The sequence below is a fragment of the Sulfophobococcus zilligii genome, assembly GCF_055398255.1.
Genome location: NZ_AP042406.1, coordinates 1,038,089 through 1,268,774, shown reverse-complemented (window position 1 = coordinate 1,268,774; position 230,686 = coordinate 1,038,089). Strand labels below are relative to the sequence as shown.

Annotated in this window: 246 protein-coding genes, 12 tRNA genes, 2 rRNA genes and 3 pseudogenes (2 of these 263 cut by a window edge); 111 read left to right on the top strand and 152 right to left on the bottom strand. The window is 38.6% G+C overall.

Going from position 1 to position 230,686, the window contains the following annotated elements; all coding sequences use genetic code 11:
* On the top strand, nt 1-487 hold the end of the coding sequence (locus ACZ5YP_RS07225; RefSeq protein ID WP_464835068.1) for an amidohydrolase. Its footprint begins 1,085 nt before the window's first position; 487 of the gene's 1,572 nt are visible here — the last part of the coding sequence; its start codon lies off the left edge, out of view; the stop codon is at nt 485-487.
* A gap of 11 nt (nt 488-498) precedes the next feature.
* Here the strand turns inward: ACZ5YP_RS07225 and ACZ5YP_RS07220 are convergent, their stop codons facing one another.
* A complete protein-coding gene (locus ACZ5YP_RS07220; RefSeq protein WP_464835067.1) occupies nt 499-1,575 on the bottom strand; it encodes an ABC transporter substrate-binding protein in 1,077 nt (358 codons plus the stop codon).
* A 92-nt stretch (nt 1,576-1,667) separates the two neighbouring features.
* Here ACZ5YP_RS07220 and ACZ5YP_RS07215 point away from each other — a divergent pair, with 92 nt between their 5' ends.
* From ACZ5YP_RS07215 to ACZ5YP_RS07180, 8 genes are all read left to right on the top strand, one after another.
* Nucleotides 1,668-2,105, top strand: a complete 438-nt coding sequence (locus ACZ5YP_RS07215; RefSeq protein ID WP_464835066.1) for a YkgJ family cysteine cluster protein — start codon at nt 1,668-1,670, stop codon at nt 2,103-2,105.
* 152 nt (nt 2,106-2,257) lie between these two features.
* A complete protein-coding gene (locus ACZ5YP_RS07210; RefSeq protein ID WP_464835065.1) occupies nt 2,258-3,271 on the top strand; it encodes a hypothetical protein in 1,014 nt (337 codons plus the stop codon).
* Nucleotides 3,272-3,338: 67 nt separating this feature from the next.
* A complete protein-coding gene (locus tag ACZ5YP_RS07205) occupies nt 3,339-4,121 on the top strand; it encodes an HD domain-containing protein (RefSeq protein ID WP_464835064.1) in 783 nt (260 codons plus the stop codon).
* A gap of 136 nt (nt 4,122-4,257) precedes the next feature.
* Complete coding sequence (locus tag ACZ5YP_RS07200; RefSeq protein WP_464835063.1) at nt 4,258-4,869, top strand: pyroglutamyl-peptidase I; 612 nt, start codon at nt 4,258-4,260, stop codon at nt 4,867-4,869.
* Nucleotides 4,866-5,744 carry a hypothetical protein gene (locus ACZ5YP_RS07195; protein ID WP_464835062.1) on the top strand — a complete coding sequence of 293 codons (879 nt, stop codon included), beginning with the start codon at nt 4,866-4,868 and terminating at the stop codon, nt 5,742-5,744. The genes ACZ5YP_RS07200 and ACZ5YP_RS07195 overlap by 4 nt, the downstream gene beginning before the upstream one ends.
* A gap of 83 nt (nt 5,745-5,827) precedes the next feature.
* Nucleotides 5,828-6,607 carry a radical SAM protein gene (locus tag ACZ5YP_RS07190; protein WP_464835061.1) on the top strand — a complete coding sequence of 260 codons (780 nt, stop codon included), beginning with the start codon at nt 5,828-5,830 and terminating at the stop codon, nt 6,605-6,607.
* A 96-nt stretch (nt 6,608-6,703) separates the two neighbouring features.
* Nucleotides 6,704-7,672, top strand: a complete 969-nt coding sequence (gene arcC, locus ACZ5YP_RS07185; protein ID WP_464835060.1) for a carbamate kinase — start codon at nt 6,704-6,706, stop codon at nt 7,670-7,672.
* Between the two features lie 5 nt (nt 7,673-7,677).
* Nucleotides 7,678-8,535 carry a DMT family transporter gene (locus ACZ5YP_RS07180; RefSeq protein WP_464835059.1) on the top strand — a complete coding sequence of 286 codons (858 nt, stop codon included), beginning with the start codon at nt 7,678-7,680 and terminating at the stop codon, nt 8,533-8,535.
* Nucleotides 8,536-8,546: 11 nt separating this feature from the next.
* Here the strand turns inward: ACZ5YP_RS07180 and ACZ5YP_RS07175 are convergent.
* From ACZ5YP_RS07175 to ACZ5YP_RS07165, 3 genes are all read right to left on the bottom strand, one after another.
* Nucleotides 8,547-8,621: transfer RNA gene (locus tag ACZ5YP_RS07175), tRNA-Val, on the bottom strand.
* A 45-nt stretch (nt 8,622-8,666) separates the two neighbouring features.
* Nucleotides 8,667-9,692 carry a hypothetical protein gene (locus ACZ5YP_RS07170; protein WP_464835058.1) on the bottom strand — a complete coding sequence of 342 codons (1,026 nt, stop codon included), beginning with the start codon at nt 9,690-9,692 and terminating at the stop codon, nt 8,667-8,669.
* 52 nt (nt 9,693-9,744) lie between these two features.
* Nucleotides 9,745-10,725, bottom strand: coding sequence for a hypothetical protein (locus ACZ5YP_RS07165; RefSeq protein ID WP_464835057.1), 981 nt, complete (start codon nt 10,723-10,725; stop codon nt 9,745-9,747).
* A 172-nt stretch (nt 10,726-10,897) separates the two neighbouring features.
* On the opposite strand from ACZ5YP_RS07165, the gene ACZ5YP_RS07160 reads away from it, so the two are divergent.
* Together ACZ5YP_RS07160 and ACZ5YP_RS07155 are read left to right on the top strand one after the other, a co-directional pair.
* On the top strand, nt 10,898-11,053 hold the full coding sequence (locus ACZ5YP_RS07160) for a hypothetical protein (RefSeq protein WP_464835056.1): 156 nt from the start codon (nt 10,898-10,900) through the stop codon (nt 11,051-11,053).
* A 62-nt stretch (nt 11,054-11,115) separates the two neighbouring features.
* Nucleotides 11,116-12,369 carry an RsmB/NOP family class I SAM-dependent RNA methyltransferase gene (locus ACZ5YP_RS07155; protein WP_464835055.1) on the top strand — a complete coding sequence of 418 codons (1,254 nt, stop codon included), beginning with the start codon at nt 11,116-11,118 and terminating at the stop codon, nt 12,367-12,369.
* Nucleotides 12,370-12,389: 20 nt separating this feature from the next.
* On the opposite strand, the gene ACZ5YP_RS07150 is transcribed toward ACZ5YP_RS07155, so the two are convergent.
* Together ACZ5YP_RS07150 and ACZ5YP_RS07145 are read right to left on the bottom strand one after the other, a co-directional pair.
* Complete coding sequence (locus ACZ5YP_RS07150; protein ID WP_464835979.1) at nt 12,390-15,005, bottom strand: ATP-dependent helicase; 2,616 nt, start codon at nt 15,003-15,005, stop codon at nt 12,390-12,392.
* 101 nt (nt 15,006-15,106) lie between these two features.
* Nucleotides 15,107-16,510: a glycosyltransferase family 2 protein gene (locus ACZ5YP_RS07145; protein WP_464835053.1), complete on the bottom strand. Its 1,404-nt coding sequence runs from the start codon at nt 16,508-16,510 to the stop codon at nt 15,107-15,109.
* Nucleotides 16,511-16,582: 72 nt separating this feature from the next.
* Here ACZ5YP_RS07145 and ACZ5YP_RS07140 point away from each other — a divergent pair, with 72 nt between their 5' ends.
* From ACZ5YP_RS07140 to ACZ5YP_RS07125, 4 genes are all read left to right on the top strand, one after another.
* Nucleotides 16,583-17,221 carry an MBL fold metallo-hydrolase gene (locus tag ACZ5YP_RS07140; RefSeq protein WP_464835052.1) on the top strand — a complete coding sequence of 213 codons (639 nt, stop codon included), beginning with the start codon at nt 16,583-16,585 and terminating at the stop codon, nt 17,219-17,221.
* A 24-nt stretch (nt 17,222-17,245) separates the two neighbouring features.
* The gene (locus ACZ5YP_RS07135) at nt 17,246-17,776 is read left to right on the top strand and encodes a macro domain-containing protein (protein ID WP_464835051.1); all 531 of its coding nucleotides are present in this window, start codon (nt 17,246-17,248) and stop codon (nt 17,774-17,776) included.
* Between the two features lie 96 nt (nt 17,777-17,872).
* Nucleotides 17,873-18,160 (top strand): hypothetical protein, encoded by a 288-nt coding sequence (locus tag ACZ5YP_RS07130; protein ID WP_464835050.1) that lies wholly within the window; start codon nt 17,873-17,875, stop codon nt 18,158-18,160.
* Nucleotides 18,157-19,020 carry a carbohydrate kinase family protein gene (locus ACZ5YP_RS07125; RefSeq protein WP_464835049.1) on the top strand — a complete coding sequence of 288 codons (864 nt, stop codon included), beginning with the start codon at nt 18,157-18,159 and terminating at the stop codon, nt 19,018-19,020. Before ACZ5YP_RS07130 ends, ACZ5YP_RS07125 begins: the two co-directional genes overlap by 4 nt.
* Nucleotides 19,021-19,243: 223 nt before the next feature.
* Here ACZ5YP_RS07125 and ACZ5YP_RS07120 read toward each other — a convergent pair whose 3' ends face one another.
* From ACZ5YP_RS07120 to ACZ5YP_RS07095, 6 genes are all read right to left on the bottom strand, one after another.
* Nucleotides 19,244-19,603 carry a thioredoxin family protein gene (locus tag ACZ5YP_RS07120; RefSeq protein ID WP_464835048.1) on the bottom strand — a complete coding sequence of 120 codons (360 nt, stop codon included), beginning with the start codon at nt 19,601-19,603 and terminating at the stop codon, nt 19,244-19,246.
* A gap of 96 nt (nt 19,604-19,699) precedes the next feature.
* Nucleotides 19,700-21,085 (bottom strand): serine--tRNA ligase, encoded by a 1,386-nt coding sequence (gene serS, locus ACZ5YP_RS07115; RefSeq protein ID WP_464835047.1) that lies wholly within the window; start codon nt 21,083-21,085, stop codon nt 19,700-19,702.
* 11 nt (nt 21,086-21,096) lie between these two features.
* Complete coding sequence (locus tag ACZ5YP_RS07110) at nt 21,097-21,459, bottom strand: metal-sulfur cluster assembly factor (protein WP_464835046.1); 363 nt, start codon at nt 21,457-21,459, stop codon at nt 21,097-21,099.
* Nucleotides 21,460-21,519: 60 nt separating this feature from the next.
* Nucleotides 21,520-21,777: a hypothetical protein gene (locus tag ACZ5YP_RS07105; RefSeq protein ID WP_464835045.1), complete on the bottom strand. Its 258-nt coding sequence runs from the start codon at nt 21,775-21,777 to the stop codon at nt 21,520-21,522.
* A 49-nt stretch (nt 21,778-21,826) separates the two neighbouring features.
* Complete coding sequence (locus ACZ5YP_RS07100) at nt 21,827-22,813, bottom strand: ribose 1,5-bisphosphate isomerase (RefSeq protein WP_464835044.1); 987 nt, start codon at nt 22,811-22,813, stop codon at nt 21,827-21,829.
* Nucleotides 22,810-23,745, bottom strand: a complete 936-nt coding sequence (locus ACZ5YP_RS07095; RefSeq protein ID WP_464835043.1) for an eIF2B alpha/beta/delta subunit family protein — start codon at nt 23,743-23,745, stop codon at nt 22,810-22,812. The genes ACZ5YP_RS07100 and ACZ5YP_RS07095 overlap by 4 nt, the downstream gene beginning before the upstream one ends.
* 89 nt (nt 23,746-23,834) lie before the next feature.
* On the opposite strand from ACZ5YP_RS07095, the gene ACZ5YP_RS07090 reads away from it, so the two are divergent.
* Nucleotides 23,835-25,310 (top strand): hypothetical protein, encoded by a 1,476-nt coding sequence (locus tag ACZ5YP_RS07090; protein WP_464835042.1) that lies wholly within the window; start codon nt 23,835-23,837, stop codon nt 25,308-25,310.
* On the opposite strand, the gene ACZ5YP_RS07085 is transcribed toward ACZ5YP_RS07090, so the two are convergent.
* Complete coding sequence (locus tag ACZ5YP_RS07085; RefSeq protein ID WP_464835041.1) at nt 25,279-25,737, bottom strand: metal-dependent hydrolase; 459 nt, start codon at nt 25,735-25,737, stop codon at nt 25,279-25,281. The genes ACZ5YP_RS07090 and ACZ5YP_RS07085 overlap by 32 nt on opposite strands.
* 6 nt (nt 25,738-25,743) lie before the next feature.
* Nucleotides 25,744-26,451 carry a ribose 5-phosphate isomerase A gene (gene rpiA, locus ACZ5YP_RS07080; protein ID WP_464835040.1) on the bottom strand — a complete coding sequence of 236 codons (708 nt, stop codon included), beginning with the start codon at nt 26,449-26,451 and terminating at the stop codon, nt 25,744-25,746.
* 83 nt (nt 26,452-26,534) lie between these two features.
* On the opposite strand from rpiA, the gene ACZ5YP_RS07075 reads away from it, so the two are divergent.
* Nucleotides 26,535-27,389 (top strand): M55 family metallopeptidase, encoded by an 855-nt coding sequence (locus ACZ5YP_RS07075; RefSeq protein ID WP_464835978.1) that lies wholly within the window; start codon nt 26,535-26,537, stop codon nt 27,387-27,389.
* Nucleotides 27,390-27,463: 74 nt separating this feature from the next.
* Here the strand turns inward: ACZ5YP_RS07075 and ACZ5YP_RS07070 are convergent, their stop codons facing one another.
* Nucleotides 27,464-28,849 (bottom strand): pyruvate carboxylase subunit B, encoded by a 1,386-nt coding sequence (locus ACZ5YP_RS07070; protein ID WP_464835039.1) that lies wholly within the window; start codon nt 28,847-28,849, stop codon nt 27,464-27,466.
* 91 nt (nt 28,850-28,940) lie between these two features.
* Here ACZ5YP_RS07070 and ACZ5YP_RS07065 point away from each other — a divergent pair, with 91 nt between their 5' ends.
* Nucleotides 28,941-29,858, top strand: a complete 918-nt coding sequence (locus ACZ5YP_RS07065; protein WP_464835038.1) for an ABC transporter ATP-binding protein — start codon at nt 28,941-28,943, stop codon at nt 29,856-29,858.
* Entirely contained in the window at nt 29,858-31,591 is a 1,734-nt protein-coding gene (locus ACZ5YP_RS07060) for an ABC transporter permease (RefSeq protein ID WP_464835037.1), read from the top strand. Before ACZ5YP_RS07065 ends, ACZ5YP_RS07060 begins: the two co-directional genes overlap by 1 nt.
* Nucleotides 31,592-31,667: 76 nt before the next feature.
* Here the strand turns inward: ACZ5YP_RS07060 and ACZ5YP_RS07055 are convergent, their stop codons facing one another.
* From ACZ5YP_RS07055 to ACZ5YP_RS07045, 3 genes are read right to left on the bottom strand one after another with little or no spacing between them, the layout of a single operon-like run.
* Entirely contained in the window at nt 31,668-32,876 is a 1,209-nt protein-coding gene (locus ACZ5YP_RS07055; RefSeq protein WP_464835036.1) for a pyridoxal phosphate-dependent aminotransferase, read from the bottom strand.
* Between the two features lie 47 nt (nt 32,877-32,923).
* Nucleotides 32,924-34,267, bottom strand: coding sequence for a TiaS agmantine-binding domain-containing protein (locus ACZ5YP_RS07050; RefSeq protein ID WP_464835035.1), 1,344 nt, complete (start codon nt 34,265-34,267; stop codon nt 32,924-32,926).
* Entirely contained in the window at nt 34,268-35,164 is an 897-nt protein-coding gene (locus tag ACZ5YP_RS07045; RefSeq protein ID WP_464835977.1) for a deoxyhypusine synthase, read from the bottom strand.
* A gap of 171 nt (nt 35,165-35,335) precedes the next feature.
* Between ACZ5YP_RS07045 and ACZ5YP_RS07040 the strand changes: the two genes are divergently transcribed.
* From ACZ5YP_RS07040 to ACZ5YP_RS07020, 5 genes are all read left to right on the top strand, one after another.
* Nucleotides 35,336-36,004 (top strand): restriction endonuclease, encoded by a 669-nt coding sequence (locus ACZ5YP_RS07040; RefSeq protein WP_464835034.1) that lies wholly within the window; start codon nt 35,336-35,338, stop codon nt 36,002-36,004.
* A gap of 254 nt (nt 36,005-36,258) precedes the next feature.
* Nucleotides 36,259-36,831 carry a hypothetical protein gene (locus ACZ5YP_RS07035; protein WP_464835033.1) on the top strand — a complete coding sequence of 191 codons (573 nt, stop codon included), beginning with the start codon at nt 36,259-36,261 and terminating at the stop codon, nt 36,829-36,831.
* Nucleotides 36,832-36,843: 12 nt separating this feature from the next.
* Entirely contained in the window at nt 36,844-37,191 is a 348-nt protein-coding gene (locus ACZ5YP_RS07030; protein WP_464835032.1) for a hypothetical protein, read from the top strand.
* A 70-nt stretch (nt 37,192-37,261) separates the two neighbouring features.
* Nucleotides 37,262-38,002 (top strand): DNA polymerase sliding clamp, encoded by a 741-nt coding sequence (locus tag ACZ5YP_RS07025; RefSeq protein WP_464835031.1) that lies wholly within the window; start codon nt 37,262-37,264, stop codon nt 38,000-38,002.
* Nucleotides 38,003-38,122: 120 nt separating this feature from the next.
* A complete protein-coding gene (locus ACZ5YP_RS07020) occupies nt 38,123-39,283 on the top strand; it encodes a PhoH family protein (protein ID WP_464835030.1) in 1,161 nt (386 codons plus the stop codon).
* A 32-nt stretch (nt 39,284-39,315) separates the two neighbouring features.
* Here ACZ5YP_RS07020 and ACZ5YP_RS07015 read toward each other — a convergent pair whose 3' ends face one another.
* The 6 genes from ACZ5YP_RS07015 to ACZ5YP_RS06990 all read right to left on the bottom strand — a co-directional run bounded on the left by ACZ5YP_RS07015 (nt 39,316) and on the right by ACZ5YP_RS06990 (nt 45,240).
* The gene (locus tag ACZ5YP_RS07015; RefSeq protein ID WP_464835029.1) at nt 39,316-40,275 is read right to left on the bottom strand and encodes a hypothetical protein; all 960 of its coding nucleotides are present in this window, start codon (nt 40,273-40,275) and stop codon (nt 39,316-39,318) included.
* A gap of 211 nt (nt 40,276-40,486) precedes the next feature.
* Nucleotides 40,487-40,918, bottom strand: coding sequence for an archaellin/type IV pilin N-terminal domain-containing protein (locus ACZ5YP_RS07010; protein ID WP_464835028.1), 432 nt, complete (start codon nt 40,916-40,918; stop codon nt 40,487-40,489).
* 64 nt (nt 40,919-40,982) lie between these two features.
* Nucleotides 40,983-41,435 carry an RpiB/LacA/LacB family sugar-phosphate isomerase gene (locus ACZ5YP_RS07005; protein ID WP_464835027.1) on the bottom strand — a complete coding sequence of 151 codons (453 nt, stop codon included), beginning with the start codon at nt 41,433-41,435 and terminating at the stop codon, nt 40,983-40,985.
* Nucleotides 41,436-41,533: 98 nt separating this feature from the next.
* The gene (locus ACZ5YP_RS07000) at nt 41,534-43,075 is read right to left on the bottom strand and encodes an MATE family efflux transporter (RefSeq protein WP_464835026.1); all 1,542 of its coding nucleotides are present in this window, start codon (nt 43,073-43,075) and stop codon (nt 41,534-41,536) included.
* Nucleotides 43,075-43,569, bottom strand: a complete 495-nt coding sequence (locus tag ACZ5YP_RS06995) for a COG2426 family protein (protein WP_464835025.1) — start codon at nt 43,567-43,569, stop codon at nt 43,075-43,077. Before ACZ5YP_RS06995 ends, ACZ5YP_RS07000 begins: the two co-directional genes overlap by 1 nt.
* 54 nt (nt 43,570-43,623) lie before the next feature.
* Nucleotides 43,624-45,240, bottom strand: coding sequence for an HD domain-containing protein (locus tag ACZ5YP_RS06990; protein ID WP_464835024.1), 1,617 nt, complete (start codon nt 45,238-45,240; stop codon nt 43,624-43,626).
* Between the two features lie 226 nt (nt 45,241-45,466).
* Here ACZ5YP_RS06990 and ACZ5YP_RS06985 point away from each other — a divergent pair, with 226 nt between their 5' ends.
* The 3 genes from ACZ5YP_RS06985 (at nt 45,467) to ACZ5YP_RS06975 (ending at nt 46,993) form a co-directional block, all read left to right on the top strand.
* Nucleotides 45,467-46,186 (top strand): peroxiredoxin, encoded by a 720-nt coding sequence (locus ACZ5YP_RS06985; protein WP_464835023.1) that lies wholly within the window; start codon nt 45,467-45,469, stop codon nt 46,184-46,186.
* Nucleotides 46,187-46,336: 150 nt separating this feature from the next.
* On the top strand, nt 46,337-46,609 hold the full coding sequence (locus ACZ5YP_RS06980; RefSeq protein ID WP_464835022.1) for a hypothetical protein: 273 nt from the start codon (nt 46,337-46,339) through the stop codon (nt 46,607-46,609).
* Nucleotides 46,610-46,840: 231 nt separating this feature from the next.
* Entirely contained in the window at nt 46,841-46,993 is a 153-nt protein-coding gene (locus tag ACZ5YP_RS06975; protein ID WP_464835021.1) for a hypothetical protein, read from the top strand.
* Nucleotides 46,994-47,046: 53 nt separating this feature from the next.
* Here ACZ5YP_RS06975 and ACZ5YP_RS06970 read toward each other — a convergent pair whose 3' ends face one another.
* The 6 genes from ACZ5YP_RS06970 to ACZ5YP_RS06945 all read right to left on the bottom strand — a co-directional run bounded on the left by ACZ5YP_RS06970 (nt 47,047) and on the right by ACZ5YP_RS06945 (nt 51,153).
* Entirely contained in the window at nt 47,047-47,199 is a 153-nt protein-coding gene (locus ACZ5YP_RS06970) for a hypothetical protein (protein ID WP_464835019.1), read from the bottom strand.
* A 166-nt stretch (nt 47,200-47,365) separates the two neighbouring features.
* Nucleotides 47,366-47,611, bottom strand: a complete 246-nt coding sequence (locus ACZ5YP_RS06965) for a hypothetical protein (protein WP_464835018.1) — start codon at nt 47,609-47,611, stop codon at nt 47,366-47,368.
* 198 nt (nt 47,612-47,809) lie between these two features.
* Entirely contained in the window at nt 47,810-49,330 is a 1,521-nt protein-coding gene (locus ACZ5YP_RS06960; protein WP_464835017.1) for a dihydropteroate synthase-like protein, read from the bottom strand.
* Nucleotides 49,327-50,052, bottom strand: a complete 726-nt coding sequence (locus tag ACZ5YP_RS06955) for a flavoprotein (RefSeq protein ID WP_464835016.1) — start codon at nt 50,050-50,052, stop codon at nt 49,327-49,329. The genes ACZ5YP_RS06960 and ACZ5YP_RS06955 overlap by 4 nt, the downstream gene beginning before the upstream one ends.
* A 2-nt stretch (nt 50,053-50,054) precedes the next feature.
* On the bottom strand, nt 50,055-50,435 hold the full coding sequence (locus ACZ5YP_RS06950; RefSeq protein WP_464835015.1) for a dihydroneopterin aldolase family protein: 381 nt from the start codon (nt 50,433-50,435) through the stop codon (nt 50,055-50,057).
* Nucleotides 50,428-51,153, bottom strand: coding sequence for a 6-hydroxymethylpterin diphosphokinase MptE-like protein (locus ACZ5YP_RS06945; protein WP_464835014.1), 726 nt, complete (start codon nt 51,151-51,153; stop codon nt 50,428-50,430). The genes ACZ5YP_RS06950 and ACZ5YP_RS06945 overlap by 8 nt, the downstream gene beginning before the upstream one ends.
* Before the next feature lie 163 nt (nt 51,154-51,316).
* Here ACZ5YP_RS06945 and ACZ5YP_RS06940 point away from each other — a divergent pair, with 163 nt between their 5' ends.
* Nucleotides 51,317-52,483 carry an anion permease gene (locus ACZ5YP_RS06940; protein ID WP_464835976.1) on the top strand — a complete coding sequence of 389 codons (1,167 nt, stop codon included), beginning with the start codon at nt 51,317-51,319 and terminating at the stop codon, nt 52,481-52,483.
* Here ACZ5YP_RS06940 and ACZ5YP_RS06935 read toward each other — a convergent pair.
* From ACZ5YP_RS06935 to mvk, 6 genes are all read right to left on the bottom strand, one after another.
* Nucleotides 52,467-53,267: an A24 family peptidase C-terminal domain-containing protein gene (locus tag ACZ5YP_RS06935; RefSeq protein ID WP_464835013.1), complete on the bottom strand. Its 801-nt coding sequence runs from the start codon at nt 53,265-53,267 to the stop codon at nt 52,467-52,469. The genes ACZ5YP_RS06940 and ACZ5YP_RS06935 overlap by 17 nt on opposite strands.
* 189 nt (nt 53,268-53,456) lie before the next feature.
* Nucleotides 53,457-54,617 (bottom strand): iron-containing alcohol dehydrogenase, encoded by a 1,161-nt coding sequence (locus tag ACZ5YP_RS06930; protein ID WP_464835012.1) that lies wholly within the window; start codon nt 54,615-54,617, stop codon nt 53,457-53,459.
* 11 nt (nt 54,618-54,628) lie between these two features.
* On the bottom strand, nt 54,629-55,195 hold the full coding sequence (locus ACZ5YP_RS06925) for a glycosyltransferase family 2 protein (RefSeq protein WP_464835011.1): 567 nt from the start codon (nt 55,193-55,195) through the stop codon (nt 54,629-54,631).
* 4 nt (nt 55,196-55,199) lie between these two features.
* Complete coding sequence (locus ACZ5YP_RS06920; RefSeq protein ID WP_464835010.1) at nt 55,200-55,742, bottom strand: hypothetical protein; 543 nt, start codon at nt 55,740-55,742, stop codon at nt 55,200-55,202.
* Nucleotides 55,743-55,805: 63 nt separating this feature from the next.
* Nucleotides 55,806-56,282, bottom strand: a complete 477-nt coding sequence (gene ubp, locus ACZ5YP_RS06915; protein WP_464835009.1) for a UBP family nucleoid-associated protein — start codon at nt 56,280-56,282, stop codon at nt 55,806-55,808.
* 31 nt (nt 56,283-56,313) lie between these two features.
* Nucleotides 56,314-57,237: a mevalonate kinase gene (gene mvk / locus ACZ5YP_RS06910; protein ID WP_464835008.1), complete on the bottom strand. Its 924-nt coding sequence runs from the start codon at nt 57,235-57,237 to the stop codon at nt 56,314-56,316.
* A gap of 78 nt (nt 57,238-57,315) precedes the next feature.
* Here mvk and ACZ5YP_RS06905 point away from each other — a divergent pair, with 78 nt between their 5' ends.
* The gene (locus ACZ5YP_RS06905; protein ID WP_464835007.1) at nt 57,316-58,188 is read left to right on the top strand and encodes an Mrp/NBP35 family ATP-binding protein; all 873 of its coding nucleotides are present in this window, start codon (nt 57,316-57,318) and stop codon (nt 58,186-58,188) included.
* A 19-nt stretch (nt 58,189-58,207) separates the two neighbouring features.
* Nucleotides 58,208-58,882: a DUF7669 domain-containing protein gene (locus ACZ5YP_RS06900; RefSeq protein WP_464835006.1), complete on the top strand. Its 675-nt coding sequence runs from the start codon at nt 58,208-58,210 to the stop codon at nt 58,880-58,882.
* Here the strand turns inward: ACZ5YP_RS06900 and ACZ5YP_RS06895 are convergent.
* Nucleotides 58,879-59,406, bottom strand: a complete 528-nt coding sequence (locus ACZ5YP_RS06895) for a hypothetical protein (RefSeq protein ID WP_464835005.1) — start codon at nt 59,404-59,406, stop codon at nt 58,879-58,881. The two genes, ACZ5YP_RS06900 and ACZ5YP_RS06895, sit on opposite strands and share 4 nt — an antisense overlap.
* Before the next feature lie 56 nt (nt 59,407-59,462).
* On the opposite strand from ACZ5YP_RS06895, the gene ACZ5YP_RS06890 reads away from it, so the two are divergent.
* Nucleotides 59,463-60,665, top strand: coding sequence for a DUF1464 family protein (locus ACZ5YP_RS06890; protein ID WP_464835004.1), 1,203 nt, complete (start codon nt 59,463-59,465; stop codon nt 60,663-60,665).
* Here the strand turns inward: ACZ5YP_RS06890 and ACZ5YP_RS06885 are convergent.
* The gene (locus tag ACZ5YP_RS06885; protein WP_464835003.1) at nt 60,662-63,142 is read right to left on the bottom strand and encodes an STT3 domain-containing protein; all 2,481 of its coding nucleotides are present in this window, start codon (nt 63,140-63,142) and stop codon (nt 60,662-60,664) included. The two genes, ACZ5YP_RS06890 and ACZ5YP_RS06885, sit on opposite strands and share 4 nt — an antisense overlap.
* A gap of 74 nt (nt 63,143-63,216) precedes the next feature.
* Nucleotides 63,217-64,152 carry an ornithine carbamoyltransferase gene (gene argF, locus ACZ5YP_RS06880; RefSeq protein WP_464835002.1) on the bottom strand — a complete coding sequence of 312 codons (936 nt, stop codon included), beginning with the start codon at nt 64,150-64,152 and terminating at the stop codon, nt 63,217-63,219.
* Nucleotides 64,153-64,273: 121 nt separating this feature from the next.
* On the opposite strand from argF, the gene ACZ5YP_RS06875 reads away from it, so the two are divergent.
* A complete protein-coding gene (locus ACZ5YP_RS06875) occupies nt 64,274-64,861 on the top strand; it encodes a hypothetical protein (protein ID WP_464835001.1) in 588 nt (195 codons plus the stop codon).
* 1 nt (nt 64,862) lies between these two features.
* Here ACZ5YP_RS06875 and ACZ5YP_RS06870 read toward each other — a convergent pair whose 3' ends face one another.
* Both ACZ5YP_RS06870 and ACZ5YP_RS06865 read right to left on the bottom strand, forming a co-directional pair.
* The gene (locus ACZ5YP_RS06870; RefSeq protein WP_464835000.1) at nt 64,863-65,633 is read right to left on the bottom strand and encodes an ABC transporter ATP-binding protein; all 771 of its coding nucleotides are present in this window, start codon (nt 65,631-65,633) and stop codon (nt 64,863-64,865) included.
* Entirely contained in the window at nt 65,630-66,634 is a 1,005-nt protein-coding gene (locus tag ACZ5YP_RS06865; RefSeq protein ID WP_464834999.1) for a FecCD family ABC transporter permease, read from the bottom strand. Before ACZ5YP_RS06865 ends, ACZ5YP_RS06870 begins: the two co-directional genes overlap by 4 nt.
* Before the next feature lie 212 nt (nt 66,635-66,846).
* Between ACZ5YP_RS06865 and ACZ5YP_RS06860 the strand changes: the two genes are divergently transcribed.
* Nucleotides 66,847-67,263 (top strand): hypothetical protein, encoded by a 417-nt coding sequence (locus ACZ5YP_RS06860; protein WP_464834998.1) that lies wholly within the window; start codon nt 66,847-66,849, stop codon nt 67,261-67,263.
* A gap of 28 nt (nt 67,264-67,291) precedes the next feature.
* Here ACZ5YP_RS06860 and ACZ5YP_RS06855 read toward each other — a convergent pair whose 3' ends face one another.
* On the bottom strand, nt 67,292-69,589 hold the full coding sequence (locus ACZ5YP_RS06855; protein ID WP_464834997.1) for a hypothetical protein: 2,298 nt from the start codon (nt 69,587-69,589) through the stop codon (nt 67,292-67,294).
* Between the two features lie 122 nt (nt 69,590-69,711).
* On the opposite strand from ACZ5YP_RS06855, the gene ACZ5YP_RS06850 reads away from it, so the two are divergent.
* The 3 genes from ACZ5YP_RS06850 to ACZ5YP_RS06840 are packed head-to-tail and all read left to right on the top strand — an operon-like array spanning nt 69,712 to nt 73,587.
* Nucleotides 69,712-71,349: a type II/IV secretion system ATPase subunit gene (locus ACZ5YP_RS06850; protein ID WP_464834996.1), complete on the top strand. Its 1,638-nt coding sequence runs from the start codon at nt 69,712-69,714 to the stop codon at nt 71,347-71,349.
* Nucleotides 71,339-73,183, top strand: a complete 1,845-nt coding sequence (locus ACZ5YP_RS06845) for a type II secretion system F family protein (protein WP_464834995.1) — start codon at nt 71,339-71,341, stop codon at nt 73,181-73,183. Before ACZ5YP_RS06850 ends, ACZ5YP_RS06845 begins: the two co-directional genes overlap by 11 nt.
* Nucleotides 73,184-73,185: 2 nt before the next feature.
* Nucleotides 73,186-73,587, top strand: a complete 402-nt coding sequence (locus ACZ5YP_RS06840) for a hypothetical protein (protein ID WP_464834994.1) — start codon at nt 73,186-73,188, stop codon at nt 73,585-73,587.
* A gap of 49 nt (nt 73,588-73,636) precedes the next feature.
* Here ACZ5YP_RS06840 and ACZ5YP_RS06835 read toward each other — a convergent pair whose 3' ends face one another.
* Entirely contained in the window at nt 73,637-74,839 is a 1,203-nt protein-coding gene (locus ACZ5YP_RS06835; protein WP_464834993.1) for a hypothetical protein, read from the bottom strand.
* Nucleotides 74,817-75,410: a hypothetical protein gene (locus ACZ5YP_RS06830; RefSeq protein WP_464834992.1), complete on the bottom strand. Its 594-nt coding sequence runs from the start codon at nt 75,408-75,410 to the stop codon at nt 74,817-74,819. The genes ACZ5YP_RS06835 and ACZ5YP_RS06830 overlap by 23 nt, the downstream gene beginning before the upstream one ends.
* A 546-nt stretch (nt 75,411-75,956) precedes the next feature.
* Between ACZ5YP_RS06830 and ACZ5YP_RS06825 the strand changes: the two genes are divergently transcribed.
* The 3 genes from ACZ5YP_RS06825 (at nt 75,957) to ACZ5YP_RS06815 (ending at nt 78,711) form a co-directional block, all read left to right on the top strand.
* A complete protein-coding gene (locus ACZ5YP_RS06825; protein WP_464834991.1) occupies nt 75,957-77,555 on the top strand; it encodes a glycoside hydrolase family 57 protein in 1,599 nt (532 codons plus the stop codon).
* A gap of 48 nt (nt 77,556-77,603) precedes the next feature.
* Nucleotides 77,604-77,798 carry a hypothetical protein gene (locus tag ACZ5YP_RS06820; RefSeq protein WP_464834990.1) on the top strand — a complete coding sequence of 65 codons (195 nt, stop codon included), beginning with the start codon at nt 77,604-77,606 and terminating at the stop codon, nt 77,796-77,798.
* Nucleotides 77,799-77,895: 97 nt separating this feature from the next.
* Nucleotides 77,896-78,711 (top strand): FkbM family methyltransferase, encoded by an 816-nt coding sequence (locus ACZ5YP_RS06815; RefSeq protein ID WP_464834989.1) that lies wholly within the window; start codon nt 77,896-77,898, stop codon nt 78,709-78,711.
* 11 nt (nt 78,712-78,722) lie between these two features.
* On the opposite strand, the gene ACZ5YP_RS06810 is transcribed toward ACZ5YP_RS06815, so the two are convergent.
* The 7 genes from ACZ5YP_RS06810 to ACZ5YP_RS06780 all read right to left on the bottom strand — a co-directional run bounded on the left by ACZ5YP_RS06810 (nt 78,723) and on the right by ACZ5YP_RS06780 (nt 82,246).
* Nucleotides 78,723-79,499 (bottom strand): hypothetical protein, encoded by a 777-nt coding sequence (locus ACZ5YP_RS06810; protein ID WP_464834988.1) that lies wholly within the window; start codon nt 79,497-79,499, stop codon nt 78,723-78,725.
* Nucleotides 79,441-79,872, bottom strand: coding sequence for a hypothetical protein (locus ACZ5YP_RS06805; RefSeq protein WP_464834987.1), 432 nt, complete (start codon nt 79,870-79,872; stop codon nt 79,441-79,443). The genes ACZ5YP_RS06810 and ACZ5YP_RS06805 overlap by 59 nt, the downstream gene beginning before the upstream one ends.
* A gap of 123 nt (nt 79,873-79,995) precedes the next feature.
* Nucleotides 79,996-80,415 carry a thioesterase family protein gene (locus tag ACZ5YP_RS06800; RefSeq protein WP_464834986.1) on the bottom strand — a complete coding sequence of 140 codons (420 nt, stop codon included), beginning with the start codon at nt 80,413-80,415 and terminating at the stop codon, nt 79,996-79,998.
* 53 nt (nt 80,416-80,468) lie between these two features.
* Nucleotides 80,469-81,257, bottom strand: a complete 789-nt coding sequence (locus ACZ5YP_RS06795; RefSeq protein ID WP_464834985.1) for a DUF2192 domain-containing protein — start codon at nt 81,255-81,257, stop codon at nt 80,469-80,471.
* Entirely contained in the window at nt 81,235-81,531 is a 297-nt protein-coding gene (locus ACZ5YP_RS06790) for a hypothetical protein (RefSeq protein ID WP_464834984.1), read from the bottom strand. Before ACZ5YP_RS06790 ends, ACZ5YP_RS06795 begins: the two co-directional genes overlap by 23 nt.
* Nucleotides 81,528-81,902, bottom strand: coding sequence for a hypothetical protein (locus tag ACZ5YP_RS06785; RefSeq protein ID WP_464834983.1), 375 nt, complete (start codon nt 81,900-81,902; stop codon nt 81,528-81,530). Before ACZ5YP_RS06785 ends, ACZ5YP_RS06790 begins: the two co-directional genes overlap by 4 nt.
* A complete protein-coding gene (locus ACZ5YP_RS06780; RefSeq protein WP_464834982.1) occupies nt 81,896-82,246 on the bottom strand; it encodes a helix-turn-helix domain-containing protein in 351 nt (116 codons plus the stop codon). The genes ACZ5YP_RS06785 and ACZ5YP_RS06780 overlap by 7 nt, the downstream gene beginning before the upstream one ends.
* An 89-nt stretch (nt 82,247-82,335) precedes the next feature.
* Here ACZ5YP_RS06780 and ACZ5YP_RS06775 point away from each other — a divergent pair, with 89 nt between their 5' ends.
* Nucleotides 82,336-83,208, top strand: coding sequence for a hypothetical protein (locus ACZ5YP_RS06775; protein ID WP_464834980.1), 873 nt, complete (start codon nt 82,336-82,338; stop codon nt 83,206-83,208).
* Nucleotides 83,209-83,210: 2 nt separating this feature from the next.
* Here ACZ5YP_RS06775 and ACZ5YP_RS06770 read toward each other — a convergent pair whose 3' ends face one another.
* Both ACZ5YP_RS06770 and ACZ5YP_RS06765 read right to left on the bottom strand, forming a co-directional pair.
* Entirely contained in the window at nt 83,211-83,969 is a 759-nt protein-coding gene (locus ACZ5YP_RS06770; RefSeq protein WP_464834979.1) for an aminotransferase-like domain-containing protein, read from the bottom strand.
* Nucleotides 83,970-84,015: 46 nt separating this feature from the next.
* Complete coding sequence (locus ACZ5YP_RS06765) at nt 84,016-84,429, bottom strand: aminotransferase class I/II-fold pyridoxal phosphate-dependent enzyme (RefSeq protein WP_464834977.1); 414 nt, start codon at nt 84,427-84,429, stop codon at nt 84,016-84,018.
* Between the two features lie 68 nt (nt 84,430-84,497).
* Between ACZ5YP_RS06765 and ACZ5YP_RS06760 the strand changes: the two genes are divergently transcribed.
* On the top strand, nt 84,498-86,069 hold the full coding sequence (locus ACZ5YP_RS06760; RefSeq protein ID WP_464834976.1) for a radical SAM protein: 1,572 nt from the start codon (nt 84,498-84,500) through the stop codon (nt 86,067-86,069).
* On the opposite strand, the gene ACZ5YP_RS06755 is transcribed toward ACZ5YP_RS06760, so the two are convergent.
* Together ACZ5YP_RS06755 and ACZ5YP_RS06750 are read right to left on the bottom strand one after the other, a co-directional pair.
* Entirely contained in the window at nt 86,052-86,465 is a 414-nt protein-coding gene (locus ACZ5YP_RS06755) for a Zn-ribbon domain-containing OB-fold protein (RefSeq protein WP_464834975.1), read from the bottom strand. The two genes, ACZ5YP_RS06760 and ACZ5YP_RS06755, sit on opposite strands and share 18 nt — an antisense overlap.
* An 11-nt stretch (nt 86,466-86,476) precedes the next feature.
* A pseudogene (locus tag ACZ5YP_RS06750) lies at nt 86,477-87,536 on the bottom strand (hydroxymethylglutaryl-CoA synthase).
* Nucleotides 87,537-87,599: 63 nt separating this feature from the next.
* Between ACZ5YP_RS06750 and ACZ5YP_RS06745 the strand changes: the two are divergent.
* On the top strand, nt 87,600-88,643 hold the full coding sequence (locus tag ACZ5YP_RS06745; RefSeq protein ID WP_464834974.1) for a radical SAM protein: 1,044 nt from the start codon (nt 87,600-87,602) through the stop codon (nt 88,641-88,643).
* On the opposite strand, the gene ACZ5YP_RS06740 is transcribed toward ACZ5YP_RS06745, so the two are convergent.
* The 5 genes from ACZ5YP_RS06740 to ACZ5YP_RS06720 form a co-directional block, all read right to left on the bottom strand.
* Nucleotides 88,633-89,745, bottom strand: a complete 1,113-nt coding sequence (locus ACZ5YP_RS06740) for an ABC transporter ATP-binding protein (RefSeq protein WP_464834973.1) — start codon at nt 89,743-89,745, stop codon at nt 88,633-88,635. The two genes, ACZ5YP_RS06745 and ACZ5YP_RS06740, sit on opposite strands and share 11 nt — an antisense overlap.
* A 14-nt stretch (nt 89,746-89,759) precedes the next feature.
* Entirely contained in the window at nt 89,760-90,722 is a 963-nt protein-coding gene (locus ACZ5YP_RS06735) for an ABC transporter ATP-binding protein (RefSeq protein ID WP_464834972.1), read from the bottom strand.
* 78 nt (nt 90,723-90,800) lie between these two features.
* Nucleotides 90,801-92,720 carry an ABC transporter permease gene (locus tag ACZ5YP_RS06730; protein ID WP_464834971.1) on the bottom strand — a complete coding sequence of 640 codons (1,920 nt, stop codon included), beginning with the start codon at nt 92,718-92,720 and terminating at the stop codon, nt 90,801-90,803.
* Between the two features lie 16 nt (nt 92,721-92,736).
* Complete coding sequence (locus tag ACZ5YP_RS06725) at nt 92,737-93,837, bottom strand: ABC transporter permease (RefSeq protein ID WP_464834970.1); 1,101 nt, start codon at nt 93,835-93,837, stop codon at nt 92,737-92,739.
* A gap of 185 nt (nt 93,838-94,022) precedes the next feature.
* Complete coding sequence (locus tag ACZ5YP_RS06720; RefSeq protein ID WP_464834969.1) at nt 94,023-96,794, bottom strand: ABC transporter substrate-binding protein; 2,772 nt, start codon at nt 96,792-96,794, stop codon at nt 94,023-94,025.
* Nucleotides 96,795-96,871: 77 nt separating this feature from the next.
* On the opposite strand from ACZ5YP_RS06720, the gene ACZ5YP_RS06715 reads away from it, so the two are divergent.
* Complete coding sequence (locus ACZ5YP_RS06715) at nt 96,872-97,363, top strand: hypothetical protein (protein WP_464834968.1); 492 nt, start codon at nt 96,872-96,874, stop codon at nt 97,361-97,363.
* 8 nt (nt 97,364-97,371) lie between these two features.
* On the opposite strand, the gene ACZ5YP_RS06710 is transcribed toward ACZ5YP_RS06715, so the two are convergent.
* Nucleotides 97,372-98,262, bottom strand: a complete 891-nt coding sequence (locus tag ACZ5YP_RS06710) for a hypothetical protein (RefSeq protein WP_464834967.1) — start codon at nt 98,260-98,262, stop codon at nt 97,372-97,374.
* Between the two features lie 119 nt (nt 98,263-98,381).
* Nucleotides 98,382-98,466, bottom strand: a tRNA-Leu gene (locus ACZ5YP_RS06705).
* A gap of 162 nt (nt 98,467-98,628) precedes the next feature.
* Here ACZ5YP_RS06705 and ACZ5YP_RS06700 point away from each other — a divergent pair.
* Nucleotides 98,629-99,777: a radical SAM protein gene (locus tag ACZ5YP_RS06700; RefSeq protein WP_464834966.1), complete on the top strand. Its 1,149-nt coding sequence runs from the start codon at nt 98,629-98,631 to the stop codon at nt 99,775-99,777.
* A 3-nt stretch (nt 99,778-99,780) separates the two neighbouring features.
* Nucleotides 99,781-100,443, top strand: coding sequence for an HAD family hydrolase (locus ACZ5YP_RS06695; RefSeq protein ID WP_464834965.1), 663 nt, complete (start codon nt 99,781-99,783; stop codon nt 100,441-100,443).
* Between the two features lie 17 nt (nt 100,444-100,460).
* On the opposite strand, the gene ACZ5YP_RS06690 is transcribed toward ACZ5YP_RS06695, so the two are convergent.
* Both ACZ5YP_RS06690 and ACZ5YP_RS06685 read right to left on the bottom strand, forming a co-directional pair.
* On the bottom strand, nt 100,461-101,276 hold the full coding sequence (locus tag ACZ5YP_RS06690) for a nitrilase-related carbon-nitrogen hydrolase (protein WP_464834964.1): 816 nt from the start codon (nt 101,274-101,276) through the stop codon (nt 100,461-100,463).
* A 48-nt stretch (nt 101,277-101,324) separates the two neighbouring features.
* Nucleotides 101,325-103,292 carry a molybdopterin biosynthesis protein gene (locus tag ACZ5YP_RS06685; protein WP_464834963.1) on the bottom strand — a complete coding sequence of 656 codons (1,968 nt, stop codon included), beginning with the start codon at nt 103,290-103,292 and terminating at the stop codon, nt 101,325-101,327.
* A gap of 55 nt (nt 103,293-103,347) precedes the next feature.
* Between ACZ5YP_RS06685 and ACZ5YP_RS06680 the strand changes: the two genes are divergently transcribed.
* Nucleotides 103,348-105,480: a DEAD/DEAH box helicase gene (locus ACZ5YP_RS06680; protein WP_464834962.1), complete on the top strand. Its 2,133-nt coding sequence runs from the start codon at nt 103,348-103,350 to the stop codon at nt 105,478-105,480.
* 61 nt (nt 105,481-105,541) lie between these two features.
* Nucleotides 105,542-105,615: transfer RNA gene (locus ACZ5YP_RS06675), tRNA-Thr, on the top strand.
* Between the two features lie 51 nt (nt 105,616-105,666).
* On the opposite strand, the gene ACZ5YP_RS06670 is transcribed toward ACZ5YP_RS06675, so the two are convergent.
* The 3 genes from ACZ5YP_RS06670 to rgy are packed head-to-tail and all read right to left on the bottom strand — an operon-like array spanning nt 105,667 to nt 110,979.
* A complete protein-coding gene (locus ACZ5YP_RS06670; protein WP_464834961.1) occupies nt 105,667-106,026 on the bottom strand; it encodes a hypothetical protein in 360 nt (119 codons plus the stop codon).
* A 25-nt stretch (nt 106,027-106,051) separates the two neighbouring features.
* Nucleotides 106,052-106,924 carry a carbon-nitrogen hydrolase family protein gene (locus ACZ5YP_RS06665; protein WP_464834960.1) on the bottom strand — a complete coding sequence of 291 codons (873 nt, stop codon included), beginning with the start codon at nt 106,922-106,924 and terminating at the stop codon, nt 106,052-106,054.
* The gene (gene rgy / locus ACZ5YP_RS06660; RefSeq protein WP_464834959.1) at nt 106,921-110,979 is read right to left on the bottom strand and encodes a reverse gyrase; all 4,059 of its coding nucleotides are present in this window, start codon (nt 110,977-110,979) and stop codon (nt 106,921-106,923) included. The genes ACZ5YP_RS06665 and rgy overlap by 4 nt, the downstream gene beginning before the upstream one ends.
* 140 nt (nt 110,980-111,119) lie before the next feature.
* Here rgy and upp point away from each other — a divergent pair, with 140 nt between their 5' ends.
* Nucleotides 111,120-111,785, top strand: coding sequence for a uracil phosphoribosyltransferase (gene upp / locus ACZ5YP_RS06655; RefSeq protein WP_464834958.1), 666 nt, complete (start codon nt 111,120-111,122; stop codon nt 111,783-111,785).
* A gap of 3 nt (nt 111,786-111,788) precedes the next feature.
* Here upp and ACZ5YP_RS06650 read toward each other — a convergent pair whose 3' ends face one another.
* The 10 genes from ACZ5YP_RS06650 to ACZ5YP_RS06605 all read right to left on the bottom strand — a co-directional run bounded on the left by ACZ5YP_RS06650 (nt 111,789) and on the right by ACZ5YP_RS06605 (nt 118,672).
* On the bottom strand, nt 111,789-112,535 hold the full coding sequence (locus tag ACZ5YP_RS06650; protein WP_464834957.1) for a nucleotidyltransferase family protein: 747 nt from the start codon (nt 112,533-112,535) through the stop codon (nt 111,789-111,791).
* Between the two features lie 59 nt (nt 112,536-112,594).
* Entirely contained in the window at nt 112,595-113,557 is a 963-nt protein-coding gene (locus ACZ5YP_RS06645; protein ID WP_464834956.1) for an SDR family NAD(P)-dependent oxidoreductase, read from the bottom strand.
* A gap of 49 nt (nt 113,558-113,606) precedes the next feature.
* Complete coding sequence (locus tag ACZ5YP_RS06640) at nt 113,607-114,536, bottom strand: biotin--[acetyl-CoA-carboxylase] ligase (RefSeq protein WP_464834955.1); 930 nt, start codon at nt 114,534-114,536, stop codon at nt 113,607-113,609.
* Nucleotides 114,512-115,216, bottom strand: a complete 705-nt coding sequence (locus ACZ5YP_RS06635) for a YkgJ family cysteine cluster protein (protein ID WP_464834954.1) — start codon at nt 115,214-115,216, stop codon at nt 114,512-114,514. The genes ACZ5YP_RS06640 and ACZ5YP_RS06635 overlap by 25 nt, the downstream gene beginning before the upstream one ends.
* An 11-nt stretch (nt 115,217-115,227) precedes the next feature.
* On the bottom strand, nt 115,228-115,773 hold the full coding sequence (locus tag ACZ5YP_RS06630; protein ID WP_464834953.1) for a nicotinamide-nucleotide adenylyltransferase: 546 nt from the start codon (nt 115,771-115,773) through the stop codon (nt 115,228-115,230).
* Between the two features lie 22 nt (nt 115,774-115,795).
* A complete protein-coding gene (locus tag ACZ5YP_RS06625) occupies nt 115,796-115,999 on the bottom strand; it encodes a hypothetical protein (RefSeq protein ID WP_464834952.1) in 204 nt (67 codons plus the stop codon).
* Nucleotides 116,000-116,172: 173 nt separating this feature from the next.
* Nucleotides 116,173-116,604, bottom strand: a complete 432-nt coding sequence (locus ACZ5YP_RS06620) for a hypothetical protein (protein ID WP_464834951.1) — start codon at nt 116,602-116,604, stop codon at nt 116,173-116,175.
* A gap of 12 nt (nt 116,605-116,616) precedes the next feature.
* Nucleotides 116,617-116,862, bottom strand: coding sequence for a hypothetical protein (locus ACZ5YP_RS06615; RefSeq protein WP_464834950.1), 246 nt, complete (start codon nt 116,860-116,862; stop codon nt 116,617-116,619).
* 77 nt (nt 116,863-116,939) lie between these two features.
* A complete protein-coding gene (locus ACZ5YP_RS06610; protein WP_464834949.1) occupies nt 116,940-118,409 on the bottom strand; it encodes an HD domain-containing protein in 1,470 nt (489 codons plus the stop codon).
* Nucleotides 118,410-118,483: 74 nt separating this feature from the next.
* Nucleotides 118,484-118,672 (bottom strand): helix-turn-helix domain-containing protein, encoded by a 189-nt coding sequence (locus tag ACZ5YP_RS06605; protein WP_464834948.1) that lies wholly within the window; start codon nt 118,670-118,672, stop codon nt 118,484-118,486.
* A 366-nt stretch (nt 118,673-119,038) separates the two neighbouring features.
* On the opposite strand from ACZ5YP_RS06605, the gene ACZ5YP_RS06600 reads away from it, so the two are divergent.
* Entirely contained in the window at nt 119,039-120,013 is a 975-nt protein-coding gene (locus ACZ5YP_RS06600) for a DHH family phosphoesterase (RefSeq protein ID WP_464834947.1), read from the top strand.
* Here the strand turns inward: ACZ5YP_RS06600 and ACZ5YP_RS06595 are convergent.
* The 5 genes from ACZ5YP_RS06595 to ACZ5YP_RS06575 all read right to left on the bottom strand — a co-directional run bounded on the left by ACZ5YP_RS06595 (nt 120,010) and on the right by ACZ5YP_RS06575 (nt 125,281).
* The gene (locus ACZ5YP_RS06595) at nt 120,010-120,567 is read right to left on the bottom strand and encodes a DUF429 domain-containing protein (protein WP_464834946.1); all 558 of its coding nucleotides are present in this window, start codon (nt 120,565-120,567) and stop codon (nt 120,010-120,012) included. The genes ACZ5YP_RS06600 and ACZ5YP_RS06595 overlap by 4 nt on opposite strands.
* A complete protein-coding gene (locus ACZ5YP_RS06590; RefSeq protein ID WP_464834945.1) occupies nt 120,561-121,931 on the bottom strand; it encodes a geranylgeranyl reductase family protein in 1,371 nt (456 codons plus the stop codon). Before ACZ5YP_RS06590 ends, ACZ5YP_RS06595 begins: the two co-directional genes overlap by 7 nt.
* A 95-nt stretch (nt 121,932-122,026) precedes the next feature.
* Complete coding sequence (locus tag ACZ5YP_RS06585) at nt 122,027-123,547, bottom strand: AMP phosphorylase (protein ID WP_464835975.1); 1,521 nt, start codon at nt 123,545-123,547, stop codon at nt 122,027-122,029.
* A gap of 84 nt (nt 123,548-123,631) precedes the next feature.
* Entirely contained in the window at nt 123,632-123,835 is a 204-nt protein-coding gene (locus ACZ5YP_RS06580) for a hypothetical protein (protein WP_464834944.1), read from the bottom strand.
* 48 nt (nt 123,836-123,883) lie between these two features.
* The gene (locus ACZ5YP_RS06575) at nt 123,884-125,281 is read right to left on the bottom strand and encodes a phosphopentomutase/phosphoglucosamine mutase (protein WP_464834943.1); all 1,398 of its coding nucleotides are present in this window, start codon (nt 125,279-125,281) and stop codon (nt 123,884-123,886) included.
* Between the two features lie 69 nt (nt 125,282-125,350).
* Here ACZ5YP_RS06575 and ACZ5YP_RS06570 point away from each other — a divergent pair, with 69 nt between their 5' ends.
* Genes ACZ5YP_RS06570 through ACZ5YP_RS06555 form a run of 4 tightly spaced genes read left to right on the top strand, consistent with a single transcriptional unit; the run spans nt 125,351 to nt 127,561 of the window.
* Nucleotides 125,351-126,046: a DUF72 domain-containing protein gene (locus tag ACZ5YP_RS06570; RefSeq protein ID WP_464834942.1), complete on the top strand. Its 696-nt coding sequence runs from the start codon at nt 125,351-125,353 to the stop codon at nt 126,044-126,046.
* Nucleotides 126,047-126,727, top strand: a complete 681-nt coding sequence (locus ACZ5YP_RS06565) for an RsmB/NOP family class I SAM-dependent RNA methyltransferase (protein ID WP_464834941.1) — start codon at nt 126,047-126,049, stop codon at nt 126,725-126,727. It begins immediately after the preceding gene.
* Nucleotides 126,693-127,067 (top strand): hypothetical protein, encoded by a 375-nt coding sequence (locus tag ACZ5YP_RS06560; RefSeq protein ID WP_464834940.1) that lies wholly within the window; start codon nt 126,693-126,695, stop codon nt 127,065-127,067. The genes ACZ5YP_RS06565 and ACZ5YP_RS06560 overlap by 35 nt, the downstream gene beginning before the upstream one ends.
* Nucleotides 127,043-127,561: a hypothetical protein gene (locus ACZ5YP_RS06555; RefSeq protein WP_464834939.1), complete on the top strand. Its 519-nt coding sequence runs from the start codon at nt 127,043-127,045 to the stop codon at nt 127,559-127,561. The genes ACZ5YP_RS06560 and ACZ5YP_RS06555 overlap by 25 nt, the downstream gene beginning before the upstream one ends.
* Here the strand turns inward: ACZ5YP_RS06555 and ACZ5YP_RS06550 are convergent.
* From ACZ5YP_RS06550 to hsp20, 5 genes and pseudogenes are all read right to left on the bottom strand, one after another.
* Nucleotides 127,558-128,226, bottom strand: coding sequence for a hypothetical protein (locus ACZ5YP_RS06550; RefSeq protein WP_464834938.1), 669 nt, complete (start codon nt 128,224-128,226; stop codon nt 127,558-127,560). The two genes, ACZ5YP_RS06555 and ACZ5YP_RS06550, sit on opposite strands and share 4 nt — an antisense overlap.
* Nucleotides 128,227-128,241: 15 nt before the next feature.
* Nucleotides 128,242-129,168 (bottom strand): carbohydrate kinase family protein, encoded by a 927-nt coding sequence (locus tag ACZ5YP_RS06545; protein ID WP_464834937.1) that lies wholly within the window; start codon nt 129,166-129,168, stop codon nt 128,242-128,244.
* 2 nt (nt 129,169-129,170) lie between these two features.
* Nucleotides 129,171-130,020 (bottom strand): annotated as a pseudogene (udp, locus tag ACZ5YP_RS06540) (uridine phosphorylase).
* A 1-nt stretch (nt 130,021) separates the two neighbouring features.
* Complete coding sequence (locus tag ACZ5YP_RS06535; RefSeq protein ID WP_464834936.1) at nt 130,022-130,543, bottom strand: metallophosphoesterase; 522 nt, start codon at nt 130,541-130,543, stop codon at nt 130,022-130,024.
* Nucleotides 130,544-130,598: 55 nt separating this feature from the next.
* Nucleotides 130,599-131,171 carry an archaeal heat shock protein Hsp20 gene (hsp20, locus tag ACZ5YP_RS06530; RefSeq protein WP_464834935.1) on the bottom strand — a complete coding sequence of 191 codons (573 nt, stop codon included), beginning with the start codon at nt 131,169-131,171 and terminating at the stop codon, nt 130,599-130,601.
* 79 nt (nt 131,172-131,250) lie between these two features.
* Between hsp20 and ACZ5YP_RS06525 the strand changes: the two genes are divergently transcribed.
* The 5 genes from ACZ5YP_RS06525 (at nt 131,251) to acs (ending at nt 135,894) form a co-directional block, all read left to right on the top strand.
* On the top strand, nt 131,251-131,676 hold the full coding sequence (locus ACZ5YP_RS06525; protein ID WP_464834934.1) for a secondary thiamine-phosphate synthase enzyme YjbQ: 426 nt from the start codon (nt 131,251-131,253) through the stop codon (nt 131,674-131,676).
* A gap of 1 nt (nt 131,677) precedes the next feature.
* The gene (locus ACZ5YP_RS06520; protein WP_464834933.1) at nt 131,678-132,853 is read left to right on the top strand and encodes a nicotinate phosphoribosyltransferase; all 1,176 of its coding nucleotides are present in this window, start codon (nt 131,678-131,680) and stop codon (nt 132,851-132,853) included.
* Between the two features lie 14 nt (nt 132,854-132,867).
* Nucleotides 132,868-133,857, top strand: coding sequence for a hypothetical protein (locus tag ACZ5YP_RS06515; protein WP_464834932.1), 990 nt, complete (start codon nt 132,868-132,870; stop codon nt 133,855-133,857).
* A gap of 4 nt (nt 133,858-133,861) precedes the next feature.
* Complete coding sequence (locus ACZ5YP_RS06510; RefSeq protein ID WP_464834931.1) at nt 133,862-134,431, top strand: hypothetical protein; 570 nt, start codon at nt 133,862-133,864, stop codon at nt 134,429-134,431.
* An 83-nt stretch (nt 134,432-134,514) separates the two neighbouring features.
* Complete coding sequence (gene acs, locus ACZ5YP_RS06505; protein ID WP_464834930.1) at nt 134,515-135,894, top strand: acetate--CoA ligase alpha subunit; 1,380 nt, start codon at nt 134,515-134,517, stop codon at nt 135,892-135,894.
* 9 nt (nt 135,895-135,903) lie between these two features.
* Here acs and metG read toward each other — a convergent pair whose 3' ends face one another.
* Nucleotides 135,904-136,236: a methionine--tRNA ligase subunit beta gene (gene metG, locus ACZ5YP_RS06500; RefSeq protein ID WP_464834929.1), complete on the bottom strand. Its 333-nt coding sequence runs from the start codon at nt 136,234-136,236 to the stop codon at nt 135,904-135,906.
* Between the two features lie 108 nt (nt 136,237-136,344).
* Nucleotides 136,345-137,046, bottom strand: a complete 702-nt coding sequence (locus ACZ5YP_RS06495) for a tRNA(Phe) 7-((3-amino-3-carboxypropyl)-4-demethylwyosine(37)-N(4))-methyltransferase (RefSeq protein WP_464834928.1) — start codon at nt 137,044-137,046, stop codon at nt 136,345-136,347.
* A gap of 76 nt (nt 137,047-137,122) precedes the next feature.
* Here ACZ5YP_RS06495 and ACZ5YP_RS06490 point away from each other — a divergent pair, with 76 nt between their 5' ends.
* Nucleotides 137,123-137,959 carry a D-aminoacyl-tRNA deacylase gene (locus ACZ5YP_RS06490; RefSeq protein ID WP_464835974.1) on the top strand — a complete coding sequence of 279 codons (837 nt, stop codon included), beginning with the start codon at nt 137,123-137,125 and terminating at the stop codon, nt 137,957-137,959.
* A 2-nt stretch (nt 137,960-137,961) separates the two neighbouring features.
* Here the strand turns inward: ACZ5YP_RS06490 and ACZ5YP_RS06485 are convergent, their stop codons facing one another.
* Together ACZ5YP_RS06485 and ACZ5YP_RS06480 are read right to left on the bottom strand one after the other, a co-directional pair.
* Nucleotides 137,962-139,008 carry a hypothetical protein gene (locus ACZ5YP_RS06485; RefSeq protein ID WP_464834927.1) on the bottom strand — a complete coding sequence of 349 codons (1,047 nt, stop codon included), beginning with the start codon at nt 139,006-139,008 and terminating at the stop codon, nt 137,962-137,964.
* Between the two features lie 43 nt (nt 139,009-139,051).
* Nucleotides 139,052-140,221 (bottom strand): hypothetical protein, encoded by a 1,170-nt coding sequence (locus tag ACZ5YP_RS06480; RefSeq protein ID WP_464834926.1) that lies wholly within the window; start codon nt 140,219-140,221, stop codon nt 139,052-139,054.
* 83 nt (nt 140,222-140,304) lie between these two features.
* On the opposite strand from ACZ5YP_RS06480, the gene ACZ5YP_RS06475 reads away from it, so the two are divergent.
* The 3 genes from ACZ5YP_RS06475 to ACZ5YP_RS06465 all read left to right on the top strand — a co-directional run bounded on the left by ACZ5YP_RS06475 (nt 140,305) and on the right by ACZ5YP_RS06465 (nt 141,129).
* On the top strand, nt 140,305-140,664 hold the full coding sequence (locus ACZ5YP_RS06475) for a GNAT family N-acetyltransferase (protein WP_464834925.1): 360 nt from the start codon (nt 140,305-140,307) through the stop codon (nt 140,662-140,664).
* Entirely contained in the window at nt 140,664-140,942 is a 279-nt protein-coding gene (locus ACZ5YP_RS06470; RefSeq protein WP_464834924.1) for a MoaD/ThiS family protein, read from the top strand. Before ACZ5YP_RS06475 ends, ACZ5YP_RS06470 begins: the two co-directional genes overlap by 1 nt.
* A gap of 84 nt (nt 140,943-141,026) precedes the next feature.
* A tRNA-Thr gene (locus ACZ5YP_RS06465) sits at nt 141,027-141,129 on the top strand.
* On the opposite strand, the gene ACZ5YP_RS06460 is transcribed toward ACZ5YP_RS06465, so the two are convergent.
* Nucleotides 141,111-141,509 (bottom strand): hypothetical protein, encoded by a 399-nt coding sequence (locus ACZ5YP_RS06460; protein ID WP_464835973.1) that lies wholly within the window; start codon nt 141,507-141,509, stop codon nt 141,111-141,113. The genes ACZ5YP_RS06465 and ACZ5YP_RS06460 overlap by 19 nt on opposite strands.
* On the opposite strand from ACZ5YP_RS06460, the gene ACZ5YP_RS06455 reads away from it, so the two are divergent.
* Nucleotides 141,391-141,735, top strand: coding sequence for a hypothetical protein (locus tag ACZ5YP_RS06455; RefSeq protein ID WP_464834923.1), 345 nt, complete (start codon nt 141,391-141,393; stop codon nt 141,733-141,735). The genes ACZ5YP_RS06460 and ACZ5YP_RS06455 overlap by 119 nt on opposite strands.
* 794 nt (nt 141,736-142,529) lie before the next feature.
* Here ACZ5YP_RS06455 and ACZ5YP_RS06450 read toward each other — a convergent pair.
* Nucleotides 142,530-143,012: a hypothetical protein gene (locus ACZ5YP_RS06450; protein WP_464834922.1), complete on the bottom strand. Its 483-nt coding sequence runs from the start codon at nt 143,010-143,012 to the stop codon at nt 142,530-142,532.
* 29 nt (nt 143,013-143,041) lie between these two features.
* Nucleotides 143,042-144,028 carry a helix-turn-helix transcriptional regulator gene (locus ACZ5YP_RS06445; RefSeq protein ID WP_464834921.1) on the bottom strand — a complete coding sequence of 329 codons (987 nt, stop codon included), beginning with the start codon at nt 144,026-144,028 and terminating at the stop codon, nt 143,042-143,044.
* A 58-nt stretch (nt 144,029-144,086) separates the two neighbouring features.
* Here ACZ5YP_RS06445 and ACZ5YP_RS06440 point away from each other — a divergent pair, with 58 nt between their 5' ends.
* Nucleotides 144,087-144,722 (top strand): hypothetical protein, encoded by a 636-nt coding sequence (locus ACZ5YP_RS06440; RefSeq protein ID WP_464834920.1) that lies wholly within the window; start codon nt 144,087-144,089, stop codon nt 144,720-144,722.
* Here ACZ5YP_RS06440 and ACZ5YP_RS06435 read toward each other — a convergent pair.
* Complete coding sequence (locus ACZ5YP_RS06435) at nt 144,719-145,246, bottom strand: YkgJ family cysteine cluster protein (protein ID WP_464834919.1); 528 nt, start codon at nt 145,244-145,246, stop codon at nt 144,719-144,721. The genes ACZ5YP_RS06440 and ACZ5YP_RS06435 overlap by 4 nt on opposite strands.
* A gap of 233 nt (nt 145,247-145,479) precedes the next feature.
* Here ACZ5YP_RS06435 and ACZ5YP_RS06430 point away from each other — a divergent pair, with 233 nt between their 5' ends.
* On the top strand, nt 145,480-146,295 hold the full coding sequence (locus ACZ5YP_RS06430) for an aldo/keto reductase (RefSeq protein ID WP_464834918.1): 816 nt from the start codon (nt 145,480-145,482) through the stop codon (nt 146,293-146,295).
* A 3-nt stretch (nt 146,296-146,298) separates the two neighbouring features.
* Here ACZ5YP_RS06430 and ACZ5YP_RS06425 read toward each other — a convergent pair whose 3' ends face one another.
* Nucleotides 146,299-147,414 (bottom strand): radical SAM protein, encoded by a 1,116-nt coding sequence (locus ACZ5YP_RS06425; RefSeq protein ID WP_464834917.1) that lies wholly within the window; start codon nt 147,412-147,414, stop codon nt 146,299-146,301.
* Nucleotides 147,415-147,486: 72 nt separating this feature from the next.
* On the opposite strand from ACZ5YP_RS06425, the gene ACZ5YP_RS06420 reads away from it, so the two are divergent.
* The gene (locus ACZ5YP_RS06420; protein ID WP_464834916.1) at nt 147,487-148,002 is read left to right on the top strand and encodes a winged helix-turn-helix transcriptional regulator; all 516 of its coding nucleotides are present in this window, start codon (nt 147,487-147,489) and stop codon (nt 148,000-148,002) included.
* A gap of 3 nt (nt 148,003-148,005) precedes the next feature.
* On the opposite strand, the gene ACZ5YP_RS06415 is transcribed toward ACZ5YP_RS06420, so the two are convergent.
* On the bottom strand, nt 148,006-148,683 hold the full coding sequence (locus tag ACZ5YP_RS06415; protein WP_464834915.1) for an adenylate kinase: 678 nt from the start codon (nt 148,681-148,683) through the stop codon (nt 148,006-148,008).
* A gap of 120 nt (nt 148,684-148,803) precedes the next feature.
* On the opposite strand from ACZ5YP_RS06415, the gene ACZ5YP_RS06410 reads away from it, so the two are divergent.
* Nucleotides 148,804-149,130, top strand: coding sequence for a PadR family transcriptional regulator (locus tag ACZ5YP_RS06410; RefSeq protein ID WP_464834914.1), 327 nt, complete (start codon nt 148,804-148,806; stop codon nt 149,128-149,130).
* Nucleotides 149,131-149,142: 12 nt separating this feature from the next.
* Complete coding sequence (locus ACZ5YP_RS06405) at nt 149,143-150,291, top strand: inositol-3-phosphate synthase (protein WP_464834913.1); 1,149 nt, start codon at nt 149,143-149,145, stop codon at nt 150,289-150,291.
* Between the two features lie 3 nt (nt 150,292-150,294).
* Here ACZ5YP_RS06405 and aspS read toward each other — a convergent pair whose 3' ends face one another.
* From aspS to ACZ5YP_RS06385, 4 genes are all read right to left on the bottom strand, one after another.
* Nucleotides 150,295-151,551, bottom strand: coding sequence for an aspartate--tRNA(Asn) ligase (gene aspS, locus ACZ5YP_RS06400; RefSeq protein WP_464834912.1), 1,257 nt, complete (start codon nt 151,549-151,551; stop codon nt 150,295-150,297).
* A gap of 149 nt (nt 151,552-151,700) precedes the next feature.
* Nucleotides 151,701-151,774, bottom strand: a tRNA-Met gene (locus ACZ5YP_RS06395).
* Nucleotides 151,775-151,853: 79 nt separating this feature from the next.
* Nucleotides 151,854-152,789, bottom strand: a complete 936-nt coding sequence (locus ACZ5YP_RS06390) for a hydroxyacid dehydrogenase (RefSeq protein ID WP_464834911.1) — start codon at nt 152,787-152,789, stop codon at nt 151,854-151,856.
* Nucleotides 152,790-152,801: 12 nt separating this feature from the next.
* Nucleotides 152,802-153,899, bottom strand: a complete 1,098-nt coding sequence (locus ACZ5YP_RS06385) for a pyridoxal-phosphate-dependent aminotransferase family protein (RefSeq protein WP_464835972.1) — start codon at nt 153,897-153,899, stop codon at nt 152,802-152,804.
* A gap of 269 nt (nt 153,900-154,168) precedes the next feature.
* Here ACZ5YP_RS06385 and ACZ5YP_RS06380 point away from each other — a divergent pair, with 269 nt between their 5' ends.
* Complete coding sequence (locus ACZ5YP_RS06380) at nt 154,169-154,519, top strand: hypothetical protein (RefSeq protein ID WP_464834910.1); 351 nt, start codon at nt 154,169-154,171, stop codon at nt 154,517-154,519.
* On the opposite strand, the gene ACZ5YP_RS06375 is transcribed toward ACZ5YP_RS06380, so the two are convergent.
* Nucleotides 154,500-154,694 (bottom strand): hypothetical protein, encoded by a 195-nt coding sequence (locus tag ACZ5YP_RS06375; protein WP_464834909.1) that lies wholly within the window; start codon nt 154,692-154,694, stop codon nt 154,500-154,502. The genes ACZ5YP_RS06380 and ACZ5YP_RS06375 overlap by 20 nt on opposite strands.
* Nucleotides 154,695-154,759: 65 nt before the next feature.
* Here ACZ5YP_RS06375 and ACZ5YP_RS06370 point away from each other — a divergent pair, with 65 nt between their 5' ends.
* Nucleotides 154,760-155,857: a M24 family metallopeptidase gene (locus ACZ5YP_RS06370; RefSeq protein WP_464834908.1), complete on the top strand. Its 1,098-nt coding sequence runs from the start codon at nt 154,760-154,762 to the stop codon at nt 155,855-155,857.
* 5 nt (nt 155,858-155,862) lie between these two features.
* On the opposite strand, the gene ACZ5YP_RS06365 is transcribed toward ACZ5YP_RS06370, so the two are convergent.
* Nucleotides 155,863-156,663, bottom strand: a complete 801-nt coding sequence (locus ACZ5YP_RS06365; protein ID WP_464834907.1) for an inositol monophosphatase family protein — start codon at nt 156,661-156,663, stop codon at nt 155,863-155,865.
* A gap of 72 nt (nt 156,664-156,735) precedes the next feature.
* Here ACZ5YP_RS06365 and ACZ5YP_RS06360 point away from each other — a divergent pair, with 72 nt between their 5' ends.
* Complete coding sequence (locus ACZ5YP_RS06360) at nt 156,736-157,227, top strand: RNA-binding protein (protein WP_464834906.1); 492 nt, start codon at nt 156,736-156,738, stop codon at nt 157,225-157,227.
* Between the two features lie 5 nt (nt 157,228-157,232).
* Nucleotides 157,233-158,495 carry an ORC1-type DNA replication protein gene (locus ACZ5YP_RS06355; protein WP_464834905.1) on the top strand — a complete coding sequence of 421 codons (1,263 nt, stop codon included), beginning with the start codon at nt 157,233-157,235 and terminating at the stop codon, nt 158,493-158,495.
* A gap of 170 nt (nt 158,496-158,665) precedes the next feature.
* Here the strand turns inward: ACZ5YP_RS06355 and ACZ5YP_RS06350 are convergent, their stop codons facing one another.
* Nucleotides 158,666-158,905, bottom strand: a complete 240-nt coding sequence (locus ACZ5YP_RS06350) for a hypothetical protein (RefSeq protein WP_464834904.1) — start codon at nt 158,903-158,905, stop codon at nt 158,666-158,668.
* Between the two features lie 119 nt (nt 158,906-159,024).
* Here ACZ5YP_RS06350 and ACZ5YP_RS06345 point away from each other — a divergent pair.
* Nucleotides 159,025-159,123, top strand: a tRNA-His gene (locus ACZ5YP_RS06345).
* Between the two features lie 55 nt (nt 159,124-159,178).
* Here the strand turns inward: ACZ5YP_RS06345 and ACZ5YP_RS06340 are convergent.
* Nucleotides 159,179-159,646: a PadR family transcriptional regulator gene (locus ACZ5YP_RS06340; RefSeq protein WP_464834903.1), complete on the bottom strand. Its 468-nt coding sequence runs from the start codon at nt 159,644-159,646 to the stop codon at nt 159,179-159,181.
* A 123-nt stretch (nt 159,647-159,769) separates the two neighbouring features.
* On the opposite strand from ACZ5YP_RS06340, the gene ACZ5YP_RS06335 reads away from it, so the two are divergent.
* The 4 genes from ACZ5YP_RS06335 to ACZ5YP_RS06320 all read left to right on the top strand — a co-directional run bounded on the left by ACZ5YP_RS06335 (nt 159,770) and on the right by ACZ5YP_RS06320 (nt 166,525).
* Nucleotides 159,770-160,486, top strand: a complete 717-nt coding sequence (locus ACZ5YP_RS06335) for an ABC transporter ATP-binding protein (RefSeq protein WP_464834902.1) — start codon at nt 159,770-159,772, stop codon at nt 160,484-160,486.
* A gap of 45 nt (nt 160,487-160,531) precedes the next feature.
* Nucleotides 160,532-163,756 (top strand): COG1361 family protein, encoded by a 3,225-nt coding sequence (locus ACZ5YP_RS06330; protein WP_464834901.1) that lies wholly within the window; start codon nt 160,532-160,534, stop codon nt 163,754-163,756.
* Nucleotides 163,757-163,768: 12 nt separating this feature from the next.
* Nucleotides 163,769-164,992 carry an ABC transporter permease gene (locus ACZ5YP_RS06325; protein WP_464834900.1) on the top strand — a complete coding sequence of 408 codons (1,224 nt, stop codon included), beginning with the start codon at nt 163,769-163,771 and terminating at the stop codon, nt 164,990-164,992.
* 153 nt (nt 164,993-165,145) lie between these two features.
* On the top strand, nt 165,146-166,525 hold the full coding sequence (locus ACZ5YP_RS06320; RefSeq protein WP_464834899.1) for an MATE family efflux transporter: 1,380 nt from the start codon (nt 165,146-165,148) through the stop codon (nt 166,523-166,525).
* A gap of 18 nt (nt 166,526-166,543) precedes the next feature.
* Here the strand turns inward: ACZ5YP_RS06320 and ACZ5YP_RS06315 are convergent, their stop codons facing one another.
* On the bottom strand, nt 166,544-167,191 hold the full coding sequence (locus tag ACZ5YP_RS06315; RefSeq protein WP_464834898.1) for a class II aldolase/adducin family protein: 648 nt from the start codon (nt 167,189-167,191) through the stop codon (nt 166,544-166,546).
* 117 nt (nt 167,192-167,308) lie between these two features.
* Between ACZ5YP_RS06315 and ACZ5YP_RS06310 the strand changes: the two genes are divergently transcribed.
* The 4 genes from ACZ5YP_RS06310 (at nt 167,309) to ACZ5YP_RS06295 (ending at nt 170,209) form a co-directional block, all read left to right on the top strand.
* Complete coding sequence (locus ACZ5YP_RS06310) at nt 167,309-167,956, top strand: hypothetical protein (RefSeq protein WP_464834897.1); 648 nt, start codon at nt 167,309-167,311, stop codon at nt 167,954-167,956.
* Between the two features lie 408 nt (nt 167,957-168,364).
* Nucleotides 168,365-169,246, top strand: coding sequence for a ParB N-terminal domain-containing protein (locus ACZ5YP_RS06305; RefSeq protein ID WP_464835971.1), 882 nt, complete (start codon nt 168,365-168,367; stop codon nt 169,244-169,246).
* Between the two features lie 59 nt (nt 169,247-169,305).
* Nucleotides 169,306-169,692 (top strand): hypothetical protein, encoded by a 387-nt coding sequence (locus ACZ5YP_RS06300; protein WP_464834896.1) that lies wholly within the window; start codon nt 169,306-169,308, stop codon nt 169,690-169,692.
* A 49-nt stretch (nt 169,693-169,741) separates the two neighbouring features.
* Nucleotides 169,742-170,209 carry a hypothetical protein gene (locus ACZ5YP_RS06295; RefSeq protein ID WP_464834895.1) on the top strand — a complete coding sequence of 156 codons (468 nt, stop codon included), beginning with the start codon at nt 169,742-169,744 and terminating at the stop codon, nt 170,207-170,209.
* Here the strand turns inward: ACZ5YP_RS06295 and ACZ5YP_RS06290 are convergent.
* Nucleotides 170,206-170,862: a hypothetical protein gene (locus ACZ5YP_RS06290; RefSeq protein ID WP_464834894.1), complete on the bottom strand. Its 657-nt coding sequence runs from the start codon at nt 170,860-170,862 to the stop codon at nt 170,206-170,208. The genes ACZ5YP_RS06295 and ACZ5YP_RS06290 overlap by 4 nt on opposite strands.
* 93 nt (nt 170,863-170,955) lie before the next feature.
* Between ACZ5YP_RS06290 and ACZ5YP_RS06285 the strand changes: the two genes are divergently transcribed.
* Both ACZ5YP_RS06285 and ACZ5YP_RS06280 read left to right on the top strand, forming a co-directional pair.
* A complete protein-coding gene (locus ACZ5YP_RS06285; protein ID WP_464835970.1) occupies nt 170,956-171,939 on the top strand; it encodes a bifunctional phosphoglucose/phosphomannose isomerase in 984 nt (327 codons plus the stop codon).
* 49 nt (nt 171,940-171,988) lie between these two features.
* A tRNA-Pro gene (locus ACZ5YP_RS06280) sits at nt 171,989-172,063 on the top strand.
* Here the strand turns inward: ACZ5YP_RS06280 and ACZ5YP_RS06275 are convergent.
* The gene (locus ACZ5YP_RS06275; RefSeq protein ID WP_464834893.1) at nt 172,045-172,650 is read right to left on the bottom strand and encodes a hypothetical protein; all 606 of its coding nucleotides are present in this window, start codon (nt 172,648-172,650) and stop codon (nt 172,045-172,047) included. The two genes, ACZ5YP_RS06280 and ACZ5YP_RS06275, sit on opposite strands and share 19 nt — an antisense overlap.
* Entirely contained in the window at nt 172,625-172,870 is a 246-nt protein-coding gene (locus ACZ5YP_RS06270) for a hypothetical protein (RefSeq protein ID WP_464834892.1), read from the bottom strand. Before ACZ5YP_RS06270 ends, ACZ5YP_RS06275 begins: the two co-directional genes overlap by 26 nt.
* A gap of 186 nt (nt 172,871-173,056) precedes the next feature.
* Here ACZ5YP_RS06270 and ACZ5YP_RS06265 point away from each other — a divergent pair, with 186 nt between their 5' ends.
* The 4 genes from ACZ5YP_RS06265 (at nt 173,057) to ACZ5YP_RS06250 (ending at nt 177,381) form a co-directional block, all read left to right on the top strand.
* A complete protein-coding gene (locus ACZ5YP_RS06265; protein WP_464834891.1) occupies nt 173,057-174,460 on the top strand; it encodes an ABC transporter substrate-binding protein in 1,404 nt (467 codons plus the stop codon).
* Nucleotides 174,461-174,569: 109 nt separating this feature from the next.
* Complete coding sequence (locus ACZ5YP_RS06260; protein ID WP_464834890.1) at nt 174,570-175,439, top strand: carbohydrate ABC transporter permease; 870 nt, start codon at nt 174,570-174,572, stop codon at nt 175,437-175,439.
* A complete protein-coding gene (locus tag ACZ5YP_RS06255; RefSeq protein WP_464834889.1) occupies nt 175,439-176,278 on the top strand; it encodes a carbohydrate ABC transporter permease in 840 nt (279 codons plus the stop codon). The genes ACZ5YP_RS06260 and ACZ5YP_RS06255 overlap by 1 nt, the downstream gene beginning before the upstream one ends.
* A gap of 11 nt (nt 176,279-176,289) precedes the next feature.
* On the top strand, nt 176,290-177,381 hold the full coding sequence (locus tag ACZ5YP_RS06250; protein ID WP_464834888.1) for an ABC transporter ATP-binding protein: 1,092 nt from the start codon (nt 176,290-176,292) through the stop codon (nt 177,379-177,381).
* Between the two features lie 56 nt (nt 177,382-177,437).
* Here ACZ5YP_RS06250 and ACZ5YP_RS06245 read toward each other — a convergent pair whose 3' ends face one another.
* The 3 genes from ACZ5YP_RS06245 to ACZ5YP_RS06235 are packed head-to-tail and all read right to left on the bottom strand — an operon-like array spanning nt 177,438 to nt 179,342.
* Nucleotides 177,438-177,905, bottom strand: coding sequence for a ferritin-like domain-containing protein (locus tag ACZ5YP_RS06245; RefSeq protein ID WP_464834887.1), 468 nt, complete (start codon nt 177,903-177,905; stop codon nt 177,438-177,440).
* 7 nt (nt 177,906-177,912) lie between these two features.
* Nucleotides 177,913-178,953 (bottom strand): encapsulin, encoded by a 1,041-nt coding sequence (locus ACZ5YP_RS06240; protein ID WP_464834886.1) that lies wholly within the window; start codon nt 178,951-178,953, stop codon nt 177,913-177,915.
* Between the two features lie 53 nt (nt 178,954-179,006).
* A complete protein-coding gene (locus ACZ5YP_RS06235; RefSeq protein ID WP_464834885.1) occupies nt 179,007-179,342 on the bottom strand; it encodes a rubredoxin-like domain-containing protein in 336 nt (111 codons plus the stop codon).
* Nucleotides 179,343-179,546: 204 nt separating this feature from the next.
* On the opposite strand from ACZ5YP_RS06235, the gene ACZ5YP_RS06230 reads away from it, so the two are divergent.
* Nucleotides 179,547-180,407, top strand: coding sequence for a phosphatase PAP2 family protein (locus ACZ5YP_RS06230; protein ID WP_464834884.1), 861 nt, complete (start codon nt 179,547-179,549; stop codon nt 180,405-180,407).
* Here ACZ5YP_RS06230 and ACZ5YP_RS06225 read toward each other — a convergent pair.
* The 5 genes from ACZ5YP_RS06225 to ACZ5YP_RS06205 form a co-directional block, all read right to left on the bottom strand.
* Entirely contained in the window at nt 180,404-181,252 is an 849-nt protein-coding gene (locus ACZ5YP_RS06225) for a geranylgeranylglycerol-phosphate geranylgeranyltransferase (protein ID WP_464834883.1), read from the bottom strand. The two genes, ACZ5YP_RS06230 and ACZ5YP_RS06225, sit on opposite strands and share 4 nt — an antisense overlap.
* Before the next feature lie 131 nt (nt 181,253-181,383).
* Nucleotides 181,384-185,414: ribosomal RNA gene (locus ACZ5YP_RS06220) — 23S ribosomal RNA — on the bottom strand.
* 194 nt (nt 185,415-185,608) lie between these two features.
* Nucleotides 185,609-187,106: ribosomal RNA gene (locus ACZ5YP_RS06215) — 16S ribosomal RNA — on the bottom strand.
* Together the 16S and 23S rRNA genes form the textbook arrangement of a ribosomal RNA operon.
* 285 nt (nt 187,107-187,391) lie before the next feature.
* Nucleotides 187,392-188,057 carry an HAD family hydrolase gene (locus tag ACZ5YP_RS06210; RefSeq protein WP_464834882.1) on the bottom strand — a complete coding sequence of 222 codons (666 nt, stop codon included), beginning with the start codon at nt 188,055-188,057 and terminating at the stop codon, nt 187,392-187,394.
* The gene (locus ACZ5YP_RS06205) at nt 188,054-188,779 is read right to left on the bottom strand and encodes a phosphoglycolate phosphatase (RefSeq protein WP_464834881.1); all 726 of its coding nucleotides are present in this window, start codon (nt 188,777-188,779) and stop codon (nt 188,054-188,056) included. Before ACZ5YP_RS06205 ends, ACZ5YP_RS06210 begins: the two co-directional genes overlap by 4 nt.
* 191 nt (nt 188,780-188,970) lie before the next feature.
* Between ACZ5YP_RS06205 and ACZ5YP_RS06200 the strand changes: the two genes are divergently transcribed.
* Genes ACZ5YP_RS06200 through ACZ5YP_RS06155 form a run of 10 tightly spaced genes read left to right on the top strand, consistent with a single transcriptional unit; the run spans nt 188,971 to nt 197,714 of the window.
* Nucleotides 188,971-190,068 (top strand): FAD-dependent oxidoreductase, encoded by a 1,098-nt coding sequence (locus ACZ5YP_RS06200; protein WP_464834880.1) that lies wholly within the window; start codon nt 188,971-188,973, stop codon nt 190,066-190,068.
* Nucleotides 190,068-190,574, top strand: a complete 507-nt coding sequence (locus ACZ5YP_RS06195) for a 4Fe-4S dicluster domain-containing protein (RefSeq protein ID WP_464834879.1) — start codon at nt 190,068-190,070, stop codon at nt 190,572-190,574. Before ACZ5YP_RS06200 ends, ACZ5YP_RS06195 begins: the two co-directional genes overlap by 1 nt.
* Nucleotides 190,575-190,584: 10 nt before the next feature.
* Complete coding sequence (locus tag ACZ5YP_RS06190; RefSeq protein ID WP_464834878.1) at nt 190,585-192,087, top strand: proton-conducting transporter transmembrane domain-containing protein; 1,503 nt, start codon at nt 190,585-190,587, stop codon at nt 192,085-192,087.
* Nucleotides 192,084-193,613: a proton-conducting transporter transmembrane domain-containing protein gene (locus tag ACZ5YP_RS06185; protein ID WP_464834877.1), complete on the top strand. Its 1,530-nt coding sequence runs from the start codon at nt 192,084-192,086 to the stop codon at nt 193,611-193,613. Before ACZ5YP_RS06190 ends, ACZ5YP_RS06185 begins: the two co-directional genes overlap by 4 nt.
* Nucleotides 193,610-193,903, top strand: coding sequence for a hypothetical protein (locus ACZ5YP_RS06180; RefSeq protein WP_464834876.1), 294 nt, complete (start codon nt 193,610-193,612; stop codon nt 193,901-193,903). Before ACZ5YP_RS06185 ends, ACZ5YP_RS06180 begins: the two co-directional genes overlap by 4 nt.
* 5 nt (nt 193,904-193,908) lie before the next feature.
* Nucleotides 193,909-194,799, top strand: coding sequence for an NADH-quinone oxidoreductase subunit H (locus ACZ5YP_RS06175; protein WP_464834875.1), 891 nt, complete (start codon nt 193,909-193,911; stop codon nt 194,797-194,799).
* Nucleotides 194,789-196,426 (top strand): hydrogenase large subunit, encoded by a 1,638-nt coding sequence (locus ACZ5YP_RS06170; RefSeq protein WP_464834874.1) that lies wholly within the window; start codon nt 194,789-194,791, stop codon nt 196,424-196,426. The genes ACZ5YP_RS06175 and ACZ5YP_RS06170 overlap by 11 nt, the downstream gene beginning before the upstream one ends.
* A complete protein-coding gene (locus tag ACZ5YP_RS06165; RefSeq protein WP_464834873.1) occupies nt 196,423-196,962 on the top strand; it encodes a 4Fe-4S binding protein in 540 nt (179 codons plus the stop codon). Before ACZ5YP_RS06170 ends, ACZ5YP_RS06165 begins: the two co-directional genes overlap by 4 nt.
* Complete coding sequence (locus ACZ5YP_RS06160) at nt 196,946-197,425, top strand: NADH-quinone oxidoreductase subunit B family protein (protein ID WP_464834872.1); 480 nt, start codon at nt 196,946-196,948, stop codon at nt 197,423-197,425. The genes ACZ5YP_RS06165 and ACZ5YP_RS06160 overlap by 17 nt, the downstream gene beginning before the upstream one ends.
* Entirely contained in the window at nt 197,418-197,714 is a 297-nt protein-coding gene (locus ACZ5YP_RS06155; RefSeq protein WP_464834871.1) for a hypothetical protein, read from the top strand. Before ACZ5YP_RS06160 ends, ACZ5YP_RS06155 begins: the two co-directional genes overlap by 8 nt.
* A 4-nt stretch (nt 197,715-197,718) precedes the next feature.
* Here ACZ5YP_RS06155 and ACZ5YP_RS06150 read toward each other — a convergent pair whose 3' ends face one another.
* Nucleotides 197,719-198,081 (bottom strand): hypothetical protein, encoded by a 363-nt coding sequence (locus tag ACZ5YP_RS06150; protein WP_464834870.1) that lies wholly within the window; start codon nt 198,079-198,081, stop codon nt 197,719-197,721.
* A gap of 76 nt (nt 198,082-198,157) precedes the next feature.
* On the opposite strand from ACZ5YP_RS06150, the gene ACZ5YP_RS06145 reads away from it, so the two are divergent.
* The 4 genes from ACZ5YP_RS06145 (at nt 198,158) to ACZ5YP_RS06130 (ending at nt 201,258) form a co-directional block, all read left to right on the top strand.
* Nucleotides 198,158-200,107 carry a hypothetical protein gene (locus ACZ5YP_RS06145; RefSeq protein ID WP_464834869.1) on the top strand — a complete coding sequence of 650 codons (1,950 nt, stop codon included), beginning with the start codon at nt 198,158-198,160 and terminating at the stop codon, nt 200,105-200,107.
* A gap of 13 nt (nt 200,108-200,120) precedes the next feature.
* A complete protein-coding gene (locus ACZ5YP_RS06140) occupies nt 200,121-200,918 on the top strand; it encodes a translation initiation factor IF-2 subunit alpha (protein ID WP_464834868.1) in 798 nt (265 codons plus the stop codon).
* Nucleotides 200,915-201,115 carry an RNA-protein complex protein Nop10 gene (locus tag ACZ5YP_RS06135; protein WP_464834867.1) on the top strand — a complete coding sequence of 67 codons (201 nt, stop codon included), beginning with the start codon at nt 200,915-200,917 and terminating at the stop codon, nt 201,113-201,115. The genes ACZ5YP_RS06140 and ACZ5YP_RS06135 overlap by 4 nt, the downstream gene beginning before the upstream one ends.
* A gap of 69 nt (nt 201,116-201,184) precedes the next feature.
* Nucleotides 201,185-201,258 (top strand) — tRNA-Asp (locus ACZ5YP_RS06130).
* Nucleotides 201,259-201,331: 73 nt separating this feature from the next.
* Here the strand turns inward: ACZ5YP_RS06130 and ACZ5YP_RS06125 are convergent.
* The 11 genes from ACZ5YP_RS06125 to ACZ5YP_RS06075 are packed head-to-tail and all read right to left on the bottom strand — an operon-like array spanning nt 201,332 to nt 208,215.
* Complete coding sequence (locus ACZ5YP_RS06125; protein WP_464834866.1) at nt 201,332-201,844, bottom strand: hypothetical protein; 513 nt, start codon at nt 201,842-201,844, stop codon at nt 201,332-201,334.
* On the bottom strand, nt 201,841-202,986 hold the full coding sequence (locus ACZ5YP_RS06120; RefSeq protein WP_464834865.1) for a DNA primase small subunit domain-containing protein: 1,146 nt from the start codon (nt 202,984-202,986) through the stop codon (nt 201,841-201,843). The genes ACZ5YP_RS06125 and ACZ5YP_RS06120 overlap by 4 nt, the downstream gene beginning before the upstream one ends.
* A complete protein-coding gene (pcn, locus tag ACZ5YP_RS06115) occupies nt 202,964-203,719 on the bottom strand; it encodes a proliferating cell nuclear antigen (pcna) (protein ID WP_464835969.1) in 756 nt (251 codons plus the stop codon). The genes ACZ5YP_RS06120 and pcn overlap by 23 nt, the downstream gene beginning before the upstream one ends.
* A gap of 58 nt (nt 203,720-203,777) precedes the next feature.
* Complete coding sequence (locus tag ACZ5YP_RS06110) at nt 203,778-204,119, bottom strand: transcription factor S (protein WP_464834864.1); 342 nt, start codon at nt 204,117-204,119, stop codon at nt 203,778-203,780.
* A gap of 2 nt (nt 204,120-204,121) precedes the next feature.
* Nucleotides 204,122-204,499, bottom strand: coding sequence for a hypothetical protein (locus ACZ5YP_RS06105; RefSeq protein ID WP_464834863.1), 378 nt, complete (start codon nt 204,497-204,499; stop codon nt 204,122-204,124).
* Nucleotides 204,496-204,780 carry a DNA-directed RNA polymerase subunit L gene (locus ACZ5YP_RS06100; protein ID WP_464834862.1) on the bottom strand — a complete coding sequence of 95 codons (285 nt, stop codon included), beginning with the start codon at nt 204,778-204,780 and terminating at the stop codon, nt 204,496-204,498. Before ACZ5YP_RS06100 ends, ACZ5YP_RS06105 begins: the two co-directional genes overlap by 4 nt.
* 26 nt (nt 204,781-204,806) lie before the next feature.
* Nucleotides 204,807-205,424, bottom strand: a complete 618-nt coding sequence (locus tag ACZ5YP_RS06095; protein ID WP_464834861.1) for a DUF2067 family protein — start codon at nt 205,422-205,424, stop codon at nt 204,807-204,809.
* 4 nt (nt 205,425-205,428) lie between these two features.
* Complete coding sequence (locus tag ACZ5YP_RS06090) at nt 205,429-205,983, bottom strand: exosome complex RNA-binding protein Csl4 (RefSeq protein ID WP_464834860.1); 555 nt, start codon at nt 205,981-205,983, stop codon at nt 205,429-205,431.
* 2 nt (nt 205,984-205,985) lie between these two features.
* Nucleotides 205,986-206,651, bottom strand: coding sequence for an METTL5 family protein (locus ACZ5YP_RS06085; protein ID WP_464834859.1), 666 nt, complete (start codon nt 206,649-206,651; stop codon nt 205,986-205,988).
* Nucleotides 206,645-207,670, bottom strand: a complete 1,026-nt coding sequence (gene dph2 / locus ACZ5YP_RS06080) for a diphthamide biosynthesis enzyme Dph2 (RefSeq protein WP_464834858.1) — start codon at nt 207,668-207,670, stop codon at nt 206,645-206,647. The genes ACZ5YP_RS06085 and dph2 overlap by 7 nt, the downstream gene beginning before the upstream one ends.
* A gap of 17 nt (nt 207,671-207,687) precedes the next feature.
* Nucleotides 207,688-208,215: a 50S ribosomal protein L16 gene (locus ACZ5YP_RS06075; protein ID WP_464834857.1), complete on the bottom strand. Its 528-nt coding sequence runs from the start codon at nt 208,213-208,215 to the stop codon at nt 207,688-207,690.
* Between the two features lie 121 nt (nt 208,216-208,336).
* Here ACZ5YP_RS06075 and ACZ5YP_RS06070 point away from each other — a divergent pair.
* Nucleotides 208,337-208,440: transfer RNA gene (locus ACZ5YP_RS06070), tRNA-Leu, on the top strand.
* Nucleotides 208,441-208,449: 9 nt separating this feature from the next.
* Here ACZ5YP_RS06070 and ACZ5YP_RS06065 read toward each other — a convergent pair.
* The 13 genes from ACZ5YP_RS06065 to ACZ5YP_RS06005 all read right to left on the bottom strand — a co-directional run bounded on the left by ACZ5YP_RS06065 (nt 208,450) and on the right by ACZ5YP_RS06005 (nt 218,251).
* Entirely contained in the window at nt 208,450-209,355 is a 906-nt protein-coding gene (locus ACZ5YP_RS06065; protein ID WP_464834856.1) for a radical SAM protein, read from the bottom strand.
* Between the two features lie 435 nt (nt 209,356-209,790).
* Complete coding sequence (locus ACZ5YP_RS06060; RefSeq protein WP_464834855.1) at nt 209,791-210,834, bottom strand: hypothetical protein; 1,044 nt, start codon at nt 210,832-210,834, stop codon at nt 209,791-209,793.
* Nucleotides 210,831-212,306, bottom strand: coding sequence for a complex I subunit 5 family protein (locus ACZ5YP_RS06055; RefSeq protein WP_464834854.1), 1,476 nt, complete (start codon nt 212,304-212,306; stop codon nt 210,831-210,833). The genes ACZ5YP_RS06060 and ACZ5YP_RS06055 overlap by 4 nt, the downstream gene beginning before the upstream one ends.
* 34 nt (nt 212,307-212,340) lie before the next feature.
* Complete coding sequence (locus ACZ5YP_RS06050) at nt 212,341-213,921, bottom strand: proton-conducting transporter transmembrane domain-containing protein (protein ID WP_464834853.1); 1,581 nt, start codon at nt 213,919-213,921, stop codon at nt 212,341-212,343.
* Nucleotides 213,922-213,926: 5 nt separating this feature from the next.
* The gene (locus ACZ5YP_RS06045; protein WP_464834852.1) at nt 213,927-214,415 is read right to left on the bottom strand and encodes a Na+/H+ antiporter subunit E; all 489 of its coding nucleotides are present in this window, start codon (nt 214,413-214,415) and stop codon (nt 213,927-213,929) included.
* The gene (locus tag ACZ5YP_RS06040; RefSeq protein ID WP_464834851.1) at nt 214,408-214,827 is read right to left on the bottom strand and encodes a sodium:proton antiporter; all 420 of its coding nucleotides are present in this window, start codon (nt 214,825-214,827) and stop codon (nt 214,408-214,410) included. The genes ACZ5YP_RS06045 and ACZ5YP_RS06040 overlap by 8 nt, the downstream gene beginning before the upstream one ends.
* On the bottom strand, nt 214,820-215,632 hold the full coding sequence (gene mbhE, locus ACZ5YP_RS06035; protein WP_464834850.1) for a hydrogen gas-evolving membrane-bound hydrogenase subunit E: 813 nt from the start codon (nt 215,630-215,632) through the stop codon (nt 214,820-214,822). Before mbhE ends, ACZ5YP_RS06040 begins: the two co-directional genes overlap by 8 nt.
* Entirely contained in the window at nt 215,625-215,885 is a 261-nt protein-coding gene (locus tag ACZ5YP_RS06030) for a hydrogenase subunit MbhD domain-containing protein (protein ID WP_464834849.1), read from the bottom strand. The genes mbhE and ACZ5YP_RS06030 overlap by 8 nt, the downstream gene beginning before the upstream one ends.
* Complete coding sequence (gene mnhG, locus ACZ5YP_RS06025; protein ID WP_464834848.1) at nt 215,882-216,247, bottom strand: monovalent cation/H(+) antiporter subunit G; 366 nt, start codon at nt 216,245-216,247, stop codon at nt 215,882-215,884. The genes ACZ5YP_RS06030 and mnhG overlap by 4 nt, the downstream gene beginning before the upstream one ends.
* Before the next feature lies 1 nt (nt 216,248).
* Complete coding sequence (locus ACZ5YP_RS06020; protein WP_464834847.1) at nt 216,249-216,518, bottom strand: MrpF/PhaF family protein; 270 nt, start codon at nt 216,516-216,518, stop codon at nt 216,249-216,251.
* 398 nt (nt 216,519-216,916) lie between these two features.
* The gene (locus ACZ5YP_RS06015) at nt 216,917-217,258 is read right to left on the bottom strand and encodes a hypothetical protein (RefSeq protein ID WP_464834846.1); all 342 of its coding nucleotides are present in this window, start codon (nt 217,256-217,258) and stop codon (nt 216,917-216,919) included.
* 6 nt (nt 217,259-217,264) lie between these two features.
* Entirely contained in the window at nt 217,265-217,714 is a 450-nt protein-coding gene (locus ACZ5YP_RS06010) for an ArsR family transcriptional regulator (RefSeq protein WP_464834845.1), read from the bottom strand.
* A gap of 27 nt (nt 217,715-217,741) precedes the next feature.
* Nucleotides 217,742-218,251, bottom strand: coding sequence for a hypothetical protein (locus ACZ5YP_RS06005; protein WP_464834844.1), 510 nt, complete (start codon nt 218,249-218,251; stop codon nt 217,742-217,744).
* Between the two features lie 161 nt (nt 218,252-218,412).
* Here ACZ5YP_RS06005 and ACZ5YP_RS06000 point away from each other — a divergent pair, with 161 nt between their 5' ends.
* Nucleotides 218,413-218,748, top strand: a complete 336-nt coding sequence (locus ACZ5YP_RS06000; RefSeq protein WP_464834843.1) for a hypothetical protein — start codon at nt 218,413-218,415, stop codon at nt 218,746-218,748.
* Between the two features lie 94 nt (nt 218,749-218,842).
* Here ACZ5YP_RS06000 and ACZ5YP_RS05995 read toward each other — a convergent pair whose 3' ends face one another.
* Entirely contained in the window at nt 218,843-219,535 is a 693-nt protein-coding gene (locus tag ACZ5YP_RS05995; RefSeq protein ID WP_464834842.1) for a DUF973 family protein, read from the bottom strand.
* A gap of 141 nt (nt 219,536-219,676) precedes the next feature.
* Complete coding sequence (gene glnA, locus ACZ5YP_RS05990; RefSeq protein ID WP_464834841.1) at nt 219,677-220,978, bottom strand: type I glutamate--ammonia ligase; 1,302 nt, start codon at nt 220,976-220,978, stop codon at nt 219,677-219,679.
* Nucleotides 220,979-221,104: 126 nt separating this feature from the next.
* On the opposite strand from glnA, the gene ACZ5YP_RS05985 reads away from it, so the two are divergent.
* Nucleotides 221,105-221,581: an Lrp/AsnC family transcriptional regulator gene (locus tag ACZ5YP_RS05985; protein WP_464834840.1), complete on the top strand. Its 477-nt coding sequence runs from the start codon at nt 221,105-221,107 to the stop codon at nt 221,579-221,581.
* Here the strand turns inward: ACZ5YP_RS05985 and ACZ5YP_RS05980 are convergent.
* The 3 genes from ACZ5YP_RS05980 to ACZ5YP_RS05970 all read right to left on the bottom strand — a co-directional run bounded on the left by ACZ5YP_RS05980 (nt 221,582) and on the right by ACZ5YP_RS05970 (nt 222,871).
* Nucleotides 221,582-221,696, bottom strand: a tRNA-Ser gene (locus tag ACZ5YP_RS05980). It lies immediately after the preceding gene.
* A gap of 282 nt (nt 221,697-221,978) precedes the next feature.
* The gene (gene alaXM, locus ACZ5YP_RS05975) at nt 221,979-222,704 is read right to left on the bottom strand and encodes an alanyl-tRNA editing protein AlaXM (RefSeq protein WP_464834839.1); all 726 of its coding nucleotides are present in this window, start codon (nt 222,702-222,704) and stop codon (nt 221,979-221,981) included.
* 80 nt (nt 222,705-222,784) lie between these two features.
* Nucleotides 222,785-222,871: transfer RNA gene (locus ACZ5YP_RS05970), tRNA-Gln, on the bottom strand.
* A 103-nt stretch (nt 222,872-222,974) separates the two neighbouring features.
* On the opposite strand from ACZ5YP_RS05970, the gene ACZ5YP_RS05965 reads away from it, so the two are divergent.
* Nucleotides 222,975-223,048 (top strand) — tRNA-Lys (locus ACZ5YP_RS05965).
* A gap of 157 nt (nt 223,049-223,205) precedes the next feature.
* On the opposite strand, the gene tes is transcribed toward ACZ5YP_RS05965, so the two are convergent.
* Complete coding sequence (gene tes / locus ACZ5YP_RS05960; RefSeq protein ID WP_464834838.1) at nt 223,206-224,897, bottom strand: tetraether lipid synthase Tes; 1,692 nt, start codon at nt 224,895-224,897, stop codon at nt 223,206-223,208.
* 88 nt (nt 224,898-224,985) lie between these two features.
* On the opposite strand from tes, the gene ACZ5YP_RS05955 reads away from it, so the two are divergent.
* The 4 genes from ACZ5YP_RS05955 to ACZ5YP_RS05940 are packed head-to-tail and all read left to right on the top strand — an operon-like array spanning nt 224,986 to nt 226,807.
* Entirely contained in the window at nt 224,986-225,579 is a 594-nt protein-coding gene (locus ACZ5YP_RS05955) for an adenylate kinase family protein (RefSeq protein ID WP_464834837.1), read from the top strand.
* The gene (locus tag ACZ5YP_RS05950) at nt 225,551-226,390 is read left to right on the top strand and encodes a GTPase (RefSeq protein ID WP_464834836.1); all 840 of its coding nucleotides are present in this window, start codon (nt 225,551-225,553) and stop codon (nt 226,388-226,390) included. Before ACZ5YP_RS05955 ends, ACZ5YP_RS05950 begins: the two co-directional genes overlap by 29 nt.
* On the top strand, nt 226,383-226,583 hold the full coding sequence (locus ACZ5YP_RS05945; protein WP_464834835.1) for a MoaD/ThiS family protein: 201 nt from the start codon (nt 226,383-226,385) through the stop codon (nt 226,581-226,583). The genes ACZ5YP_RS05950 and ACZ5YP_RS05945 overlap by 8 nt, the downstream gene beginning before the upstream one ends.
* Nucleotides 226,580-226,807, top strand: coding sequence for a hypothetical protein (locus ACZ5YP_RS05940; RefSeq protein ID WP_464834834.1), 228 nt, complete (start codon nt 226,580-226,582; stop codon nt 226,805-226,807). Before ACZ5YP_RS05945 ends, ACZ5YP_RS05940 begins: the two co-directional genes overlap by 4 nt.
* A gap of 1 nt (nt 226,808) precedes the next feature.
* Here ACZ5YP_RS05940 and ACZ5YP_RS05935 read toward each other — a convergent pair whose 3' ends face one another.
* Together ACZ5YP_RS05935 and ACZ5YP_RS05930 are read right to left on the bottom strand one after the other, a co-directional pair.
* Complete coding sequence (locus tag ACZ5YP_RS05935) at nt 226,809-227,315, bottom strand: ferredoxin domain-containing protein (protein ID WP_464834833.1); 507 nt, start codon at nt 227,313-227,315, stop codon at nt 226,809-226,811.
* A gap of 10 nt (nt 227,316-227,325) precedes the next feature.
* Nucleotides 227,326-228,000, bottom strand: a complete 675-nt coding sequence (locus ACZ5YP_RS05930) for an acetate--CoA ligase family protein (protein WP_464834832.1) — start codon at nt 227,998-228,000, stop codon at nt 227,326-227,328.
* 3 nt (nt 228,001-228,003) lie between these two features.
* Here ACZ5YP_RS05930 and ACZ5YP_RS05925 point away from each other — a divergent pair, with 3 nt between their 5' ends.
* Complete coding sequence (locus ACZ5YP_RS05925; RefSeq protein ID WP_464834831.1) at nt 228,004-228,909, top strand: BtpA/SgcQ family protein; 906 nt, start codon at nt 228,004-228,006, stop codon at nt 228,907-228,909.
* On the opposite strand, the pseudogene ACZ5YP_RS05920 reads toward ACZ5YP_RS05925, so the two are convergent.
* Both ACZ5YP_RS05920 and ACZ5YP_RS05915 read right to left on the bottom strand, forming a co-directional pair.
* Nucleotides 228,906-229,554, bottom strand: a pseudogene (locus tag ACZ5YP_RS05920) (DUF1122 family protein). The gene ACZ5YP_RS05925 and the pseudogene ACZ5YP_RS05920 sit on opposite strands and share 4 nt — an antisense overlap.
* A gap of 171 nt (nt 229,555-229,725) precedes the next feature.
* Nucleotides 229,726-230,686 carry the 3' portion of a heavy metal translocating P-type ATPase gene (locus ACZ5YP_RS05915; RefSeq protein WP_464834830.1) on the bottom strand. It continues 1,421 nt past the right edge of the window, so 961 of the gene's 2,382 nt are visible here — the last part of the coding sequence; its start codon lies beyond the right edge, outside the window — the gene reads right to left on this strand; it ends in the stop codon at nt 229,726-229,728.

Below are 230,686 nucleotides of genomic sequence, written 5' to 3'. Positions count from 1 at the left end.
ATCTCTCATAAGAGACGACCAGTTAGAAGTACTAAGAGAACTAAAACCCATGATATCCGTTCAACCACACTTCATAATCACGGATTGGTGGGCTAAAAACAGACTTGGTGAAAAAAGAGTAAAGTGGCTGTATAGATTTAAAACATTAATTGAAAACGGTTTAACAATTGGATTTTCAACAGACGCCCCTGTTGAACCCGTAAATCCATGGGAGACAATATACGCCGCTGTAACTCGGGGTAGATATGAAAATATTCCATACTATGAAGACACAAGGGATCAAGCGTTATCAATAATAGATGCCCTCCACGCATATACTCAGGGTTCAGCTGAAATTGTAGGAAGCGGCCACTCTATTGGTACACTGGAACCGGGTAAACTAGCCGACTTTATAATAGTAGATAGAGATCCCTTGGATACACCTGATAGAGAATTAAGGTGTATAAATGTATTAGAAACCTATGTAGGTGGAATAAGAGTGTTTTAGATAAAAAGATTCTAGCTAGTCTTCTTTTTCCCTGCTACTAGTATACCTAATATAATTAATGCTACAGCTACTATTACTAATCCAGTGGTTAATACTATGTCTATATCTGTTTTCTTCTCGCGTGTAAATTGTTGTACTGGTTGTTGAGTAGTATTTGTTTGGTTTCCAAGAGCTTTTATTAAGGTATTAAATACTACTCTGGGTGCAAGTTTAAGCATTGGCCCTGGTCTCGATAATATATCTATTTCTGTTTCATTTAATTGCACTACTGGTTTTTCAAGGTCGTAGAGGCCGGCTGATCTAATAGTGTCTTCTGGATATGAACACGCGATAATTATTAGATCTGGATTCCACCTGTACACTGTTTCAATGTTTACACTTCCCCATCCATATAGATCAGCTGCATTTATCAATCCAAGTTTTGAGAGTAAATCGTCTATATATGTTCCCCTACCAGCCACCCATATACCCTGCCATAAATCAATTACTACCAAAACTCTCTTCTCTCGGTATGGTTCTAGCAGTGTTCTACTACTCTCTAAAACTTCACTTATTTCATTTATTAATTCTAGTGCTCTTTCTGTTCTATTGAAAAGTAGTCCAATAGTGTATATGTCATTGTAAACATCGTTTATGCTTGTAGCAGAACCACCATGTAAGTATATGGTTTTCAATCCATATGACTCAAGGGTTTCTAGTAGTGGTCGATGTGCACCTTTATCAGCTAGAACTACATCAGGGTTTAATTTTAATATTTCTTCTACTTTAATAGTACTCCACCAATAACCACCCACTACTGAAACATTTTGGTTTATTAGAATTCTACTTATATTCAAATACCAGTCATTGTATGAATACGTATCTGCACCGATAATAGCATCGAGAACGCCGAGTTCACTCATTATCTCTGTTATTGATGGTGAAAGAGTAACTACGCGGCTGGGTGGTTTATTAAACTCTATTGTTCTACCAAGTGTATCAGTTAATATTATGGAATTCTGAGTTTGAATTATCCAACTAGTTAAAATACTCGCAGAGAGCAATATCAAGATATACACTACAATTATTTTTTGTATGCGCTTGGACATTTTGTCCAACACCAAAATCCAAATAAACAACTAGAGGATTTTTAAATTTTAAATTATTGAATAAACTAAACTAGTTGTAGGTGTAAAACAGAGTGCTAGAAAACAATGCTTTCTGCATGAAGTGTTCTAGGTGTTGTTATAACACTGAAATGATACTTACACGTCAAGATATTGAGAGAATAGAGAAGAGAGGATATAAAGGGTTTTATAAAAAGAGTGGTGGATTTTACCGGCTAGTTAATATAAATGGAAGATGTATTTTCCTCGGAGAAGATGGCAAGTGCACTATTTACAATGATAAGCCATTAGGGTGTGGAGTATATCCATTAATATACAATGAAGAAAAAGGAGTAATTATTGATGATTACTGTCCACTATCACGAGAGATAGACTGTTTAGAACTAATTAGAGGGATTAGCGAACTGCGCAGTGTATTGAAAGAACTTGAAAACACCTACAATTACCGTGTAGATTGGAGATTGTTTGAAAAATCATCTATTAAATTAATAGAAAGGTGTTTTAAAAAATAAATAAGCTATTTAATCTCCCACTTTTACGCCATGAAAATATTTATAAATTCATACAACAAATAGTTATTTTACGCAGATGTATATTTTTATGTGTGATTTGTTTTTTAATTTGTTGACGGTATATAATATTTAAGTGGTAAACGGGGGTATTGTTGTCTAGTGAAATACGCTCATACGTAGTGAGCTACGCGCTTCCAGATGTGACAAAAAAACTCGTCTACTACATTAGCTACTTCGTTGAGAGTACAGCTGATTTTGAAGTTATTGAGAGACAAAAAGATTTCCTTAGAATTAGATGGACTGTTTCAAAATCAGCTTTTCGAAGAGTTTACGAGTTTATAACTCTTCCAATTACGGGTAAATGTATTGATGAAAACAAAATTGTAGTTACAGGTAGTTCTACTTCTTTCAACTTCGAAATAACACTTGATATACGTCCCAACCACGAAGTAATAATAGCTGTTAGTGGAAAATGCAGTGGCGACCTGGATAAATGTAGAAGATTTGTTGAAACATATATAAATGCACTATCAGCATACGTTAAGAATCCTCCACTTACAGCTATTAATACAGTATTCAATCTACCCCTTCCCAAACCAGAAAAGCCCACAACACCAACTCCTCCCACTACGCCTCCTAAACCCCCACCTACACCACCAACACCTGCAAAACCAGAAGTAAAAGAAACACCAAAACCGCCCACTCCACCTACACCGAGCAGGCTGTCAACCCCACCACCCACAACAACTCCCACTCAAGTAAAACCCGAAGAAAAGCCAACAACACCTACGGGCATTGCACCCGCAAAACCGCCTGTTTCACCCGAGGAGGCATTAGATCTTGTAAACCTGGCAATGGTATTACTCAAAGCACCACTAGTAGCAACACTAGATTTAAAGCCTGGTTGGAGTGTCGAGGACTTAATAGCGTTCTTTGTGGGAGAGTCAGATAAATACAAGAAATACACGTATGTTATTGCAACGCTGAGAAGTCCTGTGGGAATAGATATCTCAGTTCTCCTAGACTATGAAGGACGCATTGTTGCCTGGCGTGGACTAGTTGGAAATACAGAATACGATATATCCGAGCCTCAAAAACTCCTAGTTGTTCTCTCCAACTATACGAATAGTCATTTAGTAGTAAGAATTTGGGGTATTACAAAGTAAACCAGCTTGTCTTCTAATACATTTGATTTATTTTAGTATTTTAAATTCGTTTATATTGGTGGTTGTATTGGTTATTGTAAATACTAAGCTACTAGATGAAGTTCTAGGTGAAAACATACTGCTACGAAGAGCATACAATCTCCTTGAAAACGATATTGAGGTCCAATCACTCTGGTATATGGCTAATGTAATGGCTGTTAATAGATTGAAATACAACGACCATGGACCAGTTCACGCGAAAATAGCTGCAGGTGCAGCTGTATACATATACAAGTTGCTAAGACAAAACGGTGTTGAATCCACATTGATTAAAGATGGTGTAGTAGATAGAGAAGAATACGCTATGCTAGTACCACTCATTGGCGGACTACTACACGACATAGGAAACAGTGTTCACAGAGATCTACACGAGAAAATAGGTGCTATCCTGGCAAAACCCATTATTGAGAGAGTACTAGAGAAAATAGTAGAAGACCCATACACCAGGTTTAAACTAAGACAGGAAATAATGCATTCAATACACTGTACAAGCTACGATGTAGAATGCCTCACTATTGAAGCAGGATGCGTCAAAGTAGGTGATGGACTAGACATGGCTGAAGGACGCGCAAGAGTACCCTATAAACTCGGCGGTATATCAATACACAGTATATCAGCACTAAGTATTAAAATGGTGGAGATTACAACCTCTGATAAAAGACCAGTAAGAATAAACGTCTATATGAGTGAGAAAGCAGGATTATTCCAAGTAGACAATGTATTAATGCCTAAACTAAATTCAACACCATTAAAAAACTATGTTGAAGTATATGCAATAGTGGACAATACATATCTTAAATCATACCCGTAAAAACTATAATTGCTCAAGAAGCACCTTTCATGCCTTATAAAAAATAGATAGATACTATCTAGTTAATGCTTAACCGCCCAGATTCTATACTACTTATAGATTACGAGTGTAAATTATTGAAATATTGGTGTTGAAAATGGATATAGTTGTTACTGGTTTTGGCTATTACGGAGGATATTGGAACAACCCTAGTGGTGAAATTGCAAGACTACTAGATGGTGTGTTAATCAATAACTTCAGAGTAAGAGGCTTTGTACTCCCTGTTTCATTTAATAAAGCACGTGTAATACTCCGTGAAATACTTGAATCATTCAAGCCAAAACTAGTTCTCGGTCTTGGATTAAATCCTTCAACCCGCATGGTTGACTTGGAATTAGCTAGTGTAAATAAAGCGTTTTTTACACAACCAGATGTAGATGGTTTTACAGCTAAATACATAGATGTTGAAGGGGGAGGTCCTAGTATTCTATATACAACACTGCCAGTAGAGAAAATACTAGTAGAGTGTAGAGAAAAGAGACTTCTTCCATTGAGGCCCAGTTTATCTACTGGTCTATTCCTCTGCAACACTATTGCATATATAATTATGAAGTATGGAGTAGAAAGAAATGTACCAGCTGGATTCCTCCACATACCTCCCTCAACAATAAACCAGTTGAGAAGAGAAACAGGGTTTGGACTGCCTCTTCAAGACATATTAGATACTGTAAGATGTGTATTAGAGGTTTCTACGAGTGGATTGAATTGATTATTAAAGGAGTACACTATGGACTAACACTCCTCTACTCCTACATTCTACCAGTAATCAATTTAGATGAGTGTGCAGGGGGATTTATATTCAGTATTGAATACGGAGAGTTAAAGGGTTTGGAGTGCCGGTTTAACGAGTCTACACTAGAAACAACTTGTAGGGTAAGTCACCAGAGTGTTTCAAGTCTAGATAGAATACTCGGACTGGAAAAACACTGGTTGTTTAGAGAAGTATGTAGTAGATTAAATATAGAGAAGTGTATTGCAAACCAGGTAACACTAGTCTATGAACCACTATACAAGAAGATAGTAGCGTATTCTATCTACCTCTCGAGAAACACTGATTACTACGTTAATACATTGAAGTGGGTTCGAGAGGCAGTATTAAAGAAATATATTGATTCGCAATCCTATATTCCAAGAGAATTCAATGCTGTAAGAGACCAAATAGACAATGTAGTTACAAATGGGAAAACCCCTCTAGAAGAAGTACTTGGTTTAATGAAAATACCTGGATTTGGTGTAAAATCAGCAAATGCATATCTACTACATGTTTATGGATTAACAGAGTATGCTCCAATAGATAGACACTACGCTAAACTACTAGGGAAAATAACTCTAATCTCTAAGTCTGCGTGTCTACGTAATGGTAGACTATACTGTAAGCAATGCAGTATTAACTGTCCATACCGCCATGCACAATCCAGATTTGGTGTGTTAAATGGAGTAATACAATCACTCATATACGTATATGGTAGACTGAAAAACCCGAGAAAAACCAGTATTGAGGAAATACTAGTTGGTAGTAGAGAATACTACATAGACGAATTCGAAGAGTTAATTACAAAAGTTAAAAACGTATACCAGGTTTAATCGAGATACTGGCTTCTACTGATACATAATAAGAAGTATTGAATACTTAACCATGAAGTACGAGTCGATTACAGCTGGTTTACATGCCTGGATTAGACCCGTTTAAACTCACAGGAATAGTTGAAAAACAAGTTACCAGGTGGAGAAATGGAGTTTTAGAGAGGAGGTATTATAGGTTTCGTGGGGGTAGATGGTATGGTGGCATAGCAACGGGAGATGTTGTTGGCTGTAATCTCCGCTGTAAATTTTGTTGGAGCTGGAGGTATAGTTACTATGGAGATAAAGGCTGGTTTGAAACTCCTGAATCAGCATTTAATAAACTCGTTTCAATAGCCTCTAAATACAAATACCGCTATCTAAGACTTAGTGGTGGAGAGCCAACTATAGGACTAGATCACCTAGTCAAACTACTAGAATACATTGAAGAAACAAACTACTACTTTATACTTGAAACCAATGGATTACTCCTGGGTAAAAATATAGATTACACAAAAACACTCTCTCGATTTCATAGATTAATAATTAGAGTGAGCTTTAAAGGGTGTACACCAAGAGAATTCGAGTTACTTACAGGTGCTGATGCATCCTTCTATGAATACCAGTTTAAAGCACTAGAAAACCTTTACTCTCAGGGGTTAAAACCATGCGAAGACTTCTATCCCGCTGTAATGCTTAGTTTTTCAAACGAGGAAACCTATGCATTGTTTAAAAAGAGATTAGCTAGTATACACCCTGCTCTATCAGAATGCATCGACGAAGAATATGTAATACTATATCCACACGTCAAAGACCTACTACGTAGAAATAAACTAGTTCCTAGAATAGCATACGATCCCAGTGGAATACCAGACTTTATGATATAAATTTAAACTTTAAATATAAATATAAATAAGTATTTACAGATATATACACTACTCTTTTTCAACACTACAACCTGTATCAAAAGGTGGTTGATTGAAATGAATAACAATAGAGATTTAATAGTAATAGCGTTTGGTGGAAATGCATTCCAGTCAAAAGGCGATAGAGGAACCGTTGAAGACTACTGGAAAAACGCGTATATCGCGGCTGAAACAATAGTTAGACTCATAGAAGAAGGATATAGAGTAGTAGTAACCCATGGTAATGGTCCACAAGCCGGTATACTGGCAGAACTAATGATGCTTGGATTAAAATACAAGAATATACCACCAATGACACTCGACATTATTGGAGCAATGACTCAGGGATGGCTAGGTTATATCCTGCAACAAGCAATACTCAATAAACTCAGAGAAAAAGGCCTACTAGGGTCGAGGGTTAAAGGCGTAGTAACAGTAGTTACTCAAACACTAGTTAGAAAAGACGATCCAGACTTCAAAGACCCGACTAAATACGTGGGTCCATGGTATGAAAAAGAAGAAGCAGAAAAACTAGCAAGAGAATTCGGTTGGATATTTAAACCAGACCCCAGGGGAGGCTATAGAAGAGTAGTACCATCACCAGACCCAATAATACAAGTTGAAATAGATGCTATTAAAACACTCGCAGAAAACGGCTTTATAGTAATAGCTGATGGTGGTGGAGGAGTACCAGTAGTAGATGAAAATGGAAAACTAGTTGGTGTTGAAGGAGTAATAGATAAAGACCTTGGAGCAGAGAGAATGGCTTCTGCATTAAAAGCCAGTATCCTCTTAATTCTAACAGATGTCGACACTGCATACATTAACTATGGCAAGCCAGATGCAAAACCAATAAGAGAAATCACGGCGAGCGAGGCCCTCAAACTATACAATGAAGGACACTTTAAACCGGGAAGTATGGGTCCAAAAATACTAGCAGGTATTAGATTTGTCCAGAATGGTGGAAAACTAGCAATAATAGCTCACTTAAAGAACGCCGCTGAAGCACTACGTGGAGAAGCAGGTACTAGAATTATACCGGGGTAGGGTTTTTGAGGATAAGTAAATTGAAAATACTGGGTTTTTTCTCGCTAGTTATGACTACTTTTTTATGGGGTACTAGCTTCGCGTTTATTAAGCTGTCAGTTGGTTTGATAAGCCCATTTACATATACGTTTACGAGAACACTAATAGCATCTCTAGTACTACTACCCCTCATTCTATTCAAATTACTCAATAGAAAACTATATTATAAAAGCCTCCGGAATGGTTTTATTGTAGGTTTAACTTATTCAACAGGCCTTGTCCTCCAAGGAGCTGGAACAGTCTACATAGAGCCTTCTATGAGCGCGTTTATTACCGGGTTAGCAACAATACACGTCCACTTATACTCGGCGTTTATTAAGAAAAAGTATTCGTGGCTGGATCTAGTAGCACTGGTTTCAGCTATTACCGGCCTCTATGTTTTAACATCGCCAACCGGCGGGCTCGGTATTGGAGGACTACTGGTTTTTGCTGGGACTATAATGTGGGCTCTTCAAATAATCTTGATTTCTAAATACGGGTTTTCAAGTATGTTGGAATTCCTATTTGGAATGTTTATAGCTGGCTCACTATATGGGCCACCAGCATTTCTAACAGGGCTTGATTTAACCATTGAAGCATGGTTGTATATTATATACTTAGCTATAGCCTGCTCTATAGGAGCAACATTTTTCCAAGTACTTGGACAGAGATATATATCGGAAACCACTGCTGCAATAGTATTTCTCTTAGAACCAGTTTTTGCCACTATATTCTCAGTGTTAATGGGCCTTGAATACATTACAATCTACAAGATAGTAGGTGGAGGATTAATTACACTATCTCTCTTTATAAGCACTATAGCCGAGTTGAAACTACACTCTTAGTATTACTGGAATGGGCCCGCGGGGATTCGAACCCCGGACCTCCGCCGTGTGAGGGCGGCGTCCTAACCAGGCTAGACGACGGGCCCTCCTTTCACTCTATTAGAATTCTTTGATCTGGATTAAAATATTTTCTATGAAGACCTAGTTGTTTTCGAAAGTGCTATTATGTATGTAGATAACAAAATGACATCTATTATTAGAGTTATTATCCACGAGTAGTAGGTGTAGCTTCGTGACTGCTCATATAAAACTCTACATTCTCCGTGTACTCTTCCTTTAAACGACTCTGCACGTATATCGCTTTCATCAAATGGTTGAATAAGTATTTTTTGCTCTGTTTTAATTACTTCTCTCCCCTGGAAATACCCCTTGAGAACACTGTATTCAATATCGCATTCTTTACTAACATAGTACAGCGTGGTATTCTGGTAGTTTCTCCATGTATACCCTATTGAGTAGACTAGCAAAACAGAGAGTAGTACAATAGCTAGAGCTGTAAACACTAAGCCTATTCGTCTAAACACTAAATATTCTACTTTCTTCTTCAACCGAGTAGCACCTATGACGTATCCCACCGGGCCACTAATCAATAAGCCCACTGGGGCGTAGTCGAATTTACTTGTTGTATACATGGTTGAAAGTATTAGTCGGACTACTAAGTAGAGTATAAATAGTAGAAGTGTGCGCTGAATAGTAATATATCTTTGTTTTCTTACACTAATAATTAAGTATTTAGTATTTAACTCGAGGTAGACTGCAAGAAATCCAAGTGCAAGTATTCCACCACTACTCGCTCCCAGTATGATTTTCTTCACACTGTTTACGCTAATTAAGAAAAGCGACTCTGAAAATAAGAGTATTAATGAGCCGGCAAGATATACCCCAATTATGGTTTTCAAACTCAAACTAGTATTTTTCACTAGTAGTGTTAAAAACAAATATGCAAATACAGCGTCTACTACCAGTACTACTATCGACGAATAAGTCACTATAGATGTAAACGGCTCTAATATACAATTCCATGAAAATAGACAATATGGTGTATAGAGAATTGAATAATAATAGCCTGTATTAACAGCTACAAATAATATGAATCCACTTATTAAGTAAATTGTTAGAAATAGTATTGGAATCAATTCGCGGCGTTCAGTATTCAATTCAAAACCCCTTGTCTATATTCTCAAATAGATATATATCCTCTCACAAGCTCTACAATACATTATTGAGTATTTGCACTAGTAGTGTTTTGCATAGAAGAGTATTGCGTAGTGAACAGTCTTCTAAGATGTAGTCGTATTGTTTACTTAGTTCTTCATAGTCTTCTCTATTGAGCCTTCTATTGGTAATTAAAACAAGAATGTTGGCATAACGCCTGTATTTCACTGCTTGTTTAATTGCTTTTGAAACCCATGTTTTAGGTGCTCCTTGTTTACACTCTACTACTACTTGTTTATCACTAGTAGACAATAATACATCTGGTTTTGACGCACCAATCATTCTCTCGAGAAAAACCATTATTCTCCTATCACCAGTTTTATATAGTGTGCTAAACCCCTTCCAATCAACACTACTACATGATTTAACAAGTCTACATATTCTTTCAACTTCTTCAAAGCCGCTTTCTAGATGATAGCCCTTCTCTATTAGAAGAGAATGTACTAGTGAATATATGTATCCAAGATACTCTATGGAATACTCAATCCAGGCTTCTTTAATCCTCCGGAACAACCCGTAATTCAAGCCTATTTTTGCTTTTAAAAACACTTCGTATAATAATACGTGTTCGTCGACTCCTCCACACAGAGTACTACTCCATGCTCGTCTATATGCAGCTATTTCTTCAACAATATCGTCTACTCTGGTAAAACCAGATGAAACTCTTATTCCACGTGGTTCAATACTGTATTCCACTATATTGTTTTTATATACACGGTATACTCTAACACTAGGCCCGTTGTAGCCAGTAGAGAAAACATATACTTCCAATGGTTGCTTCAATTTATTCATGTCTAGAGTATATACTACTCCACCGTTTTCAAATATTGTTTCTATTAATCTATGATTTCTAAACGATGATACATGTAGTGGTGGTTTATCTTCACCTGTTTTTATAAATACTCTACACTTGTATTTCTCGCTGTCTACTTCTCTAATGTATAAGTAGCCTCCATGTAGGTCTATGGTATTCATTACTACACCATTAATACTCCGCTTGTTGTCTGTCTTCTAATGTCTCTTTACTTCTTTAATGGTTAATATTCAAAAATCCATTGAATCCTTATTTCTTTTCAATAATGTATGACAGGTTTATTAGGGCTTATCTATATACCATTAGTTAGGAACCAAGAGTTTATAACCCTAGGTGTTGAAAACGGGAGTAAGTAGAACCAAGAGGAAAAAGAGTGTAGTCCTTGGTAAATACAAGCCATTAACAATGTGGAAAATAAATGAAAGAGATGTTTTGAAAAAGAAGTTGCTAGAGTATATTGAGAAATTAATAAACGAGTCTCCAGAGTAATTTTCACACTGTATAAATCCTTGTATACTTTATTTACATGTTAGTTAGTAGAGGGTAGCTTCATGGATGTAGACGACGTGATATCAGTACTTGCCAATGTATTATACCATGTTAAAACAAGAAAGATATCTGTCCGTAAAGCATTTACAGAAGTATGTAGAACCCATAAGTGTAGTAGTAGAGAATACACGCGCGAAGAATTATACCAGCTTTCAAGACTATTTATTTCAAAATACTATACACTCAAATACCTCTGTGAAAAACACGGTAGACTAGAGCCAACACATAGAGTGCTAGCTAGATTATTTCTCTACCTATATCTCACGGAGAAGGGGGTTAAACCACCATCAAAACTAAAAAAGACTGTTTTACGAGATCTGCCAGGATTGAAAGAGGGCCTTGAAGAAGTAGAAGCATATATAAAATACTCGTTTCCAAAATGGATGTACTATGAGTTCCTAGACCTGCTCGGCTCTGTTGAAGTAGAAGAATTATTTTCAGCACTGAATAAGAGAGTATTGTGGTTGAGAGTAAATACCTTGAAAATAGATGTTGATAAAGCAGTGAGAGAACTCGACGAAACCGGTGTTAGAGTAGAAGTAGACCGTGATATACCATACTTACTCAGAGTAGTAGAATCAAAGAAACCTATTAGGACTCATAGATTATTTAGAGAAGGCGCCATTATACCCCAAGACAAGGCCAGCGTACTAGTAGTAGAAGCATTGAAACCGGAACCAGGCTCTCTAGTATATGATTTTGCAGCTGCACCAGGAGTAAAATCATCTCTTGTAATGCAGTTAACTGAAAACAAAGCGAGAATTATTGCTATTGATGCTTCTCCACGTAGACTAGAAGCAATGAAAAAACTGTTGAAGCTATATGGAGTAGATGATTCAAGAGTTAAACTAGTACTTGGCGACGGCCGCTATATCACTCTGAGAGAGTATGGAGATTATGGACTCGTTGACGCGCCTTGTAGTAGTAGTGGTGCTATATCAAAAGATCCTGCAATAAAGATCTTTCTCGAAGAAGACAAAATAGTGTTTGAAATGAAAAAACTACAAATAGGTATATTGAGTAACGCCCTCAAACACGCTGAGAGAGTAGTATATGCTACTTGCTCGCTAATGCCTGAGGAGGGAGAAGAAGTAGTATTAGAAACACTGAGTCAAAGTATAAACCATGAACTGAGAGAGCCGAGAGTACAGGGTAGTCATGGCTATAGAAAATACCCTATACACGAGAAAGTAAAGAGGTTATTTCCACACCTACATGCAACTGAAGGCTTCTTTATAGCTAGATTGGAAAAATAGGAATTGTAGACGCTAAAACTCTATGTAGTAATCGATAGACTACTTTCTCCTCCGAGTGGTTTATTTAGAGACTTTAATTTCTCGAGTACTAAGTCGTGTAGTCTCGCGAGAAGCCTCCTCATATCCTCCATTAATACTACATCTGTATAGCCATGTACTACTATACTATGCGCGAATGGCGTTGGAACATCTAGTGGTCCAATAATCTCTACTTTTATCTCGCCCCGCTGTACAGCTTCGAGAACTCTTATTGCTTCATCAATATGCATATAGTCCATTAAGATCTCTCTATATGCTTCTTTTAAGACAGGAAAGTCTTTTATTTCCTCGACTGCTTTCAATAATTCTTCAGCGTTTAATTGTAGTTTATGTATTGATTTCTCTGTGTCGCCATATCTTCTTAGTAGCATAAAGCTTCTAACAGCTACATGTCTAAATCTCCTCTTCAACAAGTCTGTTTTTCTAACGACTTTTGAAAGAATATCCCATGCTTTATCTACTGGTATACTCTTGAATAATTCAACGTAGTCGGCGTCTAGGTGTCCAGGTATTGTGAGCATGAAACCATTATCTGTTACAGTTATCTTCACGTTTACTCCTAGCTTCGAGCCGATCATGTATGCATAGAGTCTAGCTAGTGCATCATTTGCTCTTCTCCCGAATAGAGAGTGGACTATTATATTTCTCCTTGATTCTTCATCATAGATTTCAATTAGTATGAGTTTATCTGAGGGAACGAGGTTTCCAGTGTATAATTTTTGCTCCATTATATACTCGCATATTGATCTAGCTGCTTCTCTCTGCAGTCTATACTCTTTTACAAGGTATTCTATTGTCTTTTCAAACCCGTGTTTATCAAGCATTTCAGAGATTGTTCTTCTAAACCTCCCTACTTCAATAGCTGAATCAAATGATAATGGTAGCATTTCACTAAACCATGATGGAACAGTTGGTCTCTGTCCATCTGCTCTACGCACAATTGCCGTGAATCCCCTAGATTGAAGGAATTCATAGACTCTCCCGCCTAGCACGAATAAATCTCCTGGTGTGAGGTATTCTACAAATCCCTCTTCGAGGTCTCCCACGTATTTTCCATCGGTTGTAAATACTTTTACTTTGCTTTCATCTGGTATTACACCAATGTTTAAATAATAAATCATTCTAGTCTTCTTTTTTCTACCAAAAACGCCTTTTTCCTCGTCTAGCCATATCTTTGAGTATACTCTCTGGTATTCGTAGAAGTCTCCTAGTTTACCAGCTAGATAGTACACTACGTTTTTAAAGTCCTCGTAGTTCAACTCGTGGAATGGATAGCTCCTCTTTACCAATCTATATGCATCTTCTAGTTTCCAGTCTCCTTCAAGTGCTAGTCCAACAATGTGTTGTGCGAGAACGTCGAGTGGGTTTCGGGGTATTCTAATATTGTCTATTTTTCTCTCCATTGCGAGTTTAGCTAGTACAGTACACTCTACTAGGTCGTCTCTGTCGACAACTATTATTCTACCCTTGCTTACTTCTCTAATGTGGTGTCCAGACCTCCCTACTCTCTGTAGTAGTCTAGTAGCGCTTTTAGGGCTACTTAATAGTATTACTAGGTCTATGTATCCAATATCTATTCCGAGTTCTAGTGATGTAGAACTAACTACTACTCTCAACTCTCCTTTTTTTAATTTCTCTTCTACATTTAACCTCACATCTCTACTGAGACTACTGTGGTGTGCTTCTATATCGTCTATGTCGAGTATTTTCTCTTTCTCCATTATCTTGCGTAGTTTGAATACTACTCTCTCAGTTGCACTCCTTGTATTAGTGAATATTAGTGTTGTTCTATGCCTTTTGACATAGTCTATTATTTTCTTGTATATTGCTTCATTAACGATCTCGGCTGGTGTGTGAACCAGGTCTTCAACCGGCGAGACAACTCTAATATCAACTTTTTTATCAAATCTAGCATCTACGATATAACAGTCTCTTGGTTCACCATCATCTCTAAATCCAACGAGGAATTTTGCTACTTCTTCAAGCGGTGATATAGTTGCACTTAAACCAATCCGCTGGATTGGAGTATCCACTAGGTTTTCAAGTCTCTCAATACTAACAGCTAAGTGGCTACCTCTCTTGCTCGATGCTAAATCATGTATTTCATCAACTACTATTATCCTAGTATTTCTGAGTAGCTCTCTAAATCTCGGTGCATTCAATGAGAGAGCTAGGCTTTCAGGCGTTGTTATTAAAATATGGGGTGGGTCGCGTAGCATTTTTTGTTTCTCGTATGGACTAGTATCGCTTGTTCTAACAGCGATTTTTATTTCTGGTAGTTGAATCCCCATTTCCCTGGCTACTTCAACTATTTCTCTAACTGGTTCGTATAGATTCCTCTTCATATCGTTGTTTAATGCTCTTAGAGGGCTTACATAGACTACGTGTACACCATCGGGTAGCTTGTTGTTTCTCTCGTAGTAGTCGTACATGTTGTCTATTATTCCGAGAAATACAGCAAGGGTTTTACCAGTACCCGTTGGACTAGAAACAAGGACATTGACGCCTTGTTTAACGAGTGGTAGGGTTTTTCTCTGAACTGGTGTAAACTCTCCATATTTCTTTTTAAACCATTCTGCTACATATGGCCTTAGCATTCCATATAATTCACTCGTGGAAGGATCAATGTCGCTGTATTTAATCACTATAAGCACCTCTCCTTGAATAAAACTAGAGAATAGAGAGTTAAAAGACTTCTCTACTCGTAGAAGACATCACGTGGAAACCTGTAAACTACGTATAGGTAGCCCAGTGAATACGTGGTTAACCACAAGCCAATGAGCATGCCACCAGTTAGCATAGACTTCAATCCCGCTGTAAAGAAGAATACTCCAAATATTAACTCCCATGGAATCCTCTTTTTCAACACAGTAGTTTGAAATACTCCTTTTGGTGTTCTCTTAAACCCCTCTTTAACCCTCAATACTGCTTTTACTGTCTTGTAAAATGCAATATATGAAATAGCTACTGTTAACGCCGACAATCTACCTATTTGCACAATGTACTTCTCGGTATTATTACTCGCAGTGTACTTCTTCATTACAAGAGAATACATAGCGAGAAAAACCAGCCACACTATAAATAAATACCTGGTTAATAATGGTTCTCTTACACCCAGTAAAACCAGTAGTGAGGCTAGAAATGCCCCTAGAAATACAATAGCTTGAGGTATGTATTGAAGAAGGTGGAAGAATGCATCTAGTTTAACAATCGGTTTAACTGGTGCTTTAACAATGTGTTTAAACCTTGATATTGCTGTATCTACTGCTCCATAAATCCACCTAGACTGCTGTATTCTAAAACTCTTATAGGTATCTGGGTTTTCCACGTATACTGCACACTCATTTAAATAAACAAGTTTGAAACCAGAAGACAATATCCTCCCCCCTAATTCCAAGTCGTCTGATACTCTATTTTCATCCCATCCCTTGAAGACTTCTTTTAAAACCCTCGATTTGTATAGTGTACCTGTTCCCAGTGGATATGTAAACAAGTTCTTCTTCCACTTGCCTTCATATAGAATTCTAGTATAGAATCTCAATGCTACTGCAAGTGCTTCACTAACACGAGAACTCTGGTTTCTCGGCTCCCATCTACCTATAACACCAATTACTCCGGGTTCTCTCTCGAGTATTCCAATTGCTTTTTCAAAAAAGCACTTCTCAGGCCTGCTATCCACGTCAACTATGTATATATAGTCTCCACGAGACGCGTATAAACCAGTGTTTAAAGCACCTGATTTAAACCCTCTTGGCTCACTCCGCCAGATAAACCACGCGTTTACTCCGTCTTTCTTGAGGTTGATGTAGAGGTCAAGAAGCTTTGATTTACTATCTACCGGGTCATCTGACACTATTATTAATTCATAGTCTTCTATGCCGAGAGAGTGGATATATCTAGCTGCTTCTTCAATGTATTCCAATGGTTCTTTTCTAACTGGGAGTATAAATGAAACTCCTCGTGGTTTTACAGGGTTTACATCGATTACTTGGCTTCTACTCCTATTCGTTGGTGTGAGGAGTAGCATGTGGTATAAGTAGACTAGTATTTGAGGTATAAATATCAATAGTCCTGCCAAAGCCATTGCTATATCGACATTCATTTCTCTAGCCCTCAGTCTTCTTTAAATATATTTACTCGTCTAACACTAGAATAATATACGGGTGTGTAAATAATGTTGGTTTCCTGGCATGGACATGCATGTGTTTCACTCCAAGTAAACGGGTATACTATTGTATTCGACCCCCATGACGGCGCCAGTATTGGATTGAAAAAACCAGTTGTTAGAGGAGACATGGTGCTTGTAACACACGACCACTTCGACCACAACGCTGTAAACACTGTATCCAAAGAGAAAACCCGTGTATTCAAGTTATTCTATGGTGAGTCAATAATAGACAATGTAAAAATCACTGGGTTGAAAACATATCATGACAAGCAAAAAGGTAAGAGGAGGGGTGAAAACGCCGTCTATATTGTCGAGGTTAAAGGAGTTAGAGTGGCCCACTTAGGAGATCTCGGGGAAATACCAGACCAGCAAGTACTAGATAGATTGAAAGGAGTAAACCTACTAATAATACCTGTTGGAGGAACATTCACTATTGAACCAGGAGAAGCATGGAAAATAATAGAAAAAACCAAACCAGTAAACATTCTCCCAATACACTATTGGATACCAGGTATAACACTACCTCTCAAACCAGTAGACGAGTTTTTAAAACACGTAAAAGAATACGAAGTAGTAAAACTAGAAACAAATAGTTTTGAACTCGAAAAATACACTGGTAAAGTAATAGTAGCGAAGCCACCATAGAGTATAAAACCAGTGGTGTAAAACTTGAAGTATACATTGAATGGAGTTGTAGTAGTAGTAGAACTAGGAGACATAACAGAGTTTAGTGGAGATGCAATAGTAAACCCAGCCAATACATTAATGATAATGAGTGGTGGAGTAGCAGGAGCAATAAAGAGGAAAGGCGGTTCTACAATAGAGGAAGAAGCGAGAAAACACGCCCCTGTCCCGATCGGTGAAGCTATTGCTACAACTGCTGGTAGATTAAAAACAAAATACGTTATTCACGCTCCCACAGTCGAGTATCCTGCATCCCCTTCAACACGTGAATATGTATATAAAGCAAGTAGAGCTGCACTAATAACAGCTAGAAAACTCGGTGTTAAATCTATTGCTTTTCCACTAATGGGTGCTGGTGTTGGTGGTTTAACACCCGAGGAATCCATAGAAGAAATACTAAAAGCTGTACTAGAAGAGGGAAAAGGTATTGAAGTACACGTTGTAATAAGAGATCAGTCAACATATGAAACCGTATTGAAACGCATTGAAAAACTCGGCTGGAGTAGAATTGAATAGAAAATAATTTTTAATAATCCATTATTTCTTGTTAAACACAGTGATGAGATTTTAGGCCTCTGACTTGGTGAAGAGGGATCAACCGGCTGATAAATCATGGCTTATACATGGGAGCCTAAATGGGAACTTATAGAAGTAGACGTCGACGGCATGAAAATAAAGACTTGTAGAGATAGAATAACTGGTTTAATAGCTTGCCCTATTTGCATACATGCTGCTTCAAAGTGTATGGATGAACCAGCACCAGCAAACTACGAGTATGAAAACGTGTTTTTCTACAGTGTTGACGATTTAATCAATCACCTGCTATACTATCATGCAAGAGGTTTGAAAAAGAAATTTGAGAAAATACAGAGTAAACTAAGTAGTGAGGAAGAAGAATGAATTTTTGTATTTATGGTAATCCAACAATAGATATTATTGAATACAGTGATGGATCAACTACTATAGCGTATGGTGGTGGAGTATACTATTCTTCACTACCACTACTTACAAGAGGCTTCAATATAGAAGTCTACGCTGTTAGAAACCCGTTAATAATAAACCACCCAGTATACAAGTACATTACCGGGAGCCAGTACTCTACAGATGTAAACATTTTTCTCTTAAAGTATAGCAATCACGAGAGAAAACTACAACTATATAGAAGAGCACCACCAATACATGAATCAAACACTCACAACGGACTATGTAGTGTAATAGTCAATCCTGTAGCAGGCGAGATCACTCCAAACCTTCTTAAAACACTGCGAGTAAAATCTAGTATACTAGCACTAGACATACAAGGCTTTATAAGAGAAGTCGTAAACAATGAAGTATTGTTAAAACCAAAACCAGAAGCCTACATAGCAATACAGCAAGCAGATATTATACACATGGATTTAAACGAGCTCCAAGTACTCGTCAATACATCCAATCCTGTTCAAGGAGCTAGCTCACTAACCAAGTATACAAGGGGGATAATAGTAGTTACAAATAGACCGAATAGATTTATAATTGGATTCAACGGAGTAGTTAGAGAACTAGTCGTCAACGAAGAATACACTACAAGCGATAAAACAGGTGCTGGAGACTACTACCTCGCATCATATACAGTCCACTACATGGAAACACTAGACCCAGTGGAATCAGTATATAGAGCACACGAAGATACAAGTAGGTGGTTGAAGTCTAGAAGCACTAGTAGAAGCCTCATCGCACCTCCACCACTCAGTTCAAGCCGCGTATACGCGGCATCACGCTAAAAACCACGCTTCCTATACACTACTGTATACTCGTAATGCTGGATAATCGTAATCTTACTGTATGGCATACACGCCACATGGAAATACTATGAATCAATTGATTTACTCGTTTACTGAGTGGTGGGAGTGCTCGGCCATTAATATATTTGTTTATACTCCCTTATATACTTTTATATACCGTATATTCTGCTATTGATTTTAATTCTAATTATTTGGGTTTGATCTACATTATAAGAGAAGCTTCTGGTGTACCCCCGTCAAAATTGACTTTGGCAAATACATTGCTGGATACTTCGGCTGGTTTTGGTGGTAGACCAGCATACTCTAATATTGCTTGTTTTAATTCTTTTTTAGATGGTGTTCTACCTACAAATCTCAATTTACCATTTATGAATATCTTGGGGAAGTCTGACATTTCTGCTTGAACCGGGTCTACAAACCAGATGTGTGTGGGTATTATTTCAACCCATATATTGTGTTTATCTAGTAGTTCTTCTGCTACTGCAAAGAGTGTTCTAAGAGCTTCATCGCTTTCTTCACTGAAGTCTAATTGTACTTCAACAATTACTTTTGTTACCTCCATTGTCGCCCCTATTCAATACTGGGTTAAAACTTTGCTTATAAAGTAGAGGACTAGTAATACCATGTACACTACTAATTGGAGTAAAAAGAAAAGAGTCTACTTTGAAACACGTTCTTTTTTAACGGGGTGTATGTAGTCTCTTGGTGCTTTATTGAATACTTCTAGGTATTTTCTGAGTGCTTTTGGTATTGTTACTGTTCCATCTTCGTTTTGATGGTTTTCAAGTATAGATGTTATAGTCCTCGTACTGGCTATGGCAGTACTGTTTAATGTGTGAACGTATTCTTTAATCATTCCCTTTCTTCTCACTAGTTTAATTTTTAATCTATAGCTCTGCCAGTCCGTGGTATTACTACAACTAACCATTTCACGGTAGAGGCCCTGGGCAGGCATCCATGTTTCTAAATCATACTTCTTTGCTGCTGGCGCGCCGAGGTCTCCACTTGCAATATTGACTACACGGTATGGTAGTTCAAGTCCCTTGAATAATTCTTCGGCGTTAGCTATTAACTCCTCCATTATATCCCAGCTCTCTTCTGGTTTAGCATAGACGTATTGCTCGACTTTGTGGAATTGGTGTACTCTAAATATGCCTTTCAAATCTCTTGATCCAGCGCCGGCTTCTTTTCTAAAACACGGTGATACTCCAACGTATTTTAATGGTAGTTCTTCTTCGGGTATCTCCTCACCGGCGTGTAGTGCTGCTAGTGAGTGTTCTGCTGTTGCTATTAAGTATAAGTCTTCGCCTTCAATCTTGTATATTGCATCCTCGAATGATTTGAAGTCTATAACGCCCATCATAATACTACGTCTCAACATGTATGGTGGCAGGACTAGTCTATAGCCTTTACTAGTTAAGTAGTCAATAGCATACATTAATAGAGCCATGTCTAAGAATACAAGGTCGTCAAATAAATAGTAGAATCTACTTCCAGCAACCTCGCCTGCTTTAATAGTGTTTCCAAGTCCAAGAACGTTTTCTAACATATCGGCGTGTCCGATGGGCTTCCACTCTATTACCTCGTAGTCTACTTTGAAGCCATATTTCTCTGTTTGCTGTTTAAACTGTTCTACATAGCCAACCCATACTTTTGGCTTTCCATAAAACCTAATGGGGACGTTGTATGTGTCGTCTGGCCCTATTGGCACACTGTCGTGAACTATATTTGGTAGTTCGAGTAGTGCTTTTTCTCTCTCTTCTTCGATGATTTTTAAACGTTCTTCTAGGGCTTGTAGTTCTTCCAGTAGTTTCTTGGCTTCTTCTATTTTACGCTGCCTCTCTGGCTCCGGGGTCTTTGAGATTTCACGGCTTAAAACATTGTGTTTATGTCTTACTTCTTGAACTTGTGTGAGTAGTCTACGCCACTCTAAGTCTAAATTATATGCTTTATCAACAATACTTGGATCCATAAACCTCTTTTTTACGTGTTCACGTAGTTTCTCCGGGTTTTCTCTTAAAAGCGTTAATATACTCCAGCTCATACAAGCCAACCCTATTCCTGCTTCTGAGTTTGTATATACATTTCCACTATATCATATCCAAACCTCTCTTTAAACATTGCTCTTCCTTTTTCAGTCATTCTGAGGGGTGTCCACGGAGGGTCATATACAATATCTATATCTGCATCTATTCCCAGTTTTTCTTTCAATTGATCTATAATTGTTAATGGTATAACAGTGGCTAGTGGACAGAATGCAGTAGTTAAACCCATATCTATTTTAACGTGTTTTTCATCAAGGATTTTTATATCGTAGATCAATCCGAGATTGTATACATCTATACCTATTTCGGGGTCAATCACTGTTTCAAGAACATCAATAATCTTCTTTTTCAACTCTTCAAAGTTTGTAGACATTTACTACACCAATTAGTTTTATTCAATAACACACTTATTAATAAAAAGAATCGTTGAAAACTACGAGGGTATATAGTCTCTACCGTAGATAGCCCACAGCTCTCCTGGTCGCTTAGAAGAAATCCTTACTGCAATATTATATAGTACTACTACTTCTTCGTCTGTTGCATAATCCAACGGCTTTCCCTGATAATTGTTTTCCTCCCATTTCTTGTTAACACGCTCTAGAATTGATTGTACTTCTGGTTGCGAGTAAAAAGCTATTTTATAGACTACTTCATTGTTTTCGTCAATTAATCTAATAATCTCTTCTTTCATTTCGCCTGGTGTTAATTTACGTTTAGATCGGAAGAGATGCATATAAAACCTACTCTAGTATTTTCTCCAGGTTTTCTAGTATGTTTTCAGAATACTTTATACTTTCCAACGTCCACCCTAATTTGTCAATAAGTATTAGTATTGCGGCTTGCGGTGGTAGAACACCATACTCGGTGATAATAGCGTCTATGTATTCAGGTGGAGTTACATCGAATACAGGATTTAATATTCTTACTCCTGGGTGTTTTTCAATCCATTCACGTGGAACTACTTCCTCTGGGTCTCTATACTCTATTTTTACTAGTTCACCTATTAGAGTCAATGGTGAAAACTTATATGATTCTGCTGCAACATATACTCTAACTCTTGCTTCTTTAGCTACTAGTGCTACTTGACTAGTACCTATTTTGTTTACTACTGCTCCATTACTAGTAACAGTGTCAGCACCTACTACAACATAGTCTACTTCGTGCATAACATATCTCACTGCACTGTCAGGTATTTGAACTACTGGTACACCATAACTCTTTAAATGACTAAATGTAATTCTACCCTGGAAGAACGGTCTTGTCTCTGTATTGTAGACTTTTACAACCCTCCCCTCTCTATAAGCTCTTGCTATTACTTCAACAGCTGTAGAACTATGACAGTGGGTTAGTACAACCGAGTTCTCTTTGATTCTCTTAGCTCCAAACTCGCTTATTCTCTTCACGGCGTTTAATGAATTCTCTACGAATGAATCAGCTGTTTTTACAATACTCTCTCTTGCTTCACTATACGATGAAGCGTTTCTCAGTGCTTTTAACACGTATATAACAGCGTTTGGTAGACTTACAGCTGTAGGCCTTGTTGATATTAGTAGTCTAGCTGTTTCAACCATGTATTTTCTAAACGAGTCTAAATCGTGTTCGCCAGGGTATTCAAGAGCTGCTTTTTTCATTGCTTCAGCTGCTGATCTAGCTATTTTACCAGCACCTCTAATCTTCATGGTTTTAATATCGTTGGCTATTTGCAAGACGCTCTCGGGGAACTTCATCGAATCCTCACCCCGTATTTAGAAGCTAGTAATTCAACGAGCTGGCTAAGTGTAGGTATTTCTGGGGGGTAGGAGCCATAAATGTTTCTCAGTAATAGTGGTACTGCTTGCGGAGCGATTAATCCATATTCTGTAGCTATTCCATCAATGTATTCTGGCGGTATTACTTCGTATAGAGGTACTTTAGCAACAAAGCCTTCCGGAGGCTCTCCCTCTCTCCCCGGTTCAATAATCAAATCTGCCCCACCCTCTGGTAGTTTGAGTAGCTCGCCATATATTGTTTCATAGTTAAACTTCAGTGTTGGCGCTACAATGAATACTCTCCTACGTGCTTCGTGTGCAACAAGAGCTATTAATCCACTACCAATTTTTGACACTACTGCTCCATTAGCAGCTATTGCTTCCGCACCAATAAAGACTTTGGAGACTTCTTTAATGAAAAACCTTGTTGCAGAGTCTACTATGAGGTTTACTTTGAAACCTAGTTGCTCAGCGTATTCAGCAATTAATAGTCCTTCTTTTCCAGGCCTTGACTCTGTAACATAGAGTTCTATTTTTCTACCCTGGTTTCTAATGGTTTCTAGTAGTCTTCTAATAGCGAGGCTATTACTATTTGTCAAGACAACATCTTCATCAACAATTCTCCTTGAAGCTATTTCTGCCGCCTTCCACAAAGCTCTATCATAGCTTGTTTTCAACTCAGAGATGTAATCGGCGAGGCCATCAGTACCTTTTTCCAACAACCTCGTTGAAACCATTCTCAATAGATTAAAAGAAGCTGTTGATGCTGGACGCTCAGTGTTTAATGTTCTATAATACTCGATTATTCTAGTAGCGAGTAGTTTTTCATCTCCTCTCAGAGAAATCTCTGCTAGCTCACTTGCTATTTTAAAGAATAACTCTGAGCCCGTGTACCTAGTAAACTCGGTCAATTCAAACCCCTAGTTTGAACCGGGCATTGTTAGAGTTTATTTACTCATGCATCCTTATATAGATTGAACTCGTTGAACGGTGGTAGTGTATGAAAATACTAGTTAAACCAGGTGTATTATTAATTGCACTAATTACACTTTGGATTATAAGTACTGGAGTAGCTACTAGTGCACAACAGGGCTATAGAAACATTATTGTCTTCTTTATACCCGGTGGTGGAGTAGAAGAATTAAAAAGTGTTTTAGACAACACGACACAGTTGAAATACCAGGTTTTCCCATTAGAAAACCCATATAATGCTCCACTAGACTACTACGTATACTGGTTGCTATCAGCTTCAAAACCAAGTAGGACAAGTATTCAACTCACTAGTGAAAGCATTAATCAATCAAGAATTGTATACTACTGGGGAAATGCTACACTAGTTGATATACCATCAGTAGATCCAAGTATTCATCCATCAGCAATCAACCCACTAGTAAACCTCTCAAGCTACTCAATACCACCAGCAATACTTAGAATACCAATTAATGGATCAATCTATTGGGAAACACTTAAAACAGAAGTTAAAAGCACACTAGAAGGAAACACGTTGAAAATAACACTAGTTGCATACAATACAAGTGGAAGCACTACGAGCCCCACTAGTGGTAAAACAATTGGCCCAATAGCTATAAACACTACAGAAACAACTGGGAAGAAGGGCTCGTATAGACTATTATTCTACATAGTAGAAACAACCAGCAATGAAGTCACATTGTTCTTCCCAGGAGCACTTGCAACTACGGGTTATGCTTCCAATGGGTTTACAGAATTCAACGATGTATTCATCTATTGGTTCTTCCTCCAAGAATACAAAGACCTAATAAGCAAACTAGACTCTAATACAATGGAGTGGTGGTTTGCACAGACAGCTGGTTCATCTATTAGATTCGTGAGAAAAGCCCTCTCAGAATCAAACAACAATGTGATCTACGCATATCTACCACACCTAGCTCTAATCCAAGAATTACTTGGAGAAGAATGGTATAATAAAACAGCTGTAAACTTCTATAAAGTAGTAGTTAACGAACTAACTGGTTTTGCAAATACTCTTAAACCAGGTTACCTCGCTGTAATAGTCTTGTCTAGTAGAAACGGCGACTACGTTGTATATACTAGTCCACAATTGAAAAACGAAGAACTACTTGCACCAACAAGCTATCCAGAATTAATTGCTATTCTATCTACCTACAGCAGTAGATCGGTATTTAATAATTATGGTTCACTAAGAGATAGTAGTGAACTAGTAGACATTAAAAACCAGTTAAACGAATGCCAGCAGAATATAACCCAGTTAAACCAGACAATATCGGGTCTACAAGACAGGTATTCAACTTGTGAAGCGGAGAAAGAACTATATCGTATCAGAGTAGAAGACGTTGATAAAACACTCCAACAGGCTAGAGAACTAGAGAAAACAGCTAGACAATACCTATTGATTGGCCTAGTAGTACCAATAGCTATATCAATACTACTAGGTTTTATTGCTATTAGAATTGCAAAAATGAAGCATAGTGAATAACCTGGTCTCTGAGTAGATATACAAGTATAGCAATTGAAACAATAATAAAGAACAGGTTACATAAAAATCCATTACTCCTACATTTTTTCAATCCATAATACCTATTAGAAAACGGGTAGAATAAAGCCACTCCTCTAACTGTAAATGAATCGAGGAAAATATGACTAAGCCAGCCTAGAACTAGTGCTTGTGGTATATAGGGTATTCCAAAGTCAATATAGCGTGTTAAATATTCGAGTAGAAGGTATACAAGGACTACTATGAATAAATTGTGGAGTAGTCTTCTATGATATTTTCCAAGATCTAGATCTGGTATTACCCCTCCCAGCCCCGAGATTAATGCGAGAAATGGGCCTCCATTTACACTCCACAAGCCCATTAATCCACTAATAGCAACTGCGAATAAAACATGTGTTGTTCTCTTCATACTCTATCACTTAGTATATACTCTTGCACCGCCTGGATAGCCAACTACAACCACGTCTACTAGTTCAACAGCTGGAAATATACCTGTTTCTACAACTCCATGAATAGATTTTAGTAATTTATGCGTGTTTAACGGGTCTTCTATTGGTTTTAATGGTTTGAGGTCTAATATGTAGTTGTTATTATCTGTTACAACAGGGCCGTCTTTACCACCACCTACTCTTAGAGCTGGTTCAAACAATCCTGTTTTTGCAATGTTTTTTACAACGTAGTTTAACGTGAATGGTACTATTTCTACTGGTATAGATTTTGAATAGAGATAACTTCTACCAGTGTATTTCGTATAGTCTACAACATATATTCTCTTAGAAGACAAGTATGCAAGTGTTTTCTCTCTTAGTAGAGCACCACCACGCCCTTTTACCAAGTCTAGATTTATACTTACTTCATCTGCACCATCAATATATACATCTATATGGTTTACCATTAATGGGTCGAGTGCTGTTAAACCCTTGATTTTAGAGTACAGTAGTGTGTCTTGTGATGAAGCAATAATATACTTGTTTTTCAAGTAGTCGAGACAAACATCTATAAACTTCTTTACTGTAGAACCAGTTCCAAGGCCTACTAGTTTAACTCCTTGTATACCATGTAGTATACTACATGCTTCTATAGCCGCTGTTTTCTTGGCTTCTTCAATTTCAATAGTATTCATTTACACCGCCGTTAACTACATATCTTATCTATTCTATGTTAAATTAAAGTTATAACCGCGTTGAAAACTATTTTAAACTGGTGATGTATTTGAAGGCATTTATATCTGTAGACCTAGAGGGTCTTCCAGGAGTTGCATCTATAACTATGACTACACCTTGGAGTAGTCAGTTTGCAATAGCGTCTAAAGTAATGACGCGCCTAGTTAACGCTGTAGTAGACGAGTTGTATAAAGCTGGATTTAGCGAGATACTAGTTGCCGATAGCCATGGCTACATGACTAATATCAACTATCTCGAACTAGATAGTAGAGCAGGTATAATTCAGGGTTTTCCACGCCCCTTCAGCATGGTTTCAGGTTTGGAAAAGGGGTTTAATGCAGTCTTCTTTATTGGATATCATGCAGCTGCTGGTACAATGCATGGAATATTAGACCATACATATAGTGGCAGAGTATTCGCTGAAATCAGAGTAAATGGTGAGAAAGCAAGCGAGTACTTGATAAATACCCTCTACGCCTCAGAACTAGGTGTACCAGTTGCACTACTAGCTGGAGATGAATACTTGAAAGAAGAAGTTGAAAAATACACTCCATGGGTTGTCTTCACTCCATTAAAGAAGGGAGTATCAAGATATGCAGCATACTATCCAAGCCTCGACGAAGTAGAAAAGAGATTAAGGTCTAGTGTGAGAGAAGCAGCTGGTAAAACGAGAAGAGGTGAATTAAAACTACTAGAACTGGAGAAACCATATATTGTAGACTTGGTGTTTAGAGAGTCTTTGATAGCTGATGCAGTGGAAGTACTAGACTTTATAGAGAGAGTAAATGCATATACAGTGAGGTTTAAAGCAGACTCGGCAAGGAAAATACTTGGAGTTATAGAAGTAATGGCACTAGTTGGATCAGCAGTACTCAACATGGCTGCAAATATAAAGTAGGTCAGACCAGGCCAGCTTCTTCACCAATCCGTCGAGGTGCATTACATCATCAAAAAATATTTTTTATAGGAGGCTTAATATCCTAGAATGTCATCCCAGAGATCTCTTTCAACTTGTTTAACAACTGGTACTTTTATTCTAGACTTGAAGAATTCCTGTGCTACATCTGGGAATAGACAATACGTTAATACATCTTCTTCTTTGCTATAGAATCCTTTTTCTAATACTTCTTTTCTACACTTCTCGTACATCGGCTCTAATAGGTCTGCTGGCCGGACGGTTATTGGTTTATCTCCCTTTAAAACCATTTCTACTACTTCTGGTTTTATTGGTGCTGGTGGTCTACCATATAATCCCTTGACATAGTTTACTGTCTCTTTGGCTACTACTTGGTATCTACCATACAATACGTTTAATACTGCTTGTGCACCCACTATTTGTGATGCTGGTGTTACTAGTGGCGGCCATCCAAGGTCTTCTCTTACTCTCCTTACTTCTTCTAGTACTTCTTTCAACTTGTCTTCTGCTCCTATTTGTTTGAGTTGTGCTATGAAATTCGAGATCATACCGCCTGGGATTTGGTGTTCTAGGACGTTTGGATCAGGCATGAAGACTCTTATATCAAGTAGCTCCTTGTATTTCGCAAACAATACTTTGCCTAGGTATTCACTTATTTCTCTAATGGCCTCCATGTCTAGGTTTGGTCTGTGTTCTGGGGGTAGTGCATAGTATATTGTCTGAACGCCGGGGTGGCTTGTTCCAAATGCTAATGGACTAATAGCTGTGTCAATAAAGTCTGCTCCTGCCTCTACTACTTTAATATATGTTGCTACTGCGAGGCCTCCTGTAAAGTGGCTATGTACATCTACTGGTATTTTGAAGTGTTCTTTTAGTGCTTTTACTAGATTGTAGCCTGTATAGGGGTCTAGTATACCAGACATGTCTTTTATTGTTATATGGTCTACTTCTAGTGCAACTAGTTCCTCGGCTACTTTCAAGTAGTGTTCTATTGTGTGAACAGGACTAATAGTGTAGACTAGTGTACCCTGTACAATAGCTCCCAGACTCTTTGCTTTCTTGATAGATGTCTTCATATTTCTAACGTCGTTTAATGCATCGAAGACTCTAAATATATCTATTCCATTATTATATGCTGCTTCAACGAATTTCTCTACTACGTCGTCTGGGTAGTGACGATATCCAACGAGGTTTTGTCCTCGTAGAAGCATCATGAGTTTTGGTTTTCTAACTCTCTCCCTAATAATCCTCAATCTCTCCCACGGGTCTTCCTTCAAATACCTTATCATAACGTCGAATGTAGCTCCTCCCCACATTTCAATAGCGTAAAATCCAGCCCGGTCAATCTTGTCTAGTATTGGAATCATATCTTCTGTTTTAAATCTAGTAGCTATGAGTGATTGGTGTGCATCACGTAGTGTTAAATCAACAATTTGTACCAATATTACACCTCTATTACTAGCTTATAACACATTTATTAAGTAGAGGGGTAATATAGCTACCATGATATTATCAGTAGAAGGGTATTGTGGCTTGACTATTGAAGTAGAACACGTCTCAAAATCTTTTGGACGTATACAAGCCTTACGAGACGTTTCTTTTACTGTTAGAAATAGTAGTGTAGTAGGATATGTTGGATTGAATGGAGCGGGTAAAACAACAACTATTAGAATAGCAGTAGGCGTTCTACCACCAGACACTGGCGATGTCTTAATTGATGGATACTCTATAGTAAGAGAAAAGAAGAAGGCGTCTGAGAGAATTGGCTGGGTACCAGAACTACCAATTTTTGAATCTGATTTCAAAGCACTAGACTACTTCGTCTACCTGGCTGGCTACTATGGATACTCTCATAGCGAAGCCAGGCAAATGGGGATCGAATTACTTAGTAAACTAGGACTTGGAGAAGCTTTGAATAGAAAACTAGCTACTTTCTCGCAGGGAATGAAGAAGAGGTTTGCACTAGCAGTATCACTCATCAACGACCCTCCCAACTTTATATTCGACGAGGTATTAAATGGACTAGACCCGCAAGGCATAGTGTTCTTTAGAGAACTTGCACTGGAATTTAAAAAGAAGTGCAAAGCAGTATTATTCTCCTCACACATACTCAGCGAAGTTGAGGGAATAGCAGACGAAGTAGTATTTATACACAAGGGTAGAATAATAGGAGTATACTCAATGGAAGCTATTAAATCAATGGTTAAACCAGCAATTGAAATAACACTATCTAGACTAGACAACGAGGTCGTAAAACTACTTGAAAAATACGGTGAGCCAGTAGTGGTAGACGAGAAAAAGATTATTCTACGAAATCCTAGCTCCGACCCAAGCAGTGTAATAGCTGAATTAGTAGGCATGGGAGTAAACGTAATGGAGTTCAAGAGAGAAGAGAAGAGCTTGGAAGACTTCTTCTTTGAATTAATTAAGAAAGCAGAGGGCGGTGTGTAATGGTTAATCCTGTATTCTATGATTTTAAAAGAGGTATTTTGAGGCTATCGGTATTACTAACACTACTATTATTTATAAGTATAGGAGTAGGTCTAGCTTATCTAGTTACTTCACTACTTGCAACCACTCCACTACCGCAATACTTCATCTATTCTTCTACTATTGATTCCTCAACGGGAGTATTCAACCTCGAAGTATTGTTAATGTCTCCAGAGATGTGGAGTGTAGATGGTGAAATATCCTATAAATTAGGGTGTTCAAAACTACTGGGAGAAGACCCCAAAACAGGCTCTGCATTTTGGGATTTTGTCATAGTAGATGAAGGCGTTGCTAAGAGTAGTAACGGGAGAATCTACCTTGAAAAATCTATTTTCAAACAAGAAACCCAGTTTGATAAAAATGGAAGACCAATTGATAAAACAATTCTAGAAACATATACATGTAGTCTCTACTTAAACGTGACAACTCCACTTGGTACACAAACTACAATGGTGCATCCAACGGGTGGTTTTCCATATACCCCACTGGTATTCGAAAATAAAACCATTCAAGTACTAGTCGGCTCTAATCCAGTTTCAAATAGAAACAACGTTTACTTCTCAACTAGTGAAACCCTAGTACTACACCCGTCAAATACAGATGTTATAGGCGTAGCTTCTACATCTATATACTATAATAGACAAGCCGGCAGGGCATATCTACTACTATCTTTGTATACTCCAATAGACATTGAATTCGAAGTATACATTGAAAAACCCGGTTTACAAAACACTCAAATCATACTCGGAAAGCAGGGTATACTTGAATTAAACCTGAGTGAAATAGAAGAATACTTCAATAAAATAGACGTAAAGGTCAAGAGGGGGATTAGTATAGTCGAATTGGATACTAGTTTATTCAATAATACTCTTGGGAGAATGCCATCGTACACTGTCCTTGTATTATCACGGAGCAACCGTATTGCATATAGTTTCATACCGACACCGAGCAATAGTATACTTAGAGGTCAAACAGCGAGAATAATTTATGGTCAGCTACTAGGGTCTACTGGAATAGGTTTATTTGCCTCTTTCTTCCCGGTTGTAGTTCTCTACCTTGTCTACGTATATATAGCTAAACCAAGGTCTCAAGGAGCACTGGAATTCGTTTTAGCTAGGCCTATTACAAGGTTTGAGCTTTTTACTACGAGGTATGTAGCGGGTGTTCTAGTGGTTTTCACTGCTAGTTTACTCTTCTATATTGGTTTAATGGTATCTATTTACTTTTTGACTGGTGTTTCAACGAGTATTCAAGGAGCAATACTCTTGTTTACGGGTTTAACGCTATCTCTAGTAGCGTTTTACTCTCTATGCTATTTGCTAGCATCTCTCACTAGTGGAACAAGGTACATTGTTGTATCTGTCTTTACATATATATTGTTTACAATGCTGTGGAGTCTTATATCCCTGGGTGTAACACTGGTTGTTACCGGTGGATTTACAACACGCTTCTATGATGAGCTTGTAAGAATACAGTATATCTCCTATTACTTTAACCCATTGAGAATAATGGATTTCATGCAATACTACTTCATGACCGTTGAATTCGAAGAATTCATTTTACAACCTAGAGTAGAGGAAATTCTAAGAGAGGTTGTTAATCCGTGGTTTGTAGCGTTGAGTACAATAGCGTGGATTACTATACCAGTTGTTCTAGGCTGGTTAAAGTTCAAAAAAGCTAGTTTATCCACGTAGTTTTTTACTCAATGCTCTGTTTATTGACTCCTCACTGTGGATAGTTGATTGTATAAAAAGTGTTTATATGGGTTGCCTATAATACTTTGTTTTCTTCGAGGAATTCTCTGAGTAGTTTAAATCCTTCTACTAGTTCTTCTTCTTTCATTGTTACAAATGTTATTCTCAAGTGGTTTCTTCCAGCTTCTCCAAATATTGATCCTGGTAGCATTACTACGCCTTTAGACTCTGCTAGTTTCAATGTGAATTCTACGTCGCTTACTCCCATTTTTGATATGTATGGTGTCATATCTGGGAATAGATACATACTAGCTGTTGGCTTGTGTAGTTTAGCTCCCGGTATTAGCTCTTTGAAGCCTTGGTATGCAGCGTCTCGTCTACTCTTGTATACTGGTAGTACTTGTGCAAGGTATTTCTCTTTGAAGCCGTTTACGAGGTAGTAGTATGCAAGCCACTGCATTGGAACTGGTGCTACAATACCGAGTATTCCCTTTAACTTTACTAGTTCTGGCATTATATCGCTTGGCCCGTAAATGTATCCAAGTCTACCTCCAGGTATCGCGATGTCTTTACTGAATGATCCAACAACTACTGTCTGCTCTAGAGCAGGATCTAGCTTCTCGAGCCAGATGTGCTCTCCCTCGTATACTAGGTGTTTGTATGCTACGTCGTAGATAACCCATGCTTTCTTTTCGTGTGCAACCTCCATTATGGTTTTTGCTACTTCTTCGCTGATTACTCTAGATGTAGGGTTGTCTGGACTTGCAAACAATACTGCTTTAGCTTTTGAACCGAGTTTCTCTTTGATGCACTCTGGGTCTGGATTGAAGCCTGTTTCATGGGTTTGCCTGCAGGTTTCTACTTTGAGTTTTAGATATCTTGCTAGGTCCCAGTAGACACTGTATGATGGGTCGAATAGTAATACACTATCTCCCTCGTCGAGTAGTGTTGCTAGTGTTAGATATAGTGCTTCGGCTCCACCAGTAGTAATCAATATCTGGTTTGCTGGTACATCTATTCCACCATACTTCTTAAGGTCTTGTGATATTGCTTCTCTTAATTCTGGAAGTCCCTGGGTTGGCATGTAGCGGAAGTGTTTAAATGGGTCTTTTCTAACTTGTTCTATAAAGTATTCTAGTGCTTCCTGGCATGGTGGGAGGCCTGGCTGGCCCGCTGTGTAATCATATACTTTTACACCGCGTCGTCTCAACTCGTGTGCTTTGTTAATAAGCACTCTATGAGGGTTTTGTGGTATTGATTTTACTCGTATAGATGCTCTAGACATATATATACACCAATATACATGTATTTAAGAGAATATAAAAAGCCTTTTTACGAGAGTTTAACAATAAATTCTTCTATTTCAACTCCATTGAAACTTGTTTTTTCTCTTCCAATTCTCTCTATTGGCTTCATTAAGTGTTTAAACGCGCTTGGAGGCGGCTGGTAGATGCCCGGTTTTATTTTTCTTGGTTTAATAATTGGTGTTTTAACAGCCCTTGGATCTCTATAACCACACTTTCTACATCTATACCCTTTACCCCTCCCCATACTCTCCATTGTTGATCTGCAAACCGGGCATTTTGGATTAACGTATTCTACTAGCTCTACTAGTTCCACTATTCTAATTTTCTCTAGGTTGAGTGTTAATCCATGCTTGCTACTCGGCGGCCTTGAACAACCCATAACTTCTACTCTATCTCCAACTACCAGCTCTTCAACAACATCTCTCAATTTCTTAGTTGGCTCGTAGACAGCTACATCTATACAGCACTCGCCACTACATAGTTTGAATACTACGTGTCCACCTGGAATTCTAGTTGGCTTTGAGGAGACAACACCCTCTACTACTACACACATGTAAGGTCTTAGATTGCAGAGCGAGTCTACTCTGTGTAAGTGTGCATCGGTGTGTTGGTTTGTACGGTATATTGCAATGTACTCTACTGGTTCATGTATAACTATTTTTCTAAATGCTTCTAGTAGTATGTGTGGGTTTTCACCGCGCAGTCCTAGTAGTACGGGGTCTGGACCCCTCGGTGTTATAAGGGGTCTCTGCGCGTCGTAGTCGTAGTTTAATATTAGTTCTCCATGGTAGAGTCTATCTACTTCTATAATGCTCATTTCATCTACTTGTCTCTCACGGCCCCAGTACTCTTGTTTTCTATATGCGAGTAGCTCGTATGTATAGTCTGTGTTTTGCATTGTATAGCCAATAGCTGATAGTGCACCAATCAAACCCCTCTTTCTACTATTGTATACTCTTGTCTCTGGGTGTTTCATGAGTACTCTCTGAGCTAGGTCTAATGGTATAATATCATATAGTGCTTTCTCAGCAAGCCACTTGTATTCCCATGGAATATCCCCGGTGTGTAATATTAGTCCTGGCTGTTTCTTGGGGTCTTGGAATAAACCAGTGTATTCTTCAAGTGTGTTTCTAGCTAGTTCCCATATATCTAAAACATCTGATTCTGAGGGTACACTTAATCTAAGTGCTACTGCTCCATTACCCCTTGTCTTCCATGGAACAGCCGGGTTGAGCCTTACGAGGTTGGGATAGTCTGTAAACAAGTATCCACGTCTACGTAGCTCCCAAGCTAGTAAAACAGCGTAGTGTGTAGTACAACCACCATTAATAGAGTCTACGTCGTCTATTCCAATATGTATATTAATCAATTACTTCTTCACCAGTTGACACATAGCACCTACAACTATTAAGGGTAGTGCGATCGTGGCGTCAGCGTATACAACTATGTTTTTAGCACTTGGTTTTATTTTACCCCAACTAACAGCTTCTCGTGGGTGTGCACCACTAAGACTACCATCATATTCAACAGCAGTTGTAATGTATATTGCGTAGTCTAATCCTTCTTTGAGCTGTGCCCACCATATAGTGTGGTGTTTACTAATTCCCCCGCCAATTATTAATCCACCCAGTCTCTCAGCTGAGACAACTAGCTCGATAATTTTTCTCTCGTCACTAATTAAATCTAGTTCCAACCCCAGTGAGTGGTAGTTAAATACCACCTGGGAGCCAAATGCACCATCGTAAATACCGGGTACAAATACCGGAACATTACGCTCGTAAGCAGCTCTAAGAATACTGTTTTTATCACTTATCTTCCTACCTGCTTCTCTCAGTACATCGCTTACACTCCACTTCTTTTTCTCTCTAACTAGTTCTTCGAAGAGTCTACGTGCAAACTTCTCGACTACTAATCCATAGTCTTCAACGGGGATCAAAACATTGCCCAATCTATGTACTCCAATAGCTCGTAGCATTGAATCGTCATATCCCCAATCACCCTTGTAGTATTTTCCACCAGTAGACCTTGCTATATCGTGGTCTATTGCACCACAAGTTGTTATAACCGCGTGAAACCATCCTTCACGGATCATTTGTGCAAGCACTCCTCTTAAACCAGTTGAAACAATATTTCCTGTAAATGCCAGTATCCTGGTTGCACCCGGATCAGAGGTCATTTCGGCCAGTATTCTACTAGCTCTATACACGTGTCCAGCCATAAATCCATGAGAATCACCGAGTTTCTCTACTAACTCGCATACAGTCATACTTGGTGATACTTCATAGTCTTTAACTACCTCGCCAAGTAGTTCCTTCTTTACGTCTTCAACAATATCACTCAATTCAACCACCGTAATTAAACATATTGTTGAAGTGTAATAATCTATTAATCAATAAAGTGTATTTAATAGAGACAATGGCATTAAATGGTTTAAACTATGAAGACAGAGACCAAGGTATTAATGACTGCTTTAAAATACAGGAGGATTTTCATCGAGGAACTAGCTTCTCTAACAAGTCTACCAGTAGAGATCGTTGAACAAGTAGTCCGGGAAAACCAGGATTTACTAGTTGTAAAAAACAACGAGGTATTAGTAAGAGAGCCGGTTGAAGCAGCGTTAAAACTGGTTTCAAACGGTGTTTCAATAGATGGAATTAGTAGTCTACTCAACTGGAGGGATTTCGAGTATTTTACTATGAGAATACTGTTTGAAGCCGGCTACGAGGTAGAACATGGTTTAATGATAACGAGCCCGGTTAGATTTGAAATAGATGTATTCGCCGTGGAACCAGCAACTGGTTTTACACTAGTAGTTGACTGTAAGCACTGGTCGTATACTTCAACTAGTAGACTAATAGAAGCGGGTGAAACACACATTAAGAGAATAGAAAAACTCATCAAGTATTATTCATATGTAAAGCAAAAATACAGAATTGCATCTAAAGCAAGAGAGTTAACACCTCTAATAATAACCCTGCTAACACCACCAATAAGAATCCATGCAAATACACTATTTCTCTCAATAAGAGAACTACCCGTATTCCTATCAAATAGACATTACATATTAGACTACTACGAAGTAAAACCAATTAAAATACCACTATAACGAATTTAAACCACATCGATCAACCCAAGAACTTTAAACCCTTACAACAGTGATTTCTATAATGGTGGTAGAAATGCCTTGTAAGAAAAAGAAGAAAGAAGAAGTTAAAAAGAAAGAAAATGAAAAAACTAGTTAGATTATAATGTTGTTGTTTAATAATCAATAACAAAAAACTATAAAATTTATAAACCAAGATCAAAAAGTAGTACTACGCAACCAGTGCTTACACTATGTTAATTATCTTTGGTGATAAAATGATTATTTCCGAGAATAAAGGATCAAGCATGTATACATTTAAACTAGTTAAACCTCTAGTCAACTTGATATCCCATAACCCTGGGTTAAAACACGAGTGGACTATTCAAAGTCCTTTGCCACTACAAGCTACCAGGAAAATTCTATGCTATCCTTGCCTACCCCTCTATTATTCTAGTAAGTTTAATAAAACATATCTCACGAACAATTTATGTACTACAGAGTGGTGCATATCTAGGAGGCTTCAAGGTCTATTTAAAAAGACGTGTTTAGAAATTACAATACCCAGGTATTCAATTGAACAAAATGAAAAACTCGTTGTTTATGGTGTAAGTCGGTTTTTTACTCTTAAGTTATTTTTCGAATTTAACGAGTCGCCAACTAGTGAAACAATAATTACTGCAAAAGCTAGTTGTAATGGCGATGAAGAAATATGTCTGTCATTCACTAAAGACTACGTCCAAGCCATCCAAGAACTACTCGTTGATACACCTCTCTTTATTTTACGTGAATTATTTAAAATAGAAACTCCCCCAGTAGTTGTAAATAAACCTTCTAACGGAGGAATATAAGTCTTAGATTTATTGCTAAGTATTGAATCTATTATTCATGTTGTAAAAAGAGCTTCTAAATTTAGTGCTTTAGAGCTACGGTCTGGATGGGATATCAGTGATTTAATTGATTTAATTAAGAGTGAGATAGAAAAAAGTAGAACTCGTGTTCACGTACACTTATTAATTCACTTATTAATTCCCGGTTTAGTCAACTTGTGGATTCTCATGGATAGAAATCTCCACGTTATTGCTTGGAGAGGAGTTATAAAAGGCGTTGAATACCCTGTTACACTGGGTAACAGTGTTTTTAATATACTTCAATCATTTAAAGACAAAGATGTTGAAGTAAAGTTGTGGATTACAGAGAGTAAGGAGTAAATGTCTACATTAAAACACCTTGAATTTTTATTTTAAATCTGTAATCCAATAACTAATACTGGTGTTGACAGTGACTCGTATTGTATTACCTGAAGCCAAGTTGTTTAAAGAAGTTATTGATGCAATCGGCAATATAGCAGATGAAGTAGCACTATTATTAACACTTGACGGATTAAACATTAAAGCACTCGATGCAGACCAGTCTTCACTTATAGACGTATCTCTACCCAAAGACATGTTTCTAGAATACGATGTAGGAGAAGAAGTAAGTATTGGTGTATCTATAAACAACTTGAAAAAAGTATTGAAGCACTTGAAGAAAGGTGAAAACCTCGCTATTGAACTAGAAGGAGACTTCGTGAAATTCACTATTGGAGCGGGTGGAGTAGTAAGCCGTGTATTCAAGTTTAGAAATCTAGATGTACCAACACCAGAAATACCAGAATTCAACTTGGAATTCAAAGCCTCAGCTAAGTTAATGGCTCAAGCAGTTAAAAAAGTAATAGAGGATATAGAAGCAGTTGGCGGTAGCACTCAGATAAAAGCCACACCAGAAGCAATAGTATTCAAATCCATCGGTGCAGGTAAAGTAGAAGTAAGATTCGCACAGGGTTCACTAGCACTTATTTCACTAGACGTACAAGAGCCCTCCGAGTCAGTCTACGACACTACAAAACTAGTAAATGTCCTCGGAATAGCAAAAGTATCAGATATAGTGACACTAGAATTCTCGAGTAAAAACCCGTTAAAAGCAGAATTCTCTATTGGAACAGGTAGAGTAGTATACCTACTAGCACCATTCGAAGTATAACCACGCTCTTTTTAACAATTTTATATATAGATGCCCTCCCCGCCGAGGTTTAATAGGGAACACATTATTATTTGATTTAATTATGGATAACACAATTACATCCCTCCGGGGTGTTTACCAATGACCACCGAAAACCTGTTTTCAAAACTACAAGCACAATCACCAGGACAAGAAGAAATAATTAAAGCACTAGCAGACAGAAAAGTAGAGATAATAGGATTGTTTGGGCCAACAGGCTGTGGCAAGAGCTTGTTTAGTATAATCTATGGATTAGACGCTGTATTGAATGGTAAATACAAGAGGTTTATTATTACAAGACCACTAGTCGACGTAGTAACAGGCAAAGAGCTGACAGCGGCGGAACTCGGAGATATGTATTATAAAATGGTTTTCTCCTATGTTGAAGACGTTGCATCACCATATATTGAAACAAGTAAGTTAAACGAGTTGATCAATAAGGGCGTAGTAGTATTCGCAGACTCTCACTACTTGAAGGGTAGGACATTCGACGACTCAATAGTATTTATAGATGACGCCCAAAACCTACCAGTAGAATCAGCTATCGAGGTAATTACTAGAATGGGTAGAAACAGCAGGTTGATCGTCGCTGGAGACCCAGTATTCCAGAGGAGTATTGGTAGTAAAGACTCGGCTTCAATGCTTAGAGAGCTACTACTAGGCGAGGAGAACGCTAGAGTAGTAGACCTTGGATTAAAAGACATTGTGAGGCCGGGAGCTAGGAGAGGTATTAAACTACTACTAGAGTCAAAAATGAGAAACCGTCCACTAGACGAGACAGAGAAACAAGTGTTGGCAACAGCTAGAATACACGCTCCAGACGCAGATATAGTTACAGTATTAAACCTCGTAGAATTAAAGAAAACATATAATATAACTACTGATAGAGTACCAGACGCCCTAATAGTATCCAAAGAAGGATATCAGGGTAGATTGATCGGTAGGGGAGGAGAGAGAATAAACAACATGGAGAAAGACCTTGGAATGAAGCTGAGAGCAGTAGAATTATCACTAGACTTCAAACCATTCATCCACGCAATACACCCAGTAAGCTGGATCTACAAACACATAGTAGACGTAGACTTCGCCGGGCCAAACCTAGCCGTGAAAATAGAGAGCGAAGCATACGCACCATTCGTAGGGCAAAAAGGAGCACACGTTAGATTCATAGACCACGCATTTAGAAAACTATTAGATGTTGGTGTAAGAGTATACGAAGTAGAGACAACAGAGGAGAAACAGAAAAAGAAGAGAAAAGAGTAGATATAGGGATTTTTTAATTCAAACCAGGAGTCCTACGTGGCAACCAGTGTTTTAAACGGTATTACTCCTAGAAGTGTAAGTATAAACGATGTAAAGTGCACTATTACCAAGGCTGTTACAATCCACTTAAACCTAGATGGTGCAACCTGGTAGACTAGTACAACTAGTGTTGTATAGAGAAATGGGAGTGTATTGACATAGTACCAGTCTAGAGTCCCGGCAACAACGTTTAACAGTGAAAGCCACGATAGAAATACCGTGTCGCCTAGTCTACTACTGGCTTTTCTAGTCAATACCAAGTATGTAGCGTAGAGTAGACTCGGGAAGAGAATATGCCAGAGTGGTGAGCCACCCCCAGCATAGAATACAATATACCACTTGTTGAGAGGTGTAAACTTAGTGTTTACTACTTCTAAGAATCCATTACTAGTTGAAACGAGAAACGTATATTCTCCAATATACCTCCACGCTTCAATGCGGAAAAAGAGCTTTGTAAAACCAAGTATTGCTATAACTGGTGAAAACCCGTGTCTCCAAGACATATAGGTATACATCTCCACGTGGTGTCTTAGAATAGCATCTAAACCCAGCCTTAAATCAACGAGGTAAGTAGATAAATAAGTAGCAAAAGCAAGCAACAAGTATAATATTGAATTCTTAAACCCCCGCTCTCTGATTACTAGTGTCAGCCACAACCCTGCGACAACGGGTACAACACTAAACTTAGAAGCCACTGCTAATCCAGCTGTAATAGCAGATATGTATTTACGCCCAGAGTAAAACAAGCAAGTAGAAAGCAAAACCAAGAAGACTGCAACGGGATCTAAAAGCAAGTACCTATGAGTATTAAACACAATAGTATCAAATAGGAAGAGAGTAGAAACCACCAAGCCAGCAATCCAATACCCAGTAAAACCAGAAACAAGGAGATAAAGCAGAAAACCGGATACAACAGCCAATAACATGAATACATAGCGAGCAATACCCAGCACACTAAAAAACCCAATAAAATACTTGGCGAATGGAGGATGCTCAAAATTACACATTAATGGAGGAGTCAAATTAGAAACATAGAAAACACCACACTCAATATAGTACTGTTCATCACGATAATACGACCAACCAGGAGTAAACACGTAAACAAGAAATGGAAAGACTATGAGAAGAGAAAAAACAATCCATTTAATGAATTGGTTAATCCCCTTACACCTTTGCTTGTACAGTTACTGTGTAGACGTTGCCTGCCTTTGTATAAATTTTCACGGCGTAGTTAGTACCGGGAACAACATTTTTGCTAAGTGGCACTTGTAAGGTGTCTTCAACTCCAGGAGATATTGTACCATCTGTTATCGTTTTACCATCAAATCTTGATGTGTCGGTTAGTTCTTCGACTCCTACAACTTCTATTTTGTATATTACTGCTGCTGCTGAACCAATGTTCTTTACGTGTATGTATAGCGTAGTATTACCCCCAACACCTATATAGCTGTCTGGGTAGAATTGTAGGTTTTCTGTTGCTCCCATTGTTCCCCACCATCCCATTATCCAGCCTATTACTCCGATTGCTATTACTAGTGTTACTGCTACTAGTATTACTACTGCTATTATTGGTTCTATTCCACGCATGATTTTCATGTTTTATACCCCTTTTACACTCTTAATTTTGTAGGGGTGGATATTTATATTTGTTATAGTCTTTTTACCTGCGGTGTTTATTGTCTATTTGTTTTAGTTTCTCTATGTTTTCTCTCTCGGTTGGGTCTGGTTGTTTCATTGAGAGCCATGCATCTATTATTTCACGTGCTAGTATGTTTGTTACTAGTCTCCCGCTCATTGCCAATATATTTGCATCATTCCATAGTCTTGCTCCACGAGCTGTCTCTGGGTCGTTGCATAGTGCCGCTCTCACCCCGGGTAGTTTATTTGCTACTATTGAGACGCCTGTCCCTGTGTAGCATACTAGTACTCCGAATTCTACTTCTCCCCTTGATACTGCTTGAGCCACTTCGTATGCTACGTCTGGCCATGGCTCTGGCTTCCCGGTCTTCAATGCCCCTGTTACTATTACCTCGTATCCCTTTTTCTTGAGGTATTCTACTGCTTCTAGTGCACATGCGTATAAATCATCTGATCCAACTATTACCTTGGGCATGAGGGTTACACCAGTAGTATAGTATTTCAAGGGAGGTTTATTTACCGAGTTGTAGGCCCTCTACTTGTAATCTTTAACTACTGGTTGACTCTATTGTTTTATCTTGGTGATGAAGACCTTTGGAGCCGTAGTGGTGTGGAGACGGTGGGTTTCTGATCTACTTCTATTCTTTTCTTTACTACTCCTTTAACCCAGTTTCCACGTAGAATCCAGGGTATAATCATTAACCCGGCTACTAGGTTGCTTAGACTCATAGTCATCCATATACCGAGTGTTCCCAGCCCTAGCCCCAAGGCAACCAGGTATCCAAGGCCTATTCTTATACCCCACAGCCTTATAATACCAACTATTGTCGGGTATAGTGTGTGGCCTGATCCACGCCCCACAGACATACCAATAAAGAAGATTGCGAAGCCAGCTAGTGTTGGAGCAAACCACTGTACAAACAAGTCTGCTTCTCTATATATTTCTGGTACGTCGGTAAACAAGTCTATGAAGAAAGACCTGGTGAAATATACTATTATCGAGCCAGTAAACGATGCTAATCCAATATATATCATTGCTTTTACAGCAACACTTCTAGCTCTCTTCTCTAAGCCAGCGCCAATAGCCTGCCCAACCATCGTTGCAACAGAAGCAGTGAAACCCCATAGTGCAGCATCCGCGAGATCCATTAATAGAAATCCTATTGCAGCCGCTGCTGCAACATATGCCCCATAAGTATTTATCAATCTGTTTTGAAACATAAAGGCGAGGCTATTACTCATCATCATGAGTGCTACTGGAATACCTATCTTCAAGCTCTTTACAATCCAATCCCTCTCTATTCTAAGCGATGGTTTTACAATGAGGAATGGATACTTCTTCTGCAATATCAATAATACTACTATGAATCCGGCAAACCTCGATATTACTGTCGCCCATGCAGCGCCAGCTACACCCATTTCAGGTATTATAGTGGCTCCATTGAGTCTAACACCAAATATGAATAGTGGGTCTAATACAACGTTTGTTAGTGATGATACTATTCCAGCTCTCGAGGGTGTTCTTGTATCACCAATCGCCTGGAATATAGTGCTATATCCAATGTATAATCCTGATAGTAGTAGGTCTAACGAGATTATTCTAGCATATGTTACAACATACTCGTATAGGTCTTCTGGAACACCCATTACATACTTGAATACAAAGGGGCCTAGTAGTAGAAATAACAATGCGACACCAGTGTTTAAAGCTAAGAGTATTGATACATAGTATGAAACCACTCTCCTAGCGTAGTCATAGTCTTTTCCACCAATAGCCTGACTAATCAATGCTAGATTAGCCGAGCTAAGCGCTTGTGTTACTGCATTTAGAAACATGAAGAAAGGCCATATTTGCCTCGGGGCAGCATATGCTATTTTACTATACATACTCAACCAGTAGGTATCAGCGAAGTTATAAGATATATTTACTATTTGAACTATCATTAAGGGTAGTCCAAGCCATAACAGTGTCTTACCCACTGGTCCATTAACTACTCTCTCTCTATAAGCATCGATCGATGCACTCATAGTCTGTGTTTTCATTTCTACTACACGCTCGCATTCAGTGATTAGTCTATAGGAGATACGTGTTTTAAATAATTTACCCTTTTTCATTAAAGAGCGAGAAACAGCTTTGCAAGTACATCTATACCCAGGTATGCTACTAGCAGTACTATTACCGAGGCTATTAACACTCCTATTTCTATTGCCAATATACTCTTCTTTCTGTCAAAACCAAGTACATATGCCACTAGTGTACCAGTCCATGCACCCGTCACTGGTAGTGGAATTCCAACAAATAGAGATAGTGCAATATAGCTTGTTCTACGCAGTCCAAGACTCCTCTTTCTACCCAGTTGTAAAAGCCAATTATAGAAGTTTTTAATGAAGCTAGGAGTGAACCGGGATTTTACGAGGTGGTCTAGTAGGTCTAGTATTGGATATGCTATAAATGGCACGAGTAGATTAGCGAGTATTGAGAGAGTTATACCTATTATCCTCGCGTTGAATCCATCCATGACTATTAAAACATATGGTATTGCACCTCTAACTTCACTAATGGGTAGTAGTCCCAGTATTACGCCTACTAGTAGATCAGTGGTGTTCAATACCCTATCACCAATTAAACCAATTATTTCCTAATTGGGTTAATAACGAGTATTCTAGCTGGTTTCAGGTGCTTCTCTCCTCCTACCCTTAATAGAGTTTTCAATTATTATTCTCGACAGTGATATTACTTCTTCTAGGTCTCTACCACTCAGCTCTCTGTATTTAACACGGTTGATGTATAGGGAGATTAATACTTCTGATTTCAAACCGTATTCACGTGCAAACTCGTTGAATGACATGTAGTATTTATCTACTACTTCACCGTCTTTCACATCTACTACGAGGATTTTACTGGCTACTTCTTCTCCAGCTGATGGAAACACGTCTATTTTGTCTATTAATACATAAATATCGTTTTCACTTACTCCCTTATGTGATAGTTTACCTGCTACTTCTCGTTTAATCTTGTCGAGTATTGCTTTTCTCACAGCGTCTCCTATTTCACCAAACAATACTTTTGCTTCTTCTAAGTCATATGTAAATCTCTTTACTAGTTTCCAAATAGGCTTTCTATGGTAGAATAGGCTCTCCAAGGCCATTTTTGTAAACGTTTTATCTTCACACTCGTATTCAGATGGGTTTTTCAATAGTAGCTCTTGGAGTTTCGAGTACAGGGAGTGGTCTGTTAATGCAATGTATTCTTCGAGGCGGCCCTCAATCATTTTCTCGAGGCGGCTGGCAATATCTGTTTTTATACACTCTAGGATCATGCCGATTGTTTCAATAAACGCTACGTTTACTGGGTGTAGATATACGTATTTATACATTAATTTCCTCGCGTCGAATAATCTAGCTACTTCATCTAGTGCTTTAGATGAAACACCCAGTGTGGGGCCCGTGTCGTCTCCTACAATATATGAATTCCTCATTATCCAATCATCGTTTATTTCGCCGACTGGGACACCAGTGTAGTAGCTGTCTCTCTTTAAGTAATCCATTATGTCGCTGGTGTAGATGTAGTCTCTAACAATCATTCTTACAACTCTGTCTAAACCCCCACTCCTACCATCATAAAACTCGTTTTCTCCCAGTAACCCCTTAGCAACCAAGTCGGTAAAGCCCTTCATGCCACTTGGTGGTTTTAAACCAGAATCTAAGAGTCCGAGGAGGTAGTCTACATCCATGCCTAGTGCTTTCTTGTTTTCAAGTAGTGATTTCTCAATTAAATCTCTCAAGTAGTCTCGGTACAACAAGTAGCTTACTACTTCATGGTTTCCTACACGGTAGGGTAGAAAACTCCTTGTTTTATACACGTATTTATCAAATGCATGGCTGAAGGGGCCGTGTCCAATATCGTGTAGTAATCCAAGTATTCTAGCTGCTGTTACTAGTTCTCGATAGTGGGTTTTTACTTCTCGGGAGACTTCGTCTTGACTGCTCTGTGATAGACCTGTCCTCAAGACGAAAGAAGCGTATTTGTGAGATGAATACATTACACCAATAGAGTGTGAGAATCTAGTGTGTGTTGCACCAGGATAGACAAAGTGTGCTGTCTGCAACTGGTATATGTAGCGGAGGCGCTGCAATACCCAGGAGTCCATTACTACTCCTTCAAGTTCCTTGACGAAGTCTATATATCCATAAATAGGGTCTCTTACCTGTCCATTAAAAGGCATAACCATAGATAACACTGCTTCACCCTGGCCTTGAAGTCCCTGTTCACTAGTCACTTTAATCACTTCAATCATTATATTTCACACTAGATCGAATTATGAATATATTGCTTAAAAATTCTTTACATTGAGCAATTCTATTGTAAATTAAATACTTATCTTCTCTAAGTAAGTATTTCTAGTTATTGGTTTATTTTTCTAAACAATGTATTTTAGAAAAAACTGTCACCGGTAAATATTTATAAACCCCCTGTTATATTTAGTTAAAAACGAGGTGAATTAAATGCCGGGCACAGTACCCCTAATAGGAGAAAAATTCCCTGAAATGACTGTTGAAACAACACATGGTGTAAAGAAACTACCAGACGACTACAAGGGAAAATGGCTGGTGTTATTTAGCCACCCAGCAGACTTTACACCAGTATGTACAACTGAATTCATAGCTTTTGCATTGAGATACAATGAATTCAAAGAGTTGAACACTGAGCTACTAGGCCACAGTGTCGACAGTGTATTCTCACATATTAAATGGGTTGAGTGGATTAAAGAAAAATTCGGTATTGAAATACCATTCCCAATTATCGCAGACCCCAACGGCGAGGTAGCAAAGAAACTAGGATTCCTCCACGCGCAGAGCTCCACTCACAGTGTTAGAGCAGTTATAATTGTAGACCCTGAGGGAGTAGTTAGAGCAATACTATACTATCCACAAGAAGCAGGTAGAAACATGGATGAAATACTCAGACTACTAGTAGCACTACAAGTAAACACCCAGTACAAGAGAGCACTACCAGCCAACTGGCCAAACAACGAGTTAATTGGATGCTCAGTAATAGTACCACCAGCAAGAACCATAAAAGACGCGGCAGAGAGATTAAAGCAATTCAAGTGCTTCGACTGGTGGTTCTGCTACGAAGAAGGAAAAGTACCAGCAGAACTAGTTGAAAAAGCAAGAAGATTCCTACAGAGAGTAGCAACACCATTCTCTGGTCTAAAGAAGTAGTTTTTACACAATCATCCCTATTCTTTTATTTTTTTAAATACACATACAGACAGTGCTCTTGGTATTACACACAGCCCTTTCTTTTTATAGTTAGCATTGAGGAATATCTCTGTGGAGGATTAAACTTCATACTTGTCCATGGTGGAGGAGTTGTCTCAATCTATGTATTCAAATAGAGAGGGGTTTAAAGCAGTAGAGCTACTCGATAAATACGCTGAGATGCAGAGAGTAGTAGATGAAACACTAGAAAAATACATGCCTAGATTTATCAAGCTACTACTAGAAAAAGTAGATGATCCAGTAAAAATAGAAGCATGGATGGAAGAATTAAAGAGATGTAGAAACGAAGAAATCTCATTGGAAATCAGATATGTTATTGCTAAAGCCATTCAAAGAAAAACCATGGAACTAGAAAAAACATAGTTTTTACAAATTCCACTCCTCACATCACTTATTTTTACAACTCTCTATTAACTACCTCTCTGTAATTACTCATGAGAGATAATATCGTTTCAAAACGAGTTCTTTGACGATCGGTATACGCAAATAGAATAAAGCGTCCATTATAAAAATCAATGGTGTTGTTTAGATTTTTTAAGAGGTGTCTTGTAATTCTAGATGGATAGGTATGACTAGTTGTATGGGTGTATGAGTGTGTTTCCACCCGCTATACTCGTCTTTGTAATTCTCGCAGTGGTTATTATCCTCGTTGTTATAAACCTCGTATTGATCTGCAAAGATAAATTTAGAGTGAGTGTTCGTATTAGTGATAGAGAGGTAGTAGTTAAAGGACTGCTTCGTGAGTAGAGGTATACAAAGCCTAGTTTTCTCTCACTGGATAATTACGAGTCTATTGCTAGTTATGCTTCTACTACAGCGTCAAATATATAATCTCGTCCCTGTATAGCAGTCAGCGTTGAACGCGTTGGTATACGGGAATACAATGTGCTAGTAGAGTGTAGATATACATATGGCAGAGTGTGGCGAGCGGTATCATTTATAGTCACACTCATTATTCTCCTAGTGGCATTGTACGTAGTATACTTAGTAATGTCTACTGTAATATTCTATCCATTTATATAGTGTTTTAATCCACAAGTAGTTTTGATTAAATCTTGAGCAAAGTACGCCCTGAATACTGCTTCGCCTCTTGTAGATAGTGGTTCATTACCAGATAGACTAGATCTTTGGTGGAACTTTATATCTTGTTTTGTCAATTAATCCCGCTTCTCTAAATGCTCTTGCAGAAGTACAATCTAGGTAGTTGAAATCCCTCAACTCGGTGTTGTATACAGTATCGTCTAATTGTGTACCGTATACAACGAATGTTTTTACACCTGTTGATTCTCTAATAGTGCAATGCATAAACCGACGTGATTGCGGGTATAACAATGTTTCTGATTGGTACAACAATACTTGGAGCATAGTTTTCACTTACTTCAACGTTTTCATCTGTTAACTACGTCCTCTCCACAATTCATGCACAAAGATTATATCTACAATCTTGTGCTCTAGAATTCTAGTTTGAGTATGTGGGGCCCTGCTTCATTGCATCCCGTTCGGGAGCCTCTGCGGGCGTCGCGGGTTTCAATTTAATTGTATAAGTTTAGAGTTTTATATCTATTAGTCAACTGTAAATAGTTCTCTATCTTGTTCGTATTCTTTACCTAGAGACAACGCTATTTTTGCTTTTGCTAGTTCATATCCCAGGTAGAAGTAGTGTTTTGGGTCTGATGCCAGTTCACGATCTATGATTGTATTTAGAATAGCGTATGGGTCGCGAGACTCTATTTCTAATACTGGTTTATTCTCTCCATATTTATAGTATTGTACTATTATTGTTTTATTAGAGTGATCGACGAATATCTTGAAGAAGCCTTTGGGGTCTGGTTTCCATGGACTCTTCTCTACAGCAACTACTCTATTCTCTGCTCTCACAGGTATACTTGTCTTCAACTTCTTGTCTTTTAATACTAAGAGGTTTAATGTGAGGTCTTTTGGTGGTTTACCGAGCTTCTTTGCAATAACAGCCATTTCTAGTGCTTTCTTTAATTCTAGTGTTGCATTACGTGTTTTTACACTGGCTTCTGCTGTAAGATATAATTCAACTCCTAGTTCAACACCAATAAACGCTAATAGCGCGTTTAACCCTATACTATCAGCGTCAACTAGTTCTGTAATGTTTCCAACCCCCATTAAAACAGGAAACTCGGATTGCATGTTTTTAACTTCAATATATGCTGTTAGAGATTCTATTAAACCCTGGAGTGGTGGCTGCAACACGGGGTCCAATATGATTTTTTCCAACCCGTGTTCTCTGAGATACCGGGCAGTTGAAACTAGTTTTTTGGGTTCTACTCCCCGACCTCCTACTAGTATAATGGGTTTTTCCCTGATAGCATGGATCATACTGGTTAATACATCAATGTTTTCAATGGATACTCCATTAATGAAATCTACTTGACGAGACAGTTCGTTGATAATGTCCATGTCTCCTGTATCTATACCTACTGGTTTATTGAATAGTGTTTTTGCTTCTTCAATAATTCTCTGTGTTTTAGATAAGTCGAATCCTATTGGTACACCTATAGAGATTAAATCAGCATGACTAGCTGCTACGCGGTATTTCTCTAAGTCGCGTGGTGTATCAGCATATACTTCGAGTACTACAAGTGGGTAGTGTTTACTAACTGGTATTCCATTGATATCAAAGTATTTGTCTACACTGGCTTTCTCCCGGGCTTCTCTAAGTACTTCCACTTCAATTTTCTCTTTTTCAGCTTCTAGAATACTATCAGCTGGCTCGATTGTTGAGAATTCAACTCCTTTGAGAATGTATTTTACCATTTGTGGGAGGTCGTAGATGTATCGAGGCCCCTTAATAATTCTCAATCCGAGTTCACGAGAAACAAGTGAGACGTCGCCACGTGTATATCCCGGTACGATTACGTAGTCCTTGTCTCTCAGGGAATCTATGTGTCTTGGCAGTTCTCTCAATAAGTATTCACTTGTCATCATTGCTGCTACGGGTATTGGAAGCTGGATTACAGTGATTTCAACTCCGGGGTTTTCACGCATTATTTTCTCAGCTACTTCTCGAACCATTTCATACGCTATTCTACCAGTTACAAGGGCTATTTTCACTGCTTTACACCTAGTTCTACGAGTATTTCGCGGGGATCTCTTATTACTCTAACACCTGGTATCAACTCGAGTTTTCTAATTATATCTAGGTAGAATGGTACGGGTTTAACGACGAGTTCAACATCAAATGATATAGCATTAAAGGGGCATGTTTTTAAACACATATAACACCTATTACACTTCTCTAAGTAGACGTCTACTTTGTAATACGGGTCTTCTACGAGAGCACCTGTTGGACAAGACATAGCAGCATAGCATTTTTCGCATTCAATACATTTCTCTCTATCTACTACTATGGGTATGTAGCTCCTAGTTTCAAACGCGTCAACGGGGATTATGTAGATTGGTTTTTGTGTTTTAATAGCGTGCATTACGAGGTTTGATACTAGTGTATCTGCTATTCCACTAACTATTTTTCCAATAGTATTCATTGTTGCCGGTGATACAACTACTATTTTATACACGCCTAGATATAGCCTACCCGTTGATGGAAATCCAGGCGGCTCTCTACTCTCATAGATAATGCCTGTTGGATACTCTCCTTTAACAGTGGATTCTAGTATTTTGCGGAGTCCATACATATTGACTACTTGCTCGCCAGCCCTGGAAATAAATACTGTAACTCTATAACCCGCTTTAACGAGTTGACTGATTACCTCTACACTCTCTCTAAGCAGTGCACCGGCTCCAGTAATACCCCAAGCTATTGCCTGTCTGCTCAATTCTAATCCTCTTGTATGTCTTCTATGTATCCTAGATTATAGTCTAATTCGGGTATGTATCTAAGCCTCGCTGTAACTCTACACCTACCATATTTAATAATTATTCGTGCATCTATATTTCTCGTTTTAATCGTAGTGTAGGCGTATGGAGAGTTTGACTGTGGGAGTTCTATGTTTAATTCTACTTTAACTTCTTCACGGAATGGCTGGGCTAGTAAAGACCTCTCAATGGCTTTTTTAATTATTTCCAGGTCTTCGAGGCTTCTAACTGGTATACCAGTGAATTGGTGGACAAGAGTGCCTATTGCTATTCCAGCCTCGAATACAGCTCTATCTCTCTCTGTTGTTTTAGGCGAGAAGTATTTAGAAGCAGGGTCATTCATGCAATTCACCAATGTGTTTAAACACTACTCCTTTTTCTTCTAGGTATTTCATTATTAATCTAGCTATTTCAAGCTTCTTTATTTTTGATTTTAAATCAATTCTTGTTTTACCAGGACACACCCCCGGCTCTTCTAAGTCGAAGCCTGCCAAGTATACTTCTCTCACTCCGAGATGGTATAGTATAAATAGTGCTCTATCTCCATCTGTAAATCCACCATAATTGTATACATAGGGTCTTGGCTCAACCTGGGTAGACCCAGAGACAAACCCCTCAATTAGTGGAACGTGTTTTTCAAGTAGGTCAATGTTGTCTCCATGTGCATGTATTATAGTTATAGAGCCCATTCTAGATGCTTTTCTAATAGCTTCTATATCACCATCTAAATCAGTAACAATAAGGTCTGGTACAACACCGTTTTCTAGTAATACTCTAGTTGCTCCATCAGCGGCTACTATTAAAAAACGAGTTTTATCTATAGTCTTTAGAAAACCAGTTTCTCTGAGTAGGCTTCCACCACATCCAACAACAATTCCACTCACACTACTCTTTATTTTTGATTTAATATCCTCGAATAACACTGCGCGGGGGTGATTAACGAGTATATGGCTTAGTAAATCAGTTGCCTCTTGGTCTCTTTGAAAACTAAGCCAGGGAATTCTCTCTACTATTAAACCATATATTTTCAGCCACTCCTCTCTACTTATAAGCCACGCCATGAATACACCGGTATTAATTCAAATTCTAGTTTACAAGTATGTTTAAACGTGTTTTTAATGGTTGGATCACGAGTAAAATTTAAAAATGTTTTAATGTAGAAATACCCTTTATGACTGCAGAGTGAATCTATATAGTCTAAATAGGTGTCTATACTTGTATATCGTGGTATTGCTAGTAGCGGTTGCTATCTCGCTGGGTATTGCAATGATTAACGGTGCACAAAATATCGGCAAAATAATTGGTGTTTCAACTCGTAGAGTTAAGAGGAGATCTAGACTAGTTTATACTGCAAACGCTGTATTTATGGGTATTGGTGCCTTCACGCTTGGTAGTAGGATATCTAAGACTATAGCGAAGGGAATTATTGACTTCTCACTCCTACCGGGTGAAACCAGTCAGTTACTTGCATCTTCTTCTATTGTATTTTCAACTATTATAGTAGCATCTATTTCCCTCCACTATAAAATACCACTTAGTATAAGCCAGCTTGTTGTTGGAAGTGCTATTGGAACGGGATTGGCTCTATGTGGATTAGAGTGTTTAAACACTGAGAGAATAGCTCTAATTGTCTCCTCGTGGATTACTACTCCACTAATTGCTGGTTTAACCTCTACTGTACTCTACAAACTAGATGAATATGTTTCAAGTAGGGGCAATCCCAGGATTGAAGTTGCACTGTATACCTTTTACTTCTCGTTTTCTATGTTTATTGTTCAATACCTCTTATTATCCGAGTTTACTGGTCCAGAAATATCTTTTGTATACGCATTATTCTTCGCTATAAATATCGCACTAGCACTCATAATATACTCTTATACGCTTGAATACCCGTGGGAGGAGGAGCTAGATATACTTAAATTCTATACACAGTCAATAATCGTCCTCCTACTAGGACTTAGTTATGGAGCACACGACATTGGAAACGCTGCCGGCCCTCTATCCCTAATATTCTCCTATATGTATCCATCAATAGATCATCTCCATACAGCAATAACACTGACTTCTCTCGCGTTTTTTGTAGGTGCTGCTATTTGGGGTTATAGAATTGCTGGAACTATTGGTGGTGGAATTACTCCTTTAACACCTACAACAGGGTTTATTGTACAAGTATCTACGGCATTTACGTTATTCCTTGTTGTTTCAATGGGTATTCCAAGCTCTATTACACTAACACTACTTGGTTCAATTGCTGGTGTAGGATATGCTAGAGGATTAAACTATGTAAATACAAAAATGTTGATTAAAATAAACCTCTTCTGGATTGTGGGTGTTGCATCTACTATTGTTGCATCTTATTTGTTTACTATGTTGTTTAAAATAATACTTTAAAGAATAATGTGAGTAGCGGTTTATCTCCGAGTATCAAAAATAGTATAAATCCTGCAAAGAAGTATACTATGAAGGGTAGTCCGGGACTAACCCATATATATCCTTCTGGATCAATGAATTTCTCTTCAACTAGTTGTTTTAGAGTGGATCGTATATCATAATCTATTCCTGTTAAAACTCTGTATTTCACCACGAGGTTTCCTCCTACTAGTTCAAATGATTGTAGGGGAATGTAGTGTTTATACTTCCCCTGGATGTAGTCAGAAATCTTTACTGGTTTACCAAAGAGTGGAAGTAGTATTCTATATACTCCTGGTAAATCTTGGACGAATTTATAGCTGGTTAAAACCACGTATATGGAGTTGACGATAATTAGTAGTATTGCTCCAAGTGTTGAATACAATATAATCATGATGGGCGGTGGTAGAATACCTCTAGAAGCAAGAGTAGCAGAGTAAGTAGTGGGATATGTATACATTAAACCAAGAGAAACAGCAACAAATACATCTCCATCACCAATTAATCCAAGTCTATACAATGTGTAGAATACTATTCCAACTACTCCAATCGAGAAAAACACATAGAAGAGTTTCAATGTTAATACTAGATCGCTGAATACACTAGTCAATACAAACATCACTATTGAAACAACAAGATAAATGTAAACCAAGCGCGCATCCAATTCTCTACTCTTATAATCCTGTATACTGAGAACTAAGAGTATTGGAAACGTTACAAGTAGCTTTACATACTCGATAAATTCAATACTCACTGTTAATTCCAATCCAAGCCACCAATTCCAATACTAGTTTTTACTCCTACCTGTCAATTATAGAGATTTAGGATATATTAGCCACTACAATTATACACTTAGTTGAGAGGCCTCGGGGACAGCCGCGTGTCCCGCGGCAGTGTGATCCGGGGTGGGTCCCCCCGGTTCTTCGTACACACATTTCATAGTGGAAAAAGAGGGTTAGAGTGCTCTACGAGCTATTTCTAGTAGAGTTGATTTATCGATGTTTAAGGGTAGGTTGACACTATATCTTTCTCTTATTGTCTTCTCGACGAAGTCTACTACTTTTTCAAGATCGACTTCTCTAATTCCATAATCGCTTAGTCTCTGCTCGAATCCGTGTTTTCTCTGGAATTCCTGTATTATTTTTACTGCTTTCTCAGCGTCTTCGCTTACTGGTTTGATTGAGGGGTCTAGTATTCTAAGTATTCTAGCTGATTCTTCCGGTACTGCTTTATGTATATAGTAAGCTGCATAGGGACCTACAATAGCTAGTCCAGCACCGTGTGGTAGGTCTGGGTTTAAACCACTAAATCCATGTTCTAATGCGTGAACTAGGTGTGTTCCACTGGTATCAATACACATTCCAGCTAGCATTGATGCATATAATAGGTTTGTTCTTGCTTCTAGATTTCTCGGTTCACTGAGTGTTTTTTCTAGGTAGCTCGTTACTTTTTCAACTGCTTCTTCTGCTAGTGTTAAAACAAATATATTGTTTCTCTTTGAAGTAGCTGCTTCATATGCGTGGTAGAAAGCATCTAGTGTAGTATATAGTGTTTGCTCTCGGCTTAGTGTTAGAGTGTAGTAGGAGTCGTCGAAGCTGATATCGGGGTATCTTGTAATAAATCCCCGTTTTTCAATGGTTCCCGAAACCGTGAGAACAGCAAATCTATCTACCTCAGATCCAGTTCCATGTGTTAAATTTACAGCAATTAGTTTTAATTTACTTCCCTGTGGTCTCTTACCATAGACATATTCTTCTGCTTTAACCCCCGTATATGGTAGTATTGATGCTACTTTAGCAGTATCTATAACACTACCTCCACCAATAGCAATAATTGTATCGGCATTATACCCCTCTATTAATTCAACTAGTTCATTAACTATTCCTGTTGTTGGATTAGGAGTTACTTTATTGAAAACAGTGTATTCAATATCAAGAGTATTTAGAACTGATACAATATCGTCGAATGCACCAGATATTTTTGCAGCTGATTTCGACGATACAATTACTGCTTTCTTAGAGCCCTGCAAAGCTTGTTTGCTGTTGTCTCGTAAAACACCTGGGCCGAAGTATAATTCTACTTCGCCAAATCTTATTTTAAACTGTCTACTCCACATCTCTGTAAACCCTAGTTTTTATCAATAACCACATATCCATTTACATTAATAAAACCATAGACTCTAGATGATGCTTCAATAATACCAAAGAATGGTAGGAGGAAGACTAGATATGGTTTTTTAGACTTGTATATACCATAACTATAAGTTGTAACATAGTATAATCCACTAGGTACAATAAACCATAAATAACCAACATAGTATGCTATGGGGAAGAGGAGGAGTAGTAGAAAGAACCCAATACTAAATGTAAAACTACGAAGTAATACAACAATTTTCATGCCAAGAGGAGCTCTTTTAATTCCATATACAATACCCTTAAACCACCTACCCCTCTGAAGCATCAAGTCTTTCAAGTTGTTGGGGCTTTTAATTGATACTCTTGTAGCTGACTGCCATGTTTTATATCCACGTTTTATTAATTCAGATGCAAATTCAAAGTCTTCTGTTAGAGTCCTACGGTTAAACCCTATTTCCTTGAGTACTCTACCCTTAACTATTAAGAGGTCTCCGTGTAGTCCAATAAGGGGTTTTCCAAGGAGGCCCGTGAAAAATCTATAGATGAGTATATCGTCCATAAATCTAATCCAATCCATAACAAAAGCAATAGTACTTGAACCCGGCCTTGGGACGAGGATACCGTTCAGCAGCTACATATCCCTCTTTATCGTAGACGGGTATTTCATAAAGGAATGAATCGTCTAGTATTAAGTTGTCATCGTCTATGAATACATACCATTTGTCAGGGTTTACACAGCAATCTACAAAGTATTGTAGTGCTCTACCCTTCCCAACGAGGTCTCTTCTATACTTAGATGGAACAATTACTAATTCAACGCCTTTGATTTTTCTTATCATGTCTATTAATGGTGCTCCTTCATCTACAACTACTATTATTCTACCGTATTTTTTAACATGGTAGCGTATTGACTCTAGGAGACTGTTTTTAACTCTATGGTCTGCTTTTGAAACAATAACTATTTCAACTTCTTCAGCTCTCCTACTTCCCTTTTTCGGTTTATAGATAATATAACTAACTAACCCCATTGATATCAATAGTGAATATGCTACAACACTAAATAACGCAATAGTTAATACGCTGTTTACCAGTGCTTCTTGCTCCAATAATGAACACCATTACTATACATGTTTACAATAACGTATATGAGCTAAAAAATAGTCTCAGCGTTATCCTTGACTAGATAACCTATCATATATTATCTTAAAGAGCTTCTCGCTTGCAAAAACTATTTCTACTGTTTCATTGTATACTTTGACTACTACTCCTTCAAGTGGGTTTTTAGGCGGGTCTGGTAGCTCGGGAAGCGGCTTGTTTTTACCAATATAAATCCACTTGATTTTACCACCTGGTTCTTTTTCAATTTTATACCAGTATCTCCCATAGTAGTAGTATTTAACAATGCCTTTATCCTGTAGTTTTCTGACAACTACGTGGACTGGTTTTAAATAAAATCCTTTTTGCTTAACGATATTATTGTATTCGTAGAATACGGGGAGTATTTCTCCCATTATTAAATTAAACTTGGCTAGTATACTGGGTGATTCTTTTATCGAGATTTTTCCTTTTTTTGTAGACCCTGGAAGCATATTATCAGTCCATGGGAGTTTTCTCATTGATTTCTCAAAGACCGCTATTTTCATCATCTATTATATTATTCTAGTTAAACCGGTTTATTTAAATAGTTGTTACGCCCTGGTAGTCTGGTTCTACAATGTAGTATTCGTATTTCTTTGCTGTTAGCCCCGATTTTATTTTTTCAAGGTTTTCTCTACGTGTTAATCCAATAATTATTCCGCCGCGGCCTGCACCGCTTATTTTTGCCCCTATAGCTCCTAGTCTTATTAGTTCATACACTGTTTTATCGCATTCTTCTGATGAAGCACCCATTGCCCAGAGTAGGCCGTGGTTTACTAGCATTAGTTCTCCGAGTTTATCAATGTCGTTGTTTTCTATTGCTTTAATTCCATTTTCAACTATTTCGCCTGCTGCACGATATATATACTCGCCTATTCTACCCAGTCTCTCATATCTCTCTAGTACTTCGCGGACTACTACACCTGTCTGTCTAGGTATTCCCGTGTTGACAACTACTATTGCTAGATTTGCAGGTAGTTTTAAATCCAGTCTTTTAAACACTCCTTGTTTATAGTAGAGAAAGCCTCCATGTGTAGCTAGTGTTGTATCTACACCACTCGGTCTATAGTGTACTGTTTTCTCTGCTTCATGAGCTATTTCCTGGACTTCTCTCTTTGTAAACTCTACATTGATAAATGAGAGGAGCGCGTGTGTTAGTGAAACAGCTGTTGCCGCTGAAGAACCCATTCCCGAGGAGATTGGTATTTCAGAGTCTACTACTACGTCTACCCTGGGTATTTCTCCAAATCTTGCTTCAACACTATTAAATACGGCTTCAAAGAGCGGCCAGTGCTGGCTACTAGGTTTAATTAATCCCAGTTGCTTCGAGTATATTTTCCCCTCTCCTCTCTCAATACATGTTTTTACATAGAGTGAAACAGCTAGTCCAAGAGCAGGCTCTCCCTTTACGACAAAGTGTTCTCCAAACAATAATATCTTGCCGGGTGCTCTACTACACAGCATTTGATTCAACCCATTATTGATTTAATAAACACGTTATTGATATCTATACTCAAGCCTTGATAAAAAGGTGTATAGGTATTGAGTCAAACCCCGGAGAAAAGAGTACGGTTCCAACCAGTATTTGGATTACTCAACGATGCTAAAAACAAATTGAATAGCTTTAAATACAAAATACTAGTAATGAGTGGAAAAGGAGGTGTTGGTAAATCCTTTATATCATCAATGCTAGCTCTTGGATTAGCAATGAAGGGTAGAAAAGTCACTGTATTCGACGCTGATGTCTACGGCTCATCTATACCACTACTACTCGGAGTACAGGGAGAAAGACACATGGCTAATGAAAACGGTGAGATACTACCCGTTGAAGGCCCCCTCGGAGTACAAGTAGTAGCTGTAAACCTAATGCTTGACTCTCCAGATGTACCAGTAGTTTGGAGAGGCCCCCTAGTTGGTAGAGCAATAACCGAGCTGGCAGCAAAAGTAGCTTGGAGTGGAGGAGACTATTTAATAGTAGACCTGCCACCAGGAACGGGTGATGCGGCATTAACAGTTGCACAAGTAATACCCAATATAACCGGTGCTATACTAGTTACAGCTCCAAACGCTCTAAGCGAAGTTATCGTGGCAAAAGCAGCTAACTTCGCGAGCTCTATGCACATTAGACTATTGGGGATCATAGAGAATATGAGTTACTTTAAGTGTCCACATTGTGGTAGAATAACCAATATAATGGGGAGGTATAGTGGAGAATACCTTGCATCTAAATATGGAACCATTATACTTGGAAAACTACCCCTAGATCCAAGCGTAAACGAAGCTGTAGACGAGGGCGTACCATACCTCCTAGCAAAACCAGATGGAGAAACATCAAAAATCATACTTGAAATAGTAGATAAAGTAATAAACCTTGTTGAAAATAATGGAAAACAAGACACACCTCTTTCAACCTAGGTAAAAAGGGTTGGTTTTTGTGAGTAGTGAGGAACTGGGTAAAAAACCCAATTGGTTGCTGTTGAAAGAGGCGGCTGAATCCCTATATAGAAGTGGAAAAATATACTTTACGAGAAAAGAACTAATTAATGAGGTTAAAAAAAGAGACCCCAGTAGAAGCGACGAAAGCCTAGAGCTCGAAATAGACCTTGTCACAGTAAATAGTAATAGTAAAGACAAGTATAGAGACCCAGAGAAACTATTTCTGTATAGAATAGAGAGGGGCAAGTATACTCTATACAATCCAGAGGAACATGGAGAACTCGAAAAATACATTGGTACACAGAAACTAATAGCTACGAGGAAGAAACTCGTTGAAGAAGTTATTAAAGCACTTGAAGGACTTGGATTTGACGTGTCACCTACAAGGTCTAGTAAACCACTTGAACCAGACCTCATAGCTGAAAAGGGAGATGAAGAACAAGTTATAGGAGTATGGATTATAGACCCATCTGCACCTCTCTCCACTCAATACAGATATCTAGCATACATTATTGGCTCTACACTACTGAATAGAAACTACTCTACCTATATAGTCATGGTTCCCGGTGAGCTATATAAGAGAATACCACAAGAGATAATAGAATTACTTTCAAAGTATAATGTAAAGATCGCGATTATAAAGGAGGAGAGGAGATATACTGTTCAGCTCTAGCTAGCTGGTTCTAATTTTTCTTTTAAAGCTACTTTTGCTTCTTCAAGTATTGCCTTGACCTCGCTATTAGTGGGTGGATTATAGTCTACTACTGGTAGATCAGTATAGTCCATGTCTGATAATTCTCTAATATTCTCTTCTAGATCAGCGAATAATACACCGAGATCCGGTATTTTAGTTTCTGGTAATTTACCAACTTCTCTTATTAGACTAGATAACTCCGTTGCAAGTGTATTGAATTCATAGCGTACAATAGCATGTTGTACTGCAAGGTCTACTTTGTCTAGTATAAACATGAGAACTGCAAGCCTCTTTGACAAGTTCTTTAAATTCGCTATTTCCTCGGCGTACCGTCTAGATAGGTAGTTATCACCCTTCATTTGTAGTTCTACTAGTTTCTTAGTCAACTCCTCTGCTCTCTCATCAATTCTAGTTTGTATTCTACTTAGTTTATCCTTTAACAATCTAACATCACGTAATATCTCAAATCCCTTTCTCAATGGATCCTTCTTTTTTCTCAGCAAAGAAGCCCCTAGAATTAATCCATTAATCATGGTTTTTAAAGGATGGGTTTGAATCAATGGTTATTGGTGTTTACATGAGAGTTGCCGGTATAGACCCTGGAACACGCACATTCGACATTGTTTTATTAGAAAATGGTAGAGTTGTAGAAGAAGAAAGCTTTGAAACAAAACTCGTAGCTGAAAATCCACGAGTATTAATAGATTCTCTTGGAGAATTAAACCCCGACTACATTGTTGCGCCTTCTGGATATGGTATACCACTAGATAATGGAGGAAATGTACGTAATCCCCGAAAACTAGCAGTTGAAGTATTATTATTGAGTACAGAAGAAGCGATTAGAAAAGGCGTTGAAGCTGGAGAGATAGGTATATGGGTTTACGATGCCCTCGCTAAAACAGTTGTTGAACTAGTAGAGGGGTTTAGAGAAAGAGTTATATTTATTCCAGGAGTAGTGCACTTACCCACTGTTCCAATCTACAGGAAGATAAATAGAGTAGATATGGGTACAGCTGACAAACTAGCCTCCGCATTTCTAGCAGTATATGAGTATTCTAGTAGACATGGAATACCATATAATTCCATTAATTTCATTCTATTAGAGGCTGGATTCGGATATTACGGGGTAATAGGTGTTAAATCGGGTAGAATAGTTGACGGTATAGGTGGAACAATAGCCTCTAGTGGAACACTAACAAGTGGTTTAATGGACCTAGAAATAGTTGCCGGGGCAGAAACATGGGAGAGATGGGATGTATTTCATGGCGGTATACTCGACTACACTGGTCTCTACGACTTCGAGGATTTCATCGCAAGAGCTAGTAGTGGGGAGGAACCATTTGCAACTCTTCTAGATCACTTTGTAGACGGTATAGTAAAAGATGTTATGAGAGTATATTCTTCCACACCCAATTCTTCATCAATAGTGGTAACTGGAAGACTGGGTAAAATAAGACAATTCGTAGATATACTAGTCGAGAAACTGCGTGGATTTACAATTGAATCGCTCAGCGGACTACCAGGGGCAAAAATATCAAAAGAGGCTGCACAAGGCTATACAGCTATTGGTGCTGGAGTAGTTGGCGACCGTGAATTCCAAGAGTTGCTAGTTTACATGAAGATAAATGAGTCGTGTGGAACAAGTGTAGACTACATTATCCACCCGAGAGCAAGAAACTATAAAGAAAGAGTTAAAAAAGCATACTTGGAAAGCGTTTTCAAAGCAAAGACATGTATTGAAGTAGAAAAACTGGGTTTCTAAGAAATATTTAATTCATAGAACACTATTACGCTGTATACTACACCCTCATAGTTTCTATCAGCAATTGTATAGCCGAATTTTAATGGCTCTCCTGTTCTCGGATCTATAAATGGCTCTACAACTACTTTGAACGGTTTGATATAAGCGTCGTTAGCTAGTGGTCTCTCAGTAATCCACTTTAAGTCTTGAACATTTATGCTCTTTGTTATATTGAGTTTTAATTGTGTCTTAAAGTAGTCTATTGTAGCGTAGTCTAGGAATTCCTCTGTTCCAGTGAACCACATAAACTGTCCAGCTTTACCTTTTTCTTCTCTAGCCCACCATAACATCGCGTCTACTAGCATCTTGTATATTAATGGAGTGTTTTCTGTGTCGTCGAGTTTTGGCGCGATTACACCGCCGAATACATTGTATACTCTAAAGAATTTCTCTGTGTCAACGTAGCTGGCATTTATTCCCATAGAGTTCAATATTGGTACTCTTCCATTTCCAATTCTAATCATCCACAGGCTCTTAGGCCAGTCTACGAGTCCTGGGAGGCCTCTACCAATAAATAATGGCATTATTGTTACTGTATCGTTTGTTTCACCTATAATTACGCCTTCAATGATCATTAAGTAGGTTTTGTTTACCGGGGCATTTAGTAATTTTGCAAGTTGAACTGCTTGTTCTCCACTCTTAGAAGTTAGTATTAATCCAATAATACCTATTTGTGTCTCGTTTATTGTTGAACCATCAGCTGCTGATGCTCTTCCACCAGCTACTGTTATACCATATCCGTAGTCCCACCAAGATATTACTAGTCCATCGCTTGGTATTTCATTTCTCATAGTTTCAACTGCTTTATACCAGCTATTTGAGTAGAAGCCCAGGTCTGAAACACCAGCTTTTAACGTATAGACTATTCTAGAATTTAATGTGTGCTCAGCATATGCTGTGTAACCCGTGTTTACTATTATGAGTATAAAGAACAGTGTCGCGATAAATCTAGTTATTGGACTAATCCTCTTTACTACCACGCCTGCTTTCTTCTTATCTCTCTTAGACTCTAAGCTATAGGGGAATACGTATTCGAGTATAAAGGGTATTATTGAAGACGCTGTTAAAACACCGAAATATGATGCTATTCCAATCATGTAAACAGCGTTCAAGTAAGAATAGAATGCTAGTGCAAAACCTATTGCTAAATACGTCTTTTCTGGTTCGCCTTTGTATAGTAAGTAGAAGACAGCAAGTATTGACAGCATTAGTGGTGATGCAAAGAATAATGCTTCAATAGTTGCACCCCAAGAGTGGAGCATTCTCATTAAAGTATACTGGTTTATAAGTGGAGATTGATGCTCAGCAATACTCTCAACTAGGGGCGTAACTTGTACAAATCGCAGTCCAAGTGCCCATGCCAGTCTTCCACCAATCGGTAGTAAACCCATTGAAGTTAATGCTATACCGCCAATCAATAGTAGTATTAAAACACCTAGATATCTCGCCTGGTTTAGTAATGGTTTTCTAAGACCCAGATTTCTATATCCCTGTGATAGATAATAGTAGATTAAAGGTAGTAGTGTTGCTGAGAGTAGTGGCCAAGCTAGCCCCTTAATAGAGAACGGATATATACCTAGGCTCATAGAGTTTGTTGGCGAGGGTATTTCAAATATCATTGCAGAGATTACTAGTAATAGGTTTGTTAATGCCAGTTCTCTCGTGAAATACTTTCCAGTAATCAAAGGAGATAACACAGCGAATGCTACAACTGTTCCCAGTACGAAAATATATCCTCCCCACAACCATCCAATAAGAGCCATTGATAGACCAGCTAGAATAGTGTATTTAATCCAATTAGTCTTTGTTGTCCTAATGTTCCTCAATGCTTTTACATAGAAGTATATAAATAGGAATACAAACACTGATGCTGCTCCTTCTTTTTCAACGTATCCAATAACTGTTCTCTCAACAGCTGATGGAAGTACAGCGAATAGAAACGATGCTGTTATACCAGCTATTCTACTCCCAGTTAATTCTTTTGCGGCGAAATAAGCTAGTATTGTTGCCACTGAAGCGAAAATAATTGGTTGTAGTGCAGCCCATTGTTCAAATGTTAATCCAAAGTTTTTGACTAAGTGGTATGTTGTACCTATCCATAGCGGGAAGAAGGGGTAGCTAGTATAGATAAAGTCTCTCCCCCATGGATACCAGAATACATGTGTATCTGGATTACTCCTTGTAAGTGTATACCATGCTAGAGGGCCGTTTTCATACACGTATTTTGCCTGCCAGTACTCGATATAACTGTCAAACTCAAAGAATTCAAATCCATTTAGTCCAAATGGCGCTGTTCTAATAAGTAAGCCGAGAACTACTGCGAATGCAACTAGTAGACCTGTTATTATAGCGGTTAGTGTTTTACTAGAAGAGACTTTAAATACTAGTTCTGCAATTGAGTAGTCTATTTTCCTCGCTGTATTTCTCAGTACGAGCATTTAATGCCACCTACTCCACTATTGAACCGTAAAAATATAGGATAGATAAGAATAAAAAACTTACTTTGAACAATTTAGGGGATTATAAGAGCTAAGAGTCCTTTTTGAGCGTGTTTTCTATTCTCGGCTTGATCCCATACAACACTCCATCTGCCATCTATTACCTCATCTACTACTTCTTCTCCTCGTTTTGCTGGTAGACAGTGCATGAATATAGCGTCTTTCTTGGCGTGTTTCATTAAGTCGACTGTTACACGGTATGGTGTTAAGTCTTTTACTCTCTTCTCTCTTTCTTTTTCCTGGCCCATGCTTACCCATACATCTGTATAGACTACATCTGCGTTTTCTACTGCTTTATATGGGTCTCTCTCTATTTCATAGCTTCCAGACGCGTATTCCTCGAATAATTTAACTACACTTGGATGTGGTTCGTATCCTGGTGGAGACGCTATTGTTACTTTTCCACCTAGTATTCCAACAGCTAGCATTAAACTGTGTAGGACATTGTCTCCACCGTCTCCTACAAATACTATTTTTAGTTTTGTGATATCTCTACCTTTTTTCTCCATGATTGTCATAACGTCTGCTAGTGCTTGACATGGATGGTGTAGGTCGCTCAGTGCATTTATAACTGGTACACGGCTGTATTGTGCTAGTTTTTCTAGTTTCCAGTGCTCGTATACTCTAGCTGTTATTCCATCAACATATCTAGATAATACTCTAGCTGTGTCTTCTATTGTTTCTCCACGTGCTAATTGTAGTTCACTAGCACTTAGATATAATGGATTACCTCCAAGCTCTCTCATTGCTGTTTCAAAACTTATTCTTGTCCTCGTGCTTGGTTTTTCAAATATCATAGCTAGATGTCTACCTGGGAGTAGAGGTATTATCTTCTCGCCAGCTAGATATCTCTGTTTTAAACTAAACGCTGTATCTAGAATGAATAGTAATTCCTCTTTTGTAAACTCTGTTAGAGTTAGACAATGCCTTCCCTTTAAACTCGTGACCATATCTCTCTACCCTGTATAAATATAGAGGCTAAATTTAAAATCATTCATCTCCAACTATTCCATATATAATTTTAAACGCGTTCACCACGTATTTAAATCAATAGTGGTGTAGGTTGATAAATTGATAACTTGTAGAATTCTACACAAAGCATTAAACACTATTAAATCACTAGATTTAGATGAGAAGACAACTTACACTGTTTTATTTATGCGTAGAACAGGATATGGAAGAATAGCTATTACAAAGTATACAGGTCTCCAAGAGAGAAGTGTAAGGAGGATTATTGAAACTATTGAAAACTCGCCGTTTACAAACCACATTATACAAGTAGTTGATTCACTAGATGTAGTAGAATTTAAAACCAGTAGTAAACACTACCATCCTGTTCTCTACTCAGGGCTGGAACAATCTATACTAGACACTATAAGAAAAAACATTGTTTTATTTAGAGACTACATTGTTATTTCAACAGGCGACCCATGGAAACTAGAGGTTATAGGAGTAGTATATGTCAATACACGTGATTTTCCAGGTCTCCCAGAGAATTTGCGTAGAGTATACCTTAATGAAATAGATTTTGTAGAGAACAAGAATGGTGTATTAATCTATTGGAGGAAATACAAGAGGTATATTGACGATGCAGTTGTTTTAACAGCTATTACCAACCTTTGCAATGCGCTTCATATTGATGAAAATACAGGCAATTAATTTATACACTGTATAATGGTACAAGAATTTGCGAGTTGTTTACTTCAACTATACTATATTCTACGCCATAGGCTTTTTCAATAATTGATTTATTTTTATAGAGTTCGTGTTTCCACCCATCGAATAGTAATTCACCATTCTTCAAGACGAGAAAGTATTCACATGTATTCGAAGCAAATATTGTGTCGTGTGTAGACATTATGATACTATAGGTTTTAGATAGTTCTTTGAGATAGCGTGAAAGCCACGTCTTCCACTTGACATCTAAGTGGCTGTCTGGCTCGTCGAGTAGTAGTATTTTTGGTTTTCTTACTAGTGCAGCTGTTAATACTATTCTCTGTATTTCGCCCGCGCTGAGTTCTCTGAGACTCCGGTTTAAGAGGTTTACTACACCTGTTTCTCTTGCTATTTCTAACACTTCTTTTAAATCTCTTTTTGAATCATAGAATGAATTTGATAGTGGATATCGAGATGTAATTAATAAGTCTATTACACGTGCACCCAGATATCCACTTGTAGAATCAAGTATTGAAACATATGCTAGAATTCTTTTCAGTTCTCTACTCATTTTCCTAGTGTTTACACCGTTAATGTATACTTCTCCATTGTACTCAATTAAACCAGCTATGGATTTCAATAGTGTTGTTTTACCAGACGCGTTTGGCCCTATTATACATACAATGGTGTTTAATGGTATCTCGGTATTAATGTTTTTCAGTGCCTCTATGTTTCCTGGTCTATAAATAACTGTTAAACCACGTGTTTCTATCACTTAGACCACCTTGCAAACCTTGAAATCAATAGAAGTAGGAAGAATGGTGCTCCAATCAATGATATTATCGATCCAGCTGGTATTTCACTTGATACAATGGTGGTTATTGAACGTGAAGTGGTGTCGGCTAGAGCTAGTATTATCATTCCAATAGTGCCTGATAATGGAATTATTAATCTATTATCGCTTGTTTTAAGTAGGAGTCTTGCAATATGTGGTGTTATCAACCCGAGAAATCCAATAATACCGAATAAAGATACAATAATACTCGAGGAGATGCCTGCTACTAGTACTCCTAGAAGTCTTGTTTTACTAGGATCTACTCCTAACTGCTTAGCGAAATCGTCTCCAAATATCACTGTATTTAATTTCTTTGCAAGAGTGAAGTAGGTACCTAGAATAATTAGTAGTGGGATGTGAACATATACTAGTTTACTACTATCTACTACCGAGAAACTACCAGTAGTCATTAGAGAGGCATATGGGTATTTAACAATAATAAAAAACAATATAAATGAAGAAGCACCAGAAAATAGTGTTGCTACTCCAACCCCTGACAATACATATGCAATATCACTACCCGACAACTTATCAGCAATTAAAATAGTTAATCCAAGAGCAGTTAAACCCCCAATTACACCCGCTAAAACAACGAGGAGGGGGTGATATGTATAAAAGTAAACTGCCATGTAAACTGCAAACAATGCACCACTACCAATACCAATTACGTAGTGATCCACTAGTGGATTACGGAGAACAGACTGCAATATACTCCCAGAAGCTCCAAGGACGAAACCTGAGAGGAGAACATAGTATATCCTCAACAATCTATACAATTTTATAGAGGCTGGCTCATTGAGAACACTATAGTAAGTTGAGAAATAAAGAAATGAGAATACTAGTATTGGTAGTACATTAAACAAAAAGATTCTACTACGACTAGCAATCAAAATATATGTGTTATCCGAACTAGCTGAATCAACTATTCTACGCCTACTCATTTCAACCACTAGTTATTAGAGTATTTTCCAATTGGACAAAGTGACCAATAATACTTTACTTCTATACTGGAATAAAAACCCAACAAGAGAAAACATTTATATGAGATTAAATACACGTGGACTGAATGCATAGCTTTCCATTTGCTTAGACTATAGATCTATAAAAATAACTTTATATACCAATCCCGGTAATAATCCACAAGGGGAGAGATATGTCTCTAGTTATCAGAGAATTTACCAGTGTCTCAGAGTTGATAAAGAGTATTGACGATGCAATAGCTGATTTGAGAAAAATACTTGGAGAGTATTTGAGAAAAGTAGAAGAATTAAGAGTTAAAGCAGAACAAGAAAACAAGTTAAAGAATATACTCTCTAAACTAGGTGTTGCTGCTACAGCTCCAGCTAACGAGTTAAATCTTAAAACTGTAAAAGTATATATAAATCCCACCTCAGAGCAGGAACTGGCATCCCTCGAAGCTGCACTAGAAAACATCAATGCTAAGTTAACACAGTTAATAGCTATGAGAAAAGACCTAGATGCTCTTGCTCCACTAAGCGATTTAAATGTAAAAATAACTGTTGTCTATGTTGATGGATTACCAAAAACAATCCTATTAAAGTTCGCCTAGTAGAAAAATAAACTATAAAATAATGTTTTTAGAATACTTCTTCAATTCCCAGTCTTTCCACTATTGCTTTTCTAACTCTCAAGAGTACAATCGCTATTACCGCTACTGCGATTAACAACCCTATAATTGGTGAAAACCTGGTGAGTAGTGTTGTTATTGTTGGTGATAGGGAGACAGATACCGGGATATTGTCTTTATCTACAGCTACTACTATATTTATTTCTTGGTATTGTGGATGTTTAACTATAATACTGTATACTCCATATAGAAGCGTCGTATCGGCCACTCCATCTTCATTGGTTGTAAGTATGTTTCTCAATGTATTTGTATGTACATCATATATTTCTATCCAGGCGTTCTTTATCGGTACACCACTCTCTGAAACCATTATTCTTACTCTATACGATTTTCTCATTAAAGTAACTAGTATATTTGTGTCTTCGGTGACGGTTATTGTTTTCTCCCAGCTCTCATATTTATTAGTGTCTTCGGGTTTGGGAACTACTTTAACAACATGTGTTCCGTATGGTATTTTCAAAGAGACTCTATCTCTTACATTGTCTGCATATTTTACTCCATCTACATATACTTCGAATGTTCCTACTACTCCATAAACATCAACGAGAGATAGATTGACGATATACTCATAGTATTTTACAGTAATTATAATGGATGAATCTACTGCTTGTACTGTCATATTTGTTGATTCTATAATGTTTACTCTAGAGGCTCTGTCTACAGTGAATTTAAATGAACCATTATATATGTGTTTTGTTGGAGAAATAAATTCTACAGTGTATGTTTCACCTGGTATTATATTTGTTAATCTTATTAATCCAGTCGTAATATCTCGTTCAATTACACCTTCAGGTGTTTCAACTATTAACTTACCACCCAGAATATCTGGTAAGTTAGTCGTTGCAAAGCGTATATCTATTGTTTTACTCATTATGTCGTTTAGAGTTGTTATTATATCCTGCTTAGCTAGTATATCAGCATTTTTGACTATTGTTAAACCCTGACCATCGATAAACACTATTAATTTAAGGTCGCTGGTTGCATCACCATAAATATAGCCTAGTGATGTAAGCATTAGTGACCACTGTGCTCTAAACAAGGGGATTGGATATGGTTCTACATTCATTACCTGTATACCACTAGTAGTAAAAGCTATATAGGTATATTTGGTTGATCCGGGTACTGCTAATAAATTGACTAAGCTTACTCCTAGTTGATATATATACTTCAATCTATATACATCGCCACTTCTAGTATAGAGTCTCACTCTTCCATCACTTAGTCCGATTATAAAGTAACTCCCATCTTTATTTGTAATACCTGTGACGATCTTCGCTCCAGGACCTACATAATCATCTATTGGAGGTTTCAGCGACAGATTTGGTTGAAGTTTTCCCTCTACAATGCTAACAAAACCTTCGGGTTTAGTAAATATTATTTTAACATTGGATTCGTCGGATCCTCGAATCGCTAATAGGTCACTTATTCTTTCTGGAATTTCTGTTTCTTCAATAGACTTAAGCGAGCAATCACTAGGTGTATTTGTGAGATCATATGTAGCCAACATAACTACTGGTATTTCTTCTTCGGTTTCATTAGTTACTACTTGCTTCATTACTCGGAGAGCTACTATGGCGTTAGAAGCATCATAGTAGTAACCTGTATTATCATGTATTACGAGAACTGTGAAATCAAGTATTGTTGAGTTTACAGGTATTGGACAAGTTACTGTTGCGTTTCCTGGAATGGGGCTAATTTTAAGTATACCGTTTGCATATTCGTCTAGTACATATATGTGTTTAATGCCTGCGGAGTCTTGTAGAAGAGTTGCAACTATATAGTTATCTGTTGTTGTTCTAGCTAGAAACATTTTTGTAATAGTGAAATCTGCTCCTAAAACAATGTATACGTATTTCGTTATTCTCCCTCTCTGTACATTTAAAATTAGTATTTCTCCTTTATCTGTCCCCACAGCAATTCTAGAAAGGGGATATCCATTAATAGCTACTTGTATGGGTGCTCCTGTAAGTGGATATATATCTTCTATTTGTAGACCTGGTTTTTCAATGTTTAATACTGCAACACCGTATACTCCACCAACCGACCCAATCAACAATATTCTATTATGGTCTAATACTCTAACCTGCCATGGTTGAATTCCAAGTTGACCTAGATCTTCTCTATAAGCATATACTCTAGTCGTTTGAGTATTCATTATAGGTGAGAATGCAATGATATAGGTGAGAATGCAATGAATTATCAATATACTCAATAATGGTCTAACTCTAATTGTATTTCGAAGCGTCATTTATTTACACCAAAATAGTATTTATTCACTCCACCATATTATTCTTGAAGAAAATATAGGTAAATAAAATATATAGCTTTTTATCCTTAAATAACACTTAGTATTTTGAGGGGTAGTGCTCATTGAAAAGACAGTTTAAAATTAATGTTGGTCCTCTAAAGAAGCTACTGAGAGAGCGTGGAAAAAAGAAAGAAGAAGAAAGAGTAGTTGAAGAAGAAACCCAGGTGCAAGCTCCAGTCAAAAAGTATACACACAAACTATACAGCGCTCTACCAGAACACACAATTATTGAAACATACCCCGTTTACGAGCCATTTGCATATATAAATATTGTAGAAGACCCTGAGGGAAAGATAATATACGAAGTTCAAGAAATCTCGTTAACACCCGAGGAGGAAAGATTGTATAATGAGATAAAAGAACACTTAATATGGGAACTTAAACCAATCTCTAGACTCGACATAGATATTGCAAATGTTATAAGGAAAACCGCGAGGAAAATAATTACTGAATTCCAGATTAAAATGACTAGAACTCCCGGTTTAACATGGAGTAAAATAATGTACTATATTGAAAGAGATGTTATTGGCTATGGAGTACTAGACCCCATTTTCAGAGACCCCTACATTGAAGACATTTCATGTAATGGTGTTGGTAGACCAGTATACGTGTGGCACAGGAGATACGAGTCTATTCCAACAAATATCGTGTTTACAACCGAGGAAGAACTAGACGAATACGTTGTAAAACTAGCACACATGGCTGGAAAACACATTTCAGTAGCCTATCCAATACTAGACGCCATTCTACCCGGTGGTCACAGATTAGCATGTACATTTAAGAGAGAGACTTCAACCTCTGGATCTACATTTACAATTAGAAAATTCAGTGAAACACCCTTGACAATAATAGACCTTGTTAGTTTTGGAAACCTCTCACCAGAAATGGCTGCATATTACTGGCTTGCAATGGATTACAAATTAACAACATTGATTATGGGTGTAACGGGTGCTGGTAAAACAACAATGCTTAACGCTCTAGCAACACTACTGAGGCCAACATATAAAATCGTGACGATCGAAGACACACCAGAGCTCAGGCTACCTCACGAGAACTGGGTCCAGCTGGTTTCACGTCCATCATTTGTCGGGAGTGGTATTGGCGAGATATCACTATTCCACCTTGTGAAGCTATCACTGAGATATCGTCCAGACGTCATTATCGTCGGTGAGGTTAGAGGTGAAGAAGCATATGTGTTGTTCCAGGCGATAGCAACCGGCCACAGTGGTATGACTACACTACACGCTGAGCACATAGACGCCGCTGTTAAGAGGCTAACTTCTCCACCCATGAATATACCGCAATCTTATATCCCACTAATTAACATTGCACTAGTTGTCAAGAGAGTACAGAAGAGAGACGAGAAAGGAAGGATAAGGCCTGTTAGAAGAGTAACCAATGTCTGGGAGGTATGGGACTACAATGATTATAGAGAGGTATTTACATGGAATCCACTTGAAGATAAACACGAAGTAAACGGAGACCTTAGAAACTCGCTCGTTGTAAGAAAAGTAAGAGAGCTGACTGGTTGGAGCGAAGACGAGATACTAGCCGAAATAGAACGTAGAAAAAAAGTTATAGAGTGGATGAGAGAAAAGAAGATAACAGCATATAGAGACGTATCATTAATCATCCACAACTACTACAAAAACCCCAAATCTGTTCTCGAGAAAATAGGGGTGACTGGAATTGCCCAATAAACTATCCAAGTTGTTCTCCCTTTCTAAAAGGAATAAGAAAAGAGAGGATAAAGAAAGAAAAGCAGAGAAAGTTGTAAGAAAGTATGTAAATATTAGATTCACAGATATTTTCATAGCATTTGCAATGACGCTTTTTGATAAACCAGGTAGAAGTCTAGCTAAAACATTTGAATTTCACCATTTATTTGCAAAGGCAGGTTTGAATATACATCCAAATAAATTTGGAGCTATTGTAATGGCTTTAACTACTGTATCAGCTATTGCTAGCATATTGTCATTTATATTGCTTACACTTCTAGTAAAACTAGATCTAGTTTCACTGGTTTTAGGAATAGTAATAGTTGTATTAATCCCCATTATTACGCTTACTAGTACTCTCGCCACACCCTATCTAGCTTCATCTTCGAGGAGAGTACAAACAGAAAACGAGCTTCCGTTCTTCATGGTTTACATTGCAACAATGTCTAAGGGTGGATATAGTCTAGAAAAGACAATTGAGAGAGTAGCACAACTCAGAATCTTCAAGGGGATTAGAAAAGAAGCACAGAGAGTAATAACTAGAATGAGAACTCTTGGAGAAGACCCTGTAACAGCACTAGAACAAGTAGCATTAAACCATCCATATCCAAGATTTAGAGATATAATGCTTGGTTATACAACGACACTGAAGAGTGGTGGAGATGTAGTTCACTACTTAGAGACACGTGCTAGAGAAATCCTAGAGGTACGTGCAGAAGAAGTTAAAAACATTATTGCAAGACTAACAACTTATCTTGAATTATACACTGTGTTTGGAGTAGTATTATCAGTTACATTATTTGTTTTCTTTGCAGTTCAAGCAGCTCTAACAGCTGCACAAGCGTCAGCACAACCTGGAGGTGGTATGGGTGTTCAAATAGATGTAACTTTTCCCGCTATTTATAACTTTATAGCGCTTCCAATGATTGGTTTTGGAGTATTGTTTGCTACACATATGAGTGCCCCTAGAACACCAGTTAGCTATAGAGAAGTATATACTGTACTATTGGAGGGGATTCCAATATCGCTAATTGTAGCTGTAGTGGTAATTCTGGCTACTGGTGGAGCACCGTTATTCCAGGGCAAACTAGAACTACAATACTTAAAACCACTATTATATGGTGTAGCGGCTGGAGTTGCCACAGCCTCACTACCACCAGCTTTGAAATACAGGTCTATAGTTAAGAGACAAAAAGGACTTGTAAGATCCACCGCTGACTTTTTAAGAGACCTCGCTGAGCTGAGAAAGACTGGTTTAAGCCCCGAGAAATGTATAGTTATGGTTTCAAGTAGAGACTATAGAAACCTTACACCTATTGTTGAGAGAGCCTCGTCAGCTATTTCAATAGGTATTAACTTAGAAGAATCACTTAGAAAAGCATTAAAGGGTATTAAAGACTGGTTTGTAATAGCGTCTTTTAGATTCCTTGTAGACTCTATTATCGTGGGTGGTGGTTCACCAGAAATCATAGAAACACTCGCTAGGTTTACACAGTCTCTAAGCGAGCTCGAAGAGGAAACAAGGAGGAAAATGAGGAGCCAGTTAATACTACCATATTTCGGTGCAATAATGCTCGCATCAATGCCCATTATCATACTCTACATGTTGCTCTCACTAGCAAAACTCCCACTTGCAACCGTTGCTCCAATGGTCTACGTGTTGGCAGAGGGCAGTATTATCAATGCATATATCATGGGTATAGTAGCCGGCAAGGCATCACAAACAACAATAGCAGCCGGCTTCCTCCACGCAACAATACTAACAATGATATCTATAGCCGTACTACTCGCAACACTCTCATTTATAGGTGTATAGTTTTGGAGAGGTTTTTTGCATTAATCATACTACTCGGAGTAGCAATAACCATGACAACAATAGGCATTGTGTGGATAAAAACAACAATAGAGTCAATGCGTTGGAAGCCGGAAATACTGAAAATACGAGATGCAACAATGTATTACAATCAAACAAGCAATTCATGGTTTCTAAACCTCACAGTAGAAAACATAGGAGAAGGAGTAGCAGAGATATACAAAATAGAAGTACACGGCATCGAACAATTAGCCTTCAACCAACCACTCACAGTAGAACCAGGAGAATGCAAGACACTTAATATACAACTAAGTAGAGAATACACCCATGGAACAAAATACACTATTAGACTATACCTCAGATCGGGCACAATATACCCAGTAATGGAATATGTAATACAAGTATAACAAGGGATTCAAGAATACCATAAAATAAAAAGATTTATGAGAATGTAGACTAAGGTAGTGGAAGCCAGAGAATATCAGCACCTGTAATAGCAATATATTCTAGTCTTACCGATTTTACTCCGGTACTTCCCGCTGAAGCATCGATTTTTAAAGTTATTTCTATGTTATAATTACCGTCTACAAAGTAGTAGAAATACCGTGGAAATACAACATAGCCTGTTACTACCACGACATCTTGACTACTACTACTAACTGAGACACTTCCTGGGGCTGAATATACAACACCACTCTGATTTGCTAAAATTAGGGAAATGTAGGGTGAAAACGCGATCTGATGAGGTTTACCACCTCCACTTGTTTGAATCACGAACTTATAGAATATAGTAACAGCATCCGTGGCATTCCTTATTCTTATTATGTTGTAAAATGAAAGTATTAGAGTTAAATTGGGTTTACTCTTTGATTCTCCTACCTCCAATAATTTGACCACGTCACTACCCTGTTTTTTATCTGTTTTGTTTATTGCTACTATGACTTCATTAATTCTACTCCTATCTAAATCCGGAGCAATATTGATTTCTGATTGAGAGGGGATTAGTACTACTTTCCAACCATATGTTGATGGATCGTTAGGATTACATCTATGATATATCCATTGTGTATCATTTTTGTAAATTAAAACAACATCCTCCTCTTTCGCTATGCCTTCTACAGTGTATTCTATACATGATTGATTGCTTGTAAGTCTATATGTACCTATTATGTTTTGAGAGGATATAAATCCAGTTGCATTGCCATATATTACCTCTATTATGGTTCTACCATATGCTTGTCTCTCACACTCCGGTTTTACCTCGAATACGTTTCCACGACTAGTAACTATTGCTACTGGTGCATCTTCGAGTTTGTAGTTGGTGATAACGTCTCCTCTACGTATAATTGCTGGAAAGCCTATTTCAACGGGATCTCTGAACTCTATGTCTGAAATCCACACTCTAACAACTCGTATGTCTACGCCTCCCGTATTGTTGATTATACATTTGTTGTTCGATGGGTCGTGTCTAACAGTTAGTTTTTCTAGTGTCCTCTCTGATTCAAAAGCTATTCTCTTAGCGTAGGCGTCAGATGTAGATTGTTGCAGGCGTATAATTGAGTAGAACATAGCGGTTATTGCTAGAAGCATTACTCCAGTTGCTATTACAGCTCCTATTATTTCCGCCTGTCCCCTTCTAGGCTTTTTGACTTGTGACATACCAACCCCTCACCTCGTAGAGCTCGTTGTTAACAAATGAAAAAACCATGAAGTATCCATTTGTTTCAAGAATGGTTTTATCTATGCATATTAATAGTGGTTTTTGTTTGAGAATGTATTCTCTAACCCCTTGATCTGTTAGTAAATACACGTTTATCCTTCCCTTTATTGGAATAGAATAGTATTCGCCTTGATATAGCCGGTAGACTCTATTCGAGTCAGTGCTTTCCAACCTGAAGACGCCTGGTATGGGTGTGATAATTGCACTTGACAAGTCTTGCTTTAAATCCTCCGATAGTAATCCAAAACCATATAGTCTATAATCTGGAAGAGTCCTCAAGAGACCTAGGCACACATGGGTTTGATTCTCTCGCTCTACATATAATACAAGAGTAGACTGGTCTTCCATGAGAATAGTTTTTACCTGGTTAATACTAGTAAAACTCAATACATTAGTTAACGTTACACTAGCAAATGTTACACCTATAACTAAAACAGCACCTATTAATATTATTACTCCAATTAAATCAGATTGTCCAATTACTCTTTTTACCGAGTGATACTTGTGCAAAACACACACCTTGTAAGTTAAGTATTAGTTATTAAAAGCACTCTTACCATTTAAGAATATTTAACGCCCCCTTAATATACTTCTATTACACTCATTAAACGCGTAGTTGGAGATAAGTAGACTTAGAAAACAGTGTCTTTACAACTGAAAGCCTCGCTCTTCAGGGCGGGGAGGAGGTCAGACCTAGTTGGATATTAGTATAGCCGTTTGTCCCTAGAGGGTCATTCTTTATTGTTTTTGGGTTTTTCGGGGGTTGCCTTTAGGGACTTCCACCTCGCCCACAGGGCTTTAGTTATCTCTATGGAGTCATGGGTGGCGGTCGAGCCCAACGGCACGGGGCTCCCATCTACGTTTATCCCCGCAGGGCTTGGAGCAATGCCCCCATCACCCCACAGTCTCCAATACTACACAACTTCCCCCACAACACCCCAACCAACAATAAACCCCCCATACAACCCCAAAACTTTTCAGCCCGGATTCTCTAGTTAACAAGAGATATTATACTGTTTGCATTAATTACTCCTAGTAGAGGTAGTAGGAGATAACATGGCAAGCCAAGATATATATATTGTACTCGACTCTCCAGTCTATTCTACCGGCGAGCTAGCAGAAGTATACATTGTCTCTCATGCCAGTGTCGAAGAGGAATTAGAAGTAGAGTTTAGAGATTACAAGGGTATCTTCTCCAAGGCTAGTATTAAACTAGAACCAGGTGTAAACGTTGTATATACACTCGAATACCAGACGCCCCGGATACCCGGTCGATATGAAATCAAATTAGTGAGTGGCTCGCGACTACTAGATAGTGTTAAATACATAGTGTATGGTGATACACTAGAATCTATTGATAGATACGTAGTGTTAACCTGGCACCACCACCAAGCACCAGGCTATCTCCCAAATGGGAGATACCGGTATACCTGGGCGTTTAAACATGTTGTAGATGAAGAGCTAGCACCATATGGTAGGGGCCCATATCACTACCACGCAGTTATACTCGAGAAATACAGGGATTACAAGTGTACATATAATCTCAGCCCTAGTCTTCTAGCTCAATGGCATCAATTAATTACACGTGGAGTTCAATTAGAGAATGGTGAGTGGATTCCATCGAATTCTAAAACAGCTGAATTAGTCTTGGAAACACTTGAATTATATAGAAAGAGCGTTGAGAGAGGGCAGATCGATGTTTTAACAAGTATTTATGCTCATACAATAGGTGGATTTCTCGTCGACTACTTGGGGATGAATGATATTGTAAGAGATGAAGTAGCTTTTGGAATAGAAGTAACAAGAAGCATTATTGGAGTCGAGCCGAGAGGCATTTGGACTCCTGAAATGGCATTCTCCATGAAAATGATTGACATATACAGCGAGTTAGGGTTAGAGTATACAGTTCTCGATGAGAAATGCCATTTTACTGGTTCACAAGGAGATAAATCAGGACACTTAGAACCATATATTGCTAGAGGAGGCCACGGCGAGATAATAGTGTTCTTTAGAGATACTGATTTAAGCAACCACTTAAGCTTTAAAAACAACTTTAAAAACGAAGCACAAGCGTGGAGAGCAGCATATGAACTAGCATATTTAATCGCGGAGAAAACTAGAATGGGCGGTGTATTAACAATAGCTCTTGATGGAGAAAACTGGATGATATTCGCGAAGAATTCACCACTAACAGCATTCTACTACGATAAACTAGTAGAATACCTGGTTAAAATACAGTCAAAGAAATACTTTGAAACAAGCAACCACAGAGAAGTAGTAAACAAGTATCCAGCTAGAAGAACACTCACACACATACCAACAACAACATGGCTATGTGGTTTTACAAAGTGGAATGGAGAAGTAAATAGACAACCATACTACTGGGAGAAAGCCAGGAAAGCATATCAAGAACTGAGAAACTACGAGGAAAAACATGGTAGAGATGAATACTCGCAGAGAGCGAGATGGGCCCTTTGGCATGCACTAGACAGCGACTACTGGTGGGCGGAATTCTGGGACCCAGCATACATTGATACATGGTTGTGTGAAGTTCAAAGACACCTCTTAGAGGGCGAACGTGTAAAAAAGAATCTCTCCAAACCAACCCAGTTAACAATAGAAGAATGCCTTGAACAAGCAATTACAGGAGAATAAGTATAAATCACTCGTAAATCAAAGGTTAAACAAGGAAAAGGTGGTTTTTTGAAGTTGAAATGCCCTTATTGTGGGTTTGAAGGAGACTCAGCCGAGTTTGACTACCTATATGAAACAACACTCTACGTAGTTGACTCGAAAATAGAGAGAGAAGAAAGAGAAAGACCAATTCTAGTTGTATGTCCAAAGTGTAGACAAGGATTTTTCCTAGAAGATCCATATAGAAAATTCCATGGAGAGTAATCATCAAATACAAATTAGACTATACAAATTCCCATAGAGTTGTTGAAGTAGTTTTATTTAGGTATAATCAACTCGGATTTTAGAGGTGTAGAGTGAGTTGAAGGAAAATCTATGTAGTGATACCAATACTGCCCGCCTATTTAGGAGTGTGTTGCTGAGTAGACTACTACTTCTACAACGATTACTCGGCGCTAAATACACTTCTATCCGCGTTAGATTCGCGGGTAGAAAACTCGAGTTTACTATTCCACTGGATTATGCTGACTGGGCCTTGAAAAACCTAGAACACGTATTAATAGACTGCGACTACTATGGCATACCATGGGCTATACCGAAGAGCGGACACCGTGTCCTCGACGTCGGGGCCTTTCTGGGTTTCTATACTGTATCATCATCTATTCTTACTGGTTTGAGTGGTGTTGTCTACGCGGTAGAACCCAATAAAAGAATACTTTCAGTTCTACATAGTAATATTGTTGTAAATAGTGCTTCAAACACTATTCTAATTCCTTACGCTGTATGCCCAAGTAATGGTTTTGTAAAACTATATATTGGTGAATACCCTGCTGTATCATCGACGATTCGCGAACACGTTGAATACTATACTAGTGTAATAGAGTCCATAGAGGTGAAATGTGTAAAAATGAGTAGTTTACTACGTAGTATTGGATATCTCGATATTGTAAAACTAGATTTAGAAGGACTAGAGAAAGACATATTATTGGAAAGTATTGACGAATTGAAACGTGTTGAAACTATTGTAGTAGAAGTTCACTTAGACCAAGTTGATACTTTTGAAGTCGAAGAAGTTTTATATAGAGCTGGTTTCAACGAGATCGTAGAATACACGTCGAGTGAAATGCCCGACCAAATAATAGTTTACGCGTCAAAAAGTAATAAGAGAGCTGAGTAAAAAAGAATTATTTACTTTCTAAACCCGGGAAATAATGGTCCTCTAAAACCCTGTTCTCTCAGCTTCTCTTCTATTGCAGATATAACTTTTCTAGCTAGTTCTAGACCTCTATACCCCTTTCCCCAGTATTCACCAATTATTTTTTCAATTTCCTGGTCTGGAATATTGACTCGTGGATTGCTTCTCCTTAGTTCTCTTATTTTACTCATTACTACTTCTTTTAATTGTTGTTTTTCTTTTTCATGTATTCGTTCTCTTATTTCACGTGCTTCTTCTTTGTATTTCTCTACTAGTTCTCTCATGGATTTTACTTCACCCATCTGTATTTTTGCTTTGATCGCTTCTCTCACTCTGGCTGGTAGAGCCTCTATGGCTTTTCTAACTACTTCTTCGCGGGGCTCTACTAGGTTTTCATATGTTGTCTTTACGAATTGAGTAAATACTGATTTTACAAGTATAGTGTATGCTCTTACATATCCTCTATAAGCCCAGACTGCCAGTCTAAATGCGAGTGTTGTATTTCCACCCTCTAGTGTAGTAGTGGCGTTTTCTAGTTTCTCGTCCGCCCACTCAATTACTTTTACTACAAGAGTAGTATTGTATCCCTTGCTAGACGCGTAGTCTACAGCGTTTAATACTATATTCTTTAATTCACTTGATACATTGATTACTGCTTTTACTGTTTCTTCTGTTATAGTCTCGTTTTCTCCTAGATTACTCCTTACTACTTCACCTAGTACTGGATGAGCGTATACTGGTATGTGCGAGTAGTGTATTGCAGCTGGCATAGGCGTATACTTTTGCTCTGTGTGGTTGTTCACTACTTGTATTCAATGCTCTCTCTAGAAATCTATCGCCGAGCCTCATTGATACATTAGCTGCTGTTACATTGTATTGTAGCTCCCACTCGTATAGTGAATACGTAATGTTTCTAATTGTATAGGCGAATTCTAATACCTCGTTGAAGTCCATGTTGAATATAATACTAGTTCTAATCCTACCCCATCCTCTAAACTCGAATACTGGCATGTCTCTTGGTGGTTCTTCTGTTGTTACTGGCTCGTTTGGTGGTTGAGGTGTTTCGGCATGTATTATTGCAACTAGTGGTGTTATTAGTGTAAATACTATTAATAGACTTAGAGTTATACCTACTACCTTCATTTTTCACACCCAATTACAGAGTAGGGTGTTTGTTTAAAATAAGGGATGTGTTGAAACAATAATTGAAACTAGGATTGATCCTTGTTTCTACTAGTTCCAGATCGTTTCAATCAATTGAAACATCTACTTGTCTTTCTCCAATAGTATTTTCTTTACTTTCTCCATGAATTTCTCTCTGTTTACAATAAACCTCTCGTGTTGCCCCTCTCCAATCAATATATCTTTGTAGTATGCTTTTACTTCGAATACCAGTCTCCTTCCATCAACCAATACGAGTTTTGATTCAACTCTGACAACGCCGCCTATAGGTGCTGGATTTAAGTGTTTAACAGATATCATAGTTCCTACTGTTGTATACTCGTTTGGAAGGTGTTTTTGAACGCAGTTTAAACTCGTTCTCTCCATGAATAAAATCATGCTGGGCGTAGACAATACAGAGACTTCACCGCTACCTATATGTTTAGCGGTGTGTTCTTCTGTAACAATGTATTCTTCAATACATGTTAATCCGGGTTTTAATTGGAGCTCATCTATTTTACTCATCAATACCACCTATACTATGTAGGTAGTATATTGTGTTGAGTTTAAAAGAAAATTTATTCTCCTAGAGGAGTATTAGAATCATCTTGTATGAATTCACGTTTTTCTTCTCTCTCCTGTCCTTCACTAGTAGTTTTCTTTGAACCAAGTATTTTCTCTAGTGTTTTCTCGTTTACATTGAATACTTGTTTGGCAATTGCAGCTATATAGTCATCGCTTGGCGTTGACTTTGGGAAACCTATTCTAATAGCTATTGCTTTCTTTAAAGCTTCTTTTTCCTCTCTAGTTTTAACTTCGCCCTTGTATATTGCTTCTGCTAGTTTAAATGCTATAAAGAATCTAGCGTAGTTTCTCACTGTTTTCTCTTCTTCGGGGAATGCTTCGAGTACTTTGTGTAGTATGTTTTTAAATTCGTCTTCCCCGAGAAAACCAAACATTAGTTTGGTTAATGGTAGTCTTAAAAGCCTCGCTATTGTATTGCTATCTACAACTCCAGAAGACGATATCTTCTTCAATTTCTCTCTTGCTACTTCGAGATTAGAAGACATTATATCGTTTAATGCTTCTTCAAGCGCTTCTTCAATATAGAAGATTTTACTGAATAGTTCTGGGTAATCCTGGTCTAGTTTTAATCCATATTTTCCTATTACATATAGAGTAGCCATTTCCTTATCGTATAAATCCGGTGGCTGCGACTTTCCCCTTATTGGCTGTATTTTCCTTGATTCATACATTGATTTCAATACACTCACTGCTTTTGCTCTATCTATACTGTCTAGTTGCTTAGTTAACTCGCTTAGAATAGTTACTGCTGCCTGTATTCTATTCTTGTGTGGTGGTTTCATTTTGATCCTCCATTCTGCTCAGTTCTCTATTTATAAATCTCTTAAGCCTCAAGTCGAAGCTTGTACGACCAGTGTAAACCCTTATACTCCCACGTTTTCCCCTACTATATATTATTTTTATAGTTGATAAATCTGCAATGTTTTTGTCTAGTTTAAGTATTATTTCGTATTTTGATTTTTTCTCTCGTATTTCACAGTATTTAACTAGTATGTTTTCTCTCTTTAAGTAGTTTGCTATTTTCTCTACTAGTCTAGCTATATTTGTACTAGTCATGGCTTCCACGCAAATCTTATTTTAACCAGGCCAAGTGTTTCGAGTATTTCAATATACCATGCTGCAAGCTGTGTAAGTAGTACTTGCATTGCCTCTTCACACGATGCGTTTAATCCATATACTTGTTTAAAGACTTCTATGCATAAATTACAGTCAATGTTTTTACTGTGAATGCTTTTAATGTATTCAACTAGTTCATTAAAGGATTGTTGACTAGTTTCTACTTTTCTCTGTATTTCACTTAGTATGCTTGTTGATGGTAGTAACTGGCTACAGTCAAGTCCTCGCTCTCTACATTTTTTCAAGTACTCGTAGAGAAACTTGTAGTTTTCAACGAGTCTACCACTGGATAAAAATAAATCTCCTAGCAAATCCCCGCCCCTAGTATAGTAGCAAGTCTCTCTCTAATTTCCTCTTTATACTTGTCGTCTACTGATTTATAGAGTTTTGCAACTGCTTCTAGCAAATCGTTTATTATTACTTCAATTATTGCTGCTTTTTCATACATTTCGGCTTGTTCAATAGCTCTTGCTAATACAGTATCGCTTGGATGCGCTATTCTCTTAACGTATTTTCTAACAGCTGTAGGTGAAATACCGAGAACTCTAGCTAGCTCGGTTATACTCCTTGTTGAGAGCATTATATCAATTATCTTATACCTTGCCTCTTTACTAATCCAGTGTACGGGAAATTCTGTTTCCAATGCGTCATCCATATAAACAGCACCGTCCTTTATCCTCAAAGTGTTAAGTTTATAGAGGTTAAAAACACTATGTTATTTTAATCAATTCAAGGTGTAATTAAATGCGGCAAGTAGCGATCCTCTACAATGGAAAAATAGATGTCGCGGAATACCCGGGGGTAGTATTGAAAAACCCTGTTCTTCTAAAACCAATCTATGTATATATTGGTGAAGTCGAAAAAAATATTTTAACTGGAAAACTACCAGTAAATAAATCTATAATTCTTGGGTGTACTGGTGTAGCAAGAATTATTGAAGTTTATAGTGGTAGCACCGAGTATACTGGAAGAGTATTCACTATCTCCCCGTTTGGAGCTCAGGGAATACTTGGTGTAGAAGAAGATGGATTACTCTCAAATTATAGTTCAATACACCCCTCATACCTAGATGAAATAGTACTCGAACCGAAACCAATAGATGCAATTAAACCACTTGTTAAACACGCCGAGACACTATCACAGAGAGTGATGGAACCAGTATTAATTGAAGGATGTAACCTGGTATCACTAGCACTTGGATTATCACTGAGATATAAGGGAATTGAACCAGCATTCTACTGTGAAAACACTGCTCGTAGCGTTATACAGTTTGGTTTTAGAGTATTTAAACACCCAAGTGAACTGGTAGATCAATGGGGGTCAATAGTATTAACCAGCCACGACCACACGGCCAAATACAAACTACTGAGTCAACTAGTCTACAACAACATAGTAGTATCACCACTATCGTTTACAAACTGGATACCTCTTACAAAGAGAGAGGGAGTATACAATGTAAGCATTGCATATAGAGATAGTGTAGTAGATAATACAGTAGTGAGAAGAGTATTAGACACGCTCTCAAAGAGTATTAGAATTGTAGAAGTAGATGATTTAAAAAACGCTATTGGACTGTTTCCACCACGTGGTCTTGGATTAATACTCTCATTGAAGTAAAACTAGGCTTCTTTTATCAATTTTCCAATTCTCGCTATTCCAGCTTCTATCTGCTCATGTGATGGATAGCTGAAGCTCAATCTCATACTGTTTTTGCCTGTTCCATCAACGTGGAAGCTACCGCCGGGGACGTAGGCGACTTTGTATTCTTCTATGGCCTTGGGTAGTAGTTTGCCGGCATCAAATCCAGTCTTGTATATATATGCAAAGACGAACATTCCACCTATTGGCTTTGAATACCAAGTGTAGTCGGGGAAGTAGTCTCTAATAGCTTTCAACATAGTGTCTCGTTTAGACTTGTATGTAGGTACAGCTCTAGATACAACTTTTTCTACTACACCGCGTTTAATGGCTTCAGCTGCTACCAACTGTGTAAGTGTTGATGTATGGAGGTCTACGTATTGCTTAATCATTTCAATTTTTCTAGCAATATCGCCGGGTGCTACTATCCACCCTACTCTCAATCCAGGAGCTAGTATTTTACTCACTGTTCCAAGGTATACAACTCTATCTTCTCTATCCATGCTTTTCAGGGTTGCCCTGTCTACTCCGTCTTCAAATACTAGGAAGCTGTATGGGTCGTCTTCAATTATTAGTAAATCATATTGTGATGCTATTTCTAGTAGGTGTTTCTTTCTATCTATAGTCATTGATACTCCAGCAGGGTTTTGAGCTATAGGGATAGTGTAGATAAACTTTATTTTCTTTCTCTCGTCTTCACCTAGTTTTCTTAGTTTGTCTTCTAATTCCTCGGTTTTCATTCCATTATCGTCTAATGATATACCAATAAATCTTGCACCAGCGTTTTTAAATGCACCTACTGCTGCTGAGGTAGGTTGGATTTTCAGATATTACAATGTCGCATTGATCAATAAATGTTCTTGCAACAAGGTCTAGCGCAGACTGGCTACCAGTTGTTATTACTACGTGTTCTGGATCGCACTTTATACCCTTTGTAGCCTCTAGGAATTTACATATTGTTTCTCTTACTTCTGGTATTCCCTTTGTTTCACCATATTGTAGAGCTATATTTCCATATGATTCAATAACGTACTTGGCTATTTCTGCCAGTTCTTCCCGTGGAAACAAATTGGGGTCTGGTATTCCACCAGCAAGGCTTATTACATCTTTCTTTTTCGATATTATTGCTAGCAGTTCTCTTATTTCTGAAGCCTTAATACTCTGTGCTAGCTTACTATATAGTCGGGTATAATCAACCACAGATACCAGCCCGGATTATAAGTATGGATATGTAGGGTATATAAATATTTATACAGGTATAGCTGTGTATGGAGTTGAATACTATATTGAAAAATCCATTAAGGGTAAAAGCGAGAATTGCATATGTATATCCAAGTTTATACCATGTAATGATCTCTGGTCTAGCACCCGACATTATATACTACTACTCAAATAAACGTGAAGACACCTACATAGAGAGATTTACATGTTCAAAACTCACAGGAGTTGAACCAGAACCAAGAAGTTTAGAAACTAAGAGTAGACTTCGAGACTTCCCATTGATATTAACAACTCTACACTATGAACCAGACATTGTTAATTTAACTAGGCTATTAATAGCTGGAGGCATAGAAGTCTTCTCGAAGAACAGAGAAAGCGTAATAATAGCTGGTGGACCAGTAGTAATGGAGAATCCAATACCCTACAGTGATATTATAGACGCATTTGTAATTGGCGAAGTAGAAGCCACTCTTAATCAAGTAGTCGACTTGTGGATTGAATACGGAGATTCCAAAAAGAGGTTTTTAGAAGAACTCGCCGAGTTAGAATACGTATATGTACCCGGTGTCAAAGAAGGCGAAAAAATAACTAGAGCGTATGTTTCAAACCTTGATGAAGCATTCCACCCAGTGAAACAAGTCGAAAATACAGAAGTAGAACCCGTATATGGACGTGGATTTAAACTAGAGGCTTCTAGGGGATGCCCATTTATATGTGGTTTTTGCATGGAGACCCGCGTATTCCAGCCGTATAGAGAGAGGAGTTTATCCAGGTTGAAACACATTCTTGAAACTGGTATTCAATACACTAGTAGTGGTAGAAGAGTAGTTGTTTTCTCTCTATCCTTTCCTGTTACAAATACACACTATCAATTCTTAGAATACCTAGTTAGTGAAAACTATATTGCTTCACTACCATCTCTCCGTATAAATAAATACCTTGAGAAATCACTAGACCTCATTAAACTCCTCGGCCAGAAAACACTAACTCTCGCGCCAGAATCACTCTCTCATATTAAACACTCTGTTTTCTTCAAGTATCCAGGAATGCTAGATTACATTAAACAGTTTATTGAATCGGTTATCGACTCCGGTTTCAATTTAAAGCTCTATTTGATTTATGGTGTGAAATATATTAGTAGAGATGAAGTTGCCCGAGAAATAGAATATCTGTATTCAATAGCAAAATATGCAAAGTCAAAGAATAAAAAGATAACTATTGGTTTAAACCCTTTGGTGCCCAAACCCCACACTCTCTTTCAATGGATTGGAATGTTGAAAAAAGAAGAATTACTAGAGGAATTAAAGCTCTACAAATCGAGTCTCAAAAGCCTTGTTGAAGCAAGAGAATACGATATAGATTGGAGTATTATTCAAGCTCAATTAGCACTCTCACCAAAACCACTCGGCGAGTTTATCTATAAATGGGCTGTTCATGGAGGGGGTCTTGCAGGATGGAGGAGAACTATTAGAGAAACTGGTTTAAACTATAGCTATGTTTATACTGGGTTTAAACCAGGAGAGGGCCTTCCATGGGAATTCATTGATTTAGGAGAAAAAACTAGGATTTCAACCTACGCGCAGTTTGAAGTAGTTAAAAAACTATTGGGGTTTAATTAGTGGTCTATAAGCTATACCGTAGTGTATTAATCCAGCTTCTCCATCCTCCATTATTCTCCTCAGTACAGGCTCCATGAGCATACCGCTTTGCAATTCTTCGGGGAGGACATCGGTTAGTGGAGCCATTATTCTCGCGTGTGATTCTATTGTTTCAAGTATTCCGAGAATTACTGGTTTTCTTTCTTCAAATCCATCCATCGCATTGTAGATTATAGTCCAAGTTATAAGTCTTGCTTTTTCATTTATTAATGGTATTTTCTCTATATTGCGCGATCCACAGTACCTACAGATATCTGATGGTGGATACGATGTTCTACCACAATCTCTACACTTGGTTGCAATTAATTGATATCTATTTATTCTATTCCTCCAGGATGGGGGAATGATAATCCTCATATAGACCACCTCTACTCTATTCTATTAATTAAACCTCTAAACTTAGCGTATTTAGCATATGATATGAGTGTTTTACGTTTCAAGTAGTCTTCAACTTTTGGCGCTTTATCTTGTCTCTCCAATACTTTATCAGTTACTACAATGCTATAGGCGTCTGAGCCAGCACCGCTTCCAAATGGTGCTAGTAGTATTCTCTGACCTGGTTTTGCCTGGTCTAATATCTTGGATAATCCTATTAGAGCTGATGAATTGTAGCTATTTCCAATGTATGGAGTTACAAGTCCCGGTAGAACTTTCTCTTTTGGAAAACCAAGCATTCTCGCTACTCTCAATGGAAATGTACCGTTTGGCTGGTGGAATACAGCGTAGTCAAAGTCTTCTGGTTTCAACCCTGTTTTCTCAAATAATAGCTTCACTGCTCCAACAATGTGTTTAAAGTAGGCTGGCTCACCTGTAAAGGCCTCTCCATGTAGTGGATACCTGGAGTGAGCTCTCCTCCAGAAGTCTGGTGTGTCAGTTACAAATGTAGCACTAGCTTCAAAGTATGCAGCTGCTTCTTCTCGCGGTCCAACTATTAGAGCTGTTGCTGCTGATGAAGCAGTAAACTCTAAGACGTCTCCGGGGTTGGCCTGGGCTGTATCGCTACCAATAACTAATACGTATTTTACTAGTCCAGATGCAACTACTCCTATACTTGTTCTCAATGCTTCACTAGCAGCTCTACATGCAAACTCCCAGTCTGTAGCCATGGTTTTAGGAGTTATTCCAAGCGCCTCGGCTATAATTGTTGCAGAGGGTTTTACAGCGTATGGTTTGCTCTCTGTTCCAAACCAGACTGCTCCGATTTCTTTTGGATTAATACCAGCTCTCTGTAAGGCGTTTCTCAGCTGCCTCCCAGCCCATTGTTACAGCGTCTTCATCTCTACCAGCAACGCTTTTCTCGACAACGTTTAATTCTTCTGGTTGTTCTGGGTTAAACCCCCATACCTCTGCGATTTCTTTTAAACTAAGCCTCCATCTCGGTATATATGAACCCCAGCCGATAATTCCCGTCTTCTCTTCTGGTAGCAAATCAAAACACCCTGATTTTACTATAAAATACGCTGAGGTATAAATACGTAATGAGTGAAGTAAATGATCAGGGAGATAGGAAAATATAGAGATGGTAGAATAGTATACTATGTAGACGATAAAACACCTTCATTTGGATATATTGCATTTGGAGTTATCGACCGCGGAACAAACGTACTACAAGCAAGACCGACAACTATATGCCCCCAGAACTGTATTTTCTGCAGTGTAGACAGCGGGTTGAAGTCGACTCATAGATGGGCCGAGTACATTGTACATCCAGATGTAATAGTTAATGGAGTTGTAAAAGCACTAGAAGTTAAAGGGTGTAGCGTGGAAGTACTTCTAGATACAATTGGCGATGTTTTAACTTATCCATGGCTAATTGAATTAATTAGAAAACTCAGAGAAATCCCTGGTGTGAAGTCAATAGCGCTTGAAACACATGGATTTTTACTGTCAAAACAACTAGTCGACAAGTTGAGTAATGCAGGATTAGACAGAGTAAATCTGAGTATTGAAACACTAAACCCTGATAAAGCCAGGTTTCTATATGGTAATCCAGCATACGATCTACGTAGAGTTCTAGAGAGCATTGAATACCTCGTTAAAGAAACACCTATAGACCTACATGTAACACCAGTATGGCTACCTGGAATCAATGATGAAGACCTAGTAGAAATAATCAACTGGGCTTTAAAAATCGGAGCTGGAAAGAAGTGGCCTCCTCTGACAATCCAGAAATTCAATAAACACAAATATGGACGTGGATGGAATTTAAAAGAAGTTTCATGGAGTGAATTCTGGAGATTTATAGAGAAGCTTGAATCTACACTGGGAGTTCGACTACACTGGACTATGGATGAATGGGGCATGCACTACGCGCGTAGAGTAGAACCACCATTTCACAGAGGAGAACTCGTAGAAGTAGAAGTATGGGGTAGAGGCTGGCTTAGAAGAGAATATCTTGGAGTTATAGGAGACAAGTCTTTAATTGGAGTATATACACGTAGACATCATCTAATACCCGGAAGAAGATATCTTGTAAGAATAATTGAAAACGAAGATGGATTATTAATTGGGATAGTAGAAAAAGCTATTTCTTAGCATATAGCCAGCAGGCTACATATCTACCCGGTGCTACCTCGATTAATGGCGGTTCTTTTGTCTTACATAACTCGGCTAGTTCTGGGTGTTTATCGAGCGCTATACATCTCGGGTGGAATCTACAACCAGATGGTACATTTATAGGTGATGGTACTTCTCCCTTTATTGGTAGTTCTTTGATAATAAATCTTCTCTGTGGGTCTGGTTCTGGAATGGCTTCTACAAGGGCTTTTGTATATGGGTGATATGGGTCTTCAACTACTTTTCTAGCATCTCCCATTTCAACTATTTTTCCAAGATACATTACAGCAATTCTATTTGATATATATCGTGCTAGTGCAAGGTCGTGGGTAATGAAGATATATGTTAATCCAAGCCTCTTCTTTAAATCCATCATTAATTGCAGTATCTCTGCTCTAATAGATACATCTAACATTGATACAGGCTCGTCTGCTATTACTAGTGATGGTTTTAATATTAGTGCTCTGGAAATTACAACTCTCTGTCTTTGACCACCCGACAACATGTGTGGATATCTCCACATGAATTCTTCTGGGGGAGTTAGCTTTACTTCTTCAAGTGCCTTGGCTATGATTTCCGTCCTCTCTTCTTTTGTAGAACTAATACCGTGTATGTCGAGTGGTTCTTCAAGGATTTCAAATATTGTTCTACGTGGGTTGAGACTTCCAAACGGGTCTTGCCATATCATTTGAATGTCTTGTCTGAATGGTTTAAAGTACTTATCTGGAATAGAGTATAAGTCTATGTGTCCGTGTTCTGATAGTTTCTTTACCATGGGTAGTTTTACTACATTTTCTATTTTCTTTGATGGTAAATAGCCTATTGAACCCTCTGTTATCTCGTTTAATCTAAGTATGCTTTTACCAGTAGTTGTTTTTCCACAACCAGATTCTCCCGCGAGAGCGAATACCTCCCCTTCTTTTACATCAAATGATACTCCATCTACTGCTTTTACATATAGTCTTGGTTTGCCTCTTAATACATCAATAAATGACCTTCTAATTGGGAAGTAGACTTTGAGATCGCTTACTACGAGCTTCGTGTCTTTACTATATACGGGTTTATATATGTTTTCGCCCACAAATCCCCACCTCTCTAAGCATATAGCCAGCATGCAACATAGTGGCCTTTTTCTACTTCGATTATTGGGGGTTCTTCTTTCTTACACTTGTCCATGGCGTATGGACATCTCGGGTGGAATCTACAACCGGGTGGTGGGTTTATAAGGTCTGGTGGTGTTCCAGGTATCCATGTTAGATCTTTTATTTCTCCTCTGAGTCTTGGAATACTACCTAGTAGGCCTTTTGTATATGGGTGTTGCGGGTTATTGTATACTAAGTCGCTTTGACCATACTCTACTATTTTTCCACCATACATTATTGCTACTTTATCTGCTAGTTCAGCTATTAAGCTCAAGTCGTGTGAGATTAATATTATCGAGGTCTTTAGCTCTTGTTTCAATTTCTTCAATAGATTCATTATTTGTGCTTGTACAACCACGTCTAGAGCTGTTGTTGGCTCGTCTGCTATTACTAGTGATGGGCTTAGTGCAAGTGCCATTGCAATAACTACTCTCTGTTTCATTCCACCACTTAACTCGAATGGATAGCTCTTTACTCTCCTTGGGTCTATACCCACCATTTGTAGTAGTCTTTCTGCTTCTTTCAATCCCTCCTGCTTGGTATATCCCTTGTGGACCATGAACAACTCTGCTATTTGGTCTCCCACTGTGTATACTGGGTTTAATACGTTCATTGCTCCTTGGAATACCATTGATATGCCCTGCCATCTAACTTCTCTTCTAAATTCTTCCTCGCTCAATTTAGTGATGTCTCTGCCCTGGAAGATTATTGATCCACCAGCTATTTTTCCCGGGGGTGGTACTAGTCTTATGAGACTAAATGCTAGTGTGCTTTTTCCACAACCGGATTCTCCAGCTATACCTAGGCTTTCTCCTCTATTTAATTCAAAGCTGACATCGTCTACTGCTTTTACAACTCCTTTCAATGTATAGAAATATGTTTTGAGGTTTCTAACTTGGAGTAGTGGTTCACTCATATTTACACCTCATTAGGGGGTTGTGAGAGAGAAGTGTTTTTGCATGTAGATTTAAATAGAAAAACATTTTGATACCCCCTACAGTGTTCTCAATCTCGGTTCTACAATTCTCTCTATTGCCAGTCCTAGTAGTACGAATGTTAGAGATGTTAGAGATATCATTATACCTGGTGGTAGAATCCACCACCACACATCAAATCTATTTTCTGCTCTTGCACTCGCTAGTAGTGAACCCCATGTTGGCCATCCATGTCTTAATCCTAGAACGCTGAGACCTGCTTCTGTCAATATTGCTCCTGGTACGTTGAATACTAGTACAGCTGCTGCATACATTAGAACTTGTGGGAATATGTGTTTAAATATAATTCTAGTGTTTGATGCACCCAGCGCTTTTGCGGCTTCTATATATGGCTCTTCTTTGATGCTGAGCGTCATTGCTCTAACAGTTATTGATACGCTACCCCATCCGAAAATAACAAGTACTCCGATATATGTAAGTATAATGTAGAGAGACTTTGCTTCACCAGTAAATGTTTTTTGTGCTACAGATCCAACTATAATTAGAATTGGTAGTGTTGGAATGTTTCCTATGACGTCTACTATTCTCTGAATGATCTCGTCGATTAGTCCACCATAGTATCCACTAATTATTCCAACTATTACTCCAATAAATACCGAGGTTACTGCTGTTACAAAACCTATAGAGAGAGCTATTGGAGTTCCATATAATACAACCGTTGCAATGTCTATTCCTTTATCGGCTGTTCCAAGTATACCATGACATCCACCTTTAACTATTATACCTACATTAGCATCTAGTGATTGCGGCGGATTACTAATACCATAGTATGTCACAGCTACTTCTACTCTATAACTACCTTGTAGAGTTTCAAATGTTATCTCTGGTATAATTAGACTAGGTGTTGATGTAGCTGATTCAATAAATTTCTTTATACCACTCGATAGAATTTGCAACTCGCTTCTTATATCTTCGGGTAGGCCGGCTGCTAATCCTAGTTTATTTGCATTTTCAATCTCGGCACTTGCATAACTCATCGCTGTTAAGTAGTCGCTGTATGTTACAGTGTTAATGTTGTTGATAATCCATGATATATTGTTGAGAGCTCTGTCAAGGCTTTGTATTATTCTATCTTTGAATACTTGATTATCGATTTCTACGTTCATTATTCTGTTCTTTAACCCAGTTATCTGGTTCTTGTATCCTTCGAGAATCTTTGTATCTCTAGATAGGGTTATTCTATAATTTGCTGGTTTAACGAATAGAGATAGTGTAGACATGTATTTGTTTTCTAGTTCTGTTCTAATAGCTGTTCTTAATATGCTCATAGCGCTCTGCACATATGTCTCGTTTGTACCAACTATTTCTTGTGGTATCGTAATGTTGTATTTCTCTACAAGGTAGTTTATTACTTCGGCTAAGTTGAATGTCTCCTTGGAAGTTTTAACAGTTAGTTTTGAACCACAAGTTGCATTTTGACTTCCAGGTTGGACGGCAACGTTCCATGCGTGTATAATTATCCCGTCTGGTCTTTCAACAGTAATCATTATTACTGGAATCTTAAATCCTCCGTTTTCACATAGCGGTGGCATTTCTCCTTTTACATATAGGTCTTTTGGTAAATCGTTAACATCTAATACGTAAGTATGGGTATATGTATATTTTACAATGCTTCCATTTACGTCTGTTGAAGATGGTTGTGTAAAGTATACTTGTGTTGTTTTAGATGTTTTGAAGCCCAAAGTGTTTACCCAACATGGTGGTACAACTACCGGGTTGTCTTCCCAGTATGTAGCTGACTCCCACTTAACGAGGAATTCAGGTGTTATTGTTACAACTGCAACTACAGCCATTGAAACAAGTACCAATAATAGTATTAGTGCTGCCTTTCCGGGTGTTTGCCTCCATATCTCTTTAAATGCTGTTTTAATAGACCCGAAGATCTTACTCATTCTACTATTGGATTTCCCCGTTGCCATACTCACCCACACCTCTCTATCTAACGCGTACTCTTGGATCTATTATAATGTATAGTATTTCCAAAATAAACCTTGCCGCTAGGTAGACACCTACATATATTACTGTTAATGCTAGAAGTGTTTGTGAGTCGCCTTCTGTTATTGCCGCGTAGTATAGTGTACCCATTCCAGGCCAGTTGAATACCGATTCTGTTATAATCATTCCTCCAATAGAACCTGCTAGTGCAAGTATGACGCTTGTTATTACTGGGGCTAATGATACTCTTAAAATATACCTCCTAGTTATTAATTTCTCGGGTATGCCCCTAGCCTTTGCAGCCATGACGTAGTCTTCTCTAATAACACGTAGCAACATTGCTCTTAAACCATATAGCCATGAACCAATACTCCAGATTACAAAGACTATTATTGGTAGTGATATATACCATATTAGTTGAATAAAGTTATTGAGTGGATCATTCCAGAAGTTATTGAGAACGCTAACTACTCCTCGTAGGTCTCTTGGAAACCAGTTCAAGTTATATGAAAATACTTGTATAAATATCATTGCAAGCCACCACAATGGTACAGCTGTTATAATTGCAGCGTAGGCAACAACAAACCTATCAGCGAGCGAGCCGTGTCTATATGCTATTCTAGGTCCTATTAGTAAGGCTAATATTATGACTATTACTTCACCAACTGTTACTATTAGTATTGTTCTAGGTAATACAGCTGCAATTATATCCATTATGGGTGCAGGTGCTGGCATTGGCACTACATTTGCTACTCCTACTTTATCGGTACTTGTAAAGTTAAATGTGAGCGTCCTGTATACGAGGTTCCACATTCTCCTATATGGTGGTATTTCATTCCCATGTTCATCTATTAATCCAAATTCTATTCTCAACTGGAGTGTTCTATTCTCTACGTATTGCCTTATAAATTCTTCTGTGATATTACCTCCTCTTCTAAGAGCCATTACTTCTCCTCTTACTATCTCCCTTATCATTGCTTCATAGATGTCTTTTGAATATCCTGTTCCCTCTACAATAGCTGAAACTACAATTACTATTAGTACAAAAGTAACTAGTAATATCAATCCTCTTCTCGCAATTACCGATGCCGCACCCGGCATATATATCATCCTCTCATATATTTCTCAATAATTACACTTTTACTAATATTTTCTTCACTGGGTTTAAATACTTATCTCATAGTATTTGAAAAAACAGTATATATGGATACATACAGGTTTAAAATATATAATTTATAATTTTTGAGTGAATAGAAGAAGCATAAATAAAAAAGAGGGAAAAAAGTTTATTTCTTCTTTAATACGAAGAATACGGCTACAAGACCAATTACTATTACTACTACCGTTATTATTGGTAGTGTGTAGTCTGGTGCTGGTGTTGGTGTTTCAGTTGGTGTTGGAGTTGGTGTAGTTACAGGTGTTGTTAGTGGAGTTGTCGGAGTAGTTGTTGGCGTTGTTGGGGGTGTTGTTGGTGGAGTCTGTGGTGTAGTTGCAGGTGGTGTGTATGCAGTTGTTACTAGTAGCTTTCTAACAACACCTGGTTCTGCTACGGTGTCTGATGTTGCTATTATTATTATTGTGTATGGATAGTCTACTTTCATCTTCTTTGTTAGCTCGCTTGATAGTATTATCTGGAATTTGTTGGCTGCTAGTTTCTGGGCGTTTCCAGTTGCTAATATGTTTCCTTCTGGGTCTTTGAGTATATACATCACGTTAAGTGTGCCGATACCGCTGACTTCAACTGTTATCTTTGCATCGTATCCAACAGCTATTTTCTCACCGACTGGTGTTTCTACTTTGATACTTGTAACTTCTGTTCTAACTGGGAATCCAAAGTACCAGTCTCCTGGTTTGAATGGATAAGTTGGATCTCTAAATGCTGTCAACTCTAATATCTGTGCTTGTGTATCTAGTTTTGTCAGCATGAATGGACCATAACTAATCCACGCTAGGTTATAAGTGTTAATCCAGTTGACGTCAGCATCAATCCTCCTATTCCACTCATCCATAGTCATACGTCCATCAGTAAGTCTATTAACTCTTTCGAGAATAGCATTGTTATTCTTATACTTCAATAGTGTTTCTTTGATTAACTGGACGTGTTTGGGTACTACGAGGCTTAATGTTTCGAAACCACTTCTCCTGTAGAATACGATTTTGGTTTCATCTCTCCTATCCAGTGCCAGCTCAAAGCTTGCAACATGTATTTCAAGTGGATTGTTGGCTGGGCCTGCGACAGCCCATGAAGCAATATAGTTTTCGTCGAAGTGCCAGTAGTTTACATAGACAGTCATTGTCTTAGCTTGGTCATTGAACTCCCATGCTACGACAGTATCTAACCATTGTTTTGTGTTGCCGGCAATTCTTGGTTCTAGTGAGCTATATGTTGGATCATATACTAATTCATATTGTAATGCAATAGCACCTACTAAATCAGCCATTGTAATAGTTATACCATTATGGAACTTTGTACCAACTAGTTTGCTGAGGTCGAATACAACCATACTGGTTGCTTGTTTACCAGGTCCAACTTCAACCCACTTCTTCTGGGTTACATCATAGATCTTAGCTTTTGCTGGTACGTCTAACTTACCATCCGGACCCGCTGTGACTATAGTGTACTGCACTCTAAATGGTATTGGTTCACCGTTAAATGGATGCACCCACATCATTGGGTCGTAGGTTGCTCTCGCCCAGTCTACACTGTAGACATCTGTAAATCCACCCCATGAGTTCCACTCACTGGTTGATGTCCAGACGTAGAGGTGACCCACTCTAAGCTCGCTTCTACCCGGTACATGCATTTCTCTTAAGTTCCAAATACCTCTCAATCCAGCACCAAGGTCTAGTGTTACACCCTGTACTTCTGTTCTAACAGGCCAGGTGTCAAGTCTCGCAGCAACCCATACTCTAACCGACTCCTGAATACACATCTCACTAGCAGTTCTATACAATTGGTCTCTCTCTTCTTTGCTCTTGAAGACTCCCTGGAATATCTTCTTGGTTAGCTCGTCGATTGTGTCGTTTCTATAGTTCCACCATCCAGTCTCTAACCATCCAGGCATGTATCCATACCATGATGCACAGAACTGTGCTATGGTACTACTATCATATCTGTCAATACCACCCTTACCCCAACCAGCAGTGTAAACGTGCCATTGGAATTCAGCTGGGTCAGTACCATAAATAATGTTGATTGCTTGAGCAAACCGCATTTCTACTGGTTTTGTGTTGAATCCCAGTATTGTTAACTCTGCATTAAACATGTATCCTAGGTCTCTTCTTTCGTCTTCACTTCTAATTATCAGGGTTACAGTTACTGGTTGCCCGTCATAATACCAGAAGCCACCTTTGTTTTCAGCTCCAATGGCAGTCATGACTTTGGTTACTATTTGTTTTGCTAGTGTTGGGTTGTATCCAAACTCGTATTTCGCAATAATATCAGCTATAACACTGTAGTCAGGATCATACTGGCTTAAGAATGTATACATTGGAACAGCATATCCCCTCATAACGTTAGCTACAAACGAGTTTCTATCAACCACATAGTTCATAGCAAATCTAATCTCTCTAAACGCAAATGGATTAACACCCCTACCCGGAAACGCACCAAACTCGACAATGGTCTTGCCACGTTTTTCATCGTAGTACATATTGCTAATAGCTGCAGCTGGAACAGTCTTACCTGTAGCCTGGCTAACTTTTTGCGCGGCTTCTTCTGGAGAAGTGACTTTACCATCTAATTCATGTATGTATACTGGTGCAGGGTTCAATGTTAACTCTATTAATCCAGCTGCAGCAGATATTAATTTAACACCCTCTACACCACGTAGTTGTTCAGCCTGAGCTGGCCTCAATGCATACATGTATACATCAATCTCTCCTTTCTTAATAGCATCTACAGCCGCAGCGATAGAATACGATCTTGCAATGATTTTATCTCCGGCGGGCCCCGGCTGTGTGGTTTGTGCTGTTATAGTGGATGTTGGTAGGACTACAAATATTGATAGAATTACACCTATTAATAGTAGTATGGGATATATTTCCCCGCGATTCATTTAATACACCCGGTTAATACATTATATCGTAGTAGGGTATTTAAACGTTTAGTAATATTGACAATGGAGGGTTTATTGTGGCGAAGCCGTCTATATATTTGCTTATCGGTTTAATCATTATGGTTTTATCAATAGCAATGGCTTATATAGCGAGTGAGAGAAAAACCACGGTATTGATTTTCTCGAAGAATGTAACTAGTCTAGATCAACCACTTCCATTTTCCACTATAACAGGAGTAGAATACTATAATTCAAATATATTTCAGGTAGTCATCAAGAATACTGGTTTAAACCCTGCATCAATAAACATTTCTTGTTGCGATATACTAGAATCAATATACATAGAGCCAGGGGGCAAGATTGAACTATATAATTTGACAAATCCATGTCTTATAATACCAATTGGTAGAGTTGATTTAGAAGTAGTAGTGTGGATTGAGAGAGAAGTAATGCCTTATTCATGGCTTGCTATTCCATCATTAATTCTACTGTTTCTATCAATAGGTCTACTCTTTACATATATAAATACAAAGATGTTAGAGTGGAAAACTAGTAAATCCACTTCTTAAATCTCTATTCATTTCTTTTTCATCCTACTTTTCTTCCATAATTGACTGTAGAGTAGATATAATAGTAGTATAGCTAGGTTTAATGGTATTAAAACCAGCTGGGGGTTTCTCGCTAAGAATAGTTTTTTCTCGCCGACTACTATGCCACTTAGTTTTTCCTCGTCGCTAATATATTCGTTGACTTTGAATAAACCATAGTCTAATTGGATATCTCTTATAATAACTCTAGTATTTTCCTCTAATTCAATTCTCCTAGTGGTTTTTCCTGGTATACTAACTACTCTTTTTTCAACATTGGTATTGTTGACTCTATGTATTTCAAGTGTTAGTAGTAGTGTACCGGTTTCATTGTTTTCTATAATCAAATATGGGTCGATATAGTAGTAGCAAAACTCCATAGTAATATTCATGCTGTAAGCTAGTGCATATACGAGTAGAAAGCACCCGTTTTCCTCGGGGATAACGGCATTAGCTGGCATGTCTACGTATGGCTCAACACCTGGTCTTACTCTTAGTTCAGGGTGTACTGTGAGGTTTTTAAAGTATTTGTAGTCTAGTGAAAAGCTTATATTAAAATCGTAAAATGCCGTCTTCTCTCCACCTACATCTTCCAATATACTTGAAGCTGAGCCGATTATAGAGTCTCTTATTAATATGTAGAGTGGTATTTCTGAGAGATTGTATTGAACGGGTGGTTTATACCACCCGGTTCCGTTTAGTGTTATTAAAACACTTGATGCTTCAATGTCTACTCTTGCTTGTAGTTTTCCAAGTGGTATTTCTGGAACTAACAGTGCAATTGCTATCAATGCAAATATATTTAGTAATACAAGAATTGTAACAAGGGTTTTCAATCGACCGCTTTGTCTTCTAATTCTCTTCCTACCTGTTTTTCCCACCACCTACACCTTGTTAACTCGTATTTACACTACTAGTAGTTATTTACTCTTGAATAATAAATCAAAAAAATGGGGATAGAAGATCTCCTTGTCGCCGTAGTAGAAAATCAATATAGGAGTGCGGGGGGTGGGATTTGAACCCACGCAGGCCTACGCCATCGGGTCCTAAGCCCGACCCCTTTGACCAGGCTCGGGCACCCCCGCACCATACTAGTTTAAAGACATACCAGGTTTTTTAAGTTTATCGCTATTGTCAGCTAGGAGATGCCACCGTTCATCTCTTTTCACTTCGCCAGCTCTTCATCACCACTAATTGTATTTTGTTAATAGGATTTATTAATTTCATTTATTTACGAGGATGCTCTAATGGACTATGTTGAATACGTTTATTCATATAAAGAGAGAATTAGAAAACAAGTAGAAGGATTACTCAGCGAGCGAGAAATAGAGGTTGCTAGAAGAGACCCCCACGCCAAGAGGCCTCCAAGACCTTGTGGTATAACTATCCACCCCGGTATTGGGTGTCCATATGCATGTAGATACTGCTATGTATACGATATGGGTTTCACACAAGAAGTCAAACCAAGCCAGCCCAACGGTCTCCAGCTAGTATACGCTCTACTCGCAAACAAATACTTTATACCGGGAGCTAGAGGAAGCTATCTAGCAATAGGGAGTGTTACAGAGCCATTCCACCCATTATTGAAGAATAAAACACTAGAGTATATAGAGGCCATATACAGGTTTCTAGGAAACCCTACTCAGTTTTCTACAAAACAATACATTGATCCATTAACAGCTGAAAAAATAGCAGAATACAGTAGTAATCACATCTCACCACTAGTTACACTGGTTACACTCGAAAAACACAGAGAACTAGAACCAAACCAGGTAAAACCAGAGAAAAGACTAGAAACAATTAAAAACCTGAGAGAAGCCGGCCTCAAACCATTTCTGTTTCTAAGACCAATAATACCTGGTATAACCCAGAGAGAGTATAGAGAAATAATCGACCTTGCACTGGAAAACGGCGCTGTAGGAGTAGTTGCTGGTGGATTAAGAGTAACTAGGAGAATAATTGAGAGGCTCAGAGAGGCGGGCGTAGACCCAAGTGAAATTACTAGGAGACTGCCAATACCAGTAGAGAAAATGAAGCCCGGAGTACAATACGATATTTATACATCTGATATTAAAAACGAGGTATTGAATTACGCTAGGAAAAAAGGATTAATTGCTTATCCCTCTTCATGTATGGCTAACTTGTATACTCATGGATTAACCTGTTGGAAAATGAGTATTCTCCAAAAACAAAACAACCAGAAACTAGAAGAACCAAGCCCTGAAGAACTAAGTAGAATCATTGAAAAACTAGGCGGGCGACTAGAAAACTATGTATTCCAGAATGGCTCGCTCAACATGTGGATTAAATGTAGAAAATGTGATGGTAGATTAATTGGCGAGGTGGTTAGATTGAGATTTTTAACTTGTACCAAGGTATTTACAAAACGTGGTTGATTTATGCAGATTCAACAAAGTAGAATTATAAATAGAGAAAACGAGAAAGTAGTGATTTTCGACCTCTATGGTACACTTGTAGATTGGAGGTCTACTATTAACTCATTTATATCATTCTACGCTGGTAACGAATACACCGAGAAATTCTTTGAATGCGACTATAGAGAAGTAGTCTCTTATAAACCATATAGTCAAATACTCGCGAAATGCCTTGGAGAAGTCTTTAGAGAAGCGGGTATTCTATACTCGCAGGAACTAGTTGAATCATTTATACTCATGTTTACTCGTTCACCACTATTTCCAGATACAATATACGCCTTGAAGACACTTCAAAAACACGGTTTTAAAACCGCTATATTATCCAACACTGAGAGAAAACTAGTCGATATAACACTATATGGTTTTCGAGAATTATTCAATTACGTCATTACAGCCGAAGATGTTAAAGCATATAAACCAAGTCTAGATGCATTTATAAATGCATATAGAACAATCGGAGTTGAACCAGATAATGTCATTCATGTCTCAGCATATCCACAATACGACCTCATACCAGCTAGTAAACTAGGAGCTAAAACAATACTTGTTGATAGGAGGTTAGGGTATTCATGGCCTTTAAAAGTCAATTCACTAGTTGAACTCCCAACGTATTTAATAGATCTCTAGTGTATGATCTCGAAACACTACGACTTTAATTTTACCTCCCATTTCTCACTTGCTTGTCTAATTACAGGAATAGTCTCCCTGGCTTTTACAACGTTTTCTAGGTTTAACGTGTACTCTATGTATTTCTCTTCAAAGCCGAGATCTAGTTCTTTATACCCCCATGGATTGAAAACCCCGCTTCTACCAGTAAACATTCCACCTGTTTGATTAACTACTACTAGGTAGACTCCGTTTTCATGCGCTCTAACCGAGGCGAGTTTATCTAGAATCTCTTCTTTCAATGGCCCCTTAACCCAGCCCGATTGTAGAATAATGACTTTAGCCCCCATGTGAGCGTATACTCTAAACAACTCGGGGAATCGTATATCATAACATATTGCAAAAGCGACTTCTACTCCACTAATAGAGGTGAGTTTACCTGGGCCACGGCCTGGTTCAAAGTAGTCTGATTCTCTATATCCATAAGCATCAAACAAGTGCATTTTATTGTAGACGGGGAAGGCCTCGCCCTTGCTCGTCACTATTACAGAAGTACTCTTTGTCAATGGAGGTTTATCTGTTCTCTCTATGAAGTGTAATAGAATGTATGCATCTATTTCACTAGCTAGTTTGAAAAAGTATGAGAGGTATCTACTGTTGGCTAGGTATTCTGACAACTCGTAGACTCTCGCTGGGTCTTTTACTTCGAGTGGATTTAACATACTATACTCTGGTAGTACAACAATATCTGCTTCACGATAGTATTTCTTAATCAACTTGTAGGATTTCTCGGCGTTTTCAATAGGGTTTACAGAGTAAGCAGCTTGAGTTAAACCAACAACTATTTCATCCAAACCTGGATACACCGCATTAGTATTAAAGTATCTCTGGAGGTAAAAAGCTTAACTACTCGTTTTCTTCTCGGTCCCTATATCTCTTGGAATCCTGTAGTACTTTGCAAACTTGAAGTCTTTTAATTCTAGTCTACGTAGGTATTCTATAAACGAGTTGACTTCAGGTCTACTCATTTTCTCTCTTGGAATGAGGAAGTCGTATTCCTCCCATGTTAATGGTATAAAGTCTAATCCATATAGTTCTGCAACGTAACCTGTTGCCACGCCTACATCTGCTTTGCCTGTTTTAACAGCGTATGCTACTGCTGTATGGGTTTTCACTTCGTATGTATAGCCTTTTACAAACTCGTGTACTCTATCAAATGGCTTGTTCTCAGCGTTTAATATTTTCTTGAGGTTTAAATCAATCAGTGTTCTAATTCCACTACCTCTCGGTCTATTAACTATTCGTATATCGCTTCGTAGAAAGTCTTTAAATCCACGTATATTCTTGGGGTTTCCCGGCTGGACTATAAAGCCTACTAGTCGATCGTAGCCTCTAATTAATACTGCTTTTCCACGTAGTCCATACTTCTCGAGGAGTGTAGTATTGTATACACCTGTATTCTCGTCTAGTAGGTGCGTTGGTGCAATATCTGCTTCGCCTCTTATAGTGGCTAGCCATCCACCCATACTACCAGTATTTAGTATTCTACTAGTGTAGATTAGACCTGATTCTACTAGTATGTATTCGAGGAGCGGGTCGTTACTACCTATAATTGTTAGTTTCTTTGTAAAAGCCCTCTCGGTGAATGCATGAAATACTACTTTACTCCCTTCTTCAACTACTTCTACTTCCTCATCTAGCTCTATAAATCCATCACTATATGTAATAGCATATATACTACCACTACTAAATGAAACAGGGTATGCTACGTAACCCTCGCTTGATTCAACTAGTATACTTGGAATCAGCCAGGTTTTACCCACGTTTTTTCTTATTCTAAATGGGAGTTTAACTACTACTCTTTGATCAACATATTTCACTCCAGTGAGTTTTGCTATTATTGGCTTAATTACTCTAACAAGAATCATATAGCATGAAAGTGGAAAGCCTGGTAGTCCAATTAATAGTTTACCATTACTAACAGCAATAACTGTTGGTTTACCCGGCTTAGACTTTAATCCATGAACCAAGATCTCTCCTAGCTCACTGAAAACCCTATATACCAAGTCTGATTCTCCAGCACTCGTACCACCACTTGTAACTACAGCATCGTATTCAACAAGGCTTTTCGCAATAAATTCACGTAGTAGTTCATAGTCGTCTGGTATTACACCCTTATACTCTACTTCAACACCCATTTCTCTGAGAAACTGGGTTACCAAGTAGCCGTTTACATCGTATACCTTTCCCAATTCGAGTTTTCTACCGGGTTCTACTACTTCGTTACCAGTTGAAAACACCGCTATACGTGGTTTTACATATACTGGTATTTCTTTAAAGCCGAGGCCGGCTAGTAGCGCTATGTGTTCGTGTTTTAATAGTGTTCCCTTTGGGAGGATGAAGTCTCCAGCTGATATATCACTACCACATGTAGCAATGTTTTCGCCTGGTGCTACTGGTCTATATACATCTACAAATCCATTATGCATCTCTGTGTATTCCTCCATAACTACAGCGTCACAATCTCTTGGAATAATAGCACCCGTAGAAACCCTTACTGCTCCATTATCACAAGAGTATTCCTCGCCAGACTCCCCTGTTTTCACTACTCCAGTAATTCTCAGTCTTGTAGGATTTAACTCTGTTGAAAAAGCTACATCGACTGTTTTAACAGCGTATCCATCTACTTCTGATCTATCAAATGGCGGGTGATCTATTGGTGAATAAATATCACTAGCCAAAACCCTGTACAGTGCATTATTTAAATCTACTATTTCCACGCCACGTGGTTTCAAGTCAACTCTACTTAGAACAATTTGTAGAGCTTCATCAATAGATACTAGTCTATGAAAGAGCTTCTGGCCACTCAAATCAATCCCTTTATTAACACATTTTTATTCTTGGATAATTAATGAGTGTTTTATTATGTTTATAGAAGAACTATTAAAACACGGACTCCCAGGAAAATACATTGAACTACTGGGTAAGCGTGGAATAAGAGAATTAAACCCTGTTCAAAGAGAAGCTATTGAAAAAGGTCTGCTTGAAGAATCAAACCTAGTTGTTTCAGCACCAACAGCTAGTGGTAAAACACTAATAGCTGAAATAGCTCTTGTTAAAACAGTTTTTAACAAGGGTATTGGAGTCTATCTAGCTCCACTACGCGCATTGGCAAACGAGAAATACGAGGAGTTTAAAGAACTAGAAGCACTCGGGTTAAAAATAGGTATTTCAACAGGAGATTATGATGAACCAGCTGAATACCTCGGGGAATACGATATAATAATTGCTACATATGAGCGATTCGACAGTATCCAACGATTAAAGCCTTCATGGCTTGAAAACACTAGACTCATAGTAATAGATGAACTACACAATATAAGTGACCCCGAGAGAGGGCCCATAATAGAAGTCATTGCTGCACGTGCATTAAAACACGGAGTAAGAGTAGTTGGTTTATCAGCAACTATTGGAAACCCTGAAAACCTAGCAAAATGGCTTAATGCAAACCTAGTTGCCTCTAATTGGAGGCCTGTTAAACTAGTAGAAGGAGTGTACGATAAGAGTAGGTCGCAAATACTATTCCAAGACAAGAGAGTAGAAGAAGTAGATGAGAAAGAAGAAGACGATGTATTAAACCTCGTACTACACAATCTAGAGAAAAACATTCAAACACTAGTATTTATACACAATAGGAGAAAAGTCGAAGAATACGCTAAAATAGTATCTACATATACAAGTAGACTGGGAAATAGCGAGATACGAGAAATACTGGGTAAACTAGATGAAGCACCAACAAAATATGAAAGAGACCTCCTCGGCGAATTATTGACAAGGGGCGTTGGTTTCCACCACGCTGGACTCTCACATATTTCTCGTAGAGTAGTAGAAGAAGCTTTTCGAAAGAGATTAATAAGTGTATTATTTGCAACTCCAACACTAGCAGCGGGCGTGAACTTACCTGCTAGAAGAGTACTTGTATCGATAAAGAGGTATGATTCAAGCAAGGGTAGAAAAGTAAATATTAGTATCTCTGAATACAAGCAAATGGCGGGTAGAGCTGGAAGACCAAAATACGATGAAATAGGAGAAGCAGTAATTATAGATGCTTCTAGTCTACAAGAAGGATTAAAATTCATTAATGGAAAGCCTGAAACTGTAAAGGGAAATTTTGTAAACGATAGAAGTCTGAGAATACACACCCTGGCATTTATTGTATCGAGAGATGCTAGAAATACAAGCGAGCTAGTTGAATTATTCAATAAAACATATACTGGGTCTACTGTGAGAGAACAAGAGTTAATCAACCGTGTGGAATCAACACTAAAACTACTAGAAGAACTAAACATGGTTGAAACTAGAGGCGACACTCTCTATTCAACAAGACTTGGACGAATAACTTCGTATACATATATCGATCCATTAACAACAAGTATGTTTTTTAAATACAAGCCAGTCGAATACAACGACATCTACATGCTACACTTGATAACTCTAACACCCGACTTCACCAAGTCGAGTAGTTATATACCAGAACGCATACTTGCATACTATGAAGACCTGGCTGAATCATATCTAGCAAGCAATCTATTAATGCCGCCAAAAACAGAGTATTATGGTTATGATGAATGGTTAACGGGATTCATCTATACTCTAGCATTAAACGATTGGATTAACGAGAAAAGTGAAGATGAAATATTGAATAGATATAACCTGGGCCCCGGAGACCTATACAACATGAGAGATACAGCTAGTTGGATAGCTTCATCTCTCGGTAAAATAGCAAATGTAATCGGCGAGGTAAAACTAGGTAGAAAGCTACTAGAACTCTCTCAGAGAATAGAAAAAGGAGTAAAACCAGACGCATTGGAACTAGCATCACTGAGATATATTGGTAGAGTGAGAGCTAGAATACTAATAGAACACGGAATAAAAACAATTGAAGACCTGGCAAAAACACCAAAAAAGAGGCTGGCAACACTCCCCACATTCGGGCCTAAAATAGCAGAAGAAATCTACAAGCAACTAGTAGAAATGGGTTATAATCCACCATTATAAGTAAACAGTAAATAGCGAAGCAATTATTTTTAAATCCCAACTAGATATTGTTAGTAGAGGCGCCGCCGTAGCTCAGCCTGGTGGAGCGCCGCCCTGGTAAGGCGGAGGTCCCGGGTTCGAATCCCGGCGGCGGCTTATCTCCTATGGGATTCAACATGGTTTAAACAATGACTTTAATTAGAGTTTCTAGTCTAGTTCATCGGGTATTATTTCTGGTTTTCTAGCTAGTGTTATTATTGGTAGTGAAACACTTGGTTTTGGGTTTTTTGAGAATTCAAATTTTTCTTCGCCAGTAGAGATTATTACGTAGTTTGCTTCTTGAACGTTTCTATCGCTTTCATCAAATGAGTAGTAGTAGAATATTGGTAAACCATAGTGTTTATAGTAGTCTCGGAAAACTCCGAGAATTCCTATTATTATCTTTCCATTGTGTTTAAACTTTAAGAGATATGCTGTTGCTTGTGGAGGGAGAGCTGTTGAAATAGCTAGTCTAATTAAGTCGTTAAATGTAGCTGTTTTTATAGGTAGTGTTTTTTCTTCTATCACTATACAACACCTCGAAATATACCTCTTATTTCTTATTTCTCAATTCCTTAAAATGGTCTATTATAGTATTAAGGACTATGTTTATTTTCAACTCGCTTGGTTTTCTCGAGGTCTCTCTGATTAGTTTTAGTGGAATAGTTACCAATAATGGTTTTTCACTTGTAAATCTATATGCCTCGCCGTTCCCAAGTACGATGAGTGTTGGAGCTTTTGCTAGAGTAATGTTTTCTTTGACAACAAAATATCCAATATGTACTAGTGAAATACCCGTGAATAATCTCAATGCTTCTAGGAGGAGTCTGAGATCGTTTTCACCAACTATACTAGTAGATACAGTAATTAACTGTGAAACCCCTCTTGCAGTGAGGTAGCGGGCGAATTCAGGTACGAGTATGTCTTCATCGAGTAGTACAGAGTAGTATATGTACTCGTCGCTCACTACTTCTAGTTTATGTCCATGTTTTAAAACTTCTCTTGCCGAGCTCGTGGAGGGAGTGATCTTTCTCGAGAAAAATCTAACTATACCTGATTCTCCATCAACTAGGAGGTTGGATATATAGTATCCATTTTTTGTTTTTTCATATACATACGGCGAGATAATAAAAAGCCTATTTTGAAGTGCAATGTGCTTTAATATTCTAACATATGGATTTTTCTTGTCAATTGATACACTATCTATTTCCTCGGGTTTAACGAATGGTATTCCATAAGGCATAAATGGTGGTAGAATTACTGTTTTTACATTTAGTGTTTCAATATATCTCAATATACGCCTTAACAAATCAAGGTTTAATGAGAGAGCTGAGTATATTGTAGGAGTTTGAACAATAGCTAGTCTTATACCAGTAAATTCCTCGTGAATGTTAACTATTTCCAGTCCGCCGACTTGAAGAGTCAAGTTTTGAGACCTTCAATACACTTTGCTATATCAATATGTCTACTCGACAATTCACTGTTTTCTACGAGTATTCTACTTATCTCGTTTCCTACTCTCTCTGCTATTTCGCTTTCTTTGTCTAGTATGTTTTCAACTACTTCTCTATGTACTTCTTGGAGTACAAGTTGATACTCTATTTCACCGTTTTCTACTCTATCCATTTTCTTTTCTAATTCCTTGGTTCTATCAACGCTTACTAGTCCTTTGAAGTGTTCTTCTAGGAATCTGTGTACGTGGATACCGCGTTCTCGTGGAAGCAGCGAGTTTTTCTTTGTTTGAACTACGTAGTATCTTTCTAGTAGTGTTTGAATAATTTTTGCATATGTACTCGGTCTTCCAATTCCTTTTTCTTTCATCCACTTTATTACATCGTGGTATTTTGGTAGTGGATACTTCTTTCTCTTGATTTTCTCGTCTTTTATAAATCCTGTTTTTACCTCGCCGACTTGGAGTTGAGATGCCCATGGAGCTTCTTCTCTTATATTACTGTAGAATTCAAGATATCCTTTTTCAATGATCTTGGCTATGTATTCTACTTGTTTTACATGTATACTACTACCTTCTCGTTCAAAGCCCACTTCTAGTTTTACTTTAATAACTCTAGCTGGCTTCATTTGACTAGCAATAAACCTTCTAAATATGAGGTCGTATAGCTTTAAGTGGTCTCTAGTGATTCTACCAACAACTAGAATAGCTCCTTCACGAATAAGTTCTGATAGAGTATCAGCGTCTACCGGCCTAGTCGGCCTTATAGCTTCGTGTGCCCCGCCCTCGCCCCAAGTTCTCGGCTTGAATACTTCTCCTAGTTTGTCTACACCGTATTTTGCTTCTAGGTATTGTCTAGCTACTTCTATTCCAACATCACTTACACGAATACTATCTGTTCTATGATAGGTTATCAAACCCATTTCAAACAAGTCTTGTGCAAGCTCCATTGTCTTCGTCGTGGAGAATCCATAGAGACGAGAGGCGTCTGCAAGTAGCGCGTCTGTGGTGTAGGGTGGGAGTGGGTTGACTTCTACTTCTTGCATGTCTACTAATTTAACAACCACGTTTGGTAGTTCGTAGGCTTTTAGCTTGCTTCTACCATCTAGTGTTTTGAATATAGAGGATGCCTCGTTATGATCTAATTCAACACTTAGTTCTACATCTCCCTCTACATGAATGTTTACAATGTACTTAGAGTATGCTGGGTCTTTAGTCTTATTGTACTCTTCTATAATAAAGCCTAAAACAGGTGTTTGTACTCTACCAGCACTGAGATTTCTATTTGGTCTACAACAAATCAATGGGTCTTTTGTAACATCCTGGTTTCTCTGGTATAGATATCTAAAGCAATATGTTGACCACGCATATCTTTGAACAATGTGTGATAGTGAAAATCCAAGCCATCTATCTTCAACACGTCTAACTATTTGTGCTTCCACAAGTCTTTCATTGAAGTCTCTCGGGTTTAAAATAGCGTTTATAATAGCTCTTCTAGTTACTTCGTGGAATTCTATTCTCTGTATTTTCTCTGCATACGGTTCTAGTAGTACTCGTAGATCCCATGCTATCTTCTCTCCCTCAGCGTCCGGGTCTGTACCTATGAGGACCAAGTCTACTTCACTGGCGAGTTTTCTAAGAGCTTCTACTATGTGGAGTTTTCTATCGGAGATAGATATGTCTGCACCGCACTTTGGACACTTGTCTTCATTTGTAAATTGGTGTCCATTTGGACACTTCTTTATATCCGTGTATATCGGAATGTACTTTGTTTCTTTATAGTTTTTATCAATAACTATACCATATAGTACTTCTCTACTACCCTTCTCTGGTGGCGATTCATCAACTATTAATTCATATATGTGTCCACCCGACGCTACAATGTTAATGATGTAGTTACCCATTGTAACTTCGTAAACACGTAGTACATCGTTTACTATTCTAATACTTGGTTTTCCAAAGAAGTTTGCAATAGTTCTAGCTTTATTGGGCGACTCAACGATTAATAAGACTGTTTTAACTAGTTCTAATTGTTGTTCTGGCTGTATCTCCCCCGAGAGTATTCTTCTAACTTTTTCTCTTTCAACCTCGATTTCTTTTATCAAGGAATCTAAGTCTAGTTCGTATAGATTTCTTAGGTTGAATCCCTCAAAGAGCCACCTCATTCTCTTAACGAGGCCGTTTAACAATCTTATATCGTCTACGAGTATTACTGATAAACCCTTTGTTATTCCACCTGGATACAGCCTGGAGCATCTACCACTAGCTTGTATATATGTAGCTATATCTGGTATCAATATGTATAACTCGTCGTTCTCTTTGACTAGTCCAATATCTCCTAGTTTTTCAAGTTTGACGAGTATGTCTGGCTGGGCTAAGTAGTGTTTTAGTATTTCAAAGCCCGTGTATAGGTCTCTTAGTATTGGTGTTTCCTCCTCCATTTTCTCTCTTTCACTTTGTGGTTTCTGCAAGTAGTCCATAAACTTCTCTCTTAGAAGTGCCAGCACGCCCTGGCTCATTGTTCTTAGTCTTCTCGACATTCTACCTATTATTATCTCGATCTTCTCTTTTTCCTCTCCCTCCAATACTTCTCTAATAACAGCGAGCATTCTAACAATATCTGTTGGTGATATAGTCTCCATTCTAGTACTGAATTTGTGTCTTGGAACGCCGGCAAAGATAACGTATTTTACTCTTTCAGGTAGGTCTATTCCTCTAACGAGGACACCATAGTATGATGCAACACCTACTAGTATATCTATTTCTCCCCTGGCAAATCTATCTATTAATTCAACTTGCTTCTTTGCGTGGAATGCCTCTGCTCTGAAACCCTCACTTTTTAATTTCTCGGCTATTTCTTCTGCGAATTCTATTCCTTTATCTATGGGTACGAAGACTAATATCCCATCTCTTAGTTTTCTCGCTAACTCTACTACTTTAACTACTATTTCATCCTTGCTTTCGCATGCTATGTATGTATCAACAATGTTTCTAATGGCTTCTGGTTTAGCACCTGCTTCAAAGTTCAAAAATACTCTGAATAACTTGGGATATACCCCTCTTGGTTTACCAGTTGCACTATTTACAATGAGTTTAGTATTAGCTATTCTCTTCTTTGCTTTCTCTATTTCCCTCTCTAATTCTTCAACGCGTTTTCTTAGTTTTTCTGCTTCTTCCCCGGTTAGAGCTGGAAGTCTAGCTCTAATTTTTATTAGCTCCAATCCCTTCTCTATTTCTTCATCTTTTAATCCTATAACACGGAGAAGTCTCTTTATTGCCCTTGTACTTCTGAGGACGGCGTCTACATCATCCATTACTATGAGGTCGTATATTCCGCTTGGCAGCATCTCGCTGTGTCTATGTAGAAATGCACTTGTAGACAGTAATACATCGAAATCCCCGTTCTTTATCTTCTCTAAATAGAAGTCTCTCTCCTTCCTCCCTAGTTTTCCATGTATACATACAACTCTAAGACAGTCATTACCCCAATTCTCCTGGCTACAAATCTTTACTCTAATGTTCTCTGCGAATCTTGTAAACTTTCTCCACGACTGTAGTAGGAGTGGTGTCGTGGGAAATGCTAGATATATCTTCTTTCCATTTCTACGTACTTCTAGTGCTCTATATAAACCAGCAATAAGCGAGAACACGGTTTTACCTGTTCCAGTTGGAGCTATAATACTAAAGGACTCGCCTCTCAGAAGTCTTCGAGCCCATGTTTTTTGAGCACTCCACATTGAATAGCCATTTGTTGCTTTTTTAAAGAATTCTTCAAATCTACTCAGTCTTTGTTCCTCGGAAATCAAATCTAGTATTTTCCCTAATCGACTAATGTGTTTAGCATATAGTTTCAATCTATTACTTCTACTTAGTTTCTCCACGTCTTGTTCATGTATTATTTTTATGAATTTATCCTCGGGTAAGCAGGATTCACATGGTGCTTTATATCGAAGTCTGAGATCTGATATTGAGCCACCACAATTAATACAAGCATAACGGTAAATACCGTGAACGTGACCTGTGTTATTCAAGTTCTCCCTCTTCCCTTCTACGACTATATCCACCACCAAGACACATCCATTGAGTATTGCGTAGATGCGCCTTAAATATTCTACGTATATATGTAACGGGTTTTTATACGGGGTTAAATATACGAGTAAAAGGGCACTACATGTTTAGACTACACGTAGTTAATAGGAAATACGCTCAATCCATTATAACCTCGCTTAGAAACAAGGATTTATCACAAATAGAGTTTAGAAAGGGGTTGGTAAGACTTGGAAGAATCCTCGGCTTGGAGATAATAGAAGACTACGACTACGAAGAAATCGAGGTAACAACTCCACTAAATGTTAAAGTACGTGGATTAAGAGTAAAAGACATGGAAAACACTATTATTTTAACAGTCCTTAGAGCTGCATGGCCCCTCACCGAAGGACTAATAAAGGTGTTTTATGCTGCAAAACAAGGAGTAATTGCCGCAAGACGTGTAGAAGAAAAGGGAATGCATGATTGGAGTTTTGATATAGATGTCTCCTATGTAAAACTCCCAAGAATAACAAGTGATAACATTGTGATTATAAGTGATGTAATGGTTGCTACGGGCTCTACACTTGTAAGAGTGCTAGATGAACTATTAAAACGTGGTAAGCCAAAGAGATTCTATATTGCATCAGTAATAACTACCCCAATAGCACTCGATAAATTAAAGAAAGCATCTGATGAATACAACATTGATCTCAGAGTATTCACTATTGCAATTGATCCGGAAGTAAACAAAGACGGGTATATAGTACCAGGACTTGGAGATGCTGGCGACAGAGCTTTTGGATCCTAGGTACTATAAAACATTATTGAATACTTCAAGGTCGTAGCTGTTTATTTTTTTATACCTCTCTAAACTACCTACATCGAACCATTTACCCGTGTATATGTAGCCGTAGATTCTATAACCTTTTTTAATCAATAATGGTACTAAATCACCCATGAAGTCAAAAGAATATCCTAGTTCACTTTCTATGTTTTGTTCGAATATACTTGGCTCGGCTACAGCTATTCCAACAGTAGCGTTTATATCTAGTTCTGGTTTTTCCACCATTTCAACTACTCTGTATTCACTGTCTACTCTAGCTACTCCAACTGGTACCTGGTATCGTTTTGTAATTACGAGTGTTAAATCAGCATTTTTATCAACGTGGTAGTCAATTAACTCATTGATATTCAGAGGAGCTAGAATATCTCCATACCAGACGAGACTTCTATTCTTTATCAATCCTTTTCTATAAGCATTTAGTATTGCACCACCTGTGCCTCTATATCCATCCTCTTCGTCAAACGAGTAGTTTATATTGACGTTGAATCGAGAGCCGTCTTCAAAATAGTTGTAGATATACCTCCACTTGTAGTCGACGAGGAAAATAAAATTGGTAATTCCAAATTGTCTAATCCACTTTACAATAACTTCTAGAACAGGCTTTTCTTTTTCACCAATGGGGATCATTGGTTTCGGAATAATCTCGGTGTATGGGTGAAATCTAGAGCCAACTCCCCCCGCCAGGATTACCGCGTGGATGTCACTGTTGATCATTTATTCCACCTCGAAAATATCAATTAACGATCAATTTAAAAAAGCAATTAACGTGTAAACTAGGCTAGTAGCCCGAATCCTATTTCACGTATTAGAGACCTGGTTGTTTCAATAACTGCTTCTCTTGATGATAGAGTTGGTTTCCAGCCGAGAGACATTAGCTTGCCGGGGTCAAGAGCTATTTTTTTAACGTCTCCGGGCCATCCAACACCGTGGAATACTGGTTTATATACTACTCTGGTTTTTCCCTTTAATCCCGTGGTTTCAAGTATTATGTCTACTATGTCTCTCACTGTAATCCAATCTGTATTTCCAACATTGTATACTTCGTATTTACTAGTTGTTTTCATCCAAGCTGTAATTGTTGCTTCAATAGTGTCTTTTACGTGGAGGTAGCTTCTCGTTTGTGTTCCATCTCCAAGTACTTCGAGCACCTCGCTATTGTTTTTCAACTTCATTAATAAGTCGTAGATAACTCCATGTCTCAATCTAGGTCCAATTATGTTTGCGTATCGGAGAATAACGGCTTTAATACCATAGAGTCTGCTATACGCGTGAATTAATACCTCGCATGCTGCTTTACTTGCTCCATAAACAGATATGGGTTTGAATAAAGCGTCTTCTCTTACAGGGATTTCTTCTGGCTCACCATATACCGTGCTTGATGATGCAAAAACTATGTCTTTTACATCGTGTATTCTCATTTCTTCTAGTAGGTTAAATGTAGCCAGTATGTTTTCATTGAAGTGTACTTCGGGCTGAGTTGTACTCAATCTTACCTCGGGGTTTGCTGCAAAGTGGAATACACTGTCTACTCCTTCGAATATATTGTGTAGTTCCCCTCTATTTTTTAAATCAACTTGTTTAAACTCTATTTTCTTAGAGTCTATGTGTCTACGTATGTTTTCAAGTGTTCCAGAAGATAGATTATCAACGACTACAACATCAAATCCATCTAGTACTAGTCTATCTACTAAGTGGCTACCAATAAATCCAGCTCCACCCGTAACAAGTATTTTCAATTAAACCACCAGTGCTATAGATAGTCCTATGATACTTCTTTACTAAAAATCAATCTATATATCTCAACTCCAATACTTCAGCTGATCTCAGCTTGAAAGATCCTGTTTCAGATTCTACAACTAGTTCTCCACTCTCAGTTATTGTCCTCGCTAAACCCGTTACTACTCCTCCACTTATTAATTCAGCTTTTACTCTTCTACCAAGAGTTTCCAGTAGATCCATGTATTCAGCGTGTATTTTACCTGGACTACGTGTTATCTCGTCTATTTTAGAAATGTATCCAGCAATATATCCAATTAAACTATTTCTAGGTATGAGTTTTCCAAGTTCGTTTTTGAGGCTGGTGGCTGTTTCAAGGGGTGGTTCATTGTTGACGTTTATTCCAATTCCAATATATGCAATAATTCTATTTAGTAATGCTTCTACTTCTATGAGGAATCCAGCTAGTTTCTTTGATTTATATACAATGTCGTTGGGCCATTTGATACCTACATTCAAATTGTGTTTTTCTCTGAGAAATCTCGCTATAACTACTGGTATTGCCATTGCTAATAGATAGGTTGTATTTGGATCTACTTCTATTTTAAAAGTAGTCCATAAACCACCTAGATTTGAAATCCATTGTTTACCGTGTCTTCCATAACTTCTAAGTTGATATTCTGTAACGACAATAGACCATGGATTTAAGTGTTTTGCAACAACCATGGTGGAACCGGCTAGAATTCTATAAGTGTAGCTCCAACCCCATGGTTTAATTCTTGCTGGGTTATCTCCATAATGCCAAGTAATCATTTCTCTACTTATAGAAATCATATAGTTTTGTCTAATCTTATTATACAAATCCAATACTGTAGATTCATCTACTCCAAGCTCCCCCGCGATTTCTCCCAGTGTAGCATTCTCTCTAGTTGAGAGTAGTCTGAGAAATTCTAGTTTAAATAGTAGTTCCTGGTCTACGAGTAGTATGTTTGAAGCCATGTTTTCACCTTTCTATAAACCAGGTCTACTCCAAGCCTCTGTGGTAGATCCGGATAATACCTCCTCAAAAACTCATATAGATTTACAGTAATTCCGGGTTTATTAGCTGGTTTAATATCGATTACTCCAGTCTGCCATAGCCTAGATAGTAGATCAAGCATTAGTGCTCTAGCATTATCCATTTCTATGGCGGTCCAATACCCGTCTTTATAGTAGTGTATCAAGATTTTTTCAACTGGGCCTCCATGTAGAGCTTCTGCTTCTTCTAGTAAAGGCCTGTCTTTTTTCACTACGGGGCATGCTGTACTTAATCCATAGTCTGTTGTAGCCATTATATACTTGTTTTCATCGTCAATATGGTATTTAACATGTCTCGGTATATATGGAAAACTCCTACAAATATATGGTTTGTAAACACCATGTATACTACAGAGAACTCCTTTTTGAAACGGACATTTACCGCTTTCATCAAGGTGCATTATATAACTAAACGCGATATTTACTCCGTTTACAGCTTCATACACAGTGTATCCATTGGTGAATACAACATTTATTTCCATGTATTCTGCTAGTTTACGCAGTATTACTTCTTCATGGGGTAGAATCGATATAGGAGACATTCTACAACAAGAACCACACATACTACACTTGAAAACCGGTATATTGTTTACTGAGCTCATTAAAACACCCTTTAAGCAGTGGTATAGTACCCAGGTAGCTTCTCACTATACAGCATTTTCACGCGTTTTACTCCATTGATTTCATCTATAAACGCCGCTACGGGTGGTGGAACCAGCTCTCTCCATTCATCTCTATCTTCAATCATTAACCTCCTGATGTAGGAACCCCTGTATATATCTCTATTTAATTCTGGTGGTTCAATGACCTCATAACCTTCTTCCATAAACATAGATTTTACAATTGGGTTTAGTGTTGCCACGGCGTTAAAACTCGGACTGTAGAGTTTTACGTAGTGTACAGATGTTCTACTTACTTCGAGTGTTGGTAGAGTAACAGTTATTATTCTAGATAGGTCAATCCCCCTCCACTTGAGGCTTCTACGTATCATTTCTAATCGCTCGCCCGCTGTAAAGGGGTTTTCAGGTGTGTGGCTCTGACTTGCCATTCCAACAACTACTATTACTTCATCGTACAGTCCAAGACAATACTCTATTACATGTAGGTGACCATAGTGGAATGGTTGAAACCGTGCAATTATAAGACATCGTTTAACCATTACACCACCTCTTATAACGAGTCTATGAAACTCCACGGAGTTTACTCACGTACTTCTCGAGGTTTGCTACTACTTCTTTTACTATTTCTTTCTCCATACTATTTATACACTGTTCTACGAGTTCTCGTCTATACCTCTTGTATTCCAATTGATTTATTTCTCCCCTAGCTAGCATTGATTCAACACGGGAAATACACTCTTTATCTAGTCCCTTCCTCGAAGCCATTAATACAAATACATATGGATATCTCTCATCAACTAATTTTACTTCAACAAGCTTTGAGATTTCTGCTTTTACTATTAAATCACGTATTTTCTCTAGTTCTTTTGATTCAAAAACAAAACACCCGTGTTTTTTAAATGCTTTAATTACCCTCTCTGCGAGTATAATATACTCGCTTATTTCTCATCACCCAGTTTCATTGTTTTAACAGGTATTTTAGTTGTTTCAATAAAGAGTCTTACCAACCAGGCATAAACTGGGTTGCCTTTACTCTTTACTAAAAATCCATTAATGTATTTTACACGATATAGTAGTTCTCCCCGGTGGTTTAGGATTGAAATATATCCCTTTACATTGTTTTTAAAGTTTCTAACAAACCAAACATATATCATAAAGTCTCCGTGTTCAATGTTTACTCTTACTTGTTTAGCTTCTCCATTTGCATAAATGGGTTTTACAGGCTCTTCAAAAACAACGAATTGTGTGTATGGAAATAACCCTTTGTTCTTTTTGTAAATATATAGGGTAGAAGTCAGTATGTGTTTACCACTATTGCTCTTCGACTTCTCTATTCTTATTAAACCCGTATTCTCCTGGTATTGCATCATATTGAAAACCACTCATCCATAAATGTATACTAGTCCGCCCTCTTTTACATCTATTTTTGGTGTTTCACTCTCAATTATTAAGGCAGTGTATTCATGGAATAACTGCCTACTAACTCGTACTTCTTGTGATTTTATTACTAGTTGTTTTACATGGTTAATTGTTTTCTCTTCAACTAGTTTTCCATCGCTTCCATATACATATATCTCTACATCGTATTCTTCAAATTTGGGTTTGAGATAGACAACTATTTTCACCAATGTGAGCACCCTACGCTGTTATCCGGTATTTCGAGTAATCCCTACCCAAATACTCGGTATAAATATTCCTAACTACTCTAATAGCTTCTTCTAAGTCTAGATCTAGTATACTCCTCAGCCGCTTGTGAGAGTAGAGATGTAATTTTTGATTCTATGTCTGCAGAGTACAGGTTTCTCGGTACGTAAGCTCTAATCAAAATCTTCAATGGCAACTCCTCTGTAAACAAATTAAGGTCTTCTGAGAGAACAATTCTACCGCCAACTCTCTTACCTATTAGTAGATTCGACAAGCCAATGCTTTCCTCGCCGCCAGGATATATTGAAGACCTAGGTATTGGAGCTATATCTAGTATGTCAATCCATAATTCACCTTCTCCAATACCTTGTGATTTCAATGAGTCTACAAGGAATTCTTCTATTTCTCTTAATACTTTTAATCTGTATTGGGAGTCGAGAATTAATTTAAGTGTTACTCCAAGGCTTTTTAAACCCTTTGCTGGTGAAATAACTAGTTCTCTACCAGCTCTCTTCCACTCTGGCTTGCGATCAATCATTATTCTTCTACATAAATAGCCGAGTTTTGAGTTATCAGTAAATGCTTTATGCATCATTACACTATACATGTATGTATCTGTTAATTCAAGGTATCCATGAAACCTCCCATTTAGTAGATCTATCGCTCTTTGAGTCAACATTAATTCTTCATCTAGTAATTCTAGTATTTCATATAGTATTTTATCAAACGAGCGGCAAACACTATGGTAATATACGTGTTCATACATATTTGCTTTTGCATTCATGTATTGTTTAAATTCACCAATAGCTATTCTATCTAGAACAAGATATACTCTATCTCCCTCTATTAATGGATAAGTGTTTCTATACAGTCTCTCGTATTGAATAGACCCGTATTCTATTGTACCAGCGTAATAGCTATCTCTTCTTAGAAAGTCGACTACGTCTGCTGGATAAAATCCTTCTTTTACAAGCCACCTAAATATCTTTAATACCCCTTTAGGCTCTTCTTCGCCGAGTATTGCATTTAAAACCTCTATTAGTCCTGGAAGTTGTTTTTCAGCTCTCTCCAATTGATCCATTAGCAAGTTTTTAATGAGTAGTAATCCTATTTTTTCATGGTTTGATAGTTCTCGGGGAACATTTTTCCTCCATAATATACCACGTTCATATGCGTGGCTAAAAGCAGCGTGTCCTACATCGTGTAGTAGTCCAGCTAGTCTCGCCGCTTCTATTATGACGCCTGGTTCATATCCATCTAGTACTTCTTTTCCATAGAAAGCAATTATCTTGTTTACCATGTCTTCGCTCATTAATCCAGCTAAATGCATAACTCCAGTACTGTGTTGAAACCTCGTGTGTACCGCGCCAGGATATACCAAGTGGGCTGTTTGAAGCTGCATAATATACCTTAATCTCTGTATTAAACCATTGTTTATTACTGGTTCTTCTACTTCTACGTTAAAGTATACGTATCCATATAGTGGATCACTAATCATTTTCCAATTATATCCCTGTAGAGAACTAAGCACTTGTATACACCCTTATCAAGGGCGGATTAATGTAGTAGACGAAAGAAAAAACGCTTATTTAAAACAAGTACTAGTTATTTTTTAGCAATCCAGCCTCCTTCAACTCTCTCTACTTTACCTTCTTTTCTAAGGTCGTGTAGTCTTGCTCTTACAGTATTGTAGTTAAGACCTGTAAGTTTTGCTATTTCTTTAGGCATTAATGGCTTGTCTTGCTGCATTAAGAACTCTAATAATATGTCTTTAACTCTCTTAGTTTCACTCATCTAGATCCCCCACATATGGATCTCTACCAGACTGTTCAGATTTTGATTTATAATCATTGGTTTATAAGCCTTTGTTTTATTTTTAGATCTTGAGGCTCTAGAGGCGATGTGAACACTGCTCCAAACTTCCTAAGGCCTCTCTCCGTAAATAGGAGCCCTGTGCAGTTGGACTCAATGGCCGCCCATGACTCCATTGTGGTTAGCAAATCAGCTGTAGGCGAGATGGAAGTCCCTGGAGAGAACCCCGAGAAATGAAGGGAGTGACCTCCAGGGTCAAACGGTTTATAAAGACACTTTACTTTCAATATAGAGAGAACTAGATAGAGACACCCTAAACAATAATAATACAACGTAGCGGTGTACTATATGGTTGTAGCTATTATTACACATACTGATATGGATGGAGCTGGTGCGGCAGGAGTATACCTGTATCTAACTGGTAAACCAGAGTATAGATTATTCTTTACAGAACCCTATCTACTAGATAAAACACTAGCCAAGGTTTCTAATGCCTACTATGAAAAAATAGTTATAACAGACATTGGTATTAACCCAGTTATCTACAATAATGTCTTAGAATACATTAAACTCCTACGTGAAAACAATATACCCATATACTGGTACGACCACCACATATGGGAAAACGAGTGGACTAACAACCTACATAAACTAGGAGTTGAATTATACATAGATAGATCAACGTGTGCAACAGGAGTTGTAGCTAAATACGTCAAACCCGCAAGAAACGATTTAGACAAATACTTCCTCGAAGAAGTAGTAAGAGGAGTATGCGCGGGAGATTTATGGAGATTTGACCACTGGCGTGGAGGATACTATCTAAGACTCGTGAGAAGAAAAGACACTAATACCTGGAGGAAACAAGTAGTTAAAACCATAGCTGATGGAAAAGCGTGGACACAGGAATTCGAAGAAAAAATACTAGAGAACCTCGAGCAAGAATTGAAACTACTATCTAGTAGTATAGACATAGTAGAAAAAACCATTAACGACATAAAAATAGTTGTAGCTGAGAGTAGCGAAGACGTGGAAAACAGCTTTCTAGCAGGATATCTAATTGGAAGATACAACGCAGATATAGCAGTACTAGCATCAATAGATGGAAAACTCAGTTTCAGAAGTAGAAGTGTAAATGTCCGCGAAATAGCTTTAAAAATGGGTGGAGGAGGACACATGTATGCTGCAGGTGCAAAAATAGAAATTCCACTAGTCACTAGGTTGCTAGGTAGAATAAGTAGAAAAGCTGTACTCGGCTATATAATAAACCAAATAATAGAAGTAGTTAAAAACACACCTAGTGAAGTTTTAAAACCACGTAGCTAGCAAATCCTTGGTAGTAAGACAATTTCACCATCTACATCTCTAACTACAACTGCTCTACCAAGATAATAGTATATACCTGTTAAACCAGCAATAAAAGCGTCTCCTTCGTGCTTGGAGATACTACTAGGTAGATTTAACCCGTGTTTTCCAGCTAGTTCATAGACACTTCTACAACTACTTGACTTCAAACTAGATAAAGGATGAGTCTCGATAACTAAAACACCACTACTTCTAAGTTTCTCTGCAATAGATATTGCTCTTTCAACGAGTATATTCATTCCCCTCCAGGTTAAAGGGAGAACATTAAACCCCATTTTCTTGATTTTTAAATCCACTCTCCTAAAATGCTGGCTACTACTTTGTTTTGTAAGCGGCGCGTCTATAGCTACTATGTTGACTCTATACTCCAATATCTTTTCTAGTATTTCACTGTCTTTAAATAGTGATCCGAGGAATAAAAGGTCTATTCTACTATTATCGAAACCAAGGACAACTAATCCACTTGGATTTTCTTGTTTACCTGAAAGGTCTAATCCAGCTGAAAAAACTACCATTTTACAAGGCTTCCTCTGTCAAATCCTATTCTAGTAGCGTATTCATTAAATAAGTCTTCAACTTGTTTCATCCATGAGTATATTCCATCGGGTTTTTCTGGGTATTTCGTAGTATATAGCTCGCGAGCTTTATTCATGTAGTTTCTAACTATTCTCAACTCGTTGAGTAGACTGGGACGACCTAGTAGCCTGATAAATGTCGTTACACCGTGTACTATTTTCTCTGCTAGATCGCCCTTTGTACCCAGGTCGTACACTGAAGACCCATCAACTATTTTATTCTCCATTATCCACTCGTAGTCTTCATTACTGAGTTTCTGCATATACATTCTCAATATGTCTAAACCAGCTTGTTTTGCTCCATAAGCAATGTTATAGTCTATATTGGCCTGCCACATTGTATGCTCGTCTGCTCTACCAGATTCTAGTGCGGAATTCAAGTATTTAGATACTATTCGAGCTGAGAGTAGAGATGAGCCTATTCCACCACCGTGAACAGGGTTTACAGTGTAGGCTGCATCACCTATTGATGCTATATTACGCCATACTAGTGTTGGAAGAGGCCTTCTTGTAGGTACTACTCCACCTCCAGCATGTAGTATTTCTCCCTTAAACACAGGCCTTAAGTATTTATCGTATTGTGCTCTTGGATTGTATTTTCCATTATTGATAACTCCTAATCCAATATTTAATACATCTCCTTCTCTATTCTTTGGAAACAGCCACCAGTAGCCTCCCGGTGCTATTTCAATGTTTAAATATATAATGGCGTAGTCTACTTCTCCGGGCTCTATTGGCTTGTCTACTTTGACTACTTCTCTATAAGCTATATTATAGTCTGTTGTATATGGTCTCTCCGCTATTGGCCATTCTGGCGGTAGCTTGCTTCTAATAGCGGGTCTATAACCAGATGCATCTATAAAAGCTCTTGCTTCAACCTCTATTGTTTCACCACCAACTCTTTTAACTCTGAGTGCTTTTAACTGGTTGTCTTTGAAGACCACGTCTGTTACAACGTGTTGATCTAGGAGTGTAACTCCATGCTTTAACCCTTGTTCTAGTAGCCACTGGCCAAATTTTATTCTGTTAACGCTTACTCCCTCTCCAGGCACAATAATACTGTGTTTACCACTTGGACTATATATCTTTACACCTTTATACTGATGGTCTATTGTATAACTGGGAGGAGTTAGTTCTATTTCTTCAAAGTGGTGAACACCTATAGCGTCACCACATACTTTATCTCCAATTCTACCAGCTGGTTTACTCTCAATCAATGCTACCTTCCAGCCCATAGAAGCTAGTTGATAGGATGCATATAGACCTGCTACTCCAGCACCTACTACTACAACATCAAATTTCATTGTGATAGACACGTCTAATTACACCTCTTTAAATAACTGATTTATAGAGAGATTTTAAATATAGTTTTACTCGAAGTAGACTAAAAAATTGTCTATTATGGAATTGTTTTAATAAGCATTCCTTCAACTACTATTGGTTTGAGCTCGCTTAGTAAAGCTAGTGCTTCATCTAATCTAGCCTCGCTATTACTATATAGTGTTAGTAACGGGTCTCCCTTGGCAACTCTATAACCTATTTTAGCGTGGAATTCTACTCCAGCGCCCTTATCGAATGGTGCACCAAGCGCTCTTGCTATAAGGTTTACTGCGGTATTATCAATATGTGTTACAGCTCCCTCTATGGGGGATTTAAGTGTATAAGTATATCGACCAACTGGTACTTCTTCGGGTTTTATCTCTGGGTTTCCACCTTGAGCAGCGATTATTTCTTTGAATTTCTCGTATGCTCTACCACTCAAGAATATCTCTCTAGCTATTTCTACGCCTGCACCAGGCTGTGCTTTTCCACTCATTTCAAGTATTAATCCAGCAAGCATTAATGCTTTGTCAATTAAACTCTTACTACCTCTCTTCTCAACGTGTGCTTTAAGTGCTTCTCTCGCCTCGAGTGCTGGTCCTACAGAGGTGCCAATGGGTTGTCCTCCATATGTAATCGCGACTTTTATTGATATGTTAAGTAGTGATCCCTGTCTTATAAATATAGAGGCTAATTCCTCTGCTTTGCTTAGATCTTGTACTTTTGCACCTCTACCAACTGGTATATCTATTACTAGTTTTTCCACGCCCATTGCCAGCTTCTTTGATAGTATACTGGCAACCATTTGTTGTTCTGGGTCTATTGCTAGTTTTCTCTCTATATTCACGAATATATCGTCTGCTGGAGCAAGGTTTAATCTACCACCCCATGCAAGAGTGCCCTTGGTCTTTCTCGCTATTTCTACTATTTCATCTACCGTGAGGTCTACTCTCGCTAAAACCTCCATCGTATCAGCTGTACCAGCCGGGCTTGTTATAGCTCTACTACTCGTTTTAGGTATAAGTAGCCCGGCGGCCGCTACGATTGGAACTGTTAGAAGTGCTACTTTACTATTACCTGGCACTCCACCAATACTGTGGACGTCGTACGTGGTCTCTTCAAATTTTACTTTCACGCCAGTTTCAACCATTGCTTTCACTAGGTAAGACAGCTCCTGGTCTGTCAATGGATTGTATAGTTGAGATACAAGAAAAGCCGCTATTTCTGCCTCACCATAAATTCCATTAACAATGTCGCGTATCAACCCCATAAACTCGACTTCTGTTAATTTCTCGCCCTTCAACCTTTTCTTCAAGGCGCTAAAACTACTTGGTAGTCCTACTGGTTTAACACCTACTATATCTCCATCACTCAATCCTAATTTGTAAACTAGTTCGACTGGTAGAATACATTCTCCTCTCTCAGTTATCGTCTTACTAGTTAATGCAATAGCAGTGTGTTGTTTATTACCAATAGTTATTAATACAATACTACCGTTACCTATACCTAGTTGTAAAGCGTCTTCTTCGTTGAGTATAATAGTAGCTTGTGTGAACTTTACGTCGATAGATTTAACTCTAAAAGTTCTAGTAGTTTGCACTTTCAATGTTTACCCCCGAGATAATGGCAAAAATTCAAGTATTTACCTAGACCCTTATAAGCATGGATATCAGGGTTTCCACGATTACTGCCTCTTCTCCTTTGTTTTCTTTAAGACTTCTAGCTTCTTTAACAATTCATCTAATTCTTCTTCGCTCTTTTCTTCGATCAAAATGTTTTCTAGAACACTACGTGCTAGTTCACGTGTAGCCGGGTCAAGGTCTTTCAGTAGTTCTTCTAATTGCTTCTTTTTATCTCTACTAGGCCTATACACGCTCGTTTTCTCCACCCATACATCTCTTTCGTTTGGAGTGTTATAATTCAGATTTTATAGAGGTTAACCAATTGTTTTCTCTACTATTCTCCCACCGTGTTTCTTTGTGAGTTTAAATAGTATGGACTCTGTTTTACTGGTTATTTCATCTAGTCTTTGCTTTGTTCTAGCTTCAGCGTAGACTCTTATTTTCGGCTCTGTACCGCTTTTTCTCACGAGAATCCACGAGTAGTCTTTGTATTCAAATCTATATCCATCAATATCGATTACTCTCACTGGGTCTCCAAGTGCACTATGCAGTTCCTGGATTAGTTCACTGTAAACTATGTCTCTAATAGATTCTGGTTCTAGTATGTAGCTTCTCCGATCCCATGGGTAATCAGGTATTTCCTCCTCTCGGAGAATCTTTGAAAATGGTTTTCCAGATTCTACCACGGCCTTTGTAATAATAGCTACTTGTAGAATACCGTCTACCCATGGCCCCCACGAGGGATATATTAGTTTCCATGGCTCGCCAGCCATTACAACATTGTTTACACCTAGTTCTTTAAGCCTCTCGTGTGTTTTACCAAGGACATATCTTTCTAGTGTTCCACCAGCTCTCTCTACTACTTCATCTACTACGTAGCCGGTGTCAATAGATACTACTACGTGTCCTTTTTTCTCCTCGAGGATCTTCTTGGCGTAGAAGGCGAGTATTCGGTCTTGTCTTATAAATCCTTCAACGGGGTCTAATACTGCTACTCTATCAGCGTCTCCATCGTGTGCAAATATAACGGCTGGGTTTACTGTTTTATAGACACCAAGTAGTTCCTCAAGAACGTCTTTTCTCGGCTCAGGAGGTCTTATAGGGAAGAATCCATCTGGATTACAATTGAAAGTATATGGTTTTCCACCTAGTTTTCTAATTACACTAGGAGATAATTGATAGGCTGCTCCATTAGCACAGTCGATTACTATATTGGGTTGCCATTGTGCTCTTACTTCTCCAATATACCCTAATAGCGAGTTGTAGTAGTCGTCAACTATGTTTTCACTCCTCCATAATCTACCAGTTTCACTCCACTCTCTATAAAGTGGCTGATCTACCAACTCCTCTATTTTAACCTCTAAATCCCTAGTAAACTCAAACCCGTTTGGATCATAGAATTTTAATCCATTATATTCTGGTGGATTATGACTAGCAGTAACACTAATACCCACAGCTTTTTCTTTGAGCGCTATAAACCCAGCTACTGGTGTAGGTGCTAGTCCCGCATAAAATACGTCTACACTTGTCGTCATTAACCCTGTTGAAACCAAAAACGATATTAGTTGACTAGTAGTTCTTGTATCGTGTACCACGTATGCTTTTCTAGATAAGCCGAGTCTACCCACAGCATTTCCTATTCTCACTACTAGCTCGGGTGTTAGCTCACTAGGGTATTTCATTCTTATTCCAGCTGTTCCAAACAACTTCAATAAAACCCACCATTAATGTAGTTAGAAATAAACGAATTATTTACTATAATTTGTAGATTAGGGGCTTTATTGGAAGTCTATGTTGGAACCTCTGGATGGCTATACGACTGGAATGAAGGTGCAAGTCTAGACTGGTATATAGAGGAGAGTGGATTAAACGCCGTGGAATTAAATGCTAGTTTCTACAGGTTTCCATTTAGAAACCAAGTAGCTAGTTGGAGTAGGAAAGGACAGAAAATCCGCTGGGTTGTTAAAGTCCACAGGTCTATAACACACATTAGAAGAATGAGCGAGAAAGCAATCGATATATGGTTTAAATTCTATGATTTATTTAAGCCAATGGACCACTTAATCGACTACTACTTATTCCAGCTCCCACCAAACTATACTTGTAAAAAAGAAAACCTCGAGAAAATAAAAGTGTTTAGTGAAACAGTAAATCTAGGTCTTAGAATGGCCGTTGAGTTTAGACACGAATCTTGTTTTAACGAGTCAATTAGGAGTTGGGGCGAGGAGAACAACATTATGATCGTCTCGATCGATGCACCCATAGCTACATGGATTGTCTCGGTGAAAGACATGGTTTACTTGAGAGTACATGGTAGAGAAGTATGGTATGGCTACGAGTACTCTGAAAACGAGCTTAAACAACTAGCCAGTGAAATTAAAAAACTATCTCCTAGAAGAGTACACGTGTTTTTTAATAATAACCACTGGATGCTTGAAAACGCGAGGTTAATGAAGAAACTCTTAGAGGAGAAGTAGTTGAATATTGATATTGCCAGTGTATACCGAGATATATATACTACACCCACACAAGAAGCAGTTGAACTAGCATTAAAATACGGTTATCTACCATACATGGTTCAGAGATATATTGATATGCTGGGATTAAACAATACACTTAAACTACTAGAAGCATTTGAAAAAAGAGTTAAACCAGTAGTTAGAACAAACACGCTACTTATACAACCAAGAGAATTAAAAAAGAGACTTGAAAAACTGGGTTTCCAGCTCGAAGAAATACCATGGTCTCGAGAATCATACTGGGTTGTATCTCAGCCGGAGTCGCCGTCAATAGGTGCTACACACGAGTATTTAAAAGGCTACTACTACGTCCATAGAGATGCAACCAGCTTAATCCCCGTATATCTAGCTCTACACGAATACAGTGGAGACGTCTTAGACGCCTGTGCCGCGCCCGGTGGAAAAGCAACTTTTACAGCGCAATTACTCCACGATAAGGGAGTAGTATACGCCAACGACCTCGTCCTCTATAGATTAAAAGCTGTAATAGGACACATAGCTAGAATGAAATTAAACAATATAATTGTAACTTGGAGTGATGCTAGAAAACTACGAGATAAATTGAAAAAGAGGTTTTACAGAATACTTCTAGATGCACCTTGCAGTGGGGAAGGAAGGATTCTCTGTCGACCCAGGTAGGAAAACTAGAACAAGCCTCTTAGACCTAGCAATCATGGTTAAACGTGAAATAGAACTACTCTATTCTCTAGCAGACCTCGTCGAGAAAAACGGGCTACTAGTATACATTACTTGTAGTATTGCACCCGAAGAAAACGAGTACGTAGTCAACAAGGTACTAGAAGCTAGAAGCGACCTCGAAGTCGTAGAACCACCATTAAAACTATTCAATTACGCAAAGGGATTAACAGAATATAGAAGTCTAAAATTCAAAGACGAATTAGAACACTGTATAAGGATATGGCCCCACATTCATGGATTATTCGGGTATACAATATGCCTACTCAGAAAAAGAAACTAGAATTTAAACAGGGACGCTTACCCAGTAAACTAAGAGATAGACTAGTAGATTTTATGAGAAAACTATATGGAGAAGAATTCATAGATTTAATACCAGTAAACCTAAAATATGTGTGTTTCGAGCGTGATTTATGTCTTATATACGAGAAGCCATTACGTGGATTAGACAATTTAACTGTTTTATTTAATGCTCCATGGATAGCTATATATGTAAATAAACACGTTCTCCCATCAATACCACTAGTAGCCAGGATCTACAGGGAGAAGGGAGTAAGAGCAGCTATTGTAGTGAAAGAACAGGGCGTTAAAGCATTTCTATATGGAAACGACATCCTCGTGGAGAGCGTACTGAAAAAAATACCCCCGGATAAAGGGGTTTACACGGTAATTGACGGAGAAGACGGTGAGATACTAGGATTTGTAGAGTGGAGTGAAAAGAAAAAAGTCTATGTTAACCTATATGATATAGGCTTGTTTCTACGAAAACTCGGTTAATACTCGAGTATTTGATTAGTGGATAGTTTCTTCCCAATATAACGTGCTATCTCTCTTGGTACGAGAACAAATAGTTTGCCATGGTCTCTACTCTCTAGGGCTTTATACACCATGTAAACTACTTCCATGTAGTTTTCACTACATGCTGGTAGTAGTTTACTTGCTAGTATTACATCTAGTTGAATTGGTAGATCAGAAATGAATCTCTGTATGTTTTTCACTATTGACTCTTCTAATTGGTTTTCTCCGTGTTTTGCTAGTTCTTCTATAATACCCAGTACTCTTTCCTCGCTGTCAATGTATTGTAGAAGACTGTTTAAGTAATGTATTGTTTTCTCGTAGACTACTTGGTATTCTTCATATTCTTCTATACTTAGATCTCTTCTTTGAAGTCTTCTTGTTTTCTCGAGGTATTTTGCTAGTTGAACAAGACTAGTAGCTATATTCATAGAGGTTAGTGTATTAGTGAATTCTAGTTTTTCTTGTAGTAGTGCTAGTGCGTTGAGAAATAGTATTGTTTCTTTATCGCAATTGTTTACTACTATGTACAACTTCCACGTGTTTCGCAGGTGTTCGTGTATTTTACTGAGTGCTCTCTGCAGATTACTTGGTGTTTCATCACCTATGAAACCAATGATAAAAACTATTCTATTTAGGTTATTCATTTATTCAGCAGCCTGCTATATATTGCAAATTGTTTTTTCAACTATGGTTTTTTCTAGTTGTATTGAGAATTGTTTTTCATCATAGACTAGTATGCTTCCTCTATAGCCTACTTTTAAAGCACCAGCTGTTACACCGTACATTAATGCTTCTGCTGGGTCTTTTTCCTCGAGGTATCTAGCATTGAAAAACGCGTTGAACGCGTCGCCAGCGCCCGTTGTATCAACTGGTTTTCTAAGTGGCTGGGATCTAGCTGTGTAGCATAGTCCACTTGGCTCAATTAGTGTAGCCCCCTTTGATCCTTGTTTAACAACTATGTATGAAACACCATACTTGAATATTGTTTGGGGCTTTAACCACTCTTTTACTTTAGTGTATTCCTTTTCGTTGAGAAACAATATGTTAATGTATTCTAGGATCTCTTTGTTTCGAGGCAGGCCTTCAACGTATCCACCTGGATCATATGTTATAATGAGGGGGTGTTTTCTAGCTCTTTTAGCTATTTCAACTGCTAGTTCAACCGGTATAGAAGCCATGTGTAAAATATTTGCTTTTTCCACTAGTTCGCCGGGTATATCTGTTTCTCTGAGTTCCTGGTTTGCACCTGGATATCTAATCATTATTCTCTCTCCACTCTGTAAAACCATTACTACTACGAGGCCTGGCTGTTGATCAACTAGTTTAACGTATTTTATTGAAACACCTAGTTTCTCTAGATGAGACAGTAGTTCTAGTGCTAGTGGATGTCTAGATACAGATGCAATTAAAAAAGAAGAATGACCATATTGTGCAACTGCTGCAGCATAGTTTGAAGCTGCACCTCCGGGTCTAATGTCCAAGTCTCGTGCACGAGTACTTTCATCAGGACCTGGAATAGAGTCTACATAGAAAACCATGTCTATATTGAAGTTTCCAACTGCTAAATGTATATATTTATTGTCCAATTCTATCTCCACTGTATACTCTTTATAATTCCAGGTGTAATGTACTTTTTACCTAGTTTTCTTTTTTCCTCGTCCCATTCATAGAGTATTTTTACTGCTTCATTAGCTACTTTTATTGCTTCTTCTACTCCAACACCTGGTTGGAATTCCCCGGTTTCTCTATTAGCTATAGCTGCACATACAGCACCTGCTCTAAGCCCGTAGATGTTTGCCAGAGTAAAGATGACTGAAGCCTCCATTTCAAAGTTTAATACATTTGCACTCCTCAAATACTCTATTAATCCACGCTGGAATGGCGGTAAATAGTCTTTAAATCCAGGGCGTTCTTGTCCAACATAGAAGCTATCACTACTTGCCGTTAATCCAACATGGTAGTTGACACCCAATGATTCAGCCGCCTCTATTAAAGCCAAGACTACGTCATAGCTTGCAACAGCAGGGTATTCAGGCATAACGTAGTGTTTACTAGTACCTTCAAGTCTCACTGCACCCGTTGAAATCACTAGGTCTCCAAGACCTATTTCTTTTTTCAAAGCACCCGTTGTTCCAACTCTAATAAATACTTCTGCACCAACCCTGGCGAGTTCTTCGATTGCAATCGCTGTTGAAGGCGCTCCAATACCCGTACTCGTAGAAGATATAAATACACCTTTGTAGTCAGCCGCTGTAAGTAACGTATTCTCTATGTGTAGCCACATGCCATGATTTATCCCAGTATTTAGCTATATGTGGAACTCTCTCCGGGTCTCCGGGGAGCAATACGTATTTACTTACATCTCCTGGTTTAATCATTAAGTGGTATTGCAGTCCAGACTCTGTTTCGGGGCGGCTTGCATCTTTAAACTTACTCATGCTATACACCTAGAAAGTGTATTTGTGTCTTTAAAGACCCAGTATCTAGTATTGCATAAGTTGACTTCCCAGTTAAATACCCACATACTTCTCCTGGATTTAATAGTATTCTATTATTTTCTTCTTCAAGTACATATCTATGTGTGTGTCCATAGAAGACGCCGTCTACACTGAGAGATCTTAGGAGAGCTCGAGCAATACTCTCTGTGAATTCAATACCATTGTATCCATGCATTAAGAGGAATTTACGGTTTTCCACTTCTATAATTGTAGGCTCTGAGTAAAACAACCACCCGTATTTGTCGAATAGTGTTTTCAATTGTTGTATATCACCATCATTGTTGCCTCTAACTGCTACTACGGGTGTATTCTTGACTATTTCAGCTAGTTGGCGGACTACAAATGGACTTATAATGTCTCCTAAGTGAATAATTAATTCAACTCTGTGTTCAAGGAGTTCTTGTATAGTCTTCTTCAATAAGGGTAGATTATCGTGGCTATCGCTTATTACACCAATCAACAAGTATGTAACACCCGGTATTACAGGGTGTTAAGTAGTAGAGGTGGGTAAAAAGAATCTATTCTACTTTGATTTTTACTCCTCTACCTTCTTCTTTACCTATTTTCTTGAGTTTAACTTCTAATACACCATTTTTATAACTGGCTTTAGCAGATGATGGGTCTACTTTACTCGGTAGATCTACTTCTTTATAGTACTTCCTCTTGTCATTACTTGCATTAATAATGAGGGTTTTGCCGTCTTCTGTGACTTTAACATCTATTTTCTCCTTGTCTACTCCGGGTAGTTCAGCTACAACTGTTATTTCGTTTTCAGATTCAAACACATCTACTAGTGGTTCTCTTTCCTCGACTATTTCTGGTTTTCCACGTATTCTCCTCACATTGCCGAATTCTCTAATTATTGGTTTTCCATCGGGGCCTATAGTAATACTGAAACCATATACAACTGGGCCCTCTATTCTCTCGAATTTCTCGTATTCTCTAGGTCTATACTCTCTAAGCCCCTCGAAGAACCTCTTTTCAAATTCACGCATAAACCTCATTAAATCCTCGAATATTCTATCAATGTCAAAGAATTCATCTTCATCCCAATACCTTCTTCTTCTACGCCACCATTCATCCCAGCTCATAGAACAACACCAATACTATTATTGTTTTCGCGTCTTTTATGTATTTATTGGTGTATCTACTTGTTATTGATATAGGTGGATGCTTTTGACTAGGGTTTTTATAGATACCATTAGAGTTAAAACTACTGAGAGATTTCAATTAATTGATATAACTAGTAGAGTAGAAGAAATAGTTGAAAAATCAGGTGTGAAAAACGGTATTGTTCTTGTTTACGCCCCCCATGCAACAGTTGCAATTATTGTTAATGAACACGAATCTGGTTTAATAAACGACTTGTTACAGAAAGCAAAAGAGTTTACAGAGCCGGGTAGCTCCAAGTGGAGGCACAATGCAATTGATGACAATGCCCATGCACACATTGGTTCTGCATTCTTCGGGTCTGATAGAGTACTACCTGTTGTTAACGGCCGTATATTGAGGGGTACGTGGCAAAACATCTTTTTACTTGAAATGGATGGGCCGAGAGCCACGCGTGAAGTAGTAGTAGTGGTTATGGGTGAGTAAAATGAGGTTTTACATAGCCTCGGAAGAAGATATTTTAAATGGAGTAGTAACAGACATATACTTTGTTAGAACAAAAAAGATCCTCGAAGCCAAGAAACTACGTAGAAAGGTTAGAATGGAATTCCACGTTGTAAAACTACCAAGAGGGTATGAATGGGCTGTATTCGCTGGGCTTGAAGAAGCACTCTACCTACTCAAAGACAAACCCGTAACAGTATACTCTATGCCCGAGGGAACACTATTCAAAGCTGGAGAGCCATTAATGATACTAGAGGGATATCTAGACGACATTGTCCTCTACGAGACAGCACTACTAGGAATACTTAGACACTATACTAGTATAGCATCAAAAGCAGCTAGAATAAAAAAACTAGCTGGTGATAAAACAGTATTATTCTTTGGATTACGCGCGCTACACCCAGCAATAGCACCAATGATTGATAGAGCAGCATATATTGGAGGAGTAGACGCTGTTTCAGGATATGCTAGTGCAAAATACCTTGGACTAAAACCACAAGGTACAATGCCACACGCTCTAATAATAGCGTTTGGAAACCAAGTAGAGGCATGGAAGGCCTTTGACGAAGTAATAGAGCCAGACGTGCCGAGAATAATGCTCGTAGACACATTCTACGATGAGAGAATAGAGGCGTTAATGGCTGCTCAAACACTAGGCGAGAGACTACACGGTGTTAGACTGGACACTCCAAGTAGTAGAAGAGGAAATATGAAGCAAATAGTTGAAGAAGTACGCTGGACACTAGATATCCATGGATATAAAAACGTAAAAATAGTAGTTAGTGGCGGGATAGATGAAAAAGAAATAGTAGAATTGAAACCACTAGTAGACGCCTTTGGGGTTGGAACATCTATATCTATGCCTCCATCAATAGATATAAGTGCAGACATCGTGGAAATATATGAAGATAGAGTGTGGAAGCCAATAACAAAAAGAGGTAAACTACCAGGTGCTAAACAAGTCTATAGAAAGAGGCCTGGTTTAAACGACATAGTAACACTACTTGATAATCCAGGAAGTATTCCAGATGGATATACACCACTACTACGCAAATACATAGAGAATGGTAAACTACTAGTTGAACTACCAAGTCTAGAGGATATTAGAAGATATGTATTAGAGCAACTGAGAGAAGTAGGTGAACCCCAACCAATATGAGGTAATATCAAGTAATGCAACACAATACAATACTCGATCATTACTATTTAGAACTAAAAAACAACTGTCTAGCAGTTGTAGTTGGAAACCACCATTCACAGTTTTTCATTGTAGGCTATATTAAGTACTGTAGTACAACACACGAGAAAATATGGCGTAGAGGAGGAGACAACTACGAGAGGCTTGTTAAAACATACACTCCTAGAGTAGTTAGAGAATACACTGAGTGGAAAACATATATTCCATTCTACGACTCCGAAGTCCCCGTTATACCCGCGGATACTATTTCAAAAATATATGATCCAGTAATGAGAACACTGGAACTACATAGTCGAATACAAGATACTCTAGAAGAAATAGCACTTGAATTCACTCACGAAGTAGAATCAAATACGAGTGTATTACCTGGTATAACAGGCTCTCTTCTACCAGGTATTCACAATCCAAGTATTAGCGACCTCGACTTTATTGTATATGGAGCAAAGAATTCTCTTGATGTAATAGAATTCATTTCTGAAAACAGAGATGTATTCCAGGAGTTCAAGAGTGAAAGACTCGCCAAGTGGAGTAGAGATGTTGCTATAATCACTGGATTATCACCGAGAGAAGTAGTTAAATTCTATAGGAATTGGAGAAGAGGTGTTTTTAGAGGTAAAGAGTACTCTGTAATATACAATAATGGAGTGAGAGGCGAGATATTCACACTACCAGCTTATAAAACACTTGGTAGAGTAAAACTAGTAGTTGAAATACGTGGTGGATTAGAAGCTCTGAATTATCCTTCACTCTCAGAGGTATTATCGTATAAATTACTAGAAGCTGGCATAATTAATCCATTTGATATTGGTGAAATACTGAGTTTTGAAGCCCTCTATATTCCCGGGTTATTTGAGGGGGGATTGTTTGAAGTTAATGGTTTACTTCAATGTAATTACATTGATGAATCATGTAGAATAGTAGTTGGTGTACACGAAGTAGAAACCAATATGAAGTATCTTGGTTGAAATAATGGTTAGACTACTACTAGTTAGTGATTTAATGGGTTTTAAACACTATACTGGTTTAATATGCTACCTCTACGAGAAGCTCCATGCAGATTCAACTATACTACTTGGAAACACTATTTCACCCTCTATAGTGAGACAACTAGTTGAAAACTGTAATATGAGAGTATATGGCGTACTCGGTAGATACGATAATGCTTCTCTAGCATCAATTCTCATAGAAGTAAACGGGTTACTCGAGTGTAAATCAATAATGGTTAAAGATATATCTATATATGGATACGGTTTATCTGGTTGTGAGCCAAGACGAGTCGAGAAGATAGATATACTTGTTTCAAGTATCCCCGGTAGAAAATACACTTGTTGTACAAAGTGCTCTGACATGGTTGATAGAATTATAGAATACTTAAAACCCAGATTGATTATTACAGGGGGTTGCAGTAGATCATGTCAAAGTGGAAACACGTTGTCCCCGGGTAGAGCAAGCAATGGATTTATAGGTTTACTAAATTACGAAAACGGAGAATACGTCTTCAACGAAATAGATTTATTGAGAGTAGTTGAGACAACATAGTGTTGTTTGAAACCCTTCTCATTTCAACCATTATTCAGGTTTTAAATATCTAAATTTTTATTTATCCCACAGGGGGTTAGAAAATGCTCAAAGCTCTGCTTAACCCAAAAAGTATAGCAGTAGTTGGAGCTAGTAGGACACCCGGTAAAATAGGATACGTTGTACTCCGAAACATTATAGCGTATGGATACAAAGGCAAAATATACCCAGTAAACCCACATGCAGACGAAGTTCTAGGATTAAAAGCATACCCCAGTGTTTCCAGTATACCAGACGAAGTAGACGTAGTTGTAGTAGCAGTACCAGCCCAAGAAGTACCCAAAGTAATTGAAGACGCCGGTAAAAAAGGAGCAAAAGTAGCAGTTGTAATAACCTCAGGATTCTCCGAAGTAGGCAATGTTGAACTAGAAAACCAAATAGTGGAAACAGCGAGAAAATACGGTCTTAGAATACTCGGACCCAACATCTTCGGCTATGCATACACACCAAGTAGTATAAATGCTACATTCGGCCCACTCGAAATCGAGCGTGGAAACATAGCATTGATCTCACAGAGTGGAGCTCTCGGCATAGCATTAATGGGCTGGACTATAATGAATGAAATAGGTTTATCAGCACTATTCAGCGTTGGAAACATGGCTGATATAGATGTTGCAGAATTATCAGAGTTGTTAATAGACGATCCATACACAAAAGTAATAGCAATCTACCTAGAAGGAATTAAACCAGGACGTGGAAAAGACTTCATCGAGAAAATGACAAAAGTAACACTTGAAAAACCAGTAGTAGTAATTAAAGCAGGTAGAAGCACAAGAGGTATGAAAGCCGTTGCAAGCCACACTGGTAGCCTCGCTGGAAGCGACCAGTTGTACGAAGCAGCATTTAAACAAGCAGGAATAATAAGAGCTTACACAGTTGAAGAAATGTTTGATATTGCAAGAGCATTCTCTCAACAACCACTACCACGCGGTGAAAACACGGTTATAATAACAAATGGTGGTGGAGTGGGAGTACTAGCTACTGACGCAGCTGAATTCAGTGGTGTTAAACTAGTAGAACCAAGTCCACAATTAATCGACGCATTTAGACAGACAATGCCATGGTTTGGAAGCCCCAAGAACCCAGTAGACTTAACTGGACAGGCAACAGTAGACAACTACATTAAAGCAATAAAAGTCGCTGTTGAATCACCTGAAATAGACAATATCGTAATACTCTACTGTAGAACAGCTGTATTGGATCCAAGAGACCTGGCAAAAGCAATTGTTGAATTCTACGAAGAAAACAAAGTAGACAAAACTACAGTAGTATCATTTGTTGGTGGACAAGACACCTATGAAGCAATGAAGTACTTGAATAGACACAACATACCAGCATATCCATCACCAGAAAGAGCTGTTAATGCTCTAGCCAAGATGATTTGGTATAAGAAATTCAAAGAGAAAAAGAAGAGTAAACAATAATTTTTTCTCCTACATCAACTTAGATCCTGGTTTAACCGGCTTCTCAGGCGTTATTAAAACAGGTGGATCGCTATCAGTAGCTAGTAGCATACCCTGACTCTCCAACCCCATTAACTTCTTTGGTTTTAAGTTAGCTACTACAACAATGTATTTTCCAATAAAGTCTTCTGGTTTATACCACTTTGCAAGACCAGCAATAATTTGTCTTTCTCCGAGCTCGCCGAGGTCTACAATCAACTTTATTAACTTTTCGCTACCGGGCACTCTCTCCGCTGATTTAACCAACCCTATTCTGAGATCTACTCGTTTAAACTCCTCTATCGAGATCTGCTCACTACTCATTAAACCACCTTGAATCCGAGTTTAGTATTGATTTAAAAGTTAAAAAATAGAGGGATTTTTATTTATGGCTTTGAATCTACGTATTGAGTTCTTTAGAAGCGAGTCTTACTAGAATCTATCTTTATATACTTCTTTGAGGACTTCAAGTGGTGATTTATTTACTTGTATATTTCGTGTTATAATTTCTCTTTCAATGTATGGATCTGGATTTACTGGTAGAATTTTCTCTAGTTCTCTATATAGTTTTTCAAGTCTTTCTTTACCTTCTAGTAGTGTTGAATTTACTACTTCAACTAGATGGGGTAATTCACTTGGTTTTACTATTGCCTCGTTTTTTACTCGAATAACTTGAGCTGTGTAGACACCAGTTACGAGTTCGAGGAATACACCCTTATTTCTACTATAGTGCATTATACCACTGTGTTTAAACCCTACTCTTCTAGCTTGCTCTAGTATTTTAACAGCGAGTTTTAAGTTGGCTGTATATATGTGTATTATAGGTCCATTAACTATAATCCAAAACTTCCTATATGGTGTTTTCGAGTAGAGAAAGGATAATTCACTTGGTTTTACAGGGGCGTGTGTTTTAAATACTATTGCTGTTTCTTCTTCTTTCTCCCATGGGTATTCAGCATCCATTACTGTTATTCTACCACTACAACTACTAGTAGTATACAGTTCTCTATCTCTATTAATTAATACCAGGAGGGGGAGGAGGTCGACGTCTAAATACCCGATTTCCAAGTCGTCTAGTATTCTCTTCCAAGCTTTATACTTTCTCTCTCTCCACATGTCCTGGTTTATTTTCAATTCTTTAACCCCTGTTTCCCAACCGTGGATTATTTAGTTTAAATATGCTTTAACTAGGTAAAACATGTTTTGGTTGATTGACTTGATTGGAGTAGTATATAGTTTAAAAGACCCAGCTGGGAGAGGTATAGCTGAATATATTTTGAAAACACTCGGAGAAGAAAAACTTACTAAGTGTGACTACTCTACACCGTGTTATAGAGGCTGGAATTTCATATTGACTGGTTTTGAAGAAGATGTTTTATACTTTGACTTCCTCGATGAAGTTTTACCCGTTGAAACAGACTTCTACCTCGTTCTCTCTCGCCACTCGAGTGAAGCAAGAGTGAAAAGCTATACTGTACACGCTACGGGAAACTATTCAAATACAGCTCTTGCTGGTGGAAAACCAAGAGAACTCGGGTTTTCACATCCACAGGTAATGTGGTTTCTACTGAGAGGTCTATATAGAGTTGCCCATACCGAGCAAGAAAAGAGAGACTACGAAGTAAGCTATGAAGCAACACACCATGGGCCTACAAGCCTCGCTAAGCCAATAGTGTTTATTGAAATAGGGAGTACTGAAGAAGAATGGAGCAACCGTGAAAACCATGGTGTTGTAGGTAGAGTGGTAATTGAATTACTAAACAAATACCCCGAACTACCACCTTGTAAGAGAGTTATTGGTATTGGTGGAGGACACTATCCTAGAAAACACACTGAACTAGCACTGAGTGAAAACGTGTGTTTTGGCCACATTGCACCTAAATATGCTCTAGACTACCTAGACCGAGAAATGCTTTCTCAAATGGTGAGTAAAACACGTGGGGGAGTAGAAGAAGTAGTAGTTGAAAAGAAGGGGACTCGTAGAGAACACCGCGAGTTAATCGAGGAATTCGCTAATTCAACTAGTTTAAAAATCAGGTATATATAGCCTCAATTAATCTTCAATGGGTAATCCTTTATCCACCTCCTCGCCATTTTCAACCATATAACTCTTACTAATAGCTCTTCGCCCTGTACAGATGGGGGTATTTCTATTTCTTTGATCAGTTTACTCCCGGGTTTCAGCTCTGGATTCTGCTCCATTATCGTAGAAACCGGGTTGCCATTTCTCAAAACCGTAATTATTACTTTATCTGGTTTAGATTCTCCTTTATTAACTATTGACACACCAAGTCTTACTCCACTACTAGTTTTTCTATGAGTTACTTCTTCGACTTCCAACACAGGTTCTTTTACTGTATTGCTGTATACAATTATATTTGATAGTAGAAGAGGTGCATTGGCTGCACCTCCAGTATTGATGATTGAAATTGTTTCCAAACCTTCTTGTATAGGTAGGTAGATCTCTTCGAAATCACCCAGTTCAATATTTATTGTTTCTTGTTTACTCCCAGCTTGGATTTTAAAAGATGTTTTTCTCGGTGAATATACTATTATTCTTGAAGACACGTTTTCTCTCTGTTTTAATTTTAATTGTTGATTGCATACTTCTCCTTCTTCTAGTATGAGGAAGCCGGAATAGTTTACATACTCGGTTTGTGCATCGTTATCTTCATATACTATATCTAATAGTATGGTTTTAATTTTGAATGGAGAGCCACCTTCATGTTTTACTCCGAGATTGATCCACTCCTTGCTTAAAACATTTGGAGTGTTAAGTATGCTTGTTACATCATATGAGAATTTGTATAGTGTTGAATGGTTACCTCCAAGATTTATTTGAGCAGTTGGTTTAAACTGTCTTGTTATATTAATGTCTTCTAGTTTCAACTTCCAGTCTATTGATTCCCCTCTTGCTTCAACTATTACTTCTAGTAATCCATAAGCTACACGTCTATTCATTCTACACCCGAGATTTACAGGGATAGTTATTCTTGTATTACTACTACTCAGTACTTCATTTACTGTTTTGAATACTGGTAATATATCTCCTCTCTCATTTACACTAGACGCTATTGTTAATCCTCCTCTTACCACGACAACCCCCATATTAGTAGTAATTCTCTATATTAACCCGTGTTTAAAATACTGGTTGGGAATTAATTATTCTTGAAGCAATATACTTTGATATAAGATATATGTATATAAAGATAGAAGAGTTGATTAATACCGCAGTAAGTAAATCACCCCACGTTTCTCTAGGCTGGAATGGAGGTATGTTTTTCTCGGGAAAAGCCTCTTCTTCTCGTATTTCTATTATTTGTGCTTCTACAAACTTTACATAGATATTTTCACAATTAATGGGTTTCGGAGTATAGTAGGCTTTTCCACCGGGTAAAGTGTAATAGGCTAACTCAGTGGTACCTATAACATCAGTGGTTACTACTCCCATTTGGATAAAACACATTGTTTTAACTGGAAACTCTATTGAGAAAGTATTATTGTCTTGTCTGCTTACCACTGGTTTAATAGTGGTATTGGCGTCATTGGGGTTTAAATAGATGACTATCATTGTCAATGATTTATTTACTCCTCGTTCATTAATTCTTACTTCATAGACGCTTCTATTCAATTCATTGAATGCATTTAACTCTTTATTGAGTGTTACATATCCATAACTGGTTACAATCCCCTTTGATGTTCTTTTAAATGTTGTTTTAACATAGTGCACTACGATATTGGTTAATGGCTCGTAGTAGACATCTATTCTCTCATATGTATATTCATATGCTGCTTCATTAGTATTAATCATTGTTTTATGAATGACGTCGTAGTTGAATCTAGATATTCCAATAACCTCTCCAATGTTAACTGGAGGTGTTAAAACAAGAGTTCCATTTTCAACCTCTAGAAGGATTGGTATATCCCATCTATCTCGAATAACTTCACTTCTTTTTAACTTGGTGTTATTTAAAAATGAGTTTTGTAAACAAAGTGGGTTGACAACTACATTATCTACTACCGCTGTGGTTTCTATGTATTCATAATCCTCTACATCTCGAATATTTACTTCTAGGCTGTAATATAGAGAAATAGATATTGAATTTATCTTGTCTAAACATGTAGCATTGAATATCTCTAAGTAGTCTCTAACTATTTCTTCACCTGTTATATCCATGTGTAATACACCCTCGTAGCGAATATACCGCCATGTTTCTTCTTGTTTAAAATACACCATACCACTTGTTTGAATAGAGCTTGTTAAAAGCATGGTGATTACGGCGATCAGCATTATTTGTTTAAACTTCATTATAAAGACCTCGTTTCTCTAAGGATATTATTTAAGGTTTTGTTTTTAAACTGGTCTGCTATAACATAGTTATAGGTGTTAATATGAGTGGAAACCAAGAACCCGTGATTAAACACACTAGTCAAGTAATATATGCCACACTAGATAGCGAGAAGAAAGCATACATTAAATACAGTGTTGAAGGCAATGTAATGAAGCTTATTTCAACTTATACACCGCCAGAGTTCCGGGGAAGGGGAATAGCTGGCAAACTAGTTGAATACGCTATTAAACTCGCAGAGAACAACAACTGGCTAATAGAGCCAATATGTAGCTATGCAGTTTACTACTTTATGAAAAACAAGGAGAAACGATATATCCTCGTAGATAGATTTAAAAACATGAACGAAGAAGAATGGAAGAAAGCATTTGAAGAAGCGCTAGGAAGAGAGCGTGGAGGATAATGGTTAAAATACGAGTAAACTACATGTTGTGGCTAGCTGATAAAACAAGAGTTAGAGAAGAACTAGTAGTAATTCCAGGAGAACCAAGTATCAAAGACCTCATTGAAGCAATATCAATAAATAAACCAGAAGAAGCGAGAAGAATACTACGAGGTATACTAAGTGGTAACTCTGAAGTAATAGTATTAGTAAACTCTAAAACACCTCCACAAGGCCTCGACACAAAACTCAAAGATGGCGATGTCGTCTCATTTATGCCTCCAGTTTCAGGTGGATGATCTAATTCAATGTTAACATATCTATAGGGCCCCTCGTAGAAGTGGAATTTAAAACCCTTTTTCACTAGTAATAAATAAAACGGTGCCGCCGTAGCTCAGCCCGGTAGAGCGCCGGCCTTGTAAGCGGGTGTAGAAATAGGCCCGACGAGAAAGCCGGTGGACGCGGGTTCAAATCCCGCCGGCGGCTCTTTCCTCACTGTTTAATTCGCTGGTTTCACTTGTCTCTTCATTTATACTGGGTTTTCCTGTTTGTTTTCTATGCTTTCTACCAAGTGAAACACGTAGATTGTATTTGTATACTGCAAGGGGGTTTTTACCGCCTTTGCACTGCTCGGTTACTGGGCATATTCCACTTGATTTTAAATTCTCACAGTTGTGAGGCATATACTTCTTTTTACTTCCTCTTAATCCGAGAATGTGTTCAATTTGATATCTAGCTATCTTCTCATTGAAATCCGGCGTGTTTTTAAAGTATTCTAGGATTTCGTCGACATCTAAGCCTATTTGTCCTAGAAATCCTGCAAAACTAAATCTCTCGGCGTGGCTTGGATTTCCACCTGTCTTCAGTGACTCCAGCATTTTCTTCATACATGGAGGGAGTAATTCTTCTACTAGTACTAGTCTACCCTCACCTACATACATACTTTCTAGTTTTTCCTTGTATTCCACTGCTCTAGTAGATGGTTTAGTCATGTATTCCCCAATACGGGATTTTACTTCTTCTACGAGTTCTAGGTATTCACTTGAAGATGATGGTTCAGCCTCCATTACTTGGCGTATTATAGTGTTATAGATGTGTTCTTCTAGTACTCTTATAAATACTTCTTTGTCGAGATATATGCGTCCACTCCATACTGGGTGATTTATTGGCGAGTATAATGGGTCGTGAATAAGCCTCTTCGACGCTAGCTCTAGGTATTGGAGAATTGGAATTGTATACTGGTATCTAGCAACTTCAACAATGTATTTTCTTGATTTTTTCTTCATGTCTATTCTTACTATCGGGATTTCAGGAGCGTCTTTTAAAACATACTCTGCATTTAAACCCAGCTTTTTTGCTAGAAGAATTAGTATATCACTTTTCTCGTTTTTAAGTTGTTCGGCAGCTGTTTTTGAATAAGCATAAGCTACTCTATTTATTATTCTGTTATCATTTATTGTCTTCAAAACATCAATTATTGCATAGTATACTAATATGCTTTCATCCGAGTCTTTCAATAAATCATGTGGAAATACACCTTCTTTGAGCATTTTCTCTAGTAGAGAAAGCAATTTCTCTCTTAAATCACTACTAGTAGAAACCAGTATACTTGGTTTTTCTAGAAATAAGTATGGAAAATCACGTTGAGATGTAGCAAATGGATAATAAGTGTAGTTGAGTCCAACCGGCATGTATCACACCTCAGTGGAGTTGGATTCCACTCATCAATCATGCGATGGCGTATTCATCAACGGCGTAGAGTATACGAGTCAGCGCTTTGGCCCCACATCACGATTCAGGCTGGACCTCTTTCGAGGTCCCCATACATCATCCATGAAAATGATAAACTACTCCTCCTTATAAGCAAACACGTATTGGTACTATATTTAGTTTAATTCAAATTCAATTCTCTCGTAACCTCTAATTCTAGTACCTCGTGGTACTGTAAACGATAATATACGTCCATTTCCCAGTATGGTGTAGGGTACTCCGAGATCTGCACTAACCACTCTTGCTTTCAATGGAAATACCCAGTAGACTGTATATGGATATTCAGCGACTTCTGCTTCGTATTCATCTTCGTAGACATTAACTCCTTTTTTAAACTCGCCGAGAAAGACAATAAAGAATGAGATATAGGGGTGTTTATAGTCTTCTCTAAACCCTATTTCGACATCTACTACTTTTGGATATGTTCTTTTTCCATTGATTACTACTTTTTCCTCGTCGAGAAATCTCTGCATGTTATTCCATAGTACTTCTTTTTCCTGCTTGGAGAGCTTGCTATCCAATACTATGTTTTTGTATTCTTCTAGTGGATCATGGTATTCAAAAACCACTATTTGCTCTATTAAACCAGTTTCTCTCACAAAGAATAAACCATGTGCGTAAATAGGCTCTATTTGCGCTCCCCTCTACTCTTTTCAAGGATTTTCTTTGCGAGTTCTAATCCCTTACTAGTTAAATACACATAGTTTCTATTACCAATTCTTTTAACTTCAAGGAGACCCTCCTCTTCTAGTCTTCTCACACGTCTACTAACAACGGATTTTGGTAGTCCAGTTATCCTAGATATATCGGATTGTGTTAAACCCTTGTTCTCTGAGTCTTTTAGTGCTTTCAATATCTGCTTTGATGCTTCGTCTGTAGTGTAATCTATTTTTTCAACTATTAGTGTTTTTTCACGCCATTTAAGAACTATGAAGATAGCGGCCACGATAGCTATAATTACTACTATTATTATTGGTAGTGCATAGTCTGGAGCTGGCGTTTTGGTTGATGTTGGATTTGGAGTAGTTGTTTCTTGTAGTTCTAGTTGGAATATTATGGTCCAGGCGTCTACTCCGCTGAATTCAAAAACCGTGTATCCTCCAGATTCATATTTTCTAAATCCCTTTTCCGTGGAGTTGTAAATGACGTCGACTTCACCGGGTATTTTAAACACGATTTTTGGGTTATTGATTACTCCTTTGAGTTCTGATGTGTCAATAGTGAGAGCATACGCTCCCAAAACATCGCCTAGTAATTCAACGGCATTGAAGACTATTTCTACCGAGCCCTCTCCCTTTACATCGAGTTGTAGTATTCCTGTGATGTCGTCATAGTGTATTGAAATATACTCTATACTCCCTGTGTAGTTGTAATCTACTATTTCTAGTGTTTCAAGTCCACCAAAAATGCGCACAGGTATTTCTATCGTCGAGAGATCACTGGAATACAAGTTTACTTCAACAACCAGTATACCCTGGTTTTCCAGAGGATTGTAAGTAATAGTGTATACAATACTTTTTAATTCTACCCCTTGTGATTCAATAATAAAGCTCGTTGAAGCAAGTATAATACTCATAAGCACTACAAAGATTAAAAACACGTTTTTCAAGTTCATTAATTTCCACCTTTAAATACGCTAACACTAAATTTTTACCCGGCAACCTAATATATCTTTGAATAAAAAGAACGAGGAGACATACTACTTGTGGAAGTTTAGAGAGCTCTATAGTTGCCCACTACCAGTTTTAATTGGTGTATTTAAATACATGGATATAAATGGCTATGCAGTACTCTCTCTAGCTAACTATAGAGTAAACCTGTTAATTGATGAGGAGGGCCGAGAACACGTTTATTCAAATATTGAGAATAATGAATGGCGTGAACTCCTACTCCGTGTTTGTCTATCAATTAGAAGAAGTAGTTTAAACTCTTTGACTAGTATTGAGAGAGTATTTGCTACTTCTATGTTTTATGGTGGTTTTGGATTATACTTGGATATCGGGGGCGAAATTAGTGTTTTAAACCTCGACTATGTAAATACTAGAAAGCTATACTTCTATCTAAACCCCTCTGAATACGCATTGAATACACTGAGATTTGATATAAGTGATTTAGTAATGATCCAGTATGCTCTTAGAAGAGGAGATTATAGACTACTACACAGTATTTGTAGTAGATTTACAAGTAGAAACTGCTCGTTTAAAACAAGTCATGGACTACTAGTAGTTGCCAACTCGCCCCAGGAGATTCCAGGACATATACGAGTAATTCCTGATAACAATCCATTTAGACATGTTATTCGCTATTAGCTATTACTACTACATGTCTTATCGAGGAGTATTTCTAGTGCTCTTAGTGGATCATAGCCTTCTACAAATATCAAACTAAATAATTCACTATAGTGTGACGCTACCTCTTCCGAGTATTTTTCAAGCTCGCTCCAAGGTGGGTCAATAACATCTCCCCTCCCGACTCCCGGACACCTACTTGATACTTCGTATTTATTTAGTTCTCTGGGCGCTACTGGTATAAATGGATACATTCTACATCTAACTGGCCTAGCTGGGTATATTGTACAATACGTTATTTTCCCATTGGATTCTAAAAAGACGCATTTATTGTTTATTCCACGTAACACTGCAACTGGGAATTGATCGGCTATTACAACGTAGAAGTATCTACCAGCAAGTTCTCTCCATGATTTATTCAAGTATTTAGCAATTCTACAAATATCATAGACTGTTAAAGCTACATTTGGACCACTACTACAACAGAGACCACACCTTGTACATACAAATCTTGTTTTTTCATGTCTCTCTATAATCTTGTTCACTTCAACCACCCGCAAATTTTTCTAAGTGGACACTTGTCGCAAATACACTTGTTTCGGTGACTAGTAATACTAGTTATAATGGTGAATTCCTCGTTCTCAGTGTTTTTATTTGACAAGGTAATACACCTTTCTCTGCACAACTATGATTTTCACGGCTATTATTTTTCATATTCTCCATTGTTGTAAGAAATAAATGCCCGTGTAGTAAATATATAGTGAGGGGTTGACTAGATTTGTTCGAGCTATACGATCCCCTAGATTACAAATACATCGGCTCAGACAAAGTCCTCGCAATTGGACTTGGAACATATGGAATAAAATCATACGATAAAGCATTTGAAGCCTTTACATATGCCATTACACATGGATTAAACCTCATAGATACAGCTGAAATGTATGATGGTGGAAGAGCCGAGGAGTTTGTTGGTAGATTAATAAGAGAAGTTGGAAGAGACATGGTTTTTATTACAACGAAGATGCTACCAGATAGACTCGACGATAAAGAAAAAGTATTGAGAGCAGCAGAGGCCTCTCTCCGAAGACTAGGGGTGGCATATGTAGACTTATTTCTAATACACTGGCCAAACGATAGAATACCTATTCAACAACAAATACAAAACTTTGAAATACTTGCCGAACGCGGTTTAACAAGATATATTGGTGTTAGCAACTTTGATCTTGCACAGTTGAGAATAGCTATGGAGTCTACTAAGAAATACGAAATAGTTGTAGACCAGGTCTACTATAGTATCTCTAATAGACTATACGTTGAAAAAGAACTACTACCCTATTGTATTCAAAACAAGATCACACTACAAGCATATACACCACTAGAACGTGGTAGTGTAGCATCAAACCCTGTACTATCTAAAATAGCGTCTAAGTATGGTAAGACAAATATACAGGTAGCATTAAACTATTTAATAAGCCATAAAAACGTAGTTGCTATTCCAAAAACAGAGAGAATAGATCACGTTAAAGAAATTATGGGAGCACTTGGCTGGCGCCTAGATCCATCAGACCTAGAATACATTAAAAAACACGCGTAAATACTAGTAGGCGTCTCCAAGTAGAAACGTGTTTCCCACATATACTCTTTTCAATCCATTTCTACGCGCTATTTTCACTGCTATTTCAGCGTGTTTTTTACTCGTTGTTGGCAGGTCTAACAACATATAGTCAGGGTGAAATCCAAGAAATACATAGGGGATTTCCGGGTTAATACTTGCAATAAAACTAGTCATATTGTCTAATTCATATTCATCAATATATCCTGGAACGAGAAGAGTCGATATTACTAGTAGTGGTGGACTGGGTCTTTCACTAAAATACTTTGCAACTAACTTAATGTTCTCTTTGATTAACTCAACATGTTTCTCGTCTACTCCACACAATGCTTCGTAAACCCGAGGACTCCACGCTTTAAAGTCTATTTTAACTATTCCACCTGTTTTCAAACTTATTTTTACAGCTTCTTCTAGTAGTCTTGGATTCCACAGTCCATTAGTCTCCCAGCACACACGGAATACTCTTAAACCCAGTCTATGTGCTTTATCAATCATTTCTCTAGCTGCAAGTAGAGCATGTGGAGCGAAGGGTCCAGGGTCTCCACCGAAAAAACAGACACAACTCGTCTTTTTATTTACAGCGTTTACCAAACTTTCAATACTCAATACTGGTTTTGAATTAACAATCATTTCTCTATACTCCCAGTTTTGACAGTAGAGGCAGTCCATATTGCATCCGCCATAGAAGACTGCTATATTGTAGTAACCCTGCTCACCCCATGGACTCAACGCGTAGTCTGGGTAGCCAATACCCGTTATAGCGGGACATACTGGGAATGCTACACAGTTTGTTGGATGTGGATCATAGTAGTAGAGCCCTATTCCCGCTCTGGGATTACTAGTTGAACATGTAAGTCTATTATTTTGAAGTCGTCTATATCCACAATAACCCATTGAAGAATCATTTATTCTACATCCACGGCCACAAATACTACACTGGTATCTACCCCTACTAGTATCTACTGGTAGTTTAAATCTAGAGCGAGATTCAACGTGTGGTTCTTCTACTGGTTTTTCAAGTGACCGTAGACAGTTTACACAGTATCCAATAACACTGCTTACAAGTAGTGAGGAAGCACCACACTTACTACATACACCCATATTCAACAGCCTTTCTAATATTCCACTCTCTTAATAGGGTCTATTTTAGATTGTTTTAATGGATGAATAAAAATGATAAGAAGAGAATGCGATGTTAAAACAATGACTATTATTGAAGCCCTCGCTGAAAACCCCAGATGTAGTATAAGAGAACTATCTACTAAAATAGGTCTTAACTACCTCTACGTTAACCGTAAAATCAAGTCGTTAATATCTAGAAAACTAATTTCATTTAGTTTAAACATATCTAGTTATGTATTTGGACGTGAAGCATCATTTGTAAAAATCAAGAGTAGCAATATAGATAAATTACTAAGTGCAATGTCGAGATGTAATAGAGTGCCAGTTGTATTTAGAATAAACAGCGGCGAGGTAGCACTAATTTTTATTTCTAGAAGCAAGGAAGAAGTAGCTAGTTTTCTAGAACTTGTAAAATCTACTGATAAAACCATTAAATCAATCAGTATAGAGCACGGCGTATTACCCAATGAAGCAATGATTCCATTAAAACACGGTCATTTAAACTGTAGTATACCAGAAGATTGTAGAAAATGCCTATTCTATGACGAAGTAGTAAAACAAAGCTAGTTTCTAGTTTAATACTACTTCTCTACATGGTTTGAGATTTAATATTTTGTTCTCTATCAATATCTTCTCTAGTATTGGAACCACTTCTCTTATTGATTTATCAGCATTTACTTCTATTAGCCTTCTCGTATTCCTATAGTACTCTATTACAGGGTTGAACGTCTGATAGAAGACTCTATATCTCTGTCTAACTACTTCTGGTTCATCATCTTTTCTTCTAACTAGTTTAGCACCGTCATAATCACACTGTTCATCTACTCTGGGTTTTGGCTCATAGTATATATTGTATACGCGGCCGCAGACCGGGCAGACCATTCTACCACTAAGTCTTCTAACGGCTACTTCTTCAGATACCACTAGGTGAACTGCTGCATCAATACTTGTAATTTCATCTAGTGCTTTAGCTTGGACGAGAGTTCTGGGATATCCATCTAGAATAAAACCGTTAACTGTATCTGGTTGTTGCAGTCTTTTCTTTACAACTTCTATAACTATGTCGTCTGGGACTAATAGGCCCTGTTCAACATAGGTTTTTATTTTTCTTCCAAGCTCTGTATTAGCTGCTATTTCAGCTCTAAATATATCTCCTGTGCTAATGTGTGGTATACAGTATTTGTCTCTAAAGTACTGTGCATAAGTTCCTTTTCCAGCGCCTGGAGCACCTAATAATACGATCTTCATATCGACACCCACAGCAATTTATTCCTTCTTGAGTATATTAATTCTTCCTTCTATATTTTTCTCATAACTGTAAAAGTATATATTTATGATCACAAATATTATTTACAATTGGTGGTTTAATTGGAATCCAGAACTCCCAGAGCACTGGTTAGACTCAAAAGAAAACTAACAATTGAAAATCTATGGTTGTATATTATGAAGATACTTATAGATGAGAAAACACCACTAAGAGCATATGATATAAAAGTAAAACTAAGAGAGAGATTTAATATTAACCCACCCGCTGTAACAGTCTATACTGTTGTTTATAGAATGAGCATGGATGGATTAGTATCAAGAATACATAGTAGTGGCGAAACCAGATATAAACCAACTGACACCGGTATTGAAGCATTTCAACACGCTATTACCTACTTAGAAGAACTGGTTTCCAAGCTTAAACTGTGAGGTGGTGTATGTATGATTCGAGTTGCAATAGTAGGACAGGGACTAGTAGCACTACATTTTGAAGTAGGATTAGAAAAACTAAAACACAACTTGATATCAGATTACGGTGTTCCACTGAGAAACCTCCTACCATATAAATACAGCGACATCGAAGTCGTAGCAGCATACGATGTAGACGAGTCTAAAGTAGGTAAAACAATATATGAATTGGCAAAACGCTACTACGATGCACCAGGTGAAATTCCAGGTACACTCAAAGACATAGTTGTAAGAAGGGGAATACACTTAAACAGCTTGAAGGGCCTTCCATTCAAAGCACGTGGAAGAGAAGAGGAAGAAGGCTATGAAAACGCCGTGTGGAGTATTATAGATGAGTGGAAGAGTCTTGGTGTAGACATTGTTGTAAATGTAATGACTACCGAACCTGTTGAACCAGTTGGAAGCCTACAAGAACTACACGAGAGATTTAAAGCCGGTGATTTAACAGCGTCACAAACATACGCCTATATGACCGCGCTCTATTCTTCAAAATATAAAAATGCAGCTTTCATAAACGTTATTCCATCTCCAATAGCAAACGATCCAGCATACATAGAATTCTTCAAAGAGAGCCGGGGAGTAGTATTTGGAGATGATGGTGCAACTGGTGCAACACCTCTCACAGCAGACCTACTAGAACACATGTATGAGAGAAATAGAAAAGTTATAGATATAGCACAGTTCAATATAGGTGGAAACACTGATTTCTTATCGCTTAATCTACCAGAGAGAAACATTATGAAGAAAATAACTAAGAGCGCCATGGTATCCGACATACTAGGCTATGAAGCACCAAACTATATCAGGCCAACCGGCTACCTAGAACCACTAGGCGACAAAAAGTTCGTTGCAATGATAATAGAGTATTACAGCTTCGGCGAGTACAAAGACGAGTTATACATTGTATGGAGGGTAAATGATAGCCCCGCACTAGCCGGTCTACTCGTAGACCTAGTTAGACTTGGTAAAATAGCGCTTGATAGACAACAATATGGAACAGTCTACGAAGTAAACGCATTCTACATGAAAAAACCCGGTCCACACGGGTCAAAGATAATCTCGAAGTATAGAGCATACCAGCAATTATTACAGTGGGTTGGAATAAAAGATCCTAGATATTAGTTTTTATGGTACCAGTCTACTTCTATCTCTTACAAACATTATTGCTTCTCTCACGTTTTCAAGATTTAACATCCTCATTATTAATCTCTCAACACCCATTCCAAACCCTCCGTGAGGCGGCATTCCATACTTGAATGCTTCCAGGTAGAAGTCAAAGTCTTCTGGTTTCAACCCCTTATCTCTCAGTGCTTCTATTAGTTTTTCATATCTATGCTCTCTTTGTCCACCACTAGCTATCTCTAATCCCTTATAGTCCAAGTCGAATTTTCTAGTGTATACTCCATCTTCTTCTCTCATATAGTAGAAGCCTGTTGAAGACCATGGAAATCCAACTATAAAGTACAAGTCGTGTTTTTTCTCGGCCATTATTTCTCCTAGTTTCTTTTCAGCTGCATCACTTAAATCATCTGTTTCACTTACTTCTACACCCTCACTTCTCAAGATGTCAACTGCTTCTGTAAACTTTAACCTCTTAAATGGTGGAGTAATTTTGGGGAGGTCGACGCCGAGTATTTCTAGGTCTTCTTTGTAATTTGTTCTTATATAGTCTACTATGTATGCTACTAGGTTTTCAGCTGTTTGTAACACGTCTTCTACTCCACTTATAAATCCTTGTTCTACGTCAATACCCCATGATTCATTCAAGTGTCTTGTAGTATTGAATTTCTCGGCTCTAAAATAGGGTGTTATCTCGTATACTCTTTCAAAACTCGATATAAGCATCTGCTTGTATAGTTGTGGACTCTGGCTTAGATAAGCTTCTCTCTCAAAGTATTGTACTTTAAAGAGTGTAGCTCCACCCTCAGCGCCTGCAGCAACTATTTTTGGTGTTTGAACTTCTATAAACCCGTTTTTCTCAAGGTATTCTCTGGCTGCTTTGAGTACTCCAGCTCTAATTCTAAATATTGCTTTTTCCACGGGGTTTCTCGCTAGAAGCCATCTATACTTTATTCTAGTGTCTAGGAGTGCCGGTACTTTTCCAGATATGTCGACTGGTAGTGGTTCTATTGGTTTAGCATACACCTCTATTTTTCTAGCTATGTATTCAATACCCCTCTTACTCTTTTGTTCAGGGGCGAGTTCTCCCTCGAAGCATATAGCTGTTCCAACATCGAGCTCGCTTACTAATCCATAGATCTCTCTATCTCTATCTTCTTTCAATGCGAGAACATATGGTTTAGTGTTATTTCCACAGATTTCAACAATTAATACCTTTCCAACTTTTGCTTTTCTAATAATCCATCCACATAGACGAGTCATGAATACACCCTCTACTACTATACTTCTATAGTATAGAGTATTAAATCAAAGTATTATAACGTCTATCCTAGAAGCGAGATCAATACACTACTCTAGTAATAGTAAAAGTAGAAGAAGGAGTTAGCGGCGGGGCCCGCCGCGTGGCGGGATAGCGGGGGGTGGATTTGAACCACCGACCTCGGGGTTATGAGCCCCGCGGGCTACCAGGCTGCCCTACCCCGCTGTCTAGCCCCGCCAATAATATGTTGATTTATTACTGGCTTTTAAAACTTACAGTGAGGAAGGGGAATTAGGGGAAAAAGTTATTTGAGTAGTCCTTTTTGCTTAAAGAACTCTATTACTTTTTCTGCTACTTGTATTCCAGCTCTTGCCTGGGCTTCATGTGTACTTGCTCCAATGTGTGGTGTTAATACTACGTTTTCTAGTTTTGTTAGTGGGTGGTTTAGTGGTAGTGGTTCTTCTTCGAATACGTCTAGTCCTGCTCCGGCAATCCATCCTTCTTGTAGTGCTTTAACTAGTGCGTTTGTATCTACTACTGGTCCTCTAGCAGTGTTTATTAATATTGCTGTTTTCTTCATTAGTTTTAATCTTTCTTCATTAATCATGTGTCTTGTTTCAGGTGTTAGTGGTACATGAATACTTATTACATCTGCTACTTTGAGGAGTTCTTCTAGTGGTAGGTATTTGGCTCCTAATTCCTGTTCTAATCTTGGATTTCTCTCGCGGTCATAGTATACTATTTGCATGTTAAATCCATATTTACAAATTCTCGCTACAGTAGACCCTATTCTACCAGCACCAATAATACCAAGGATTTTACCGTTGAGTTCATATCCTTCTGCCTGTTTCTTTGGCCATTCACCACTCCTCATTTTTCTATCGGAGAAAGCTATTTTTCTAGCTACTGCTAGCATTAATCCAACTGCTAGTTCTGCTACGCTAGTAGTTGTAGCTTCTGGGGTATTTAGTACTTCTATTCCCTTTGCTTTTGCTGCTTCTACATCGATGTTGTCTACTCCTACACCGGCTCTAGCTATAACCATTAATACATCTGCTGCTTCTATTACTCTCTTTGTTACAAATGGCTTACTTCTAACTATTAATCCATGGTGACCCTTTATCAACTCTATGAGTTTTTCCTCGGGGGATTCTTCTACGTAGGTTACTTCAATGCCGTTGTCTTTCAATAGTTTTAATCCATTCTCGTGTATTTTACTTGCGACTAGTACTTTGACCATGAATTACACCTGTTATTTTGGTGGTTTGAAGCCTAGGTTTATTAGTATTTCACGTAGGTTGTTGAATAATAGTTCTATGTCTTCATCTGTTATATATCCCATGTGTCCAATTCTAAATGTGATATCTTTGACTTTACCGTATCCTCTAGCTATCTCTATACCTCTCTTTCTTAACTCCTCGTATATTACTGGTCCTTTAATGCCTGGTGGATTGTAGACTACTGTTATTGTTGGACTGTAATATCCTGGTTCAGCGAAGAGTTGTAGTCCTAGTTCTAATACACCTCTTCTAATCTTCTCTGCTCTCTCAGCATACATTTTCAACCAGGCTTCTTTACCACCCATTTTCTCGATTATTCTTAGAGCAGCGTTTAATCCCGCTATTTGTGGTATTGGTGGAGTTGTAGGTGTTGACCACTGTTGGAGTAGTACTTCTCTTATTTCAAGTAGGTCGAAGTACAATCCCCTCTCAGGTATATTTTTAGCTCTTTCAAATACCTCTTCGCTTACAGCGGCCATTGCAAGGCCTGGTGGAACACCAAACGCCTTCTGGCTACTACTGAAAACCAGGTCTAAGCCCCACTCGTCGACTTTAATGTCTGCAGCGCCCATTGCTGATACAGCGTCTACAAATACTAGTTTACCATGCTCCTTGGCTACTTTAGCTAGTTCTCTAAGTGGGTTGAGTACACCAGTGCTTGTTTCATTATATGTAATAGTAACTGCTTCTACATCTGGGTTTTTCTTTAATGCCTCGTCTAGTTCTTCAGGTAGGACTGGTTTACCAAGAGGTTTTTCTAAGACAACAGGTATTCTACCATTCTTTTCAACAGCTTCTCTATACCTGTTTCCAAACTCGCCTATCACAGTAACTAGGACTTTTCCACGTGGACTCACAGCGTTTCTAATACTTGCCTCCATAAATCCTGTTCCACTAGCTGGTATTAAGAGAACTGTTGCTTTTCTAGCCTCGAGGAATTCAGCAAGTCTTTTTACAGTGTCTTTGTGTAATTCTCTATACTCAGCTGATTTATGACTCAACATTTGAATCTTCATTACTTCTAGTACTTCTGGAAAACAAGCTACTGGTCCAGCTGTAAACAATTTCATTGGTCTGGGCCACAAAATCCTCTCTATTTCTTTAACTACTTCTGGATATTTCAAACCAGAGCTCACCGAGAATACCATATTCTACAAGGGGCAAATAAACATGTTGAGAAACGGTCCCCGTCGCTCCACCTTACATCACATGTCAGCACGTTCCTGCTAGGTCATCCCGTTAAAATACTATTGTAAACAGTCTAATAACAATACAGTGTGAAGACTAATACTTCAAGTATAAAGGACTCTCAATATCCTTATAGAGAGAGGGTGGCTTGATGAAGATATATGTAAAACTGAGAAATAATGCATGGATTCTAGTAAACAGGAAAATCGAGCAAACAACTATAACTAACAAGAAGAAAGTAACTAGATACTTACTAGCTGGTGAAACAGTAAGTAATCCACCTATTTCAAATAAATCGGATTACGTAGAGATCAAAATACCTGGAGGAATAGTAAATAAAGTAATATCTAAACTACTAGATTTTAGTGGTGATGGAGAAGTAATAATTGAACCCAAAGACAAAGAATACTATGTTGCTAAAACCACTAGAGATAAACGACAAGTAGTAGAAAAAATACTAACAGAACTACTACTCCGTAAAACTAGTAAAGAAACTTCTTGACTATCAAGCCCTTCTCTCCACGAGTAACTTCAAGTCTCTCAATATCCTTTCTATAACCACACACCTGGCACTTGTAGTAAATAGTTATCTTTGCAGTACTACCAATTTTCTCTGATTCCTGCATCAACACTAGTGTATTACCATCTTTTGGACACCTATATTCTCTCTCACTCAATTCCTCCATCCTCTTTCAAAGTATTCTTTTAAACTACTCTGTATTAGTATTAAGAGGTGAAAAAAGTGCTAAATAACTTACGTATTCTCGCAGAAAATAGAAACCTAGATGTAGTGTTAATAGCTGCACCAGACAATTTAGACTACTATACCGACGTACCCTCACTAGGCGATGCACTAGGACTTCTCGTCTATGATAGAAGAAGTGATTCATTATCACTCTACGTCCCTCTACTTGAATACCAGAGATATAGAGATAAACTCCCAGACACTGTAAACGTCTATGCATTATCTAAAACACTAAAACCCAGTGGAATATCAGTTATTGAAGCTGATTGGAAAGACATAATTAAACAATACGCGAGTGATAAAATAGGAGTTGATTTATCACACAGTGGACCCCTACAAAAAACACTTCAACAAGTACTAGGCGAGAAAGCCGTTGATGTATCAGACGATATTTGGAAGCAGAGAATGATCAAGTCTAACAGAGAACTCGAAGCTATTAAGAGAGCAGTAAGAATAACTATCAAGGGCGTTCTCGCCGTTCAATCAAGCATTCGAGAAGACATTACTGAAACACAACTAGTTGGAGTCTTCGAGAAAACAGTTAGAGATAATGGTGTAAGTAAACTAGCATTCGACCCAATAATAGCGTTTAAACCAAACAATGCATATCCCCATGCAGTTCCAGGAGAACGCAGAGTTTCCAGTAGAGACCTTGTCCTCGTAGATGTTGGTGTAAAAGTAGATAATAGATGCAGTGATATAACAAGAATGATCCTCTACGGCCGTCCATCACCCGAAGAGAAAAAGAGTATTGAAGCAGTAGTTGAAGCAGTAGAAGCAGGAATTGACAGTGTTGCACCTGGTGTAAAAGCAGGTGATGTATACAATACAGCTGTTAAAATACTAGAGAAATACGGGTTGAAAGAATATTTTATCCATGGTCTAGGCCATGGCGTGGGAGTAGTAGTACATGAACCACCATATCTTAGACTTGGTAGTGAAACAATACTAGAGCCTGGAATGGTGTTTACTATAGAGCCAGGTGTATACTTCCCGGGAAAATACGGTGTTAGAGTTGAAGAAGTAGTTGTTGTTACAAAGAAGGGTAGAAAGGTGCTTAGTAGGAGGTTGGATGGGGTTCTCGAAGCATTCTAATACTATTACAGCTTGTCCACTATTTTCCATATCTCACTGTCACGGCGAGCTATAACTATTTTTTCAATTTTCACTATTTCACTTGTTTTCAACTCGTTTAATCCAGGGCTAACATATATCCCTGTATTCAGAGCACTTGCAACTCCAATGGCTACAGCAACGTCGCTATTTCTTAGTTTACCAGTTAAATGCATAAATCCATTGATTACTCCTAGTGCAGCATAGAGTGCTTCTAGTGATGCAGAACCCATTGTCCTCGTTTTCAAGTTTTTCTTGTTTTCTCTGAAAACCCTGCTTACGAGTTCTAGGTGTCTTGGCTGCTCAGTATATATTGAAACCACGTTATCTCCATCTGTATTATCGAGTGGTTTATCTACTCTAGAACCATTATAGTAGACTACTCCACTACATATTTCAAACACGTCATCTACAAATATGTTTTTTACAAAACCATATAGTGGCTCTGCAATACTAGCTCCTCGTCTATATACAGCTATAGATAACGAGGCAAACGGTATTCCAAGCGTGTAGTTGAGGCTACCGTCTAGTGGATCTACGAGTACAACTAGCTCGGGTTGACTGTTTAGTACTCTACTCCCTTTTTCCTCGCCTACAACTACTGCTTTAAATCCTGTAGCTCTAGTTTCTTCTACAATGTAGTCTTCAACTACCACGTCTATTCTCCGCGAGATATCACCACTAACGCCTTCACCTACTACTTCAAGGTATTCTCTCTTTCCATATAGTTCTCTGAGCATAAACGAGGCTTCAAAACCTATTTTTCTAAAAACACTACATACATCCATATAAGGCACCAATTAGAGATATTTCAATCTACAATTATATTAATAGTTGCATGGATTAACTGGGGTTTAATTGTGAATAGTCAGCCTAAACTAATAGTTACTTGTAGAACAGGCCACTTAGAACTATGTATGCATGAAATTGGAAATGTATTGTATGCTAAAGACCCAGAAATTAAAATTGTAGAATCTGGTTTTCCCGATGTCTTACTAGTTTATACTAGTTTAGATGTAGCAAAAGCCTATGCAATTGTTTCTCATAGAGAATATGGCTTCGTGGAAAACATTATTCCCATACACTGTGTTCTCAGCTCACCACCTAGATTAGACGAGGTAAAAGAATGTATTGCTTCATTAAAACCACCAGATAGAGTAAAATTAAAGGTGAAAGCTAGAGGAATTAGAGAAGTTAGTAAGTTGATTTTTACTGAAATAGCTAGATTTCTCAGAGAAAACAATATACACCATGATACTACAGCTAAAACATGTCTCTACATAGAAGTCTTCCCCAATAAAACATATATTGGTTTGGGTTCCTGCCAACCGGTTTTTAAAGCAGTTGTTTAAAATATGTGAATAGAGATATTGGTGGATCTACGAGTATGAGTGATGCTTGGAGAATTATTGAGGAAGAATTGAGTAAGCCATCACTATTTAAGAGTAGAGAAAGCCTTATGCCTGAACACCTTCCAGATAAACTTCCACATCGCGAGGAAGAACTACGTACACTTGTCTCTTATTTTAAACACCTAGTACACGACCCGGGGTCGATATCTCAAAGAGTGCTGATAATAGGGGGTATTGGAACAGGTAAGACTGTTTTATCTAAATTATTCGGTAAACTATTTACTAGAATGGCTCGTGAAAGAGGTTATAATGTCTCCTATGCTCACGTCAATTGTCATAGAAATAGAACTCTCTACAATATAATATACGATATAGCAAGGCAAACCGGGATTCCACTACCCTCAAGGGGTTTATCTGCCAAGGAAATGTTTGATGTTCTTCTTTCCTACCTAGAAGAACTAGATCAATACATTATAGTAGCACTAGATGAATTCCACTACTTTGCTAGTTTATCACATTCAGAATCCGTCTACTTCCTTGCACGTACTTATGAAGCCTACGAGGGGAGTAAACGAGTAAACTTTATATTTATAGCGAGTGATACATCTAAACTCGCCTTTCTAGACCCTGCCACAGAGGGCTATCTTCTAAGACACATAATCAAACTCGAACCATACACGTCTATACAACTCTACGATATATTAAAGTATAGAGCTTCTCTAGCCTTCTTCGACGGAGTCTACGATGACGATGTATTAAAAACCATTGCCGACTATGAGGGAGTTGATAAAGGAGGAAGTGGAAACGCTAGACACGCACTCGAAGTACTACTCCTAGCTGGAGATTTAGCAGAGAGAGAGGGTTCAAAGAGAATAAGTGTTGAACACGTTCGTAGAGCTCTCTCAGGGCTTTCACGCGAAATAGTAGCTATAAGCGACTTTATAAAGTATAGTTCACTCCACGAACTACTCTTACTACTCGCTATTATACGACTACTTAGAAGAACCGGCAAGAGAGAGGTTAGAATGGGCGAGGTAGAAGAAGAATATAGAGGAATATGCGAACACTATGGCGAGATACCTAGAAAACACACACAGCTCTACGAGTATGTACAAAGCCTTGCAAGAGCAGGTGTTATAATAGCTCATCCAAGTGGGAAAGGCCAGCGTGGAAGGTCGACAATGATTTCAATGCATTATGGTCCACTAGACCAATTAGAAAAATACGTTGTTGAAGTAATTGAAAAGAGGAGGGAAATTGGTTCATAAGAAAAAACCAGAAGACATAGTATTAAACACACTATGTAAGTACATCGAATGCAATTTTAATACACTTAGAAGAAAAACAGGGTTAAACTATTATACTCTCGTTAAAACCATTAACTACCTTGTTTCAAAGGGTTTAATAGTAGAAAAGCGTGTTGGAAGATTGAGAATTATTAGGATTGCTGAGCATCAGCGAGCTGTTTGTATGGACAGGTCTCCCAGTACTCAATACACTTCTTAACAAAAGACCTCGTCAAATACCTCTCTAATACCCTACACCTAGCCATACATACTTCTTCGCTCTCTCTTTCTAACCTCTCTAATACATAGTATGGACAATTACTCTTCATGTTACATTGAATTACATGTATTGGTAGATATACCTCTCTAGGCTTCAAGCCACTAGTACTCAAAACACTCAACCCTCTCTTAAAGCCACATTTAAATAATTAAATACCCCTTACTAAGTTAAATTGAATGGGCCCGAACAGATTAGAGATGAAGAACCCAGGCCATGCGCGCTGGAAAAGTGGCCCGGGTAGCTCAGCCTGGATAGAGCGCCGGGCTGTGGACCCCCGAGATGACGGGGACAGAAACCCGGAGGTCCCGGGTTCAAATCCCGGCCCGGGCCCTTCAATACCTCTCTATACTTGCTACCTCGGAGGTCTAGGATAGTATTTGTGTTTCTACTTGGGAGACTTGATTTCTCTGACTAGCATGCTTTTTATTTCACTTATTTTCTTCTTTAGTTCTTCTACTACGTGGTGTGGTATTTCAACGTCTTTTTCCCATAGTGTTTTAACTATATTCATTAATTCGAAAAACCCTATTGTCGTTAATGTGTTTATTGCTTTCTTTACCTTATCTATTGTTTTCTCTATTTCGCTCTTTCTATTTTCAACGTATAATCGTCCTTTCTCGGTTAACTTGTATACTCTTTTTCTCCCAATCCATTTGGATTCAACGAGGCCTTCTTTTTCCAGCTCGCGTAGTGTTGGATAGAGAATTCCACTGCTTGGAGTGTATATGGATAGGTTTTTATTGATAAATCCTCGAATCGCGTAGCCGTGGGCTTCGCCGAGATTGTATAGTGTGTACAATACAATGTCGCGGAATATACCCCGCATACCTTTAACATTGAGTTCTAAATTCATTTTGTAACCATTGTTTGCATCCATCATGGATTAAACAATCACCCAGCAATATCCTACTAATTAAATATGGATTATAGTTATAAATATGTCTAAAGACATATGCTGAGAAGACACGGTGTTTATATGCGTAGAGAAGTAGTAGTACTCGAAGACATTGTAAAGATATACAGGTCGGGTAGTGTTGAGACGCCAGCACTGAGAGGAGTATCTCTTAAAATATATGAAGGAGAATTTATCGCTATAATGGGTCCTTCAGGCTCTGGAAAAACCACGTTGCTAAATATAATGGGGTTGTTAGACAAGCCAACTAGTGGTAGAGTCTACATTGATGGAATCGAGGTCTCTAAACTAAATAGCGGTGAAATAGCTAGAATTAGAAACTATAAAATAGGATTTGTATTTCAATCATTCAATTTAATCAATAGACTCACAGTACTAGAAAACATTGAAATACCCTTAATTCCAAGAGGGATACCAAGACCTAAAAGAATACAAATGGCCACAAATGCTCTTATAAGAGCAGCTGGAGATCCATCGTGGCTCCCCAAGAAGCCAAACCAGCTATCTGGTGGTCAACAACAAAGAGTTGCTATTGCAAGAGCTATTGTTGGTGAACCGCCTATACTACTTGCTGATGAGCCAACTGGAAATCTGGATATGGCTAGTTCGAGAATAGTAGTAAAAACCTTTCAAGAACTCAATAAAACTGGTTCAACCATAGTTGTAATAACTCACAATCCCGAAGTAGCTAATTGCACTGAGAAAATATACGTTCTTAGAGATGGACGCTTGATTGGCGAGGTATCGCCAGATCCATCTAAATGCATATTGAATATGTAAAGGTTTTTAAAGACTGTGTCTGTAGACATATTCATGGTGATAATTATGGAGAATAGAGGAGTAAATAGACTGCTTATAGGAGTAATACTCGTATTAATTATTATTCTACAGTTATTTACAAGTATAAACTATGCACAGAATTCTCTCTTTACACTAGTTAGTTATAGTTATAAATCATCATCTGGTTCAGAATACATTTATCCAGGTAGTAGAAACATTATAGTAACAGTAAATGTTTTATATAATGGTCCATCACCAATCACAATATCAGCAGGATGTATACAGCTACCAGAAGGCTTTACTATTACAAGAGGCTATAGTACATGCGCACCACCTCAGACACCAAATGGAACAACATATGAAACAGTTAATCAAGGAGATATAGTAGTATTTACATTCCACATAGACGTTGAAAACAATGTAGCTCCAGGTGTTTATTTAGCTAGTTTAGCTATACAGTATAGAATGGAAAAAACAAGTGTTAGCGAGGAATTATATGGAATAATACTAATTGTATCGCAATACCCAGAACTCGCACTCGAAGTAGTCGACTGGTATTGGAGTCCAGCTGGCTATCCAGGTAGTGAAAACGTATACCTATATATTACATTGAAAAACACTGGCAAAGCAGGGATTGTAGAAGCTTATGGTGCTACAACTCTAGATCCAAACGTGTTTACACCGTCAACAACTAGGTTTACAATAACAAACCTAGATAAAAACGATTTCATCACTATTACCCTAGGCCCCTTCTCAATAAACCCAGATGTAGACCCAGCTAAACCATACACTGTAAAACTAGAAGTAAACGCTACAATGAGAACAGATGATAATGTATCCTATGAAGCCAAGACCCAGCTAGTCTTTAATGTTTCACTAAACACTCCTCCACCACTAAATATTGAAATTGTAGATTATGGTTTTCAAACAATTAAAACAACTAGTAATACTAAACTAGCACGATTCTACATCGTACTCGTCAATAAAGACTTTAAAAACATAAGGAGTATACATGCATATTTCACTATCAATTCAGAAAACGCGTATTTTGCAAATAACTCTCAGACAAGTCTGTATATATATAGTGGTTTAATTGAGTACAGTGGAGTCGTTTCACTATACTCCGACCCCATTATACTAGTAAATAACTCAAGTATAGAGTTAACAGTTAAACTAGTATTATTTGGAGATGATAACGGTGCAGAGTTTTGGAGTACACTTGTCTATAATTTCACAGTTAACCCGGTAGAACCAGTATTAAATATCAAAGTATCTAGAACATACTGGTCTGCTGGAGAAGTCTACCCCGGAAGTAGAGGAGCTGTTTTAAACATTGTTATTGAAAACCATGATGTAGTAGATATTAGAGACGCTGTAGTCTCAATTCATCTACCAAGAGGCTTCCAGCCATCAATACAGTCAGCCAGCAATATAGCTATTCCAAGAGGCTCGCTGACTACTGTTTCGTTTACAGGTATCTCTATCGACATCAATATTGCACCGGGCGAATACCCTGCAACTATAGTAATTGAGGGATTTGCCATTGACCCATCTACAACAACATACTTCTACTTCACTACCAAGTACACTACAAGTATAGTAGTGTCGAAACAGACATATGAACAAGGACTAATACTAGTCGACTCTGGATGGTTAAACAACTGGCCGGTTTACCCCAACACCGAGAATGCAACACTCCAAGTAGTTCTTGGTAATAAATGGCCCTATAGACTACACGCCATAGAAGTCAAACTACTACTACCACAAGGATTCCACGGTGAAAACCATGAAACCACTGTGTTTACATATATTCCAGGACCCATTAATCCACGCCAAGAAATCACTATTCAATTCACATTATCTATAGATGACATTCAACCAGGAATCTACAATGCCAGTTTGAGGGTCTCCTATGTTCTCGAAGCTGGAATAATAGATACACGTATCCAAGAGGAATTCAAAATACCAATATTGGTTAACAACCCACACAATAGTATAAAACCACTACTCGCTCAGTGGATAGGTAAGTCGCCAGAACCCCCCGAATACGGAGCCATATTAATGGTTACATTTAGAAACGAGTTAAACCCTGTTTTAAAGGGCGCTGTATTAGAATTAGAACTCCCAGAGGGCTTTCTAGCTAGTGATACAAATACAACTCGTATTACAAGTATTGCATTAAACACCAATATACTACAACAACTACAATTACAACCCCCAGGAACCACGGGGCTAGTAATACCACCTCAATTAATCCAGCAACTACTCTCACAGACAATACAGCAAAGTGCAACGAGTGTATTCAACTATGGAGATGTGTTATACTTCTATTTAAAACTAAATGTTTTGACAAGCAGGAGAGGTGTTTTCGAGTTTAAAGGTTATTTGAACTATATTGATCAATGGAATAATCCGAGGAGAATACCAGTAGCATTTAATGTAAGCCTGCTTGGATCCACCAAGATAATTGAAGTTAACACACCAATATCTCTCAGAGTAGTTAATGGAACGAGCAGTCTAGAAATACACTTTGTAAACAAGGGGTCTGCACCACTATACAATGTATATGTTTATCTCGTTCCATATAGTGGAGTATTAATACCACAAGACTCTGTTAAATACATTGGTGAACTGCCTCCAGGAGAGCTCGTTAGAGTAAACTATACTTTAATCTATAATCCCATAGCAATTATGACTAGTGGTGTACAAGCATATCTTAGATATATGAGCGTGCCCTTCACTCTTACAATAGTATACCGAGATGTTTACGGATATGTAAACTACTACAATACCAGTCTCGCTGTTCTACTGGAACCATTTATAGAGCTTTCAGCTACAACTACAAAAGCAGCTTTAACAGGAAATACACTGAGTATTTCGGGAATACTAGTCAATTATGGTATAGCAACAGCGAGAAGTATTGTTGCCAGAGCAGTATACAATGGAGTTTCCTCGGAGGCTTTAATTGGAGACCTAGATCCTGCCTCACAAACAGCTTTTAGAGTAGAGTTAAAAATCAACGAGTTTACTAGTACAAGTGTCTTATTGAGCATTATCTATAGAGATGAATATGGAAGAATCAATGAATTAAACTATACTCTCCCAATTACAAGAGTAGAAGTCAATAACACTACTACACAGCCTGTAGCAAGTACTAGTCAAGGTATTGAATACGGTATTGTAGTAGTATTCGTAGCTGTTTTCCTTGGATTAGTAGCGTTTTTACTACATAGGTATCTTAGAAAACACTCGCCTAAGACCATGACTTGATGGTTGTGAACTATGTTTCTACTATTCCTCATTGATATTTTTAGAATGGCTGTAAAAGTATTAACAGAGAGAAAAACACGTGCAATACTCACTATTGCAGGTATCGCGCTAGGCCCATTTGCACTAGTAATGATATCGAGTGTAATAGATGGCTATGGAGACTATATTGTCTCACAAGTACAGGGGCTTGGCCAGAACACTATTGTAGTGTTTCCAAGTGGAAACAATAAACTAACAGAAAACGATTTGAATAACATTAGATCTATACCTGGGGTTAAGAGGGCCGAGCCATTCTATTCTATTCAGGGACAGGTAAAAGTCGGCACGGAGACAAAAATAGTATTTATCTACGCCATTCCACCAGACCTGGTGTTTGAATCTATTAGTGGATTAGAGCTCGAGAAGGGATCTATACCATCTGAAACAGAGTATTTAAAGGCAATTATTGGCCATAAAATCGCGTATACTGATGATGGAAGTGTAGCATATGATCTTGGAGATGTATTAACTATTACATATTTGAAATCTGTTAATGGTAGAAACGAAGTTAAAAGAGTCTCAGTGGTTGTAAATGGCGTAGTAAAAGAATTTGGAGGTGCATTTGTACTAAGTCCTGATTTAACAATTATACTACCACTAGAAGCCGGGCAGAGACTACTTGGACTTAGCGATTGGAGTGGAATATACATACTAGCAGAGAATAGCAATGTAGTACAAGATATTGTTAGAGAAATACAGTCAAGATATAGAGGCGTCGTCGACGTAGTTTCATTTCAGAGTATAGCAAACGTCATTAACTCTGTTGTCGGTGCAGTCAACTTTATATCATTTGCTGCCTCACTATCATCCTTTGCAGTTGCAGTTGCGGGAGTTGCATCTACGATGATTACCTCTGTTATTGAGAGAACAAGGGAAATCGGAGTATTAAAAGCCCTCGGCTTTAGAGATAGAGAGGTCTTAATAATGATTCTAGCAGAAAGCATAATTATGAGTATTATAGGCGGGGTTATTGGAATTACACTGGGAATGATTGGCTCACACATCCTAGCATCAACTGGTGTAACAATTAGAGCTGGGCCACAGGCAGAAATAGTCATTAAAGCACCACCAAAAATCACTGTGTTTGGAATACTCAGAGCAACCATATTGACTTTAATGGTTGGAATAGCTGGAGGTGTGTTTCCAGCATACCGCGCCTCGAAGATACCACCAGCTGTAGCATTAAGATACGAGTAAAACACACTATATAACCATGATTTTATTTTTCAACTATGTTACAATACAGTATTGACCATGTTTAGCTCGAAAATCGACCACTAGTTAATAAGGTATTGTTTTATGTGTGGTTAAATATAGGATTTCGTGAAACTGCTTATTCCGGTGGCTGATATGCAAAAACAGAGTGGGAAATGGGTTTTAGAAGAACCATTATTAAAGGTTGTATTGAAAATAGGCCTTCCAATAGCGGCAATGCAGGTTTTAAGTGTTATCTATAATATTGTTGATCTCTTCTGGCTTGGAAGATATAGTAGTGAGGCAATAGCAGCTATCAATGCTTCTTGGCCTACATTTTTCCTAATAGTCTCTGTATTTGGAGGTTTATTTGGCGCTGGAAACGCACTAGTATCTCAATCGTGGGGTGCCGGTAGATACGATTACGCTGTGAAATCTACTTGTCAACTCATATCATTTGCTGTGGTTGCCGGTATTCCTGTTGCCTTAATTACAGCTCTGGTTTCACCATACCTCTTATTCTTTATAACCAGTGATCCCGGCGTCTATAACACTGCTCTCCAATACATTAGAATAATAGCTATTGGACTGCCCTTTTTCGGTGTATTTGGAGCAATTCAATCGGGTTTTATATCAATTGGTAGGAGTAGTTTAATTATGAAGTTTATGGTTTTAAGTAATCTCTTAAACATGATTTTAGACCCCATATTCATATTTGGATGGTATGGACTACCAGAAATGGGTGCTAGTGGAGCAGCACTTGCAACCATTCTAAGCCAGGCAGTAGCATCACTACTAGCACTATTATTCTTCCTGGAAAAGGGGTTAGATGGATATAGACCCCATTGGAGCTACTTCAAACCAGATTTAGAAGTATATAGGAAAATACTGAGTATTGGACTACCACTATCGGGATCCAGCTTCGCCGAGGCCTCTGGCTTCTACGTACTCGCTGGAATAATAGGGTCTATGGGTACAAAGACCCTTTCAGCCTGGGGTATTGGTGACAGGCCCTTTAGTATTATATCGATAATTGATGCCGGGCTACTAGCTGCATGTACTACTATTGTGGGTCAGAGTATTGGAGCTGGCGACTACGAGAGAGCTCGTGAAACAGTGAAAAAGATACTTTTATGGATGGTGATTATAACTAGCTTGATGGTAACGCCAATGATTTTATTTAGAAGAGAAATAGCAAGTATTTTCTCACCACTAGACGCCGAGGTCGCTTATTATGCATCAGAGTTTATGTTGTATATGGGTCCATCACTAATAACTCTAGCAGTACTATTTGTAGCAAATTCTGTTGCTAATGGAAGTGGGCATACAAAACCATTAATGATTCTATCTATGTTGAGATTATGGGTTCTTAGAAATCTACTAGCATACCTCCTGGGCCCCGGCCCATTGAATCTAGGTGTGCGTGGGTTATGGATTGGAATGGGTCTTAGTAATATAGTAACTGGGTTGGTTGCACTAGCGTGGATTTTCTCGTATAGATGGCTTAAACCAGTTATCAATATTGAAAACAGGTAGAGTGATATTCTTGGAGATCTATGACTTGAATTTTGACCTATAAATCTCTCTTATTTTCTCCAGCGAATCTAATGGTACTGTATAGTATTTTAAACCAGTTGCCCTCACCAATATGTATATCTGAGCTACTCTTTCAACTAGTTCTAGTATTTCCAGGGCTTCATCCAGGTTCCTACCACAAGCTACAACGCCATGGTTTGCCAGTATAACAGCACTTCTATCTCTCAAAGCCTCTACAGCATTTCGAGCTAGTTCAATTGTGCCAAAGGGGGCGTATTCAGCTACTCTTATTTCACCACCAGTATACAACACCATTTCTTCTATTACTGGTGGTAGTGGTTCTCTGAGTACAGCTAGTACGCTAGAGTATACTGGGTGGGCGTGTACAACCGCGTTGAAGTAGTCGTATGCCCTATATATCTCTAGGTGTAAATTCACCTCTACTGTTGGTTTACGTATTCCCTCTAAGACCTCTCCATTCATATTGATTAAAACAATGTCTTCTGGCTTCAATTCCGACTTTACTACTCCACTGGGAGTAATCAATACCCTCTCTCTATCTACACGTATACTTACATTACCAGATCTACCGTGATTCAATCCCTTTTCATCCATATACCTCATTGCATCAACAATCTTCTTTTTCAACTCAATGAGAAGCTCCAAATCTCCAACCCATATATACTGATTACTACTATCTAATATATTCTACACCAATGCATCCTCCTTGGAGAAATGAGTATTTAAAGAGGAATATGCCTTTTCAAGCCTGAGGTGTAAGTATTGAGTACAACTAGGTATTTACTATATAGTGTAACCCTGCTACTCTTGTTTTCTATATTGACTACTCCAAGTATTATAGTTGGTAATACTACACCAGTGTATAAACCAGGAGACTACTTTGTCTACAGTGTTGTCTTCGAAGAGACTATTCAGGGAGAGTATTGTAGAGTAGAGTTTAAGTATAGACTAGATATTACGAGAGTCGAATACCCTGTAGTAGAGTATAATGCTTCATACATAGATGTAAAGTCGAGTGGGACTTGTCCTAGTAGTCTTCCAACGGGTAAATATTCATATGTAGCTAGAGTAGACTTATACCCTAATTCCACGGAGAGCGACATATTTCTCGTTAATCCATCTTATAGTGGAGAATACAAAAATACAACTATGGGCGAGCTAGCCACCGGTACTCTTGTATTGAATTATAATAGTGGAGTTTTAACGAGTGGCTCTATACACATAGATGCCGGCTATATTGGTGATCAATCAATTAAAATAGAACTAGTGGAATCGAGTATTAAAGGGCTTGTCAACCGAGGAGAATCTATTAATCCACTACTATGGATTACTACAGTGATAATAGTATTAGTAGTAGTCATAGGAGTGTATTTCTTACACGCAAGAAAAGAGAATACTCAAACTAGTTGATTTTAACCGTTTGTCCCTAGAGGGTCATTCTTTATTGTTTTAGGGTTTTTAGGGTCGCCTCTAGGGACTTCCACCTCGTCCACAGGGCTTTAGTTATCTCTGTGGAGTCATGGGCGGCCTTCGTCCCGAACGGCACACGGGACACATCTACGAGAGGTTGCCCCGCGGGGCTTGGAGCACTGTTCCCATCACCCCACAGTCTCCAATACCCACATAAAACCCCACACAACCCTAATAAATTTTTCAGCCCCTAGGTCTAAGCTTCTATAATTATGGCTCTCCAAGTATTTTTAATTGTAGTTTAAAAGAGAAATTACTGCTAGTGGTTTTTCCTTTACCTCAATGTAGATTCAAAACTAATATATACGGTATATATCTATTTATTTATGGTGTTGGTCATTGTCAAGTGTGAGTCAGGCATATGTATTGAAAACACCGCGTTTAGAATTAAAAATAACACTAGTTGAAACAAGCAAGCTATATATACATGAAGAGATTATTCCGGAAAGCCTAGCTAGACTAGTCGATAAAATCAAGAGTGAGGGTGTGTGGACCGATCCCATTATTGTAGATGAAAAAACAATGGTTGTATTAGATGGTATGCATAGAGTTGCAGCTGCCAGACAACTAGGATTTAAATACATACCAGCATGCCTGGTAGACTACGACAACCCCAGTATCGAGTTGTATGCTTGGAGCAGGGTATTCAAGCCAGCTAGGAAAGAGGGTAGGAGTGGATTAGACTACATGGACTACCTAGTAAACCAGTTGAATACAGCTGGATTTAGAAGCATCCACATACCAAGCCTCGAAGCAGGTTTTAAAATGTTGAACAAGAGGAGTTTGATCGGCCTACTAGTATTCGAGGATAGGATTATTGGTGTTAAATCACTAGTTCAAGATATTAAACTAATATATGATAGAGTGAAAAACATTGAGAATATAGCTGTAAACAAGGGCTTTACAGTAGAATACCATACAGAGAAAGACGCCTTATCTCTCGCCAGAAATGGAGAAGCAATCACTCTCATTCCACCAACAATAACCAAGAATGAAGTACGTGAAGTAGCATTACGCGGCGAGGTATTTATACATAAAGCAACAAGACATGTTATTCCAGCTAGACCTCTTAGAGTTAATGTTCCACTAGAATGGCTTGTAGGCAACATCAATTTAGAAGAAATACAGAGAAAACTAGTTGAGCAATTGTCAAATAGAAAGATAAAAATTCTTCCACCCGGTACAATACTAGATAGAAGATACGAAGAAGAACTATATGTCTTTGAATAATACACTCAATTCTACTTCGAGTATTTTTTATTAAATACAAGCCCGAATTTATTTATGAGGTGGGAGTTACGATACACACATATATCAGAGATAAAACTAGAGAGCTTTCTCCAGTAGAGAGAGAAGAGAGGTATAAATACCTTGGAAAAGAAGTAATAGACATCAACGATCCTGGTTTAGACAGTATACCAGAATTCTACGGTATTGCAAACGCGATATGGAGTGATTGGAGAGAAAGAAAAATAATCACTAAAACAGCGATTGGCAGACTCTTACTACTAAAACTCTTAACTAATAAAAACAAAAACAAGAAGATAAAGGACATACCCGAAGAAGAACTAGAAGAAGTAAGAAAATTCATAGACTATGTAATGCAAGTAATAAGAAATGAAAGTAGAAAACGCGATGGAGAAGTAGAAGGAGAAAAACAAAGTGATACACTGTGAAATATCCTGTGTATGTGTTAAATAATCAATTACTGTCTTGGTGGTCCATGTGAAACTCCTTACTAAACCACCCAGAATAAAGGTTTTAGAAGCTATTGGAGCTCTCGGCGATGGCAGGGTTAATATGGTTTCCGAATCCAAGGCTCTTGTCAAGTCGAGTGGAGGTGAACGCGTCTATACAGTTGTATTAATACAAGATACTCCAGGTGTTTACCGTGCTTATAGTAATGATAATGGCACAATACACAAGGGCTATATTGGATACCCTATTCTATCAGTCATGATGGTTAAAGAGATAATCCCAGTTGACGGTGAAGTAATGAAGGCTATGACTGGTATACCATGGAGAGAACTCAATGAAAAATACCAGAAATACGCTGTTGTTGAAAATATTGTATTGTCTAGAGCGGAGAGAATGGGTATTCCACGAATTATAATAGACGACTATGTAAACATTGTATTCAAGAAACTCGGCTTGTTAAAAGTATACTTTGACGAATCGCTCTCCCGTATTTAAACCAGGCCTACTCGGCCCTTGTAGACACCAATATATCTACTCCTCGCTAGTTCTAAAAGAATGCTTCTAGCTGTTTTCCTGTCTACTCCCAGCTCCTTAGAGAGTATTAAAACAGCATCTTTGATCGTTATTTCTCCATACGTAGACAACGCGTTTTTTAGAATTCTATATGCTTCGCCTTTTAACCCTGCTGGTTGATTTACTTCTTTAATCCCATTGCTTGTAAACTCGAATCTAACTGTATAGTTTGTATCTAGCGATTTCAATATGTATTCACTTGTACCTGGAACTCTCTTAACAACATACTTGGCAAATCCCGGTATTTGAATACCAGTATATCTATGTAGGATAATTAAACTACTTGCTCTACACTGTAAGAGTTTTCGTATTCTACGTGGATAGAAAACCAATAAATAATCAGGTTTTTGACTACATGCTTCATCCGGGTTTGCGAGTAGAGTGATTTTGTCTAGTAGTTCTATGGGGATATATCTTGATACAATGTTTTTCTCGTCTACTAGTACAACTTGTTTCTGGGTGTTAACTACTTTGTACGTGATAACAAGACATATTTTTATCAATGTATTTATATCGCGTGATCCTATCAATGTCTTGGGTTTTAATATTGTTTCAAGCAGGTCGCTAGACTCCATGATTCAACCACTTTGCTTATTTCAACTAATACTTTAAACCTGTAAAATTATATCTAGTGTTGTAGTCTATATTGGGTGGTCGTATTGATTGATATGTATTTAAACTGGGCTGGCCAGGTAAAACAAGCTCTAGACTACTGGGGGAAGTATAGAGTAACTGGCGACTTCGACGAAGTAGTTGTTATTGGCATGGGTGGTAGTGGTATTGTTGGAGACTATCTCCAATTACTGTCTACTCTGAAAAAGGGGATACCGGTTTACACTGTTAAATCACATATTGCTCCATCATATATAGATGAAAACACTCTCGTTATACTAGTTAGTTATAGTGGAAATACCATTGAGACTATTAAAGCACTTAGACAAGTATTGTCTTCGAGGGCTAAGCCCGTAGTTGTATCTAGTGGTGGAGTATTGAGGGAAGAAGCTTTGAAAAACAATCTACTCTATATTCCAGTTCCCAGCGGGCTGCTTCCAAGGGCCTCACTGCCCGCTATGCTGTACAGTATACTAGGCCTCTTAGACTCAAGTGGATATACAGTTATCACTAGAGAAGAAGCCGAAAAATCCCATAGATTCCTAGTGGAAACAACTAGTCAAGCAAATAATATAGGAGTAGAAATAGCAGACTGGATGGCTAGAGAGCTAGGTGACGGGAAACTACCAGTTATGGCAACACACAGCCCCCTCGAAGCACTCGCAATTAGAAGTAAAAACGAGTTTAATGAAAACAGCAAAATAATAGTGAAAGTCGATGTTGCACCAGAATGGATGCACAACGACATTGTTGGCTATGAAAAGCCTGTTCCAAACGGGTTCCTAGTCTTGGAAATAGTAGATCCAGGCGACTCTATAGGCGTAAAACTAGTAGACTTCATGGAGAAAATATATAGAAGCTACAATGCAAGCATCTATAGATTAAACCTACTAGGAGAATCAATACTCGAAAAAATAATGTATGGTAGTCTAGTAGCCGGATTAGCCAGTGTATACCTTGCTGAAAGAAGGGGGCTAGACCCCGCTGAAACAAAGAGTATACATGTATATAAGAGAGAAGCACCCAGTATATTTGGGTGAATTGATTATAAAATAAAAACCCGTGTATTATTTATTATAATGGATTAGAGGGGCCGTAGTCTAGCCTGGCTAGGATGCGGGGCTTGGGCCCCCGTGACCCGGGGTTCAAATCCCCGCGGCCCCACTCCTCACTCTTATTCTCTCTAGTATCTCCCAGTATTCACTGTCGTTTTTGAGTGTTTCGTATTCTTTCTTTACTTTGTTTAGTATTCCCCTCGCGCCTTTCTCTATGAATTCAACTATTAACTCTTCTATTCTACTCGATACCCCCCATGGTTTTCCAGGGAGGCCTATTCTACCAATACTTGCTTTTGCAATGAGCCATGTTTTTACTACTAGTGGATTAATTGTTTTGACTAGTACTTCCTCTGATAATTCTCCTCTACTAGCCCATAGTAGTTCACGTGTAAAGCCTACTGCCAGTGTTCTATGTATTACATCTAATAGTTCACGATATACATCGTTCTTTTTCTCGGAGATTTCTCTTAGTGCATTATCAACATCTATTTTTGTTAATGGTGCTCTCAGAGCTATTGATACTATTTCTCGTGTTAAAACGGGGTCTATTGAGCCCCATAAACCAACAATACTGGATAAGTATCCACTGTGTATAATAGTGTCTTTAAACGCTTCGACCGGGTTTTTAACTGGTATTTCTCTATGACTTAATACTGCTTCTACTTCCTCAGGGGTTAAAGGATCTCGCCGCAACTGGTTTCTCGTCAACTACTAGTAGTGGTACACTCCAAACACCATATCTAACCACATCGAAGGGGGTTTCAGCTACTATAATATTTATTTCTCCAAGTAGATCCCTCCCAGCTAATGTCTTCACGATATTATAACTCGAAATACACGTTGGATGAATAATTAACTTCGTTCTAGAAACATTAGTTAATTCCGTTGGTCTTTTATAGTTTAAACGAATCATTTTTACTCACCTTATGCTTCAATTTACACTATACTATATTTCTAGCTTCATATGGATGCATAATTTGTAATAAATTCAGGTGGTTATGTAGTGTATTCTATCTATGTTGTGAAAAACAATTCGAGATCAAGTATATATAAAATATTTAAATATATTGCATGTATACATATATATGGGTGAATTTAATTGCATTCCCACAAAGCCATTTCTAAAACAATGGGAATTGTAATAATCCTTGTTGTAATAATAGCAGTACTCGTAGGAATAATTGTCTATCTCACTCAACCATCTGCACCACAAGTTGAAAGAAAACTTCTTATTTACCATTGGTGGACTGCTGGAGGCGAGAAAGAAGCCATTAATGCTGTATTTAACATATTCCTACAACAATACAAAGATGTTGAAATTGTTGAAAACCCTGTGGCCGGTGGTGCTGGAGCTGTAATGAAAGCTGTAATATGGGGTCTACTTGCCGCTGGAACACCACCTGATACATTCCAAGTTCACGCTGGTGGAGAATTAAAAGAATATGTTGATGCAGGTTATCTCCAACCAGTAGATGATATTTGGAGGGAATTAGGACTTGAACAGGTAATACCACCAACACTACAATCAATGTGCAAATTTGGAGGTCACTACTACGCTGTCCCAATAAATGTTCATAGATCTAATGTTCTATGGTATAACCCAAAGATATTCAATGAATTGGGGATTATAGAGAAATATGGCGATCCACGTACATGGGATATGTATAAACTCCTAGAAGTTGCAAGATATATTAAACAACAAAGACCCGATATTGCTCCACTAGCACTAGCCACTAGAACGAAGTGGCCGTTAACCCATCTCTTCGAAGACCTACTTGCTCTCCATGGCGGCCCAGAAATATATGTTAAGTTCTGGACAGGTCAATTTAACTACAATGACCCTAACGACCCAGTTAATAAAGCTGTAAGAGAGGTCTTAATAGTCATAGGTACTTTTATAAAAGAGGGATTAGTTAACAGTAACCACCCCGAGCTTGAATGGGATCAAGCAGCCGCGCTTGTAATGCAAGGTAAAGCAGCAATGTATATACATGGCGACTGGGTTGCTGGATACTTCATAGCTAACAATGCTAAGTATGGTGAGCAATGGGCTGCTGCACCATTACCAAAGAATATTTTCATAGTTCTATCAGACTCGTTCAACTTACCTGCTAAAGCTCCTCATGTCGAGATAGCTAAGGCTTGGTTAAGAATTGTCGGATCAAAAGAAGCCCAGGAATCATTTAACCTGATCAAGGGATCGATACCCGCCAGAATAGATGTAACTCTAAACTATCCAGATCCATATAGACCTGAGACCGCCCAAGACTTTAAGACAGCTACACTAATTCCAAGTGCTGTTCACGGAGGAATAACTAAAGAAGCATTCGTTACTGAATTGCATAATATCCTTACATCAATGGTTACAGCTATCTCAACTGGAACAAGCGTTGAAGATGCTGCAAACACAGCAATGGCATCTATAAAAGCTGCAATAGTAAACACTGGACTACCAAACTTCTGGAAAGGAGTTTCCTTTGAGTACTTTATAACTAGACCCTGATTTTTTCTTTATACTCCTCTTAATCGTTATTTATGATTTTTAACCTACCCTATTCATTATATATGTAATTGGGAGGTTTGGTAAAAGTTATTTGATTCGAGGTGTACACGTGCCCAAGTTAACTTCAATAAAAGACTTTGTTGTGTTTGTCGGACCTATTTTACTAGTCATAATCTTCCTCTACTTTATGATTGTTGAAACGATCTATGTTTCTATGACTGATTGGAGAAGTGGTCAAGTGAGTTTAAACTTTGTAGGGCTTGAAAACTACTATAGAATACTTGGTAATCCAAGATTCTGGTCTGCATTAAAAAACAATTTAATTTGGATTGCAATATTTGTTCTACCAACTTCTTTTCTAGGCTTGGTAATTGCTTATTTAATGATAAGTACTGGTAAAGAAGCAATTTTTAGAACTATATTGTTGACTCCAAGTGCATTATCCATGGTTGTTTCAGCAACGATATGGATATGGATGTATGGCGAGAATGGAGCAATAAATACTTTACTCGATATTATTGGATTAAAGAGTTTAAAAAGAGCTTGGATCTCTGATCCAAACATAGCCTTATACTCGCTAATCTTTATTACTGTATGGCTTTACCTTGGTTTTGCAACAATAGTATTTGAAGCAACAATTAAGGGAATAGATAAATCTATAATTGAAGCAGCCAAGGTTGATGGCTCGTCTGAATTCAAGATCTTCTGGAGGATTATACTACCTCTCTCAAAATCAGGATTTCTCATTACAGTACCATTACTATCTCTAGCTGCATTAAAAATATTCGACTTAGTTTTTGTTGCGACACGAGGGGGTCCTGGATATGCAACAGACGTTCTAGGTATGTATATGTGGGAAGTTGCTTTCTGGGCGCGTTTTATGGCAGACGGTGCAGTAATAGCTGTCATGATATTTCTACTCTCTCTTGCAATAGTTATACCCTACGCTTACACAGCTTCAAAGAGGTGGTTTAAGTAATGCCTCGTAAAACCCTGGGAATTTATTTAAAAATGGCTTTGATATATGGTGTTTTAATTATTATTTCATTTATTTGGCTACTTCCATTGTATGTCACTATTATAGCTAGTTTGAAAACCAACTATGAAATCTATACCACTGATCCGCTTCAACCTCCTAGTAATCCTACACTAGATGCGTGGATAGACGCCTGGAATAATATTTCAAGAGGATTTTTCAATAGTATTATAGTATCTATACCAGCGACGTTTATTTCAATATTGATTGGAGTAATGGCTGGCTACTACCTATCAAGGTTTAGATTTCGCAGTGCACAATTATTGTTCTTTTCAATAGCAATTGCTTCGTTTATACCATATCAAATAGTTTTAATTCCACTGGTGAGAATTAATTCCATGCTTAGACTTATGGGTACTTATCTAGGATTAATAATATCGTATGTTATATTGTATAGTCCATGGGCTGCCTTAATCTCATCAGCGTTCTTTATGACGATACCTAGAGAGTTGGAGGAAGCGTCTTATATTGATGGAGCTTCTCCTCTAAAGACGTTCTTCAGGGTTATTGTACCAGTGGCTCTACCTGGAATAATATCAACTACTATAATTATCTTTATGAATATCTGGAATGAATTTCTTGTTGCTGTAACGCTTAGTACTAATCCATATGTTAGAACGGTTCAACCAGAAATTGCCAATCTGCGTGGCACTACGACTGTATCGTGGAACGCATTAATGGCTGGTTCTCTGATCGCTATACTACCACCTATGTTAATAGTTATAGCTCTTGGAAAATACTTTATAAGAGGATTGCTCGCTGGTGCGCTTAAAGGTGTTTGAGGTGTGAGTATATGGCTAGGGTTGAATTACGTAATATAGTTAAGAGGTATGGTTTGACTATAGCTGTGGATCATGTTTCATTTAAAGTAGATGATGGAGAGTTCTTCGTACTTTTAGGCCCATCTGGTTGTGGAAAAACAACTACTCTTAGAATAATAGCTGGTTTAGAAGACCCTGATGAAGGTGAAGTATTAATAGACGACGTAGTAGTAAACGATATTCCACCTCATAAAAGAGATATTGCAATGGTATTCCAAAACTATGCATTATATCCACATATGACTGTATATAAAAACCTAGCCTACCCACTAGAAAACATGGGTTTAAGTAAACAAGAAATTGATAGAAGAGTAAGAGAAGTAGCTAAGATGCTCTATATAGATCACCTACTCGATAGAAAACCTGGTCAGTTATCTGGTGGTGAACAACAAAGAGTCGCTCTTGGAAGAGCTCTTGTTAGAAGACCAAAAGTTTTCTTAATGGACGAACCATTATCAAATCTAGATGCAAAACTACGTGTATATATGAGAGCTGAACTCAAGAGACTACAGAAAGAACTAGGTATAACCACAATATATGTTACACACGACCAAGCAGAAGCAATGACAATGGCTGACAAAATAGCTGTTATGAATAAGGGTAAAATAATGCAGATTGGTAATCCCAAGGAGCTATATTTAAAACCAGCAAACACGTTTGTCGCTGGTTTTATAGGTTCACCACCAATGAATTTCTTTGATGCAAGTCTCATAGTGAAAAACAATCAATTCATACTAGACGCTGGTGATTTCATATTAAGTATACCAAGAGAGATGGGAGAATTAATAACCAGTAATACTAGTATAAGTGAAGTTATTATAGGTATTAGACCCGAACACTTCGACATTGTAGACAAACCCGATGAAAACACTATTAAAGCAGAAGTATATGTCGTTGAACCACTCGGCGCAGAAACAATTATAGACGTTAAAATTGGAAATAGAATATTCAAAGTCGCTACTAAAGGAATTGTTGAATATCCAATAGGGCAGACGATATATATAAAACCAATGATAAAGTATCTACACATATTTGATAAAAAAACAGGTAATGCAATTATATAGGGTTTTCTAGCTAAGGAGAATACTATGTCAATAAAAATCATTCTTGATTTTAAGATTTAACCTCCAGGTGTACCATGCCATGGGCTGTCTTTCCAGATCATATCCCATAGTATTTTCTCTGATAGTGTTTCTTCTTCGGCTATTCTCTTCTTTATTGATTGTAGTAAAGCGTGGTGTTTGGCCTCGTCTTCTACTATTGCTGATGCTAGTAGTTTTATTCTTGGGTCTTGGCTACTCGAGAGTATTTTCTCTGCTTCTTCAAGCATTTTTGCCTCTGTTTCAATGTGTTTCTGGATTTCCTGGGCTATTCTCTTTAGTTCTTCTTCCGAGATAAATGGTTGTGTTTGAGTTAATACCTGGTGTATTGCTTCATACATTAAACTGTGTTTTTCTGAGTCTTTGGCTATGCTTAGAAATAGTGTTTTGAGAACTGGGTGTTTAATTGACTCTCCTAGTTTTCTCAGTTCTTCAGCGTATTGTTTTTCTAGTTTTGAAAACTCGAGGATTTTATTGATTTCATTCATTGTGTATTCACCCTAGTATAATAATGTATTCGGAGTTTCTTACTCTAACCGCTATTGTACTCCATACTCTATAGACGTGGTATCCGTTTTCTGGTCCAATATAGTCTACTTCGGCGTCGCCACCGTAAACTACGTCTAGTACGTCTGGGTCTACGGGTATTATTATCGATTTGCCTTCTGGTAGGAGTGGAGTGTAGACTATACTGCTTACTATTTGCTTTATTCTATCTAGGTCTGTTAACCCTGTTCTACTGTCTACTACTAGGAGTTTAGTGTAGTCTACTGGGTTTACAACTAGGAGTAGTGGTTTACCGGGTAGGCTGGCTAGTTTTACTATTGCTCTAGCTACATCTATAACTGCTTGTCCGGGCTGGCTCCAATCACTCCTCTCTACTCTAACTCCTTTTTCGAGTAGTGTTTGCAATAGTATTTCTTCTTCTTGTCTAGCTAGGTTGATTCCAGCTATTGTTGCTTCTGGTGCTTCAAGAATACCTCTTTGTAGCTGGTGTGCTTCTAGTGCTTTCTGTGAAACCCGGAATTTTACAGCTACTTCTCTTAGTGGAATGATTATTCTCTCTAACCTGCCTTCTTTTGAAACCTCTATTGAAACAGAGTCCACTCCTCGACCAATACGTGTTACTGGTAGTTTACTTATTAATTGTCTTGATGATTCAACTGTCTTTTTAACGAGGTTTTTAACTGGGTCTTCTAGTGGGTTTTCTCCTCCAGTGTTTTCTCCTTGTTTTGTCTGTACTGGTTTCAACCCGGTTAGTTCTTCTACTTCTTCTTCTCCTTTTTCTAATTCAACTACTTGTTCTTCATCTAGGGTTTTTAATAGTGCGAGAAATTCACCCATGTGTGTTTTTTCTTCTCGAGCTATGTCTTCGAAGACGCGTTTAATTCTCTCGTCTTCTATCGCTCTTGCTAATTGTAGATAGAAGTTTACTGCGTCTAGTTCGGCTGTTATTGCTAATCGTAGTGCTTCGGCTATTTCTTCTCTTGATAATTTTCTTCCTTGAGGAAGATCTAGTGGGTTTTTACCAAACAAATAGTACACCTCTAAAATATATGTTGATTAAGGGTTAAAAATAGAATTTGGGTTTAATTCCACTTTCCTTTCTTCATATGTATTTCTAGCTCCGCCATGATTTTCTGAATAGTCATTAATGCAAACTCTTTTTCCTCAGTGAAGATTTTTACGCATCCAGGGTCTAAGCTGTCTTTTATTCCCTCTTCAGCTACTTGTAATAGTTCTCTGAGGAGTGTAAGTGCCTTCATGTGTAGATAGTTGCTGTATCTAGACCTCAATACGAGTTTTTCTTCTTGTTCTGATAGTTGTTTGAATTTCTCTCTTGGTGCACCACACTTAGGACATTTTTCTGGTGGTTCGGGGCCTTCATATACTAATCCACAAACTTCACATTTCCATAGTGGCATGTGGGGGCACCATTTATTTAAATATAAAATGAGAGTTTTTAAATTTACTTGTTTGATTAATTAACTATTTTTTCAATGGAATGATTTTGTAGAGTATTTTTATTGTCAGTATGGGGAAACGGTCTTCACTTGTCTGACTACCGTCGTTTCATCATTCAATAAAGTTTATATGTTAACCACTATTTATAATTCTTGGTGGTGTTTTTGGATATTGTTGACTATGCAATAGTGGTTTTTACTGTTTTTCTTTTGGGTTTATTTATGTATACTGTTTACTACTGGGATATTGATGCCTGGATATTGATTACTCGTCTAGGCGACTCTGAATTCTACTTGATTGCTAGTGTGCTTGTTTTCTTTCTTGTTGGAAGCCCTGTTGATGCAATGGCTTTAATTGCTTCTGTATTGCTTGCTGGTTCACTAAATATTTCTTTGAAATACTTGTTTAATACGCCGAGGCCTCTTAACCCGCTTGTCGAGGTTAGTGGGCCGGGGTTTCCAAGTGGGCATTCAATGGTTTCAACGTCTTTTTGGACTACTCTTTCACTTGTTGCTAGAAGGAAGACTCTAGTATTTCTCTCTCTTCTCGTTGTGACGAGTGTATCTATTAGTAGAATTGTTTTGAGGGCTCATTTCCCTATTGATGTTGTTGGCGGCCTCGTGTTTGGTTTTATGACTGGTTTGATATCCTATTATGCTAGATTGACTTGTGGAGAGAGGCTTGGAGGGCTTGGCATGGTTTTAATTGGATTTATGTCTCTGGTTCTTGGTTTTATCAATGTGTTTTTACTTGGCGTTGAATTAGAGGCTTCTACGAGTTTGCTTGGTTTGAGTATTGTATTATTCGTTTATGCTGTGTTTTCTCAAGGGGGGATCTGCATTATACTTTCACGTCTTTCTACTCGTCTTCTCGGTTTTATTGTTTCTTCGGGTTTTCTATTATTTATTCATTATTCAACGAAGGCTATAATTGTCTATTATAGGATTATTGGTTTTACTATTGGTGGATTAGTAGTATTTATACTTGTTCCCTGGTTATTACACCGGTTTATTGAGAGGGGTTAGACCTGGATTTTACTAAGCCAGAATGCTATTGTCCCAATATACATTGCTAGCAGGGTGTTTTTTCTTGATTTTTCTAGTTTTTCTCTTGATTCTTTGTTTCTATATGCTTGTATTACACTGTAAATGTAGACTACTGCTGCTATTGTAATGAATACCTTGTAGAGAATACTTGTATTTGTTGTTAGTGTTGCTAGTCCGAGTATTCCACCTGTTAGCCCGGTTGCAAGCATGGTTTTTGATGCTTTTTCCAAGCCGTGTACTGTGGCTATTGTCTTATATCCCTGCTTGGAGTCTCCTTCTATGTCTTGTATTGCTTTTAGGAATTCTCGTCCTAGTGTAACAGTAAATATTACTATAGTGAACAGGATTGTAAAGTATAAGTCGTTTACTGGTAGTCCTGCAGCGACATATCCATATACTATGGGGCCCGTGGTGGATAGTGCTACGAGTATGTGGCTCCACCACTTCCTCCTCAGGTAGCTATATGATGCTCCAATAAACCCATAGAAAATTGTTGTAATAGTTGTAAACAGGTTTACCACGGCGTTTAATACTACTGCTACTACTAGAAACAACCATGCAATCTTCATAGATGTCCCTGGCGACGCATCTCCTCTCGGGAGGGGCTTCCACGGCTTATTCAACCTGTCTACTTCGAGGTCTACAACATCATTTATAATCATCGAGGCTCCAGTAACAAGGAAACCAGTTAGAAAAGCAATAGGTATTAAAACAGTGTTTTCAACATGGTAGTAGGTGTATACTAGTAGCGAGAACACCGCTCCAAGACCACTCAAAACCGAGTTAGGTATTCTAATCAACTCTAGATAGCCACGTATACTCAACACCACACACCAATTATGGATAGAGGAAGGAATGGATTTAAATACTAGAGCGCTACAGAGGGGCCCTAGAACCCCAGGTTTATACACGAATCCACGGAGCCACAGTCCGTAAATCGCAACCCGCCCCCGGGTGAGCCGGGCGTTCGGGCGATTGGGAGCGGCGGGCTAAACCCCTCGGGGGAAACCCCTCGGGGCTCACACCCCCGCCCCATCAACCCCGTCTTCTACGGGAGCCCGTACCGCCGAGGCAAAGCCCCGGCGGAAGGCCGCCTCTTCTCGGGGAGGGGTTCCCGCTTAGATGCTTTCAGCGGTTACCCCCTGCGGCGTGGCTGCCCGGCGTTGCCCACCAGGACAACCGGTACACCAGAAGCCGCGCCGCCCCGTTCCTCTCGTACTGAGGGCAGCTTCCCCTCAGGCGGCCCGCGCCCCCCGCGGGTAGAGCCCGACCTGTCTCACGACGGTCTAAACCCAGCTCACGTTCCCCTTTAATGGGCGGGCTTGGGGAGGGGGGAGCGGCGCCTGATAAGCGTGAGGGTTTAACTAACATTTTTTATAGGTGTGGGAGCGTGAGGCGAGTTTAATTATGTGTCTTGGGTGTCTTACACCTACTACTTCTATGAATTTCCCCATAGTTGTTATTCTCAACTTGTATGTTGTTCTATCCTGGTGTATTCTACAATTTATTCTGTGTTGCTGAAGTACTTGTTTTATTTGTTCCAGTAGTTCTAGATTAACCCCATATGTATATAAAGGGTTTAAAAGGCGCCCTCACCCCCTTAGCCCCACCCTTGGGGGCTGCTGCACCCCCAGGATGGGAAGAGCCGACATCGATGTAGCAAACCGCGGGGTCGATGGGAGCTCTCACCCGCGACGACCCTGTTATCCCCGGGGTAACTTTTCTGTCATGCCCGGCCCCCACCGAGGGGGGCACGAGCGTTCGCTAGGCCACGGTTTCCCGGCCGGACCCCTTGTGTTCAAGGGTCCGGTCAGGCCGGCTTTTGCCCTTGCACTCTACGGCGGGTTTCTGACCCGCCTGAGCCGACCTTTGGGCGCCCGTGTTATCTTTTCGCGGGCGTGCCGCCCCAGCCGAACAGCCCACCTGGCGTTGTCCCCCGGGTACACCCCGGGGTAAGGCCCCCGGGTCGCGGTAGGTGGTGTTTCATTGGCGCCTCCACTACACCCGAAGGTGTAGTCTCACCGGCTCCCACCTACGCTACGTACCGCGACCCAGGGGCCAGCGCCAGGCTGCTGTGAAGCTCCACGGGGACTTATCGCCCAGCGGGGGGTCGCCGGCCTGTGCACCGGCTCCGTGTATTCACGGGGCCCCAGGCCAGGACAGTGGGGACCTCGTTGATCCATTCATGCGCGCCGGAACTCTCGGGGGCGGCTGGCGGGGTTGGATTAAATAAATGATATGAGAAGTGTGAAGTAGTAAAATGATATCTAGAGAGTTTAGGGTGTTCAAAGCCTATTTCATTGAAAAATCTATATCTATGTTTTGAGGGTATTTCAATTACATATACTCCACGTCGTTTATCATCTAAATATGGGCCATATGCTTCTATTTCATAGCACTTCAATGCTTTCGTTGCATATGTTAGAATAGTTTTGTCTTTATTCCACACTCTCAGTCTTTTTCCACTTTTATCGCCTTCTGCATCGTATAGTCCTCTAAGCCAGTATCTGAGAATATCGTTTTCACATTTTTCAATCCATTCCGGTATTTTTGCTCTATTTTCCATGAAATATTGAAAGACTAGTTTGCTAGAAACTCTTATTTCAAACCTTGTATTGCCTCTAAGTAGTTTTACATTGCTGTTTAAACCAAGGTTTTCTAGAATTCTTTCTAGTCTTGGTTTTACTGAGTTTAATAGCCATTCTAGTGATGCTTGAGTCCATATACATCTATATTCGCTTCTGCCATCCCGGTATTTTAAGTAATAGCATCCTCCATCAGCAAGTGCCCCTAATAGATATGCTACATCAAGCATGTATAAATTCATATTTACACCCCACCATCCCGCCTTACCCGGCAAGGCATTTGGCTACCTTAAGAGGGTCAGAGTTACCCCCGGCCTTCAGCGGCGCTTCGCCGGGTTGGACCCCGGTTTCACGGACCGCCAGTGGCCAGGATTCGGCCCCCGTTCACACCCTTTCGGGCTTGCGGGGACCTATGTTTTTATTAAACAGTCAGGTCCCCCTGGTCACTGCGACCTGCGGTCCCAGGGTTATCCCCCAGGACCGCAGGCACCCCTTCTCCCGAAGTTACGGGGCCAATTTGCCGAGTTCCCTGGCCTGGGTTAGCCCCCACACGCCTGGGGCTTCTCACCCAGGGGCACCTGTGTCGGTTCTCGGTACGGTCGCGGGGGATCGTTCCCCGCCCCCTTTTCAAGGGCCCCCGGGGTCAGCGGAAGGGCCTAACGGCCCCCATTCCCGGCTTCGGCCCCTTCTCACCATGACGGTACTCCGGGGCCTTCACCGGTTAGCCGGGTCGCGGCTGATTCAGCCGCCCCCGGTCCGCCTACCCGGAGGCGTCGGAGGCGGGGCTTGCGTTGCCGCACCTACCCCCGCGGCACGGGAATATTAACCCGTTTCCCTTTCCCCGGGTCCGTGTTACGGCCCGGGTTAGGACCGGCTAACCCTCGGCCGACGACCGTTGCCGAGGAACCCTGGCCCTTTCCGGCGGAGGGGATTCCCACCCCTCTTCGCTGTTACTGCCGCCGGGATCTGCACCCGGAGCGGGTCCACCGGACCTCACGGCCCGGCTTCTGCCCCGCCCCGGCGCCCGCCTACCAGATCACGGCTCCAGCGGAGCCGTGCCCCGGGGTCTCGGCGGCCGGCTTAAGCCCCGACCAATCTTCGGGGCCCCGCGGCTCGGCGGGTGAGCTGTTACGCACTCTTTAAAGGATGGCTGCTGTTAGGCCCACCTCCCCGCTGTCTGAGCCGCGGGACGCCCTTTAAGATTGGCACTTAGCCGGCACTTAGGGGCCTTAACCCCGGTCCCGGTTGTTCCCGTCTCGGCCCCCAGGCTTACCCCGAGGGCCCCACTCCCGCCTTCTACGGCGGCTACGGGTTCGGAGTTGGACTGGGGCCCGAGGCCTTTCGGCCTCCGCAGCCCCAATCCGTAGCTCTACCCCGTAGCCTGCCTCCAGCGGGGCTGGGCTGAGACCCACTTCGGCGGGAACCAGCTATCACCGAGCTTGATTGGTCTTTTGCCCCTAGACGGGGGTCATGGGAACGAGTTGCACGTCAGAACCCTTTCGGGCCTCCACCGGGGTTTCCCCCGGCTTCACCCTGCCCCCGCCTAGATCGCTCGGTTTCTGGTCCCACGGCAGTGACTCCGGGCCCTTTGGGACCCCGCCCCTCGCCGGGTTAAACCCGGTTGCGGGCTAGTCGGTTTCCCTGCGCCTACGGGGCTTTGACCCCCTTAGGCTCGCCACTGCCGTGGACTCCCCGGCCCGTGTTTCAAGACGGACGGTGCGACCCCGGTCCACCCCCCTCGTACTCCCCGGTCGCCCGGGTTTCCTTAGGGGGGATTCACTCCTTTCGGGCCGCACCGTATGTCAGCCGCCCGGTTTCAGGCTCTTTTCACCCCCCTTGCGGGGTGCTTTTCAGCTTTCCCTCACGGTACTTAGTTCGCTATCGGTCTCGGGACGTATTTAGCCTTGGAGGTCGGTGACCCCCAACTTCCCACGGCAAAACCAAGCCGTGGTACTCTGCTCCACGGCACAGGCCCCCTTGGTTTAGCCTACGGGGCTATCACCCTCTACGGCGGGGCTTTCCAGCCCACTTCGGCTACCAAGGGTCGGCCCGTTGGGGGTCGAACCCCCAGCCGTGGAGCCAATAACCCCACATCCCCCCACGGTTATCCCGTGAGGGTTTGGTCTGGGCTGTCCCCCTTTCGGTCGCCCCTACTCAGGGGATCTCGTTTTGATTTCTTTTCCTCCCCCTACTAAGATGTTTCCGTTCGGGGGGTTCCCGCCCGGTACTCCCGTCGCCGGTTTCCCGGGCGCCACGGGTTATCCCCGTGGCAGGAAGTCCCATTCGGCGATCCCGGGTTCAACGGCGGCCTGCGCCTACCCCGGGCTTATCGCAGCTTGCCACGGCCTTCCTCGGCGCCCGAGCCGAGCCATCCACCGGGCGGCGTCTTCGCCACAGCCCCCGGAAGCGGGGGACGGCTCCGTGGATTCGATTCTGTACCCTGGATTCCAGGGCCCCTCTGTAGCGCTCATCTCCAGTGTTAGTGGATCACGCCTTCACACGGAGGCCTAAGCCCCCGTGTTGCATCAAGTAATAGAGGAGCGGGCTCATTAGAGCTCCAAGCCTAGCTGGCCCCGGGCACCCCTAGGTAGAGGCAGGAGGTGATCCAGCCGCACCTTCCGGTACGGCTACCTTGTTACGACTTCTCCCCCCTCAGGGAGGGGGAGTTCGACCCGACCAACAAGGCCGGGCCTCACTCCCCCTCCCCTTGGGTGGAGCGACGGGCGGTGTGTGCAAGGAGCAGGGACGTATTCACCGCGCGATGTTGACACGCGGTTACTAGGGATTCCTCGTTCACGAGGGCGAGTTGCAGCCCTCGATCCCAACTGCGGCGGGGTTTGAGGGATTGCCTCCCCCTTTCGGGGTCGGCACCCGCTGTCCCCGCCATTGTAGCCCGCGTGTAGCCCGGGGGATTCGGGGCATGCTGACCTGCCGTGGCCCCCTCCTTCCTCCGCCTTAAACGGCGGCAGTCCCCCCAGTGTGCCCCCGGCCCTGAGGCCGGGGTAGCAACTGGGGGTGGGGGTCTCGCTCGTTGCTGGACTTAACCAGACATCTCACGACACGAGCTGGCGACGGCCATGCACCTCCTCTCAGCGCGTCGGGCAAGGCCTTTAACCTGGCCGTCATCCTGCTGTCTCCCCCGGTAAGATTCCCGGCGTTGACTCCAATTGAACCGCAGGCTCCACCCCTTGTGGTGCTCCCCCGCCAATTCCTTTGAGTTTCAGCCTTGCGGCCGTACTCCCCAGGCGGCGGGCTTAACGGCTTCCCTGCGCCACTGGGTGGGCTCTAAGCCCACCCAACAGCTAGCCCGCATCGTTTACAGCCGGGACTACCCGGGTATCTAATCCGGTTCGCTCCCCCGGCTTTCGCCCCTCACCGTCGGGCGCGTTCCAGCCGAGCGCCTTCGCCACGGGTGGTCCTCCCGGGATTAACGGATTTCGCCCCTACCCCGGGAGTACCCTCGGCCTCTCCCGCCCCCTAGCCCGGCAGTATCTCCCCCAATCCCCGGGTTGAGCCCGGGGATTTTAGGGGAGACTTACCGGGCCGGCTACGGGCGCTTTAGGCCCAATAATCACCCCGACCACTCGCGGGGCCGGTATTACCGCGGCGGCTGACACCGGACTTGCCCCCCGCTTACTACCCCCGCCATCCTACGGCGGGGAACAGCCCCCTTATCGGGGGCACTCGGGGTGACCCCGTCACGGTTTCCCGCATTGCGGAGGTTTCGCGCCTGGTGCGCCCCGTAGGGCCTGGGCCCTTGTCTCAGTGCCCAACTGGGGGCTCCCGCTCTCACGGCCCCTACCCGTCTTCGGCTTGGCGGGCCGTTACCCCGCCAACTACCTGATGGGCCGCAGCCCCATCCTCGGGCGGCGTAGCGGCGATAACCCCCGCTACGCCCTTTCGGGGAGGAACCCTTCCAGGCCTCCTCCCCTATGGGGGATTAGCACCAGTTTCCCGGTGTTATCCCCCTCCCGAGGGTAGGTTGGCCACGTGTTACTCAGCCGTCCGCCACGCCCCGCAGCGGCGGAGCGTACGACTCCCATGGCTTAGCCCCACCCCGATAGCGGTCGGGGCCGGCAGGATCAACCGGAGTTACGGCCGGAGGGTGCCCGGGGTATCCAGGGCTGGAGCTCTAATGAGCCCGCCCCTCGTTAGACCCGAGTATAGAGGGGTAGTCATTTACCCCTCTACTCCTCGGGTCCCCATGTCCTGGGTAAGTGTCCGTAAATCTATTTCTTACAATAGGGGTTTAAAAACTTTGTGTCTCGTGGAATCCCCGTGAACCCACAGTGTGCCCGCGGGAGGAGGCCGGCTTGTCACTCTCCGGGCTATGCCCGGCGTCGAAGCGACGCCGCCGCCGGGTTGCCGCGGGCTATAGTTATATTTCTCTGTCTCCCCTAATAGCGTTTAGGTATACGGGTATTTCTAGTAGTGTTTTCACTGTTTTCAGTGGAGTGCAATTGTTTAGATTTGTATTTCCACGCCTGTCGACGAGAATGAAGTCTACTAGTGCATTTCTCGCTGCTATACAGTCTACTTCTCTATCCCCAATATACAGTGCTTCAGATGCATCAATACCAGTTTTCTCCAAGACTTCAATTATAACATCTGGTGCTGGTTTACCCCTAATACCTGGTTTTACACCAGATACATAGTCGAAAAAACCCAGTACTCCAAAATACCCTAGAAACTCGACTATTCTCTCTACGCGGCTAGAAGATGCAACTGCGAGTTTAAACCCCATTTCTCCCAGTTTCCTCAGTGTTGGAACCACGTCTGGAAACAATTTAACCCTACTCCTCCAATACTCTACTACAATTCTATTTCTCACATCAAGGAACTCTCGGATACGAGACTCCGACAACCCTGTTTCACTGAGTATTCTAGATACAACTACTTCAAGAGGGTATCCAATCAACTCTCTAATCAAATCCGGGTTTAATTCAAATCCAAGTATACGAGCAGCCTCTGTAAAACTCCACACTATAAAATCCTCGCTGTCAACCAGTGTACCATCCAAGTCGAATACAACCAGCTTCTTCAAATCTCTCCACTCAAAACACACTCAATAAACTCGGCAACACCGAGACCACTTGGTTTACTCAATACAATTCTAACACTCTTTTTCAATTCCTCGTCAGCATTTGAAACAGCAGCAGAGTAGCCGAGAACACTGAGAAACGAGGAATCCATGTAGCTGTCTCCAACACCACCGGCTTCAGAAGGGTCTATACCAAGCCTCTCCAATATATATAAAACAGCCCTCTTTTTATCCACATTGACGGGTCTTACGTGGAGTGCATAGCCACTATAGTCAACAGTAAACCCTGGAAACCTCGACTCTACAAAACCCTTCATTTCAGAGAGCAATTCAAAAGCCCTGTGTAAATACTCCTTCTTCAACTTCAATGCAAACTCGTAGAGTCTAAAACTATTCTGCCATGAATCCCCAACATATTCTCCATACTCTTCAAGTAGTGCTCTATAAGGCTCCCTCGCCGGTTTATCGGCTAGTGCTACAAGACCCCATTCATCACTATACACTAGGCACCCAGTCTCACCAACAACAGGCCCATTTAAACCAATATACCTAGAAACACCAACCACGATTGGTAGAGCATTACTAGAAACCAGGGAAACAATAATACCAGAATCAACAACACGCCTCAATGCCTCAATAGCCTCCAAACTCAATCTATACGAAGTACGATCAATAGTCAGCGTTCCATCAACGTCGAAAAACAATGCTTTCACTCTACTAGACACACCACCCACCATACACTACACTGCTAGAATAACAATATCACTAGTAAAGGGGTTATAATCGATTCAATTCGAGTAAGGAAATAATAGTGGGATAGAATCATATACGTGTAAATTTCATGTTGATATATAAGGAAAACAATCAATTAAATACGCAAGGATAAAATCCGTGTTTACACACTGGTGTATAATCCATGGGCGACTACATGCGTTTTGCATTTATGTGTAGAGAGAAAAAACAAGGCATAAATGCAAAAATAGCAGTTGTCGGAGCCGGGCCCGCCGGCCTAGCCGCAGCCGGCTTTCTAGTATGTAGTGGATACGATGTAGACATATACGATAAACTCCCACTCCCCGGCGGATTAATGACGTTTGCTATTCCATCATGGAGAATACCACCAAATAGAGTACTAGAAGGAGTTAAAGAACTCGAAGAAAAATTCAATGTAAAAACAATATATAGAACCAAAGTATACGCTGGAGAACCAGTCCACGAAGAAGGAGACGACTTCACAGAGAAAAAAATAAGCATTGATGACTTAATAGCACAATACGATTTAATCCTCTTGGCAACAGGCACCTGGATCTCCAAAATACCGAAAATGCCAGGTGTAAACGCCAAAGGAGTAACAACAGCGCTTGAATACCTATATAAATGGAAGATCTACGAGTACAACCTAGCCAATATCAACCCACCCTACGCCAAGAAAGTAGTAGTTATTGGCGGAGGCTACAGTGCAATAGATGCAGCCGAAAAAGCACTGAAAACAGGTGCAGAAGTACACTTAGTCTATAGAAGAACAATTAAGGAAGCACCAGCCGGAATATACGAGATAGAACGAGTAAAGAGAGAAGGAGTATCATTCATCGAGCTCGCATCACCACTAGAAATAATAGAAGAAAACGGCGTTGCAGTAGGAGTCAAATTCCAGAAAATGACCCTGGGCCCACCAGACGAGACTGGGAGACCAAAACCAGTACCAGTACCAGGAGGAGAATTCACACTAGAAGCAGACCTAGTCGTATTCGCAACAGGCGAATCACCAACACCACCAGTAAATCCATCTAGAGCCGAATCCCTTGGATTAAAACTAAACAAAGACGGCTCAATATGGGTAAACAACATAATGCAGACAAGTATATCAAAGATATTCGCCGCCGGAGACGTTGTAACAGGGCCAAGTAGAATAGGTCCAGCTATTAGAAGCGGGTTAAAAGCAGCTAGATTTATGCACAACTGGTTTTTAGCGAAAAAAGGTAAGACAACCACTCAAATCGGGGTGTTCGCCTAATGAGTCCAGACCCAGCAATAAAATACCTTAGAGTAATAGACCTCGGCAAATGCATTGGATGCGGAGCATGCGAAGCAGCATGCGAGTTCATACATGAAAAACCATACATTGTAGTCTATAGAACAAGTATTGGACTAGACATACCAGTATCATGTATGCACTGTGCAAAAGCACCATGTATAGAAGCATGTCCAACGGGAGCAATGACAAGAGATAATAGTGGAGCAGTATACATAGAGCAAAGCAAGTGTATTGGCTGCCTCGCATGCCTCTACGCGTGCCCCTTCGGCATACCAGAACTAGACCGTGCAACAAAAACAGCAACAAAATGCAATCTCTGCATGGAATTGAGAAAAGAGGGATTAGAACCAGCATGTAGCGCTATATGTCCAGCACAAGCAATACTCTTCGGCGAAGACGCCCAGGTATTCCAACTAGCAAAAAAGAGAACAGCTGAATCCATGGCTAGAGCAAGATTCGAATTTGAATTCCATAGTTCAAAATAAGGGTTGACAAATGATAGAAACGCTAATTACATATCTAATTACAGTTACACTACTGTTTTCTACATATGAATTAAAACCATTTTCTCTAAAAACAATTACAAAAACAACAGCATACATGTTAATAGGAGTTATAACACTATACTTATACATTCAAAACCTAATAGACATAGTATCCCTCATCCTCGGATTATCCTTTACACTAATCTCTATTTTCATCTCGTTATTTACAATTAAATACATTGAACTCCACGAATACCCGGGTAGACTAGAAGTAATAATGGATTTATTCCTAGTTTCAATAATAACAGCCTATATCTCACCAAACTTCCTACTCCTCGTCATATCCTGGACTATAGCCGAGCTACTAGGATATATTCTAGTAAAACTCGGCGAGGAGCATTCAACTGAGGGCTCTTTGACTTCTTCTAGAGGCTTTATATTTACTTCTACAATGACTTATGAACTATCAGTTTTTACAATGATAACTCTAAGTATAATATTCACTACACTCAACATTGGAATATCACAACTCATAAAACCATTTTCAACGATAAACACATTGATAGAGGTAAGCCCATATCTAATTCCACTACTCATACTCGGATTCTTCGTTAAAACAGCAAATATACCAATGCACTTCTGGCTACCCAGCGCACACTCCAGCGCGCCAGCACCAGCATCTGCAACACTAAGTGGATTAATGGTTTCACTAGGATACTATGGATTATATAGGCTACTAGGATACATCGACATAGGCGTCTACTCTACACATCTAGCATGGTTTTTCCTAGTAACAGGCTTTTTCTCAATACTATACGGTGGAATGCAAGCTCGAAGACAAAGAGACTCTAAACTCATACTCGCCTATTCAACAATAGCCACCAATGGATTTATAAGCATATTATTTGCACTACACTTGGTAAACCCGTCAACTATAACTATGTGGACTCTCATACTTGGAATAATAATGCACTCAGCATATAAAACAACACTGTTTTGTGAAACTGGAATAGTAGAAGCCGTCTATGGAACAAGATATATCCATGGAATACGTGGATTTATCAATGCATCACCAATATCGACAATTGGAGGAATACTAGCACTATTTACTCTACTAGGAGTACCTGGAACCATTGGATTCATAGTTAAAATAGCATCAGTATTCATCTCTATTAATCAATACAGTGCAAACCCCATGTTTTCAATAGCCTCACTTATAGGAATACTCTTATACATAATAACTTCTGCTCTAATAGCAATAAAGTATTCACACCTCTACTTTGGAGAACCCCTGGCAAAAATAGAACCATTAATAAGTAGAGTCGATTGGAGAACACAACTACCAATAGCTGGTCTTGGAGCACTAAATATACTGTTCTGTCTAGCCATTATTGGAGTAAACCTAGCCGAGCTCGGATCAATATTATTACTAATCACACCTGTTTCTATTTTAACTCTCTACATAACTTACATGCACTTTAGGACAATCTCGAAGAGGTTGATGCATAAATGATGGGCGAGGTAAAAATAATCTACGCAATATCAATCTTGATGCCAGTACTAATCGGTGCAAACCTCGTTGACTCCCAACCAAGATTAAGTAGATTACTGAGAATTCTTGGTTTTACAATACCCCCAGTGCTATTTATATCACTGGGTCTCTTCACGCTACTAGACTACCAGCTAGTTCTCACAATAGTATCAATAATAGTGGCAATTGGTGTAAGCCTCCACAATGAAGCATACTATAGAACACTCTACGGTGTAACAAGGTATTTCCAAGTAATAATAGATACCGTTCTCGCCACTCTAATATTATTATTCTCCAGCAACTACTTTGTAGAGCTAATAGTCTACTGGTTATTCCTAGACATAATAGTAGCATTAATTGCTATAACAATGGAGTATGGAGTAGAAAACCTACCAGTGGCATCAACATATATAGTAATGTGTATAGCTCCAAGCGATATTGCACTACTAACAATGTGGGCTCTACTAGCATCTAGACATGGATTAATGCAATCACTATTCCTAGAGTTAAACACTATTATACCCTCGTTAACACTAGATCCACTAGCATCAATAATACTTGGATTTGGATTTGCAACGAAAATAGGACAGTTCCCACTACACTCATGGCTTCCAATAGTACACAGTAAATCACCAAGCCATGTCTCAGCAATACTAAGTGGGCTAATAATTAAAATGGGGGCATATGGATACTTCCTCTCAACACAGTTATTTAAACTCCATGAAGTTGTTTTCTACTTACTATTAGTACAGGGATTGATTTCAATAGTATATGGTGCTTTCGGTGCAACAATGCAAACACATATCAAGTGGCTACTAGCATACAGCTCTGTTAGCTATGGAGGAATAATAACGGCTTTCTTTGCAGTATATAATCTAACTGGAATAGAAGTACTAAGAGTAATTGTATTATTTGTAATTACATTCCACGCCCTGACAAAATCACTATCATTTCTAAACACAGGACTAGTATACCAAGTAGCAAATACATACGAGATCTATAAACTAGGATATTTATTCTATGTAACCAGGAAGGGGGCTCTATCAGCTTTTACAGCTCTATTAAATCTCACTGGTGTACCTCCATCTATTGGATTCCTCGTTAAAATCTTATTGTTAACAATAACTATTACTATATCATCAGCAACACTACTTGGTCTACCATTAACAATAGGAGTTGTAATAGCCTCTATTTTCTCAATAGCGTATGGAGTTAAATTCCTAGGTGTATATACAGCTATACTACCGAGAACACCGCCCAGACCAATACCAATACCAAGTATAGAGTTAACAGCTGAATTATATCTTGGAACAGCTACACTAATATCTCCGTTAATTCTATTATTATATCTATTATCCACCAGTTTACTCAGCCCTCTACACATAGGACTTGTATCAATAATATATGTCTTATCACTACTAGCATACATATTGTTATTTACACGTGTATATACAAAGCCCGAAATGCCCGAAGACATTAAATACTGGTTGTCAGGTGTAGAAGTATGAGTACCTATGTAAAATCAAGTGCACTGAGATTATTCGAGAAAATACTTGAAGAAACGAGAAACAAGTTTAAGTCTATAAGTGGGTTTTCATCACCATTACTAAAGCTAGTAGAAAACATTGTTGGTCTAGGCGACAAAGTATTCCCCAAAATAATGTCAACTAGTGATAGAGTAGCTAGACTACTAAATAAACTACAATTAACAATGATCGAATCAATGATTATGGCTTCACTGTGGAGTGGACTCATTATAATACTACTTATTCTATACGCACTTCACGCAACGAGGTGAAAAACGTGGAGTTTACACTCCCACTAATAATACCTATACCTATAGCACTATTTGGAGCATGGCTTTCGATATTACTAGATGGAGTTGAGAGAAAAATAAAAGCAAGAATACAAAGCCGTATTGGTCCACCAATAACTCAAACACTACACGACCTCTTAAAACTAGTAGAAAAAGAAGTAAAACCAATACACACAATGCCTTTTGTAGTCTTCTATGTAGCTTCTTCTCTAGTAACACTACTTGGATCAATATACCTAGCACACTTGTATACTTTGAACAACGACTATCATACAATAGCTCTCTCACTATCTCTCTTCGTGATCTCACTAACCACTATTACACTAACACCACTACTAGTACCAAACCCATTTACATATACTGGAGGTATGAGAGAAGTAGTTCTCGCACTTGTAAACGAAGCTGGATTTATACTGTCATTTGCACTTACAATTATGTCTCTAAATACGGTTAAAACAACATGGTATGCAATTATACCACTAGTCTTTTCAACTATAACACTACTTGTTTCAGGATATGCGCTTACAGGTCGCGTACCATTCGATATGCCTGAAGCAGAGCCAGAAATAGCCTCTGGAATATTATTGGAATTTAGTGGCAAACTACTAGCACTCTACCTATTATCTAATTTAATGAAAAAGTACACTGTAAAACTCGTTATATCCAGTCTCTTCTTAGCACACATTCTTGGAGCTGGATATGAAACACTAGTATATTCAATTATACTCACACTGGTATTATGGATACTATACTCTACAATATCTGTTTTACTTGGTAGGTCTAGAATAGATATTGCTCCCAAAACCCTTGCAAAAGTATATATAGCTCTTTTAATGTTATCTATAACAGGGTTATTGGTGATTACATATGTCGGATAAAACGCAAGTCCTAGAAAAATACATTGGTTTAACCAGGGAGCATAATGTAAACGTAGCGATCGATGGAGATACTATTCACATAGTAGTACCAAGAGAAAAACTCGTAGAAGTAGTATCAAAACTAGTCAAGGAGTATTCAAATACGTTTAGAGTATGTGTGGGGACAGATGAAAGACCAGTAAACGGGCACTTCTCACTAACACATATATTTACAGACGACAAGAATGGATTCTACGTACTAGTTAAAACATATGCAGATGGAGACAACCCTGCATTTCCAAGCATTATAGATGTGGTTCCAGGAGCCGATTGGTGTGAAATGGAGGCCCGCGACCTATTGGGTTTTGAATTCACTGGCAGAACCCATTATAGACTAGTACTACCATCCGAGTGGCCTGAGGGAGTACATCCACTTAGAAAAGACGTTCCATATAACTACAGACCACAAGTAAGAGGAGTAAGTGAGAAGATATCCGAGTCAAGCGAGTATGGAGTGGTCCCCCTAGGTCCATACCATCCAGCACTCCACGAACCAGAATACTTCGAGCTATATGTCGAGGGAGAGAGAGTAGTAGATGTTAAATACAGGGGTTTCCACGTACATAGAGGTATTGAGAAACTCGGAGAAACAAGAATGACTTATCAACAAGTAAACTTCCTCGCAGAGAGAATATGTGGTATATGTGGATTTGAACACAGTACTTGCTATGCACTAGCAGTGGAAAAAGCAGCTAAGCTAGATGTCCCAGAGAGAGCACAGTTTATAAGGAGTATAATTCTAGAAATCGAGAGGCTCCACAGCCACCTACTATGGCTTGGAGTAGCATTCCACCTAGTCGGCTACGACACAGGCTTTATGCACATGTGGCGTATACGCGAAAAAGTAATGTATCTCTCCGAGTTATTAACAGGCAGTAGAAAAACATATGGAATAAACCTTGTTGGAGGAGTAAGAAAAGACATCAACGAAGAAAAGAAGCAAAAAACCCTTGAAACACTCCGAGAACTAGAAAAAGAATTCAAATCCTTTATTGAAATAGCTGTCACAGTACCACAAGTTAAAAAGAGACTCACAGGGACCGGTATACTACCAAAAGAAGAAGCTTTAAAACTATCCGTAGAAGGACCCGTTGCAAGAGCGTCAGGTATAGATAAAGATGCCAGAAGAGACCTACCATACGCTGCATATAAATACGCGTCGTTCAAAGTCCCAGTATACAGCGAAGGAGACAATCTGGCCAGAGCACTGGTTAGAATAGACGAGACATTTGAATCTATATCTATAATAGAACAACTACTAGACAAAATACCACGAGGCCCAATCCTACTCGAAAAATACGAGATACCAGAAGGTAGAATAGGAGTACAAGTAGTCGAGGCACCACGAGGAGGAGACGTCCACTACGTTGTAACAGGACATGGAAAACCATACAGGTGGCGTGTAAGAGCACCAACATACAGTAATATACCGGCATTGAAGATAATGTTGAAAGACCAACCACTAGCCGACGCCCCACTCACAATAGCAAGCATAGACCCGTGCTTCTCGTGCACCGATCGAATCCTTATAATAAGAGAAAACGGGAAGAAAGAATGGCTCAAACTCACACCAGGTGGTAGAATATGAATCCCGTGAAGAAAATTGTAAAACCACTAGAAGTACTAGTAATAGCCGGTAAAACAGGCAAAGTAACAGTCAAATACCCCTTCGAGGAACCACTAGTATCACCCGAATTCCGCGGGAAAATAGAAATAGACCCAGCAAAGTGCATAGGTTGCGGAGCCTGCGTCAATGCATGCCCACCAAACGCACTAGAAATGATTGAATCCGAAGACAAGAAGACACTGAGATACTTCGTGGGGAGGTGTATCTTCTGCTGGAGATGTATAGACGTATGCCCTGTTGGAGCAATAAAGGGAACAAGGGAATTCGAGCTAGCAACAAACGACCCAATGGATTTATACGACTACATAGTACACTCCAAAGTAGTATGTGAAGAATGCAAACATCCAAGTAGCGAGACAGCCAGGATGTTAAAATACGTCTGGGAAAAAGCACCAATAACTGAAAACTACAACAACAAGTGCCCCGAGTGCAGAAAGAAATCATTTATAAAAGCAGTAGCGAGCAGGAGGGCTGGTCCAATTGGAGAAAAAGCTTGAGAGATTAAAGAAGAGCATATGGGTATTTCACTTAAACACTGGTAGTTGCAATGCATGCGACATCGAAATACTAGATGCCCTCACACCATACCACGACGCCGAGAGATTCGGAGTTAAACTAGTTGGCTCACCGAGACACGCAGATGTATTACTACTCACTGGTCCAATAACACTTGAATCACTACCAAAAGTTATAAACGCTATTGAAGCAACACCAAGACCAAGAATAATTGTAGCACTGGGTAGTTGCGGGTCTGGAGGAGGAATATGGCACGATACCTATTCAACTATTGGTGGAGTAAACAATCTACTCAAAATACTGAAAGAGAGAGGTATAGAAGTAGACGCCGTATACTATGTACCAGGATGCCCTATTAGACCAGAAGCCCTCTTATACGCCATAGCCCTCGTGAAAGGACTAGTGGAGAAGAAAGCCAAGTCAAAGGTGGCTGTTGTTGAATAACGAGTATTCTATATACATCTGTGGATTTGAACAACAAGAAACACTTTTCTCTAGGCATTTTCTAACTGGAATAGCTCCATGTAGAAAAATAGCTTCAAACATACAACTCTCTAAAATAGGAGAAATACTAGATAGAAGCCTACTCGAAGCCCTTGTAGACAAAGAAGAAGTAGTAGTAACAGAACCCAGTATTATCCATAAAATCCTAGTTGCACTGGGAGTAGCCGAGGAGAAAATCGAAGAAGTACTTTCATCACCCTATCTCTATGTATTAATTAAGAAAAACTAGTTGTCTAAAACAATACTAAGACTACATAGGTAATTAAGTAAACTATTATCAACCCTGCTGAGAGCTCTATTATTGTTTTAACATTTACTTGTCTACTCGGCTTCTTTTTCTGCTCATATCCACCACTCAACACTGGTAGTTTTACAGCAAATACGTATGAAGCGAGAATTACAAGAACTAGTAGTGTATATCTAAGTGTTAAAACACCAATACTGCTTGTTGAAGAGTAGTCTGTATACAGTGTATTTGAATATACCAATACGTAGACTGCCAGTAGTAAAGCCCATACAAACCCCGAGATTTTAACTACTAATCCTCCATATTCTAGTAGATTTGTCAATCCAGTTGTAATACGCTTCTTCAACATAGTCACCACGAACTACAAGTAAACCTTTTAACTTCAAGGATATTATAGTATGGCAAGGTTAAAAACAGGTGTTGTATTGATGAAAACTAGTTTAAACAACAAGGTATTTATCGCTGGGATAATACTACTTGTAGCTTCAATAATAATCCACTATGCTTCTCTCTACATCTTTAACTTCATTGATCACCCATATACTCTAAAAGCTATGAGAAATACTGGTAGCGTCCAAGAATATTGTAGAACAATCGATATTAGTGGAGCCTGTATGGGATACTATATCTATCTATGGCTATTCTCAAATATTCCAGTCCAGCTATCACCAATACTACAAGTTCTAGTAGTCATACTTGTCTATCTTACAGTATACAAGTTGACTAGAAACCATATTGTCTCGGGTATTCTAGCACTAATATACTCGTTAACACCTGGTGTTATACTAGCGTATTCTCTAGACCAAACTGGTTTGGTTTATACAGCATCTCTAGTGGCAATAACGCTACTACTTCTAATTCGTGGATTTACTGGAGAACAGTTATTCATGGTTTTAGGCGTATTACTCTACATTCTACTACTACTCCACCCACTAACACCAGTAGTCTTGATAGCAACATCTATTACATATCTTGTAGTAGGCGAAACAAGTAAACTCCGGAAAACCCCACTTTTACTCTTAATTGCAATGTCTACTGCTACTCTTATAGCAATGATTGTAAATAGTGTTTCATATTATGGCCTCTATGGAGTAGTCGGCGTTGTAATTGGTTTAATATCAAGTCTAATCCTACTCGTCGACAAGGGAGAGATTAAACCTGGATATAGAGTTCTCATATCTCTATCTGTAATTGTTATTGGAGTGTTAATGGGTTTAATTACTTCAAGACTATACGAGATTGAATTTACAGTACTCGTCGAGAATAAGAGCCTTGTAGTACTCTATGGTATAGCAAGTATTCTCTCTATTCCAAGCGTTATACTCGTATATGCAGGGAAATCATCCATCAATATAAAACACATACTAGTACCAGCCGTGGTTACATTGATTATATCTATGTTTGACCAGGCAGTATATGTAGTAGCACTACCAGTACTCGTAGTTTTAAACAGTGTATTTATATTGACTCTTGTAAGTCAATTACAACTGGCATTCCAGCAATACAGGAAAACACCTATTTCTATACTAGGAGTGTTTATACTAGTCTTACTGGTTTTAACTCCTGGGCTTATATATGCTATACCAGTATCAAACACCAAGACCTCCATTGATAGAGAACTACAAGTATTAATAGTAGATAAAGGATTTGCCGTTGAAAACTACGATGAAAAAACAGTATTAAATGAAATAGCAAGTAGAATAGCAAACTATTCCCAGAGTAATAGAGTTCTCATAGTTGCTCACTGGGACTACACGTATTCATTATTAAGTATGTTATCTAGTAGAGGAGTAGACACTCAATTCATTACTCATACACATGGAGACCACTCCAGTAGAAAACTGCTTTCAACAATTATGACTAGTCACTGGAATACATCTCTAAAGATCATGAGAGAAATAGCAAATCAAACAAACACTAGAGATGTATACATACTGGTCTCATTTGCGTATTCAAAACGCGGAAACGACTCATTCATCGGTGTCGCGGGAACACTAAATCTACCTGGATACCAGTATCCACAAGAAGCATACTATGCATATGGAGATACATACCGGATACTAGAATACCTACACTATGCAAACAAAACACTATCAAATTATGTATACAATGTGGGATTAGATGATAGATTAACAGCTCTACTATGGACTAGTAGTGGTGAAGAACTACTCCTCAATCAACTAGTAGTAAAAGCACTGATAGATACTGGTTATTCAAGAGTCTACAATAGATTGATAAATATAAATCCATTGAATCCAAGCATAGAAAACGTAGAGTTGATATACTACTACGATGTTAAAACAGGAAGTATTAGAACTATATATGGGGAGTATGAAATACACTATATGGTAGCAGTGTTTAAACTAGTAGCTTAAATGGTGAATACACATGGTTTTACCCAGAAAAGAACTACCCGACGTGGGCGAATTAGTAATTGCTACAATACAGGAAATACACGACTATGGTGCATATGTAGCACTAGATGAATATGGAGATATGAAGGCTTTTCTACCATGGAGCGAGATATCCTCAAAGTGGGTTAGAAACATTAAAGATGTCATTAGAGAAGGGCAGAAAGTAGTAGTCAAAGTAATACGTGTAGATAGGTCGAAGAAAGAAGTAGACGTCTCTCTAAAAAGAGTAACTGATACAGATAGACAGAGGAAAATGCAGTGGTGGAAGAGGTATTCAAAAGCCTGCAAAATAATTGAAATAGTAGCACAGAAAATAGGTAAAAGCATTGAAGAAGCATATAGAGAAGTAGTTTGGAGACTAGAAGACACATACTCCGATGTAATGTACGCCCTTGAAAGAGCAATAATTGAAGGCGGACAGGTATTAATAGATGCAGGCGTGCCAGAAGACTGGATTCAACCACTCATCGAGGAAGCATCAAGACACATCAAACTAAAAGAAGTAGTTGTAAGATACAAGCTAGTATTGCAATCAATAAAACCAGACGGAGTAGAAAGAGTCAAGAAATGCCTTGAATCAATAGCTGAAACGCTAGACTCCAAGGGCATAAGGTATAGACTCTACACAGCGGGCAGTCCACGATACATACTAGAAGTCTACGCTACAGACTATAAAACAGCCGAGGAGGCAGGAGAAGAAGCATTGAAAACAGGAGAGAAAACAGCTAGAGAACTAGAACTACTATTCCTAGCAGAGCGTGAAAAACAATGAACTGGTTAATGAGAAAATGCACCAAGTGTGGTAGATACACTCTTTCAAAAGACAAGTGTCCACACTGCGGAGGAGAACTAGTAGTACCCCACCCTCCACGTTTCAGCCCCGAAGATAAATACGTTGAACACAGATTGAAAATCAAGTTCGAGAAAGGTCTTTTAAACCTCGATGAAAAACCCTATTACATCCCATAATAATCCCACCTTGGAAACTCAACGTAGGTAGAATTTAAAAACCGTCTAAATATTTTAATTCTATAGGATGCCGCCGTAGTATAGCCCGGTTAGTATGCGGGCCTGTCGAGCCCGTGACCCGGGTTCAAATCCCGGCGGCGGCGCTAAATCCTACTATTCATTAATACAGCTAGTGACGGTAAAATCATCAAGTGTTTTAAATTGCAGGATAGAGATTTATTGTCTATTATTCTGGAGTGTAGAAAATATCTTGATTACTGGGTGTGTTATTGGTTGACCGCACTCTTTTAATACTGCTTCTATGAATTCACTAATAGTTAAAAGCGCGATTTCTCCTGGTTTATATAGTTTATTGTCTACTTCGCATTTTGCTTTGAATTTAAAGTAGTATTTTTCACTGTGTCCTAGAGTAAACGGTGAGAGTATTGCTTTCTCGGCTTCTAGAAGTAGTAGTATATACTTTCCAATCTCTTTATCAATTGAATTCTGGTCTATTTGTTTAAGCATAATTGTTTTAACTAGCCGGATGGTAGATAATCGCTCTAGGTCTCTCATGGTTTTTTCAATAGTCAGCTTCAATACTTCTCTACTTACATCTGGGAGGTCGTGGAGTTCTACATATGCGTTTTCAAACGCCTTTCTTATACTGTTTACTCTGCTAGGTGGAATAGAAGACAATGTTTTACTTCGTAGTTCTTCACGTAAAATTCTAAGGTAGTGTTCACTCATAATTTAACCTCTAATTCACTATAGTCGACTGGGTATACTAATTGTTTAATAACTAAGTATAAACCTATATGTGCTTCTAGTTTAATGGTTTCTCCACGTGAGAGAGAAACCTTTGAATCCAACGCGTTGAATTCACCTGTAACTAGTGATTTTACTTTGATAAAACCCTTGAATGGCGAGAAATACGAGTAGTTGATTCCATGGATGTCAGTGTTTAAACTGACCTCTCTCACTCTCAGGCCAGCCTTCATATTCAAACTATTTCCAAATCTTGAAAGCCTACTAGTATCCATTGTAACAGCTTTATCTATTTTAATACAGACTTCGTTTAGTAATTCATCTAGATAAGTTGAATCAATTGCCTCGTAAATAATGGGTTTTCTCGATTTATCGACTTCTTTCTTTACTACAATACCCTTTACACGTGCTTTTTCCAGTACTCTCCGTCTCAATCCATATTCACTCTGTGTGAATAGAATTGAGCCTCTGAGAGATGGAAACATTCTATCTCTATCTAATCCCTCACAAGACACGTAGTCCGCAATTGCTCTTCTAGCTTCTCTTGAAAGCAAGTATACTTGCTCATCCAACACTCTAACGTGAAAGCCTCTATTACCAGAAAAGTATACCTTTATATTGGAAAACCCGTATTCCAATGTAAGAATCTCTACTAGTGACAATACATCTTGCCAAGCCTTCTCAATACAAGTCCAGTCGAGAAACGAATACTCTACTGGTTTACCACCCATACGACATGATTCTACTTCCTCTTGGTAGATTTCACCCGTTGACGGGCAAATCCATATCTTTTTTTCGCAACCAGGGTATTTGTCTGCATCAATATCAAATATTAACTCCGAGCCCTCCCATACCTTATCCTCCATTTTGCTAGCATCTGGTGTAGTATACAGTGCAGAAGAGTAATACAGGTGTAGTGGTGTTTTTTGTTTAGTAATATACTCGTATAAAAGATTCATGTAGGGAAAAGCCAAGTGTCTTATGTACACGCCGTCTTCAAGGCTTTCTAGTGCTATTTCCCTCTTGTGTAACATACTGGGTTCTTCTAAGGGCTTTCTAGCATAGTATTCACGAATAATGTTCTTTAAAAACACTGTTCGATTAATCTGTTCTCGGCGCGACATAGAATAGCAACAATCCCCCTCCTGGTAGGTCAAAGACGAGTTTTAAGGGTGTTTCTACGCCGAGACTCAGCGAGAGTGTTTCTGAAGCCTGCGAGGCGGCCGCTATATCTGACAGGTATTCAATAGTATATTTCGACCTTGCCTCACCAGTTGATTCATATTCAATAAGTGCTCCAGACGAACCACTCAATACTATTTCTGCCTCGGCTATCTCGCTCTCTGCTTTAACGTAGAGTGTATCAGAGTTTTCAGGTGCATAGAACTCTACAGCATCACTAATAGCTTCTAATTCTTTAATAACATCTTTAAACAACTTGGGTAAGATTTTACACTTAAATGTCTCTTCAAAGCTTATCTCTGGTAGCTCCTGGTATGGTAATTCAATACTTGGAAGAATAAACCTCCTCGAACCCTTACCTTCGAGGTAAACTCCTATTCTACCAGCCTGTTGGAATTCCAATACTAATTCATCTCCCTTCTTTGCTCTCCTCAATACTTTTGCTAAATCCTCCATGTTAACGCCGAGAGTAACTTCTCTTGGAACCTCGAATTCGTAGAATGCACTTGCCGGAATGAAGAAGTCTACTAGTGCTACTCCAGATGGATCCATAGCTTTGAGTCTCAATCCTTCCTCGTTTATTTTAAAACTAGCTTCTTCTATTATCTTTGATATTGCAACAATTGAATACTTCCACACAGATGCCTCTCTAAATTTGAGCCTCAAATAATTCACCATTTTATATTATACTCTAGAGAGATGTTTTAATATTAATCACAATAGTTTATCAACACTACTCGTATTCTCTCCAGACAAAGCCGCATTTAACACACTTATAGAACCTTGTTGGTGGTTCATCAGCTGCTCTTGTCTGTATAACCCAGTAGTAGGCTTCATGTGCACCACACTTTTTACATGTTACTTCTCTAGTTATTGGGAGTTTGGACACGTCGACTTGGCCGTCTAAAATAATTGTTTTCTCCTTAGCGCTGTGTTCTATCTTACTCGTTATCTTCATAGATGCAGTATTATTTGCTTCTATTTTATATCCACATCTACTACAAACCATTACTGTTTTTCCATTTTCTTTAGCAGGTTTCATTATTCCTCCACATCTAGGGCATATTTTAACCATAACTACCACCACGAATTGTTTTGTGAAACAACATCTACGATAAGCTCTATATCACTAGGCATAATTAAGCCCCTTTTATCTAGTAGACGCGATAAAAGCTCAACTAGTCTACAATGAGTGTTTTTCAATAATATCTCATCACTGCCTTCAACTACTTTAAACCCTGGTAGAGAAAACAATGCATCGTATTTACTTGTTTTACAGGGTAATACGTAGGTTACCTCGTTAATAGTTTTCATTTTCTCTATGAGAACACGGCTTAAATTGTATACTCTACTCTCTACAATAAACAATTCCTCGAGGAATAAACGCCTATATGTAGCAAATACCGCGTAGTATTCTCCAATTACATATGTTAAAATCCGTGCTTCTAGTTTCATTCTTGTCCCAGGGATTCCTCAACGAGTTTTCTAAATTCTACTACTTCGCTTCTTAGTTTATCAAGTATTTCTTTTAATACACGGGATAAGTCGTTGCCTTCTTTGACGATAATTGTAAACTCCATTATGTCTTTTAGTGGGTGGGGTATTCTATATGATGCATACTCTACACCTGGGTGTTTCAATGCTTCTTTCATTAATAGATTTCCTAGTGTATGGTCTTCTCCCTTAATTTCTAAAACTAGTTCCCTCTCTGTTTTAGAAACTATTTTTATCTCCATAAAGCACACCTCGATACAAGTTCATATTATCTTCTAGTGCTTTTTAAAAACACGTCTAGTGCACTACGCCAATCACGTGTCACAATATATTTACCACTCTCGTTTTGAGATAGTAGTCCCTGCTCTAGTGACTCTTTAACTATTTCATCAATTGATAAACCCGTGATAATACAGAGAGCTACTATGTAATTCCTCGTCGATGTATTGCCCGCTACACGAGAAGCTTCATTGTTTAAATCAGCTGTTTTCTCTGCTAGTCTAACTACTTCTTCAAACGATGCATTTGTAGCTAGCTGGTTTTCACCCTCAAGTAAGTCTGCATAGTAGTTTAGTCTTTTCAATACTTCTATTAGAACTCTTGGTGGAAAAGTCTTTTTAATCATTTTGGTTATTAAGTCGACGCTATACTTTCTAACTCCACTCTTCCTCGTGATTTCTTTTAGTGGGCCGACGAGTCTTTTTATTTCAAACCATAACTCCTTTACATCTGATTCATAACCATAAACTTCTATTAACAATCCTTTTTCAGTTACATCGAAAGACGCGTAGTTTACAGATGGCATTTTTTCTTTCAACAACTCGTATAGTTTAAAACACTCGTCTTCTCTACAGGGAACAAATAGTTTTCTTTTAACGAGAGGCAATCACTCACCTCAATACATATAAATATCCAACAGCTAATTTTCTCTTCTCCTGTCTCCCACACGATTTACATACTAGATATCCAGCTTGGTGTAGGTAAAGTGTTCCACCACAATTTGAACACTGAGCTGTTAATACACCTGTTGATGGTTCTTTAATTGATAATAAATATGGCGGAGTAGAATTCAATACCCTTGCTTTGACTATATCGCCTGGTCTAACATAGTCTAGTAGACTAGTAATATATTCACTAGTTATTTGTGAAATATGTAGTAGTCCTACGGCTTCTACTCTAGTGTTTTGATCTTGCGTACTATAAATTTTTACAATTGCCACTTCGTCAGAAGCACTTGTAACCAATCCTTCAACAATACTATTTGGTTTTAGAGTCAACTCTCTTTTAACTAGTGGTTTTACATCAATATTCTTTTTATACCTGTCTAGCGTGGCGAGACCTATTATCGTTGACCTTATATAGCCCTTTCCATCAATATATGCTCCTCTAATTGGAATGGCTTCCTCCTCTGTTGCCAGTACTTCGCCTGGAACTACAAAACTCATTTCTACAACACCTTTTTCTCCAAGCCTATAAACAGTGTTTTTACCCTGTAGATTCTACGTTTATGCCTACTATAAATCATTGGTATTTGAAAATCCAGTATTTCAAACCATGCTATTTCAAATCCATATTTACTAGCTAGAGACTTAATAATTTCAACCAGGCCCTCAGAATACTTGTGAAAACTGTAGACAACACCTGCACTTGCAACTGCTACTTGTAGAAAATCAAGGTCTAGTCCCCTATTCTCTCTATAAACCCCAAATGGGGGATTCATTAATACAACATCTACACCTGTAAAAACCATGTCTACAACATCTCCCATAATAAATATCAATCTATATACTAGCCCAGCGTAGTTTCTAGATACAAACTCTATTGCAACAACCAGTAAATCCCAGTCGATATCTACACAAATACTTCTCCTAGCTCCTACTAGTAGAGTAGCTATTGACAATATACCAGTACCACACCCTAAATCCAGTATTGTCGAGGACGCAGTCTTCTTCTTCATGTATAAAATCCACGCTGCATGAGCTGCTAGACTTGTTGGTGTTTGATATTGTTCAAGTTCTCTCTTGAACAATCTCGAGCCTGGAATCGTTGAATATGGAGATAAAAACATTTCTAGTTCTGATTTGCTTCTCGGCGTATTAATAGAGATCACCATGGATAAATATATCTATCTAAACCACGAACCATAGCTATAAACTCGCCGGGAGTTAAAACAGGCTTATAGAATTCATTCAAGTCGTCTATTGGTAGTCTAGGACAACTAGTTACAACATACAAGTCTAGTTTCAAAGCATCATCTATAGCTACAAGCCGGTTTACATCTAGATATCCAGCTGTAACTCTATATACTCTATAACCAGAATCCACGGCCAGTCTCTCAAGGTATTCAACTAGCTTCGGCCTATACTGTGAAAACCTAGCACCAATAATCAAGCCCAGTTTACCTCCCGCATTTCTTGCTCTATAGATCTCGTAGAATCTTCGTTTAAGTACTTTAACGGCTTCTTCACTCACACTCCAAACTCTATTCATATACGGGTCTACTCCTATTACTGGTTTAGTAGAAGAGAGCGCTAGACCTAGTGGGTGAAACACTCCTCCTACTACAACTAAGTGTGCATCAACTTCTCTATCATATACGAGTACATTAGAGTAGAAACAACCAATTACTGGTTTACTCACATTGTATACTGTAAAACCACTACTCAGTAAATACTCAGCTATTTTATTCTTCAATTTAGATTCTACTAGACTCGAAGAAACTGTAATCCTATAATACTTGTTTTCTTCGAGTACTCTACGGAGATTAATGAAAAGACTTTCATCGACCACTCCATTATAGAATACTGGAAGGTATACTACAGGTATATTATTCCACTCATATTCTGCTAACTCGTATTTTTCGTGGCCAATGTGTACTATTAAATCAACACCTAGAACTACTGCTTCATCTACTGGTAGATCACATGCTCCAAAACTCGGACTTGCAGATAGGTAGACTTCAACTCTCCTAGTAGAATCACTGAGGAATAGAGAGAGGCATTCATAAACATGTTTTAATCCATCAGGTGCTTGGAGAAGTATTCTTAATGGCTTTTCAGTTTCTCTAAGTATTTTCAAGAGGGGGGCAATATATACTTCGTAGCTACCACAAGTTAAAAACTCTTGGTTCAATATGTTTTTCTCCTTGTCTAGCCAGCTGGTGGAAGACCTTCTTTTAATGGTCTTACAACTATTCTCGTTGGCAATGGTAGTTTTGAAGCAGCTATTCTCAAAGCGTCTTTCGCCGCTGCCAAGTGGTTTTTAAAGACTCTTAATACAATGATTTCCTGGCCTGGATAGACTCTAGCAGCTGTTCCAACTGGTTTACCAAATGCTAATCTCATTCCTTCTTGTAGACGGTCTGCACCGGCGAACGCTAGCATTTTGTTTTCACGTATAACGTGGTGTGGATATACTTTTACCTTTAAGTAGTAGTTGTTTTCACCAGCTATTGTTGAAATCCTCTTTAATGCATTTACACGTGCTGATTCAAGCGCGTTGTGTCTAATTTGACCAGCTTCTTCTACAACTAATGCGAGTTCATAATCATAGTCTTTATGTATATCTCCCATTTCAAACTTGGTTATCTTTGGCATTGGAACTCCTGGAATATACTCTTTTCTAGTGTATGGCGGCCCACTAAACTTGGTATAACACCTAGCAGGCCTTAGAGGCATAGCTTAAACACCTCTTATTGATTTAACACGTCACCCCTTTTAAATAGCTTTAACAAGCTACGCGGTAGACTCAATTAAACATGATTAAAAGACCCCTCTAAAACTAAATAGTATAATGGGTGCGGGGGTGCCCGAGCCTGGCCAAAGGGGGCGGACTCAAGATCCAATGGCCCAGGAGAGATCCGCTGGCGTAGGCCTGCGTGGGTTCAAATCCCACCCCCCGCACTTTAACTCCTAGTAGAAGTGTTTTTCTACATACCTCCCTTTTATTGGTATTACTTCTCCACACCTAGGACACTTGTATCTACCACTACTACTATCTAGTTTGAAGTCTAATACTCTATACCCACTCCTATAGATCAGTGTTTTACCACACCTCGGGCACTTTGTAGACTCGTAGTCGGGATTCCAGGTATTCCCTACATACACGTATTTCAATCCCTGTTGCAAAGCGTATTCTCTAATCTCTAGTAGTTTACTAATTGGTGTTGGCGGCTCTCTCCACCTGTGTGCAGGGTGGTAGCGGTTTACGTGTAGGGGGACCTCCAGCCCCAGGTAGTCTAGGTGTTTACTTATAATCCACTCATAACACTCTTTGAAGTCATTGGTGTTTGTTACTACTAGGTATACTATTTCAACATGTGCACCGTGATCTAGTGCTATCCTCGCATTTCTAAATACTACTTCATGGTCTACTCCGACAAGAGCCCTCTTCATTTGTGGACAGCCTTTTATATCAGCTGAGAAACCATCTACACCTGCATCGAGAACAGTCTTCAAAGACTTAACTGTAAAATACATGTTTGTAACCATCATTGAATACAATCCGTGTTTAACAGCTATTTCAGTAGCATCCACGACGTAGTCTAGATTAGTCAATGGCTCATTGAAACTAGCTGATAACCCCTCATCACCTTTTAAAACAGCTAGTTCTACGAGTTTCTCTGGTGGAATATATTCCTCGCTACCACTTGGTTTAACAAAGCTTAAATGGTCGTTTTGACACCATGGACAATAGAAGTTACAGCCATAATTACTATAGGTTAGTGCGGTTGAACCAGGCCAGTAGTGATACAGTGGTTTTATCTCTATAGGCCTACTCTCAATAGCACTTAGTCTACCATAACCCCTATGATACAAAACACCACTAGTGTTAACATAGTTACCACAAACACCCGTGACACCATTAGGGAGAACACACTTTCTCTCACACACTAAACACCTAGTTCTAGAATCACCTATAGACTCGTAGAAACGAGATATCTTCAAACAAGCCGTTTGTCCCTAGAGGGTCATTCTTTATTGTTTTGGGGTTGCCTCTAGGGACTTCCACCTCGCCCACAGGGCTTTGGAGACCGCTGTGGGTTCATGGGTGGCTGTCGAGCCCAACGGCACGGGGCTCCCATCTACGTTTATCCCCGCGGGGCTTGGAGCAACGCTCCCATCACCCCAACCAACAATAAAAAACCCTAGCAGACCCTAATAAACATTTCTGCCCCCATGAGAAATCTAGTTAAAAACTATTTAATACACTACTATTGAGTTTAGACATATCCCACCAGCTAGTAGATAAATCTAAGTAACTAGTAGAATATAGATTACTAGAGCCAGTAGTATTAAAAGACCTAGAATCAAAGTATTTGTAACAAGTGAGTATTCAAATACACGATGCAATATCTCAATACCCTCTACAATTCTAGATTTAACCCCTTCAATTACTCTATCTTCTAACCCCCTGTAAAACCCCGTTATTCCGCTTAGTAGTTTTTCAATATTGATCGATCTCTCTATTGATTTAAACATGGTTTTCTTAGAGGGGTATTGAATAGTATATTTGAAATTTTTGAAATCCAGGTATTTCCATGAACTAACATACTTCAATACTAGTATTAGTTTAGATATATATGGAGTATAATTAAATCTATGAAACATCACTATTTTAACTACTAGCTTTTTAAATGAATTGATATACTTATTAATTGAAATCCATAATACACTTATACTTCTCAGAAACACTGTAAACCTAGTAAATAAATCACCAGTAGTATTCCTATACAAAGAGACAATAGTATCTAGAATACGTAGTATTAAAACATATAGTAAAGTAGCTATAATAGAAATCAATAAGGCAATGTAAACCAATAAGTATGATGAGTAATGTAAGACTACAATGTAGTGCGATGTAACTATGTAAGTAGATAACATAGTTAATAAATAAACATATTTTTTTAGAGTAGAATACAATAGAGTAGTTATTTGAATCCAGAGAGTAATCAATACAATGTGTAATAGAAAAATAAAAGCATAAACTAAGTTATTGAGTTTAATGTATACTATGTAATTTAATACTATGAGTAGTGTAGTTAGAAAAAATAATTCAAATACTCTACTCATATCACGATGTAGTTCTAAAAGTACTAGTATAGAAATTGCTACAATAAATAGTTTCAATGAGTATTCTAAGACATAGATATCTCCACTAATTAAACCCCATGTAGAAATAATAAATCCAGTTAATACAAGGAGAAACACTGTAACTAGTAGACCCTGAGGGTATTTCAATAATCCTCTGTACATAGAGTGAAAAACACTGGTTTTACTTGTATACTCTACTTTCATTTTATAATCTCCTTGATTAAAATATATGTTCCAATAAGCAATATAACCACTATTGGTAGCAACAATGTGAACAAAGCTAATACATCACCTACTATTTCCCTACTAGTTTCAATAAATATTACTGGTGTAAAAAATAGAGAAGTAATAGACCCCATTAAAACATAGTATACTAGGTTCTTTATAAATCCCCCTATGGAGACTTCTACACTACTACCTGGTTTTACATGTATTTGTAGATATTTTGCCGAGTAGACAATAGAGAGAGCAACTTCTATTGATAAAACTAGGAGTACAAGTAGATATATGTAGTTCAAAGTAATTTCATGAATTACTGTTGAAAACATCCATAACTTAGCAAAAAATCCAATTGTAGGTGGTAGTCCAAGCATTGCAAGTATTGAGAAAGAGGCAGCTAGTGATTCCAATGGTAGAACTCTATAAACAAATCCTAATTTATCGATTCTTCTCTCGTGAAATACTACTTCAATAACACCTGTATCCATGAAGAGAGTTGTTTTAAATACAGCGTGTGTTGCAGTATATGCTATTATTCCATAGTATGCTAGTGGATCACGTGTTTTAAGGTAAATAGCTGTTAGTATTGCAATAACACCCATATGAGATATACTACTATATGCTAAAAGCCTCTTAGCGTCTTCTTGGAAAATAGCTTGTAGTCCACCATAAACAGCTGTTAAACAACCAGAAGCTATGAGTATACTATGTGCTAATTCAATATCAATAGTGTAATTAGTTAATAGTAGAATACCATATACACCCATTTTAATCATTATACCAGATAGTAGAGAAGAGACTGGTGCAGGCGCCATGCTATGCGCATCTGGTAGCCAGAAGTGTAGTGGTATTAAAGCCGCTTTAGACATAAAACCCAGGATAATAAGAGCTGTTAAAACCGGATGTGTAAAATTCAAGTCGAGTCTCCATATATACTGTGTTAAAGCTGGATTTAACCCAGTCAATGCAAGAAGTGTAAAAAGTGCTATATCAGTTGGTATCATAGAGAAAACAAGGTATCTAAGTGAAGCCCTTATAGCCTCTGGATTTACTCCAACAAAGGCGTCATAAGCAATTAATATAAAACCAACGAGTTCTGTTGCAAGCCAGAATAATACTAGTTCAAGTAGATACTTCGATGCAAAAGTCATTATCATCGTTAAAGCAAGAAGGTCTGTGAAAAAGACAAGAGATCTCGATGTATACTTCATATAGGAGTATTCAACTGAAAAGAGAGATGTAATGAGACTTAGAGGTAGTGTAATAAGAATAAACATTATCTGAGTAGTTTCAAAGGGAGGGAGTAAGATGAGAATAGAGATTAAAGAGTATCCAATAAACTTAGTAAGCAACCAGTAGAACTGCTTGGAAAATGGTTTGTAAAATGTGTTTCCAAGATATATTACTAGCATTGAAATTACAAATACACTATATCTCTGTAAATCTATAAACTCCATATTTAACACCATTTGCAACTACTATCTTCATCAATTAAATCAACCCTTCTACTCCAATACTTTTAACAATATACTCTCTATAATTACCTAGTAAATCCTCCCCTACATTTATTATGAAGATTCTAAATGGCTCATATAGAGTGAATAGCAATCCAAGAACAATGAGAGTTGTACTAAGGAGTAAAATAATTGTTTTTGGAATAACCGTGTTTCTTAATTCCTGATCACTTCGTGTAACTGCCTTATACGTATACATTACATGTAGAAGCTTGAAGTAACCTATAGCTGAAATACCCGATACTACTAGGACTATAATGGGTAGAGTAATCGATTTATTAATTCCAGCTAGAACCAATAGTGCTTTACCCCAGAAACCAATTGTTACTGGTAGTACTCCAAACAAATTCAATATAGCTACTACTAGTGAGAAAACCATTGACTTACTATTTTTCAATACCGCTATACAATTTATACTACGTCCACATCCAATAATTAACAATCCAGCTAGATAAAATAATACAGCATCCCCTAGAATATTTGATATCAATAGTAGAATTGCTGATACAACTCCAAATACATTATCTAGTGTAATTCCTAGGAGAGCGAGACTAAATTGTGAAATTGTACTGTAAGTAATGAGTTTTTTAATGTCTTTTTCAACAATCATTAACAATACCGATATAAATGCTGAAATAATAGCTAATACTTGTATAAATGAAAAAAGCGTTATTCTAAAAACAACTAGTTCTTCAATAACACCCCATCCTAGAATAGTAGTAAAAAACCTCATGAATAAGTAAATACCTATACTATCAGCTATTGCTGTAAAACCAGCTGATATTGGTAGAGGTGCTTCAGAGTAGACATGGGGTTGCCATGTAAACCCTATTGGTAGAATACCGGTTTTGAATAGAAAAACCCAGACCATTAGAGAAAATGCTATTTTAGAAGTTAAAACAATATCGCCTAGTACACTCTGGGAAAATGGAGTAATCGCGTTTGGATTACGTAGTTTAAGAGCTATATCAGCCATATTGAGAGTTCCGAAAGCACTATAAATCAATACTACAGCGAAAAAATATATTGATGTCGCAACTATACCAGTCATAGCATACCTCAATGAAGCTACAATAGCAGTTGGTTTACTCCTATAGAAAGCTACTAATCCATAAGCAGATATTGAGAGAAGCTCTATTGAAACAAAGAGGTTGAATATATCTCCTGTGTAAAAACAACTAATAGAACCAGCTGAGAGAAGGAAGAGTAGTGAGTAGTATAAGTACTTCCACTCCGATATAATAAACCACTTACTATAAAGTACTGTTAAAAACAAAGCAGTCATTGATAGAAAGCCGAGGAGTGAGCTTAGTAAATCCACAGTGTAGACTATTCCAAGTGGTGGTTTAAACCCAGCGAAACGATAAGATACAACTCTATTTTCAACAACATTGATTAAAACAAGTAGACTCATAATAACAGCTATTCCACTCGTAGTAAGAGATAGTAATTCAACGAGTCTTTGAGATTTCCAACTCTTGTTTAATATTGGTATAAGTAGTATTATCACTGATACAGCTACGAGGAAGAATGGAAGTAGTCCAATAAGATACTCCATAATTCTCAACCAAAAATCTTCTCTACGAGTTTTTCAAAACCACTTGTAATTATCAATCTTGCTTCATCAGGGTTAAATGTAGATGCATTTATCCAGTGGATATACATGAGTTTTGAATTCGTATCGATATTTAATACTATTGTACCAGGTGTATTAGTCACTGTTAATGCTATTAATGTAACACCATAATCTGATTCTACGTGGTAGGGTACTGCTACAATAGCGGGTTTAATTGGTTTATTAAATAAAATTATCTCTACTAGTTCCAAATGTGCATGTATTTCTGCTTTTACAAAGTAAACTATGTATTTAAACAAGTATAGGAGTTTTAAGACATCATATAATCTAAGTGTCTTTTTTACTATACTTGATTCAAATAAATAAGTTGTAATAGCCGATACAATTACACCTATAACTAATGTATAATACTTAAACGACCCAGTTGAAATAATAAAGAAGACTAGTATTATAGTGAATACAAAGAGTTTATTCAAAAACCTCTTCAACACCACCACTCCTCATTGCTTTAATACTAGTTGTACCATAGTGTTCATAGTAAACTAGAATTAAACCAATTACAAACATGAAAACAGCTAGACTAATAACGATCGCTGTTAATACAAGTGCTTGAGGCAATGGATCAACTGCAATGTATTTAAACTCTTCTAATTCCCCAGGTGAAACAGGTTCTCTTATTAAAACAGGGGGTTTTGGATAAGTATTATTGACAACTCTAAAACCAATAAATAAGGCAAATAAATTAATTGCATCAGTAAACATAATGAGACATATAAACTTCTTTATAAGAGATGGTCTTGTATAAACACCATACATTGCAATAGCAATATTTACTATAAATGCAATAATCGATGTTCTAAATGCTAATTGAATAAAAACTTCACTCATAGACTTCTCTAACCTCAAATGCCTTCTTCAACTCTACATCTCTAAGAGACAATAGCATCAAAGCTGTTGTAAGACCTGTGAAAACAATGAGTAATTCAAATACATTGTAAAAGAAGATTGAACCCGCTAATGGTGCATCGAAGAGAAATGAAGGCATTGATATAAAAGAGTCTTCTTTACTCATATTCTGGAAGATATAGGATTTAGTATTCAATATAAACCCTATTAACAAGGGAGTAATAGCAACTATTATTAATCCAATTAAACACAATCCTCTAATTACAACGAGTCTCTTTGATCTATAACCCATGTAATAGAGGAATTCAAGTGAGTAAACAGCTATAATTAGAGATGATATAACAGCTAGTGTTGCACCACCTTGAAATCCTCCACCAGGAGTGAGTTGTCCATGAGTAGCTATTGCTAATGCATATGCTATTATTAATGGAATAACGATTTTAGTAGCTGTTTTTGTAATTGTAGATAGTCCTTTTGGTTGTAAAAATACTTTCTCCTCAAATCCACGTAGAAGCGTGTAAATAGCTATTATTGAAGCCATAAGCACTGTTGTTTCAAGAAAAGTGTCGAATCCTCTATAATCCCATATTATTGCTGAAACCACGTTGAGAGAAAACGATGTGTAATTAGAATACCAGGGGTTATATGAATAGTAGAGATATGATTCACCTAGACTACTAATTATAGGTGTGGCTATTCTAATATATCCTTCAAGCCATATGATTAGAGATATTGATAGTACAAGTAGTGAAAGTGAAAATGCTACTAAAACATCTCTTTTAATCATATTCTCTCCACTCCGTCTTCTTTATCAATAGAAATAAGAGTAGTGGTGTAATCCCTACTGATACAGGTATATAAGTTATAAAGAGGTCTGGAGCCATTAAGAGATAGTAGAGGAGTGAGTGGAATATACCCTGACCTAGTAGTAGTAAAATAGCAACTACTAAATTCCTCTCTTTTACTATTAAATAAGCTAGAAACGTTGAAGTTAAAGAACATATTATAACGAGGAGGTATGGTAAAACAACTATATTCAATCCTTATTCACCCCGCGACTTAAAGCATCGTATTCAAGTGGTTGTTTAGGTGCAGTATTCGAATTATATGCTGCTCGTGCAAGAGAGTGAGAACCACTTGGAGCAAGTATGAGTATTATAAACACGCTAATAAGACATATAGCTGTTATAAATAGTCTTTGAGAACCCATTTCTTCCAGTCCAATTGCTAAAATAGCAACACCTAGTAGTGGAAGAATGGATCCACCTATACAACTAACTGTTAAAGCATGTAGTCTTAGAAAGAAGCTTGGTAGTTTTAAAACACCTATAGCTCCAACCACCTCGAAGAAAGAACCTATAGCAATCAATCCCAATCCAATACCATAGAAAACAAGATTCAATTCACTCACCCATCTCTCTTGCCTCGAGGTATTTAGATACAAATATATCTATTGCATGAATCCATAAAACAAGAGGTATTACACCAGAGACTAAAATGGGGTTTTCAAGGATTATTGATAAAAGAGCGAGAAATACTGCTAAATCAAAACTAAGTGCGTCTAGAGCTAAAACACGGTCTGGTATTGTAGGGCCTTTAACTAGTCTTATAATATACATTAATGCAGTTACTACGTAGATAGATGTAATTATTAGTAAAACACTACTAAGCATTTCAAAACCCTAAATACCTAATAAACACACCGAGGTTAAAAACCTAGGCTACAAGATGAGTAGTTAACAGTAAACTAGTAGAAAAACCCGACTTTAAAAGCTCTATATAATCACTGTGAAAAACCACTAGATATATACCCTTATGAATATAGGTTCACGGAGACCTTGTTTAAATCCTCACTATACAGAGTAAAAAACTATCTCTTTTTAATTTTCATATATTGTTCAACTTTTTACTAATTCACTTATTAACGAGTCTTTAAAGTAATACGTTATAAGATGATGTAGTATTGGTCAGTATTCAACGGATTCGTCACTTATCGGCGAGTACAGCCTTCTTCATCCCATTTATTAATTTCCAATAAAGGGTAATTAATCATTTAAACCGGGCCTATTTACTATTTATTATAAATGGATGCAGAGGACTTAGACTCCGGGATCTGAGCGGGTGATGAAGTCCCGCCCCTACTAAGCTCGTTGAGTGTTTTAATAAGTGTTTTAATTGATAAGCTTGAGCGTAGATTTCTCCATTGTTCATTGTAAACAGAGATAATGTATTTACTTAACTCGCTCGATAAGCCGGTTTTTCTCAGTGTTTGTTTTAATCTATAGAGGCCTGTTCTAAAGTGATACCAGAGTTTTATTTTTACAGTGATATACCAGAGTGTAAACTTGAATAATAAGACTATTGCTACTAGTATTAGTGTTACAATTACAATAATCATTTTTACTTTCTTCAATGTAGTTCACTCTCTACACTCTCTCAGTGTATACCTAGGCCTCTTCTCACTACCCTTATTTACAACCACTCCACTGGCTTCTAGAAGCCTTATTTTTCTAGCCACTATTCTACGTGAAGCCTTTCCTCTTAGTTGTTTTACACCTCTATAAACCTCTGAAATACTCTTCTCCCTGCAATCCGAGAGCACATAGATAATTGACTCTGTTATAGGATCAGTCCTTCCAATACGTGTAAGAACCATCCAAGCTCTAAGTAGAGATTGGAAAACAATGAGAGACGGTGCTTTTAAAAAAGACAGGAAATTGAAGAGTAGGTTTTGATCACTATAATATGGAGACTTCATAGATTTAATTAATTGTTCCAGTCTATCTATTCTACGAGCTAGTATTTCAAGTATTTCGAGTAATTCTTCGAGTTGAGATAGTGTATCATTGCTACCCCTGTTTTCATCCATGAAAAACTAACCTTTCTCTAGATTTTACTATTCTTTTTCTTCCTTCTCTACTTTCCTCTGTGTAATTACAGGCAATAATTTCTCAACGATCTCTCCAATATTAGCCATTGATAGCGCTTTGTTTACATAGTCTTTAATTATCTCTTGTATTATCGGGTCTGGCATACCAGCATTCTTTAAACTCGTATATAGTGCAGATATATTCTCGCCCAGTCTCTTTCCATCCATTAACTCCATTAGTTTACCAATAACTGAGCCAATAATGTCGCGTCCCACATCGCCTAGTACTCTAAGCATATTGGTTACTTCTTTCAATTCTAATAGTTCTAGTTCCGGATGGCTTTCAAATCTATCTACAGCGTCTTCAAGTTCCTCGACTATATCACTCAATTTCTCAATGAGTTCTCGTTTATTAGGTATCTCCTGTTTCTCTAGTTCCTCTAGGTTCTTTTCAATCCTGGCAATTAACTCCTCTATTCTCTTGACAACCCACTCTTTTTTCTCACTGCTTTCCTGGCTCCCTCTCTCTGAACTCATATATCACCACCAAGAATGTACTTTTTTGTTCACGAATATATCTATACCACGGAGTAAATGACCAGATCTCTACATTTAAGTGGTCAATAACACACTATCAAGTCTAAACACGTAGTTTCTAAGTATTTACTTTCACTCTGATATATACTAAATGTGGGAGTATGCAACTAGGTACACTGCAATCAATTCCACCAGAAGTAGATACTATTAAAACACTAGTCAAAGTATCTGGCATTCTCGCACTAGTGTTTGGAATAATACTGTTGATTATTGGATTAGCAACATTACTTTTTGGAGTTTTCCTTCTCATACCTGGTATTATAGACATATTGATATACGTAATATACGTAAACTGCAAAGAGATAATTAGACTAGTTGAAATGAGAAATTATCAAAGAGCAAAAGAAAAAACACACGTTTGGATGATAATGGGATTTATTTTTGGAGGCATTGTAATAGGATTATTACTCCTCAGCAGCATACCTCAAATACGATGAAGTATTAAGAAGAATAGAGCCTCGTGAAATTATACCTGCATAGTTGAAAAAAGATTTAAATAAAATTTATCTATAAACTACTACACACTTACTTTTAGAGTTGAATTAAACCAGACTCTATTTTCTTTTCTAGTGTACTAGTCTCGACGTATACGAGGATCCATGCTACTAGTTGTGGAATTACTGCTATAAATAATGCCACTAATATTCCAGCTATTAGAAACAACGAAGAATTAAATACGTCTTTCAAACGGAAGAAGAGTATTATTAGACCTATCCAACCAACGAATAGAAATATTAGCCCACCTACTGTGAAAGCAACACCCATTGTTAAAGCGAGTGATGGTATTCCAGTAAACAACAATACCGCGGCGACTACTATACCGATCAATAATATTATTACGCCGTAGAGATATCCAATTAGTAATTTACGTGGAGTAGAGAAATCAATTGGCTTCCAATCTACAAATTTCTTTACAGAACTTAAGAGGTAGAATACACTAATTATTGATAAAGTTATTCCTATTATAGATAGAATCAATTCCGCAACCACCAATCCCAAGCCAATAAACCCGCCAAATATACCACCTGGGTAAGCACCAAACGTAATAAATGTTTTTATCGACTGTATTATAGCCGTTATCCAGCCCACAACAAACACTACAATAGCAATCAACGATAAAATCCACGCAATTATCTGAAATAGAGAGGCTGATTTAAGGTTTCTAAGTCCTTCAAGGACAAGTGTGTTAGACCGAGATGTTTGCTCTATTGACGTATTCCCCACCGTAAATTATTATTTACTCTAGGATTTTAAAATCAAGATCTTATTAACGCAGTGACCCTCAAGAACCAATAGACTTGACTAATTGCTACATCAACTTGTTTATCTAGAATTATCTTTCTCTTACACGATTTATAGAATTAACTAGCTATACATTAGTATTTCTATTGGTGACGGGTGTTGATTTACCTCTATGTACTCTCTCTTTTTAGCTTCAATGTATTTCTCTATTAACTCCCTTGGAAAAACTGGTTTGAGGAATTCATTATCGTTTTCTAGTTCTTCTAGTGCTTCTAGTAGTGATGCTGGTAGTCTTTTTTCACGTGGGACTTTTCTAAGACTATATATGTTTTCATCTACTGGATCGCCTGGGTCTATCTTCTTTTTTATTCCATCTAGTCCAGCCATAATTACAGCTGAAATTGCAAGGTATGGATTACAGGTTGGATCTGGTGTTCTAAACTCTATTCTTGTACTACTGCCATTATTTACGAGTGGTACACGGATACATGTGCTTCTATTCTTGAAACCCCAGAAAACATATACTGGTGCTTCATAGCCTGGTATTAATCTCTTATAGCTATTAACAGATGGAGCGACTAGTGCTGCAAGCGCTCTAGCGTGTGATATTAATCCACCAATAAAATACCTAGCTGTTTGACTCAATCCATACGTATCATTCGAGTCACTAAATACATTTTCAGTATTTCTCCACAAGCTGATATGTATGTGTTGACCAGAACCGTTCTCGCCGGGTAGCGGCTTCGGTGTAAAGCAGGCATAGTAGCCTCTCCGCTCAGCTACCCTACGAGCAATATATTTTACTGTTTGAACACTATCTCCCGTTTTAACTGGACTATCAGGCGCTAGTGTTATTTCTACCTGGCTTGATGCAACCTCGTGGTGGTGGCATTTTACATCTATATTAAACCATTTAGCTAAGACTTCTACAACCTCGTTTCTATACGAGTCTAGTTCACCATTGAATACGTGGTATCCACTAGATACGCCTTTAATTGATCTATCCAGAGGTTTGACTGTATATAGTGCTGAAAATGGTGGTTTATATTCTACTCTACACTCTTTAAATACAAAGTACTCTAGCTCCACGCCGACAAGGGGGGTTAACCCGTATTCTCTTACTACGTATTCCCCTACATTTTTAGCGATATTTCTCGAATCTAGTGGGTGTATTGTATCACTGTCTCTATATATGTTTCCAATTACTCTTGCAAACCCGTTATTCCAGGGTAGTTTTCTAAGTGTTTCACGGTCTCCTACCACGAAGACATCGCTTTCCTCTATCTCTTCAACTCCAATACTACTTCCATCAACACCAGACATTATTCTACCATCATTGTATTTCACTACAACTACTCTCAATCTACCAAGAAGGTCTGTATAGTGTATTTCAACCCATTTAATATCATCCATTATAACACTCATTCAATCACCGCATTGAGAAATTTGGAGATTTGTTAATGGTGTTTTAATGAAAAATGAACATTTTTTAAATATTGCGATAGGTATATATGTACAATTGTTCAAATCCCACAACTAAGTGTAGAAGAGGTGGTTGAACTGCGTCCACTACAAAGCAGATTAAACCTGGACGACTTAGACCTCGAAATAATTAGAATACTACGTAAAAATTCAAAGATTAGTATTCGAGAAATAGCAAGCCTCCTTAAAAAAGCACCATCACTAATACACTCTAGAATTAAAAAACTAGAGAAAAACAGTGTAATTAAAGAATACACTGTAATAATAGACTACTCTAAACTAGGCTATGACGTCTACGCATTAACACTCCTCCAAGTAGATGGAGCACACATTTTTGAAGTAGAAGAAGCACTAAGTAGAGAACCAAATGTAAAAGCAGTCTACGATATAACTGGAGAATACGATATAGCAGTAATAAGCGTGTTTAAATCCGTCAGTGAACTCGACGCCTTTATAAAGAAAACACTTAGAAATCCATACATAAAGAGATCAGTGACAAGCATAATACTAAGAGTAGTCAAAGACACACCACACATAGAAATATAGCGCCGGGGGCGGGATTCGAACCCGCGCGCCCCGCAAGGGGGCAGTGGGTCTCCCACACCACAACGCTGGAACACGCGCTCGAGCCCACCCCCTTAGGCCGCTCGGGCACCCCGGCACTCATTATACATATGTCTCTGAATCCCTCTTAATAGTTTTACCACTAGTTAAAGCCATATACCCTCTTTATAAGCGTGCAGTATGTAGAATTATTTGAGTGATGAGCTTTCAGCGGTCTGAACAGTGAAGAAAAAGGCCGCGGCTGATTATTCCTCTGTGGCAGTGAATATAAAGGGATTCAATTATTGGATTAACAGGGCCCGATGAAGCTCCGTCGGGAGACTACCCGCGGAGTGGTGAAGAATCCCCTGGCTTCGAGGGTTCCTTCTACAATTTGGTTTCATGGTTTAACAGTAAAGTATAATCTCTTCTTGTTTTTACCCTTGTTTTCAGCTTTCAAGAATACTATCTCGCCAATCTCACTTGTCTTCTTGACGTGGGGACCTCCATCTGCTTGTATATCCACACCCGGTATTTCAACAATTCTTAGCTCTTTTACATCTGGAGGCATTCTCTCAGCTAGTTTAACAACACCCGGTATTTTCAATGCTTCTTCTCTTGGAAGCCAGTATATCTTTACCTCTATATCTCTCTTTACAACCTCGTTTGCTTTTTCTACTACTTTCACGAATAATTCTTTTTCAAATTTCTCAATGGTGTAGTCGTCGTAGGCGTATTCAGGGTTGATGTTTCCACCAGAGACTAGTGCACCATACTCACTATACATTATTGCTGAGAGAATGTGTGCAGCGGTGTGAAGCCTCATTAACCTATACCGTCTCTCCCAGTCTAAAATCATTTTTACTCTACTACCAGGAGCTAGGTCTACTCGTGGAGAAATCCTGTGTGCTACATCTCCAGTCTCCTTGTCTATAAAGACCTCAACGACATCCACTCTATTACCGTCAAAAAACAAGTAGCCTTTATCGTGGTCTACACCACCACTCCTAGGATGGAATATTGTGGAGTCTAGGAAAACCAAGTCGCCTACAACCCGGGTAACTACCGCCTCGTATTCTCTAATATAGGAGTCGTATTGATAAACCAGCTTGGTACTAGAATACATAATTACACCTCTTGAAGCACAATAATCATCTAAACTAATATCTCTTTCAACGAAGAGCCCACACAGGAGAAAGTAGGAAGTAGCCGGGCGGGGATTCGAACCCCGGTCACGGGGGCTCTCCCTTCTCGGCCAGAGCCCCGCATCCTTGGCCGCTAGACGACCCGGCTACTTCTATATAATAGTGATTGTATTAAGAGTTTTTTAAACTTCTCCGTGGGGGTCAATGCAAAATTATTTTTAAACCCTGATACCAATTCTACATTAACCGGAGGGCCCGTAGCTCAGCTTGGTAGAGCGGCGGGCTTTTAACCCGTAGGTCCCGGGTTCAAATCCCGGCGGGCCCGCGGCCTCCTTCTCTTCTACTTAATTCTAGATACACAGATGCCTCCTGGTATCCTCGAGGTTAAAGCATACTTGGAGTTTGTTTATTAGGATAGGAGAAGTAGAAATACAGTGTTGTTTCGTCGTGGTGTATGTTAAACCCGGATTTGTAAAAAGAGTCTAGGTTTTATTCTTGAGGAAGTCTGCATACGTCTTCTTGTATAGTTCGTGGGATTCTAGTTTTCTCACGTCTCTTACGTGTTTTAATGCTACTGTGTTTCCTGGTAGATTGTACTTCTTTGAGTATTCTTCTAGTGGAATACTGTATTCTTTGAGTATTTTGTCTCTGTATACATCGTCGAATATGTTGTATGCACAGAACGGTATTAGTCTTCCATCTGGTGTTGAATAGTGTATATTACACCTCTGCACTCTCTGAATATCGTAGTTGTAGAGGTCCATGAAGTGCATTTGACCGATAAACAAGAGTTTATAGTGTAGTTCTCCTAGTGCCTCGTAGTCTCTTTTTACAATGATATTGACTAGTATTTTGTAGATGTCGAATTCCTTGGGTGCTTTTTCTCTATCTATGAATTTACCAATTGAATACAGTAACTTCATACCAGTTATTATTCTACTTGAGCCGCTGATGAGATCACTCCACTTCTCTCTCAAGTATTCGAGAAGACCCTCTACATCTATAAACCTCGTTATTGGTATTAACTTCAACTCCGAGTTCTTTTTCTCAACATATACATATGTTCCTACTCCACATATTGGATGATTAGACATTTCAAATTTGAATTCTCCACTAAAGCCCTCAATAAACCTCGAGAATACTGCACTAGCGTTAACGGGGAACCAGTCTTCACGTGTTATCTCTCCGTTTGTTTGTTCTTCGATTAACTTGGCTACTTCTGGTATTGTAATCCTGTATTTCTCGCGTTCAAATCTCTTCATAAAACCAGTTAGACTCACTGGTTGGAAGTTTACAGCTCGGACAATATCCATGTTTCTAGCTGCAAATCTAACAATGTCTCCTAGCTCATCTGTATTAACACCCTTTATTACTGTGGGAACTAGAACTACACTTGTCATTCCTGCTTGTCTAAATACCTCGAAGATAAATGGTATCTCCCAGTGGTTCTTCGGGTTTGTTCTCGGGGTTACACCGTCAAAGCTAATGTATATAGTGTTTACTCCCGCCTGTCTTAGAGACCTAGCGTATTCAACTGCTTTAACAGGGTCTTCGAGGTATAGCCTGGCGAATTTTAATCCATTAGTGTTTAACTGTATGTGTCTAACGCCTTCTTCTCTGAGGAGTTTAACTATTTCTACAAGGTCTTCTCTTAGAAGTGGTTCTCCACCAGTAATCTGGATTGCTACTGTTACACCTTGTTTCTTTATATTTCTAACCATTTCTCTTATTTGATCCAGTGTCGGCTCGTAAACATATCCAGCTGCTTCAGAGTAGAAGAAGCAGTACCAGCAACTGAGATCGCATCTATTAGTTGCAACGAGGTTTACTAGTGCAGTGTGTTGTTTATGCATAGCGCAGAGTCCACAGTTAAAGGGGCAAACAGTTTTAACAGGTGTGTAAACATGTCTTGTTCCCCTACCCTCCTCGATGAACTTGGTTACTCTCTTATAGAATGCTGAATCTCCATAGTATAATTCTTCTATCTCGCCGTGTTCGGGGCATACTTTACGAATATATACTTTGCCATCGCGTTCAACAATAACCGAGGGGAGAACTCTATAACAATAAGGACAGACACTAGTAGTCACAGAGAGAACTTCTTCTCCCTGTTTAAGTTTTGGTATTACATAAGCTATTTCTCCAACATGTTTAACACTGTTCTGATTACTCAACTCAATACACCACTATAAATGTGTTATAAATCTAAAAGGGTATTAAAAACCTATAGTGGATTAAAGAGAAGAGGAAAGGCTGGACAAAGTGGGAAAAGCCATAATTATAGCTGGAACACCGGGTACGGGTAAAACAAGTATTACCCGTTTACTCGTAGAAAAATGTGGATTACAATCTGTTAATCTAAGTGATCTAGCCATTGAAAAAGGATTTATTCAATACTATGATGCAGAGAGAAATACCTATGTAATAGACGAGGAGAAACTTATAGACTACCTTGAAAACATGTCAAGAGAGCTTGAGGGACACCTAGTTATTCAAACCCACTATCCAGAAATAATACCAAGCGACTTAGTAGAAGCAGTATTCATACTCAGAACAAACCCTTTAATCCTAGAGAAAAGACTAATGGAGAGAAATTGGAGCAAGAGGAAAATAAATGAAAACGTAATGGCAGAAATACTTGGAGTAGTCGCATATAATGCCGTTGAAGCATTTGGCGCTAGTAAAGTATACGAAATAGATACTTCTAATACAAAACCAGAAGAAGTAGCAAACCTAATATGCTCTGTTATAAGGGGCCATACAATACTAGAACCAGGAGTTAGAATAGACTGGTTGAGTATTCTACCACCAGAAGAGGTGTTTAGATTTGAAAACTACTTGGGGAGCGAGGACTAGCCCTGGAGGAATAATTATTGCTTCATGGGGGCAGATCAATAGTATTGTGTCAAGATCAGACGTTATACTCCACGTATTAGATGCAAGAGACCCCCTCGCTACTTTCAGCAATAGACTTGTACGAATAGTCGAAAAACACGGTAAGAAAATACTCATTGTACTCAACAAGTGTGATTTAATACCTAGAAGTATAGCAGAAGACTGGAAAGAATACTTCGAGTCTAAAATGGGGTTACCAACAGTATACATTGCTGCCGCCCGTAAAATGGGAACTATTAAACTAAGACGAGCTATTAAAAAAATTGCTCCATCACTACCTACAATAGTATCAGTAATCGGGTATCCAAAAGTTGGAAAATCATCTATTATCAATGCATTAAAAGGCAAACACTCTGCAAGTACGAGTCCTTATCCTGGAAGCCCAGGATACACGAGGACATTTCAATTGTATAGAGTAGACCCCAATATCCTAATGATCGATACTCCCGGAATACTACCAGTTGAAGGAGACACCCTCGAGAAAATAATAAGGGGTTACCCACCAGAAAAACTCGAAGACCCCGTGCTCCCAGCCATACAGCTTATTCAAAAAATCCTAGAACACAATCCAAACGCGTTTCTACATGCATACGGTATTGAATCAAAAAACCCGCTAGAAATACTAGAGAATATAGCAGTAGCTAGAGGATGGTTTTACAAGAAGACAAAAGAACCATTAATAGAAGAAGCCGCACGCCATGTTATAAGGGACTTCCACGATGGAAAAATAGTGTACTATGTTAAACCACCAGAGGAGAACCATCATGGTTAGAGTAAAAATACTTGAATCCAATACTGTTATTGAAATCGATGCAGAAGAATTAACTGTTAGAGAACTACTTGAAAAACTCGGTTTATCTATGTCGGAACACCTCGTTCTCAGAGACAACACTGTTCTAACAGAAGAAGATGTATTAAAGAAAAACGATGAAGTAGTAGTATACACTGTTAAATCTGGTGGTTGAAAGGGATTACCGTGGTCTGTGTTAAACTAATACCCCGTGGGATTACAAAGTGTATTGAACACAATGAAGCGAGTATTGAGGAGCTACTATCTCTATTTCAAGACTACTTGGAGAACTCTACTGGAATCATAGTAGTTGTTAATGGAAAACCCGTGGAGAACTATAACTATAGAGTTAGTGAAAAAGACGAGGTTGTAATAGTAGAAGAGTTTATGGGTGGATAGTCTACTTTGGCGGCCAGGTTCTATCAAAATATATGTTTTTAGATCGTGCTGATAATGGTATTCCATATATTATGTCTGCATCGAGTAATCCGAGTTCTTTGGCTGCTACTCCAATTGAGTACATTACACGGTTGTCTACGTTGTGTATAGAAGCTGTTTTTACAGCTGAACCTATAGCTATACCTAGATTCACTATTGAGTTAACGTAGTCTGGGTCTAATTGATTTCCCTCTGGTTTCTTCAATCCAAAACCAACTATTTTACAGCCAATTAATACAACAACATCGCTTTTTCTTACATTGTCTGCATCTCTCCTGAAGAAGTCTCCATGTATTGGTGCTAGCTCCTCCATTTTTCTTGCTAGTTTTTCTAGTTCTTCGGGTTCTAATAGAATAGCTGATACTACATTGTCTACTCCTCGTGCTTTAGGTGCTGTTTTAGCTGATAAAACCATTAATTCTGCTACTTGTAAAACAGTGTTTTTTAATATCTCGCTGTCTCTCTTCAACTCTCACACCCTATATTTTTAATTCCTCACCCCTAAGTATAAATCTTGCGTCTACTACTAGTACGCCGTTAGAATAGGCGAAAACAGGATTTAAATCAGCTGACTCTATCTCCGGGTTTTCTTCTAGTAGTTTTGAAAACTTTAATACTACGTCTACTAGTGCTTCAATATCTACTGGTGGCAGTCCTCTATAACCACGGAGCAATGGAGCACTCTTCAACTCGTTTAGCATTTCATAGACGTCTTCACGTGTGAGAGGAGCTATTCTAAAAGTCACGTCTTTAAATACCTCTGTAAATACTCCTCCAAGACCCAGCATTACTATTACTCCAAATGTCAAGTCTCGTTTTCCACCAATTATTACTTCTACTCCGGGTTTCACCATTTTCTGTACTAGTATTCCTGTTACTCTTGCTCCAGGTACTTTTCTCTCAATGTTTTTAATTATTGTTTTAAATCCCTCGACTGCTTCTTCTCTTGATTTTACTCCTAGAATTACTCCTCCCACGTCTGTCTTGTGGCTTATATCAGGTGACACTATTTTGAGTACTACTGGGAAACCTATTTTCTCAGCTATTTCTCCTGCTTCTTCTGGTGTTTTTGCCAGTCCGTATGGCGGGTATGGTATTGAGTATTTAGATAAGAGTTCAAATGCCTCGTTTTCTAACAGCTTGGCTTTGAACATTAATTGCCCTTGATTAATTATATCAACTCCAAGTTTATAAATACATCTTGGTTTAAAGGGTGGTTTCTACTGGCTGGGAGTATAGAGGTTATTGGTGTAATCCACCTTCCCAGGCTGCCTAGAACTACTACTCCAAGCACAATAGACCCTGGAGAAATCATTGAAAACGCTGTTAGAGAGGCCTCTATACTCTGTAGTCTAGGCTATGATGGTGTTATAGTGGAAAACTATGGAGACGCACCATTCGAGAAACGGGTATCAGACCCCCTTACACTATCATTTATGAGTGTTGTTGTTAGAGAAGTAGTTAAATCAGTGAATTGCAGAGTAGGAGTAAACCTACTAAGGAATTCCGGGCTGGAAGCATACTCTATAGCTGTTGCTACGGGTGCACATTTTATAAGAGTAAACGCCCTGGTTGAAACAATTATCTCAGACTCCGGGTTAATAGAGCCAGAAGCACCCAGACTGAGAGATATTAGATTAAACCACCCCGGAGTCAAAGTATACGCTGATATACTTGTAAAACACGCTACTAGCCTCCGCACAGTACTCGGATTCATAGAGTCCACGCTACCAGGCGCGTCAAAGGGGAGTATAGAAGACTATCTACGAGACTTAATCGAGGAATACGTGTATAGAGGGGGAGCAGACGCCCTTATAACAACAGGGTTGAAAACAGGCGAACCACCACCAATAGAACTCGTAAAGCTGGTTAAAAAACACTCTCCAATACCAGTACTAGTGGGTAGCGGGGTAACACTGGAAAACATAGACCAAGTAGTAAAACACGCTGATGGAGTCATAGTAGGCTCTACTATAAAAAAGAATGGAAGAGCAGGAAATCCATTAGATGTTGAAAGAGCTAGAGTATTAATAGAGAGAATTAGAGAAAAAACTCGTATTTAATAATTGCTAGGTTTTTTACATAGAGATCTATATATGTATTCAGCTCTTTGAATAGCTCTATCTATGATTTCACGATATAGAGAATCACCATGCTTCCTAGTTTTTTCTACAAACTCAATTGTCTCACGACACAATTCTTCTAAGTGCTTTGATTTAGTGTCTTCACTAATGGGTTTTTCAACTTGGAGTTTGGGATTACCCTCCATAAATCCCTCTGCATAATACCAGTCTTTAAACCAGGTAAACCCGTTTTCGAGGAACATAAATCCAAGTCTAGTTAGATGAGGCGGTACACCTAGTTCTAGTGCTTTCCAAGTTTCAAAATCATATGTGTATTCAAAAAAATGTAGACCCAGGAAATATATGCTTTGATAAACAATTCACCAGCTCCTTCTCCAGTATTGAACCAGTAAATGCAAATTCCCTACCCCCAAGATTCAGCTTAGACACAACCGAGTATACCTCAATCCATTTTCTATAATATGGAGGTCTACCTTCAAACACTTTAATAGCAAGTAGTCTCGAAGAGAAACCATTGTATTTAACATAGTATTCAATCGTGTGTTCTTCTCGAATTCTCCCCTTTTTCTCTAAAACCTCAGTTATAAATCCATTAAAGGATCTGAGTATTTCAGTGCAAATCATTACTTCAAAACCCTGTAATTGCTATTCTCAGAGGTAGTTATATTATCTCCAATATGCTTTGGGGTCTACTCTAGTCGCTATGTGTTTGCTCTGGTCATACTCAGCAATTAATAAGCCCGTGTTTGAACATTGATTGGTTTTTCAATTCCATACTAGTTCACACTGTGTGATTTACCTGCATTCTCTACTTACTAATATACGTGTTGAATTCAATACAACTGATATATCGCTTAGTATCATTGCTAGTGCTGCTAGTTCTGGTCCAAGTATCAAGCCCGTATATGGGTAGAGTATTCCAGCCGCTACTGGTATCAGTGTTGCATTGTATATAAATGCCCAGAACAAGTTTATTTTAGCTGTTTTCACGACTCTCCTACTTAGACAATACAGGTTTTTAAGTGACTCGAGATTGTTGTTTAGTAGTACTGCGTCTCCTGCTTCCCTGGAGATATCTGGTGCTCTACCCATGGCTATACCGATGAAGGCAGTGTTTATAGCAATTGCATCGTTTACACCGTCTCCTACATAGATTGGTAATAAACCCTTTGACTGGAGTTCTCTAATAATCCTTGCTTTATCCACGGGTTTTAATGATGCATAGGCGAAGTCAAGGTTGAGCGATTTCTTTACGTATTCAACACTTGCCTCTATATCTCCACTTAAAACCCCAGTGCGTAGATTGTTTTGCCTGAAGTATTCTATTACACTGAGCGCCTCTCCACGTAGTTTATCTCTTATTTCAAAGACGCCTACTACTTCTCCATTAACACCTACTAATACAGGTGTTCCACCGTGCTCACCAATCTTTCTCACTACATCGACTACTTCAACTGGTATTTTGAACTCCATGTTTTCAAATAGGTTTAAACTTCCAATTACTACTTCAAACCCGTTTACTCTACCAATAACTCCTAGTCCAGGGATGTGTTCATAATACTCGGGGTCTTCTACTACAATATTGTTTTCTCTGCAATACTCTTCGATTGCTCTTGCAAGTGGGTGTTCACTACGAGATTCCACACTACAAGTTAACTCTAGTACACGGCTACGAGTATTATTTCCATAGACCACAAAGTCAGATACTACTGGTTTACCCAGTGTTAAAGTACCTGTTTTATCGAGTATCAACGCG

What these genes read in the sequence shown, in the direction of transcription:
- ACZ5YP_RS07220 (WP_464835067.1), bottom strand. Translation starts at nt 1,575, where the DNA reads ATGTCCAAGCGCATACAAAAAATAATTGTAGTGTATATCTTGATATTG.
- ACZ5YP_RS07200 (WP_464835063.1), top strand. Translation starts at nt 4,258, where the DNA reads ATGGATATAGTTGTTACTGGTTTTGGCTATTACGGAGGATATTGGAAC.
- ACZ5YP_RS07190 (WP_464835061.1), top strand. Translation starts at nt 5,828, where the DNA reads ATGCCTGGATTAGACCCGTTTAAACTCACAGGAATAGTTGAAAAACAA.
- arcC (WP_464835060.1), top strand. Translation starts at nt 6,704, where the DNA reads ATGAATAACAATAGAGATTTAATAGTAATAGCGTTTGGTGGAAATGCA.
- ACZ5YP_RS07165 (WP_464835057.1), bottom strand. Translation starts at nt 10,725, where the DNA reads ATGAATACCATAGACCTACATGGAGGCTACTTATACATTAGAGAAGTA.
- ACZ5YP_RS07155 (WP_464835055.1), top strand. Translation starts at nt 11,116, where the DNA reads ATGGATGTAGACGACGTGATATCAGTACTTGCCAATGTATTATACCAT.
- ACZ5YP_RS07150 (WP_464835979.1), bottom strand. Translation starts at nt 15,005, where the DNA reads ATGCTAAGGCCATATGTAGCAGAATGGTTTAAAAAGAAATATGGAGAG.
- ACZ5YP_RS07145 (WP_464835053.1), bottom strand. Translation starts at nt 16,510, where the DNA reads ATGAATGTCGATATAGCAATGGCTTTGGCAGGACTATTGATATTTATA.
- ACZ5YP_RS07140 (WP_464835052.1), top strand. Translation starts at nt 16,583, where the DNA reads ATGTTGGTTTCCTGGCATGGACATGCATGTGTTTCACTCCAAGTAAAC.
- ACZ5YP_RS07130 (WP_464835050.1), top strand. Translation starts at nt 17,873, where the DNA reads ATGGCTTATACATGGGAGCCTAAATGGGAACTTATAGAAGTAGACGTC.
- ACZ5YP_RS07125 (WP_464835049.1), top strand. Translation starts at nt 18,157, where the DNA reads ATGAATTTTTGTATTTATGGTAATCCAACAATAGATATTATTGAATAC.
- ACZ5YP_RS07120 (WP_464835048.1), bottom strand. Translation starts at nt 19,603, where the DNA reads ATGGAGGTAACAAAAGTAATTGTTGAAGTACAATTAGACTTCAGTGAA.
- serS (WP_464835047.1), bottom strand. Translation starts at nt 21,085, where the DNA reads ATGAGCTGGAGTATATTAACGCTTTTAAGAGAAAACCCGGAGAAACTA.
- ACZ5YP_RS07110 (WP_464835046.1), bottom strand. Translation starts at nt 21,459, where the DNA reads ATGTCTACAAACTTTGAAGAGTTGAAAAAGAAGATTATTGATGTTCTT.
- ACZ5YP_RS07105 (WP_464835045.1), bottom strand. Translation starts at nt 21,777, where the DNA reads ATGAAAGAAGAGATTATTAGATTAATTGACGAAAACAATGAAGTAGTC.
- ACZ5YP_RS07100 (WP_464835044.1), bottom strand. Translation starts at nt 22,813, where the DNA reads ATGAAGTTCCCCGAGAGCGTCTTGCAAATAGCCAACGATATTAAAACC.
- ACZ5YP_RS07090 (WP_464835042.1), top strand. Translation starts at nt 23,835, where the DNA reads ATGAAAATACTAGTTAAACCAGGTGTATTATTAATTGCACTAATTACA.
- ACZ5YP_RS07085 (WP_464835041.1), bottom strand. Translation starts at nt 25,737, where the DNA reads ATGAAGAGAACAACACATGTTTTATTCGCAGTTGCTATTAGTGGATTA.
- rpiA (WP_464835040.1), bottom strand. Translation starts at nt 26,451, where the DNA reads ATGAATACTATTGAAATTGAAGAAGCCAAGAAAACAGCGGCTATAGAA.
- ACZ5YP_RS07075 (WP_464835978.1), top strand. Translation starts at nt 26,535, where the DNA reads ATGTATTTGAAGGCATTTATATCTGTAGACCTAGAGGGTCTTCCAGGA.
- ACZ5YP_RS07060 (WP_464835037.1), top strand. Translation starts at nt 29,858, where the DNA reads ATGGTTAATCCTGTATTCTATGATTTTAAAAGAGGTATTTTGAGGCTA.
- ACZ5YP_RS07055 (WP_464835036.1), bottom strand. Translation starts at nt 32,876, where the DNA reads ATGTCTAGAGCATCTATACGAGTAAAATCAATACCACAAAACCCTCAT.
- ACZ5YP_RS07045 (WP_464835977.1), bottom strand. Translation starts at nt 35,164, where the DNA reads ATGACTGTATGCGAGTTAGTAGAGAAACTCGGTGATTCTCATGGATTT.
- ACZ5YP_RS07040 (WP_464835034.1), top strand. Translation starts at nt 35,336, where the DNA reads ATGAAGACAGAGACCAAGGTATTAATGACTGCTTTAAAATACAGGAGG.
- ACZ5YP_RS07035 (WP_464835033.1), top strand. Translation starts at nt 36,259, where the DNA reads ATGATTATTTCCGAGAATAAAGGATCAAGCATGTATACATTTAAACTA.
- ACZ5YP_RS07020 (WP_464835030.1), top strand. Translation starts at nt 38,123, where the DNA reads ATGACCACCGAAAACCTGTTTTCAAAACTACAAGCACAATCACCAGGA.
- ACZ5YP_RS07010 (WP_464835028.1), bottom strand. Translation starts at nt 40,918, where the DNA reads ATGAAAATCATGCGTGGAATAGAACCAATAATAGCAGTAGTAATACTA.
- ACZ5YP_RS07005 (WP_464835027.1), bottom strand. Translation starts at nt 41,435, where the DNA reads ATGCCCAAGGTAATAGTTGGATCAGATGATTTATACGCATGTGCACTA.
- ACZ5YP_RS07000 (WP_464835026.1), bottom strand. Translation starts at nt 43,075, where the DNA reads ATGAAAAAGGGTAAATTATTTAAAACACGTATCTCCTATAGACTAATC.
- ACZ5YP_RS06985 (WP_464835023.1), top strand. Translation starts at nt 45,467, where the DNA reads ATGCCGGGCACAGTACCCCTAATAGGAGAAAAATTCCCTGAAATGACT.
- ACZ5YP_RS06970 (WP_464835019.1), bottom strand. Translation starts at nt 47,199, where the DNA reads ATGAGTGTGACTATAAATGATACCGCTCGCCACACTCTGCCATATGTA.
- ACZ5YP_RS06965 (WP_464835018.1), bottom strand. Translation starts at nt 47,611, where the DNA reads ATGCTCCAAGTATTGTTGTACCAATCAGAAACATTGTTATACCCGCAA.
- ACZ5YP_RS06950 (WP_464835015.1), bottom strand. Translation starts at nt 50,435, where the DNA reads ATGAATGACCCTGCTTCTAAATACTTCTCGCCTAAAACAACAGAGAGA.
- ACZ5YP_RS06945 (WP_464835014.1), bottom strand. Translation starts at nt 51,153, where the DNA reads ATGGCGTGGCTTATAAGTAGAGAGGAGTGGCTGAAAATATATGGTTTA.
- ACZ5YP_RS06930 (WP_464835012.1), bottom strand. Translation starts at nt 54,617, where the DNA reads ATGTGGAGTAGACAGTTTAAAATAAGATTTGGCGAAGTAGAATTATAC.
- ACZ5YP_RS06925 (WP_464835011.1), bottom strand. Translation starts at nt 55,195, where the DNA reads ATGGACGATATACTCATCTATAGATTTTTCACGGGCCTCCTTGGAAAA.
- ubp (WP_464835009.1), bottom strand. Translation starts at nt 56,282, where the DNA reads ATGATGAAAATAGCGGTCTTTGAGAAATCAATGAGAAAACTCCCATGG.
- mvk (WP_464835008.1), bottom strand. Translation starts at nt 57,237, where the DNA reads ATGCTGTGTAGTAGAGCACCCGGCAAGATATTATTGTTTGGAGAACAC.
- ACZ5YP_RS06890 (WP_464835004.1), top strand. Translation starts at nt 59,463, where the DNA reads ATGGTTATTGGTGTTTACATGAGAGTTGCCGGTATAGACCCTGGAACA.
- ACZ5YP_RS06885 (WP_464835003.1), bottom strand. Translation starts at nt 63,142, where the DNA reads ATGCTCGTACTGAGAAATACAGCGAGGAAAATAGACTACTCAATTGCA.
- argF (WP_464835002.1), bottom strand. Translation starts at nt 64,152, where the DNA reads ATGGTCACGAGTTTAAAGGGAAGGCATTGTCTAACTCTAACAGAGTTT.
- ACZ5YP_RS06865 (WP_464834999.1), bottom strand. Translation starts at nt 66,634, where the DNA reads ATGAGTAGGCGTAGAATAGTTGATTCAGCTAGTTCGGATAACACATAT.
- ACZ5YP_RS06860 (WP_464834998.1), top strand. Translation starts at nt 66,847, where the DNA reads ATGTCTCTAGTTATCAGAGAATTTACCAGTGTCTCAGAGTTGATAAAG.
- ACZ5YP_RS06855 (WP_464834997.1), bottom strand. Translation starts at nt 69,589, where the DNA reads ATGACGCTTCGAAATACAATTAGAGTTAGACCATTATTGAGTATATTG.
- ACZ5YP_RS06835 (WP_464834993.1), bottom strand. Translation starts at nt 74,839, where the DNA reads ATGTCACAAGTCAAAAAGCCTAGAAGGGGACAGGCGGAAATAATAGGA.
- ACZ5YP_RS06825 (WP_464834991.1), top strand. Translation starts at nt 75,957, where the DNA reads ATGGCAAGCCAAGATATATATATTGTACTCGACTCTCCAGTCTATTCT.
- ACZ5YP_RS06810 (WP_464834988.1), bottom strand. Translation starts at nt 79,499, where the DNA reads ATGCCAGCTGCAATACACTACTCGCACATACCAGTATACGCTCATCCA.
- ACZ5YP_RS06805 (WP_464834987.1), bottom strand. Translation starts at nt 79,872, where the DNA reads ATGAAGGTAGTAGGTATAACTCTAAGTCTATTAATAGTATTTACACTA.
- ACZ5YP_RS06800 (WP_464834986.1), bottom strand. Translation starts at nt 80,415, where the DNA reads ATGAGTAAAATAGATGAGCTCCAATTAAAACCCGGATTAACATGTATT.
- ACZ5YP_RS06795 (WP_464834985.1), bottom strand. Translation starts at nt 81,257, where the DNA reads ATGAAACCACCACACAAGAATAGAATACAGGCAGCAGTAACTATTCTA.
- ACZ5YP_RS06790 (WP_464834984.1), bottom strand. Translation starts at nt 81,531, where the DNA reads ATGACTAGTACAAATATAGCTAGACTAGTAGAGAAAATAGCAAACTAC.
- ACZ5YP_RS06780 (WP_464834982.1), bottom strand. Translation starts at nt 82,246, where the DNA reads ATGGATGACGCATTGGAAACAGAATTTCCCGTACACTGGATTAGTAAA.
- ACZ5YP_RS06775 (WP_464834980.1), top strand. Translation starts at nt 82,336, where the DNA reads ATGCGGCAAGTAGCGATCCTCTACAATGGAAAAATAGATGTCGCGGAA.
- ACZ5YP_RS06770 (WP_464834979.1), bottom strand. Translation starts at nt 83,969, where the DNA reads ATGAAAACCGAGGAATTAGAAGACAAACTAAGAAAACTAGGTGAAGAC.
- ACZ5YP_RS06760 (WP_464834976.1), top strand. Translation starts at nt 84,498, where the DNA reads ATGGAGTTGAATACTATATTGAAAAATCCATTAAGGGTAAAAGCGAGA.
- ACZ5YP_RS06755 (WP_464834975.1), bottom strand. Translation starts at nt 86,465, where the DNA reads ATGAGGATTATCATTCCCCCATCCTGGAGGAATAGAATAAATAGATAT.
- ACZ5YP_RS06745 (WP_464834974.1), top strand. Translation starts at nt 87,600, where the DNA reads ATGATCAGGGAGATAGGAAAATATAGAGATGGTAGAATAGTATACTAT.
- ACZ5YP_RS06735 (WP_464834972.1), bottom strand. Translation starts at nt 90,722, where the DNA reads ATGAGTGAACCACTACTCCAAGTTAGAAACCTCAAAACATATTTCTAT.
- ACZ5YP_RS06730 (WP_464834971.1), bottom strand. Translation starts at nt 92,720, where the DNA reads ATGGCAACGGGGAAATCCAATAGTAGAATGAGTAAGATCTTCGGGTCT.
- ACZ5YP_RS06725 (WP_464834970.1), bottom strand. Translation starts at nt 93,837, where the DNA reads ATGCCGGGTGCGGCATCGGTAATTGCGAGAAGAGGATTGATATTACTA.
- ACZ5YP_RS06720 (WP_464834969.1), bottom strand. Translation starts at nt 96,794, where the DNA reads ATGAATCGCGGGGAAATATATCCCATACTACTATTAATAGGTGTAATT.
- ACZ5YP_RS06700 (WP_464834966.1), top strand. Translation starts at nt 98,629, where the DNA reads ATGGACTATGTTGAATACGTTTATTCATATAAAGAGAGAATTAGAAAA.
- ACZ5YP_RS06695 (WP_464834965.1), top strand. Translation starts at nt 99,781, where the DNA reads ATGCAGATTCAACAAAGTAGAATTATAAATAGAGAAAACGAGAAAGTA.
- ACZ5YP_RS06680 (WP_464834962.1), top strand. Translation starts at nt 103,348, where the DNA reads ATGTTTATAGAAGAACTATTAAAACACGGACTCCCAGGAAAATACATT.
- upp (WP_464834958.1), top strand. Translation starts at nt 111,120, where the DNA reads ATGTTTAGACTACACGTAGTTAATAGGAAATACGCTCAATCCATTATA.
- ACZ5YP_RS06650 (WP_464834957.1), bottom strand. Translation starts at nt 112,535, where the DNA reads ATGATCAACAGTGACATCCACGCGGTAATCCTGGCGGGGGGAGTTGGC.
- ACZ5YP_RS06640 (WP_464834955.1), bottom strand. Translation starts at nt 114,536, where the DNA reads ATGGCTTCAAACATACTACTCGTAGACCAGGAACTACTATTTAAACTA.
- ACZ5YP_RS06635 (WP_464834954.1), bottom strand. Translation starts at nt 115,216, where the DNA reads ATGAGCTCAGTAAACAATATACCGGTTTTCAAGTGTAGTATGTGTGGT.
- ACZ5YP_RS06630 (WP_464834953.1), bottom strand. Translation starts at nt 115,773, where the DNA reads ATGGTTAAACGATGTCTTATAATTGCACGGTTTCAACCATTCCACTAT.
- ACZ5YP_RS06625 (WP_464834952.1), bottom strand. Translation starts at nt 115,999, where the DNA reads ATGGCTTCGAGGAAGGGACTAGATAAAGAGTGTATTTCCCGTGTTGAA.
- ACZ5YP_RS06620 (WP_464834951.1), bottom strand. Translation starts at nt 116,604, where the DNA reads ATGATGCAATACCAGGAGAATACGGGTTTAATAAGAATAGAGAAGTCG.
- ACZ5YP_RS06605 (WP_464834948.1), bottom strand. Translation starts at nt 118,672, where the DNA reads ATGAGTGAAACTAAGAGAGTTAAAGACATATTATTAGAGTTCTTAATG.
- ACZ5YP_RS06600 (WP_464834947.1), top strand. Translation starts at nt 119,039, where the DNA reads ATGGTTGTAGCTATTATTACACATACTGATATGGATGGAGCTGGTGCG.
- ACZ5YP_RS06595 (WP_464834946.1), bottom strand. Translation starts at nt 120,567, where the DNA reads ATGGTAGTTTTTTCAGCTGGATTAGACCTTTCAGGTAAACAAGAAAAT.
- ACZ5YP_RS06590 (WP_464834945.1), bottom strand. Translation starts at nt 121,931, where the DNA reads ATGAAATTTGATGTTGTAGTAGTAGGTGCTGGAGTAGCAGGTCTATAT.
- ACZ5YP_RS06555 (WP_464834939.1), top strand. Translation starts at nt 127,043, where the DNA reads ATGCCTACTCAGAAAAAGAAACTAGAATTTAAACAGGGACGCTTACCC.
- ACZ5YP_RS06550 (WP_464834938.1), bottom strand. Translation starts at nt 128,226, where the DNA reads ATGAATAACCTAAATAGAATAGTTTTTATCATTGGTTTCATAGGTGAT.
- hsp20 (WP_464834935.1), bottom strand. Translation starts at nt 131,171, where the DNA reads ATGAGCTGGGATGAATGGTGGCGTAGAAGAAGAAGGTATTGGGATGAA.
- ACZ5YP_RS06525 (WP_464834934.1), top strand. Translation starts at nt 131,251, where the DNA reads ATGCTTTTGACTAGGGTTTTTATAGATACCATTAGAGTTAAAACTACT.
- ACZ5YP_RS06520 (WP_464834933.1), top strand. Translation starts at nt 131,678, where the DNA reads ATGAGGTTTTACATAGCCTCGGAAGAAGATATTTTAAATGGAGTAGTA.
- ACZ5YP_RS06515 (WP_464834932.1), top strand. Translation starts at nt 132,868, where the DNA reads ATGCAACACAATACAATACTCGATCATTACTATTTAGAACTAAAAAAC.
- ACZ5YP_RS06510 (WP_464834931.1), top strand. Translation starts at nt 133,862, where the DNA reads ATGGTTAGACTACTACTAGTTAGTGATTTAATGGGTTTTAAACACTAT.
- acs (WP_464834930.1), top strand. Translation starts at nt 134,515, where the DNA reads ATGCTCAAAGCTCTGCTTAACCCAAAAAGTATAGCAGTAGTTGGAGCT.
- metG (WP_464834929.1), bottom strand. Translation starts at nt 136,236, where the DNA reads ATGAGTAGTGAGCAGATCTCGATAGAGGAGTTTAAACGAGTAGATCTC.
- ACZ5YP_RS06480 (WP_464834926.1), bottom strand. Translation starts at nt 140,221, where the DNA reads ATGAAGTTTAAACAAATAATGCTGATCGCCGTAATCACCATGCTTTTA.
- ACZ5YP_RS06475 (WP_464834925.1), top strand. Translation starts at nt 140,305, where the DNA reads ATGAGTGGAAACCAAGAACCCGTGATTAAACACACTAGTCAAGTAATA.
- ACZ5YP_RS06470 (WP_464834924.1), top strand. Translation starts at nt 140,664, where the DNA reads ATGGTTAAAATACGAGTAAACTACATGTTGTGGCTAGCTGATAAAACA.
- ACZ5YP_RS06445 (WP_464834921.1), bottom strand. Translation starts at nt 144,028, where the DNA reads ATGAACTTGAAAAACGTGTTTTTAATCTTTGTAGTGCTTATGAGTATT.
- ACZ5YP_RS06425 (WP_464834917.1), bottom strand. Translation starts at nt 147,414, where the DNA reads ATGGGTGTATGTAGTAAGTGTGGTGCTTCCTCACTACTTGTAAGCAGT.
- ACZ5YP_RS06420 (WP_464834916.1), top strand. Translation starts at nt 147,487, where the DNA reads ATGATAAGAAGAGAATGCGATGTTAAAACAATGACTATTATTGAAGCC.
- ACZ5YP_RS06415 (WP_464834915.1), bottom strand. Translation starts at nt 148,683, where the DNA reads ATGAAGATCGTATTATTAGGTGCTCCAGGCGCTGGAAAAGGAACTTAT.
- ACZ5YP_RS06405 (WP_464834913.1), top strand. Translation starts at nt 149,143, where the DNA reads ATGATTCGAGTTGCAATAGTAGGACAGGGACTAGTAGCACTACATTTT.
- aspS (WP_464834912.1), bottom strand. Translation starts at nt 151,551, where the DNA reads ATGACTCGTCTATGTGGATGGATTATTAGAAAAGCAAAAGTTGGAAAG.
- ACZ5YP_RS06390 (WP_464834911.1), bottom strand. Translation starts at nt 152,789, where the DNA reads ATGGTCAAAGTACTAGTCGCAAGTAAAATACACGAGAATGGATTAAAA.
- ACZ5YP_RS06385 (WP_464835972.1), bottom strand. Translation starts at nt 153,899, where the DNA reads ATGAAATTGTTTACAGCTGGACCAGTAGCTTGTTTTCCAGAAGTACTA.
- ACZ5YP_RS06380 (WP_464834910.1), top strand. Translation starts at nt 154,169, where the DNA reads ATGAAGATATATGTAAAACTGAGAAATAATGCATGGATTCTAGTAAAC.
- ACZ5YP_RS06365 (WP_464834907.1), bottom strand. Translation starts at nt 156,663, where the DNA reads ATGGATGTATGTAGTGTTTTTAGAAAAATAGGTTTTGAAGCCTCGTTT.
- ACZ5YP_RS06340 (WP_464834903.1), bottom strand. Translation starts at nt 159,646, where the DNA reads ATGAATTTAGAACTCAATGTTAAAGGTATGCGGGGTATATTCCGCGAC.
- ACZ5YP_RS06335 (WP_464834902.1), top strand. Translation starts at nt 159,770, where the DNA reads ATGCGTAGAGAAGTAGTAGTACTCGAAGACATTGTAAAGATATACAGG.
- ACZ5YP_RS06330 (WP_464834901.1), top strand. Translation starts at nt 160,532, where the DNA reads ATGGAGAATAGAGGAGTAAATAGACTGCTTATAGGAGTAATACTCGTA.
- ACZ5YP_RS06325 (WP_464834900.1), top strand. Translation starts at nt 163,769, where the DNA reads ATGTTTCTACTATTCCTCATTGATATTTTTAGAATGGCTGTAAAAGTA.
- ACZ5YP_RS06320 (WP_464834899.1), top strand. Translation starts at nt 165,146, where the DNA reads ATGCAAAAACAGAGTGGGAAATGGGTTTTAGAAGAACCATTATTAAAG.
- ACZ5YP_RS06290 (WP_464834894.1), bottom strand. Translation starts at nt 170,862, where the DNA reads ATGGAGTCTAGCGACCTGCTTGAAACAATATTAAAACCCAAGACATTG.
- ACZ5YP_RS06285 (WP_464835970.1), top strand. Translation starts at nt 170,956, where the DNA reads ATGTATTTAAACTGGGCTGGCCAGGTAAAACAAGCTCTAGACTACTGG.
- ACZ5YP_RS06270 (WP_464834892.1), bottom strand. Translation starts at nt 172,870, where the DNA reads ATGATTCGTTTAAACTATAAAAGACCAACGGAATTAACTAATGTTTCT.
- ACZ5YP_RS06255 (WP_464834889.1), top strand. Translation starts at nt 175,439, where the DNA reads ATGCCTCGTAAAACCCTGGGAATTTATTTAAAAATGGCTTTGATATAT.
- ACZ5YP_RS06250 (WP_464834888.1), top strand. Translation starts at nt 176,290, where the DNA reads ATGGCTAGGGTTGAATTACGTAATATAGTTAAGAGGTATGGTTTGACT.
- ACZ5YP_RS06245 (WP_464834887.1), bottom strand. Translation starts at nt 177,905, where the DNA reads ATGAATGAAATCAATAAAATCCTCGAGTTTTCAAAACTAGAAAAACAA.
- ACZ5YP_RS06235 (WP_464834885.1), bottom strand. Translation starts at nt 179,342, where the DNA reads ATGCCACTATGGAAATGTGAAGTTTGTGGATTAGTATATGAAGGCCCC.
- ACZ5YP_RS06200 (WP_464834880.1), top strand. Translation starts at nt 188,971, where the DNA reads ATGGGCGACTACATGCGTTTTGCATTTATGTGTAGAGAGAAAAAACAA.
- ACZ5YP_RS06195 (WP_464834879.1), top strand. Translation starts at nt 190,068, where the DNA reads ATGAGTCCAGACCCAGCAATAAAATACCTTAGAGTAATAGACCTCGGC.
- ACZ5YP_RS06190 (WP_464834878.1), top strand. Translation starts at nt 190,585, where the DNA reads ATGATAGAAACGCTAATTACATATCTAATTACAGTTACACTACTGTTT.
- ACZ5YP_RS06185 (WP_464834877.1), top strand. Translation starts at nt 192,084, where the DNA reads ATGATGGGCGAGGTAAAAATAATCTACGCAATATCAATCTTGATGCCA.
- ACZ5YP_RS06180 (WP_464834876.1), top strand. Translation starts at nt 193,610, where the DNA reads ATGAGTACCTATGTAAAATCAAGTGCACTGAGATTATTCGAGAAAATA.
- ACZ5YP_RS06170 (WP_464834874.1), top strand. Translation starts at nt 194,789, where the DNA reads ATGTCGGATAAAACGCAAGTCCTAGAAAAATACATTGGTTTAACCAGG.
- ACZ5YP_RS06165 (WP_464834873.1), top strand. Translation starts at nt 196,423, where the DNA reads ATGAATCCCGTGAAGAAAATTGTAAAACCACTAGAAGTACTAGTAATA.
- ACZ5YP_RS06150 (WP_464834870.1), bottom strand. Translation starts at nt 198,081, where the DNA reads ATGTTGAAGAAGCGTATTACAACTGGATTGACAAATCTACTAGAATAT.
- ACZ5YP_RS06140 (WP_464834868.1), top strand. Translation starts at nt 200,121, where the DNA reads ATGGTTTTACCCAGAAAAGAACTACCCGACGTGGGCGAATTAGTAATT.
- ACZ5YP_RS06135 (WP_464834867.1), top strand. Translation starts at nt 200,915, where the DNA reads ATGAACTGGTTAATGAGAAAATGCACCAAGTGTGGTAGATACACTCTT.
- ACZ5YP_RS06125 (WP_464834866.1), bottom strand. Translation starts at nt 201,844, where the DNA reads ATGAGTGAACACTACCTTAGAATTTTACGTGAAGAACTACGAAGTAAA.
- ACZ5YP_RS06120 (WP_464834865.1), bottom strand. Translation starts at nt 202,986, where the DNA reads ATGTCGCGCCGAGAACAGATTAATCGAACAGTGTTTTTAAAGAACATT.
- ACZ5YP_RS06110 (WP_464834864.1), bottom strand. Translation starts at nt 204,119, where the DNA reads ATGGTTAAAATATGCCCTAGATGTGGAGGAATAATGAAACCTGCTAAA.
- ACZ5YP_RS06105 (WP_464834863.1), bottom strand. Translation starts at nt 204,499, where the DNA reads ATGAAACTAGAAGCACGGATTTTAACATATGTAATTGGAGAATACTAC.
- ACZ5YP_RS06100 (WP_464834862.1), bottom strand. Translation starts at nt 204,780, where the DNA reads ATGGAGATAAAAATAGTTTCTAAAACAGAGAGGGAACTAGTTTTAGAA.
- ACZ5YP_RS06090 (WP_464834860.1), bottom strand. Translation starts at nt 205,983, where the DNA reads ATGAGTTTTGTAGTTCCAGGCGAAGTACTGGCAACAGAGGAGGAAGCC.
- ACZ5YP_RS06085 (WP_464834859.1), bottom strand. Translation starts at nt 206,651, where the DNA reads ATGGTGATCTCTATTAATACGCCGAGAAGCAAATCAGAACTAGAAATG.
- ACZ5YP_RS06075 (WP_464834857.1), bottom strand. Translation starts at nt 208,215, where the DNA reads ATGCCTCTAAGGCCTGCTAGGTGTTATACCAAGTTTAGTGGGCCGCCA.
- ACZ5YP_RS06060 (WP_464834855.1), bottom strand. Translation starts at nt 210,834, where the DNA reads ATGAAAGTAGAGTATACAAGTAAAACCAGTGTTTTTCACTCTATGTAC.
- ACZ5YP_RS06055 (WP_464834854.1), bottom strand. Translation starts at nt 212,306, where the DNA reads ATGGAGTTTATAGATTTACAGAGATATAGTGTATTTGTAATTTCAATG.
- ACZ5YP_RS06050 (WP_464834853.1), bottom strand. Translation starts at nt 213,921, where the DNA reads ATGGAGTATCTTATTGGACTACTTCCATTCTTCCTCGTAGCTGTATCA.
- ACZ5YP_RS06040 (WP_464834851.1), bottom strand. Translation starts at nt 214,827, where the DNA reads ATGAGTGAAGTTTTTATTCAATTAGCATTTAGAACATCGATTATTGCA.
- mbhE (WP_464834850.1), bottom strand. Translation starts at nt 215,632, where the DNA reads ATGATTAAAAGAGATGTTTTAGTAGCATTTTCACTTTCACTACTTGTA.
- ACZ5YP_RS06020 (WP_464834847.1), bottom strand. Translation starts at nt 216,518, where the DNA reads ATGCTTAGTAGTGTTTTACTAATAATTACATCTATCTACGTAGTAACT.
- ACZ5YP_RS06010 (WP_464834845.1), bottom strand. Translation starts at nt 217,714, where the DNA reads ATGGATGAAAACAGGGGTAGCAATGATACACTATCTCAACTCGAAGAA.
- ACZ5YP_RS06005 (WP_464834844.1), bottom strand. Translation starts at nt 218,251, where the DNA reads ATGAGTTCAGAGAGAGGGAGCCAGGAAAGCAGTGAGAAAAAAGAGTGG.
- ACZ5YP_RS06000 (WP_464834843.1), top strand. Translation starts at nt 218,413, where the DNA reads ATGCAACTAGGTACACTGCAATCAATTCCACCAGAAGTAGATACTATT.
- glnA (WP_464834841.1), bottom strand. Translation starts at nt 220,978, where the DNA reads ATGAGTGTTATAATGGATGATATTAAATGGGTTGAAATACACTATACA.
- alaXM (WP_464834839.1), bottom strand. Translation starts at nt 222,704, where the DNA reads ATGTATTCTAGTACCAAGCTGGTTTATCAATACGACTCCTATATTAGA.
- ACZ5YP_RS05945 (WP_464834835.1), top strand. Translation starts at nt 226,383, where the DNA reads ATGGTTAGAGTAAAAATACTTGAATCCAATACTGTTATTGAAATCGAT.
- ACZ5YP_RS05930 (WP_464834832.1), bottom strand. Translation starts at nt 228,000, where the DNA reads ATGTTCAAAGCCAAGCTGTTAGAAAACGAGGCATTTGAACTCTTATCT.